The sequence below is a fragment of the Lelliottia sp. AC1 genome (assembly GCF_023278595.1).
Taxonomy (GTDB): Bacteria; Pseudomonadota; Gammaproteobacteria; order Enterobacterales; family Enterobacteriaceae; genus Enterobacter; species Enterobacter nimipressuralis.
Genome location: NZ_CP025699.1, coordinates 1535501 through 1766186, shown reverse-complemented (window position 1 = coordinate 1766186; position 230686 = coordinate 1535501). Strand labels below are relative to the sequence as shown.

Here is a 230686-nt window from a genome sequence, read left to right as displayed (position 1 = left end):
TTATTGAGCTGGCTGGCGAGCAGCGCACCCAGTACGGCACCCAGCAGCGCCCCGATAATCCCGGCGCTCGCCCCCTGAACCATAAACACCGCCATAATCTGGCGCGGCGTCAGCCCCTGGGTTTGCAGGATCGCCACTTCGCCCTGCTTTTCCATCACCATCAGGCCAAGCGACGTGATGATGTTAAACGCGGCAACGGCAACGATCAGGCTCAGCAGCAGGCCCATCATGTTCTTTTCCATGCGCACGGCCTGGAACAGCTCGCCTTTACGCTCGCGCCAGTCCTGCCATTTGGTGCCTTCCGGAAGTTTTTGCTCGCTCAGAACATCCACTTTCAGCGGTTCGTTGAGCCACAAACGCCAGCCGCTAATGTTACCCAACGGATAACGCATCAGACGGGAGGCGTCCTGAATATTCACCAGCATTTGATAGCCGTCGACTTCGCTGTTAGCGGCGAAGGTGCCGATCACGTTGAACAGGCGCTGGCTCGGCAAGCGCCCCATCGGGGTGAACTGGCTGGCCGACGGCACCATCACGCGCAGCTGATCGCCACGGTTGACGCCAAGCTGTCCGGCGAGCTGCTCGCCGAGAATAACGTTGTATTTGCCTGGCTCAAGATCGGTCTGTTTGACGTTAACCAGATACGGAGTGAGCGGATCTTTCTGCGCCGGATCGATGCCCAGCATCACCCCCACCGACACGCTGCGCGCGCTTTGCAGCACCACGTCACCCGTTGTCAGCGGCGCAATACGGCTGACGCCCTGTAACTTTACGGCGCTTTCGGGCAGCTGTTGCGGATTGATGGAGCCCTGAGAGGAAGAGAGAACCGCCTGCGGCATCAGTCCCAGGATGTTGTTTTGCAGCTCGCGCTCGAAGCCATTCATCACGGACAGAACCGTCACTAAAGCCATCACGCCAAGCGTAATGCCAATAGTGGAAAGCCAGGAGACAAAGCGACCGAAGCGGTCCGCGGCGCGCCCACGCATGTAACGTAAGCCTATAAAGAGTGCGACAGGTTGGTACATGAAATCCGTCTGGTTGCTGATAGCAGACCCACGAGTATATAAGCGAATCCGTTAAGCGTAAATGACTGAAACCGTAAGCTTTGGTAATGATTTTGGCGAAAAAACAAGAAAAATCATCAGGCTACTTGCCGATCGGCCTCTCATTACACCCGCGCCCTTCTCCACCTTTTCTGAAAATCGTCCTGATACAGACTCTTACTGATTACATCTAACGCCGGTTCGCCCAGGATTAACGCCTTCTTTATGGCAAAACAGGTATTAAAGACCGATGAAACAAAAAGCATTATGGATTAATCAGATAAAAGGGCTGTGCATCTGCCTGGTGGTGATTTACCACTCGGTGATCACCTTTTATCCTCATCTAAGCGGGCTACAGCATCCGCTTTCCGGTCTGCTCGCCAAATGCTGGGTCTATTTTAATCTCTATCTCGCACCGTTTCGCATGCCGGTGTTTTTCTTCATTTCGGGCTATTTGATTCGTCGCTACATTGATGACGTCGGCTGGCGGGTCAGCTTCGACAAACGGATCTGGAGCATCGTCTGGGTACTGGCGCTGTGGGGCGTGTTGCAGTGGCAGGCGCTGAGCCATATCAACGCCTGGCTTGCGCCGGAGCGTGAATTAGCCACCTCTTCCAACGCCGCCTACGCCGGTTCGATAAGCGAATTTATTCGCGGCATGCTCACCGCCAGCACCAGCCTCTGGTATCTGTATGCGCTGATCGTCTATTTCACCCTCTGTAAATTGCTCAGCCGCTGGAAACTGCCGGTGCTCGCGGTGCTGGCCCTGGCGAGCGTGGCGATCAACTTCCTGCCGCTGCCCTGGTGGGGAATGAACAGCGTGGTGCGTAACATGATCTACTACAGTCTCGGTGCCTGGTACGGCGCGCAGCTGATGGAGTGGATGAAAGGGATGGTGATACGCCGCTACTGGCTGCCGATAGTGGCGTTCGGTGGGATCTCCGTGGTGCTGTGGTTTGCCAACGTTCCCCTGCTGCTGTCACTCCTGTCGATTCTGCTGATTATGAAACTGTTTTACAGCATCGAGCAGCGTTACGCCGTCCACCCGAATAATCTGCTGAACGTCGTCGGCTCGAACACCATTGCGATCTACACCACGCATCGCATTTTGATCGAAGGTTTTAGCCTGTTCCTGATTGGCGAACTTAACGGCGGCAACTGGCCGGTCTGGGCGGAACTGACCCTGATTCTGGTCTATCCGTTCGTCAGCCTGATGGTCTGTACGCTGTTCGGACTGGGCGCGCGAAAAGTCTCCAGCGCGCTGTTTGGCGACCTTTTCTTTGCCCCTCCCGCCCGTCTCGCGCCGATTGAGGCGACCCGATAATGCTTCCCCTCGCCCTCATTCGAGGGCGAATTCACCCTGTGTGCGGTTCCGGTTTGCTAATGTAAAACGATCAAGGATAATAAAGACATTGCGTATCAGTGATATGCCCCAATACTGTGTTTAGGGTATATATCCATAAGAGATTCTGACAAGCCATGCCTGAACAATACCGTTACTCCCTGCCCGGCAAAGCGGGTGACCAGCGCCAGCTAGGCGAACTGACGGGCGCCGCCTGCGCCACGCTGGTCGCAGAGATCGCTGAGCGCCACGCGGGCCCGGTGGTGCTGGTTGCCCCCGATATGCAAAACGCGCTCCGTCTGCACGACGAGATCCGCCAGTTTACCGACAGCCTGGTGTTTAACCTGGCCGACTGGGAAACCCTGCCCTACGACAGTTTTTCCCCCCATCAGGAGATTATCTCCTCGCGCCTCTCCACCCTCTATCAGCTGCCGTCGATGCAGCGCGGGGTGTTGATCGTGCCGGTGAATACCCTGATGCAGCGCGTGTGTCCGCACAGCTACCTGCACGGCCACGCACTGGTGATGAAAAAAGGTCAGCGCCTGTCGCGCGATGCCCTGCGTGCGCAGCTCGACAGCGCAGGCTATCGCCACGTCGACCAGGTGATGGAGCACGGCGAATACGCCACGCGCGGCGCGCTGCTGGATCTCTACCCGATGGGCAGCGATCAGCCGTACCGTCTGGATTTCTTTGATGATGAAATCGACAGCCTGCGGGTATTCGACCCGGACACCCAACGCACGCTGGAAGAGGTCGAGGCGATCAATTTACTGCCTGCCCACGAATTCCCGACGGACAAAACCGCCATCGAACTGTTCCGCAGCCAGTGGCGCGATAAGTTCGATGTGAAGCGTGACGCCGAGCATATCTATCAGCAGGTGAGCAAAGGCACCCTGCCCGCAGGCATTGAATACTGGCAGCCGCTGTTCTTTAGCGAGCCGCTTCCGGCCCTGTTCAGCTATTTCCCGGCCAAAACCCTGATCGTCAATACCGGCGATCTCGACGCCAGCGCCACCCGCTTTGAGAGCGAAACCCGCGCCCGTTTTGAAAACCGTGGCGTCGACCCGATGCGCCCGCTGTTGCCGCCGGAGCAGCTGTGGTTACGCACCGACGAGCTGTTTTCAGAGCTGAAAAAATGGCCGCGCGTACAGCTCAAAACGGAGAGTCTGCCGGACAAAGCCGCGAACACTAACCTGGCGTTTAAGACGCTGCCGGACCTGTCCGTTCAGGCGCAGCAAAAATCGCCGCTGGATAATCTGCGCAAGTTTCTCGAATCCTTTACCGGCCCGGTGATTTTCTCGGTCGAAAGTGAAGGCCGTCGCGAGGCGCTCGGCGAACTGCTGGCGCGCATCAAAGTGTCGCCAAAACGGATCTTGCGTCTCGACGAAGCCGCCGATAACGGCCGCTATCTGATGATTGGCTCTGCCGAGCACGGTTTTATCGATACCCTGAATAATCGGGCGCTGATCTGCGAAAGCGATCTCCTTGGCGAGCGCGTGGCGCGTCGTCGACAGGACAACCGTCGCACCATTAACCCGGACACACTGATTCGCAACCTGGCCGAGCTGCACGTCGGCCAGCCGATTGTGCATCTGGAGCACGGCGTGGGGCGCTACGCGGGAATGACCACCCTCGAAGCGGGCGGGATCACTGCCGAATATCTGATGATCACCTATCTCGGTGACGCAAAACTTTATGTTCCGGTCTCCTCCCTGCATCTGATCAGCCGCTACGCCGGTGGCGCGGAAGAGAGTGCTCCGCTGCATAAACTGGGCAGCGACGCCTGGACCCGCGCGCGGCAGAAAGCCGCCGAAAAAGTGCGTGATGTGGCGGCCGAGCTGCTGGATATTTACGCCCAGCGCGCAGCGAAATCCGGCTATGCCTTCAAACACGATAAAGATCAGTATCAGCTGTTCTGCGACAGCTTCCCGTTTGAAACCACGCCGGATCAGGCTCAGGCCATCAACGCTGTCTTAAGCGATATGTGTCAGCCGCTGGCGATGGACCGTCTGGTGTGCGGCGACGTCGGCTTCGGCAAAACCGAAGTGGCGATGCGCGCGACCTTCCTCGCCGTCGAAAACAACAAACAGGTTGCTGTGCTGGTGCCCACCACGCTGCTGGCGCAACAGCACTACGACAACTTCCGCGACCGCTTTGCCAACTGGCCGGTGCGCATTGAGATGCTGTCGCGTTTTCGCAGCGCCAAAGAGCAGACGCAGATTCTGGAGCAGGCCAGCGAAGGTAAAATCGACATTCTTATCGGCACCCACAAGCTGCTGCAAAGCGACGTGAAGTGGAAAGATTTGGGCCTGCTGATTGTGGATGAAGAGCACCGCTTCGGCGTGCGTCACAAAGAGCGCATCAAAGCGATGCGCGCGGATGTCGATATCCTGACCCTCACCGCGACCCCGATCCCGCGTACGCTGAATATGGCGATGAGCGGGATGCGCGATCTGTCGATCATTGCCACTCCACCGGCCCGTCGTCTGGCGGTGAAAACTTTTGTCCGCGAGTACGACAGCCTGGTGGTGCGCGAGGCGATCCTGCGTGAAGTCCTGCGCGGCGGCCAGGTGTACTACCTCTATAACGACGTGGAAAATATTCAGAAAGCGGCGGATAAGCTGGCGGAGCTGGTGCCAGAGGCGCGCATTGCCATCGGCCACGGCCAGATGCGCGAGCGCGAGCTGGAACGGGTGATGAACGATTTCCATCACCAGCGTTTTAACGTGCTGGTCTGTACCACCATTATCGAAACCGGGATCGACATTCCGACGGCGAACACCATCATAATCGAACGGGCCGATCACTTTGGCCTGGCGCAGCTTCATCAGCTGCGCGGTCGTGTCGGGCGTTCTCACCATCAGGCCTACGCCTGGCTGCTGACGCCACACCCGAAAGCGATGACCACTGACGCGCAAAAGCGTCTGGAAGCCATTGCTTCGCTGGAAGATCTGGGTGCAGGTTTTGCACTGGCGACCCACGATCTGGAGATCCGCGGCGCAGGCGAGCTGCTCGGCGAAGACCAGAGCGGATCGATGGAAACCATCGGCTTCTCGCTTTACATGGAGCTGCTGGAAAACGCCGTCGATGCGCTGAAAGCGGGACGCGAACCGTCGCTGGAAGATCTCACCAGCCAGCAAACGGAAGTGGAACTGCGGATGCCATCCCTGCTGCCGGACGATTTTATCCCGGACGTCAACACGCGCCTGTCATTCTACAAACGCATCGCCAGCGCTAAAAATGAGGCGGAACTGGAGGAGATCAAAGTCGAGCTGATCGACCGCTTTGGCCTGCTGCCGGATGCAGCGCGCAACCTGCTGGATATCGCGCGTCTGCGCCAGCTGGCTCAGAAACTGGGCATTCGCAAGCTGGAAGGCAATGATAAAGGCGGTGTAATTGAGTTTGCCGAGAAGAACCACGTCGACCCGATGTGGCTCATCGGCCTGCTGCAGAAGCAACCGCAACACTTCCGCCTTGATGGCCCGACGCGTCTGAAGTTCATGCAAGAACTGAGCGACCGCAAAACGCGGATGGAATGGGTCCGTAACTTTATGCGCCAGCTCGAAGAGAACGCGGCGGCATAACCTCGTGGCCGGGCGGCGATGTCACCGTCCGGCCATTAATTTACAAACTCTTTGCACTTCTCCTGATTTCCCGACACGCCCCCTGGTCATAATCATCAATTAACTTTTGAATAACAATAACCTTAGTATTTCCATGGAATTGAGTGATGATGACTCTGCGTTTTACTCGCTGGATAACCCTGATTGCCCTCGCGGCGACCGTCGCCCTCGCCCTGCCCGCGCGTGCGAATACCTGGCCGCTGCCCCTTGCCGGAAGTCGTCTGGTGGGCGAAAACCGTTTTCACGTCGTAGAAAATGACGGCGGTTCGCTGGAGGCGATAGCCAAAAAATATAACGTCGGTTTTCTGGCGTTATTGCAGGCTAACCCGGGCGTTGATCCCTACGTGCCACGCCCTGGCAGCGTGCTGACTATCCCGTTGCAAACCCTGTTACCTGACGCGCCGCGCGAAGGTTTGGTGATTAACCTCGCCGAACTGCGCCTCTACTATTACCCGCCGGGTAAAAATGAGGTGACGGTCTACCCTATCGGAATTGGTCAGTTGGGCGGCGACACCTTAACGCCAACCATGGTGACCACCGTTTCGGATAAACGCGCCAACCCAACCTGGACGCCGACGGCCAATATCCGCGCGCGCTATAAAGCCCAGGGCATTGATCTGCCCGCTGTGGTTCCGGCAGGTCCGGATAACCCAATGGGCCATCACGCGATTCGCCTTGCGGCCTACGGCGGCGTCTATTTGCTGCATGGAACCAACGCGGACTTTGGCATCGGCATGCGCGTCAGCTCAGGCTGCATTCGCCTGCGCGACGGCGATATCGAGACGCTGTTCCGCGTGATTACCCCAGGCACGAAGGTCAATATCATCAATACGCCGATAAAAGTGTCGGAAGAGCCAGGCGGAAAACGTCTGGTGGAGGTCCACCAGCCGCTGTCAAAAAACATTGGCGACGATCCGCAAACGCTGCCGATTGTCCTGAACGCAGCGATGCAAAACTTCAAAGCGCGCGCGGACAGCGCGGTGATGGAAAAAGCGATGGACGTGCGCTCGGGTATGCCGGTGGATGTGACGCCGCATCACGACGTGGCTCAGCAAGCGCTTTAAAGCACAAGAGACAAAAAAGGCCCTGCGAAATCGCAGGGCCTTTTTTTTAGCAGTGGCTTTATGAGGGTTAAGCCAGGCTTATTTGTAGATAACCGCAGTACCGTGCAGGGTGTTCGGACCGGTCACAGAGGTGATGCGGAAAGATTTCGCGCCCATGGCGTCGGCTTTCTGCGCTAACTGGTCTTCCAGTGAGCTCAGGTTGGTCCCTGCGTTGGCAGAGATGGTGCCCACTTTCTGCTGGTCAGCAGGGGTGGATTGCACTTCGACAGCCGCGAAGCTGGCAAATGACAGAGAACTCAGTACAGCAGCAGCGATGAGGGTATTGATGGTTTTCATGATAATTAGCCTTTAACAGATGAATTTGGGAGGTCGCTAGTTATTTACTTAACGATCGATAGGTAAATGATAGGTGTGATCCAGGTCACACGTCAACATAATTTTATAACGACCGTTAAATTAATTTTAAACCTCTTATTTTTCATAACCATATGATTAATTTATTTTTGTGAAATGAGTGCTGGTCGGCGCGGGCTATTATTTTTATAATGATCATTCAACAAACCAACACAGGTACAACGGCACATGACAACCGACGTCACGAGTTGCGCAAAAAAAAGCCGTGGCCGACCGAAAGTGTTCGACAGGGATGCGGCGCTCGATAAGGCCATGACACTCTTCTGGCAGCATGGGTATGAAGCCACCTCGCTCTCCGACCTGGTCGAAGCGACAGGTGCGAAAGCCCCCACGCTGTATGCAGAATTCACCAACAAAGAAGGCCTGTTCCGCGCAGTGCTGGATCGCTATATCGCGCGCTTTGCGGCCAAACATGAAGCTCAGCTGTTCTGCGAAGAGAAAACCGTTGAACAGGCTTTGCAGGATTATTTCGCGGCTATCTCCGCCTGCTTTACCAGCAAAGACACGCCTGCGGGCTGCTTTATGATTAACACCTCCGCCACGCTTGCCGCCGCATCGAAAGACATTGCGAATACCGTGAAATCGCGCCACGCCATGCAGGAAGAGACCCTAGGCGCGTTTTTAAGCCAACGCCAAAAGCGGGGTGAAATTCCGGCTCACTGCGATACCGTCGAACTGACGCAATTTTTAAGCTGCGTCCTGCAGGGGATGTCCATCAGCGCGCGTGAAGGTGCAAGCCTTGAAAAGCTGCAAAGCATTTCTCGCACCACGCTGCGCCTGTGGCCTGAACTGCTGAAACTCTGATTATCAGGGCGGGCAACCGCCCTTTTCTTTTTCCTTCCCCTTTTCTCCCTCTCGTTTTCACGTTATCCCCTGTAAACCCTCTTATTTCAGCGGGTTGATAATGAGACTCTTTATCGGCAAAATTCGCGTTTACATTTGTTTCACAATGTTTCCATTGTGTGATTTGACCTGCCGATAACAAAGAGCAAAAGCTCAACAAGGAATGATGATGAAAAAGAGCCTCTGGGTGCTCAACCCTGTCCTGCTGGCCATCGCGATGCCGCTGTATGCAGAACAAAAGAACGAAGAAAATCTGGTTGTCAGCGCCAACCGCAGCCACCGCACCGTCGCTGAAATGGCGCAGACCACGTGGATCATTGAAGGTCAGGAGATTGAACAGCAGGTTCAGGGCGGGAAAGAGTTTAAAGATATTCTCGGCCAGCTGATTCCGGGGATGGACGTCAGCAGCCAGGGACGCACCAACTATGGCATGAACATGCGCGGTCGCGCGATCGTCGTGCTGATTGATGGCGTACGGCTGAACTCCTCGCGTACCGACAGCCGCCAGCTCGATTCCATTGATCCGTTTAATATCGAACATATCGAAGTTATTTCCGGCTCGACGTCCCTCTACGGCGGCGGGAGTACCGGCGGGCTGATCAATATCGTCACCAAAAAAGGTCAGCCGGAGACCCAGGTTGATCTGGAACTGGGCGGAAAAAGCGGCTTTAACAACAGTGACGATCGCGACGAGCGCGTGGCGGCGGCCGTCAGCGGCGGCAATGATAACGCCTCGGGCCGTCTGTCTGTGGCGTATCAGCGCTTCGGCGGCTGGTACGATGGCAATGGCGATGCGCTGACCTTCGACAACACCCAGACGGGTTTGCAGCACTCCGATCGTCTGGATGTGATGGGAACCGGCACCATTGAAATTGACGAGACCCGTCAGCTGCAGCTGGTGACCCAGTATTACAAAAGCCAGGGCGACGACGATTACGGGCTTTATCTGGACAAGAACATGAGCGCCGTGACTGGGAACGGTACGGCCCGCACGTCCAAAGGCTTTAGCTCAGATCGTATTCCTGGCACCGAGCGTCATCTCATCAGCCTGCAATATTCCGACACGGATTTCTGGGGCCAGGAGCTGGTCGGGCAGATCTATTATCGCGACGAATCCCTGCGTTTTTACCCGTTCCCGACGGTGGCCAAAGGTGACATTACCAGTTTCTCCGCCTCCGAGCAGAACACGGATCAGTACGGTGCGAAGCTGACCTTGAACAGCACTCCGCTCGACGGCTGGCAGCTCACCTGGGGTATTGATGCCGACCATGAAACCTTCGATTCCAACCAGATGTTCTTCGACCTCGCCGATTCCGTCCCTTCCGGCGGGATGAATAATCAGTCGGCCTACAGCACGGGGCGCTATCCGGGCTACAGCATCACCAATTTCGCTCCGTTCCTGCAAAACAGCTATGACATCAACGAGGTGTTTACCCTCAGCGGCGGCGTGCGCTATCAGTGGACGGAAAACCGCGTCGATGATTTCATCGGCTATACCCAGCAGCAGACCATTGCCAAAGGCGGCGCACTCTCTGCGGATGCTATTCCGGGCGGGAAAACGGATTACGATAATTTCCTGTTTAACGCCGGGATCCTGGCGCACCTGACCGAACGTCAGCAGGTCTGGTTTAACTTCTCTCAGGGCGTGGAACTGCCTGACCCGGGAAAATATTACGGTAACGGTAGCTATAGCAAACCTGATGCCCAGGGCCATCTGGCGCTGCTGAAAAGCGTTAACCCGAACGATGCGAAGCTTGAAGGGATTAAGGTCGATTCCTACGAGCTGGGCTGGCGTTTTACGGGCGATCAGCTGCGCACACAGATTGCGGCCTATTACTCCTTGTCGGATAAATCCATTGATATCAACCGCGCCGACATGACTATCGACGTGAATCCGCAGAAGCGGCGCATCTACGGTGTGGAAGGCGCAGTGGATTACTTCATTCCTGAGAGCGACTGGAGTCTCGGCGGGAATGTTAACGTCCTGAAGTCAGAGATTAAAACCAACGGTTCCTGGGAAAAATGGGATGTGACTCAGGCGTCGCCATCCAAAGCGACGGCCTACGTCGGCTGGGCACCGGAGCCGTGGGCGCTGCGCCTGCAAACGCAGCAAGCCTTTGATCTGAGCGATGCGGCGGGCAATAAGCTGAACGGTTATAACACCGTTGATTTCATCGGCAGCTACCAGCTTCCGCTCGGTAAACTGTCGTTTAGCGTCGAAAACCTGCTGGATAAAGAGTACACCACCGTCTGGGGACAGCGCGCTCCGCTGCTCTACAGCCCCACCTACGGGAATGCGGCGCTGTACGAGTATAAAGGCCGTGGACGCACCTTCGGTCTGAACTACGCCCTGACCTTCTGACGGGCAAAAAAAAGGCTCCTCAGCCTGAGCGTTTGAGGAGCCAAATTAATAATACCGCTTTTTTTACACCTTGTTATTCAGAACCAGCTGACCGTTACTGTCGAGTGGGATCTGCGTGCCAGGATCTTTATCCATGCGGATTTTCCCCTGCTGATCGCCAATCTTATAGGTCACATCGTAGCCGAGCATTTTTTCTGATTTGTCGTACACCGTTTTACAACGCTGCTGCGTCGTGGTGTAGGTGTCGTTGTCTTGCATCGCGCCCTGAACCTGGTGACCGGCATAGCCGCCACCCAGTGCGCCGACGACGGTCGCGACATCTTTCCCGCGTCCCCCACCGAACTGATGACCAATCACACCACCCGCAACCGCACCCAGCACTGAGCCTGCGATACGGTTTTCATCCTGTACCGGACGACGGTGAGTTACCGCCACGTTGCGGCACTCCTGACGAGGGGTTTTCACCGACTCGGTAATCGGGGTGGCAGAAACAACCTGAGCATACTGCGGGCCGCGTTCGAACACGTTCAGACTGGCCACTGCTGCCACGCCCAGCGCTGCAGCCACGCCAATCCCTATACCCGCCAACATAGATTTATTCACGGGGCTTCCTCCTTTGTTGCTATTGGTAACAATTTTGCAATCGAAGAGTGAGTTCGCCAATCGGAATAACGCTCAAAAAGAGAGAGGTAAAATGAAAAGGGACGCGTTTCAGAGAACTCTTAAGCACTCTGACGAAGATTGTCAGCAGGAAATGCTAAAAAGTCCCTCCGGGAGCCGGAGGGACTGAAAGATTAGTGCAGTTTGAGGCGAGGACGGATCACGCGGTTGATACTGCCTACCAGCATCATCAGCCCGGTCTTGAAGTAACCGTGCAGCGCCACCTGGTGCATACGGTACAGCGAGATGTAAACGAAGCGCGCGATACGCCCTTCAACCATCATCGAGCCGCGCATCAGGTTACCCATCAGACTGCCCACGGTGGAGAAGTTAGACAGGGAGACCAGCGAGCCATGGTCTTTATAGACGTAGGACTTCATCGCTTTGCCTTTGGTCTGCGCCAGAATGTTGTGCAGCGCCAGGCTTGCCATCTGGTGCGCGGCCTGCGCGCGCGGCGGCACGAATCCACCTTCAGGACGTGCGCAGGAGGCGCAGTCGCCGATGGCGAAGATGTCCGGATCGCGTGTGGTCTGAAGCGTCGGCTCCACTACCAGCTGGTTGATACGGTTGGTTTCCAGCCCGCCAATCTCTTTCATGAAATCAGGTGCTTTAATACCCGCCGCCCAGACCATCAGATCGGCCTGAATATACTCGCCGTCTTTGGTGTGCAGGCCGCCGGTATCGGCGCTGGTGACCATGGTTTGCGTCAGAACGCGCACGCCCATTTTGGTCAGCTCGTTGTGCGCCGCGCCGGAAATACGCGGTGGCAGCGCAGGCAGAATGCGTTCACCCGCTTCGACCAGCGTCACGTTCAGCGCGTCGTTGGTCAGCCCTTTGTAACCGTAGCTGTGCAGCTGTTTCACCGCGTTGTGCAGTTCCGCTGAAAGCTCAACGCCCGTCGCTCCGCCGCCGACAATCGCGATATTCACTTTGCCGCTCGCACCGAGGTTGTTGGAGTATTTCAGGAACAGGTTCAGCATTTCCTGATGGAAACGACGTGCCTGATGCGGGTTATCCAGGAAGATGCAGTTTTCTTTCACGCCTGGCGTGTTGAAGTCGTTCGAGGTGCTTCCCAGCGCCATCACCAGCGTGTCGTACGGCAGCTTGCGCTCAGGCACCAGCAGCTCGCCTTTCTCGTCACGCAGCTCGGCCAGGGTGATGGTTTTGCTTTCGCGGTTGATATCCATCACGGAGCCCAGCTGGAACTGGAAATCGTGATTACGCGCATGCGCCAGATAGCTCAGGGCATCAACACCTTCGTCCAGTGAACCGGTGGCCACTTCATGCAGCAACGGTTTCCACAGATGGCTGTGGTTACGATCGACCAGCGTAATTTTGGCTTTTTTGCCACGGCCCAGCTTTTTGCCGAGTTGCGTAGCCAGCTCCAGCCCACCTGCGCCGCCGCCTACAATTACTATCTTTTTCAATGGCGTAGTCAATGTGACCCCCTCAAATTATTAACCAATTGTTAATTAAAAGTTATGGTAATAACCCTTAATTAACAACAGGTTACAGCACTGAAACCATTCAGGTGCATTGAGAATAACACGCCAGGCGCATTGGTCATACCAAAATTGATATGAATCAAGTTTTGATGATTTAAATTCGTACAATTGTAGCAAAAGAGAAAGCCCGGCTCGCTTGCGCGGCCGGGCCTGGAGTCGTTCAGAGGGGGTTTAGCCCAGGGTCTTGAAGGCTTTGATGCGCTGAAGGTGCGGGGAGATATTTTTGAATTTGTGGGTCTGTTCTTCGTCCCAGACAATTTCATAATAGTGGTGCAGTAGCTCCGCCGCGCGGTGGTTATCCAGCGCCTCGTCGTTGCGGGAGAGGATCGCCATGCAGCGGTCGCGGTTCTTCTCGCGGAAGTTATTGACGCATTTGGTGGCGATATCCACGTACTCTTCCGGGCGGTCGATCTTGCCTTCCATGTTCTCGTTAGGGAACAAATTCGGATTGAACACCACCTGGCGAATATCGCAGAGAAAGCCGATCCGCTCTGCCCAGTAGCCGCCGAGTCCCACACCGCAAATCAGCGGGCGATCGTCGACGTTGAGCTGCAGCATCTTGTCCACTTCTTTGAGCAGATGCGCCATATCGTGTTTCGGGTGGCGCGTGCTGTAGCTAATCAGCCGCACGTCCGGGTCGATGAACTGCAGTTGCAGCACTTTCTCATGATTACCAGGACTGTTCGAATCAAAACCGTGCAAATAAATGATCATTGTTTCCTCACCATACGACGCCTTCCAGGAGGGGGTTATTGACCTGCTTTGTGTGCCTGCCAGCGCTCATTGAGTGCTTCAAGCTCAGCGTTCACCGTCTTCCAGCGAGCCGAGCTCATCAGCTCCTGACGGCTAAATGAACCTTTATGATACAATTGTGTAACACGTTCAGCATTGATCGGCGACAGGTTATCTAACACGCTAACCGCCCCTTTACGATTATTGCAGACCAGGATCATATCGCAACCCGCATCCAGCGACGCCTGACCGCGCTCGGCATAATTGCCCATAATGGCAGCGCCTTCCATCGACAGATCGTCGGAGAAAATCACGCCGTTAAAGCCCAGCTCCTGACGTAACACGGTTTTCAGCCAGTGCGCAGAGCCGCTGGCCGGACGCGGATCGACGTCGCTGTAAATCACATGCGCGGGCATGATGGCGTCGAGTTTGTTGTCAGTAATGAGAGAACGGAAAACGGACATATCTTTGGCGCGGATCTCCGCCTCAGGGCGCGGATCGCGCGGCGTCTCTTTGTGGGAATCCGCCGTCACAGCGCCGTGCCCCGGGAAGTGTTTCCCGGTGGTTTTCATACCGGCGTCGTGCATTCCGTCGATAAAACGTGTTGCCATCGCCAGGGCGATCTGCGGATCTTCATGGTAAGAACGCTCGCCAATCGCCGCGCTGATATGCCCGACATCCAGCACCGGCGCAAAGCTGATATCAATATCCATGGCGATCATTTCGCTCGCCATCAGCCAGCCTGCATCCTGCGCCAGCTTGCCACCCTGCTCCGTTCCCAGCAGTGCAGCAAAAGATTGCGCCGCCGGCAGACGGGTAAAGCCCTCGCGAAAACGCTGAACGCGTCCGCCTTCCTGATCGACCGCCACCACCAGATGGTTACGGGACGCCGCACGGATCTGACGCACCAGCTCGCGCAGCTGCGCGGGATCGTGATAGTTGCGGGTAAACAGAATGAGCCCACCCACCAGCGGATGCGCCAGAATATCGCGCTCTTCCGCATCCAGTTCATACCCTTCGACATCCAACATTACTGGACCCACACGAACCTCTCTTATCCTTTAGTTTGTAACTGACGCCAGACGTCATCTGCCAGCGCGATAAATTGTTTGTCAGCTGATTGCTGAAAGCGTAATTCAAACCACCCGGCCATCATCATCAGTACCCAGGGCCGCCAGCGCTGCACCTGCTTTTTCAGGTGATGCGCATCGATGTTCGCCGTTTTGGCGTAGACATCGATAAACTCCTGGCGGGCGTTTTCCGTCGGCATCCATATGGACGCCAGCTCAAGCCCTACGTCGCCATCACCGGCATATTCCCAGTCGATCAGCCGCTCCCCTGCCGGCGTATGCACAATGTTTCCGGCATGAACGTCCATATGCAACGGCACCAGCCGCAGGGGCTGCGGTTCGCCGCGCTGACGCAGACGTTTTAGCGTAGCCAGCCAGAACGGTGTGCGTCTGGCGGGATCGGCCCCTTGCCAGTAGGCATCGAGCAGCGGTAACAGGGTAATTCGCCAGCCCAGACGGGATTGCCGGTGCAGATAATACAGCATGCCTGCGAGGGTTTGGGTATCAGGAAGCTCGCTTTTGATCTCGCCCACAAGATACTCCACCGCCATCCAGTCGCGATGAAAGCAGTGCGGCTTTGGCACCAGATCGGCAGGCAGACGGCATAAAGCGTGGTACTGACGGCGAAAACAGAACGCGGGCCCGCTCGCACCGTGGCGCAGACGCAACACCAGACGGCGCTCGCCCTGTTCAATAATGCAACTCGCGCCGCTAAACCCGGCGTGGGTTTGCGGCGCGACAAGGCGATACTGAGGGAAGTAGCGCGAAACGATCGTTTCGCGCGTGACGTTATTGTTGTGTAACGGCACCTTTACCTGACCAGATAATCTCACCCGTTTGAACCAGCATCAGCTGCATTTGCAGGGCTGGCGTATTGACGTTGCCGGTGGCGTTGGAATAGAGCACATACTGCGCGCCAACGTTACGGGCGATACCAATCGCTTTGCTGCGCGAGCCCAGGCTGTCCTGCGGTGACAGGCCCAGTTGCTGCTTCGCAACCGACAGTTGCTGCACGGAGACCAGCGTAAACTTGCCGTTATTCGCCAGCGCATTGCGCAGGGTTTCGGTGGCTTCACCGGCATTCAGCGAACCGTTGGTGCGGTTGTTCACGCTGTCCACCAGCAGCACGCTGCCTGCGGTAACACCCTGTGCCTGCAGCATTTTGCCGACCATCGGCTGCATCGCGCCGTTCCAGTCATAGTGGCGAACGCGTGGCGCAGGCTGCGAGGTTTGATCCGGATGTTCAATCGGCCCTGGCTGTTCAGGAATGGTTGGCACGGACGGCACCGTTGGAACCGGCTCCGTCGGGGTCACTGGCTGTTCAGTGCCCGGTTTAGCCTCATCAACGGGCGCGGGTTGCTGTTCCGTACGGGTGATACATCCCGACAGGAAGAGCGCAAAAGCAGTCACGAGCGCGTAACGGCCCAAATTTTTAATCAAGGTTCACCCCTTACAAATAAAGATAAAGTCTGACCTTATGCGCACCCAGATAATTAGCGCTGCCATAAAGCGTGACCGACGAATTCGCCGGAATAACGACGCTGCGCGGCGCTTCAAGTGGATGCATCTCGAGGCCTCTTACGTCATACCAGTAAAACCGATAGTGGACGGTGACAGGCTCATGTCGTTCGTTATAGAGCGTAGAGGACGCCGACGGCTGAATTTCACTGACCGTCAGCGACGGTGCTTCTGCGGTGATGCCCGCAGCCAGTACCGACGACTCCATCACCAGCGTCTGTTCGTCGCTGACCGGGATCGCGGGACGCGAGCTACAGCCCGCCATTACCATCGCCAGGAGGAGAACAGCGATACGCCCTCTTTGCATGTTAAAGACCTTTATGCGCCAGCATCGGACCCAGCGGACGACCGCCCAGCAGATGCATGTGAATATGATAAACTTCCTGCCCACCATGACGATTGCAGTTCATGATCAGACGGTATCCGTCTTCGGCAATCCCTTCCTGCTCAGCAATTTTCGCTGCTACCGTCAGCATACGGCCTAATGCCACTTCATGCTCAGTTTTCACGTCATTAACGGTCGGAATCAGAATATTGGGGATAATAAGGATGTGTGTCGGAGCCTGAGGCGAAATGTCGCGGAAAGCAGTGACCAGTTCATCCTGATACACGATATCCGACGGGATTTCACGGCGGATAATTTTACTGAAAATGGTTTCTTCAGCCATGACGTTTTCCTTTTTGGTTTAATCTGGCGTGGCGTGACCGGCAAAGGCTGACATACGGCAATTGCCCGTGACACAACACAAGAGTATGAGCGAGTTTCTCCTGTCCTTTCAACCTTATCCCGTTATTTCTTTCTTTAACGTTCAATGGATGGTCGCTGATTGACCATTCACCCCCCGGAATGAACTGAAACATAATTTCAGTGGCAATGGTTACATCTGTTTACACGGTTAAATCAAATGCGTATATTTCGCATTTGCATTTTCATGCGCATTTTCAACATAGAAATGACCTCCGACCGTTATCGGGACTGGGGCAAAAAAATTACCATTCACTCAGAAAGGGTTTGATAATGTCTTTCATTAATCACACCAGGGATGGGCAACGTCAGTCTGTCGCAACACCTTCGTTGCTGGCAGCCTGTATTGCTATGGCATTGATGCCGACCGCAAGTTTCGCTGAAACGAATCCAGAAGATACCGTTGTCGTTGACGGGGCTGATAACGCGCAAGACCAGAATAGCGCGCAGGATAAGGATTACAGCGTCAAAACCACCACGACCGGCACCAAATTACTGCTGGTTCCGCGTGATATTCCCCAGTCGGTCAGCGTAATGAGCCAGCAGCGTATGCAGGATCAGGAGCTGAACACCATTGGCGCGGTGCTGGATAACACCGTCGGTGTGAGTGCGTCACGCATCGATACCAGCCGTACCAACTTCTATTCTCGCGGTTTCTTCATCAGCAACTTTGCCTATGAAGATATGCCCACTTTCCTCGATAACCGCTGGAATTTTGGTGATACCGCAGGCGACACGGCCATTTTCGACAAAATCGAAGTGGTGCGCGGCGCAGCCGGCCTGATGAGCGGAACGGGTAACCCCTCTGCCTACGTCAATATGGTGCGTAAACACGCCGACAGCAAAGAGTTCAAAGGCAACGTCTCCGCCACCTACGGCAGCTGGGACAAACAGCGTTACGTGATGGATCTGCAGGCGCCGCTGACGGAATCCGGCAATGTGCGCGGGCGCGTGATCGCCGGTTACGAAGACCGCGACTCCTGGGTTGAACGTAACCACTACCGTAAGAAATTTGTCTCCGGGATCCTCGACGCAGACATTACGGACTCCACCACCCTCTCCCTGGGCTATGATTACCAGGAGAGCGAAGAGGACAGCCCGACCTGGGGCGGTTTTCCGTCCATGTTCAGCGATGGCAGCAAAACCAATTTCCGTCGCGGCTTTAACACGGCGGCCGACTGGACCTACTCCAATAACGACTCTACCAAGGTCTTCGCTAACCTGACGCAGCGCTTTGATAACGGCTGGGAAGCCAAAGTTAACGCCATGCATGCGGAAACCAATTTTGACAGCAAACTGATGTACATCGACGGTTATCCGGATAAAACAACCGGCCTGTACGATGCCTCCAGCTGGTACGGCGCCTGGGGCGGCTGGAACCGGGGCGAACGTAAACAGGACTCTGTGGATGCGTTCGTGCGCGGCGGCTATGAGCTGCTGGGCCGTCAGCACGAAGTCATGTTTGGCGGCAGCTACAGCCGTCAGCGCAATAACTATGACAACTCCTATCCGGTTAACGATAACTATGGCCTGATGGATGTCGGCAGCATTTACGATTACAACGGCAAACTGGCTGATCCGAGCTGGTCCGGCTTCTCGCTCTATCAGCGTGACGTCATCCGCCAGAAATCAGTCTATGGCGCCACCCGCCTGTCACTGGCCGATCCGCTGCACCTTATCCTCGGCGCGCGTTACACCGAGTGGAGCGCGAAGTACAATCTGGAGCGTCAACCGGACGAAATCCGCAACGCGAAGTTCGATGACGTCACGCCATACGCGGGCCTGATCTATGACATCGACGATACCTGGTCGGTCTACGGGAGCTATACCTCTATCTTCCAGCCAACGGGCCAGCGCGATATCAACAGCAAGTTTATCGACCCGACCACCGGTAAGAGCTATGAAGCCGGTGTGAAAGGCGACTGGTTCAATACCCGTCTGACCGCGACGGTTGCTGTCTTCCGTATCGAGCAGGACAACGTGGCCGTTAATACTGGAACGACGATCCCAGGCTCCGGCGGCCAGTCGGCATATAAATCTGTTGATGGTACCGTCAGTAAAGGTATCGAATTTGAACTGAACGGCGCGTTAACCGATAACTGGCAGCTGACCTTCGGTGGAAGCCGTTACATTGCAGATGATGAGAATGGCGCCGCAGTAAACCCAGGCCAGCCGCGTACATCACTGAAACTGTTTACGCGCTACCAGCTGCCAATGCTGCCTGAGCTGACCGTGGGCGGTGGCGCTCGCTGGCAGAACAAAACCTGGCAGGATATCGACAACGGCCCGAACGGCGTGAAGCAGATTACTCAGGATGGCTATACCGTAGTCGATCTCTTTACCCGCTATCAGGTCACCAAAAACTTCTCGGTTCAGGGCAACCTGAACAACGTGTTTGACGAAGAGTATTATGATTACCTGGGCACTTACGGAGTCTATGGCGCACCGCGTAACTTCTCTGTGAGCGGAAGCTACAGTTTCTAAGTTCGCCGTGATTTAGCCGTGAATACGAAGGGAGCCGAAAGGCTCCCTTTTTTATCGGGATAAACGTTGGGTGGCGCTTACGCTTACCCGATCTACACATCCCATATGCCCGGTAAACGCAACGCCAGTGAGCGTAGGCTGGCCAATAAAAAAGGCAGCCATTCGGCTGCCTTAGTCTCCCCAGGTCACAACTTAGTTGCTGCGGATGTATTCATCCATTTCGGTTTTCAGGTTATCGGATTTAGTCCCGAAGATTGCCTGAACACCCGAACCTGCAACAACAACGCCCGCTGCGCCCAGTTTTTTCAGACCCTGCTGGTCAACTTTAGCCACGTCAGCAACGCTCACACGCAGACGAGTGATACACGCGTCCAGGTTAGTGATGTTTTCTTTGCCGCCGAATGCTGCAATCAGAGCAGGAGCCATTTCGCTGGTAGAGGTCGCTTTCGCATCGTCAGTAGAATCTTCACGACCTGGCGTTTTCAGGTCCAGTGCTTTGATCAGCACGCGGAAGATGGTGTAGTACGCCACTGCGTAGCACGCACCAACGATTGGGAACAGCCACAGTTTGCTGCTGTTACCGGACAGAACGATAAAGTCGATCAGACCGTGCGAGAAGGATGTACCGTCACGCATACCCAGCAGGATACAGATTGGGAATGCCAGGCCTGCCAGAATCGCGTGGATAACGTACAGGATCGGCGCAACGAACATGAAGGAGAACTCGATCGGCTCGGTGATACCGGTCAGGAACGAGGTCAGCGCTGCGGAGATCATGATACCGCCCACTTTTGCACGGTTCTCTGGTTTAGCAGAGTGCCAGATAGCAATCGCAGCAGCCGGCAGACCGTACATTTTGAACAGGAAGCCGCCAGACAGTTTGCCTGCAGTTGGGTCACCTGCCATGTAACGTGGGATATCACCGTGGAATACCTGACCTGCGGCGTTGGTGTATTCACCAATCTGCATCTGGAATGGAACGTTCCAGATGTGGTGCAGACCAAATGGTACCAGGCAGCGCTCAACGAAACCGTAGATACCGAACGCGACAACCGGGTTCTGGTATGCAGCCCACTGAGAGAAGGTCTGGATAGCCGTACCAATCGGAGGCCAGATGAAGGACAGCACAACGCCCATGAAGATCGCAGCCAGACCAGAGATGATCGGTACGAAGCGCTTGCCCGCGAAGAAGCCCAGATACTCAGGCAGCTTGATGCGATAGAAGCGGTTAAACATGTAGGCTGCAATAGCACCGGAGATGATACCGCCGAGAACACCGGTATCCGCCAGGTGTTTCGCTGCGATCTCTTCAGCAGGTAAATGCAGAACCAGTGGCGCAACCACAGCCATGGTTTTCACCATGATGCCGTAAGCAACAACCGCAGCCAGAGCAGATACACCATCGTTATTGGTGAAGCCCAGAGCGACACCGATAGCGAAGATCAGCGGCATGTTAGCAAAAACAGAACCGCCTGCTTCGGCCATCACGTGTGAAACTACGGCTGGCAGCCAGCTGAAGTTTGCAGAACCGACGCCCAGCAGGATACCTGCGATAGGCAGTACGGATACTGGCAGCATCAGCGATTTACCGACCTTTTGCAGGTTAGCAAATGCATTCTTAAACATAATTGAGAGTGCTCCTGAGTATTTGTGCTTTTTTTACGCTTTCACGCATGGGCACGGGGGGAGAACCGCGCCGTGGACAGGACATCTAAGCGCCCTTTATTTATTACACAGAGTAAAATAAATCCCTGTGACTTTGTTTGACGGCTATCACGTTTCAGCCTCAGACGATCGAAAAACTTTCAGTAATTTACAAAAAGCATTTCCAGATATGTCTAAAAACACCGTCACCGCCCTAAATAAGGCGGTGAACTTTACTCGCTTTGTTTATTAATTACGAGCCTAAAAAAAACAGGTGTTTCAAACAGATTGCAGGCGGGCGGGGGCGATGTGGAACAAATTAGCGAAGTTTTCCGTGGTGGCACGTGCCAACTCTTCGAGGCTGACGCCCTTCAGGACGGCCATGTACTCGGCCACATCTCTCGTCATTGCTGGCTGGTTCTCTTTACCGCGATGCGGCACCGGTGCCAGATAAGGAGAATCTGTTTCCACCAGAATGCGGTCGAGAGGCACATAACGCGCGGCATCACGCAGTTGTTCAGCATTACGGAACGTCACGATCCCGGAAAACGAGATATAAAACCCTAAATCAAGCAGCTTGCCCGCTGTTTCTCTGTCTTCTGTGAAACAGTGTAGTACGCCACCGCAATCCGTCACCTTTTCTTCCTGCAGGATCGCCAGCGTATCGGCGCGCGCATCGCGGGTATGGACGATAACCGGCTTGTTCAGCTCGCGTCCGATGCGGATGTGGTTGCGAAAGGACGCCTGCTGGCGGGATTTCGTTTCCGGCGTGTAAAAATAGTCCAGCCCGGTTTCGCCCATCGCGACCACGCCCTCTTCCGCTGCCATACGGCGCAGATCCTCAACGTTATACTCTTCATCCTGATTGAGCGGATGCACGCCGCAGGAAAAGGCCACGTTATCGCGCTCACCCACCAAATCGCGCATTGCGCGGTATCCCGGTAAAGTGGTGGCGACCGCCAGACAGAATTTCACATCGCGGGCGGCAGCTTTCGCCAGTACGTCGTCCACGTCTTTATGCAGTGATTGATAATCCAGGCCATCGAGATGGCAGTGTGAGTCGACTAAAAACATGATGTCTCTCTCAGAGATGGGAAGCAGGCAGCTGTGTGCCTGGTTGCAGGTAATGTTCCGTACGCAGTAACAGGTCCGTGAGTAACAGCTCGCGATTCACGCCGGTTACGGTTAAAAGTTGTTCGCGGCACACACTGACGTCGTGGAAGATCGCACGGAGTATGGCCCCCGACAGCTGATTCGCCAGCGTATTGACCAGCGGCCAAACGTCGGTATTGCTCAGAAGCTGTGCGCCTTGCTGTAATTTGAGGGCGTCCAGTAGCAGAGAAGCCAGCCAGTGCAGCCGTGCGGGCGCGTGTTCGTGGTTCAGCACGCTTAACAGACTTAGCCAGTCCCGGCTCTCCAGCGTGCCGCTCAGGGCATCGCAAAGCTGCACTCGCTGTGCCCAGGTCTCTTTTTGCAGCAGTTCGAGGGCGGCGGCAGGTGCGCCACTGCTCAGGCGCAGCGCGGTTAACGCCGCATCTTGTGACACCGTCACTTTCCGTTCAAGCCAGCTTAACGCCCATGATTCCTGGGGGGCGGCGAGGTGGTGAAGTCGGCAACGGCTGCGCAATGTGGCCAGTAATCGGCCCGGCTCACGGCAGGACATGAAGAACCAGGTGTTCACCGGTGGTTCTTCCAGCGTTTTGAGCAGCGCATTCGCGGCAGCTTCCGTCAGCAGCGCCGCATCCTTCAGCCAAACCACTTTCGCCCCGCCGAGACGGGCGTGCTCATACAGCTTTTCGCTGACTTCACGCACCGCATCGATCCCGAGTGAGCTTTTGCCCTTCTCCGGTTCCAGCGTGTAGTAGTCCGGGTGCGTCCCCGCCTGCATCAGCTGGCAGCCGCGGCATTTGCCACAGCTTTTACTGCCTTCCGGCTGCTGACACATCAGAAAACGCGTAATCGCATAAATCAGGGCGTCATCACCCATGCCGGGTAACGACTGAATCAGTAACGCATGATGCCCCCGACCGGACTGATAGCTGCTAATCAGCTGATCAAAGTGCGGACGCAGCCATGGGTACCATTTCATGCCTGCTGCTCCTGTACCCACGCAGTGACCGTTTCGCGAATCGAACGGGTGACATCCTCAAGGGATTGGGTCGCATCAATGGTACGAATCGAGCTGTCCTGCGCGGCCAGTTCGAGATAGCGTGCACGGGTGCGGTTAAAGAAATCCAGGGACTCTTGCTCAATACGATCCAGCTCACCGCGCGCGCGGGCGCGTTTCAGGCCCACGGCTGGGGTGACGTCCAGATACAACGTCAGATTGGGGCGGAAATCGCCCAGCACGGCATCGCGCAGCGTTGCAAGCATAGCTTGATCGATACCGCGCCCACCGCCCTGATAGGCCTGGGTCGAGAGATCGTGACGATCACCAATTACCCAGCGCCCTTCTGCCAGCGCCGGTTTGATTACCGTTTCGACCAGCTGCACGCGGGCGGCGTAAAACATCAGCACTTCGGCTTTATCGCAAATCACTTCGTCCCCGACGGATTTGATGTCCAGCACCAGGCTTCTCAGCTTCTCGGCAAGCACAGTCCCGCCCGGCTCGCGGGTGAAAACCATCTCCCCGATGCCCAGCTCTTTCAGTGTGTCGACCACCACGTTACGTGCGGTAGTTTTCCCGGCGCCTTCCAGCCCCTCTATGACGATGTAATTACTGCGCATTTTTTTCCTTAAGTGCCTTCAGATAGTCCTGAACAGAGCGATTATGGCTGGCAAGGTTGGTGTTAAAGGTATGCCCCCCTTTTCCGTCAGCCACAAAATAGAGATACGGTGTGTGCGCCGGATGTGCGGCGGCATCAAGTGATGCCTGGCTCGGCGTCGCGATTGGGCCTGGCGGCAAACCGCTAATCATGTAGGTATTATACGCCGTTGGCGTTTCCAGATCCTTACGGCTTATCTTCCCGGCGTAGTTCTCACCCATTCCGTAAATCACCGTCGGGTCCGTTTGCAGCCGCATGCCGATACGCAGACGATTGATAAAGACTGACGCCACCTGATCGCGCTCGCTGGCGACGGCCGTCTCTTTTTCGACAATCGAGGCCATGGTGACAAACTGGTTTTGATCTTTATACGGCAGACCTTCCGCACGCCCTTCCCACGCTTTCTCAACGGCGGTAACCATTTTTTTGTGTGCGCGCTTGAGAATGGCGACATCGGTGGTGCCTGCGGTATACATCCAGGTATCAGGCCAGAACCAGCCTTCCACCCACTCGGGATGTTCGAGCTTCAGCACCTCGGCGACGGTCGCGTACTGGTCATCTTTTAGCGTATGACTGATGTAGGGCGCGTCGCGCAGCTGTTTGAGGTAGTCGCTCAGGCGCATGCCTTCGACGAATCGCAGCGGGAATTGCGCCTCTTTGCCGCTTTCCAGCAGTTCAAGCATTTCACGTACCGTCATGCCCGGCGTAAAGCGGTAGGTCCCGGCTTTAAAATGCGAAAGCTCCGGCTCAAGACGCAGCAGCCACTGGAATACTCGTGGGCGGTTAATGATTTTATCGCCATAAAGCTGATCGCCCAGCGCCAGGCGCCCGGTACCCGCTTTCAGCGTGAATATGGTCTCTTCTTTAATCAGAATGTGACTGTTCGCCATCTGACGAACTTTCCAGACTCCCACGCCGCCAGCAATAGCCATTACGACGATAAGGAGGAGGACAAAGCGCAACATTTTTTTCATGACTATCTTGTTTGCTCACACAGTGGGGCTAAAAACGAGTACAACTCACGCGACGACCATTGCTTCTGGGCATAAGCTCGAACCGGCACGACGGGCATTAACGCATTGCAGATGACGACCTCATCGGCATCCCGCAGTGCCTCTTCGCCTGCGTGAACTTCGACAACGCGAAAACCGGAGTGTGCCAGATGCTGCAAACAAAACTGTCGCATGATGCCATTCACACCGGCCTGATCCATCTTTGGCGTGAATACGTCATTACCCTGTCGCCACAGTAAATTGGCCGCACAGCATTCCGTAATGAGACCTTCGCTGTCAAGAACCAGCGCCTCATCGGCGTCTGACTGTTCAAGATGAGCGCGAATCAGCACCTGCTCAAGTCGGTTGAGATGTTTTATCCCTGCAAGCGAGGGGTTACGGCCCAGGCGAACCGGGCTGAGCGCCATGCTGATGCCGTCGCAACGCCATATGTCGTAGTGGGTGGGATACGCTGAAACAGAGAGGATTCGAGTGGGGTTCAGGCAACTTGCCCCGCTATAGCCGCGCCCGCCCGCCCCCCGGCTGATAATCACTTTTAGCACGCTGCGAGGGTTGCCTTTAGCCAGGTCGATCATTTCACGCTGAAGCTCTGCCCAGTGAGTAAACGGGATCAGCAACTTTTCGCAGGCCATTTGCAGACGCTGAAGATGTGCGGCAAGCAGACAGACCTCGCCTTCAACAATGCGTGCCGTAGTGAAGCAGCCGTCGCCAAACTGGGTCGCCCTGTCGCTCGCGGGAAGATAATCCTGCTGCTGGCCATTGATTAAGAACATGGAGGCTCCTTTTTCGTGACCCGATAGTTTGGCAGGATGAATAATGTAGGACAAGGGAAGAAAACCGAATAAAAAAGGCCCGACAAGCGGACCTTTTCATTTATCGCAACCGGGCAGCGGAACTTAGATCTTTTTGAAGATCAGAGAACCGTTGGTGCCACCGAAGCCGAAGGAGTTACACAGCGTGTACTCCAGACCGCTCACCTGGCGCGCTTCGTGTGGAACGAAGTCCAGATCGCAACCGTCATCCGGGTTATCCAGGTTGATGGTTGGCGGAACAGCCTGATCGCGCAGGGCCAGGATGGAGTAGATGGACTCTACTGCACCTGCAGCACCCAGCAGGTGACCGGTCATGGATTTGGTGGAACTGACCATAATACGGCTGGCAGCATCACCAAATACAGACTTAACGGCCTGAGCTTCTGCTTTATCGCCTGCAGGCGTCGAGGTGCCGTGGGCGTTAACATAGCCAATCTGGCCCGGCTCGAGACCTGCGTCGCGAATCGCGTTCACCATCGCCAGTGCCGCACCCGCGCCATCTTCCGGCGGAGAGGTCATGTGATAGGCATCGCTGCTCATGCCGAAACCAACGATTTCTGCATAGATTTTCGCGCCACGCTTTTTCGCGTGTTCGTACTCTTCAAGTACGATCATGCCAGCACCATCGCCCAGAACAAAACCATCACGGTCTTTGTCCCACGGACGGCTCGCAGCCTGAGGATTGTCGTTACGGGTAGACAGCGCGCGCGCCGCACCGAAACCACCAACGCCCAGCGGAGTACTGGCTTTTTCAGCACCACCGGCAACCATAGCGTCTGCATCACCATAAGCAATGATACGCGCGGCCTGACCGATGTTATGCACACCAGACGTACAGGCAGTTGCGATAGAAATGCTTGGGCCACGGAGGCCAAACATGATGGTCAAGTGACCAGCCACCATGTTAACAATCGTGGACGGAACGAAGAATGGGCTGATCTTACGCGGGCCACCATTCACCAGAGAGGTGTGGTTTTCCTCGATCAAGCCAAGGCCGCCAATCCCGGAGCCAATAGCGGCGCCAATGCGGGTTGCGTTCTCTTCCGTAATCTCAAGGCCAGAATCCTGCATGGCCTGAACGCCAGCGACAATTCCATATTGAATGAAGGCATCCATCTTGCGCTGTTCTTTGCGCGAGATGATCTCTTCACAGTTAAAATCCTTTACTAAGCCAGCAAATTTCGTTGCATAGGCGCTAGTATCGAAATGGTCGATTAGGCTGATGCCGCTCTGACCGGCAAGGAGAGCTTTCCAGGTGGACTCTACGGTATTGCCGACAGGAGACAACATGCCAAGTCCGGTCACAACTACACGACGCTTAGACACGTTTGTCCTCCAGGGAGGGATAAAAAAAAGGATTCGTGGGACTAAAAAAGATAAAACTCAGGCGGTCGAATGACCGCCTGGAGATGTTCACTTACGCCTGGTGACCGTTGATGTAATCAATGGCAGCCTGAACGGTGGTGATTTTCTCAGCTTCTTCGTCCGGAATCTCAGTATCAAACTCTTCTTCCAGAGCCATTACCAGCTCAACGGTGTCAAGAGAATCTGCGCCCAGGTCTTCAACGAAGGATGCGGAGTTCACAACTTCTTCCTGCTTAACGCCCAGCTGCTCGCCGATAATTTTCTTAACGCGTTCTTCGATAGTGCTCATACTCTTAAATTTCCTATCAAAACTCGCTTTCGCGATGGTTTTCGTAGTGTATAAAATGTTGAAAAATTTGCAACTAAATCCCGGCAGGTCTTACCACGATTTTACGTTATTTTGAGGCCATTCGCCCTAATAACGCAAATATTTTCGATCGTGGTTAAACCATGTACATCCCGCCGTTGACGTGGAGAGTCTCACCAGTGATGTAACTCGCTTCGTCAGAGGCTAAAAATGCAACCGCGCTGGCGATTTCCTGAGCGCCACCGAGGCGACCCGCAGGAACCTGCGCCAGAATACCCGCACGCTGATCGTCAGATAGCGCACGCGTCATGTCCGTTTCAATAAAGCCCGGAGCAACAACGTTTACAGTAATCCCGCGTGACGCGATTTCGCGCGCCAGCGATTTACTGAACCCAATCAGACCCGCTTTCGCCGCAGCATAGTTGGCCTGACCAGCATTTCCCATGGTACCAACCACAGAACCGATAGTGATAATACGGCCATGACGCTTTTTCATCATAGCTCGCATTACCGCTTTTGACAGACGGAATACAGATGACAGGTTGGTTTCGATGATATCGTCCCACTCGTCGTCTTTCATTCGCATCAGTAAGTTGTCGCGAGTGATACCGGCATTATTTACCAGAATATCCACTTCGCCAAACTCTGCGCGAATATTTTCCAGAACAGATTCGATAGATGCAGCATCGGTCACATTCAGCATCAGACCTTTACCGTTCGCACCTAAATAGTCGCTAATCGCCTGAGCGCCCTTCTCACTGGTCGCAGTACCAATGACTTTCGCGCCACGCGCGACCAGGGTCTCAGCAATTGCACGTCCGATACCGCGGCTTGCGCCCGTTACCAGCGCGATTTTTCCTTCAAAACTCATGGTAATCCTCTTTTATTGCGCGAGTGCCGCTGACAGGGCATCTGGCTCATTAAGAGCCGATGCCGTCAGGGTATCAACAATACGTTTGGTCAGACCGGTCAGGACTTTACCCGGGCCTGCTTCATACAGGTGCTCAACGCCCTGCGCAGCCATAAACTCAACGGTTTTGGTCCATTGCACTGGGCTGTAAAGCTGACGAACCAGCGCATCGCGAATCGCTTCCGGCGCCGTTTCGCATTTCACATCAACGTTGTTCACAACCGGAACCGTTGGTGCGTTAAAAGTGATCTTTTGCAGCTCAGCCGCCAGTTTTTCAGCAGCCGGTTTCATCAGTGCACAGTGAGACGGGACGCTCACCGGCAGTGGCAGTGCGCGCTTCGCGCCCGCCGCTTTACAGGCTGCGCCTGCACGCTCAACGGCTTCTTTGTTGCCCGCAATGACAACCTGGCCCGGTGAGTTGAAGTTCACCGGTGAAACGACCTGCCCTTCGGCTGATTCTTCGCAGGCTTTGGCAATCGAAGCATCATCCAGACCAATAATGGCGGACATCGCACCAGTCCCTTCCGGAACCGCTTCCTGCATGAATTTGCCACGCATTTCGACCAGACGCACGGCATCGGCAAAACCAATGACGCCCGCACATACCAGTGCAGAATATTCACCCAGGCTATGACCTGCCAGCATCGCAGGCGCTTTACCGCCCTGCTGCTGCCAGACACGCCACAACGCAACGGATGCGGTAAGCAATGCAGGCTGCGTCTGCCAGGTTTTATTCAGCTCTTCCGCCGGACCCTGCTGAGTCAGCGCCCAGAGATCGTAGCCCAGAGCGTCTGATGCTTCACGGAAAGTCGCTTCAATAATCGGGTACTGTGCCGCTAATTCAGACAACATCCCAACCGACTGAGAACCCTGACCCGGGAACACAAAAGCAAATTGCGTCATTTTTAATCCTTAATTAGAAACGAACCAGCGCGGAGCCCCAGGTGAAACCGCCACCAAAGGCTTCAAGCAAGACCAGTTGGCCTCGTTTAATTCGTCCATCGCGTACCGCTTCGTCAAACGCGCAGGGTACCGACGCCGCAGAGGTGTTGCCATGACGATCGAGGGTCACAACAACGTTATCCATGGACATGCCCAGCTTTTTGGCCGTGGCGCTGATAATACGCAGGTTCGCCTGATGCGGCACCAGCCAGTCCAGCGCAGAGCGCTCCAGATTGTTCGCTTCCAGCGTCTCATCGACGATGTGCGCCAGTTCCGTGACCGCAACCTTGAACACTTCATTGCCTGCCATGGTCAGGTAAATGGAGCTGTCCGGGTTCACGCGATCGGCGTTAGGCAGCGTCAGCAGCTCGCCATAGCGACCATCGGCATGCAAATGCGTCGAGATAATGCCCGGCTCTTCTGATTGACCTAACAGTACAGCGCCCGCACCATCACCAAAAATAATGATCGTTCCGCGATCTTCCGGGTTGCAGGTACGTGCCAGCACGTCTGCACCAATCACCAGCGCATATTTCACCGCGCCAGACTTCACGTACTGATCGGCAACGCTCAGCGCATAGGTAAAACCTGCGCAGGCAGCTGCTACGTCAAACGCCGGGCAGCCTTTAATGCCGAGCTTAGCCTGAATCTCACAGGCTGCGCTTGGGAAGGCGTTAGGTGCGGATGTAGTCGCGACCACGATCAGACCGATCTCGTCTTTATCAATACCTGCCATTTCCAGCGCGCGAAGGCCCGCTTCATAGCCCATCGTGGTTACTGTTTCATCTGGACCGGCGATACGGCGTTCACGAATACCTGTGCGGGTGACAATCCACTCGTCAGACGTATCGACCATTTTTTCCAGATCGGCGTTGGTTCGCACTTGTTCAGGCAGAAAACTGCCGGTACCTAAAATCTTCGTATACATGTACGCTCAGTCACTTTTAGCTAATACAGATTCCAGGCGAGCGGCAATCCGCTGAGGGACTTGTCGCTGCACCGCCTGCACTGCCTGTTCAATCGCGACGGTAAAGGCTCGCTGATTGGCCGCACCATGACTCTTAATCACCGTGCCGCGCAATCCTAACAGACAGGCGCCATTATACTGGTCGGGGTTGAGGTGACTGAATCGCCGCGCCAGGCTTTTTTGTAACCAACGCTTTAATAAAATCAGCCACCAGGACCTTTTTTTGCCTTCGCCCTGCGATTTGAGCAGGGAAAGGAACATTCGAACCACCCCTTCCATCGTCTTTAACGTTACGTTGCCGGTAAACCCGTCACACACCAGAACATCGGTCTTTCCGGTCAATAATTCATTAGCTTCAAGATAGCCAATATAGTTGATTGACGGCATGGATTTTAGCAATTCTGCGGCATCACGGATGCTATCAAGACCCTTGGTCTCTTCTTCACCGATATTCAGCAACGCAACGCGGGGATTCACAATTCCCACAACTTCTTCTGCCAGCACCGAGCCCATAATGGCAAACTGGGCCAGCATCGTACTATCGCAATCGACGTTAGCGCCCAGATCGAGCACCACCGTTTTGCCCTTCTGCTGATGCGGCAACACCGTCACCAGCGCAGGACGCTCAATCCCCTCAATGGGCTTGAGCATTAATTTCGCCAGTCCCATCAGCGCACCGGTATTTCCGGCGCTGATGCAGGCCTCAGCCCGCCCTTCTTTTACCAGTTCCAGCGCAATCCGCATTGAGCTTCCGCGGCTATTGCGGATCGCATGCGAAGGCCGGGCATCACTGGCAATAACTGACTGCGCAGGGATAATCTGCAGACGTGAACGTTGTTCAAAGTCAGCTTTTGCAAGTAATGGCGTGATGGTGTCGGGATTGCCGACTAAAAGAAGTGTGAGTTGCGAATTAGAATTCAGTGCCTGCAATGCTGCAGGCACTGTCACGGAAGGCCCGAAATCTCCTCCCATGACATCTAACGCCAGGGTTAGACGTGTCAAGGTATCTTCGCTGCCCGGTTCGGTGTATCCCCCGCTTTCGCGGGGAATGCCTCACTAAGCTTCATCACGTTTACTCTTCGTCTTTCACGATGCAGGCGTCCCGCACGGTAAAATTCGTTGAGTAGCGCGTGATTACTTAGTGATTACCTTGCGGCCACGGTAGAAACCGTCGGCAGTCATGTGGTGACGCAGGTGTTTCTCACCAGAAGTCTTGTCTACAGACAGGCTGGTAACTGCAGTCAGCGCGTCATGGGAACGACGCATGCCACGTTTGGAACGGGTTGGTTTATTCTGTTGTACGGCCATGGACCTTACTCCTTAATTACTTACGCTTTAAGCTGGCTAATACGGCAAATGGGTTTGGTTTTTGCGCTTCATCAGGCAGTTCCCCAAAGACCATGTCCGCGTCGGACACTTCACAGTGTTCAGAATCATGCACCGGAACTACCGGCAAGGCGAGGATGATTTCATCTTCAACCACTGCAAGCAGATCGATTTCACCGAATTCGTTAACCTCAATCGGCTCATACGCTTCCGGGAGTGCTTCAGCCTGTTCGTCAGAACGAACCGGACTGAAACAATACGTTGTGTGAACATGACGTGTGAACGGTTTCCCGCAACGCTGGCACTCGAGCGTTACCGTGACCTTTGCATCACCGTTCAGAACGGCCAGGCGCTGGTTATCGATAGCGAACGACATGGAGCATTCCACATCAGTGTCCACACTGACCACAAACTCGGCGATACGTTCAGCCTGATCGGCGGTATAAATACCTTCGTAATCGAGGCGTTTTTGAGCCGTACGAACCGGGTCAAGAGTCAGGGGTAATTTTACCTTTTGCATAGGGCGCGCATATTAACTTTGTAACGTCATAGAGTCAAAGAAAAAGGCAACCAGGGCTGCCTTTTGCCAATTATTCGCACACATTGCGGCCTGTAGTTTAAAATGGCTGGCATCGATACGCTATATCTGGTGAAAAAAATATGCCAAATCTCGTGCTTGCTTCCACTTCGTCATACCGCCGCGCGTTGCTTGAAAAGCTGGGGATCCCGTTTGAATGTGCCGCCCCCGTCGCTGACGAAACGCCGCATCACGCTGAATCTCCGCGTCATCTGGTGTTGCGTCTGGCACAGGAAAAAGCGCAAAGTCTGGCCGCTCGCTATCCCAACCATCTGATTATAGGCTCCGATCAGGTTTGCGTGCTCGACGGTGAAATTACGGGTAAACCTCACACCGAAGAGAACGCGCGCCTGCAGCTCATGAAAGCCCGAGGCACCATTGTTACCTTTTACACCGGCCTTGCGCTTTACAACTCCGCCACGGGCCATCTGCAAACGGAATGCGAACCCTTTGACGTTCACTTCCGCCACCTGAGCGATCAGGAGATTGAGGATTATGTGCGCAAAGAGCGCCCGCTTAATTGCGCAGGGAGCTTCAAAAGTGAAGGTCTGGGGATTGCGTTGTTTGAAAAACTGGACGGGCGCGACCCAAATACGCTGGTCGGTTTACCGTTGATTGCGTTATGCCAGATGCTCAGACGCGAGCACTTCAATCCGCTTTCTGCCTGACCGTAAACGGCCCTGTTTTGGTAAGCCGGGTAAGCACAGCGCCACCCGGCCTATATTTAACCGCGTAACACTTTCAGACAGCGTTTCAGCTGGTCATCCAGCGGCGCTTCGACGCGCATCACTTCACCTGTGCCAGGATGGGTGAATTTCAAGGCCGCAGCGTGCAGGAAGAGACGCGACAGCCCCGTTCCGGCCAGCTGTTTATCAAACTCACGATCGCCGTAGCGGTCATCAAACGCAATGGGATGTCCGGCATGTTGCGTATGCACGCGAATCTGGTGGGTACGGCCGGTCACCGGGCTACAACGCACCAGTGTCGCAAACGCGTAACGCTCTTCTACTTTAAAGCGAGTTTCAGACGGTTTACCTTCGCTGTTCACCCGCACAATGCGCTCACCGCTTTGCAGAATGTTTTTCAGCAACGGTGCCTGCACCACTTTCACATGAGACTGCCACTGACCGCGCACCAGCGCCAGATAGTCCTTCTGCATGCCCTTTTCGCGCAGCTGCTCGTGCAGCGAACGTAACGCCGAGCGCTTTTTGGCCACCAGCAGCACACCAGAGGTATCGCGATCCAGACGGTGAACCAGCTCGAGGAAACGTGCTTCCGGGCGCAGGGCGCGAAGGCCTTCGATCACGCCAAAGCTCAAACCGCTGCCGCCGTGCACCGCCGTGCCGGAGGGTTTATTCAGCACCAGGATATGATCGTCTTCATAAAGGATAGCGTCAGTCAGCGCGGCGACTTTTTGCAGATGCGGCGAAACCGCCTCTTCTTCACGTTCAGCGACGCGCACTGGCGGAATACGCACTTCATCGCCCGCTTCGAGCTTGTACTCAGGTTTTACGCGCTTTTTATTTACCCGCACCTCGCCTTTACGCAAGATGCGATAAATCATACTTTTTGGCACGCCTTTCAACTGGGTGCGTAAAAAGTTATCGATTCGTTGCCCCGCTTCATCATCGGCGATAGCAACCATTTTTACGGATGGAGTCTCTGTTTTCATGGTTGGCGATTCTAAATATCGATACGCATTAGCGCCACTCATTTTTCTATGCTTATATTTACTTTTGCCCGGGCAGGTTTGTTCACGCGCAATCGATTTGGTGGTTATTAAACCAATCCTCTCGTTGAAGTGGAGAAACTGTGAGTAACCGGGTGATAAATGGTAAAAGTCATCTTGCTATAACCGGGTTAGCAATGGAATAATGAATCCGTTTTCCGTGTTAAATCCTGGTTAAGTAAGGATGTCGACGGAATGACCCATTTTGTCTGACCGATCATCCACGCAGCAATGGCGTAAGACGTATTGATCTTTCAGACAGTTAGCGGGCTGCGGGTTGCAGTACTTACCGGTAAATGGAATCTTCTCTGGAGAGTGTTCCCAGGCTGTTCCCCTGATAATTGCGCTGTATTTCCGTATGAAATACAGGCAACCGACACTTTGCGCCTCTTAAGCGAGCGACAACCGTGAGGTTGGCGACGTCAATAGTCACGAGGCCATCGGTTCAAACCCCGGAAAGCGTCACCTTGCCCGCAGCTTAGTCGTCAATGTAAGAATAATGAGTAAGTTACGATGAAAAGAATGTTAATCAACGCAACTCAGCAAGAAGAGTTGCGTGTCGCCCTCGTGGATGGGCAGCGTCTGTACGATCTGGATATCGAAAGTCCTGGACACGAACAGAAAAAAGCGAACATTTACAAAGGCAAAATCACCCGCATTGAACCAAGCCTTGAGGCCGCATTCGTCGATTACGGCGCTGAGCGTCACGGTTTCCTTCCTCTTAAAGAAATTGCCCGCGAATACTTCCCTGCCAATTACAACTCCCACGGTCGTCCGAACATCAAAGATGTGTTGCGCGAAGGCCAGGAAGTTATCGTTCAGATTGATAAAGAAGAGCGCGGCAACAAAGGCGCTGCGCTGACCACCTTTATCAGCCTGGCAGGCAGCTATCTGGTGCTGATGCCGAACAACCCGCGTGCGGGCGGTATCTCTCGCCGCATCGAAGGCGACGACCGTACCGAGCTGAAAGAAGCGCTGGCAAGCCTCGAACTGCCTGATGGCATGGGCCTTATCGTTCGTACCGCAGGCGTAGGCAAATCTGCCGAAGCGCTGCAGTGGGACTTAGGCTTCCGTCTGAAGCACTGGGAAGCTATCCAGAAAGCCGCAGAAAGCCGCCCGGCTCCGTTCCTGATTCACCAGGAAAGTAACGTTATCGTCCGTGCTTTCCGCGATTATCTGCGTCAGGACATCGGCGAAATTCTGATTGATAACCCGAAAGTGCTTGAGCTGGCTCGCCAGCACATCGCTGCACTGGGCCGTCCAGATTTCACCAGCAAAATTAAACTGTACACCGGTGAAATTCCACTGTTCAGCCACTATCAGATTGAATCCCAGATTGAGTCCGCCTTCCAGCGTGAAGTGCGTCTGCCGTCCGGTGGTTCTATCGTTATCGACTCCACCGAAGCGCTGACCGCCATCGACATCAACTCCGCACGCGCAACCCGCGGCGGCGATATCGAAGAGACTGCCTTCAACACCAACCTTGAAGCCGCAGATGAAATTGCCCGTCAGCTTCGTCTGCGTGACCTGGGCGGCCTGATCGTTATCGACTTTATCGACATGACTCCGGTTCGCCATCAGCGCGCCGTTGAGAACCGTCTGCGTGAAGCGGTGCGTCAGGATCGTGCACGTATTCAGATCAGCCATATTTCTCGCTTTGGCCTGCTGGAGATGTCTCGTCAGCGCCTGAGCCCGTCGCTGGGTGAATCAAGCCACCACGTCTGTCCGCGCTGTAGCGGTACGGGTACCGTGCGCGACAACGAATCTCTCTCCCTCTCTATTCTGCGCCTCATCGAAGAAGAAGCACTGAAAGAGAATACCAAAGAGGTTCACGCCATTGTTCCGGTGCCAATTGCCTCCTACCTGCTGAACGAAAAACGTGAAGCGGTGAGTGCCGTTGAAACCCGTCAGGGCGGCGTGCGCTGCATCATCGTACCAAACGATCAGATGCAGACCCCGCACTACTCCGTCCTGCGCGTGCGCAAAGGCGAAGAGACCAGCACCCTGAGCTACCTGCTGCCAAAACTGCATGAAGAAGAGATGGCGATGCCGTCTGATGCAGAACCGGCCGAGCGCAAGCTGCCAGAACAACCGGCGCTGGCGACCTTCATCATGCCAGAAGCCCCACCGGCTCCTGTTCAGGAAAAAGCGCCGGCGAAAGCCACTGCGCAGAAACCTGCTGAAACCAGTGATAAGCCTGCTGAACCAGGTCTGCTGGGCCGCTTCTTCAGTGCGCTGAAGAAAATGTTCGCCGATGAAGAGCCTCAGCCGGAGCAGCCAAAAGTTGCGCCGAAAGAAGAGAAACAAGAGCGTCCGCAGGATCGTCGTAAGCGTCAGAACAACCGCCGCGATCGTAACGATCGTGACCGTCGTGACAACCGCGATAATCGTGGCGACCGCGACAACCGTGGTGAGCGCGATAACCGTTCCGACAACAATGAAGGTCGTGAAGCGCGCGAAGATAATCGTCGCAACCGTCGCGAGAAGCCACAGCAGCAGAATGTGGAAGATCGCGAAATTCGCCAGCAGGCGGGCGATGAGTCTGAAAAAACCAGACAGCGTGACGAGCAGCAGCCACGTCGCGAACGCAACCGCCGTCGCAATGACGATAAACGTCAGGCGCAGCAGGAAGCGAAAGTTGTCAACACCGAAGCACCTGTTGAACAGGATGCCGATCAGGAAGAACGCGTTCAGGTGATGCCGCGCCGTAAGCAGCGTCAACTGTCGCAGAAAGTTCGCTTTGCATCTGAACAGGCCGAAGTCGCTACCGTTGCCGCCGCTGAGCCGGTTGTTGAAACCGCTCAGAACACGCAGCTGGCAAAACTGGACCTGCCTGCGGTTGTCGATACGGTCGCTGAGCATGATGACAATGGCGAAGCGCGTGATAACAACGGTATGCCGCGCCGTTCCCGTCGCTCTCCGCGTCACCTGCGCGTGAGCGGTCAGCGTCGTCGTCGTTACCGTGACGAGCGCTACCCGACTCAGTCTCCGATGCCTCTGACTGTCGCCTGTGCGTCACCAGAAATGGCGTCCGGCAAAGTCTGGATCCGCTACCCGGTTGCCCGTCCTCAGGAGCAACAGGTTGAAGAGCAAAACGTCGCTGCAGAAGCCGTTGAGCCAATCGTTGCACCTGTAGCCGCTGCCGAAGCCACTGCGGTGGTCGTTGAAGAAGCACCGCAGATCGTGGCCGAATCTCAGCCCGTCGTTGACGTCGAGCCAGTCGCGGAACCTCAGCAGGTTGTTGAAACCGCTGAGATCGAGACAACTCATCCGGAAGTGATTGCCGCGCCTGTCGACGAGCAGCCTCAGTTCATTGCGCAAGAAGATGTTGTGGTGGCTGAACAGGTTGTAGAAGACGCAGAACCGGCAGCCGAGGTGGTTGAAGAAGACATAGTGACTGAAGCGGTTGCTGAGCAACCTGTCGATGTTACCCCGGCTCCACAAGCACCGGTTCCCGCACCGGTTGTGAAACCAGAGCCTGTTGTCGCTGTCGTTGCTGAGCATCACCATGCAACCGCACCGATGACTCGCGCGCCAGCACCGGAATACGTGCCAGAAGCACCACGTCATAGCGATTGGGTACGCCCTGCGTTCGATTTCGACGGTCGTGGTTCTGCAGGTGGTCATAGCGCCACTCACCAGGCAACGGCTCCGGCGACTCGCCCGAATCCGGTTGAATAACTCGCTGTTCTAATGAAAAAGCCGACCTTCGTGGTCGGCTTTTTTTTTGACTTTTTTACGGGAGGGGTTTTCGCATTCCGACGATTTCTGGCATCACCTCACGCATCATTTCCAGAAAACGCCTCAATCGTGCCGGGTAATAGCGCGACCACGGATAAACCAGGTGCACCGGCAGCGCAGCAGGTTGCCAGCCCGGCAAAAGAGGCACGAGCCTTCCCTCGCGGATGTCCTGTTCCACGGTCCAGCTCGAGACCACCGCCACGCCTAATCCATTCAACGCCATGGTGCGTGTCACATACAGGCTGTCGGTGCTCAGACGCGGCGAAATTGCCACTCGCGCAGGCTGCGGCGAAGCTCCGTCAAACAGCTCAATATGCTGATGATAAAAGGTGTTGAGTGCAATCCAGGGAAGCGCAGTGAGATCGTCGGGGACCTCAGGCATGGCATGACGAGCCAGTAGCTCGGGCGCCGCGACCACACAGCGCGGGACTTCGGCCAGCAGCACCGATACCGTATTAGGGTCGATCTCCGCCCCTACGCGGATCGCGCAGTCGATGTTATCACTCAGAAAATCCGCCGATCTGTCATATAGCATCCAGTCGACAGAAAGCTGCGGATAGCGCATCAAAAACTGGCTCAGTGGTGCCAGAAGTTGTTCCTGCCCGAACGCATGGGGCGCCCGCACACGCAAGGTGCCGACAGGTTCATCCTCCGACTGCCCCACCTCATCTTCGAGCGCGAGCCAGCTGTCGATCACTTTTCGGGCATGCTGATAGCAACGCTCGCCGTCATCGGTGAGCTTGGTGGCGTGGGTGGTGCGTAACAGCAAACGCACGCCGAGGAGGGTTTCCAGCGACTGCAGGCGTCGGCTAACGGTCGCCTGCGTGGTCCCCAGCTGCCGTGCTGCAGTAGAGAGCGATCCCGATTCCACGATACGCGCAAAGGTGCGCATCAGTTCCACTCTGTCTATACGCTCTGTTCGCTTCATGATTATTTGATGATACGTTTAACGTATAACCGTTTTACCATCCCGCTGGCTACCGCCTCAAGCCTGAATGCACAAAAATAGCCTCACTCCATGAATGAGGTACATCAAATGAACACTGCCACCCTTACCCAGGCCACCAGCCGCTGGGTTATTTTTATCCTGGCCATTGGCGCCGGGTTTAGCGTTGCGTCCATCTATTATGCTCAACCGCTGTTGCCGTTAATGGGTGCCGATTTACACCTCAGTATCGAAGGGATGGGACTGGTGCCGACCCTGACGCAGACGGGCTATGCCCTTGGCATCCTTTTCCTGCTGCCGCTCGGCGACCGTCACGATCGCCGAACCTTAATTCTTGTTAAAAGCGCAGCACTGGCGCTCTTTTTGCTGGGCTGTAGCCTGACCGGGCAGCTTCACTCGTTACTGCTGGCCAGTCTGCTTATTGGTATGGCGGCAACCATGGCGCAGGACATCGTACCGGCAGCGGCTATTCTTGCCCCGGAAGGCAAACAGGGAAAAACCGTCGGGACGGTAATGACCGGCCTGCTGCTGGGTATTCTGCTGTCGCGTACTGTCAGCGGTGTGGTGGGTGAAGCGTTCGGCTGGCGGGTAATGTATCAACTTGCCGCCGTCAGCATCGCCTTGATCGGCATGGTGATGTGGGCTGTGTTACCGCGTTTTGCGGTTCACTCTACGCTCAGCTATCCGGCCCTGATGCGCTCGATGGAGCATCTGTGGCGTCGCTACCCGGCCCTGCGTCGTGCGGCGCTGGCCCAGGGCTTTCTCTCTATTGCCTTTAGCGCGTTCTGGTCGACGCTGGCGGTGATGCTGCTGGAACGCTATCACCTCGGTAGCGCGGTTGCTGGTGGATTTGGGATTGCCGGTGCTGCAGGTGCGCTGGCCGCCCCGCTGGCCGGAGGCCTGGCGGATAAACTCGGTGCAGGCAGAGTGACCCAACTGGGTGCCGCGCTGGTGACTATTTCGTTTGCGCTGATGTTTTTAATGCCCGCTTTGGGCACCCACGGGCAACTCGTTCTGATCGCGATTTCCGCGATCGGTTTCGACCTGGGGCTGCAGTCCAGCCTGGTCGCCCATCAGAACCTGGTCTATAGCCTCGAACCCCAGGCGCGTGGGCGGCTCAATGCGCTGCTGTTTACGGTGGTCTTTATCGGGATGGCGCTCGGCTCGGCGCTGGGGAGCAAAGTGTACGCCCTGGCGGGCTGGCAAGGCGTAGTGATGCTGGCAACGGTGTGTGGTGCGGCGGCAGTGCTGATCCGCTTAATAGAAAGCGCGCGGCTGGTCTGCGTGCAGGCGCAAAATCGCTAAAAAAAAAGCCCAATCCGGCACGCCGGGTTGGGCAGACAAAACATATCCAGTTTCAAGACATGTTCTAAAAGGTCAAAATGTTACTTGTTCAGCTGGAACAGAGACATCCCCTGCATATCACTGAACGCTTTATAAGAGGCCTGAAGTGCTGCTTGCTGCATGGTGTAAGACGAAATCGCCGCGTTCCAGTCCACGTCCACCAGATCACTCATCTGCTGAGTCTGACCCAGCGCGCGGTCATCACCCAGAGCATCCAGTTTATCGAGTTCGTTGAGTTTGGTACCCAGATCGGCACGCACGGTCAGTACGTTATCCAGGGAATTACTCAGTCCACGGTTGGCTTTATCGATATTTGCCACAAGTGCATCTGTCTTAGCCTGGTCGCCGCTTACCGGTGTGTTCAGCGCAGCGATGGCGTTATCCAGAATCTTAAACAGGTTAGTTTCCTGGGCACTGCCGTCAGGCTCTGGCTTGGCATTGCTGGTAAACTTTTCAAACACTTCCGAGCCAGTATGGCTAATCTGCATATCGCGTGCAGAGTCCACCTGCTGAGTGATCGCCGTACTGCCACCGTTATAGCTGCCGTCTGTCTGATCAAACGGTGCGGTGTCGGTCTTAAAGCCCGCAAAAATATAACGACCATTGCCGTCGGTGCTATTGGCCAGGTTGACCAGCTGATCGCGAATACCCTGCAGATCGGTTGCCACAGACGCCCGGTCGATATCACTCAGGGAGCCGTTGTTCGCATACACGATTTTATCCTGCGCAGACTGAATTGCCGTCGTCACCTGGCTTAACACGCTCTCTTCCAGCGACACGCGCTGCGTCGCAAACGTACGCGCGAGAGCGAACTGGCTATTCTGCGACTGGGCCTGAGACAGTACAACGGCCTGCGACGCGGCAATCGGATCGTCCGACGGACGGTTCACGCGTTTGCCGGTGGACATCTGCTCGCCATACCCCAGCCATTTGCTTTGGGACTCAGTGATCCCACGCATATTTTGCTGGTACATCATTTGGGTGCTAATACGCATCGTTCACCTCGGCCTTAGCGAATATTAATTAACGCATCAAAGAGCGTACTGGCAGTCTGCAGAACCTGCGCATTCGCGAGGTAATACTGCTGAAAACGCTGCAAGTTGCCATACTCTTCGTCGAGGTTAACCCCGGAGATAGACTGCTGCTGATTGCTCAGCTGCGTCACCACATTTGTTTTGGTCGCAGCGCTGGTTTTCAGTGAAGACGTGGTGCTGCCGACGGTACTGACCAGTGAGGCATAAGCATCGTTAAAGGTCTTGTTGCCACCGACCACTTTGCTGCTTTGCAGATTCAGCAGCGCTTTCCCGTTGAGGTTATCACTCTCACCACCCGTCGCCGAACCCGCCATCGCCAGTTTGGATTCATCGCTGATCAGCAGATCCATGTTCACGATAGCGTCAACTACCGGTTTCACCGTAAAGCTGTCTTTCGTGGCTGCGCTACCGCTGACATTCACGGTAACCCCATCAAACGTCATGTTGCCGCTGGCATCTGGCGTAGCCGTAAATGAGGTTTTGTCAGAACTACGGGTGACGGTCCAGTCAGTGCCGTTAAATTCAAGCTTATAATCCGTCGCCTGAACTTTAGAGCTGTCCGCGATAGTGGCCGTGACGGCCGCACCTGGCACGCTGTTTTTGCTATTGCCGGTCACCGCTGGAGAGCCGATATCGAACAATTTGCCGCCCGCATCACCATTGGCATCAAAGCCTTTCTCGTGCTGCTGGTTCATGGCGTCAGCAAACGAGAGCGCCAGCTGGTTCAGCGTATTACGCGCTTTATCCAGGTCTTCTGCGCGGAACGTTAACAGACCGCCCAATGAGCCGGTGTTCAGCACCTTCTCGGGAATTTCGATATTACCGGCGAGGGAATCCACATACGCCACGGTGGTGCGCGCAGGATCAGCGCTCGACGGTACCGCCGCTAACTGGTTAGCCGTGCTGCCCTGAACCAGGGTGTAACCATTACCGAATGAGACGTTGTAGGTGCCGCCGTCCTGTACCGCGACCTCCACACCCACGATCTGATTCAGTTCGCTCACCAGCTGATCGCGCTGATCGAGCAGATTGTTTGGGGAAGCCCCTGCGCCCACGCCGGTCAGACGTGAAATCTGATCGTTCAGATTCGCAATCTGTTTGGCATAGGAGTTAATCTGATCCACGCTGGTCGCAACCGCAGTGTTTACCTGCTTATCCTGGTCGCGCAGGTACTGGTCGGTCGTTTTGAACTGATTGACCAGGCCATCCGCTTTGCCGAGAACAGTCTGGCGCGCCGCCGGATCTTCCGCGTTACTCACCAGCGTTTGCAGGCTGGTAAAGAAGCCCTGCAGCGTGGTGGACAGGGAGTTAGTGGTATCAGACAGCACATCGTCGATTTTCGACATCTGCTGATAACGCGTGGTCAGGCCGCTGCTCTGAGTCTGTGCTGCACGCAGCTGATTGGTGATGAACGCATCATATTCGCGCTGTACGCCCGAAACATAAACACCATTGCCAACCCAACCACCGCCGGTCAATGTACTGTTCGCTGCACCCAGCACCGTGGTCTGACGGGTATACCCGGCCACGTTGTAACTGGAAATATTGTTGCTGACGGTGTTCAGTGCCGACTGTGCCGCACTGAGGCCACTCATAGCGCTGTTAATCAAACTGGACATTGAGGTTCCTTTTTAAACTTTCAGACACGAGTCCTGATTAGGATTATCGACATCGCGCGCGCAAACTTGAGTCCTTAGAACAGATTTTCGGTATCGGTGCTGTAAGCCTTGCTGACTTTCTCACCCATCGCTTTAAGCTGTTGAATCATACCGGTCAGTTTGCGGGCATACTGCGGGTCGGTGGCGTAGCCTGCGTTCTGCAACGCCTGCGCCCCCTGCTCCGCCGTCGCGGCCTGCGTAACCGCAGCGTAGCGCGGATTGCGGCTCAACAACCCGACATAATCTGACAAGGCTTCAAGATAGGAGCTGTAAACGCGGAATTTTGCTTTGACCTTCACCGCCGCACCGTTTTCAAATTCGGTGGTGGTGATCTCCGTGGTCGGCCCTTTCCAGCCTGACGACGCTTTGACGCCAAAAATATTAAAGCTTGGTTCGCCGTTTTCACGGCGGATCTGACGCTGCCCCCAGCCGGATTCCAGCGCGGCCTGCGCCAGAATCAGGTGGTGAGGAACCCCACTCTGCTCACTGGCCAGACGCGCCGGGAGCGAAAGCTGAGCGAGGAAGTCTTTGCTGTCGCCCGACAGCGGCTCATCGCTGCTGGCGGTCGGTTTCGGCATGGCTTTACGCACCATCTGCGTCAGCGCCTGGTTCTGATAACTGGTCACCGTTTCAAGATCAAACTTCATCGGCACCTGCTGGGTTTGCTCATCGGGCTGAACACCCTGCGCCGCCTGCATCTGTTTCACGATCATATCGGCGAGGCCAAGCCCCTTACCGGCGGTCATCTGCTGGGCAATCTGTTGGTCATACATGCTGGTGTAGAGTCGCGTCGAGTCGCTGCTGAACATGCCATCTTTCGGCAGCGCTTCACGCATGCTTTTCAGCATCATCTGCACAAACATCCCTTCCACCTGGCGGGCAACCGGGCGGAGGTTCGCCGCCGGATCGGTGCCTGCTTTGGCTTTCAGATCGTTGAGCGACTGGGCATCCCAGGCCGCACTTGCCATCAGTTTGCTATCGCCGAGCATTAGATGATTTCCAGTTTGGCGCGCAGGCATCCTGCACTTTGCATGGATTGCAGAATCGACATCAGATCCATCGGCGTCGCCCCCAGCGCGTTCAGCGCACGAACCACGTTGTTCAGGTTGGCGCTGGAGCGCACGCTTTGCAGCGAGCCGCCGCTCTGGCGCATGTCAATCTGCGTCTGTGGCGTCACTACCGTCTGGCCACCACCAAACGGCGTATCCGGCTGGCTAACGTTAGCCGAGCGGTTCACGCTGATGGAGAGGTTGCCCTGCGCCACGGCACAGCTGTCCAGCGTCACTTCGCGGTTCATCACCACGGACCCGGTCCGGGAGTTGATGATCACTTTGGCATCCTGCAGCGGAACGTTGACTTCCATATTCTGGATATCCGCCAGCATGCGCACCTGGTTGCTGCTGCCCGTCGAGGTGCGGATCTGCACGGTACGTGCGTCGAGCGCCGTCGCGCTACCAAAACCACGGCTGCGGTTGATGGTATCGGCAATCTGCTGCGCCATAGTGAAGTCTTCATTATTCAGCTGCAGGTTGATGGTGTTCCCGGCGCCAAACTGCGTTGGCAGTTCACGCTCGATGATCGCCCCGTTAGTGATACGCCCGCCGTTCAGCTGGTTCACCTGCACGCTGCTGCCGCCCGCCGATGCACCCGCGCCACCGACCAGAATGTTACCCTGTGCAAGCGCGTAGACCTGGCTGTCCACCCCTTTTAACGGGGTCATCAGCAGCGTGCCGCCGCGCAGACTTTTGGCGTTACCCATTGAAGAAACCACCACATCGATGGTTTGCCCCTGGCGCGCAAAGGCCGGGTAGGATGCGGTGATCATTACCGCCGCCACGTTTTTCAGCTGCATGTTGGTGCCCGTCGGGACGGTGATCCCGAGCTGGGACAGCATGTTGTTTAAACTCTGAGTGGTAAACGGCGTCTGGGTGGTCTGGTCGCCCGTTCCGTCCAGGCCAACCACCAGGCCATAGCCTATCAATGAGTTTTCACGTACGCCCTGTACACTGGTGAGATCGCGAATGCGGTCAGCCTGGGCGCATGTCGCCACCAGGACCAACACCATTGCGAAGAGGGATTTAAACATAGGTCACCTCGCTTACATCGGCGATAAATTAAGGAAGAAGCGTTGCAGCCAGCCCATATTCTGCGCTTCGTTGATGTAGCCGTTGCCGACGTACTCAATGCGCGCATCCGCCACCTGGGTGGACGGTACGGTGTTGGTGCCACTGATGGTGCGAGGGTTAACCACACCGGAGAAGCGAATGAATTCAGTGCCCTGATTGATGGCGATCTGTTTTTCACCCACTACGTGTAAATTGCCATTCACCAGAACCTGGTCAACGGTTACCGTCAGCGTACCGCTGAAGGTGTTGCTGGCATTGGCACCGCCTTTGCCGTTAAAGCTGTTACCGCCAGAGGCTTCCACATCGGCACGCGCATTGCCAAACAGGCCCTGCAGATAGCGCGGAACGGTATCGAAACCAAAGTTGGTTTTGCCGTCGCGGCTGGCATTCGCCGAGGAGCTTTTGCTCGCGCTGACGTTCTCCTGCAGCGCAATGGTCAGGGTATCGCCGACGTTACGCGGGCGACGGTCTTCGAACAGCGGTTGATAACCGTAGTTAATCGGCTGTGCGGACTGGAAAATGGAGCCGTTCACCACCGGCGTCGGGCCGGGAACGGGTTGGGCGGTAGTCGCACCCTCTACCAAAGGTTTTGACGGGATCAAGGCGCAACCGCTGAGGGTAACGGCCAGGACTGTCAGTATTGGATAACGAAACGCCGCGTTTTTTTGCATTGCCTTCATCTTCGAAAACAGGGAGCCGGTGCGGTTTACCGCACCGGGCTACACCTTAGAGTTGCGTCAGTTTTTGCAGCATCTGGTCGGTCGTCGACACTGCTTTACTGTTAATTTCATACGCGCGCTGAACCTGGATCATGTTCACCAGCTCTTCCGCCACGTTGACGTTAGAGGTTTCAACATAGCCCTGATACAGCAGCCCGGAACCGTTCAGGCCCGGCGTACTTTCATTCGGCGCACCGGAGGACTGGGTTTCGGTGTAGAGGTTCTCACCAATGCTTTCCAGACCGGTATCGTTCATGAACGTCGTCAGGTTCAGCTGTCCAACCTGAACAGGCGCGGCCTGCCCTTGCTGAGTCACGCTGACCACACCGTCACGTCCGATGGTAATGCTCAGGGCGTTAGCCGGAATGGTGATCGCAGGCTGAACCTGGAAACCACCGGCGGTCACCAGCTGACCATTCTGATCCACCTGGAACGAGCCATCGCGGGTATAGGCTGAGGTTCCGTCAGGCAGCTGCACCTGGAAGAAACCCTGGCCTTTGATTGCCACGTCTTTGCTGTTGTTGGTCTGGGACAGGTTGCCCTGGCTGTGCAGACGTTCGGTCGCAACCGGACGCACACCCGTACCAATCTGCAGCCCTGACGGCAGCGTGGTCTGCTCGGACGACTGCGCGCCCGGCTGACGAATGGTTTGATAAAGCAAATCTTCGAACACGGCACGCTGACGCTTAAAACCATTGGTACTGACGTTCGCCAGGTTGTTGGCGATGACATCCATATTGGTTTGCTGCGCGTCGAGACCCGTTTTCGCGATCCATAAAGAGCTGATCATAAGAAATCCTGTTAACTCATAGACAGCAGTTGGTTAGCACGGCCGGCGTTTTCATCCACGCTTGTGATAACCTTCATTTGCATTTCGAAACGTCGGGCGCTGGCGATCATATCGGTCATGGCTGCAACCGGTTTGACGTTACTGCCTTCCAGCACACCGGACATCACGCGAATGCTTGGGTCAGCCTGCAAGGTCGGGCCACGCGTTGCCTGTGCTGCCTGGCTCAGACGGAACATCCCGTCATCGCCGCGCGTCACTTCATTGCCTTCCGCTTTGACCAGCTTCAGTCGACCGACCGGGGCAATGGTGTTCGCCGGATCACCGGGGTTCAGGGCCGAAATGGTCCCGTCCGCCGCGATGGTGATTTCCGAGCCTTCCGGCACCGTAATCGGACCCGCTTCGCCAATCACCGGATGCCCCTGAATGGTCATCTGACCGTTGGCATCCACCTGGATATTACCGTTGCGGGTATAGCCTTCTGAGCCATCAGCCGTTTGCACCGCCAGCCAACCGTCCTGCTGGAGTGCAACGTCCAGCGGACGCGAGGTGTAATCCATCTGACCAGGCGTCATATCGGCACCCGGCGTTGAGGCGATAACCAGCGTACGCGTTGGCAGCGACAGCCCTTCCACCGGCACGGCGCGCAGCGCATTCAGCTGCGCACGAAAGCCCGGTGTTGAGGCGTTCGCCAGGTTACTGGCGGTCACAGCCTGCTGATTCATCGTCTGGCTGGCTGCGCCCATCGCGGTATATATTGCGTGATCCATTACATCATCCCGTTAGACGATTAACGCAGGTTGACCAGCGTGTTGAGGATCTGGTCCTGAGTTTTGATGGTCTGCGCGTTCGACTGATAGTTACGCTGCGCGACAATCATGTTCACCAGTTCTTTACTCAGATCGACGTTGGATGCTTCCAGCGCGCCGTTGGTCAGCGTACCGAAGTTACCGGAACCGGCGGTGCCGAGCAGCGCCACGCCAGAGGACTGAGTGGAAGACCAGACGTTATCGCCTTCGGATTTCAGACCTTCGTTGTTAGCGAAGTTCGCCAGCACGATCTGGCCCAGAACCTGGGTCTGTTCGTTGGAGTAGTTACCCACGACAGTGCCGTCATCGTTGATCTGGTAGCTCACCAGGTCGCCCGGCTTGTAACCGTTCTGGTTAGTTGCCACGATGTTGTTCGCACCGGTGTTCTGCTGCATGGAGTTGGTGAAACTCATCGCGAAGGTTGCAGGGGTTGCGCCCGGCATGGTCGCGGTGGTGATGTTGACCTGGCCACCGCCTGTCAGCACGCCGCTGGCGTTAAAGGTCAGCGTTGTGGCCAGAGAGGGGGTGCTGCCCGCCACGCTGCCATCCTGCGCATAGACTTTCCAGCTGTTCGCAGCGGTGTCTTTGACGTAGAACAGGTTCATGTTGTGCGCATTACCCTGGCTGTCAAAGACCGTCACGGTCCCTTTTTTGTTATAAGAATCGACGTTTGTCGGGTCGAACGGTGTCACCGTCGGCGTCGCATCGGTGGAGTTCAGGTTGATCTGCTGAGACGCGGTGGTGGTGGACTTCGCCGCCATCAGCGTGTTCGGAATTGAGATCGCCTGCGGGTTCGCACCGGTCTGTACCGTAGGCGGTGTACCCGCAACCGGATAGCCCGTCAGCTGCAGACCCTGCATGTTGACCAGGTTACGGTTTTCGTCGAGTTTGAACTGACCGTTACGGCTGTAAAAAACAGAACCGTTTTCATCGACCATACGGAAGAAACCGTTCTGGCTGATGGCCACATCCAGCCCACGGCCGGTGTTAGTGGTGGTGCCATCGGTAAAGTCCTGGGTAATACCCGCAACTTTAACGCCCAGACCCACTTTGGAACCGGCGAACATATCTGCGAAAGATGCTGTGCCAGATTTAAAACCGTAGGTCGCGGAGTTGGCAATGTTGTTGCCAATGACGTCCAGGTTGGTGGCCGCAGCATTCAGGCCGCTGACCGCTTGAGAAAAGGCCATGACTTACTCCTGATAAGTGTTAAGGCTTAAATAATCTGCCGAACTTCGTCGAGCGTGGTGGTCCCAGAAGTACCCAAATCCAGTTTGTTACCATCAGAGCCGCGAATCACCCCCTGCACCAGAGCGAATTGCAGCGGCTGAGCCACCAGCTGAGTCGTCCCGTTGCTGGCAGAAATCGCCACTTTGTAAGAACCGTTCGGTGCCGTTGTGCCATCCGTCAGGCTGCCATCCCAGGTAAAGGTATGAACGCCCGCTTTCAGCTCACCAATGTCGATCGTGCGCACCACAACACCGTCTTTATTGGTGATGGTGGCGGTGACTTTATCGGCCGGTTGCTGCAACTCAACGCCAAATGGCGTGGTCGTGGTGGTACTGCTTCCGTCGGTGGTGCTGGTCCCTGCCAGGATAGTGGTCCCTGGGATCATCACACCGTGGCCGATGAGGTTGGCGGCCTGCAAAGACTGGCTGTTGTCGATTTGACCGGAAACGGAACCCAGCGTGGTATTGAGCTTTTCGATGCCGCTCACGGTACTGATCTGCGCAAGCTGCGTGGTCAGTTCGTTGTTCTGCATCGGGTTCGTTGGGTCCTGGTTTTTCAGCTGCGCAACCAATAACGTCAAAAAGCTGCCCTGTAGATCGGCAGCACTGTTACCGGTCAGCGAGCTGGAGCCAGTGGCCCCACTGGTGCTGGCGACGCCGGAGTTAGTCGGGTCATTCACATTGACGGCGATGGACATTCGTGTCTCCTTTACTGGCCGAGAGTGAGCGTTTTGAGCATCATGCTCTTCACGGTATTGAGCACTTCAACGTTCGCCTGATAGCTGCGCGACGCTGACATGGTGTTCACCATTTCGCCGACCACATCGACGTTTGGCATTTTCACGTAGCCGCTCGCATCCGCCAGCGGGTTGCCTGGCTCATACACCAGTTTGTCCGGGGCCTGGCTCTCAACCACATCGGCCACTTTCACACCGCCGGTTGCCGCGCCCGGCGCAGCATTGACCTGAAAGACCACCTGTTTGGCGCGATAGGGTTGACCGTCGGGTCCGGTCACGCTGTCGGCGTTCGCCATGTTACTGGCGGCGACGTTCAGACGCTGAGACTGCGCGGTCAGGGCTGAACCCGCGATATCAAAAATATTCAGTAAGGCCATGAATTAGTTGCCCCCCTGCAGGACGCTCTGCATGCTTTTAATCTGTCCACCGAGCACGGTTAGCCCCATCTGATACTGCAGGCTGTTATCGGCAAACTGGGTGCGCTCCCGGTCCATATCGACGGTGTTACCGTCCAGGGATGGCTGGTCAGGAATGCGATAAAGTAAATCGGTGGACGGCGCAGTCATCGCCTGAGCGGGAATGTGGCGTGAAGAGGTCAGCGCAAGGGCAACACCCGTCCCTTCGGCCCGACCACGCTCCATCACTTTTTTAAGCTCAGTAGAAAAATCAATATCGCGCGCCTGAAACCCTGGGGTGTCGGCATTCGCGATATTGGCGGCCAGGATCTCCTGCCGCTGGGCGCGCAGATTGAGCGCTTCCTGTTGAAAACGTAACGCGGCGTCGAGTTTATCGAGCATGTCTCCTCCGCTGATGGCGAAATTTCAGCATGTAGCTTAAATCTCAACCCGTCTTCCTTATCGAAGGAATAAACGCAAAATGCGTCGCTATTTGTTGCGTTGATGGGAAAGCCTTAGGGGTAAAATCCTGTTAAATCCAGGAACCGCGGGAAAGTGAGATGCTGACGTTCAAAAATGGCCTTGCCGTTACCTTACTGCTGTTCAGTACCCAGTCTTCAGCGCTGGGGCTGAATGTGTTGCTGACCGCTTTTTTTGCTGAGCGTCTGGCGGGGTTAAGCGATGAGGTCAAAGTCGATATTCGAACGCAGCCGAATCTCCTGCCCACTTGCGAACAACCCTCGTTCACCATCAGCGGCGGTACCCGGCTGTGGGGTAATGTGAACGTGCTGGCCCGCTGCAATAATGAGAAACGCTTTTTGCAGGTTATGGTTCAGGCGACAGGCAACTATGTTGTCGCCGCTCAGCCCATCGCACGCGGCAGCGTTTTACAGCCCGCTCATGTAGAATTAAAGCGCGGACGCCTGGATCAACTTCCGCCGCGCACCATGCTGGATATTAACCAGGCACAGGATTCGGTGAGCCTGCGCGATCTGGCGCCAGGTCAGGCCATCCAGCTATCTATGCTGCGCCAGGCGTGGCGCATTAAAGCCGGACAGCGCGTGATGGTGGTGGCGAACGGAGATGGCTTTAGCATTAATAGCGAAGGCCAGGCGCTGAACAACGCTGCGGTCGCCCAAAACGCACGCGTTAGGATGTCTTCAGGTCAGGTGGTTAGCGGAACCGTCGGTTCTGATGGGAATATTCTGATTAACCTATAATCTTTTTAAAGATATCGCGGCAGCTGCCGATAAATAATCATCAGATGATTATATCAGGCGCCAACGCCGCGAACCTCTATGAGGACAACACTATGAGCATTGATCGTACATCGCCCCTGAAGCCGGTTAGCACTGTACAACCTCGCGAAACGAACGACGCGCCAGCCCTTAAAGCGCGTCTGGAAAAATCGTCCACGGCCAACAGCACCAGCGTCACGTTAAGTGATGCACAGTCAAAACTGATGCAGCCAGGCACGAACGATATCAATATGGAGCGCGTCGAAGCGCTGAAAACCGCGATTCGTAACGGCGAACTGAAAATGGACACCAGCAAAATCGCTGATGCGCTGATTAACGAAACGCAGAACTTCCTTCAGAGTAAATAACCGTATGAGTCGACTGTCAGAAATATTGGATCAAATGACGGTAGTCCTGAACGATCTGAAGACGGTGATGGATGCCGAGCAACAACAGTTATCCGCAGGCTATGTCAGCGGCAGCGCTCTGCAGCGCATTACTGAAGATAAAAGCTCGCTGCTGGCTACCCTGGACTATCTGGAGCAGCAGCGCCGCGCGGAGCAAGATCCACGTCGCAGCGCCAACGACGATATCGTTGAGCGCTGGCAGACCATCACAGAAAAAACGCAGCACCTTCGCGATCTCAACCAGCACAACGGCTGGCTGTTAGAGGGGCAAATTGAACGCAACCAGCAGGCGCTTGAGGTGTTAAAACCTCATCAGGAGCCGGGGCTGTATGGCGCCAATGGCCAGACATCCAGCTCACGCGGTGGCGGGAAGAAGATTTCGATTTAACGCTTCAGTGAAGAGATGAAGTGGGAAACGGGGAGCACCCTTTGGTGAACTCCCCTTTAGTCGTTTATGCCGTCCGGCGAGCGAACTCTTTCACCTTAAAGCCGAGCACCGCAAGTGTAGCGAAGTAGGCAATAATCCCCACGACCACAACAGCCATCAGGCGCAGCAGACGATACGGCATGGTGCCCAGGGACCATTCCGGCATCACATACATCATCCCGACCAGTGCCGCCGCCATCACCACCACCGCAATCACCAGACGGACCAGGAAACTCATCCAGCCCGGCTGCGGCGTGAAAATCTTCTGCTTACGCAGCTGCCAGTAGAGCAGCCCGGCGTTCAGGCAGGCCCCCAGACCGATCGACAGCGACAGACCCGCGTGCTTCAGTGGCCCGATAAACGCGAGGTTCATCAGCTGGGTCATCACCAGCGTCACAATCGCAATCTTGACCGGCGTTTTGATGTCCTGACGCGAATAAAAGCCCGGCGCCAGCACTTTCACCACAATCAGCCCCATCAGGCCGACGGAATACGCCACCAGTGCGCGCTGGGTCATTAATGCATCGAACGCGTTGAATTTGCCGTACTGGAACAATGAAACCGTTAAGGGTTTCGCCAGAATCCCCAGCGCCACGGCGCTTGGCAGCGCCAGCAGGAAGCACAGGCGTAAACCCCAGTCCATCAGGCGACAGTATTCATCATGATTGCCGCTGGCAAAGCTTCGCGACAACGACGGCAGCAGAATCGTCCCCAGCGCCACGCCCAGCACCCCGGACGGGAACTCCATCAAGCGGTCGGCGTAGTACATCCACGACACGGAACCTGACACCAGGAAGGAGGCGAAAATGGTGTTGATAATCAGGGAAATCTGGCTCACGGACACGCCGAGGATCGCCGGGCCCATCTGCTTGATCACGCGCATCGCACCCGCATCGCGGAAGTTGATGCGTGGAAGCACCAGCATGCCGATCTTTTTCAGATGCGGAAGCTGATAAGCGAGCTGCAGCACGCCGCCGACGGTGACTGCCCACGCCAGCGCCAGCACCGGCGGATGGAAGTGCGGTGCCGCAAACAGGGCAAAACCGATCATGCTGACGTTTAAAAACGTCGGTGCAAACGCCGGGACGGAGAAGCGGTTCCAGGTGTTGAGGATCGCCCCGACCAGCGACGCCAGCGAAATCAGCAGAATATAAGGAAAGGTAATGCGCAGAAGCTGCGTCGTCAGGGCGAATTTATCCGCCGTATCGGCAAAGCCCGGCGCGGTCACCATAATCACCCACGGCGCGGCCAGCATCCCGACCACCGTGACAATCGCCAGAGCCAGTGTCAGCAGGCCCGAGACATAGGAGACAAACACGCGGGTCGCGTCTTCGCCCTGCTTGCTTTTGTATTCCGCCAGAATCGGCACGAACGCCTGGGAGAACGCCCCTTCGGCGAAAATTCGGCGCAGTAAGTTCGGCAGCTTGAACGCCACAAAGAAGGCGTCAGTCGCCATCCCCGCGCCAAACACTCTCGCCACAATCGCATCGCGCGCGAAACCCAGCACGCGAGAAAACATGGTCATCGAGCTGACTGCTGCCAGCGATTTTAATAAGTTCATTAACGTGAATTTCCACAACCACACGGCAAAACGCCTGCATAGCAGGCGTGAAAAGTGCGCTTAGTCTACCCGTATTTAAGCGAATTACTATCCGCAGATGTTACAGGGGTTAAACAGTTTCTACTCGCTCATCGCCTCGCGCCAGAGCTTTTCAATGACGCGTTGCGCCAGAATCGCCTGTTCGCCCGAAGTTTCAGGAACCGTCTGATTTTGCACGCACTCGATGAAGTGACGCGCACAACCGGCGAACCCGCGCTGCTCCAGCGTACTTTGCCAGCCAGGGATTGGCCGCGTCACCACCCCGCTCCCTTTTTCCTCACGCCATTCGCGCATATCGGTCACATCAATGAGTGCGCCGTCGGTGACCGCCTGCACGGATTCGCGCTGGCTTCCCGCACGACGATGCATGCTGGTGGTCACCTGAATGGTGTCCACCGCGAAATGGTGTTCGGCATACACCATCTCCCCCTGATCGTTGGTTTGCAGGGTGCCGCTTTTCAGCTGTGCATTACCGTTGGTCAGCCACAGGGCCGTATCGACCACATGCAGATAATCATCCAGCAGCGTAAAGCGCAGATCGTTCGGGCCAATGCTGTCGGTGCGATGCTTATCCATACGCAGCGATGCCGCCGCGCCAAGCCGGGATTTGAGATCCTGATACAGCGGCGAGAACCGGCGATTGAACCCGACCATCAGCGTCAGATTTTTGCGCGCCGCCAGCTCAATCAGACGCTCGGCGTCCTGCACATTCTCGGCCAGCGGTTTATCGACGCAAACGTGAACACCGGCATTGAGCAATTCGCTCACCACCTGATAGTGCGTCGCGGTCGAGGTATGAACGAATACCGCGTCACAGTCGCGCGCCAGATCCGCCATGGAGGCAGCATAAGGAATTCGCCAGGTATCGCAGATTCGCTGCGCTTTTTCCCGCGTCGGGGACCATGCGGTTTGCAGCGTCCAGTCGGTCGCCGCGCCCAGAACCGGCAGCCAGGCTTTCTGCGCGATCCCGCCGAGGCCGACCACGCCAATGCGTAATGTTGTCACCGTTAGTCTCCTAAATGCGCCAGCAGGGAGTCGAGGCGCTGCTTGAGTTCCGCCACTTCGTTTTCCAGCGCGTCGACTCGTGCAGCAAGACTCTCGTCCTCAGCGGGCGAAACTGCTTCTACCACATTGATGAGGGTTTCAACGTCGCCACTGAAAAGATGCATATATCGGCTTTCGCGTTTGCCCGGCTCACGCGCCAGGCGTAGCACAAACGGGCCATCTTCGCGGGAAGCGAGATTTTCCAGCGTCTGCTCCACTTCCTGCATATCACTGAATTCATGCATTCGTGCGGCGCGGGAACGTAATTCACCCGGCGTTTGCGCCCCGCGCAGCAGCAAGGTTGTGATCACCGCCACTTCGGCGCTGTTCAGTTTCAGATCGCCAAATTCGGAATTGCAAAAACGTTGTTCATATTTAGTGACGCGATTGCCAAACCCACTGACGGTGCGCAGATAGTGGCGTTTAACCAGCGCATCCAGCTGCTCTTGTACCTCGTGCTCGCTCAGGTTGAGCACCGGCTCACGGTTGGTTTTCTGGTTACAGGCCAGCGTCACCGCATTGACCGACAGGGGATATTGCTCTGGCGTCGTGACCTGTTTTTCCAGCAGGCAGCCAATCACCCGCGCTTCTGTGGCAGTTAACTGATATTTCATGGGTGCTCCTTAGCGACCTGCGGTCCATTCTTTGGTGGTTAACGCCGTCAGCACGTGGTCGCGCCACTCGCCGTCGATCAACAGATAATCTTTCGCGTAGCCTTCTTTTTCAAACCCAAGCCGCGCCAGCAGATCGCCGCTACGCTGATTGTGCGGCATATAGTTGGCCATAATGCGGTGGATGTGCTGAGAGCGCTGCATATAGCGGATTGCGCTGGTCAGGGCTTCAAACATCAGCCCTTGGCCCTGCCATTTCTGGCCGATGGAGTAGCCGAGGTAACAGGCGTGAAACGATCCGCGTACCACGTTCGAGAAATTGGCGATCCCGATGATCTCTTTCTCTTCCGGGTCGAGCAACGCGAAATAATAGGCACTGCCCTGCTTGTGGAATTCGGCAATCATACTCAGGCGAGCCTGCCAGCCGGAGGGATAGCAGTGGCTTTCATCCCGAACGGGTTCCCAGGGCTTTAAAAACTGGCGATTCTCGGCGTAATAATCCGCCAGACGCCAGGCATCACGCTCATGCACCAGACGAACGACCAGTCTGTCTGTTGTCAGGCGCACTTTTGGCACGTTACTGCGATAGCCAAACATCGTTACCACTCCTTCCCGTTACTTCTGCTCTACCTGTTAGCTTTACTATACCTGCGCCGGTGCTTTCTGTGAAAACAGTGACATACCCTTTTTCACAGATTTCACAAAATTCGATTAAAAAGCTGAATCAAACCACCCTTTTGATAAAAAAATATTGTCGCTGGCGGTGTGGGAAAACGCCTCGCAACCACGCAGAATATTAGCGTGCTCATCTTTCTCTACACTTAAGCCTTCAGACTGCCTTTTCGGGGCCGTCAGCAGGATGACGTGATTTTTCCCTGGAGGGAAAATGTCTCGCGTATCGCAAGCCCGGAGCCTGGGCAAATATTTTCTGCTCGTCGATAACATGCTGGTCGTGCTCGGCTTTTTTGTCGTCTTCCCCCTGATCTCCATTCGCTTTGTCGATCAAATGGGCTGGGCGGCATTAATGGTCGGTATCGCTTTGGGCTTGCGTCAGTTTGTCCAGCAGGGACTTGGCGTGTTTGGCGGCGCGATTGCCGACCGCTTCGGCGCAAAACCGATGATTGTCACCGGCATGCTGCTGCGGGCCGCCGGATTTGCCACCATGGGTATTGCGCACGATCCCTGGTTGCTGTGGTTCTCCTGTTTCCTCTCCGGGATTGGCGGCACGCTGTTTGATCCGCCGCGTACCGCGCTGGTCGTGAAACTGATTCGCCCACAGCATCGCGGGCGTTTTTTCTCACTGCTGATGATGCAGGACAGCGCCGGTGCGGTGGTTGGCGCCCTGCTCGGCAGCTGGCTGTTGCAGTATGATTTCCGTCTGGTGTGCGCAACCGGCGCGGTGCTCTTTATCCTCTGCGCGGCATTTAACGCCTGGCTGCTGCCCGCCTGGAAACTCTCGACGGTGAAAGCGCCCGTGCGTGAAGGGCTGGGCCGTGTGCTGGCCGATAAACGTTTCGTCACCTACGTACTGACGCTGACGGGCTATTACATGCTGGCGGTGCAGGTAATGCTGATGCTGCCCATTATGGTCAACGATATTGCCGGTTCGCCTGCGGCCGTCAAATGGATGTACGCCATCGAAGCCTGCCTGTCGCTGACCCTTCTCTACCCTATCGCGCGCTGGAGCGAAAAACGTTTTCGTCTTGAGCATCGCCTGATGGCGGGCCTGCTGCTGATGACGTTAAGCATGATGCCGATTGGTTTGGTCGGCACCTTACAACAGCTCTTTATTCTGATCTGCACTTTCTACATTGGGTCGATCATTGCCGAACCGGCGCGTGAAACCCTCAGCGCCGGGCTTGCCGATCCGCGTGCGCGCGGCAGCTATATGGGCTTTAGCCGACTGGGGCTGGCCTTTGGCGGTGCGCTCGGATACGCCGGTGGCGGCTGGTTGTTCGATGCAGGGAAAGCGCTGAATCAACCGGAATTGCCGTGGGTAATGCTGGGCGTTGTAGGCTTTATCACCCTCATCGCCCTGTGGTGGCAGTTCAGCCCGAAACGCAGCGCGAGTGGGATGCTCGAACCTGGGGCCTGATGGTCTGAGCACGTATTCCGACGGGCGGAAGGTCCACTTTCGCCCACGAATATCAGGTTTTTCTGCTGGTAACTGGTATACCCCCCTGACATACTGAGGCGTCAGGACAAGAGCGCCGACATCATGTTGAGGAACCCCATGAAAAAGATTGTCATTGCTGCTGCGTTAGTTATCAGCGGCCTGCTGGTCGGTTGTAACCAGCTTACGCAATACAGCGTTAGTGAGCAGGAAATTAATCAGGCGCTGGAAAAACACAATAACTTCTCCAAAGATATCGGTGTGCCCGGCGTTGCCGATGCCCATATCGTACTCAATCAACTCGTCAGCCAGATTGGCCGCGAAGAGCCGAATAAAGTCACGCTCTCCGGCGACGCCAAACTGGATATGAACTCCCTGTTTGGCAGCCAGAAAGCGAACATTAAGCTGAAACTGAAAGCGCTGCCGGTCTTTAACAAAGAGAAAGGGGCCATCTATCTTCAGGAAATGGAGATCGTGGATGCCGAAGTGACGCCGGAGAAAATGAAACCGGTGCTGCAAACCCTGATGCCGTATCTGAACCAGTCGCTGCGGAACTATTTCAATCAGCAGCCTGCCTATGTGCTGAGCGAGGACAGAAGCAAAGGTGAAGCGCTGGCGAAGAAATACGCCAAGGGGATTGAAGTGAAACCGGGTGAAATTATCATCCCGTTTACGAATTAACCGAGAGGGCGCCGTGTGCGCCCTTTTTTTACACTGCTATTTAACGGAAATGTGTGCAAACGAAAACGTTTCCCCTTATGATTTGTGTCCGGCAAAAACAGCCATCCTTATGACTGATTCCTGATAAGCCGGAGCATATCAATGACTGCACATCCCCAGGTTCTGAAAATCCGCCGCCCTGACGACTGGCATATCCATCTGCGCGATGGCGACATGCTGAAAACCGTTGTCCCTTACACCAGCGAAATCTATGGCCGCGCGATTGTCATGCCTAACCTGGTTCCACCAGTCACCACCGTTGATGCCGCAATTGCCTACCGTCAGCGCATTCTCGACGCCGTTCCGGCAGGCCATGATTTTACCCCGCTGATGACCTGCTACCTCACCGATTCGCTCGACCCGAACGAAGTCGAACGCGGCTTTAATGAAGGCGTGTTCACTGCCGCCAAACTCTACCCGGCCAATGCCACCACCAACTCCAGCCACGGTGTGACCAGCACGGATGCCATTATGCCGGTCCTGGAACGCATGGAAAAACTGGGCATGCCGCTGCTTATCCACGGCGAAGTGACGCACCCCGACATCGATATTTTTGACCGCGAAGCGCGCTTTATCGAGACCGTGATGGAACCGCTGCGCCAGCGTCTGCAGGGGCTGAAAGTGGTCTTTGAGCACATCACTACCAAAGATGCTGCCGAGTATGTGCGCGACGGCAACGATCTGCTCGCCGCGACAATCACCCCTCAGCACCTGATGTTCAACCGTAACCACATGCTGGTCGGCGGTGTGCGCCCTCACCTGTACTGCCTGCCGATCCTCAAGCGCAATATCCACCAGCAGGCGCTGCGTGAACTCGTCGCCAGCGGTTTTACCCGCGCCTTCCTCGGAACCGACTCCGCCCCGCACGCGCGTCACCGTAAAGAGGCCAGCTGCGGCTGTGCGGGCTGTTTCAACGCCCCAACGGCGCTGGCCAGCTACGCCACGGTATTTGAAGAGATGGGCGCGCTGGAGCACTTCGAAGCCTTCTGTTCCCTGAACGGTCCACGCTTCTACGGCCTGCCGGTGAATGAAACCTTTATCGAGCTGGAACGCAAACAGAGCCAGGTCGTCGATACTATCGCCCTGACAGACGACACGCTGATCCCGTTCCTGGCCGGTGAAACCGTTAACTGGACGGTTAAACAGTAATTTTTTATCGCCCCCTGTTGTAAGTTCAATATAATGCCTGTATAAATACACAGTATATTACACAGGGGGCAATTATGCGTATCGAAGTGACTATCGCCAAAACAACCACTTTGCCTGCTGGCGCGCTGGATGCGCTGGCCGGAGAACTCTCCCGTCGCATCAACAGCACGTTCCCCGATCAAGAAGGGGCTGTCACCGTCCGTTACGCCTCCGCGAACAATCTTTCCGTCCTCGGTGGGGCAAAAGAGGATAAAGATCGCATTAGCGAAATCCTGCAAGAAACTTGGGAAAGCGCCGACGACTGGTTCATCACCGATTAATTCAAACTCCCTCATTGTCATTTTTTGCCGGGTCGCCCCGGCTTTTTTTATGCCGATTAAATAAGTTCAAATTAATTGCGTATCTTCTTAAAAAAACGTGAATAAGATGGCGTTTTATTGTTCAAACAATCCTAAAAAGCAGAAATTTAGGTTGCCGCCTGTTTATTTTTCCCTTCATATCCCTTATTTATTGATATACTGAAGTTGCTTCAGAAAAACACGCATTGAACCTCACAGTCGTTGTCTTCTCACACGTATTACGGGGGTTATGATGGAAAAGAATAATGAAGTCATCCAGACTCATCCACTTGTCGGATGGGACATCAGTACCGTAGACAGCTACGATGCGCTGATGCTGCGTTTGCACTACCAGACCCCGAATCAGCCTAGCCGTGAAGAAGCGGAAGTTGGACAGACACTGTGGCTGACCACAGATGTCGCCCGTCAGTTTATTTCTATTTTAGAGGCAGGCATTGCCAAAATAGAGTCTGGCGACTACCAGGAAAATGAGTATCGTCGGCATTAATTTTATGCCCTACATTCACTCAACAGGCACCTAAGGGGTGCCTCATTTATTTCTCCCTTGAATAAGCCTTTCATCTTATTTACTCTGCAAACTTAAGTCCTGGTTTAAGAGATTCTCATGAAATACGACTTGATTATTTTAGGCAGCGGCTCCGTCGGCTCTGCTGCGGGTTATTACGCAACCCTTGCTGGCCTGAACGTCCTGATGATTGATTCCCACCTTCCTCCGCATGCTGAGGGGAGCCATCATGGCGACACCCGCCTAATCCGCCATGCCTATGGCGAAGGCGAGCGCTACGTTCCGCTGGTACTGCGGGCGCAACAACTCTGGGATGAATTATCAGCCCTGACCGAAGATAAAATTTTCGAGCGCACAGGCGTGGTGAATCTCGGTCCTGCGCACTCGGAATTCCTGGCGAACGTGGAGCACAGTGCCCGCGAATTCAATCTCGACGTGGAGCGCCTCGACGCCGCCGCCGTCATGAAACGCTGGCCAGAGATCACCGTTCCCGAGGATTACATCGGGCTCTTTGAAGCCAACTCCGGCGTACTGCATTGCGAAACCGCCATCAAAACCTGGGTCTCCCTCGCGGAAAAAGCGGGCTGTGCTCAGCTCTTTAACTGCCCGGTCACGGCCATCCAGCATAGTGACGACGGTGTTACCGTTGAGACGCCGGAAGGGCCTTATACCGCCTCCCGCCTGCTGGTCAGTGCCGGGACATGGGTCACGAAACTGATGCCTGAGCTGCCGGTTCAGCCGGTGCGTAAAGTCTTCTCCTGGTTCCAGGCCGACGGGCGTTTCAGCACCCAGAATAAATTCCCGGCCTTTACCGGCGAGCTGCCGAATGGCGATCAGTTTTACGGCTTCCCGTCTGAAAAAGACGCGCTCAAGATTGGTAAGCATAACGGCGGGCAGATCATCTCCTCCCCGGAGGAGCGTGAAGCGTTCGGTGCTGTGCCGGGCGATGGTTCCGAGGCGTTCAACTTCCTGCGCAATGTGCTGCCAGGCGTCGGCGGGCTGCTGTACGGTGCCGCCTGTACGTACGACAACACTCCGGATGAAGATTTCATTATCGATACGCTTCCGGGCCACGACAATACGCTGCTGATCACCGGGCTAAGCGGACACGGGTTTAAATTCGCCTCTGTGCTGGGTGAAATCGCCGCTCAGTTTGCGCAGGGCATCACTCCGCAGTTTGATCTGGCCCCCTTCTCTCTCGCGCGTTTTGGCGGATAATCCTCTTTTCAGGCTCCGACCCGTCGGGGCCTTTCTCTTTATATCGTCGGGCAGAGATAATGCGCAGGATCTTTGATTATCTGGTAAACAATATTCGCGAGCATTTGATGCTCTATATTTTTCTATGGTCAATGCTTGCCATCATCGATGTTATTTATATTGTATTTTTCTGAAAAGACACGCTGACGATAATTGACAATACTTTATATTACCTTAATCTGGCCGCAAATATTTTGATTGCCACACAACCCCAGAAAACCCTTTCCCACCTAAGAACAGCCACTTAAACACGAATGAATTGAATCAGAATCGCGTAACATAATCAAAAATATTGAAATAGAAAAATGAATATTCCTAATGCTTAAATATCAGTTGCAATAAACCTTTTCACAGGCCATTTTTACTCTTCAAATTAATTAGGGATGGTCATCATTATGCAGCTGCGTAATTCTTCTGCACGCTATGGAATAATATCCATGTGCTTGCACTGGTTAATTGCTCTCGCGGTTTATGGCATGTTCGGCTTAGGGTTGTGGATGGTGACGCTAAGCTATTACGACGGCTGGTATCACCAGGCGCCTGAACTGCACAAAAGCATTGGTATCCTGTTGATGATGAGCCTGGTGGTCCGTATCGTCTGGCGTCACATTTCCCCTCCTCCACCGGCGCTAAAAAGCTACAGCAAATTGACGCGACTGAGCGCCATCGCCGCTCACATCGCCCTGTATGGCCTGCTGTTTGCCATTTTAATTAGCGGGTATCTGATTTCGACCGCCGACGGTAAACCGATCAGCGTCTTTGGTCTCTTTGAGGTTCCGGCCACGCTGGCGGATGCCGGTTCCCAGGCCGATCTGGCGGGCCAGGTGCATCTCTGGCTTGCCTGGGGCGTCGTGATTCTTTCTGTCCTGCACGGCCTTGCGGCCCTTAAACATCATTTCATCGATAAAGACGCCACGCTCAAGCGCATGCTGGGCCGATCGTCTGTAGACTCTGGAGCATAAAATGAAAAAACACCTGCTGGGTATCGCGTTAGGTTCTTTGGTATTTGTCACAGGCTCCGCCGTGGCCGCTGATTACAAAATTGATAAAGAGGGCCAGCACGCCTTCGTGAATTTCCGTATTCAGCATCTGGGCTACAGCTGGCTGTACGGCACCTTTAAAGATTTCGACGGCACTTTTACCTTTGACGAGAAAAATCCCGCCGCAGATAAAGTGAATGTGACCATCAATACCAACAGCCTGGACACCAACCACGCAGAGCGTGATAAACATCTGCGCAGCGCGGATTTCCTCAACGTGGCGAAATTCCCGCAGGCGACATTTACCTCAACGGAAGTGAAAAAGGATGGCGATGATCTGGATATCACCGGCAATCTGACCCTGAACGGCGTGACGAAGCCTGTCACCCTCGATGCGAAACTCATTGGTCAGGGGGATGATCCGTGGGGCGGCAAACGCGCTGGCTTTGAGGCTGAGGGTAAAATCCGTCTGAAAGATTTCAACATCACCACCGATTTAGGCCCGGCATCGCAGGAAGTGGATCTGATTATTTCTGTGGAAGGCGTGCAACAGAAGTCCTGATAAAAAAATCCCGGCCGCATTTTGCGCCGGGATTTCTCATTTATTCCGGGTCAGGGATGCCCAGTTTGGTATTCAGACGACCACGCGATTTATTGAAAATCTTGTTGCCGTTTTCTCGCCCTGCGCGACGACGACGTTGCTCTTCTTCAGGCAGTACGCTCTCTTCGCTACACAGCTCACTACAGCAGCCTCTGAACTTCTCGGCACAGCTCGGACACTGAATAAACAGCAGATGGCAGCCGTCATTTTTGCAGTTGGTGTGGGTGTCACACGGCGTACCGCACTGATGACAGTGCGCGATCACATCTTCGGAGATGCGCTCGCCCATACGCTCGTCAAAGACGAAGTTCTTACCGATAAAACGCACCGGCAGGCCCTGCTCACGCGCGCGGCGGGCGTACTCAATAATCCCGCCTTCGATATGCCAGACTTTATTGAAACCGCTGTGTTTCATAAAGGCGCTGGCTTTTTCACAGCGAATTCCGCCGGTGCAGTACATCACAATTTTTTTATCTTTGTGTTCCTGCATCATCTCCACGGCTTTCGGCAGCTGCTCGCGGAATGTGTCGGCCGGGATTTCCAGCGCGTTTTCGAAATGGCCTACTTCATATTCGTAGTGGTTGCGCATATCGATAAACACGGCATCAGGATCGTCCAACATGGCGTTCACTTCTGCCGCTTTCAGATATTCGCCGACATCAGCGGCGTTGAACGTCGGATCGTCGATGCCGTCGGCCACGATGCGCTCACGCACTTTCATGCGCAGCACCCAGAAGGATTTCCCGTCATCATCGAGGGCAACGTTCAGGCGCACGTTGTTGAGAGCGGGATCAAAACCATAAAGAAAATCGCGGAAGGCGTTTACTTTACTTTCTGGCACGCTGATCTGCGCGTTGATCCCTTCATGGGCCAGATAAACGCGGCCAAATACCTTCAGCGCTTCAAAGGCTTTATAGAGTGCGTCGCGGGTGACCTGCGGCTCTTCAATGGTAAAATATTTGTAGAATGAGATGGTTACACGCGCTTCGGTTTCCGCCAGCATGCGTGCTTTCAAGGTCTCATTCGAAATGCGGTTGTGTAACACTGGCATGGTGTACGGTTCCTGCAATCGTTAAGAGAAAGAAAATCGGCGGCATCATATAGCATACAATGAGAATTTACATCCCCACATTTTGCGCTACATTTCCCTCATCCAGAAAATAAAGTAGCAACAATTGCTGCAAAAGCGTTCATTTGGCGCCCTTTCGTTTTGGTTATGTATTTAAAAAATGCGAGAATGCTGGCATAAGGACGAAAAAGACAGGAAAGACATGACCCGATTACCTCAGTTTTCAACGGCGTTGCTTCATCCACGTTACTGGCCAACCTGGGCCGGCATCGGCCTTTTATGGTTGCTGGTGCAACTTCCCTATCCGGTGATCTATCGCATCGGTTGCGGTCTTGGTCATCTCGCTCAGCGCTTTATGAAACGACGCGTCAAGATTGCGAACCGCAATCTGGAACTTTGTTTTCCAGACATGGGCGCACAGGAGCGCGAGCGGATGCTGCGCAAGAATTTCGAATCTGTCGGCATGGGTCTGATGGAAACCGGAATGGCCTGGTTCTGGCCCGACAAACGCATGGCGCGCTGGTTTGACGTGACCGGAACGGGCATGGAGCCAGTGCATACCCTGCAGGCGGAAAAAACCGGCGTGTTGCTGATTGGCATTCACTTCCTGACGCTCGAAATAGGCGCAAGGATGTTTGGCATGCAGGCTCCCGGCATCGGCGTCTATCGCCCGAACGATAATCCGGTGATCGATCTTCTGCAAACCTGGGGCCGTATGCGCTCCAATAAGAGCATGATCGACCGTAAAGACCTCAAAGGGATGATCCGCGCGCTGAAAAACGGCGAAGTGATCTGGTATGCCCCTGACCACGATTACGGCAAGCAATCCAGCGTGTTCGTCCCATTCTTTGCCGTTCAGGAAACGGCGACCACCACCGGTACCTGGATGCTGGCCCGGATGTCTAAAGCCGCCGTTGTGCCTTTTGTTCCGCGTCGTAAACCAGACGGAAAAGGCTACGAGCTGATGATGCTTGAGCCAGAGCGCACACCGCCGCTGGATGATGCAGAAACCACGGCCCGCTGGATGAACGGCATCATTGAGCAATGCATCATGCACGCGCCGGAGCAGTATATGTGGCTGCATCGCCGCTTTAAGACGCGTCCACAAGGCATGCCTTCCCGCTACTAACTAACCTCCATGCGGTCGTTCAGGCCGCATCGCTTTTAGCTTTAAAAGCCCTTCGCATTGCAGCAATCATCCCCCAGGCGCATAATTAGCAAGCTTACTATCGTCTTTTATCGCAATGCGGAATGCTATGTCGCCCTCAGATGCCCCCATAAACTGGAAACGTAACCTCGTCGTGGCCTGGCTCGGCTGTTTTTTAACCGGAGCCGGATTTAGCCTGGTGATGCCTTTCCTGCCGCTGTATGTCGAGCAACTCGGCGTGACGGGCCATAGCGCACTGAATATGTGGTCCGGTCTGGTTTTCAGTATCACTTTCCTGTTCTCAGCCATTGCCTCCCCTTTCTGGGGCGGGCTTGCCGACCGCAAGGGGCGCAAGATCATGCTGCTGCGTTCTGCGCTCGGGATGGCGATTATCATGGTGCTGATGGGGATGGCGCAGAATATCTGGCAGTTCCTGATCTTGCGCGCGCTGCTGGGCCTTTTAGGTGGATTTGTCCCTAACGCTAACGCCCTTATCGCCACACAAATTCCTCGCCATAAAAGCGGTTGGGCGCTCGGCACCTTATCGACCGGCGGCGTCAGCGGCGCACTGTTAGGCCCGCTCGCCGGGGGGCTGATGGCCGATACCTACGGATTGCGCCCCGTGTTTTTCATCACCGCCAGCGTGCTCTTTGCCTGCTTCCTGCTGACGGCGTTCTTTATTCGCGAAAACTTCACGCCGGTGTCGAAAAAAGAGATGCTGCATGCGCGCGATGTCATCGGCTCGCTGAAAAACCCGAAGCTGGTGTTGAGCCTGTTCGTGACGACGATGATTATCCAGGTGGCGACCGGATCGATCGCCCCGATTTTGACGCTGTACGTGCGCGAACTGGCCGGGAATGTCAGCAATATCGCGTTTATCAGCGGCATGATTGCCTCCGTACCGGGCGTTGCGGCGCTGCTGAGCGCACCGCGTCTCGGGAAGCTCGGCGATCGTATCGGCCCGGAGAAGATCCTGATTGCCGCGCTGGTGATCTCGGTTCTGCTGCTGATCCCGATGTCCTTCGTCCAAACGCCGTGGCAACTCGGCGTGCTGCGCTTTTTACTGGGCGCCGCTGACGGCGCACTGCTTCCGGCAGTGCAAACCCTGCTGGTCTACAATTCGACAAACCAAATCGCCGGGCGAATCTTCAGCTATAACCAGTCGTTTCGCGATATTGGTAACGTCACCGGCCCACTGGTCGGGGCCGGGATCTCCGCCAGCTTTGGCTTCCGCGCGGTCTTTATTGTGACGGCAAGCGTCGTGCTCTTTAACGCCATTTACTCCTGGTGGAGCCTGGCCCGCGCCTCGCGGCCTGCCCTGAATGCATCCTCCTGACAACTTATTGCCCCATTCATACTTGCAAAATCAGAGAATCAGCTATTCTTTCCCTGAACACCACTGCGAATCACAGGGAGAAACCGATGACCATGTATGCCACGCTGGAAGAAGCGATTGATGCCGCCCGTGAAGAGTTCCTCGCCGACAACACCAACGTCGAGGAAGAGGATGCGGACATCCAACAACTCAATATCCAAAAATATGTCCTGCAGGATGGCGATATCATGTGGCAGGCCGAATTCTTTGCAGACGAGGGGGAAGACGGTGAATGCCTGCCCGTGCTGAGTGGTCAAGCAGCTCAGGCGGTGTTCGACGGTGATTATGAAGAGATCGAGCTGCGTCAGGAGTGGCAGGAAGAAAACACCCTCCATGAATGGGATGAGGGTGAGTTTCAGCTTGAGCCTCCGCTGGATACCGAAGAGGGGCAAACCGCAGCGGATGAGTGGGACGAGCGTTAATCAGCCCTATTCGTAAGGGCCGTGCTGGGCGTCGATGGGCAGTAACAGCGTGTCGAAGACCAGCGAGAACGGCAGATCGATAATCGTGACATAACGCCATGCGGAGTCACGAACGTCCCATTGCACACCGGGATAATACTGGTTGCCATGGCCCTGACCGGGAATGGTACGGCTGATAATGCTGCCGCAGCCGCTGAGCAGCAGCGCCATCATCACCACGATGAGTATTCGCATTCAAACCTCATATAAAAAAATACCGGCCTTGGCCGGTATTTTTATTTTCGTTCGGCTTACTTCGCCTTCAGGGCCAGCGGGTTCAGCTTTATCGTCGAGTAGTAGTTCACCCACGAAGAGTATCTCTCCGGAGAGGACCATACGCGGTAGTGCAAACGCGCCATTGTCACGGGATCGCTTAACAGCACCAGACGGCGGTCGCGGTTCAGTTTTTCCGGCGTTTCGTTGAGCGCCTGCTCGATGTGGCGATCGCGGGCGATCTCCAGCACCTGGCTTGCACGGTGACGCGCCGTTGCCATTGCGGTGGCCAGGGCGTTAAACGACGGGTTAAACACCGCGTGAATAAAGCCATCGTCCAGCGAGCGGCTGCGGTTCATTGCCAGATACTTGTCGGTATCCACCAGCACCTGCGGCGGGGAGTACTCTTCCGGGATCAGGAACAGTTTCCAGCGTTTGGTACGTAACCCTACCGTTGAACGGCTGGAAATCACGGAGACAAACGGCGACAGGATCAGCGAGAACACAATCGGCGCCAGCCAGAACAGGAAGCGTAAATCCAGCCACGCCATTCCGGCAGCCCACACCAGACCCAGCAGCATCTGCGAGCCATGACGCATAAAGGCTTCGCTCCACGGCGTGGAGTCATCATCACGCTGCGGCGAGTTCCAGACCACTTCCCAACCCAGGAACGCGCTGACCACAAACACCGTGTGGAACAACATACGTACCGGGGCCAGCAGCACGGAAAACAGCACTTCGAGCAGCAGGGAAAGCGTCACGCGACAGAAGCCACCAAACTCTTTCGATCCTTTGCACCAGATAAGAATGATACTCAGCAGCTTAGGCAGGAACAGCAGCACCATGGTTGATGCAAACAGCGCAATTGCCAGTTCAGGACGCCACTGCGGCCATACCGGGAACAGCTGGCGCGGTTGCAGGAAGTACTGCGGTTCGGTCAGGGCATGGACAACCTGAAGTGCGGTCGACAGGGCCAGGAACATAAACCACAGCGGCGCAGACAGATAAGACATGACCCCCGTCAGGAAAACGGCGCGGTGAACCGGGTGCATCCCTTTGACCAGGAACAGACGGAAGTTCATCAGGTTGCCGTGACACCAGCGGCGGTCACGCTTTAACTCATCCAGCAGGTTCGGCGGCAGCTCTTCATAGGAGCCAGGCAGATCGTAGGCAATCCACACGCCCCAGCCTGCTCGGCGCATCAGCGCAGCTTCCACGAAGTCGTGAGACAAAATGGAACCTGCAAACGAGCCTTCGCCCGGCAGCGGTGCCAGCGCACAGTGTTCGATGAACGGCTGTACACGAATAATGGCGTTGTGGCCCCAGTAGTGGGATTCACCTAACTGCCAGAAGTGCAGACCGGCGGTAAACAGCGGGCCGTATACGCGGGTGGCAAACTGCTGACAGCGCGCATACAGCGTGTCCATACCGGAGGCTTTCGGCGATGACTGAATGATCCCGGCGTTCGGGTTCGCTTCCATCAGACGCACCAGGCCAGTCAGACACTCACCGGTCATCACGGAGTCGGCGTCCAGCACCACCATGTAGCTGTACTGATTACCCCAGCGGCGGCAGAAGTCATCGATGTTACCGCTTTTACGCTTCACACGACGACGGCGGCGACGGTAGAAAATCTGCCCTTCGCCCTGCACTTCCGCGATGAGTTCCATCCACGCTTTTTGCTCAGCCACGCAGATGTCCGGGTTGTAGCTGTCGCTCAGGATGTAGACGTCGAAATGCTCGGCGTTGCCGGTCGCCTTTACAGACTCCCAGGTCGCGCGCAGGCCCGCGAATACGCGGTCAACGTCTTCGTTACAGATAGGCATGATCAGCGCAGTGCGGTGCTCGGGATTTAAGGCTTCATCCCCGACCGTCGACGCTGAAATGCTGTATTTGTCACGCCCCATCAGCAGTTGCAGGAAGCCCATCAGCGCGGTCCAGAAACCGGCGGAGACCCAGCAGAACAACACCGCAAACAGCAGGAGGATCCCACTTTGCAGAATGTACGGCAGGAGCTGCATGAAGGAGACCCACAGATCCTGTCCTACCATGTCGGCCGGATTGATCAGCGCCCAGCCCTGATAAGGCAGGATGGTTTTCATGTACCAGGTGGCGACCACGGTTTGCGCCAGGGTCAGAACCAGCAGGGTGTAACGACGAAGGGTGCCGACGGTACGCCACTTCTGCTCAGACGCCTGCTGTTCTTTGGTCAGGCGAGACAAATAGCGCGGTGCCACATCGCGACCGCGAAGACGATCCCAGAAGCGGCCCACCGGGTTGGTGCGCCACGGGTCCGGGAACATGGAAGAGCGCGTCGCTTTCGGCATAGCCTGCAGCTGGGTGCGCCCTTCATCGTCTTTAACCAGCTGCCCTTCTGCCAGCGAATCCGGCCAGGCCTGCTCCAGACGCGCCTTGACGGATCCCAGTGGCGTATCGTCATCACGATTAAATTCGTGATGCTCGCCATCCAGCGCGGTATGAACCGCGCGGATGTCGCTCTTAGGCAGCGCCGCTTTCTCAATATCTGTCAGCGGCATGGCATCGATATATTCAGATGTATTATTCATTGGCAGGTAGCTGATAGCTCCAGGTTTCACTCAGCGGCTGATCGGCATTGACCAGCGCAGCGCGCATTTCAGTGGTCTGTTTAGGATCTTTCACTTTTACGCGCAGGGTTAAACGCCACCCTTTAGTTACCGGGTTGTAACGCACGGTGCTCTCAACGATTTCACCATTGTCACCGATGCTGGTTTGCGCCGTGACAGGCGTATCCGGCGTCAGTTTTTTCATATCCTGACCGGCGAAGTCGACCACAAATGCCACGGTGCCATCAGGCTGGCGAATGAGATTCGACTGCTTCACATCGCCCGTTGAGCGACGCGTCTGCATCACATACGCGTTGTCCGGCGCATGCAGTTTGTCTTCATCGCGGCTGAAGGTGATGGTGTACTTGAAGTTCATCTCTTTGCCGGCTTCCGGCAGCTGATCCGGCGTCCAGTAAGCGACGATGTTGTCGTTGGTTTCATCGTTGGTTGGAATTTCAACCAGCTCGACTTTCCCTTTACCCCAATCCCCTTTCGGCGTGACCCAGGCGCTTGGACGCAGATCGTAACGATCGTCGAGATCTTCAAAGCGAGAGAACTGACGACCGCGCTGGAGCAGACCAAAGCCCTGCGGGTTTTCCATCGCAAAGCTGCTGACCGCCAGGTGTTTCGGGTTGTTCAGCGGACGCCAGATCCACTCGCCGTTGCCCGCAAGAATAGACAGGCCGTTGGAGTCGTGCAGTTCCGGGCGGAAGTTGGTCGCAGGAGAGGGCTGGTTCGGCCCGAACAGGAACATACTGGTCAGTGGCGCAACGCCCAGTTTGCCCACTTTGTCGCGCAGGTAAACTTTGGACTGCACGTCGATAACCGAGTCACGACCTGGAATGATCACAAAACGGTAGGCACCGGTCGCACGCGGGGAGTCCAGCAGTGCGTAGATAGTCAGGCGTTTGTCCGTCGGTTTTGGACGCTCGATCCAGAACTCACGAAAACGCGGGAATTCTTCACCCGACGGCAGCGCCGTGTCGATTGCCAGACCACGCGCAGAGAGACCGTAAACCTGGCCGGAACCGATCACGCGGAAATAGCTGGCCCCCAGCATGCTGACAATTTCGTCGTTTTTATCTTTGCTGTTGATGGGGTAAAGCACTTTAAAGCCTGCAAATCCCAGGTCTTTAACGGTGTCTTTATCGTGTTTCACATCGCCAAAATTAAAATAATCTGGGTTGTACTTGATCTTACGCACCGCAGTGGCCGTCACCTCATTGATGGCAACCGGGGTGTCGAAATACATACCCTGATGATAAAACTCAAGCTTGAACGGGGTTTTAATGTTGTTCCAGTACGCTTTATCGTGATTGAACTGGATCTGCTGATAGTCCGCATATTTCATGTCGCGGAAAACGGAGGGCAGGTTACTTTTTGGCGCCTCATAGCCTTTGTCGGCCAGCGATTTTGCCTGTTTTGCGACATCATCGATGGAAAAAGACCATGCAGAAGAGGTATACAGTGACAACAATACTGCTGCACCTAACCAACGCATTTTCATCATTTGTGGTTTATGTTTCATAATAAGTAAGCACTTCCCCCTTTGTGTGCTTAATTCGATCCGATCCATTTTACTGGAAATTCAGGCAATCCGACAACATTATCACTGCTTTGTTCAGCGGCTGGCTCATGGATTAAGCAACGAGAAGAACCCACTCTTCACTTTGCGTGCTTATCCTGGAGACAGGGTGTCGGTCTTGGTGTAGGGTTGGCTTCGAATGTAACCACTATTAGCCTTATGGATAAGGCGAAAAGTCTGAGAATGCACAAAGTTATATGACCACTGTACCTGTACAACGTGAATATTTCCTCGACTCGATCCGGGCATGGCTGATGCTATTGGGGATCCCATTTCACATCTCACTGATTTACTCCAGCCACACCTGGCACGTTAACAGTATAGAGCCCTCATGGTGGCTGACACTGTTTAACGATTTTATTCACTCCTTCCGCATGCAGGTGTTCTTCGTCATTTCTGGCTATTTCTCCTACATGCTGTTTTTGCGCTATCCGATGAAGCGCTGGTGGAAAGTGCGCGTCGAGCGCGTCGGCATTCCGATGCTGACCGCCATCCCGCTGCTGACACTGCCCCAGTTCATCATGTTGCAGTACGTAAAAGGCAAAGCGGATAACTGGCAAAATCTGTCGCTGTATGAGAAATACAACACCCTGGTTTGGGAGCTGGTTTCGCACCTGTGGTTCCTGCTGGTGCTGGTGGTGATGACGACCGTGAGCCTATGGATTTTCAGCAAGTTGCGCCGCCATCTTAGCCGACATCACGAATCGCATTTCCCCCACCTCACCTATGGCAAGCTCTCCCTGCTCTTCCTGGTGCTGGGTATCGCTTACGGCGCGATTCGCCGTATTCTGTTTATGGTTTATCCGCCAGTACTGAGCGATGGGCTGTTTAACTTCGTCGTGATGCAAACCCTGTTCTACATCCCCTTCTTTATGCTGGGTGCGCTGGCGTTCATCTCACCGAAGCTCAAAGCGCTGTTCACCACGCCATCGCCATGGTGCGCCGTCGGTTCAGCCCTGGCATTTGCGGCCTATCTGCTCAATCAGCGTTATGGGAGTGGCGATGCGTGGATGTACGAAACAGAAAGCGTGATTACGATGCTGCTGGGGCTATGGATGGTGAACGTGGTCTTTGCGCTGGGGCATCGCCTGCTGAACTTTAAATCCGCGCGGGTGACCTATTTCGTCAACGCGTCGCTGTTTATCTATCTGGTTCACCATCCGCTGACGCTCTTTTTTGGTGCATATATCACCCCGCACATTCGTTCTAACGCATTAGGCTTTTTCACCGGTCTGGTGTTTGTAGTGGGGATTGCCATCCTGCTGTACGAAATTCATCTGCGAATTCCCCTGCTGCGTTTCCTGTTTTCCGGTAAACCACAAAACAAAGCGGAGAGCGTCAAAGCTGCTTAACGTCCCCGTCGCGCCGGGCTTCCGGCGCGTCTACAGCAGCCACTCCACCGGCAGCCACCAGGCGAGCCGCACCAGCACCCGCTGCCAGAAGCGCGTTTTCGGCTCTTTCTTGAGGACAATCTCATCGCCCTCTTTTTGCTCCACCCAGTTTAAACGCCCGAATTTATCCAGCCGGATTTGCCACGCCTCATGCTGACGACTTTTCAGAAAACGTCGGTGGATCAGGCGCGCCAGGGTTTCGCTTTCAATGACAAACCCCATTTCGGTGTTCAGCATCGTCGAGCGCGGATCAAAATTCAGCGAGCCGATAAACACTTTTTCGTTATCAATGCTGAAGGTTTTGGCATGTAAGCTTGACCCGGAGTTCCCCGTCAGGCCGCGGTCCCGAAGGCCTGGGACAAAATCCTGCGTCGGTTTCAGTTCGTAGAGTTCAATCCCGTGACGCAGCAGTTTTTTGCGCCAGCGGGCATACCCCGCATGCACCACCGCCACATCGTTTGCCGCCAGTGAATTGGTAAGAATCGCGATTTTGACGCCCTTGCGCACCATTTGCAGCAGTAGCGCGACGCCGGCGCGGGTCGGGACAAAATAGGACGAGATAATATCGATCTGTTCCACCGGCGAGCCCATAACATCCAGCAGACGCTGTGGCAGCAGGGAATGGCGCTTCGCCCGCCCTAGCCCCTTACGCGGATCATCGCTGAGCAGACGAGTTTTCGCCCAGATAAGCGGCAAATTGCGCGCTTCAAGCCGGGTGATGAACTGGCTGGACTCGAGTTTATCCAGGTACCGCTGGGTAATGTCATTCTGATACCACTCTTCCGGCGGATGGAGACGCATTTCAATCTCCTCCTCCGACAGCTCAAGCACCTGCTTCAGGGGCGAGACGCAGGCGCTGTTCCAGTAGCGTTCGAAATCGTCCGTGACATCCGCCACCACAGGCCCGATGGCCATCACATCCAGATCGGAAAAGAGCGGCGCCTCCCCTGCCCCAAAATAGGCATCCCCGACATTTCGGCCCCCCACAATGGTCGCTTCACCGTCGACGGTGAAACTTTTATTGTGCATTCGGCGGTTAAGTCGGGCGAAATCGGTGAGATAACCCAGCGCGCGCAGGGTGCGGAAAGAGAAAGGGTTAAACAGCCGGACGTCGATATTGGGATGGGAATCAAGCAAGCGCAGGATAGCATCCAGTCCCTGCGTATTGTTGTCGTCAAGCAAGAGCCTGACCCGCACGCCGCGCGATGCCGCAGCGAGTAGCACGGAAAACAGCAGACGCCCCGACATATCGTCTTCCCAGATGTAGTACTGCACATCCAGCGTCTTCTCGGCCATTTCTGCAAGCCTGTAGCGGCAGGCAAACGCGTCCAGGCTGTCATCCAGAGGAAGCAGCCCACACATCCCCGGATGTTCGGCATTGACGGGCGCGATAGCACGCCCGAGTCGCGTGTTATGCGTCGAGATCCTCTCCTCGCTGGGTAAGGAGTCGTTGGTAAAGTCGGGCATTTTCGTCATCATAGCAAACAAAGTATACCCGTTCCGGTAACGGCTTGCGGGTGAGATAGTCTGAAACCGTCGTCACCGCGATGGCCGCCGCAGCAGCCTTGGGAAAACCGTAGACACCGGTGCTGATCGCCGGGAAGGCGATAGTTTGATAGCCATTGGCGGCCGCCAGACGCAGACAATTCAGATAGGCATCTTCCAGGCTTCGCGCCTCATGATGCTCTCCGCCCTGCCAGATCGGGCCTACCGCGTGAATAACTGCTTTGGCAGGCAGATCGCCTGCAATCGTAATCACCGCATGTCCTGGCGCTAACTCACCCTGCTGCTGACGAACAATTTTACAGGCTTCCAGCAGCTGTGGCCCGGCGGCACGATGAATGGCACCGTCGACACCGCCACCGCCCATCAAGGATGGATTGGCGGCATTGACAATGACATCAACGTGCTGCGTGGTGATGTCCCCGAGGACAACTTCAATGTGCGGTCTCATATCTAACCCTCTACTACCGATCTCTTTGTTAAGTGTATAGCAGCGGTCAGTTGGGAAGAAGTAATTGATAAGAAAAGCCCTCCGGTCGTGAAACGGGAGGGCTCTGGCCTAGCGATAGTTGACTAATAACACTGCCAACGTTTTTTCCGGATTGATATATTTCATACTTACCGTGGCGACATCTGGGTAAGGGTTATGTCCCCGCAGGGCATCACCGTAACTTACCTGGGTGGTTTGCACGCGTCCTTCGTGCGGGCATGACAACGCAAACTGATTATGCTGTGGTGAAATCTCACACGGGTCTTCCACAATCGACCCGTTAAAATGAATCACACCGCCGTTAACCGTGGTTGCAGCTAATGCTGGAGTCAGTGCCGATAAAACAACAATACCTGCTGAAATAATACTTTTTACTATGGACGCTGCCATGGTTGGCTCCTCAATGAGAAATCATCCTTGAGGGGTCACGCATTCCTTATTCAAATCATAGAAACATTCATTGGGAACCGCCAAATTATCCAATATATTGATTTCGTGAATATTTCATTCAGAACCCGGCCATTGTTGCGATAAATGAAGCGATTGCCCGTCAGAGACATTAACGACAATTCTCACGGAATCTTTAGGGTTAATATTCAGACTCAGACGGGTTAAATCGATCGGTTGATTCGCGGGAATAGAGAGGGTGCTGCGCTGGCTAGACGTACTTTGTCCCCCAAGCCCTTCCCGAGAAGAAATAATTTGCACCTGACACACGCAGGGTTCAGTCAAAATAACCTGAGGAATGATGGTGGTCATATCCCCGTCGTGGGTGGTTTTAAAGGTGATCTGGCTCGAGAGCGCAGCAAGGAGTAATAAGGTGTGCATGATAAACTCCCGAAAAAAAACAGGGCAAATGCCCTGTTTTTTTGTAGTACAGATTCGAAATTAATACTGATGCGCAGTCGCGTTGTTGCCGAAGCCAACCTGATGCACAGTTACAGTTGACCCGGAAGCGGTCTGGTCCACTGCCGCGCCGTTGCCGCCGCCGAACTGTTTAACACTGATGGTGGAGTCTTTACTGTTCCACTGATCGAGGGTTGCGCTGTTACCAAAGCCTTTCTGCAGCAGGTCAATGGAACTGTCATCAGAACCTTGTCCTACATCAGCACCGTTACCGCCGCCGTGCTGAGTAATAGTCAGGTCAGAATTTTTAGCGTCAGTTTGCAAGGCAACAGCTGAGTTGCCGCCACCGTACTGGTAAATGCTCAGAGTTGAGTTCGGGCCGCTATTACCGCCACCCCAACCACCACCGCCGCCGCCATATTGTGGAACCGCACCAGCCAGAGCACTGCCAGAAACTACGATTGCTGCAATTGCTGCCACTTTGAAAAGTTTCATGGTAAACCCCCATCGGATTGATTTAAGTCGTCGTAAATAGTCAGCGTTGGATAACGCGAATTGCCATTTGCGACTGTCTCTGTACTACAACTGCTGTTTTTTGCGTACCATACTGGGTAATATTCGCTTTGTTACCCGAGCCTTTCTGGATAATCATCGCGGTATTACCAAAAGCCCCTTGCTTAATACTCGCATCATTGCCGTTGCCGGACTGATCGATATAAGCGAGGTTATAAGTCCCTGATTGATCAACTTTCGCTCGGTTGTTCCCGCCATCCTGAGAAACAACGGACAGTAATTTAGAACCGCCCTGGCGAACGTCAGCATTATTACCTGAACCTTGTTGACCAATAATGGCTGCCTGATTATATGAAGACTTGCTTAATTCATTAATCGCGAAGTTATATTCCGAGACTGCCAAATCCGGACCTGCCGCGATCGCTAACCCAGGCGCACCCAGTAATGTAAACATCATAAATAACGTTCTGTTTTTCATGTTGTCACCTGGACCTGGTAATAAATAAATGGCTTGGTGTTAACGCGATTCGTTTTTTGTTAACGCCGCGTTACGATGAAGAGTATGTCTACCGAAACAATTTAAATATCTCACCCGCGAGTGTTATTTTTATTTAATGGGTCACCTCAAAGTATTAATTAATGCCAAAATTACCAGTCGGCAGCGTAAGTTAGTTTTTTAAATATTATTTTTACAGCCTGTTTGCGCTTCGTTAAGGAAGCGCTTATCGCCCCCGTCGCGTCTGCCCTTCGCGCTTCGCCGACAACATTCCGCGACACCTCTGTCACAAGACGTACGATTTCTTAAGAGCTTTCTGTTAGCATGCAAAGTCTTAGACTTTTCATCTCACTCATACCTGTTACGAGTAAACACAAAATAATCAATTGATATTAAAATCAACTGATTGCAATAATTTGTATGATTTTTAAAATGTGTGCAGCATTATTATCATGTACAACTTTTTTATCATTACTGAACTTTTAAAACGCTTCAAATTCACAAATTAATATCAATTTTTACATTCCGTTACACCATTAACACTTGATTTAAAAATCGTAATAGCTAGATTGAAATCAGCAGTACGAATTATTTTTAATATTTACCTCCTCCTGGAGGTTATGGTCTGATTCTACACACAGCAGTGCAACATCTGTCAGTACTTCTGGTGTCCCCCGAATATATCGGGGGACAGCTGCCAGGTGTTATAAAAAAGTGGGGTTTCATCATGTTTAATGAAGTCCATAGTTTACATGGTCATACATTACTGTTGATCACAAAGCCTTCTTTACAAGCGACAGCCTTATTACAACATTTGAAGCAGTCTCTGTCATTGAACGGGAAATTGCACAATATTCAACGTTCTTATGATGATATTGCTCCTGGCAGCATCATTCTCTTCGATATGATGGAAGCTGATAAAAAGCTTATCCATTACTGGCAGGATAACTTAAGCAGGAAAAACAATAATATCCGCGTGTTATTATTGAATACACCTGATGAGTATCCTTTCCGGGATATTGAAAGCTGGCCGCATATCAACGGCGTCTTTTACGTCACTGAAGACGAGACGCGTGTGGTGGAAGGGTTGCAGGGTATTTTGCGTGGAGAGTGTTACTTTTCACAGAAACTGGCCAGCTACCTCATCACTCACTCCGGAAATTATCGCTATAACAGTTCAGAGTCGGCTTTGCTGACGCATCGCGAAAAAGAGATTCTGAATAAATTACGCATTGGTTCTTCAAATATTGAAATCGCCCGTTCGTTATTTATCAGCGAAAATACAGTGAAGACACATCTCTATAATCTTTTCAAGAAGATAGCTGTTAAAAACAGGACTCAGGCTGTTTCATGGGCAAACGATAACCTCAGGCGTTAATAACATGAAACGCACGTCGAGTTGGATCGCGGCAGTCGGCTTTCTGCTCGCTGCCGGAAATCTTCACGCTGTTGAAGTGGAAGTGCCCGGATTATTAACTGACCACACCGTCTCATCTATCGGCCACGATTTTTATCGGGCATTTAGCGACAAATGGGAAAGTGATTATCCTGGCAACTTAACAATCAATGAGCGACCCAGTGCTCGATGGGGAAGCTGGATCACCATAACGGTTAATCAGGACGTGGTGTACCAGACATTTTTATTCCCAACGAAAAGAGACTTTGACAAAAACATCAGTTTTGCACTGGCACAAACTGAAGAAGCGGTAAATCGTCTGCAAATCGATAAGGCTCTACTGAGCACTGGCGATTTAGCAAAAGATGAATTCTAGCGATATTAATCTCCGGAGGCTGTAATGCGTCTCGCACACACAGTGATTTCGTTAATGCTGATTGCACCGTTAAGCTGGGCCGGGAATATGACTTTCCAGTTCCGTAACCCAAACTTTGGTGGCAATCCAAATAACGGGGCTTTTATGCTCAATGAAGCCCAGGCCCAAAACTCCTATAAAGACCCCAGCTATAACGATGACTTTGGTATTGAAACACCGTCTGCACTGGATAACTTCACTCAGGCTATTCAGTCGCAAATATTAGGTGGCTTGCTCACGAATATTAATACCGGCAAACCAGGCCGCATGGTGACCAACGATTTTATTGTCGATATTGCCAATAAAGACGGGCAACTGCAGCTGAATGTGACCGACCGGAAAACGGGCAAAACGTCCACCATTCAGGTATCGGGTCTCGCAACCGATTCAACTGATTTTTAAACAACCACGAAATAAGGACAACAATCATGCAGCGCTTACTGATTCTTGTTGCAGTGTGCTTATTGAGCGGTTGTTTAACTGCTCCACCTAAAGAAGCCGCTAAACCCACGCTGATGCCCCGGGCGCAAAGCTATCGCGACCTGACGCATCTGCCGGCACCGACCGGTAAGATATTTGTCTCGGTTTATAATATTCAGGATGAAACGGGCCAGTTCAAACCGTATCCGGCAAGTAACTTCTCGACGGCTGTTCCACAAAGTGCCACCGCCATGCTGGTGACTGCGCTCAAGGATTCACGCTGGTTTATTCCTCTGGAACGCCAGGGGCTGCAAAACCTGCTGAACGAACGCAAAATCATTCGTGCAGCACAGGAAAACGGCACCGTTGAGGTTAATAACCGCGTACCGTTGCAGTCGCTGGTTGCCGCAAACGTTATGGTTGAAGGCTCGATTATCGGCTACGAAAGTAACGTGAAATCGGGCGGTGTTGGGGCGCGTTATTTCGGTATCGGAGCGGACACGCAGTATCAGCTCGACCAGATTGCCGTCAACCTGCGCGTGGTTAACGTGAGCACCGGTGAAGTGCTGTCATCGGTCACCACCAGCAAAACGATTCTCTCCTATGAAGTTCAGGCCGGTGTCTTCCGCTTCATCGACTACCAGCGTCTGCTGGAAGGTGAAATCGGCTACACCTCGAATGAACCGGTGATGATGTGTCTGATGTCGGCCATCGAAACAGGGGTTATTTTCCTGATTAACGACGGGATCGATCGTGGACTGTGGGATCTGCAGAATAAAAATGACGTGAAAAATGAGGTGCTGGTGAAATACCGCGAAATGTCGGTGCCTCCAGAATCCTGATTCAGAAAGCACAACGAAAAAGCGAGGCGCTAAGGCCTCGCTTTTTTATTTGCTCAATACCGTGCCGTTTTCCTGCGCCCGCTCTCGCCGGGCCGCCAGCCACAGTCCGCTGTTTTTCATCGCGTAGCCAAACACCAGTCCCAGAAGGAGCGACGGAATAATCATTTTCCAGTCGCCCTGCCCGGCAAAGGTCGCGCATGCGCCAATGAAAGTTCCAGGAACAAAAGAGAGCAGCAGGTGTTTTGCCTGAATGCACATCAAAAAAGCCACTACGCCGGTCATCATATAGCCGACGATCTCAAGATGCGGCGCAAGCGCGCTGCCGTGCATGATAATCAATGCCCAGACAACGCCGCTCATCATGGTGCAGCCCGAGATAAACAGCCCTTTCAGTCCGCCCTGCGGACAGGCGAAGTAGGCGGTACAGCCGAGGAAACCCGCCCAGCTGAGCAGTCCCAAAGACACGGCAACCCATCCCCAGATTCCGGAGAGGATCCCTGTCGTAATGGCAATGGAAAGTAATATATTCATGGCGCGCATCTTATCAGATACGCGCCAGTGAAATGAGATCACGAGCACATTTTGTTCAAATCAAAATGTATCGTTACATTGAATATGTGATTTAAATCACTCTTCGTTCTCTTCCTGTAATTCGTCCCACATGGCGGAGATCGCTTCACGGGTCAGCGGTGCCATGGTGCGCCAGAAAGGAGATGTGGCGTGGGCTTCAATCTTACCGAGGAAAGCACCGCACCAGGGGAGAATGTAATCGCCAAACAGCGTTTCCAGAGCTTCGCTTTCATCTTCACCGGCGTGATCTTCAATCCACGAGGCCGCCAGCAGCAGCGTGCCGATATGGTCGGCAGGCGCATCGCTCAGGGGCATACCGCGCTCGGAGAGGAACGCGCGCACTTCAGATTCCGTCGCCCCCTCTTCCCAGGAAGAGCGATACGGTGAAACGCGCCCCTCTTCGCCCACAAACAGGGCGTTGTAATCCGCCGAAATCTGCTGCATATCGCAGCTCTTTTGCAGGCGTTGCAGTAGCTCGTCCTGCTCCAGCGGCCAGTTGTCCGCGAGCTTACCTTCGCGAATCAGCGTAAAGAGCGGAACCAGCAGCGGATCTTGCGGCTGGCGATAGTACAAGGTGCCCAGTACGCGGCAAAGGATTGAAAACTCGTTCATTTATTTATTCCATGACTGTATTAAAGTTCAGCAAATTCAGCGATCGGTGGCATGCCACGCGATTCGAGGAAATCCAGCATCCGACGCGGGGTAACGTTAAGAATACGCTCTTCCGGGAACCCGACTTCATTCAACACTTTCCGGCACTCGCCAAATTCCCCCAGCGTAAAGGCGGTGTGGGAATCAGAGCCCAGCGCCACCATTCCACCAGCATCACGCACCGCCGCCGCCACTGCACGACAGTTAGCTTCGCTGCCAATGCGCGAGTGGGTAAAGGAGGAGTTATTGATTTCCAGCGCCACGCGGTGTTTTGCCGCCGCCTGGGCGACCGCCTGAATGTCGATTGGGAATTTCGGGTTGCCAGGGTGGCTGATAATGTGGACGTTGCCGCTGGCAATCGTCGCGATCATCGCCTGAGTGTGGGTCTCTTTATCCTGAGGAGCAAACACCGGCTCATGAAAACCGGCGATAATCAGATCCAGAGAGGTGAGCATTGGGCCAGTACAGTCGATCTCGCCGTCCGTATTTTTAATGTTCGCCTCGATGCCGCGCAGTATCCCCACGCCATCCACCAGACGAGGCCAGATGCGCATATTTACAAAGTGCCAGTAGTGCGGCGCATCAGCCATATCCGGGCCGTGATCGGTGATCGCAAAAAGCGTAATCCCTCTCAGTTTGGCTTGCGCGATGTAGTCATGAAGGGTGCTGTACGCGTGGGTGCTGGCGACGGTGTGCATATGCAGGTCTACGGGATACATCTCTCTCTCCTCTGATGTTTTACCCCAAGGATAGCAGGTATACCCGGCGAATATCAGCAAAAACCCGGCAAAAGCCGGGTTGCGGTTAGTAGCCTCGCTGCCTGTCGACCTGTCCGGTCGCGGCTTTCCCCTGCTCCAGTAGCGCTATCGTGCGGGCGATGTAATCCACGGCTTCTGCCGGGCGGGTGACAGCGGCAATATGCGGCGTCATCGCCACGCGCGGATGCGCCCACAGCGGGCTCTCTTCCGGCAACGGTTCACGGCTGTAGACATCCAGCATCGCCCCTTTCAGCTTACCGCTGTCGAGCGCGTTAAGCAGATCCGCTTCCACCAGATGCACGCCGCGCGCCAGGTTCATCACATAGCTTTGATCCGGCAGTTGGTTCAGCAGATCCTGATTGATAATCCCGACCGTCTCTGCCGTATTTGGCAGCAGGTTGATCAGCACGCGCGTCCCTTTCAGGAAGGCCGGCAGTTCGTCATGACCGGCAAAGCTCTCCACGCCAGGATAGGTCTTTCGCGTGCGACTCCAGCAGCGCAGCGGGAATCCCCACGGCGCAAGGGCTTCCGCCACTTTTGAACCCAGCACGCCCGCACCCAACAGCCCGACGGTAAAATCTTCGCGCTGATAATCGGCTAACGGTTCCCAGCGCGATTGTTGCTTCAGCGCCTGATAGTCGTCAAAACGGCGGAACCAGTGCAGAACCTGGCTCACCGCGTATTCCTGCATTTGCTGGCCCATCCCGGTATCTTCGAGGCGGAACAGGGGAATATGTTCTGGCAACATTTCCGGATGCGCTTTTAATTTGCTCAGGATGGAATCCACGCCCGCGCCGAGGGCGAAGACCGCTTTCAGATTGCGCCCCTGCAACATCTCCACCGGCGGATGCCAGACGAGCGCATAATCCGCATGTTCGTTATCACCCCGCTTCCATTCACGCACGCGCGCGCCCGGAATGGCTGTCGACAGCGCCTTAATCCAGTAAGGGGTAACAAACGTCGGGTGGTAAAAGATGATATCCATAAATGACTCCTGCTTTTTATTGCGATGTTTTATATGTGTTTTCAAGAGGATTATCAGGATAACAAATATTGCGCAGGGTGTGTTGATGATAAAAAAAGCGCTTTCAGCACATTCAGGAATCACATTGCTGAAACTTTATCTAAACACGCCAAATAACTGAAAAAGTTGATTGACGGCGATGCCCCTTTTACTTACATTAGCGCCCGTCCCAGCAACAACGGGATGACAATACGGTGAGGTGTCCGAGTGGCTGAAGGAGCACGCCTGGAAAGTGTGTATACGGCAACGTATCGAGGGTTCGAACCCCTCTCTCACCGCCATATTTGAAGAAGAGCTCGCATGAAAATGCGGGCTTTTTTTTCGTCTGTCGTTTGGGTCTACTCCTCGACAATCCGCGCGTATTCTTCGGCCAGAAAATCCACCAGCGTGCGCACAGAAGGCAACAGTCCGCGCCGCGAAGGATACACGGCGTGAATGACTTCCCGCTGCGGCTCCCACTCGCTCAGTACCCTGACCAGCTCACCGCGCGCCAGCTGCTCCTTGACCATTAAAACCGGTAACTGGACCACGCCGACACCAGCCGATGCCGCTTCGCGCAGCGCCAGCATATCAGAGGTGATATAACGCGGCGTAAAGTGGATCTCCGCCTTCGCGCCCGCAGGCCCGGTCAGCGCCCATTTGTGAACCTGCTTGCCCGCCCCCATGCTCAGTCCGGGCCACTGGCTGAGTTCAGCAGGCGCGGTCGGTGTACCCAGCCGTTCAATCAGCTGCGGGCTCGCCACCAGACAGTGACCGCGATCGGCGAGCACACGCAAGACCAGATCGCTATCGTCAAAAGGCCGTGGCCTTACGCGAATTGCCACATCAATCCCCTCCGCCACCACATCCACGCGCCGGTTGGTGGCTTCCAGCTGCAGATTCACGCCCGGATAGCGGACCATAAATCGCGCCAGCATCGGGCCAATATGGACATGTAGCAGCGTAACCGGACAGGTTATGCGCACCATTCCGCGCGGCTCTGCCTGTAAAGCGGCAACAGCCTCCTGCGCCGCCTCCGCTTCCACCAGCATCGCTTTGCAGTGCTGATAAAAGGTATGGCCGATGTCGGTGACGGTAAACTGCCGCGTGGTGCGCTGTATTAATCGCACGCCCAGCCGCTCTTCAAGCTGCGCAATACGACGGCTGAGGCGGGATTTTGGTAAATCACAGGCCCGTCCTGCTGCGGCAAATCCGCCGTGGTCCACCACTTTCACAAACCACGCAAAATCATTGAGATCCTGCATTTCGCCTCCATCGTCCTGTTTATGGAACAGTGAGCATTAATTTCACACTCTACCGGGTTATTAATGTCGAATATAAGCTAATACACATCAACCGAACAGCAGGAGAAAAACATGAAACAGGTTACTGGCGTCTATACCGCACCGCGTCCCCACTGGGTGGGCGACGGTTTCCCGGTACGCTCAATGTTCTCTTACCAGACTCACGGCGAAGCCCTCAGCCCTTTCCTGCTGCTGGACTATGCAGGCCCGCACGTCTTCCCCGGCGACGGCGTGAAACGCGGTGTGGGTGAGCATCCCCATCGCGGCTTTGAAACGGTGACCATTGTCTATTCCGGCGACGTAGAGCATCGCGATTCAACCGGTAAAGGTGGCGTGATTGGTCCGGGCGATGTGCAATGGATGACCGCCGGTGCGGGCATTTTGCATGAAGAGTTTCACGCCGATGCCTTCTCGCGCCAGGGCGGTGAGCTGAAGATGATGCAGCTGTGGGTCAACCTTCCGGCGAAGCACAAAATGGCCACACCGGGCTACCAGAGCATCACCAAAGCGGCGATCCCGGTCGTGGCGCTGCCCGATAACAGCGGCGAGCTGCGGGTGATTGCCGGTCAGTATGGCGATACACAAGGCCCGGCGCGCACCTTCTCGCCCCTCAACGTATGGGACATTGCCTTGCATCAGGGCGGTCATCTGAGCCTGAACCAGCCGGATGGCTGGAGCACGGCGCTGGTGGTGGTCGAAGGCAGCATCACAGTGAATGGCACCACCGAAGCCGGTGAAGCCCAGCTGGTGGTGCTGAGCCAGAGCGGGGATAAACTGCACCTTGAGGCCACCCGTGACGCAAAAGTGCTGCTGATGTCCGGCGAGCCGTTAAACGAGCCGATTGTCGGTTACGGTCCGTTCGTGATGAACACCAAAACCGAGATCGCAGAGGCGATCGGTGATTTTAATTCCGGTCGTTTTGGTCAGATGTGAGCGTAAACCGGCAGAGGTGATTATTGCTTAACCGAACAGCCACTCGGGCATAAAATTTGCTTGACCGTTTTAGCGCAACTCCCTATAGTAGCGCCCCGTTGCCCCCGAGAGGTCAGGCAGCGAAACAATACGGTGAGGTGTCCGAGTGGCTGAAGGAGCACGCCTGGAAAGTGTGTATACGGCAACGTATCGAGGGTTCGAACCCCTCTCTCACCGCCATATTTAGAGAAGAGCTCGCATGAAAATGCGGGCTTTTTTTTCGTCTGTCGTTTCGGTTCCCCAGAAAGCAAAGCCCGGTTTCCCGGGCTTTGTCATCAGCAGCAAATTCAGTCGTAGGCAAGCAGTGCGCGCTGGCACAGAACCGAGCGTACGCAATCATCTTTGTTGAAACGCACCACCCCAACCATGTCATCTTCCACAAAACGTGCCAGCGCATCGCTCAGGCCCGATTTGACACCCGACGGCAGGTCGCACTGGGTGATATCGCCGTTGACGATAACGGTCACGTTTTCCCCGAGGCGCGTTAAAAACATCTTCATTTGCGCTGCGGTCACGTTCTGAGCCTCGTCGAGAATGACGACCGCATTTTCAAATGTACGTCCGCGCATATAGGCGAACGGCGCGATTTCCACCTTACCAATCTCTGGTCGCAGGCAGTACTGCATAAAAGAAGCCCCCAGGCGTTTCACCAGCACGTCATAGACAGGCCGGAAATACGGGGCGAACTTCTCTGACATATCGCCGGGCAAGAAGCCGAGATCTTCATCGGCCTGCAATACCGGACGGGTGACGATAATTCTGTCCACATCCTTATGAATCAGAGCCTCCGCCGCCTTGGCAGCACTTATCCACGTTTTCCCGCATCCGGCTTCACCGGTTGCGAAGATCAGCTGTTTACTCTCGATAGCATTCAGGTAGTGCGCCTGAGCTTCATTGCGGGCGGCAATTGGGGAGTTATCACGGCTGTCTCGCGCCATGCCAATTGCTTCTACGCCGCCACTCATCTGCACAAGCGAGGTGACCGACTCTTCTTCACGCTGTTTATGACTACGTGAATCCCGTCTCAGCACACGTTTTGCTTCGCGACGAGCTTTGATCACTGCTTTTTGTCTTCCCATGGATAGCACCTTGAGTTGTTGGTATTCATCACACGCGCCGTTGGCAGCGCGATTATGCGCACGAACATCTGAGGTTTGGCTTCCTTGTAAGCCCTTGCTTGCCTTTTGGAATGACGATGCAAAACGGCTACGCGCACCGTTCTGCACGCCGGATAAGTTCTTTTGAGGTATTGGGGAGGAGAATTTTGTGGTGAAGAAATCGCTGCCGGAGTCAGAGCCTCCGCGCCGGGTGCTGCGGTTGTTATGTTTAACTTGTCCAGTACAGGACCCAACCATTCGCGATCTCCATAGTGAATCGTTATCACTGCCGGGAACTACCGCTGTCTTATATTAAGTACATCAGGATTTATCACAAATGCAACATCTTTTTTACCTTAACGCAACTTTTTTCAGGCTCGCCCTGCAGCTGAGTTCAGTCTCATACAGAAATATGACAGAAATATAACAGTGAGGGTCATAGGAAAAAATAATCTCCCCGCGCGGGTGGCGGGGAGAATAATCAGGCTTCGATCAGCCCTTGTGCGAGATACGCGGTGTTATCGCGCACGCCCGGCAGAGCAAAGAAATACCCGCCGCCGATAGGTTTTATGTACTCTTCCAGCGCCTCGCCGTTTAACCGCTTCTGCACGGTTAAAAAGCCCTTCTCCAGATCGTGCTGATAGCAGACAAACAGCAGGCCCATATCCAGCTGCCCTGAGTTGGTCACCCCCAGCGAATAGCTGTAACCGCGACGCATCATCAGGCTGGACTCGGTTTCCGGCGTTCGCGGGTTCGCCAGACGAATATGGCTGTCGAGCGCGATGGTATCGCCGTCCGGATCTTTTGCGTAATCCGGTACATCGTGTTCGTTTTTCATGCCCAGCGGCGCACCGCTCTGCTTGTCACGACCGAAAATGGTTTGCTGCTCTTTCAGCGGCGTGCGATCCCAGAACTCCACGTGGAACTGGATAATGCGCACCGCCTGATAAGTGCCGCCCACCGCCCACGCCGGTTCGCCCTGATCCGCCGTGGTCCAGACCACGTTTTTCATCAGCGCCGCATCTCGGCTGTCCGGGTTGGCCGTTCCGTCTTTAAAGCCGAGCAGGTTGACCGGCGTCTCTTTTCCCTGGCTGCGCGCTGCGTGATCGGAGATAAACCCTTCCCGCTTCCAGCGCACGCTGAGCAGATCCGGCGTGTGCTTGATGATATCGCGCAGGGCGTGGATCACCGTATCCTGGGTGTTGGCGCAGATCTGGATCAGCAGATCGCCATGACAGAGCGCGGCGTCGAGAGAATCATTTGGAAAACGCGTCATCTTTTGCAGCGTTTTCGGTTTCTGTTTCTCAAGCCCGTAGCGGGCGTCAAACAGCGACTCGCCAACGGAAACCGTGACCGTCAGATTATCCGGGGCGATAAACGGCCCCAGAATACCCGAATCCATCGGCGGCATCCGCGGGTTCGGCGTTTCCGGCGCCGGGCCGCCTGCCGTCAGAAACGCAATCCGCTTCGTCAGCAAACGGAACAGACGTTCCAGATCCGCTTTATCGCTCGCCAGCGAATCAAACGCCACCACCATCATCGCCGCCTGCTGTGGCGTCAGGATCCCGGCCTGATGTTCGCCGTAGAACGGCTGCGTCTCCATGCGTGCATTCGGGGAGAGGGTTCCCGGCGCGCTTTGCGGTTTGGCCGCATGCGCCACCGGGCACCCCCCCGCCAGAGCGAGCGCGCCGCCAAGCGCCCCCACCCCTTTTAACAATCGACGGCGCGACGGTTCTGCGACGTCGATTTCGTGATGTTTACTCATAATGCTTAGTCCAGACCCAGTACGCCACGCAGCTGTGCCAGATCTTCCGCCAGCGTCGTGATTGGCCCTTTCAGCGCATTCCGGTCGGCGTCCGTCAATTTGTCGTAAGTCTCATACCCGTCTTTGGTACGGTACTTCGCCAGAATGGTATTCACTTTCTTGAAGTTGGCATCCACTTTCGCCAGCAGTTCGCTGTTGTCTTTCTGCAGCTGCGGACGCAGCAGGTCTACAATTTTCTGCGCGCCGTCAACGTTCGCCTGGAAGTCCCACAGGTCGGTGTGGCTGTAACGATCTTCTTCGCCACTGATTTTGCTGGCCGCCACTTCTTCAATCAGGCCAGCCGCGCCGCCCACCACTTTTGACGGCGGGAAAGCCAGCTCGCTAATGCGTTTTTGCAGATCCAGCACGTCGGTATTCAACTGCTCCGCGTACTTCTCCATCCCTTTGGTGGAGTTGTCGCCAAACAGCGCTTTCTCCAGACGGTGGAAGCCGGTGAATTTCGGATCGGCGGCTTTCTGCTCGTAATCATCTTCACGGGCGTCGATGCTGCCGTCGAGGTCAGAGAACAGCTCGGCAATCGGTTCGATACGCTCGTAGTGCTGGCGCGTTGGCGCGTACAGAGATTTGGCTTTCTCGATATCACCCGCTTTTACCGCGTCGGTAAAGGCTTTGGTACCGGCAACCAGGTCTGCGGTCTCTTTGGTCACGTAGGCTTTATAGGCGGTGATCGCCTCGCCCAGACTCAGCAGTGCTTCGCCTTTCGCCGCATCCGCCGTGGCTTCGCCTTTGACGATCAGCTTGCCTTTCGGGTTGGTCAGCAGGCCGCAGGTCATGTCATATTCGCCCGGCTGCAGGTTAGCCGTCATTTTCTGGGTAAAGCCTGGCGCGATGTTTTCACGCTCTTCCACCACCATCACGCCTTTGAGGATTTCCCACTCCAGCGCCTTCTGGCTATGGTTCTGAATGATAAACTGGGTTTTACCGCTGTTGACCGTGATGGTCATCGGCTCACACTGTTTATCGTTCACGGTGACTTTCACCTGTGGAACATCTGCCGCGCCCGCTGAGAATGCATACGCAAACAGCGCTGCCACACCTGCCTGTAATGCAGTACGTCGAAATTGAATTGCCATGACCCTTCCCTTTCTAAAAGTATGTATAAACAACACGAAGCACTTCAGGGCGCAGTACGCGACGGCTGAGTACTGGGGCGTGATGGCATAAAGAACAGCACCAGCGCCGGAATGAGATAGATGAAATACATCGCCACTTCGCTGACGCTCGGCGTTTCCTGATAGCCGAAGATGCCCTCGAGCAGGGTGCCGGTCAGAGAGTGGGTGGAGAGCGTATTACTGAAATCGAACGCAACGTCCTGGAAGTGGTTCCACAGGCCCGCCTCGTGGAAGGCGCGAATCGCCCCTGCCGCCAGCCCGGCGGCGACCAGCAGAATGAACAGGCTGGTCCATTTGAAGAACGCGCCAAGGTTCAGGCGAATGCCGCCCCAGTAGAGCATGAATCCCAGCACAATCGCGGTGGCGAGACCCAGCATCGCGCCGAGCGGCGGCCAGATCCCTACGTCCTGCTGGAACGCCGCCAGCAGGAAGAAGACTGACTCCAGCCCTTCGCGGGCGACGGCGAAAAAGACCATCCCAATCAGCGCCCAGCCGTGGTGGTTGCCCTTTTGCAGCGCGTGATCGACCGCCTGCTCCAGCTGCACTTTGACGTTACGCGAGACTTTGCGCATCCAGAACACCATCCAGGTGAGGATCACCACGGCAATCACCGCCACTATTCCTTCGAACAGCTCCTGCTCTTTTTGCGGGAATTCACCGGTGGTTTCGTTAATCAGGATCCCGAGACCTAAACAGAGTGCGGCGGCGAGAATAACGCCAATCCACATCACACCAATCCAACGGCCGCGCTGGGTGCGCTTCAGGTAGCTGGCAATCAGACTGACAATTAAGGCCGCTTCAAGCCCTTCACGTAACATAATGAGAAATGGAACAAACATGCCGACACCTTAAATGTTTATCGCGGTCAACTGGTGCAAAGAAAGGTAAATAACTGTGATAGTGATTATCATTACGGCAGAAAGAAAAACAAGCGAATTGTGTCAGGTTTTGATGACCAGTTGTAAATCCATCGCCGGTTAATAGTTACGATCGTTACCGTTATGTATATAACTTATAACGTAAATGCCCATTTACGGTTCCCGTGCCCTATGGCTAAATAAGCGCTTCGTTTACCTGCTGAAAATTCAAAATGTATAACTTTGTTCATTTCCTGCTGGCGCTGGTCATTATTCTTGCGCTCGCCTGGCTGGTGAGTTTCGACCGCCGAAAAATTCGTATTCGTTATGTTTTACAGCTTATTGTGATTGAAATTGCGCTGGCGTTCTTTTTCCTGCACGCCGAAAGCGGTCTCTTCGTGATTAAATATGTCTCCGGTTTCTTTGAATCCCTGCTGAAATTTGCCGCGGAGGGCACCAATTTTGTCTTTGGCGGAATGGGTGAAAAAGGGCTGGCGTTCATTTTCCTTGGCGTGTTGTGTCCGATTATCTTTATTTCTGCCCTGATCGGTATTCTCCAGCACTGGCGTATTCTGCCGATTTTTATTCGTCTGATCGGCACCCTGCTGTCAAAACTGAATGGCATGGGCAAGCTGGAATCCTTTAACGCCGTCAGCTCATTGATTCTCGGCCAGTCGGAAAACTTCATTGCTTACAAAGGGGTGCTCGGCGATCTCTCGTCTCGTCGTCTGTTCACCATGGCGGCAACGGCGATGTCCACCGTTTCCCTGTCGATCGTCGGCGCTTATATGACCATGCTCGATGCGAAATTCGTGGTCGCGGCGCTGATCCTCAATATGTTCAGCACCTTTATTATTCTGTCGGTCATTAACCCGGCAAGCCCGGAAGCCGAGCCGGAAATCAAACTGGAAAAACTGCACGAATCCCAGAGCTTCTTTGAGATGCTGGGCGAGTATATTCTGGCCGGTTTTAAAGTGGCGATGATTATTCTGGCGATGCTGATTGGCTTTATTGCCCTTATTAGCGCCGTCAACGCCCTTTTCTCCAGCCTGTTTGGAATGAGCTTCCAGCAGATCCTTGGCTATGTATTTTATCCGCTGGCGTGGCTAGTGGGCATTCCCCTGAGTGATGCGCTGAACGCGGGCAGTATTATGGCGACCAAACTGGTGGCGAATGAATTTGTGGCGATGATTGAGCTGCAAAAAATTGCCGGTCAAATGACACCGCGCGGGCTGGGCATTCTCTCTATCTTCCTGGTGTCGTTCGCCAACTTTGCCTCTATCGGCATCGTGGCCGGGGCGATCAAAGGGCTGAACGAGAAGCAAGGCAACGTGGTGTCTCGCTTTGGTCTGCGTCTGGTGTACGGCGCGACGCTGGTGAGCTTGCTGTCGGCAAGTTTTGCGGGGCTGGTGCTTTAACACCGTTTGTCGAACAGATGATATGCAGGCCGGGTCAGCGTTAGCGCCACCCGGCTTTTTCTTGCAATAATAACAATGAGGATAGCGAACAATGACCATCAAAACAGGGCTTATGGTTGCCGCACTTTTCATGCTGGCCGGCTGTAACGCCCCCTCGCATACGGCTCCTGATGCCACCTGCAAAGTGGATAACCAGATGCAGCAAACCACGCTCTATTTCGGTCTGAATCGTCCGGCGGGTGCCGCCATCACCGGGCAGGAGTGGCAGCAGTTTGTCGATCAGGACGTGACGCCGCGTTTTCGCGATGGCTTAACGGTGTTTGATGCGCGCGGACAGTGGCTGGGCAATGACGGGAAAGTGGCGCGTGAGCCAAGCAAAGCGTTGATGCTGATCCACGGGAAAGATGCTCAGAGCGAGAGCAATATCGAAGCATTACGCGGGATCTACAAATCTCGGTTTGCGCAGGAGTCGGTGATGCGCGTTGATCAGCCGGTGTGCGTGCAGTTCTGACAGAAAAAAAGCCGGGCGGCGACGACGCCTTACCCGGCTTTGAACACCTGTTAACGCTTATTCAGGCTGTAACTTTACCGGCGGTGCCGTGTGGTAATGCGCATCCGCTTCGGCAAAACGTTCCTGCATAGCCGCCGACGGCGCTTTCCCCAGCAGGCTGAACACCACAATCCCGATGCTGCCAAAGATAAAGCCTGGAATGATTTCATACAGGCCCAGCCACGCGAACTGTTTCCAGACGATAACCGTCACCGCACCGATGATCATCCCCGCCAGCGCGCCGTTTCGGGTCATGCGTGACCAGAGTACAGAGAACAGCACCACCGGACCAAAGGCCGCACCGAAGCCCGCCCAGGCGTAGCTCACCAGGCCCAGCACGCGGTTTTCCGGGTTTGCGGCCAGCGCGATAGAGACCAGCGCCACCGCCAGCACCATAAAGCGTCCGACCCACACCAACTCTTTCTGGCTCGCGCCTTTACGCAGGAAGGCCTTGTACAGATCTTCTGTGATAGCGCTTGAGCAGACCAGCAGCTGACAGCTCAGGGTCGACATCACCGCCGCCAGAATCGCCGACAGTAAAATCCCGGCAATCCACGGGTTAAACAGAATCTGCGCCAGCTCGATAAACACGCGCTCGGCGTTCTGGTTCACCGCCCCCGCCTGCGCCGGGTTGTTATTGAAGTACGCAATGCCGAAGAAGCCGACCGCAACCGCACCCGCCAGGCACAGGATCATCCACGTCATACTGATACGACGCGCATGCACGATGCTGTGGTGAGAATCCGCCGCCATGAAACGCGCCAGAATGTGCGGCTGGCCGAAGTAGCCCAGGCCCCAGCCCATCAGTGAGATGATGGCCACGAAGTTCAGCCCTTTGAGCATATCGATGTTTTCAATGCTCTTTTGCTTGATCACTTCCAGCGAATCGCCAAACCCGCCGACGGTAATAATCACAATCACCGGGGTGAGGATCAGGGCGAAAATCATCAGGCTCGCCTGCACGGTATCCGTCCAGCTGACGGCCAGGAAGCCACCGACGAAGGTGTAAAGGATGGTGGCTGCAGCACCGGCCCAGAGTGCGGTTTCATAGCTCATGCCGAAAGTGCTTTCGAACAGACGAGCCCCGGCGACAATCCCGGACGCACAGTAAATGGTGAAGAACAGCAGGATCACCAGCGCGGAGATAATACGCAGTACGCGGCTTTTATCTTCGAAACGGCTGGTGAAATAGTCCGGAAGCGTCAGCGCGTTGTTGTTCACTTCGGTGTGAACACGCAAACGACCGGCCACCAGTTTCCAGTTAATCCATGCCCCGATACACAGGCCGATGGCAATCCAGCTTTCAGAAATCCCGGAGATGAAAATCGCGCCCGGTAACCCCATCAGCAGCCAGCCGCTCATGTCGGATGCGCCCGCTGACAGCGCGGTCACGAAGGGCCCTAAACTACGCCCACCTAAAATATAGTCGTCAAAGTTTTTGGTCGAACGCCATGCAATAAACCCTATCAGGATCATGCCAAAAATATAAACGAGAAATGTCACCAGCATCGGTGTGCTAATAGCCATTTAAAATCTCCAAAAATATCGAGCGACAGCCGTCCGGGCTGCCTTATTATTCGATTATCGGAACGTGATAATCATGAGTGTATTTCGGTTGGGCGCGCGTATCCTGCCGTAAGCGCTCCACATGCACAAATGATTTAACACTGCATTTACATCAAATTCATCCCTGGATTTATAGGTCTTTCGTATAGGTTGCACTCGCTCACGCTTTTACGGGTTGCACCTTTTAAAAGTGTTAAGTGCCGCATAAAAACGGGCTTCACACGCAGAATCTCATCGTATTTACCAGCTTACTTATCGTTAACAATCCATTCATTTTTCAGCTTGCAGTCCAGGTCACATTTAACACGGTTGCACAAAGTTGCAACATGGTGGATATTTCACGCTAACGAACGAACATCACTAAAGATCAACAGGAGTTACTGGCATGGGCATGACCACCATGGGGGTTAAGCTGGATGACGCGACCCGCGAACGGATTAAGAGCGCTGCAACCCGCATTGACCGCACGCCACACTGGCTGATTAAACAGGCCATTTTTAATTATCTGGAACGTCTGGAAAACGAAGACGACTTACCGGAACTGCCTGCCCTGCTGGCGGGTGCCGCCAACGAAAGCGAAGACGCCGCCGCCATCGCCGAAGAGAACCACCAGCCGTTCCTCGACTTTGCCGAGCAGATCCTGCCGCAGTCCGTGAGCCGCGCCGCGATCACCGCCGCGTATCGTCGCGCCGAAACCGACGCCGTGCCGATGCTGCTGGAGCAGGCCCGTCTGCCGGAGCCGATTGCGTCCCAGGCGCACAGCCTGGCGTATCAGCTCGCCGACAAACTGCGTAATCAGAAATCCGCCAGTGGTCGCGCCGGTATGGTGCAGGGGCTACTGCAGGAGTTCTCCCTCTCCTCGCTGGAAGGCGTGGCGCTGATGTGCCTCGCGGAAGCGCTGCTGCGTATTCCGGACAAAGCCACGCGCGATGCATTAATCCGCGACAAAATCAGCAACGGTAACTGGCACTCGCACATTGGCCGCAGCCCATCGCTGTTCGTCAACGCTGCCACCTGGGGCCTGCTGTTTACCGGCAAACTGGTCTCCACCCATAACGAAGCCAACCTTTCCCGCTCCCTGAACCGCATTATCGGTAAGAGCGGCGAACCGCTGATCCGCAAAGGCGTGGACATGGCGATGCGTCTGATGGGCGAGCAGTTCGTCACCGGTGAAACCATCTCCGAAGCGCTGGCCAACGCCCGCAAGCTGGAGGATAAAGGCTTCCGCTACTCTTACGACATGCTCGGTGAAGCGGCCCTGACCGCCGCCGATGCGCAGGCTTATATGGTCTCGTACCAGCAGGCGATCCACGCGATTGGTAAAGCCTCGAACGGTCGCGGCATTTACGAAGGGCCGGGGATTTCCATCAAGCTCTCCGCCCTGCACCCACGCTACAGCCGCGCTCAGTACGATCGCGTAATGGATGAACTCTACCCGCGCCTGAAATCCCTGACCCTGCTGGCGCGCCAGTACGATATCGGGATTAACATCGATGCCGAAGAGGCCGACCGCCTGGAGATCTCCCTCGATCTGCTGGAAAAACTGTGCTTCGAGCCAGAGCTGGCGGGCTGGAACGGTATCGGCTTCGTCATTCAGGCCTATCAGAAACGCTGTCCGTTTGTGATTGATTATCTGATTGACCTCGCTTCCCGCAGCCGCCGTCGCCTGATGATCCGTCTGGTGAAAGGCGCGTACTGGGACAGCGAAATCAAGCGTGCGCAGATGGAGGGGCTGGAAGGCTATCCGGTCTACACCCGTAAGGTCTATACCGACGTTTCTTACCTCGCCTGTGCGAAAAAACTGCTTAACGTGCCGAACCTGATTTACCCGCAGTTCGCCACCCACAACGCCCATACGCTGGCGGCGATCTACAGCCTGGCCGGGCAAAACTACTATCCGGGCCAGTACGAGTTCCAGTGCCTGCACGGCATGGGTGAACCGCTGTACGAACAGGTCACCGGTAAAGTGGCAGAAGGCAAACTGAACCGACCGTGCCGTATCTATGCTCCGGTTGGCACACACGAAACGCTGCTTGCCTATCTGGTGCGTCGTCTGCTGGAAAACGGCGCGAACACCTCCTTCGTCAACCGTATTGCCGATACCACGCTGCCGCTCGATGAACTGGTTGCCGATCCGGTGCAGGCCGTGGAAAAAATGGCAGCGCAGGAGGGCCAGCTCGGCCTGCCGCATCCGAAAATTGCCCTGCCGCGTGAACTGTACGGCAGCGATCGCACCAACTCAGCGGGTCTGGATCTGGCAAACGAACACCGTCTGGCCTCCCTCTCCTCCGCCCTGCTCAACAGCGCCCTGCAGAAATGGCAGGCGAAGCCGATTCTTGAACAGCCCGTTGACGCAGGCGACATGCAGCCGGTGATCAACCCGGCCGAACCGAAAGATATTGTCGGTTTTGCCCGCGAAGCCACCGCCCAGGAAGTCGAGCTGGCGCTGGAAAACGCCGTCAACAATGCACCAATCTGGTTCGCAACGCCGCCGCAGGAGCGTGCCGCGATCCTCGAACGCGCCGCCGTGCTGATGGAAGACCAGATGCAACAGCTGATTGGCATCCTGGTGCGCGAAGCCGGGAAAACCTTCAGCAACGCCATCGCCGAAGTGCGCGAAGCGGTCGACTTCCTGCACTACTACGCCGGTCAGGTACGCAACGATTTCGATAATGAAACTCACCGCCCTCTGGGTCCGGTGGTCTGTATCAGCCCGTGGAACTTCCCGCTGGCGATCTTTACCGGCCAGATTGCTGCCGCGCTTGCCGCCGGTAACAGCGTGCTGGCGAAACCCGCTGAACAGACGCCGCTAATTGCCGCTCAGGGTATTCAGATCTTGCTCGAAGCCGGTGTTCCGGCAGGCGTGGTACAGCTTCTGCCGGGTCGCGGTGAAACCGTCGGCGCTCAGCTGACCTCTGACAACCGCGTGCGTGGTGTGATGTTTACCGGTTCCACGGAAGTGGCAACGCTGCTGCAACGCAACATCGCCACCCGTCTCGATCCGCAGGGGCGTCCGACGCCACTGATCGCCGAAACAGGCGGGATGAACGCGATGATCGTCGACTCCTCCGCCCTGACCGAGCAGGTGGTGGTGGACGTGCTGGCCTCGGCCTTTGATAGCGCCGGTCAACGTTGCTCCGCCCTGCGCGTGCTATGCCTGCAGGATGATATCGCCGACCACACGCTGAAAATGCTGCGCGGTGCGATGGCAGAATGCCGGATGGGTAACCCAGGCCGACTGACCACTGACATTGGCCCGGTGATTGACGCCGAAGCCAAAGCCAATATCGAACAGCACATTCAGGCGATGCGTGCCAAAGGCCGTCCGGTCTTCCAGGCGGTTCGCGAGAACAGCGAAGACGCACGCGAATGGAACACCGGAACCTTTATTGCGCCGACGCTGATTGAGCTTTCCAGCTTTGACGAGCTGAAAAAAGAGGTCTTCGGCCCGGTGCTGCACGTGGTGCGCTACAGCCGCAACAACCTCGAGGCGCTGGTCGATCAGATTAACGCCTCCGGCTACGGTCTGACCCTCGGCGTGCATACCCGTATCGACGAAACCATCGCTCAGGTGACGGGCAGCGCGAAAGTCGGCAACCTCTACGTCAACCGCAACATGGTGGGCGCGGTGGTCGGCGTGCAGCCGTTCGGCGGCGAAGGCTTGTCCGGCACCGGTCCGAAAGCCGGTGGCCCGCTCTACCTGTATCGTCTGCTGGCGAACCGTCCGGAGAACGCCCTCGGCGTGACCCTGGCGCGTCAGGATGCGGAACGTCCGGTGGATGCGCAGCTGAAAACGCTGCTGACTCAGCCGCTGGAGGCGCTGACCAAATGGGCGGAAAAACGCCCGGAACTGCACGCCCTGTGCCAGCAGTATGGCGAACAGGCGCAGGCCGGTACTCAGCGTCTGCTCCCCGGCCCAACCGGTGAGCGCAACACCTGGACGCTGATGCCGCGCGAGCGCGTGCTGTGCATCGCCGACAACGAACAGGACGCGCTGGTCCAGCTGGCTGCCGCTGCGGCAACGGGCTGTGAAGTGCTGTGGCCGGAGGACGGTCTGCACCGCGATCTCGCTAAACAGCTGCCGAAAGAGGTGTCTGCGCGCATCACCTTCGCGAAACCGGACGTGATCACCACACAGGCCTTCGACGCCGTGATTTACCACGGCGATTCCGATCAGCTGCGTGAGCTGTGCGAGCAAGTAGCGGCGCGCGACGGCGCGATTGTGTCAGTGCAGGGCTTCGCACGCGGTGAAACCAATTTGCTGCTGGAGCGTCTGTACGTTGAGCACTCTCTTAGCGTCAACACGGCGGCCGCAGGCGGTAACGCCAGCCTGATGACAATCGGCTAATCGTATAGCTACAATGAACCCGTAGGCCGGATAAGCGTAGCGCGTCCGGCTTTTTTATACGGAGGGTAAAATGAAACGAGTATTGATTGCCGGCGCGGTATTGCTCTTCAGCGCTAATGCGCTGGCGGATGAGTGTGCCAGTGCGACCACCCAGACCGATCTGAACACCTGCACTGCCCAGCAATATCAGGCGGCAGATAAAAAACTGAATCAGACGTACCAGGCCGTGATGAAGCGTGCTGCCGCGCCCCAGCGTGATTTACTGAAAAAGGCCCAGCTGGCGTGGATTGGACTGCGTGATGCCGACTGTGCCTTTGCCGGTTCCGGCACCGAAGGCGGCAGCATCCAGCCAATGATCATTAATCAGTGCATGACGGAAAAAACCGTCGAGCGCGAGGCGTTTCTGGCCTCGCTGATGCAGTGCGAAGAAGGCGATTTAAGCTGCCCGCTGCCGCCAGGCAATTAACGCAGGCGAATCCCTTCAATAATCAGACGCTGCACGTTATCCACCGCACTCTGGAAAAACGCTTCATCCTGGAGCGTTTTTCCGGTCACGGCTTCAACCTGACTGGCAAAGTCAGCGTAGTGTTGGGTCGAGGCCCAAATCATGAAAATCAGGTGCTGCGGATCGATTGGCGCCAGCTTTCCGCTCGCCACCCAACCCGCAATGATGGCCGATTTGTCGTCGATCAGCTGCTTTAAATCCCCCGTCAGTTCCGCCTGCAACAGCGGCGCACCTTGCAGCATCTCCATGCAGAACAGCTTCGACGCCTGCGGATGGTCGCGGGAGACCTCCAGCTTGAGGCGAATGTACTCTTTGATCGCCACCAGCGGCGTCAGTTCTTCGCGAAACGCTTTCAGCGGCGCCAGCCAGATATCGAGAATTTGCTGGAGAACGGCGACATAGAGCGCTTCTTTCGACGGGTAGTAGTAGAGCAGATTGGTTTTCGACACGCCGGACAGCTCCGCCACCTGCTCCAGACGCGTGCCATGAATGCCGAACCGGGAAAAGGTCTCCAGTGCGGCTTTCAGAATGGCCTGCTTCTTGGCGCTCACCGCCCGCGAACGTTTACCTGCTGTTTGCACTGCGCCTTGTGTCATGCCTGCTCTCCTTGTTGATGTGCGTTCAGCATAGCAAAACCCCTCGCTTCTCACGACATTCTGCACCTCAATCGCGCATAACTGCCTGATTTGTGTGCATCGCTTTTGACCAGTTAGTCCACTTTTACCGGCATCTTTTTAACAACCATCAGTTAACACACTAATAACAAAGCCATTTTCAAAACTGGCATTCCCTTTGCAAAACCACCATCACGAGGCTGAACAGGAAATGCAGGATGCAGCGCCACGTCTGACTTTCACCCCACACTGAGTTGAAGAGAGGTTCGTGATGAAAATTGGCGTATTCGTCCCTATCGGCAATAACGGCTGGCTAATCTCCTCCCACGCGCCGCAGTACATGCCGACCTTCGAGCTGAACAAAGCCATTGTGCAAAAGGCGGAGCATTACCATTTCGATTTTGCTCTCTCGATGATCAAGCTGCGCGGTTTCGGCGGTAAAACCGAATTCTGGGATCACAATCTGGAGTCCTTCACCCTGATGGCGGGTCTGGCGGCGGTAACCTCGCGCATTCAGATTTATGCAACGGCCGCCACTCTCACCCTGCCCCCGGCGATTGTGGCGCGTATGGCGTCGACCATTGACTCTATCTCCGGCGGTCGTTTCGGCGTGAATCTGGTGACCGGCTGGCAAAAACCGGAATACGAGCAGATGGGGCTGTGGCCGGGCGATGAGTATTTCTCGCGCCGCTATGACTATCTCACCGAGTACGTGCAGGTACTGCGCGATCTGTGGGGCACCGGCAAGAGCGATTTCAAGGGCGATTACTTCACCATGAACGACTGCCGCGTCAGCCCGCAGCCCTCCACGCCGATGAAAGTGATCTGCGCCGGACAAAGCGACGCAGGCATGGCGTTCTCGGCGCAGCACGCAGATTTCAACTTCTGCTTCGGCAAAGGCGTCAACACCCCGGCCGCTTTCGCACCGACTGCAGCGCGGATGAAAGAAGCGGCGGAAGTGACCGGGCGCGAGGTCGGTTCTTATGTGCTGTTTATGGTGATCGCCGACGAAACCGACGAGGCCGCGCGAGCGAAATGGGAGCACTACAAAGCCGGAGCCGATGAAGAAGCCCTGAGCTGGTTGACGGAACAGAGCCAGAAAGACACGCGTTCCGGGTCGGACACCAACGTGCGCCAGATGGCAGACCCGACCTCCGCGGTCAACATCAACATGGGCACGCTGGTCGGCTCTTACGCCAATGTGGCGCGAATGCTCGATGAAGTTGCCAGCGTGCCCGGTGCCGAAGGCGTGTTGCTGACCTTTGACGATTTCCTTACCGGCGTGGAAACCTTTGGCGAGCGCATTCAGCCGCTAATGCATTGCCGCGCACATATTCCCGCCGTCACCAGGGAGGTCGCGTAATGACGACGTTACACGCTCGCCCGGAAGCCATCACCTTTGCGCCTGAGCAGAGCGCGCTGATCGTGGTGGATATGCAAAACGCCTACGCAAGCCAGGGCGGTTATCTGGATCTGGCCGGATTTGACGTCTCGGCCACCCGCCCGGTGATCGACAATATCAACACCGCCGTTGCCGCCGCCCGCGCGGCGGGCATGTTGATTATCTGGTTCCAGAACGGCTGGGACGATCAGTACGTGGAAGCCGGTGGCCCCGGCTCGCCTAACTTCCACAAATCCAACGCGCTGAAAACCATGCGCAAGCAGCCGGAGCTGCAGGGCAAACTGCTGGCAAAAGGTGGCTGGGATTACCAGCTGGTGGATGAGCTGGTGCCGCAGCCCGGCGATATCGTGCTGCCCAAACCGCGTTACAGCGGCTTTTTCAACACCCCGCTCGACAGCCTGCTGCGCAGTCGAGGCATTCGCCATCTGATCTTTACCGGGATCGCCACCAACGTCTGCGTGGAATCGACCCTGCGCGACGGCTTTTTCCTGGAGTATTTCGGCGTGGTGCTGGCAGACGCAACGCACCAGGCCGGGCCGGAGTTCGCGCAGCAGGCCGCCCTGTTCAATATCGAAACCTTTTTTGGCTGGGTCAGCACCGTCGCCGAGTTTTGCGATGCCGTCTCCCCGCCATCGTTAGCCCGTATCGCCTGAGGAGCCACACTATGCCGAAATCCGTGATCATTCCCGCAGGCACCAGCACGCCGATTGCGCCCTTTGTACCCGGCACGCTCGCCGACGGCGTGGTGTATGTCTCCGGCACGCTGCCGTTTGATAAGCACAACAACGTGGTTTATCCCGACGACCCAAAGGCGCAAACCCGCCACGTTCTCGAGACCATCAGGAGCGTTATCGAAACGGCGGGTGGAACGATGGAGGACGTGACCTTCAACAGCATTTTTATCACCGACTGGAAAAACTACGCCGCGATTAACGAAATCTACGCCGAGTTTTTCCCCGGCGACAAACCGGCACGATTCTGCATCCAGTGCGGACTGGTAAAGCCCGAGGCGCTGGTCGAAATCGCCACCGTTGCGCATATCGGAAAATGAGGTTGCCATGAAAATATCCGTTTCTCCGCCTCCGTACACCGGTGCGCCGGTGGTGGTTCTCATTGCCGGGCTGGGCGGCGCGGGTGGCTACTGGCTGCCGCAGCTGGCAGTGCTGGAGCATGAGTATCAGGTGGTGTGCTACGACCAGCGTGGGACCGGGAATAATTCCGAGGCGTTGCCTGAGGGCTATTCTCTCGCGCAGATGGCGCAGGAGCTTTATCTGGCGCTGGCAGAGGCAGGCATTCCGCGCTTTTGCGTGGTAGGCCACGCGCTGGGGGCGCTGGTCGGCCTGCAGTTAGCTCTCGATCACCCTGAGGCGCTCACCGCGCTGGTGTCCATCAACGGCTGGCTAACGTTAAACGCCCATACCCGCCGCTGCTTTCAGATCCGCGAGCGTCTGCTGCATGCGGGCGGCGCGCAGGCCTGGGTGGAGGCGCAGCCCCTGTTTCTCTACCCCGCAGACTGGATGGCGGCCCGTGGCCCGCGCATGGAGGCCGAAGAGGCGCTGGCGCTCGCCCATTTCCAGGGGAAAGCGAATCTGCTGCGTCGGCTTAAGGCCCTGAAACAGGCGGATTTTAGCCGGGATGCGGCGCGGATTCGTTGCCCGGTGCAGGTGATCTGCTCCGCAGACGATCTGCTGGTGCCCGCCGTCTGTTCGTCTGCGCTGCACGCCGCGCTGCCCCACAGTGAAAAAGTGGTGATGCGCCAGGGCGGACATGCCTGCAACGTCACCGATCCCGATACGTTTAATACGCTGCTGCTGAACGGGCTTGCCAGCCTGCTGCATACGCGTGAAAAAGTGCTATAAGGAGCCGCCATGAGCGAAGCCATCAACCCGAGCGCGCTGAAAACCCTCTTTACCGACGCCCGAACGCACAACGGCTGGCAGGATATTCCGGTCAGCGATGAGACGCTGCGTGAGATTTACGACCTGATGAAATGGGGACCGACCTCCGCCAACTGTTCCCCTGCGCGGATCGTGTTTGTTCGCACGCCCGAAGGCAAAGAGAAACTGGCGCCGGCCCTCTCCAGCGGCAATCTGGCAAAAACCCTCGCCGCCCCCGTCACGGCGATCGTGGCCTGGGACAGCGAATTTTATGAGCGTTTACCTGAACTGTTCCCCCACGGCGATGCCCGCAGCTGGTTTACCACCAGCCCGGAACTCGCCCAGGAGACGGCGTTTCGCAACAGCTCCCTGCAGGCGGCCTATCTGATTTTCGCCTGTCGCGCTCTGGGGCTGGATACCGGGCCAATGTCCGGCTTTGATCCGCAAAAAGTGGATGCAGCCTTTTTCACCGGCACCGGTCTGAAAAGCAATCTGCTGATCAATATCGGGTATGGCGATGCGAGCAAAGTCTATGCCCGACTGCCGCGTCTGACCTTTGAAGATGCCTGCGGGCTGGCGTAAGGAGCAAACATGAGCGTACCGAATCAACAAACCTTTCGCGACGCGATGGCCTGCGTCGGCGCGGCGGTGAATATCATTACCACCGATGGCCCTGCCGGACAGGCGGGATTTACCGCCAGCGCCGTGTGCAGCGTGACCGACTCACCGCCGACGCTGCTGGTGTGCCTGAATCGCGGCGCGTCCGTCTGGCCGACGTTTAGCGAAAACCGCACCTTGTGCGTCAATACCCTCTGCGCCGGACAAGAGCCGCTGTCTAACCTGTTCGGCGGGAAAACGCCGATGGCGGATCGCTTCGCGGCGGCAAACTGGCAGATCGGTGAAACGGGCTGCCCACGGCTGGAGGAGGCTCTGGCGTCGTTTGACTGCCGCATCAGCCAGGTGGTCAGCGTCGGTACCCACGACATTCTGTTTTGCGACATTGTCTCCATTACCCGCCACCCCGCGCCGCAGGGACTGGTGTGGTTTGATCGCGGCTATCACGCACTCCTGCGACCCGCCTGTTAACCCTCCTTAAGGAGACAGCTCATGGCCTTGTTCAGTTTTCCCCACTGGCAGTTAACCTCGACCTCCACTGAACGCGGCGTGGTCGCGCCGGATGAGAGGCTTCCCGTCCTACCCACCGTGGTGATGGGGGTTCAGCATGCGGTCGCCATGTTTGGCGCGACGGTGCTGATGCCCATTCTGATGGGGCTTGATCCGAATCTGTCGATCCTGATGTCGGGGATTGGCACGCTGCTGTTCTTTTTCATCACTGGCGGGCGCGTGCCGAGCTACCTTGGCTCAAGTGCCGCTTTTGTCGGTGTGGTGATCGCCGCCACGGGCTATAACGGCCAGGGTATCAACCCCAATCTCAGTATCGCCCTCGGCGGCATTATCGCCTGCGGGTTTATCTACACCCTGATTGGCCTGGTGGTGATGAAGGTCGGCACCCACTGGATCGAACGCCTGATGCCGCCGGTCGTGACCGGGGCGGTGGTGATGGCGATTGGCCTGAATCTCGCGCCTATCGCGGTGAAAAGCGTCTCTGGCTCGTCTTTTGATAGCTGGATGGCGGCGGTGACGGTGCTGTGCATTGGTCTGGTCGCGGTATTTACCCGAGGAATGATTCAGCGGCTGTTGATCCTGGTGGGGCTGATCGCGGCCTGCCTGGTGTATGCCCTGATGACCAGCGTGCTGGGGCTGGGTAAACCGGTCGATTTTACGCTGGTGCAAAACGCCGCCTGGTTTGGTCTGCCGCACCTCACCTCCCCCACCTTTAGCGGGCAAGCGATGATGCTTATCGCACCGGTCGCAGTGATTCTGGTAGCGGAAAACTTAGGCCATCTCAAAGCGGTCGCTGGAATGACCGGGCGCACCATGGACCCGTACATGGGGCGCGCGTTCGTGGGTGACGGGCTGGCCACGATGCTCTCTGGCGCCGTGGGCGGCAGCGGCGTGACGACATACGCGGAGAATATCGGCGTGATGGCGGTGACCAAGGTTTACTCCACGCTGGTGTTTGTCGCCGCGGCGGTGATTGCCCTGCTGCTGGGCTTTTCTCCGAAATTCGGGGCGCTGATCCACACCATTCCGGCGCCGGTGATTGGCGGAGCGTCGATTGTGGTGTTTGGTCTGATTGCCGTGGCAGGCGCTCGCATCTGGGTGCAGAACCGTGTAGATCTCAACCAGAACGGCAACCTGATTATGGTCGCCGTAACGCTGGTGCTCGGCGCAGGGGATTTCGCGCTGACGCTCGGCGGCTTTACTCTGGGCGGGATTGGGACGGCGACCTTTGGCGCAATTTTACTGAATGCGCTGCTGAGTCGGCACACGGCTGAAATTACTCAGGCTGAAGTGGTGCGTCAGGATTCCTGACAGAAGGTTTGTGCCGGGTAATGGCGCGTCGCCTTACCCGGCACAGGATAGCGCTGGCAGAGTGAATGGCCGCGCTTCAGGTGCAATACCGCGTTATTCGAGGGTCAGATCGGCCGCTTCTCGACGTCTCTTTTTTAGCTTTAACTCACTGACCAGCACACCCAGCACGATAAACGCCGCACCTAACAGCGCCAGCAGCGGCAAGCGTTCGCCCGCCAGACGGCCAAAAATACCGGCCCAGACCGGTTCACCGGTATAGATGACGGTTGCGCGCGTGGGCGAAACGCTGCGCTGCGCCCAGTTCATTGTCACCTGAATAATGGCGCTGAAAATCCCCAGACCGAGCGCCACAACCACCAGCCCGGTGGACATCGGCGGCACCGATTCGCCCGCAGGCACCATCGCGATAAAGGCCACTATTGAGGCCGTCGCCAGCTGCACGACGGTCACGCGTTTAACGTCGACCTTTCCGGCCCAGGCGCTGATCAGAATAATTTCCGCCGCGATCGCCACCGCGCCAATCAGCGTAATGATTTCACCCGGCCCCATCGCCAGCAGGTTGTCACCCGGTCCTGCAAGCAGGATCAGGCCAATAAACGCCAGCACAATACCCACGCAGGACATCAGCCCCGGCATTCTGCCCAGACACAGCCACTGCAGCAGCGGCACCAGCGGAACATACATCGCGGTAATAAACGCCGATTTGCTGCTGGGAATCGTCTGTAAACCCCAGGTTTGCAGGCTGTAGCCCATCGCGATAGCAACGCCAATCGCCACTCCAGCCTGTAGCTCTTTCAGGGTCAGACCGCGCAGGGTTTTCAGTGAAATCAGCGCCACCGCAATCGCCGCCGTGGCAAAACGCAGCCCGACGAAGAAAAAGGGGTCGCTGAGCGTTACCGCGTATTGCACCGCGAGGAACGTACCGCCCCAGAACATGGTGATCAGAATCAGGATCGCTTCCTGGGGTTTGATGGAAAAGGCGTAACGAGAGGAGGACATGAGCTACCTGCAACAAGAGTCAATCCGCTAGTGTGCGATGGCTTTGGTTACAGTTCAATGTCATGAAACGAAAAAACCGCCGGGAAACCCGGCGGCAGGGGGATATTTCAGGTTGGGTGACACTGAAATGGGGAGACGCTAACTCTTATTACTGCTCCCATGACTGTTTTTGCCCCCTTTTTTGCCAGCTTCAGATGCACGCTGCGGGTCATTCTTGAAGTTGCCCCCGCTCTGCTGGCCACCTTTACGACCTGCTTCTGATGCTCTGTCACGGTCTTCAGCGAAATTACCTGACCCACCACGATGGTTTGCCATCTCGAACCTCCAGAATATGAAACATTAGACATCATACTGCATTCAGTAAAAGAGGATTCTTTCACCTGACGACACAAGGTCAGTACCTTTGTCTGCGTCGCGTGAAACTAAGCTTAGTGGAATGAGCCGATCCGGCCAGTAAACGGTAATATTCTGCAACATGAAATCAGCCATTCGTGTGAGATCGCGAAAGCGAGACCAATAAGCTCCTCTTATCATTCAGGAAACACGATTTCTTAAAAATGTTTCATTTTGCTACAAGGAATCGTCTTAGATATCTTGTTATAAATCAAAGAAATGGCTTTCAGGTTTGCAGTCTGGCCGTGGCGTCTTATCTTTAAAAGAACGCAGCGATTCGCTGCCAGAAACCACAATCGAGGAGTGATGCAAGATGGCAAAAGTTCTGGTGCTCTATTATTCCATGTATGGACACATTGAAACCATGGCTCATGCGGTGGCGGAAGGCGCAAGTAAAGTGGATGGTGTTGAGGTCGTGGTGAAACGCGTACCGGAAACCATGAACGCCGAGGCGTTTCTAAAAGCGGGCGGTAAAACACAGAATGCGCCGCAGGCAACCCCGCAAGAGCTGGCCGACTATGACGCCATCATCTTTGGTACCCCAACGCGCTTTGGCAACATGTCCGGGCAGATGCGTACCTTCCTGGATCAGACCGGTGGGCTGTGGGCGTCAGGCGCACTGTACGGCAAACTGGCCAGCGTCTTTAGCTCAACCGGGACCGGCGGCGGCCAGGAGCAGACGATCACCTCCACCTGGACTACCCTTGCCCATCACGGGATGGTGATTGTGCCGATTGGCTACGGTGCGCAAGAATTGTTTGATGTTTCACAGGTGCGCGGCGGGACACCGTACGGGGCGACCACCATTGCTGGCGGCGACGGTTCGCGTCAGCCAAGCCAGGAAGAGCTGGCCATCGCCCGTTATCAGGGTGAGCACGTCGCGGGCCTCGCGAAAAAACTGAACGGTTAACCTCAACAGGAGGACAAGCATGCCAACTCAACAATCCAAAGCTCATCACGTCGGTGAGTGGGCAAGTTTACGCAATACCTCTCCAGAAATTGCCGAGGCGATCTTTGAAGTCGCGGAATATGACGAGAAGCTGGCGGAGAAAATCTGGGAGGACGGGAGCGATGAAGTGCTGGTCCGTGCCTTCGACAAAACAGACAAAGACTCGCTCTTCTGGGGCGAGCAAACCATCGAACGTAAAAACGTCTGACCGTTGCCCCCCGCCGAAGCGGGGGGTTTTTACTTATTTCGCCGCGTCGTTCATCAGCGTATTAAATTTATCAATCGGGCAGAAACCGTTGGTATCCACCGGACAGTCTTTCAGTTCGAGCGTCACACGCTGCGCCGGAGATTTCAGCGACAGCACATCGGCGTTTCGCAACTGCTCTGAGCTTTGATAGACATACTCAATTTTCATCAGGTCACGATTCGCACTCTTATCATGCCAGCGCTGGAAGACAATTTTCCCGCCAATCGGCGTGCGTTCGTGCTGGTCAGGCAGCTGATAAGGTTTGAAATCCAGCGCCGTCAGCAGCGATGCGATGTTGGAGTCATGCCCCACCAGCACGGTGATTTTCGGTGCTTTCGCCTGATCGGTGACCAGTGCCTTATCGATATATTTCACCAGCGGTTTGGCGACATTTCGCGCCACTTCCGTGGAGGTGAATAGAGAATCCTGATAGCCATTTTTCAGCTGTGACAGGACGCGCCACTGCTGGTCCGTCTTGATTTCGCCCCACGCCACCTGATCCAGCGGGAAACCTTCGTAATACTGCAGCGTAAAGGCATCCACCAGCGAGTTGCCCACTTTAAGTGGACCAGAGACGCTCGGCTCTTTTTGATAATCGGCGGTGAAGGTGTCTTTAGCCTCGGTCAGAGAGCACTCTTTTTTCTCTTTGCAGGACGGGGAATCCGTGTATTGGGTGATTTGTTCCAGCAGCTTGTAGCTCTCATCCAGTTTCATGCCCTGGCGCTCGGTCTCCATCGCTTTGACCGCTTTTTCGCGGAACTCCGGCGAATTATCGGTGATCACCGGGTTAAAGGTCGGGTCCATGGTGCCCATTTTTTCCTGATGATGCACCGGCACATCACAGCCAGGGAAAGCCCCGGTGATAAAGAACTGCGCGGTCGCGACGGTACGTTGCAGGCTGTTGGCATAGGTATAGACCGCGTCAGCCGGTGGGCATTCGCCAGTGGTCACCATCCCCTGCTCCGCCAGCCATTCACGCATGTAATGGCCCATATAGACTTCGAGCACGCCGCCTTTGGTGGTGAGCTGCCCGCCCGGCACCTCCCATTCCGGCCATTTGCCCGGCGTGGACTGCTCCAGCACGCTGCCGTTATTCGCCAGCGGCGCGCGCAGGTTGTGGCGGCTCATGATTAAAACCTGCTGCAACTGATAGCCTTCCGGGGCCGGTTGGGCCTGAACGCCAGAGGTCAGTGTTACGGTGCCAGCCACTGCAATAGCGAGTAGTGTTTTTCTCATCCCTTGTTCCTCACGTATTATTATCGTCGATGTGATTGTGACAGATTGATGACATATTTCCGGGAACCATTTCTCAAACTGATAGTTATCTCTTTTTACGCGGGCGAAAAAAGGTTTTATAATAAAACTATCAACCTCAGGAGTGACTGTGAAACGAACCCGTCTTGAAGAGAGTACCTGCCCCGTCGCCCGTTCGCTCGATATTATCGGCGACTGGTGGTCGCTGCTGATTGTGCGCGACGCCCTGCGCGGGCTGAAGCGCTTTGGGGAGTTCCAGAAAAGCCTCGGCATCGCCAAAAATATGCTTGCCACGCGCCTCAAGCTGCTGGTGGAAGAAGAGATTCTGGTGTTGCAGCCCGCCTCCGACGGCAGCGCCTGGCAGGAGTATGTCCTGACCGAAAAAGGCCGTGCCCTGCAGACAGTGCTGGTGGCGTTGTCCCAGTGGGGCAATGAATTTCTGTTCGCGGAAAACGAGCTGGGAAGCGTGCTGGTGGATGCCGAACACCGTCAGCCGCTGCGTAAGCTGGCGCTTATCGCGCACGATGGTCGCGAACTGACGCCGGACGAGGTGGTCCCAAAACTGTCTTAGCCCTTATTTTCAATACATTAGCCGTACCTTCGTCCTCCTTCTGACCGCAGAATAAAAATAATCTCCGCAAATTGGTTGCATTATAAAACCAAATATCTCACAGTTGATTCAGTTTCATATTGAAACCATTAACTCACTCCGCTTTGAGGTAACACGCAATGACAACTCAACACTCGACCGCGTTGATCACAGGGGCATCATCCGGTATTGGCGCGGTGTACGCCGATCGTTTCGCTGCGCGGGGCATCAACCTGGTGCTGGTCGCCCGCCGGGAAGATCGTCTGAACGCGCTGGCATCGCAACTGCGTGAACGCTATGGCGTTAACGTCGAGATTCTGGTTGCTGACCTGACACAAGAGACGGGGATCCGCGCCGTCGAGGAAGTACTGCACAGTAATACCGCCATCGACACGCTGGTCAATAATGCAGGCACGGCGCAAATGGCACCGTTCCTCGCCAGTGATGCCGCCTCGCATCAGGCCATCAATACTCTCAACACGACTGCGCTGATGCGTTTGACGCTCGCGGTTCTTCCACGTCTGGCGGAAAACCGTCGCGGTACGCTGATCAATATCGCCTCGGTGCTGTCGATCCACGCCCGTGCGGGCAGCGCGCTCTACAGCGCCACCAAAGCGTGGGTGCTCAACTTTACGCGCGGTTTGCAGGAAGAGTTTGCCGACAGCGGCGTGCGGATTCAGACCGTGTTACCTGCCGCCACCGCGACTGAAATCTGGGAAATTTCGGGTGTCTCGATGAACGATCTGCCGGAAGGATCGGTGATGACCACCGACAATATGGTCGATGCGGCACTGGCCGGGCTGGAGCAGGGTGAACTGATTACTATCCCGCCAATGCACGATGTGCAGCTGTGGGAGGACTATGAAGAGGCGCGTCTGGCCCTCTTCAACAGCGCGCGCACCGGCGTCCCGGCCCCACGTTATTTCAGTCGTTAAACTAGCGCTCCAGCTGGTCGCCGTACTCCCGCATCCAGGCGGCCAGCGGAGAGAGCGCGCTTTGTAACGTCAACCCTAACGCCGTGATCTGATACTCCACCCGCGGCGGGATTTCCGGATAAATGGTGCGCGACACCAGCCCACGCTGTTCAAATAATCGCAGCTGTTTGGTCAGCTCTTTTTGTGTGATGGGGGCGGCGGCGCGCAGCAAATCGCCAAAACGCACCGGGCTGTTCAGCACAATCAAACGATAGAGAATGGGGATTGCCCATTTGCCCGAAATCAAATTCACAAACTGCGTCATCGGACAGGATTCCGTCGCAGAATTTTTTTCGCAGGTTAGTTCGCCTGTTTGCGCCATAGCACACCCTTCGCCTCATTAGTATCCAAATGGTACCTAGTTTCTTTTGGATACTAACGTTTCTATAGTGCTTTCTCCAGTGACATTTCAGGAGATAACCATGGGTCGTTTAGCAGGTAAATATACGCTTATTACAGGGGGTACCAGCGGCATCGGTCTGGCGACAGCACAGGCGTTCATCGCCGAAGGAGCACACGTCGCGGTGACCGGACGTAACCCGGACACTCTGGCCGAGGCCCAGCGCGTGCTGGGGGACAACGCCTGGGTGATCGCCACCGACGCGGGGAATATTGCGGAACAGATACAGCTGGCAGATACCCTCGCCGCACGCTGGCCGCGACTGGATGCGGTGTTTATCAACGCCGGTGATGTGACGCACGGGCTGCTGGAAGAGTGGCGCGAAGAGGCGTGGGATCGGTTGATGGGCATTAACCTCAAAGGCCCGTTCTTTCTGGTGCAGGCCCTGCTGCCGCTGTTGAATAACCCTTCTTCGGTGATCCTGTGCGGATCGGTAAGCGCGCGGATCGGCTTACCCACCAGCAGCGTGTACGCGGCCAGTAAAGCAGGTCTGTTGTCGCTGGCGCGGACACTTTCTGCGGAACTTCTGCCACGTGGTATTCGCGTGAACGGCTTAAGCCCTGGTCCGGTAGAAACCCCGGCGCTGAACAAACTGGGGCTGAGCGCAGAGGCACAGAAAGCACTGCAGGGGGATATCGCAAGCCTGGTCCCACTTGGGCGTATGGGTACGCCGCAGGAACTGGCGAAAGCGGCGCTCTATCTCGCCTCCGATGAGTCCAGCTATACCGTGGGGATCGACCTGCTGGTGGATGGCGGAACCGGGAGTCTGTAATTTCACAGGCGCGATATAGCGGAATTCGTGCCGGTATATCGCGCCTGGTTTAATAAGCATTCAAATATAACTTCGCTGAATAATAGTCTGTTTCAATGTTATACTTACGAATAGTCTTAGGTGGTATTACAAAGGAATTAACCTTCTTGTCACAACGTAAATATATCACTGCAACGATAATTATCATTGCCTGCACAACGTCAATATTCGCAACGTTAATTTCACATGAAGTAAAGAATCTTCATGGTTATATGGGTTACATTGCCGAGAACGGGAAATCGGCCCTTTTCCATGAAGAATTTATTAATGAGGATATCGCCTATCGTTTATCTCGCGCGTTTTCTAAACAAGCGGCCTCAGGCGTGAATACTAAAGAAAAAGTAAAATCGCTCTGCAAGAATGTTGAAACTGTTGGCGAGATCAAAGGCTTTAATCTGGTGGCGAGAACGACCATCCTTCTGGAGGGGACCCTTCAGACGCGAAATACCGCCTGCGAAGCCTGGGGTCAGGATGTGCCCGCCCTGCCTGTCATCAATATGACGGAGACTGTAGCCTCGTCAAAATACACTTTTTCCAACTACACGGGCTACGCGTTTAATAGCACCCGATATTATATTGACCTCGTAAACAACTATATTTACATCAACCATCTGGTGAACACGTTTGATTACACCTTTGGTAACTGGCTGGTGGCCGACGGGGAAAGAATCAATCTCGTAAATAACCCGACCACCATTACGATAGATGATAACGCGCTGGAAGATCTGATCCAGGGCGAAAATATTGTGACGCACATTTATAAAGATGCCTATACCAGGAGAAATATTATTAGCATGATCAAGCCCGTATTTTTTGATGGAAAAATAAAAGGCCTGCTGATCACCGACATTAATATTCACGATCTGGCCACATCGTTTATTACCCCTGACCGCCCAATATTGTGGAAATTCCTTTCCCTCTATGTCACGGATAATACCACGGGGGGGAATATCATTTTCCATAAGCCGATCCTTAGGTCGCTGGATCTGATTAATTATAAAGATGAAATGACGCAGTACTATACCCTGCACGTTAAGCTCGATGCGATTTACGTGGTGATTTTGACTTTCTGGCTGGTGCTGCTTTACGTCCTGGCTACCGTGATGCTGCTGCGCTATGCCCGCAAACAGTTTATCCGTCAGAAATTACTCTCCCGCGATAATATTACCGATGTGTTAACCGGGCTGTATAACCGCAAAGTGATCACGCCAGAACTCAACCAAAAAATTCAGCTACTGGTGGAGAGAAATATTCCGGTCACGGTGATGGCTATCGATAGCGATGGACTCAAAAGAATCAATGACACCTTAGGCCATCATATGGGTGATAAGGCGATTCAGTCCCTGGGGCTCGCGCTGGCTCAGTCGATTCGCAAAAGCGATTACGGAATCCGGCTCGGCGGCGATGAGTTTTGTTTAATTCTGATCGACAATAATATTGATCGCTCCCGGGATATGATTGCGCGCATACAAGGTTATTTGCAGACCATTGATACGGAAAAAATGGTGGCGTTCTCCTGGGGGAGCTACCAGATGCGCGAGGGTGATACTCTCGAGGAGGCAATGCTGAAGGCGGACGCGCTGCTATATCAGCATAAACGGGCCAAATACGCAGATCGCCAGTAAATGGATGATGTGGCTGGAAAACGTGTGATCCGCGTGAACGGCTAAAGCCCTCCGGGAGAAAACCCGGCGCTGATGCCGATCACCGCGCCGACATACAGCGCCGCCCAAACGGCGGCAGAGATCAGGCTCACCGCGTAAACCTTCCCGACATTCACTCTGAGCATCCCCGCCGCCAGCGGTACGATGTAGCGCAGCACCGCCAGAAAACGGGCGGTGAACAACACTGCCACGCTGTTTTTCTCTAACTGATGCTGGATGCGTAAAAAGCGATCGGCATGTTTTGCACTCAGGCGCATCATCATCCGCGTATTGCCCATAAGCTGCCCCAGATGGTAATTCAACACTGAGCCGCACGTCGCACCCATCACCACGGCAAGCCAGGCCAGCGCGGGCGAAAGCGTTGTCTGACTGACGGTAATCCCACCCAGCAACATCAGCGACGCGGGCGGAAGAATGGAGGAGACAAACACCGTTGATTTGCAGAACGCCATTACCGCCAGCAAGGCGAACAGTTGCGCCGGATAGTGTGCAAAATGATTAAGCAAATTATTGAGCCATTCCATCGCAGCGCCTCTTTAGAAAGGGGAATCTGCTATTTAAAATGAAATGAATTAAATAAAACCTCAACGCGGATTAAATATATTTAACCTAAACCGTTCGTCAACATTATTGATATTTTAAAGCAGCATTTAAAAACTGGCGTATTATCCCTACCGCTTTACTACGATCTCGTTATGGCGAGGCTCCTGTACAAATACACGTTATCGCTCTGGTGGTTTCGAGAGAAACAACACAGGGTAAAACAGGCACTGTCGAATCAAGGCTTTGTCAGTATAACTTCCCTTCGGGGATACGGTGTACAGTGCTGAACCCAGGACGTGGGGATCTCCTCTTCGACATGCCCTGTCTTGCTCGCCCCTGAGAGATAATTATATTCAAAGGGAATTCACTATGTCTTACACCATCCATAATTCACTTCCGGCATTTAACGACAGCGCCATCGCGCAATATATGAATACCGATTTTATTGTCCTCGACGCCTCATTATGTGTCGCGCTGGCGCGTGAACATTTCTTCGCACAATTAAAAGATGACGATATTCCAACGCATATTTTTATTGAAAATAATGGCCGATTGGCTGGAATGATTTCGGTCAGAACGTTATTACAGGAAGCCAATACCGTTCAGGCCGTGAGCGCGCTGATGGTCTCTCAGTTTTTGCAGGTTAAACCCGACGATGAGCGTGCAGAAGTGGCCGCCCTGCTGAGCCATGCCGGTGTTGACGTGGTACCGGTGGTCACCCACGGGAAACTGGTGGGTTGTCTCACCGAGCGTGAAATTGCGCATTTGCTGGAAGATGACGTGACAGAAGATGCGCAGCGCCAGGGGGCAACGCTGCCGCTGGAGCGGCCTTACCTCGAAACCAGCGCCGTGCAGCTTTGGAAAAAACGTGCCGTATGGCTGCTGCTGCTGTTCGTCGCAGAGGCCTACACCAGCACCGTGCTTCAGCATTTTGAAGATGCTCTCGAATCCGCGATCGCCCTGGCGTTCTTTATTCCGTTGCTCATTGGCACCGGCGGCAACAGCGGCACGCAGATTACCTCCACGCTGGTCCGTGCGATGGCGCTGGGTGAGGTTGGGCTGAAAGACCTGGGACGCGTGCTGCGTAAAGAGATGACCACCTCGGTGATGATTGCCGTTACGCTCGGGCTGGCAGGCTGTGTGCGCGCCTGGATGATGGGCATTGGAATGGACATTACGCTTATCGTCAGCTTGACGCTGGTGTGCATCACCCTCTGGAGCGCCATTGTCTCGTCAGTGATCCCAATGGTGCTAAAACGCTGCGGCATCGACCCTGCCGTGGTATCCGCGCCGTTTATCGCCACCTTTATCGACGGAACAGGCCTGATTATCTATTTCAAAATCGCGCAGTACACGCTGGGACTGGAGTGACCGGCGCGTAGCCTGAACAAAAGCCTCGTGAGAGCCGGGAATGCGCCCCCGGCTCTCGCAACATCTTTCGTCGTGTAGTGATCCACATTCCCATCATTCAACCACATCGGTAGCGTCCCGCCCTTCATCGGGCTAAAACTCTCCTTTCCGTGAGTTGCTGGCGACGACTGAACAGGCTATGGATTGAACCAAAGAAGATTCTGATGAAAAGAGAGCAAAAAAAAAGGGGTTACCTTTCGGTAACCCCTTTTTTCGTATTTGGCGGAAGCGTAGAGATTCGAACTCTAGAACCCTTTCGGGTCGCCGGTTTTCAAGACCGGTGCCTTCAACCGCTCGGCCACGCTTCCGGTATGGGGCGCACTATAAACACCTCCGTACTTCGTGTAAAGCATCAATGTGTTCGTTTGCTTCAAAAATAGCCAAAACGATGTTAATCGGTTGAAATAACAACGCATTGGCTATTTTGTCAGCACAAAATAGCCCATTCCCGCCTTAATGCTTTTTGATGTACATGTCCTTCGTGAAGTAATAACCCAGTTTATCCGGCGTAAATCCACCCACCCATGGCTTTATTAAATGCGTACGGACGTAGTGATACACCGGAATAGCGGGCACATCCTGGCCCAACAGGTCTTCCGCCTGCTGGTAGAACTTGCCGCGCTCCTCGGTGGTTTTCGCTTTCGCCGCATCCACCAGCGCTTTGTCATAGGCCGGGTTGCTGTACTGGCTGGTGTTTTCGCTGTCGCCGGTGCGGAAATTGTTCAGGAAGGTCGCGGCGTCATCGTAGTCGGCAATCCAGGCGTAGCGCACGGCATCAAAATTGTGCGTGTGCATGGTGTCCAGCATGGTTTTCCACTCCTGATTTTGCAGCTTCGCTTCCACGCCGAGATTTTTCTTCCACATTGAGCTGGCGGCGATGGCGATACGCTGATGGGATTCCGACGTGTTATAGAGCAGATTGAAACTGAGCGGATGGCTGTCGTTGAATCCCGCTTCGCTGAGCAGTTTTTTCGCTTCTGCGATGCGTTTGTCGATTGGCCAGCTCGCGTACTCCGGCGCCTTAAGTTTCACGCCGCCGATGTCCGGCTGACTGATCACCCACGCCGGGCTCTGCCCCTGCCCTAATACTTTCTCGGCAATAATGTCCTTATCCAGGGCCATGTTTAACGCTTTACGCACCCGCACGTCGTTGAACGGCGGTCGGGTGGTGTTGAATTCGTAGTAATAGGTGGCGAGCTGCGGGGAGACATCCAGCTCTGCGCCCAGCGTTTTCTTCAGTTGGGCAAACTGGTTAATGGGCACCGTATAGACGATATCAATCTCACCCGCTTTGTAGCGGTTTACGTCCGAGGCTTCAGAGGTGATCGGCAGATACGTCACTTTATTGATCACCGTGTGGGCGTTATCCCAGTAGCGCGGGTTACGTTCAGCAACGATGCGTTCGTTGACCACCCACTGTGAGAGTTTGTACGCGCCGCTGCTGACAAAGTGCTCGGGTTTGGTCCACTTGTCGCCGAAGCGGCTTATCAGCACTTTATCGACCGGCACCAGCGACGGGTGCGCCAGCATGGCGAGGAACGCCGCATTCGGCTGTGTCAGCGTCACTTCGAGGGTGGTGTCGTTAATCGCCTTCACGCCCAGCGTGTCGGGCTTTTGCTTGCCCTGCGCGATATCGGTCGCATTCACAATATGCATGTTGCCAGGGTAGCTGGCGTAGGGTGACGCGGTGTTAGGATCAACCAGACGCTGCCAGCTCCAGACAATATCCTGAGCGGTAATCGCAGAGCCGTCACTCCAGGTGATGCCAGGGCGCAAGTGGAAGGTCCAGACGGTGTTGTCTTTATTTTCCCATTTCTCTGCCAGGCGCGGCTGAATTTCCCCCGCCGGTGAGACACTCACCAGCCCTTCGAACAAATCACTGATAATATTGAATTCGACATCGCTTTCGACTTTGTGGGGATCGAGCGATGCCGGCTCACTGCCGTTATTCCTGACCAGTTCCTGTTTCTCTGCCAGCTGCGTTCCTGCTGGTACACTGGCCGCCCAGGCCATTGTGCTGGCGCACAAGATCCCTGCCGTCAGTAAAGAGAGTGTAAAGTGAGTGCGTGATGCTGATTTCATTGTTTCGCCTTATTGTGGGTTTTTGACGATGCGTATTCACTCTTAACGCTCAAAGATAAATAAGGCAATATTTTTCAGTAACCTATAAGATGTTGATCTGATTAAATTCGTCAAACCGATATTCATTCTGTTGAAATGGATTTCTTTGAAACAAAGCACCAGCACAGGCCTTAAGGTGCTGAGTAAAGATGGGTAAAACCACTTTGTAACTGGCAAGACCTTTCTTATTCTTGCCGTTAATTACATCTGTCATAAGAGAGTGACTCATGGATCGTATTATTAGTTCTTCACGCGACCGCACATCGCTACTCAGCACCCACAAAGTGCTGCGCAATACCTATTTCATGCTCAGCCTGACCCTGGCGTTTTCCGCCATTACCGCAACGGCCAGCACCGTGCTGATGCTGCCGTCTCCGGGCCTGATTCTGACACTGGTGGGCATGTATGGTCTGATGTTCCTGACCTACAAAACCGCTGACAAACCGATTGGTATTCTGTCTGCGTTCGCTTTCACCGGCTTCCTGGGTTATATCCTGGGACCGATCCTCAACGCCTATCTGTCTGCGGGCATGGGTGATGTGATTGGCATGGCGCTGGGTGGTACGGCACTGGTGTTCTTCTGCTGCTCCGCTTACGTCCTGACGACCCGTAAAGACATGTCTTTCCTCGGCGGAATGCTGATGGCGGGTATTGTGATTGTACTGGTCGGCATGGTGGCAAACATCTTCCTGCAGCTGCCTGCCCTGCACCTGGCGATTAGCGCGGTGTTCATCCTGATCTCCTCCGGGGCGATCCTGTATGAAACCAGCAACATCATTCACGGCGGCGAAACGAACTACATTCGCGCTACCGTGAGCCTGTATGTGTCGCTGTACAACATCTTCGTCAGCCTGTTGAGCATCCTGGGCTTCGCCAGCCGCGATTAACAGACAGTGCGTCGAATCAAGCCCCGCTTATGCGGGGCTTTGTTTTTTGGTACACTGCGCGGGTTTTCGATTGACGTGTGAATGACTATGTTGAGCTTTGAAGGTAAAGAGATAGAAACCGATAACGACGGCTATCTGAAAGAGAGCAGCCTGTGGAGCGAAGGCCTTGCAGAGGTGATTGCCGAGAAAGAGGCTATTACCCTGACGACGGAGCACTGGGAAGTAGTGCGCTTTGTGCGCGACTTTTATCTGGAATTCAACACCTCTCCCGCCATCCGTATGCTGGTGAAGGCGATGGCCAACAAGTTTGGCGAAGAGAAAGGCAATAGCCGCTATCTGTATCGCCTGTTCCCGAAAGGGCCAGCGAAACAGGCGACCAAAATCGCCGGTTTGCCCAAGCCCGTGAAGTGTATTTAATAGCGAATACCGAAATCCACATAGTCGCGGCCGGGTTGATGCGGCTCGGTTAATACCTTTTCAACCCGCGCACTGCGTGGCCCGCCCGCTTTCAGCCAGGCGACCAGTTTTTCGACTTGCTCAGCGTCACCACAGGCCACCACCTCCACGCTGCCGTCATCCATATTGCGCGCATAGCCCGTCAGCCCAAGCTGTAACGCTTCGCGCTGCGTACTGTAGCGAAACCCGACGCCCTGAACGGTGCCGTGAACCCAGGCGATTGTGCAGACTTTTGACATCATCGTTCCCCTTAATCCTGTCTGGCGCGTTGCATTTCCCCACTGAACTCGGGAAAATGGCCGCCAATTCATTGAATCAACAGAATAGCAAATTATGAGTGTACGTTTAGTGTTAGCCAAAGGGCGCGAGAAATCATTATTGCGCCGTCATCCCTGGGTGTTTTCTGGTGCCGTTGCCCGCATGGAAGGGAAAGCCAGCCTCGGTGAAACCATCGATATTGTTGACCATCAGGGGAAATGGTTAGCGCGCGGCGCATACTCGCCTGCTTCACAGATCCGTGCGCGTGTCTGGAGCTTTGATAAAGACGAAACCATCGATATCGCCTTCTTCACCCGCCGTTTACAGCAGGCGCAGGAGTGGCGTGACTGGCTGGCGAAACGTGACGGGCTGGACAGCTATCGACTGATTGCCGGCGAGTCCGACGGTCTGCCGGGCGTGACCATCGACCGCTTCGGCAACTTCCTGGTGCTTCAGCTCCTGAGCGCAGGCGCAGAGTATCAGCGCGCCGCGTTAATCAGTGCCCTGCAGGGCCTTTACCCTGACTGCGCTATTTACGATCGCAGCGATGTCGCGGTGCGTAAAAAAGAGGGTATGGAGCTGACGCAAGGTCCGGTCACCGGTGAACTGCCGCCTGCCCTGCTGCCTATTGAAGAACATGGTATGAAGCTGTACGTCGACATCCAGGGTGGCCATAAAACCGGCTATTACCTCGATCAGCGCGACAGCCGCCTGGCGACGCGTCAGTACGTTGCGAATAAACGCGTGCTGAACTGCTTCTCCTACACCGGCGGATTTGCCGTTTCGGCACTGATGGGCGGGTGCAGCCAGGTGGTCAGCGTCGACACCTCGCAGGAAGCGCTGGACGTGGCGAAACAGAACGTTGAGCTGAACAAGCTGGATCTGAGCAAAGCCGAATTTGTCCGCGATGACGTGTTCAAGCTGCTGCGCAAATACCGCGATCAGGGGGAGAAATTCGATGTCATCGTGATGGACCCGCCGAAGTTCGTGGAAAACAAAAGCCAGCTGATGGGCGCCTGCCGTGGCTATAAAGACATCAACATGCTTGCCATTCAGCTGCTCAATCCAGGCGGCATTTTGCTGACCTTCTCCTGCTCAGGCCTGATGACCACCGATTTATTTCAGAAACTGATCGCAGATGCCGCTGTAGATGCGGGCCGTGATGTACAATTTATAGAGCAGTTCCGTCAGGCGGCCGATCATCCGGTGATCGCTACCTACCCGGAAGGGCTGTATCTGAAAGGGTTTGCCTGTCGCGTCATGTAGCTTGAAAAGTGGAATGTTGCCCATACATCTGATGTAAGTAACATTTCCCGGGAGGTGACTATGATTGCCAGCAAATACGGTATCGGCCAGCAGGTGCGCCACTCCCTGTTAGGGTATCTGGGTGTGGTGGTGGATATTGACCCGGAATACTCCCTTGATGAACCGTCAGCGGATGAGCTGGCGGTAAACGCCGAGCTTCGCGCCGCACCCTGGTACCATGTGGTCATGGAAGACGACGATGGCCAGCCGGTTCACACTTATCTCGCCGAAGCGCAGTTAAGCAGTGAACTGCAAAAGGAACATCCGGAGCAGCCTTCAATGGATGAACTGGCCCAGACCATCCGCAAACAGCTCCAGGCCCCGCGCCTGCGGAACTAACCTGAAAAAAGCCCGAATCGCTCGGGCTTTTTTTATTACTTCGCCAGACCCAGACGCGGAATATCGATCGCCGGGCAGCGATCCATCACCACGTTTAATCCCGCATCGCGCGCCAGCACGGCCGCCTGTTCGTTAATTACGCCCAGCTGCATCCACAGGGTTTTCGCGCCAATGGCAATCGCCTCTTGCGCCACACCCCAGGCCGCCTCGGAGTTACGGAACACATCCACCATGTCCACCTTTTCAGGCACATCCGCAAGGGTGGCGTACCCCTGCTGCCCCAGCAGAGTTTTACCCGCGACTTTTGGTGAAACAGGGATGACGTGATAGCCCTGGTCGAGAAGATATTTCATCACCCGATAGCTCGGGCGATCGGGTTTATCACTGGCGCCCACCAGCGCAATGGTATGGGTCGAGGTCAGAATGCTGACAATATCGTTCTCTTTCATAATGTTTCTCCTGGCTTTTTTTTAAGTGTACGTCAAAGCACATCAGGCAACCATTCATCCCATACATCTGTATGAGGGCAAAACCCGGGAATATGTCTATATGTTAGTAAACGTGTTTATCGAAAAATTTAGATACATTATTACGACGAAAGACTTTTCGACAGGAGCATCCTATGAAGACCGGCATTGCCTCTGCTGTGATTGCATTATTGATGCCGGTCTGCGTATATGCCACGACGCTGCGATTATCTACCGACATCGATCTGCTGGTGCTGGACGGTAAAAAAGTGTCCAGTTCGCTCCTGCGCGGTGCCGACAGCATTGAGCTGGATAACGGGCCGCACCAGATCGTCTTTCGCGTCGAAAAAAACATTCGCCTCTCCAACCACGAACAACGTCTCTATATCTCCCCGCCGCTGGTGGTGAGCTTCAACACGCAGAAGATCAGTCAGGTTAATTTTAATCTACCGCGGCTGGAAACGGAAAAAGAGTCCGACGCTTTTGAGGCCGCACCGAAACTGGAATTACTCGACGGCGATGCGATGCCCATTCCGGTGAAACTGGATATTCTCGCCCTCACCAAAACGCCGAAGGGGCTGGATTACGAAGCGGATACGGAGCGCTATAACAAAGCGGGTAAAACGGCGTCGTTGCCGAAATTTGCAACCATGATGGCGGATGACAGCACGCTGCTGTCCGGTGTTTCGGAGCTGGACGTGATTCCGCCGCAGTCGCAGACGCTTACCGAGCAGCGTCTCAAATTTTGGTTCCAGCAGGCCGATCCCGACACCCGCACGCGATTTTTACAGTGGGCAAAGCAACAACCTTCGTCTTAAGCCGCATTTTTTTGCCCTTTCTCTTGCAGCCTCAGGCGGTTCCCGTCATCGTGTAGCCAGTTAACCTGAACCTGACGGAAAGAGATTATGGAACTGACGACACGTACCCTGCCAGAGCGCAAACACATTGCTCTGGTCGCGCACGATCACTGCAAAAAAATGCTGCTGAACTGGGTTCAGCGCCACCAGGCCCTGCTTGAAAAGCACACCCTTTCGGCAACGGGCACCACCGGCAATCTGATCCAACGTGAAACAGGATTAAACGTGAACGCCATGCTGAGCGGCCCGATGGGTGGCGACCAGCAGGTGGGCGCGCAGATTTCGGAAGGGAAAATTGATGTGCTGATTTTCTTCTGGGACCCGCTGAACGCGGTGCCGCACGATCCGGATGTGAAGGCCTTGCTGCGCCTGGCAACCGTCTGGAATATCCCGGTCGCCACTAACCTCTCTACTGCGGACTTTATTATTGAGTCACCGCAGTTCAACGCGCCGATTGAGATCCTGATTCCGGATTATCCGCGCTATCTGGCTGAGCGCTTGAAGTAAGTGTTTGCCGGGCGGCGGCTCCGCCTGTCCCGGCTTTTACCCTTAAGGCTTCTTCGCCACCGGCACATCGATATTCTTCAGGATCTCCACGAAGCGTGAGGGTTCGTCTTTGTTAAACAACAGCCAGACGCGATGCCGTGCGCGCGTGATGGCCACATACAGAAGACGTCGCTCTTCTGCATCCGGGAAATCCTCTACCACAGGCAGCAGCGCCTGCTCCATCACCGATTCCCGAGCCGGTGCCGGGAAGCCGTCACTCCCCTCCTGCAGCCCCAGTACAATCACGTAATCTGCCTGTTGCCCTTTGCTGGCATGAATGGTCATGAAATCGAGCGTGAGCTTAGGCCAGCGCGTGGCGGCTTTCTCGAGGATCGCCGGTTTCAGATGGTGATAACGCGCCAGCACCAAAATCCGCTCCTCGGCTTTGACATACCCACTCATCTTATCAAGCAAGGGTTCCAGCTGATCCTGGGGCAACAGCGTCACCGCTTTTTTATCCCCGGCGGAGAGACTGTTCAGGGGTTTCACCAGCTGATGGGGGTTCTGCTGAATAAAGCGGTTGGCGATTTCGCCGATGCGCGAGTTAAAACGGTACGTGGTGTCGAGATCGCTGCGGTCACCCTCGCCAAAATAGTGGTGGAACGCCGTGGTCAGCGACAGCTGCGCGCCGCTAAAGCGGTAAATTGCCTGCCAGTCATCGCCCACCGCGAAGAGTGAGGTGTGTTTGTTTTGCGCGCGCAGCGCCGCCAGCAGCGCCGCACGCTGTGGGGAGATATCCTGAAACTCGTCCACCAGAATATGCTTCCACGGACTCACGAAACGCCCCTTTTCGAGGATGATAATTGCCTGATGAATTAACCCCGAGAAATCCACAGCATTCTCTTCTTTCAGCGCTGATTTCCAGGCTTTGAGAAGCGGGGCTAGCAGTTTGACGCGTTTGGAAAACAGGGCCCGCACCTCTTCTGGCGCATTCTCAATCATCTCCGCTTGTGAGCCACCGTGCATGCGCATCAGGCTCACCCAGCGATCGAGGCGCGAACCGAGACGGCGCGCCAGTTTCTCATCCTGCCAGAAACTGCCTTCCGGCACAGTCCAGTTCAACTCTTCTTCCAGCCACTGCCGCCACCCTTTTGCCTGCGCCTTTTTCTCACTGCATTGCTGCTGCCATGTGGTGACAAACAGCGACAGCCTGGCCTGGGTGTCGTTTTCCAGCTGACTGATAACCGGCACTTTTTTGCTGCCCTGCTGGATAATATACAGCGCCAGCGCATGGAAGGTTCGCGCGCTGATATCACGCGTGTGCAAACGTTCCTGAATGCGCTCGTCCATCTCCTGCGCCGCCTTGCGGCCAAAGGCCAGGAGCAAAATCTGATCCGCCGTTGCTTCACCTCGGGCGAGCAACCATCCAGCTCGCGCCACCAGCACAGAGGTCTTACCGCTGCCCGCACCCGCAAGCACCAGCAGCGAGTGCTCTCCGTTCACCACCGCACGCGCCTGAGCCGGATTTAACGGCGACGATTCGATATTTTTGAAAAACTCAGCGTGCTGGGCCAGCATCTCATCCGTCCAGGCCTGGTTGTGCGCCAGTCGGCTTCGATCGATATCCGTCAGCCATGCTTTACATTTGCGCCACGGCTCGCGGCAGTTTTCAAACTCATCAAGACGAGAAACAGGCAGTGGCAGCGCGGTCAGCGCCTGCTGAATGCGCTGCTGCATCCCCGCCGTCTGGGCGCGGGTCAGCCATTTTTTTTGCTCCTGACTCTCCGCGATATCCGCCAAAACCTGCTGCAATACCTGCTCAGCCACCAGGCTCATCTCTGTGCTCCACTGCTGCCAGAGAGAATTCAGATGATGATGAAAGCGCTGAGTTTCAGCCCATTCCGTACCGTGCAGACGCACGACTTTATCGGCAGGCAGGACGAACTCCAGCTCGCCCCACACCAGGCCGCGCTTGCAGTGAATGGCCAGCAACTGATTGAATGGAATAAGATATTCGTGGCGTTCGCCGGAAACTTTCACCCCGGCGTTGAGTAGGACAACCTTGTCGTACGGATGTTGCGCCAGGCGCTTGCCTAATGATGTTGCTTTTAGTTCCATGTCCAGCCTGATCCACGAAGTGATAGTTTGCTCATTAGTTTAACCGCCAGTTTTCAGGTGCTCCAGCCTAAAAAAACGTTACAATCATCAGGCTTTAATCATATCGAAAGGAAGTGAGGGTTTATGCGTACCGTTCTGAATATTTTGAATTTTGTCCTTGGCGGTTTTGCCACCACTCTTTCCTGGCTTTTCGCCACTCTGGTCAGCATCGTGCTGATCTTCACGCTTCCCCTGACGCGTTCGTGCTGGGAGATCACCAAACTCTCGCTGGTGCCCTACGGAAATGAAGCGGTTCACGTTGATGAACTCAACCCGGACAGCAAAAGTGTGCTGATGAATACGGGCGGCACGCTGCTTAATATTTTATGGCTGATCTTCTTTGGCTGGTGGTTGTGCCTGATGCACATCGCGGTCGGGATTACCCAGTGTATTACGATTATCGGTATCCCGGTCGGTATCGCCAACTTCAAGATTGCCGCGATTGCGCTCTGGCCCGTCGGTCGCCGCGTGGTTCCCGTGGAAGTCGCCCAGGCCGCACGTGAAGCCAATGCCCGTCGTCGTTTTCAGTAAATAAGGATACGCCGCCTTTATGCTAAGCCCTTTGCTTCGCAGATACACATGGAACAGTGCCTGGCTCTATAACGTCAGGATTTTTATCGCGCTTTGCGGTGCGGCTGCCGTGCCGTGGTGGCTGGGTGAGATTAAGCTCACGATCCCTCTCACTCTGGGAGTGGTAGCCGGAGCACTGGCCGATCTGGACGATCGTCTGGCCGGGCGGCTGCGTAACCTGGTGATTACGCTGATCTGCTTTTTCATCGCCTCCGCGTCTGTAGAACTGCTCTTCCCGTGGCCCTGGCTTTTTGCCCTTGGGCTGATGATCTCCACCAGCGGTTTTATTTTGCTGGGCGGGCTGGGGCAGCGCTACGCCACCATTGCCTTTGGCGCGTTGCTGATTGCGATCTATACCATGCTGGGCGTTTCCCTCTACGACCAGTGGTACCAACAGCCCCTGCTGCTGTTGGTGGGCGCAATCTGGTATAACCTGCTGACCTTAACCGGGCACCTTATCTTTCCGATTCGCCCTTTGCAGGATAATCTCGCCCGCAGCTACGAGCAGCTGGCGCACTACCTGGAACTGAAATCCAGGCTCTTCGATCCTGACATTGAAGAAGAGAGCCAGGCGCCGCTTTACGATCTGGCGCTGGCCAACGGCCGGTTGGTTACCACACTGAATCAGACTAAAGCCTCCCTGCTGACGCGTCTTCGTGGCGATCGCGGCCAGCGCGGCACGCGGCAAACGCTGCATTACTACTTCGTCGCCCAGGATATACATGAGCGCGCCAGCTCATCGCATATCCAGTACGCCGCGCTGCGCGAGAAGTTTCGCTATAGCGACGTGATGTTCCGCTTCCAGCGGATGCTGTCGATGCAGTCTCAGGCCTGCCAGCAACTTGCGCGATCGATTCTGTTGCGTACCCCCTACCAACATGACCCTCGCTTCGAGCGTGCCTTCAGCCATCTTGATGCGGCACTCGACCGGGTACAGGCCAGCGGCACATCGCCAGAACAGATGAAAGCGCTGGGGTTCTTGCTCAGCAATTTACGCGCCATCGATGCGCAGCTTGCGACTATTCAGTCCGAGCAGGCGCTGTCAGTGCCGGGTAGTGAGGTCGAAAATCAGCTTGCCGATGACAGTCCGCACGGCTTCGCGGATATGTGGCTGCGGTTAAGCCGCAACTTCACGCCGGAATCGGCGCTGTTCCGCCATGCCGTGAGAATGTCTGCTGTGCTGTGCGTCGGTTACGCCTTTATTCAGATAACCGGCCTGCATCACGGCTACTGGATTTTGCTCACCAGCCTGTTTGTTTGCCAGCCGAACTATAACGCCACCCGCCATCGACTGGCGCTACGCGTGATCGGCACGCTGGTCGGCGTCGCAATCGGCCTGCCGGTGCTGTACTTTGTTCCTTCCGTTGAAGGGCAACTGATCCTGATAGTCATTACGGGCGTGCTGTTCTTCGCCTTCCGTAATGTTCAGTATGCCCATGCCACCATGTTTATTACCCTTCTGGTGCTGCTGTGCTTTAACCTGCTGGGCGAAGGGTTTGAAGTCGCTCTGCCACGCGTGATCGATACGTTGATAGGCTGTGCGATTGCCTGGGCCGCGGTCAGTTTTATCTGGCCGGACTGGCGTTTTCGCAATCTGCCACGCGCCCTGGATCTCGCCATGAATGCGAACTGTCGCTATCTGGATGCGATCCTTGAGCAATATCATCAGGGCCGCGATAACCGTCTGGCGTATCGCATTGCCCGACGGGATGCCCATAACCGCGATGCAGAACTGGCGTCGGTGGTGTCAAACATGTCAACGGAGCCGCGTGCTACCGCAGAAATCCGGGAAGTCGCCTTTCGTCTGCTGTGTCTGAACCACACCTTCACCAGTTACATTTCAACGTTGGGCGCGCATCGTGAGCAGCTAACCGATCCAAACATCCTCGCACTGTTGGATGACGCGGTATGCTACGTTGACGATGCTCTCCATCATCGTCCCGCAGACGAACCGCGCGTGCAGAGTGCCATAGACGAACTGAGCCAGCGCATTGCGCATTGCGATCCTGGTTCGGATAACAAGGCGCCACTCATACTCCAACAAATCGGTCTGCTCATTGCACTTCTGCCCGAAATCTGCCGGTTGCAGCAGCAGATTGCTACCTATCGGAATGATTATCCGGGAGTAAAGGAAGCGCATTAAACCACTCCGTTAGCTCCCGGCGTCTGACCGTCGGGAGCGCAGCTTCATGCGTTCCTTCTATTGCCCCTGCCAGCGCAAACAATACTCTGATCCCCAGGTTCTTATTTCTGGCCCTGATTTTCAGCCAGCACTCCTCTGCCCCTAGCGCCCTCAGCATGGTTTCACTGGTGACGCCAGCTTCGCAGAGAAGCACTTCAATTTGAAACGTCAGGTTGGGCAAATCTTTAAGTCGCCGCCTCTGATGCCGTAGAGAGCGCTCCTGACGGGCGGCTTCAAGTGCAAAACTGGAAAGTTGCAATAACCTTTCCCTGTCCTGCCATAGCCCGTCATCCACCCGGTAATAGTTCAGCAGTACAGGCCTGCCCCGTTTTAATAGGGTTAAAAATGAAGAGGACTGTTTTACACAGTACTGAGCGCTTTGTTCACAGGCACGCAGGTAAAGCTCACCATCAGAGACCATCGCAAACACGGCTTCATTCACCGCCAGGGTATACCCGCCGAAAAGGGCACGATGATGGATTTCACCCAACGGAGAGAGGTATTCCTGGGACTTATAGATCCGTTCATAAGATATCTTTTTCATGATATTCACCATATAAATCAAACATTAACGATGTGTTTTTCTTACTACCGGATCCGTTAGCAGGAAAATAGAAAACTTATTGTCACTCGGCAAGATTATTTTGCAGGACACGCCAATATCGAACCAATTTTGCGAGACGCTTTCCGAAAATGAGGTTGATCTTTAGACGTACAGGGGTTACTGTATATTCATACAGTAACTACAGGGCTGGAATGATTATGCACACTTCAAACTATGCAAATCGCTTAACCTCTTTTTCTTCTTCCGCGGGTAATGGCGCGCAGAAAACCTCCGGGCGTGTGTCTACCGGTTTGATCAGTGAAATCGTATATCGCGAAGACCAGCCCTTGATGACGCAGCTGCTTTTATTGCCGCTTTTACAACAACTTGGTCAGCAGTCACGCTGGCAGCTGTGGCTAACCCCGCAGCAGAAATTGAGCCGCGAATGGGTGCAGTCGGCGGGCCTGCCGCTCACCAAAATGATGCAAAGCAGCCTGGTTTCGCCATGTCATACGGTTGATTCGATGGTTCGCGCTTTGCGCACCGGAAATTACAGTGTGGTAATCGGTTGGTTGTCAGAGGAATTGACGGAGGAAGAGCATTTTCGTCTGGCTGAAGCTGCTGAAGAAGGTGATGCGATCGGGTTCATTATGCGCCCAATTCGTCTTGATTCTCTCGGCAGAGGACACCTGTCCGGGCTAAAAATTCACTCTAATTTGTATCATTGAGTAAATTTAAGAGTATTCCTGGAACTTTTTTTGACAGTCGTAAGTGCAAATAGTTCCTTGACTAAAAACTTCGACAACGCTTGTCTGGCGCGGTTTCCGTTAATTTTACTGCATAAAATACTCGCAAAAAATGTTAAATATTTTGTATACGGAACTTTTTTTTTCATATGCCTGACAGAGTTCACACTTGTAAGTTTTCAACTACGTTGTAGACTTTACATCGCCAGGGGTGCTCGGTCTAAGCCGAAGATATCGGTAGAGTTACTAGTTTGAGCTCGCCCCCCGGTGAAGGATTTAACCGTGATTTCTCGACGAGATCTTCATGGCGATTTTTGGATGATAACGAGGCGCAAAAAATGAAAAAGACAGCTATCGCGATTGCAGTGGCACTGGCTGGCTTCGCTACCGTAGCGCAGGCCGCTCCGAAAGATAATACCTGGTATGCAGGTGGCAAACTGGGCTGGTCTCAGTTCCACGACACTGGCTGGTACAACAGCTCCCTGAATAACGATGGCCCAACTCACGAAAGCCAGCTCGGTGCAGGTGCGTTTGGTGGCTATCAGGTTAACCCGTATGTTGGCTTTGAAATGGGTTACGACTGGTTAGGTCGTATGCCATACAAAGGCGACACCGTTAACGGCGCATTCAAAGCTCAAGGCGTACAGCTGACCGCTAAACTGGGTTACCCAGTGACTGACGATCTGGACGTTTATACTCGTCTGGGCGGCATGGTATGGCGCGCTGACTCCAGCAACAGCCGTTCTGGCGACGACCACGACACTGGTGTTTCTCCAGTATTCGCTGGTGGCGTAGAGTGGGCAATGACCCGTGACATCGCTACCCGTCTGGAATACCAGTGGGTTAACAACATCGGCGACGGTAACACCGTTGGCGTTCGTCCTGACAACGGCATGCTGAGCGTAGGTGTTTCCTACCGTTTCGGCCAGCAGGAAGATGCAGCTCCGATCGTTGCTCCAGCTCCGGCTCCAGCTCCAGAAGTACAGACCAAGCACTTCACTCTGAAGTCTGACGTTCTGTTCAACTTCAACAAAGCAACTCTGAAACCAGAAGGTCAGCAGGCACTGGATCAGCTGTACACCCAGCTGAGCAACCTCGACCCTAAAGATGGTTCTGTAGTTGTTCTGGGCTTCACCGACCGTATCGGTTCTGACGCATACAACCAGAACCTGTCCGAGAAACGTGCTCAGTCTGTAGTTGATTACCTGGTATCTAAAGGTATCCCAGCTAACAAGATCTCCCCACGTGGTATGGGCGAATCTAACCCAGTGACTGGCAATACCTGTGACAACGTGAAAGCTCGCGCTGCACTGATCGACTGCCTGGCACCAGATCGTCGCGTTGAGATCGAAGTTAAAGGTATCAAAGACGTTGTAACTCAGCCTGCGGCATAAGTTATCGTCTTATAAAAAAACCCCGCTATGCGGGGTTTTTTATTGGCCAAAGAAAATGAGAAACTATTTTTTACCCAGCATCGCCTGAAGGTCATTTTTAAGCGTAGACATCTGGCTCGCGTATTTCTCTTTATGCTCCGCATCTTCAATGAGCTGGACGATCGTTTCCGATAAGGTTTTCCCGCGCCGTTGAGCAAGCCCCGCTAATCGCTGCCAGACCATAAACTCCAGGTCGATAGACTTCTTACGCGTGTGCTGATGCTCCGCGTTGAAATGGCGTTTGCGGCGCGCACGAATGGTCTGCTTCATGCGGTTTAGCAGAGCAGGATTGATGTGTTTCTCGATCCAGCCGTTGACCTGCACCGGCTCATTTTCGAGGGTCAGCAATAAATCTACCGCTTCTTTTGCAGCACTGGCTTCGATGTAGCAGGTGATCAGCTCGCCTTCTCGATGCTTTTTGACCAGATACTTCCATTTCCAGCCGCTTTCGAGATTTTCCAGTTGTTGATATTTCATCGCGATCTCAGTGTTACCTCGTAACTATGTTCAGAATATCAGTTTTTTGGCAATCTGCTGAAAAGAAATCATATCCTGTGACCCCTTACCGCGCATTCCCCGCCTGAAATCCCTAATACCACGTGGGAATGGATCAAGGCTTGCGGTATAATCCACCGTTTTACATCTAACTAAAAAACATCAACTTTGACCATTACGAAACTAGCATGGCGTGACCTGGTTCCTGATACTGAGAGCTATCAGGAACTGTTTGCACAGCCAGACCTCGCAAAAGAACACGACTTCATCCTTAGCGATACGCAACCGCGTTTACATTACGCGCTTGAACAGACGTTAAGCCCATGGACAACCTCCCCCTTCATGTTACTGAAGGCGCCAGAAGAAGCTGAATACCTGGCTCTGATGGCCGATGCCGTGCGTCAATTGCAACCAGAAACGGACACCGTTTTTGGCGGACAATATCGTATCGTGGGAAGTGATGTCACTTTCGAACCCGCCACGCAGGCTGATGATAATTTTGCCGCTACCGGCGAGGTCATTACCGCCGAGTGGGCAGAAGCGGAGCAATTGTTTGGCTGTCTTCGTCACTTTAACGGTCAGCTCAGTATCCAGCCGGGCCTGGTGCACAAAGCCAACGGCGGTGTCCTGATCATCTCTCTGCGAACGCTGCTTGCACAGCCGCTGCTGTGGATGCGTCTGAAGAACATTGTTGCACATCAGCGTTTCGACTGGATTGCCTATGATGAGTCCCGCCCGCTGCCTGTCGCCATTCCATCGATGCCCCTGTCACTGAAAGTGATTTTGGCTGGCGATCGTGAGTCTCTGGCGGATTTCCAGGAGATGGAGCCGGAACTTGCCGATCAGGCCGTTTACACCGAATTTGAAGATAACATCCAGATCGCCGATGCAGACGACGTGACACAATGGTGCCAATGGGTGCTGACCGTCGCGGCACGTTATGCTCTTCCGATCCCTGCCGCAGATGCCTGGACAGGTCTTATTCGTGAAGCTGCACGTGACACGGGCGATCAGGAAACTCTGCCACTCTGTCCGCTGTGGATCAGCAAGCAACTGCGCGAAACAGGCGTCATTAGCGGGCCGGGTACTTTTACCGGTGAGCAGTTCGCCCAGATGCTGGCACAGCGCGAATGGCGGGAAGGGTATCTCGCGGATCGTATGCAGGATGAAATCCTGCTGGAACAGATCTTCGTTGAAACCGAAGGCGAGCGTGTGGGGCAAATCAACGCCCTGTCTGTCATTGAGTTCCCTGGTCATCCGCGTGCCTTTGGCGAACCTTCACGTATCAGCTGCGTCATCCACATTGGCGACGGCGAATTTACTGACGTCGAGCGCAAAGCCGAGCTGGGCGGGAACATTCATGCTAAGGGCATGATGATTATGCAGGCCTTCCTGATGTCACAGCTTCAGCTGGAGCAACAGCTACCCTTCTCCGCCTCACTGACCTTTGAGCAGTCTTACAGTGAAGTGGACGGCGACAGCGCGTCTATGGCTGAGCTTTGTGCTGTTATCAGTGCGCTTGCGGATGTGCCGGTTAATCAAAGCATTGCTATCACCGGCTCTGTCGATCAGTTTGGTCGTGCTCAGCCGGTTGGCGGTCTGAATGAGAAAATCGAAGGCTTCTTCTCTATTTGCCAGCAGCGTGGATTGAGTGGCAAACAGGGCGTGATTATTCCTGCGCCAAACGCACGTCATCTGAGCCTGAGCCAGGCGGTACTGGATGCGGTGGATGCAGAGCAATTCAGTATCTGGGCCATCGACGATGTCACGGATGCGCTACCCTTACTGACAAATCAGGTCTGGGATGGCGAAGTGCAAACAACGCTGATGCAAACTATCCAGGAGCGTATCGCTCAGGCGATGCAACAGGATGCTCGTCATCGTTATCCATGGCCGTTACGCTGGTTAAGCTGGTTTAGCCCGAACTGATCGGACTTGTTCAGCGTACACGTGTTAGCTATCCTGCGTGCTTCACTAAAATAAGGCTTACTGAGAACATGGTAGATAAACGCGAATCCTATACAAAAGAAGATCTTCTTGCCTCTGGTCGTGGTGAACTGTTCGGCGCTAAAGGCCCGCAGTTACCGGCACCTAGCATGCTGATGATGGACCGTGTCGTGAAAATGACCGAAACCGGCGGCAACTTTGACAAGGGTTACGTGGAAGCGGAACTCGATATCAATCCAGACCTGTGGTTCTTCGGTTGCCACTTTATCGGCGATCCGGTAATGCCTGGCTGTTTAGGCCTGGATGCGATGTGGCAGCTGGTTGGCTTCTATCTCGGCTGGCTGGGCGGCGAAGGCAAAGGCCGCGCGCTGGGCGTAGGTGAAGTGAAATTCACCGGTCAGGTTCTGCCTTCCGCGAAGAAAGTTACCTACCGTATTCACTTCAAACGCATCGTGAACCGTCGTCTGGTGATGGGTCTGGCAGACGGTGAAGTGCTGGTTGATGGCCGTGTGATCTATACCGCCAGTGACCTGAAAGTCGGTCTGTTCCAGGACACTTCTGCGTTCTGATTTTGCTTAAGTAGTGCTTGAGCAACTAAGGCGAAACCTCCGCATGGCGGAGGTTTCTGTTTTTAAAGAGACGTTATCAAGCAAGAAGTACCCTGTCTCCGATGGCTTCTCGCCAGCCTCCCAGCCATTGTGACCTTTGATTTATCGTCTGATAAGGACACATTTCTTTTGAGCGTCCAGCGATGCCAGCCTGATAACCACGTTGATGAGCCCTTTCCAGGCGATCTCGTTTCTGTCTCTTCATGCCTCGTTTCCCTCATTCTTTGGTCTGGTGGAAAGAAAACAGTGTATGCAAAACGTGCAAACACAGATAACGAATAACCCGAATCACGCCATGCGTCAATGCGCAAAATTCACGCCAGTGTCATATTTGTGAGCTACACAGAAGATCATTTGTACAAAAATTGTGAGCTGGAACAAGTAACAGCCTGAACAAAAACCGAAAAAAAAGCCGCCATCAGCGAAACGCGGATGGCGGCTTAACATCATGAATTTTGCTTATGGCAGGCGAGAAATCTCCTGGGCGATGCTGGCAGATTCCTGTGCCCAGCCCTGGGCCAGGGCTTTCACCATAGCGTCGTAACCATCCTCCTGCTGTTTCAGCTCAAGATGGAACGGGCGCTTAATCAGCTGCCCCTGATGGTTTAGCAGCCACTCACCGCTGATCACCACTCTGCCATCGTAGCGTCCATGGAAACCCGTCACATTGACGTTGAGGGTATCCTGGTCGCTGCCCAGAGGCTGTGAGGCAACAACCCATCCGGGCAACTGGCTGCTCAGGTTCGCCACCAGCGTATTGCGCAGCTGTTGATCCAAGGGGCTGGCCCACAGATTGTTATTCGCAATCACATACTGCACGTCGCTGGTCTGATACACCACGCCGTTGCCGGCGAGGGAATCGGGGATCGTGACCTGCTCAACCCACAGCAGGCGATGCCCCTGGCTGGCGCTGCTTTGCCCGCCCATCTGAGCCCCCATCGGCAGCTGGTAGTAACTCTTGGTATCGCTTCCTGAACTACAGGCCGTTAAAACCATTGCTCCGACGATTAATAGCCATTTTTTCATTATTTTGCCCTCTTCGGCTCAGGATCTTTTTTGTCCTTCGCTTCAAATACCAGCGCGTTGCTCTTCTCATTCAGCGTTTTCAGAACTGGCTGCAGTTCGCGCAGGACCTGATCCAGACGCTGCATATCCGCCACCATCTTGTTGTACGCCGCCGAACCTGGCTGGAAGCCTTGCATACTACGGTTAAGCTCACGCAACGTTTTCTGCATGTCCTGCGGAAGCTGCTGCATCGACTGGTTAGCCGTAATTTTGTTGATGTTATCCAGTGTGGTTTGCAGACGACGCATCGTGGCCTGGCTTTCCGTCAGACTGTTGGTCGCTTGCTCAAGCATCGGATTCAACGGCAGATTGTTAATCTTATCCAGAGTCTCCATCAGGCGCTGCTGAATCTGCGCCAGACCGCTGCTGACGGTTGGGATAATAGTGTAACCACCGAATTCACGCGCACCGGTAATCGCTGGCGCTTTCGGATAGAAGTCCATATCCACATACAGGGCGCCCGTCACCAGGTTGCCGGTTTTCAGCGAGCCACGTAACCCGCGACTCAACAGCTGATTAATATGCGTGCCGATATCCTGGTTCTGTCCAATCTGGGCCAGTAAGCGTTCTGGTTCAATGCGGATCAACACCGGGATACGATAGTCGTCATCCAGTACCTGATTCAGACCCGGCACAAAGTACGGCACCTGACCTACTGTACCCAGGCGGATGCCACGGAATTCCACCGGCGCACCTGGTTGTAGGCCACGAACAGAGTCCTTGAAGAACATCAGATAGTCGACATGATCGGTATAGAGTGCATCCTGGATGCTTTTCTGATCGTCAAACAGTCTGAACGCGGTTTTTGGCGCAACCGGCTGCCCCAGATCCATCCCCTCAGGCACGTCAAAACTCACCCCGCCGCCAAACAGCGTGGTCAGAGAACCCATCTCTACGCGCATCCCCGCCGACGTCAGATCTACCGCGATACCGCTGTCTTTCCAGAAGCGTACGTTGCTGGTCACCAGACGGTCGTTTGGTGCATTGATAAACAGCTGATAGCTGATAGTACGTTTTTGCGCATCGAAGGTACTGGTTTCCACCGAGCCCACGCGGTAACCACGGAACAGCACCGGATCGCCAGGACTGAGCTGCCCCGCTTTCTTGCTGTCGAGGGTCACCCGGATACCTTTCGCGTCTGGCGGCGCAAGCGGCGGTGCATCCAGCAGTTGATAATGCCCGGGCTGGCTGCCCTTCGCGCCGGGCTGAAGCTCAATGTAAGCCCCGGAAAGCAGCGTCCCCAGGCCGCTGATCCCTTCGCGTCCGACCTGCGGTTTAACCACCCAGAAGACGGAATCGCCATGCAGCAGCTTCTCCATGCCGGAATGAAGGCGCGCTTTGATTTCAACGTGTGTGAGATCGTCAGTCAGCGTCGCACTCTCGACGACACCCACGTCAACGCTGCGGCTCTTGATGGTGGTTTTACCCCCTTCAATGCCTTCGGCGTTGGTCGTGATCAGCGTCACTTCCGGCCCTTGATGGCTGTAATGATAAAACAGGATCCAGGCTCCGATCAGCGCTGTGACGATGGGGAAGATCCACACCGGCGACCAGTTCTTGACCTTCTGCACTTTCGCCTCTCCACTCTTATTTTCCATGCTTTCACTCTTCCTCATGGCTTGACTCTGGCTCACGATCCCAGGATAAACGCGGGTCGAAAGTCAGGGCCGCAAACATCGTCATGACAACGACCAACGCAAACATCAGCGCGCCCATAGCGGGATAAATACTCATCAGTCCACCCATGCGCACCAGCGCGGAGAGAACGGCAATCACAAACACGTCGATCATTGACCAGCGGCCAACAAATTCGACGACTTCATAAATCAGATGCATGCGTTCGCTGTCGCGCTTTCCATGGCCTTTAGCATCCCAGCACAGCCAGGCAATCGCGATCATCTTTAAGGTGGGAACCATAATACTGGCAATGAAAATCACCATCGCCACCGGATAAGATCCCTCACCCCACAGCAACACCACCCCGGCCAGGATCGTCGAAGGCATTTTATCTCCCAGCAGATCCGTGATCATGATGGGTAAAATATTGGCCGGCAGATAAAGTATGATGGAGGTGACCAGTAAGGCCATCGTCCATTGCAGACTGTTTTTGCGCCGCACATGCCCCTTGGTGCCACAACGCGGGCACTCTTCCACATCAGCAGGCAGAATGGCGGTACAGCACGTACAGGAGCGCAATCCCTGGCGAATTCCGGGCACGCCCACTTTTACGGTCTGGTTTAGCGTTGGCGCAGGTGCAATATCATCCCAGGTCCAGCGGCGGTCGACACACTGGAAGGCGCGCAGCTGTAGCATGCAGTACAGACACCAAGGAACAAAACTGCTGCCGATGCCGACGTCGCCATAGGCCATCAGCTTCACAAAACTGACCAGAATCCCCGCGAGGAAAATCTCCGCCATTCCCCAGCTTTTCAGCTGGAAAAGAATTCGGGCAAGCAGAATTTTGACTTTAATGGGCATCCGGACGCGGTTTACCAGCAGTAAAATCACGACCAGGCAAAACGCCGGAACGATTTGCACAAAGAGAAGAAAGAAGGTGCCAAGGCTGGCGTAATCTTCCGAGAACATGACGCCTGGGATCTCCAGCAAATTGACTTCGCTGGTCATCCCGCCGACTTTCATATAGATGAACGGAAAAAGATTCGAGAGCAGCAGCATAAACAGTGCCGCAAGCGCATAAGCAGTGGGACGCTGCCTTGGCGCGTCCCACTCTGTCGTCAGCGTTGCCCCACAACGGGGGCATGCCGCCTTATGTCCGTGACCCATCTCAGGCAGCGCCACGAGCATATCGCATTGCGAGCATAAAATATGCCGGTCGGCATGGTGCTGATCACACATCGGGTATCCCTGTTTATGCGCCGTTTTTGAGTGCCTCAAGGTACTCCCAGCGCTCAAATGCCTCTTCCAGCGCCTTTTCGGCCTGGGAAAGCTCTGCCAATATTTTCTGAGTATAGTCGTGTGGCTGGCTAAAGAAGGATGCATCAGCAACTTGAGCCTGTAATGATTCCAGTTGCGTTTCCAGCTCTTCAAGACGCTGCGGCAATCCTTCCAGCTCGCGCTGCAGGTTATAGCTCATTTTAACCGTCGGCTTTTTGACAGTTTCTGCTTTTGCGACAGGCGGTTGCGATCCCGTTTTAGATTTGGACTGTTTATGCGCTAAGGATTGCGCCTGTTGCCCTCGCGCGTCCTGATAACCGCCCACATACTGACCAATACGACCTTCGCCTTCAAAAATCCAGCATTCGGTGACGGTGTTGTCCACAAACTGACGGTCGTGGCTCACCAGCATCACGGTGCCCTGATAGCCGTCGATCAGCTCTTCGAGCAGTTCCAGGGTTTCGACATCCAGATCGTTCGTCGGTTCATCGAGAATCAACAGGTTGCTGGGTTTCAGGAACAAACGCGCCAGCAGAAGTCGGTTACGTTCCCCGCCGGATAGCGCGCGAACAGGCGTCATGGCGCGTTTTGGATGGAACAGGAAGTCCTGCAGATAGCCCAGCACATGGCGCGGTTTCCCGTTAACCATCACCTCTTGCTTGCCTTCTGCCAGGTTATCCATCACCGTTCTTTCAGGATCAAGCTCAGTACGGTGCTGATCGAAATAGGCCACTTCCAGTTTAGTCCCGCAGTGAACACGGCCGCTGTCAGCCTGTAGCTGGCCCAGCATCAGTTTCAGCAGCGTGGATTTACCGCAGCCGTTCGGGCCGATCAGTGCAATTTTATCGCCGCGCTGAACCTGCGCGGAGAAATCGGTCACCAGCACTTTGCCGTCGACCTGGTAGTTCACGTTTTCCATTTCGAAGACAATTTTGCCGGAACGAGAGGCCTCTTCGACCTGCATCTTCGCGCTGCCCATCACTTCACGGCGCTGGCTGCGTTCGTTACGCATCGCTTTGAGGGCACGCACGCGGCCTTCGTTACGGGTACGACGCGCTTTGATGCCCTGACGGATCCACACCTCTTCCTGCGCCAGTTTGCGGTCAAACTCGGCGTTTTGCAGCTCTTCAACGCGCAGGTTCTCTTCTTTTTCCAGCAGATAAGTGTCGTAATCGCCCGGATACGTGACCAGCTTGCCGCGATCGAGATCGACAATACGGGTGGCCATATTGCGGATAAATGAACGGTCGTGCGAGATAAAGATAATGGTGCCATTGAAGGTTTTCAGGAACCCTTCCAGCCAGTCGATGGTTTCGATATCCAGGTGGTTCGTCGGTTCATCGAGCAGCAGCACTTTTGGCCCGCAGACCAGTGCGCGGCCCAGCGCCGCTTTACGCAGCCAGCCACCAGACAGAGAAGCCAGCGCCATATCGGCCTCAAGGCCAAGCTGCTCCAGCACTTCATTGATGCGGTCTTCCAGCTGCCACAGGCCGTGGTGATCCAGCAAATCCTGCAGGCGCGCCATCTCGTTGAGGTTTTTTTCGCTCGGATCGGTCATCACCAGATGCGAAATATCGTGATAGCCTTTCAGGTATTCGGCCTGCTCGGAGATCCCTTCGGCGACAAAATCATAGACGCTGCCCGCGACGTTGCGCGGCGGATCCTGTTGCAGACGAGAAACGATCAGATCCTGCTCATAAACGATACGTCCATCGTCCAGACCCTGCTCACGGTTGAGGATCTTCATCAGCGTGGATTTACCCGCGCCGTTACGGCCCACCAGACAGACGCGTTCGTTGTCTTCAATGTGCAGTTCTGTATCGTCGAGAAGTGGCGCATCGCTGAAGGACAGCCATGCGCCGTGCATGCTAATTAATGACATTTAAATTTCCTTTCAGACTGCGGTAATCAACCAGCAGTTGTGAATTTGACGGTTACGGGCGAAGTCCTGAGACAGCGTTTTTTGACTGATTTCTTGTGCTTTCAGCCCCAGTTTTTCCAGCCCGTCATTGTCCATGCGGAAGCCGCGTTTGTTGTTCGAGAACATAATGGTGCCGCCTTTACGCAGCAGACGTTTCAGGTCGGTCATCAGACGCAGGTGATCGCGCTGAACGTCGAAGGTGTCTTCCATACGCTTGGAGTTGGAGAAGGTCGGCGGATCGATGAAGATCAGATCGAACTGCTCATCCGTATCGCGCAGCCAGCCCAGTACATCGGCCTGCAGCAGACGATGCTGACGACCGGTCAGGCCGTTGAGACGCAGGTTGCGCTCCGCCCACTCCAGATAGGTACGCGACATGTCCACCGTGGTGGTGCTACGCGCACCGCCCAGGCCCGCATGAACGCTGGCGCTGCCGGTATAAGCGAACAGGTTCAGGAAGTCTTTCCCTTTGCTCATCTGGCCCAGCATACGACGCGCGATACGGTGATCGAGGAACAGACCGGTGTCGAGATAGTCTGTCAGGTTCACCCACAGGCGCGCATTGTATTCGCCCACCTCGATAAAGTCGCCCTTATCGCCCATTTTCTGATACTGATTGGTCCCTTTCTGACGCTCACGGGTCTTCAGGATCAGTTTGTTCGGCGCAATGCCCATCACGCCAATTGTCGCCGCGATGATGTCCAGCAAACGCTGGCGCGCTTTTTGGGCATCAATGGTTTTCGGCGCAGCGTATTCCTGCACCACGACCCAGTCCGCATAACGGTCTACCGCAACGTTATATTCCGGCAGATCGGCATCGTAAATGCGATAGCATTCAATGCCTTCCTGTTTCGCCCATTTTTCGAATTTCTTCAGATTCTTACGCAGACGGTTAGCGTAGTCTTCTGCCACCGTCGATGGCTTGCTGTCGCCATCTTTCTCGGTCAGATGGTAGTTTTTCTGTACGCAGTCCAGCGGGCCGTTTTTGGCTTTGAACTGACGCTCGGCGCGGAGCTGGAGGCAGCTCAGCAGCTCAGGAGAACCGCTAAACAGCGACAGATTCCAGCCGCCGAAATAATCTTTCATGGTGCGACCCAGCAGACTGTGCAGCGCAATCAGCGCCGGTTCGCTATCGAGACGTTCGCCGTACGGCGGGTTACTGATCACCGTACCGTAAGGGCCTTTCGGCAGCGGGTTGGTTAACTGGGAGACGTCTTTCACCTCGAAGTCGATCAGTTCGCCGATACCAGCGCGGCGGGCGTTGCTGCGCGCGCGTTCAATTACGCGAGCGTCGCTGTCCGAGCCATAGAAACGGGAGGTGTAATCAGCCAGGCCTTTACGTGCACGGACCTGTGCTTCGGCTTTGACCTCTTTCCAGATGGCGTCGTCATGCTGTGCCCAGCCGCTAAAGCCCCACTGCCCGCGATGCAATCCTGGCGCGCGGTCGGTGGCCAGCATGGCCGCTTCAATCAGCAAGGTGCCGGAACCGCACATTGGGTCGATCATCGGCGTGCCCGGCAGCCAGCCAGAGCGCATCACAATGGCCGCAGCCAGGTTTTCTTTGATCGGTGCAATACCGGCGCGATCGCGATAACCGCGCTGGTGCAGGCCTTCGCCGCAAAGATCCAGAGAAATATTGGCGGTCTCTTTATTGAGCCACACGTTGATGCGCAGATCGGGATTTTCACGATCGACGTTCGGGCGTTCAAGATTTTTACGCGTGAAGCTGTCGACGATGGCGTCTTTCACCTTCAGTGCACCGTACTGGCTGTTACGGATTTCGTCGTTCAGACCGCTGAAATGCACGGCAAAGGTCGCACCCGGGGCGAAAATCTCTGTCCAGTCGATCGCTTGCACGCCGAGATACAGATCAAGGTCGCTGTAGACCTTGCAGGCACCCAGCGGCAACATGATGCGCGACGCCAGGCGACTCCACATCAGGCTCTGGTAAATAAGCCGTGTGTCGCCCTCAAAGTGGACACCACCCTGAACCACCTGACACTCAAGCGCGCCAAGGCTTTCCAGTTCAGTTTTTAACAGCTCTTCCAGCCCACGGGCCGTACTGGCAAACAGAGAATTCATATCGTCACTTATTACTCGTAGAAAATTGCTGCGCATTATAGCTAATATGCGCTCTATGTCATAAAGTTGAAGGCTTATTTTCAAATCGTTCGAGGGCGTGAACAGTGGCGACGTTATCCAGGCTTTTTATTCATCCGGTCAAATCCATGCGTGGTATTGGCCTGACCCACGCGCTTGCTGACGTCAGCGGCTTTGCCTTCGATCGCATATTTATGATTACCGAACCGGACGGCACCTTCATCACCGCCCGCCAGTTCCCGCAGATGGTGCGTTTTATCCCGGCTCCGCTGCACGACGGCCTGCATTTGACGGCGCCGGATGGCTCAAGCGTGATTGCACGCTTTACTGACTTTGCCCCCGTTGATGCCCCGACAGAAGTGTGGGGTAACCATTTCACCGCCCGCATCGCCCCGGATGAGATTAACACCTGGCTGAGCGGTTTCTTCTCCCGCGCGGTGCAGCTGCGCTGGGTCGGCCCGGAGCTTACGCGCCGCGTGAAGCGTTTTGAAGCCGTTCCCCTCTCCTTTGCCGACGGTTTTCCCTATCTGCTGACGAATGACGCCTCCCTGCGCGATCTGCAAAACCGCTGTTCCGCCAGCGTGCAGATGGAGCAGTTCCGCCCGAATCTGGTCGTGACGGGCGCACAGGCCTGGGAAGAAGATACCTGGAAAGTGATCCGTATCGGCAGCGTGATTTTTGATGTGGTGAAACCGTGCAGCCGCTGTATTTTCACCACCATCAGCCCGGAAAAAGGGCAAAAACACCCTTCCGGCGAGCCGCTGAAAACCTTACAGTCTTTCCGCACCGCACAGGATAACGGCGATGTCGATTTTGGTCAGAACCTGATCCCGCGCACCAGCGGCGTGATTCGCGTCGGCGACGAGATTGAGATCCTCGCAACGGGTCCTGCCCGAGTTTACGGCCCAGGGCCGGAAGAAGAAGCGCTTGAAGCTGAAACGCTGCCTGTCACAAAGGTGACGCTTCAGTGGGAGGGACAAACCTTACCGGGGAATAATCAGCAGGTACTGCTTGAACAGCTGGAACAAGCGGGGATCCGCGTGCCCTATTCGTGTCGTGCGGGGATCTGTGGAAGCTGTCGCATCACTCTGGTCGATGGCGAAGTGACGGCGCTGAAGAAATCAGCCGTAAGCGAAGATGGTACGATTCTGTGCTGTAGCTGCATTCCGAAAACGTCTTTGCAGCTAGAGCGCTAAACAGCCTGTTCGAGGCTAAAGGAATCCATACGCAGTTGCGGTTTAAGCCGGTCGTTCATCACTTTAATCGCATCACCCAATTGCATTGTGCGCCCGGCAATCACCACGCCGGGTTGCGCCAGCAAACAGAGCGCGGCGTTTTCGCCCGGTTCTACCACCAGCAAACTCACCTCTTCCGAAGTATCGCTGAGATTGACGCAGGCCGCATCGCCGGTGACCGGGGACCATGCTTGCCCGTGAGCGAGAAAGTGCCAGCTTTTTGGCATCTGCGGTTTCAGGAAGCGAATCGCCACCAGCGCATTTAGCACCAGTTCGGCGCGCTGCTCTTTAGAGAGAATAAGATCGCGACATTTCTCTTCAAAAGAGAAAAACAGGGCTGCATCGTCAACACAAAAGCCTGACGGTGCAAACGCATCCGGGGTCAGCATTCGGCGAGCAAAACGAGAGCGAAATAACATACCATTGGCTAAATCGAGCATCATTCGATCGTGCTCTTCGCAAAAATACCAGCGCCAGTTATCGTCAGGTTTTATTCGCATTTTCCTCTCCTTCCCCACAACGTCCTGTTCTTAAAATGTCCAAATTATCGCTTCGTTTATAACATCAATAATAAAAGACCATAATGTCTAAATAAGCAACAAAGACGGAATATAAAACAACCAGGGCTGGAAATAAAGCCCTGGTTGTCTGATATGGAGAAAAGATTAGATATGATTAACGATTTCTTTAATCAATTGTGGGCCTTTAAAAATAAAGCCGGAATAGATTTGCACCAGTGAGGCACCTGCCGCCATCTTCTCGCGAGCCGCGATGACAGAGTCGATCCCGCCCACGCCGATGATCGGTAAGCGACCTTTTAATTCCGCCGACAAGGCACGAATAATTTCGGTGCTTTTTAATTGTACCGGACGACCACTTAAGCCACCCATTTCGTCGCAGTTTTTCATTCCCTGCACGAGGGCGCGATCGAGCGTAGTATTGGTGGCAATAACACCATCAATATTATGGCGAACCAAACTGTCGGCTACCTGGATCAATTCTTCGACAGAAAGATCCGGGGCGATCTTAACGGCGATCGGAACATATTTATGATGGGTCGCCTGGAGTTCATTCTGTTTATTTTTAATCGCACTTAACAGATCGTCCAGCGCTTCACCATATTGCAGCGTACGCAAGCCAGGGGTATTTGGCGAAGAGATATTTATCGCGATATAACCGGCATAGGCATAGACTTTTTCCATACAAATCAGATAGTCATCTTTACCCTGCTCAACCGGCGTATCTTTATTTTTGCCGATATTAATTCCTAGCACACCGTCAAAATGGGCTTTTTTAACGTTCTCCACCAGATGATCAACACCGTGGTTATTGAAGCCCATCCGGTTGATCAACCCTTCTGCTTCAACCAGGCGGAACAGGCGCGGCTTGTCGTTCCCGTCCTGCGCGCGCGGCGTCACGGTGCCCACTTCGATGGAGCCAAACCCCATCGCGCCAAGGGCGTCAATGCACTCACCATTTTTGTCGAGACCTGCTGCCAGACCCAGTGGGTTCTTAAACGTCAGGCCCATGCACTGGACAGGTTTTTCCTGCACTTTCTGGCGCACCAGCGCCTCAAGAGGCGTTCCTGTAATGCGGCGTAACTGCTGGAATGTCAATTCATGAGCGCGCTCTGGATCGAGCTGAAAAAGGGCTTTACGAACGAAGGGGTAGTACATGAACTCTCCTGGATTCCGGTATGCAAACCGGACACGGATTATCAGCGATCGCGCCAGGAAAGGGAATTGACCTGTGGCAAAAAATCATCGTAAAGCGCAATCGTTTTCCTTTCTGCCTCTTTCTTATGCAATTTTCGGCATTTTAATTTCAGATAAATCATTTAGTGGAATAACCGTGCAATGTCACACTCGTGAAAATTGTTATGAATGTTAGATAAAAGCAAACAAATAGTTATAAGGAGCAAACATGCGCGTCATCACGTTGGCCGGAAGTCCGCGTTTCCCTTCTCGCTCCAGCGCCCTGCTGGAATACGCCCGCGAACAGCTCAACTCGCTGAACGTCGAGGTGTGCCACTGGAACTTGCAAAACTTTGAGCCGGAAGATCTTCTTTATGCCCGCTTCGACAGCCCGGCATTACAGGCGCTGATCGAACAGCTCAAAGGAGCCGACGGGCTGATCGTGGCGACACCGATCTATAAAGCCTCTTTCTCAGGCGCGCTGAAAACCCTGCTCGATCTTCTGCCTGAACGTGCGCTGGAGGGAAAAGTGGTTCTCCCTCTGGCGACCGGCGGCACCGTTGCGCACATGCTGGCGGTGGATTACGCCCTCAAGCCAGTCCTGAATGCGCTCAAAGCCCAGGAGATCCTGCACGGGGTGTTTGCCGATGACTCTCAGGTGATCGATTACCAGCATAAACCGCAGTTCACCCCGAACCTGCACCTGCGCCTTGATAGCGCGCTGGAAACCTTCTGGCAGGCGTTGCATCGCCGCGATGTACAAGCCCCCGCCTTTGGCCGTCTGAAAGGAGTCGCCCATGTTTAAATATCTTCTGACCGCCCTGTTCGCTGTTTCTGCGCTTGCGCAGGCGCAGGCGGCGGAACCGGCGCCTGAAAGCCTGCGTATCGGATATCAAAAAGGCAGCGTCAGCATGGTGCTGGCGAAAAGCCATCAGTTGCTGGAGAAGCGCTATCCGGACACAAAATTCTCATGGATCGAGTTCCCGGCCGGGCCGCAGATGCTGGAGGCGCTGAACGTCGGCAGTATTGATTTGGGCAGTACCGGCGACATCCCTCCTATTTTTGCCCAAGCTGCCGGAGCGGATCTGGTCTACGTTGGCGTCGAGCCGCCAAAGCCGAAAGCGGAAGTGATTCTGGTGCCTGAAAACAGCCCGATCAAAACCGTCGCCGATCTGAAAGGCCACAAAGTCGCCTTCCAGAAAGGTTCCAGCTCCCACAACCTGCTTTTGCGCGCCCTTCAACAGGCGGGTCTGACGTTCAAGGATATTCAGCCTGTCTACTTAACTCCGGCGGATGCCCGCGCGGCGTTCCAGCAAAATAATGTTGATGCCTGGGCGATCTGGGACCCGTACTACTCTGCCGCCTTATTACAGGGCGGCGTTCGGGTGCTGAAAGATGGCGAAACGCTGAAGCAGACCGGTTCGTTCTATCTTGCCGCGCGCCCGTATGCGGAAAAGAACGGCGACTTTGTTCAGGGTGTGCTGCAGACCTTTAGCGAGGCGGATGCGCTCACTCAGAGTCAGCGTCAGGAAAGCATCGCTCTGCTCGCCAAAACCATGGGCCTGCCGGAGCCGGTGATCGCCAGCTATCTGGATCATCGCCCGACGACAGTGATTAAACCCGTCGACGCGAAAACCGCTGACCTTCAGCAGCAAACCGCAGATCTGTTCTACGAGAACCGTCTCGTGCCGAAAAAAATCGATATTCGCGACCGTATCTGGCAACCCTCTGACAAAGAAGGATCGAAATCATGAGTCTGAATCTGTTCTGGTTTTTACCGACCCACGGTGATGGGCATTATCTTGGCACCGAAGAGGGTGCTCGCCCGGTAGACTACGGCTATCTGCAGCAAATCGCGCAGGCCGCCGACAGAATCGGTTTTACCGGCGTGCTGATCCCGACAGGGCGCTCCTGCGAGGATGCATGGCTGGTGGCCGCTTCGATGATACCGGTCACGCAGCGTCTGAAATTCCTGGTGGCCCTGCGACCGAGCGTGGTCTCCCCAACCGTTGCCGCCCGTCAGGCCGCGACGCTGGATCGTCTTTCCAATGGCCGCGCCCTGTTTAACCTGGTGACCGGCAGCGATCCGCAAGAGCTGGCCGCCGACGGCGTGTTCCTCGATCACACGGAGCGCTACGAGGCTTCCGCGGAATTTACCCGCGTCTGGCGCCGTCTGCTGGAGGGCGAAACCGTCACCTACGAGGGCAAACATATCCACGTTCGCGATGCGAAGCTGCTGTTTGCGCCGGTGCAACAGCCGCGTCCCCCACTCTACTTTGGCGGATCGTCAGATGTCGCGCAGGATCTGGCTGCTGAACAGGTTGATCTCTATCTGACCTGGGGCGAACCGCCTGAGCTGGTGAAAGAGAAAATTGAGCAGGTGCGCGCCAAAGCCGCCGCGCATGGGCGCAAAGTGCGCTTTGGCATTCGCCTGCACGTCATCGTGCGAGAAACGAACGCCGAAGCCTGGCAGGCCGCCGACCGTCTGATTTCTCATCTGGACGATGACACCATTGCCAAAGCGCAGGCAGCCTTTGCGAAGACTGATTCCGTAGGGCAGCACCGGATGGCCTCCCTGCATAAAGGCAACAAAGATAATCTCGAAATCAGCCCGAATCTGTGGGCGGGTGTAGGCCTGGTTCGCGGCGGCGCAGGCACGGCGCTGGTGGGCGATGGCCCTACGGTCGCGGCGCGGATCAACGAGTATGCCGATCTGGGTATCGACAGCTTTATCTTGTCTGGCTATCCGCATCTGGAAGAAGCATACAACGTCGGCGAGCTGCTGTTCCCGCATCTGGATGTAGCCATCCCGGAAATCCCGCAGCCGCGCGCGCTCCAGCTTCAGGGCGAAGCCGTAGCGAATGAGTTTATCCCGCGAAAAGTCGCGCAGAGCTAACGAGGTACGTATGGCAAATCCATCCCAAAAATGGCTGCTGCGTCTGGCCCCCTGGTTTCTGCCCGTCGGCATTGTGATTGTCTGGCAAATCGCCTCTTCCGTGGGATGGTTGTCGAGCCGTATTCTGCCCTCTCCGGAGGGCGTAGTGGAGGCGTTCTGGTCGCTCAGTTCAAGCGGTGAGCTGTGGCAGCATCTGGCGATCAGCTCCTGGCGTGCGCTAATAGGCTTTTCAATCGGCGGCTCGATTGGCCTGACGCTGGGGCTTATCAGCGGCCTCTCCCGCTGGGGCGAGCGTTTGCTGGATACGTCAATTCAAATGCTGCGTAACGTCCCGCATTTAGCATTAATCCCGCTGGTGATTCTGTGGTTTGGCATCGACGAGAGCGCCAAGATTTTCCTGGTGGCCCTCGGCACGCTGTTCCCGATTTACATCAACACCTGGCACGGCATTCGTAATATCGACCGTGGCCTGGTGGAGATGGCGCGCAGTTACGGATTGTCCGGCTTTGCGCTGTTTGTCCACGTGATCCTGCCGGGCGCGCTGCCGTCGATTATGGTCGGCGTGCGTTTCGCCCTCGGTCTGATGTGGCTGACGCTGATTGTGGCGGAGACCATCTCGGCCAACTCTGGGATCGGCTATCTGGCGATGAACGCCCGCGAATTTCTGCAAACCGACGTGGTGGTGGTGGCCATCATTCTTTACGCCCTGCTCGGCAAACTCGCCGACGTCAGCGCCCAGTGGCTTGAGCGAAGCTGGCTGCGCTGGAACCCGGCCTATTCCACGAAGGAGGCAAACGCATGAATACGGCTCGTTTAACCCAGGGGACACCGCTGCTGCTTAACGGCGTCACCAAACGCTACGGGGATAACACTATCCTGAACGCGCTGGATCTGCATGTCCCTGCCGGACAATTTGTTGCGGTTGTCGGGCGCAGCGGCGGGGGCAAAAGCACCCTGCTGCGGCTGCTTGCCGGGCTGGAGGCACCGAACGGCGGAGAATTGCTGGCGGGCAATACGCCGTTGGCGGATATTCAGGACGATACCCGCATGATGTTTCAGGATGCGCGCCTGCTGCCGTGGAAAACGGTTATCGACAACGTGGGGCTGGGGCTGAAAGGTAACTGGCGGGATAACGCACGTCAGGCGCTGCGCGCCGTCGGCCTCGAAAACCGTGCGGACGAGTGGCCTGCTGCCCTCTCCGGCGGCCAAAAACAGCGTGTGGCACTGGCGCGCGCGTTGATCCACCGGCCAGGCCTGCTGCTGCTGGACGAACCGCTCGGGGCGCTTGATGCCCTGACGCGCATCGAAATGCAGGATCTGATCGCCTCCCTGTGGCAGGAGCACGGTTTTACCGTACTGCTGGTGACGCATGATGTGAGTGAAGCCGTGGCGATGGCGGATCGGGTGCTGTTAATTGAAGAAGGCAAAATCGGCCTGGATCTGGCGGTGGATATTCCTCGTCCACGACGGCTCGGTTCTGTAAGACTGGCCGAGCTGGAATCAGAAGTGCTGGAGAGAGTGATGAAGCGTGGGGCAACTGAAGAGAAGGCCCGGCGTCATGGATAAAGAAGGCAATGCTTGAAAGCCTCTCCCGCAGAAAACGGTTAAACCCATAAAAAACGGCAACTTGCGTTGCCGTTTTGTTTTTACATACCAGTGCTACCCGGTATTAACGTCAGGCCAGCGCCTTCGTAATCTTCTCGAACAGGTCGCCCGACAGATTTTCCAGCCCTTTTAACTGCTCAAGCGCAGCACGCATTTTCGCCTGACGCGCTGCGTCGTAGCGTTTCAGGCGGATCAGCGGCTCAATCAGACGCGATGCCACCTGCGGGTTACGGCTGTTAAGCTCAGTCAGCATTTCCACCATAAACTGATAACCGCTGCCGTCTTCCGCATGGAAGGCCGCTGGGTTGCTGCTGGCAAACGCGCCAATCAGGGAACGCACGCGGTTCGGGTTGCTCATGGTGAAAGAGCGGTGTTTAAGGAGATTGCGTACCTTGCTCAGCACATCCGCCGCCGCGCTGGTGGCTTGCAGGATAAACCACTTATCCATCACCAGGCCGTCCTGATGCCACTTATCATCGTACTCTTGCATCAGCGCATCACGGCACGGCAGCTCTGCCGCCACGCTCGCCGCCAGGGCCGCTAAGGCGTCGGTCATGTTATCGGCTTCGTGATACTGCTTACTGACAAGCGTGTTCGCCAGTTCCGTTTCACCAAATGCCAGATAGCGCAGACAGGTGTTACGCAGGGAACGCTTGCCGATATCCGCGTGTTCCACACGGTATTCGTCAAGCTTGTTGGCGTTGTAAATGGCCAGGAATTCATCGGCCAGTTCGGTCGCCAGCGTGCGGGTCAGGGCTTCACGCACGGCGGTAATGGCGATGGGATCGATAATCTCGAACAGCTCGGCGATTTCGCTCGCGGACGGCAGCGTCAGGATCTCTGCGGCCAGCGCCGGATCGATTTTCTCATCCAGCAGAATAGCGCGGAACGCATCGGCAACGTGAACCGGGAGCGACAGCGGCTGACCCTGTTGGTGACGGTTCACGTTCAGTTTGATGTAGGTCGCCAGCAGACTCTGCGCCGCATCCCAGCGGGAGAAATCGTTGCGCGCATGACGCATCAAGAAGGTGAGCTGCTGATCGCTCCACTTATATTCCAGTTTCACCGGTGCGGAGAATTCGCACAGCAGCGCCGGAACCGGCTGGAAGTAGACGTTATCAAAGATGAAGGTCTGTTCCGCCTGGGTTACGTTCAGCACGTGATGCACCGGATGACCGCCCTTCTGCAGCGGGATCACGTTGCCTTCGTTATCGTACAGCTCAATGCTGAACGGAATGTGCAGCGGGTGCTTCTCTTCCTGCTCAGCCGTCGGCGGCGTGCGCTGGCTGATGGTCAGGGTGTACTGCTCGGTTTCCGGATTGTAGTCATCTTTAACGCTGACGATCGGCGTACCGGCCTGGCTGTACCAGCGGCGGAAATGCGACAGGTCGACGTTGGACGCATCTTCCATCGCCTGGACGAAATCGTCGCACGTCGCCGCGCTGCCGTCGTGGCGTTCGAAATAGAGCTGCATCCCTTTCTGGAAGTTCTCTTCGCCGAGCAGGGTGTGGATCATACGAATGATTTCAGAACCTTTCTCGTACACCGTCAGGGTGTAGAAGTTGTTCATCTCAATCACTTTGTCAGGGCGAATCGGGTGCGCCATTGGGCTGGCGTCTTCGGCAAACTGCAGGCCGCGCATGGTGCGCACATTGCTGATGCGGTTGACGGCGCGTGATCCCAGATCGGAGCTAAACTCCTGATCGCGGAACACGGTCAGGCCCTCTTTCAGGCTCAGCTGGAACCAGTCGCGGCAGGTGACGCGGTTCCCGGTCCAGTTGTGGAAATACTCGTGACCAATCACGCGTTCGATATCGAGATAATCTTTATCGGTGGCGGTGTCGGTACGGGCCAGCACGTATTTGGAGTTAAAGACGTTCAGGCCTTTGTTCTCCATCGCGCCCATATTAAAGAAGTCGACGGCGACGATCATATAGATGTCGAGATCGTACTCCAGGCCGAAACGCTCTTCGTCCCACTTCATAGAGTTAATCAGGGACGTCATCGCCCACGGCGCGCGGTCGAGGTTGCCACGATCGACAAACAGCTCCAGCGCGACGTCGCGACCGGAACGGGTTTTGAAGGTATCGCGCAGCACGTCGAAATCACCCGCGACCAGGGCAAACAGGTAGCATGGTTTCGGGAACGGATCTTGCCACTGTGTCCAGTGACGGCCATTTTCCAGCTCGCCCTGCCCCACACGGTTACCGTTGGAGAGCAGATACGGATAACGCTTTTTATCGGCAATAATTTTGGTGGTGAAACGCGCCAGAACGTCCGGGCGGTCCAGATACCAGGTAATATGGCGGAAACCTTCGGCTTCGCACTGGGTGCAAAGCGCCACGCCTGACTGATACAGGCCTTCCAGCGCCGTATTGGACGCCGGGCTGATTTCAGTCACGATGCGCAGGGAGAAACGCTCTGGCAGATTGTTGATGACCAGCTGGTTCTCTTCTTCTTTATAGTCAGACCAGGCTTCGTCGTTCACGTGGACTGAGACCAGCGTCAGGTCTTCGCCATCGAGACGCAGCGGAACAGCCGTCGCACTTTGGCGTGTGACCTGGCTTACGGCCGTGACAACGGTTTTGGTGGCATCCAGGTCAAAAGTCAGATCGATATCGCTAATCAGGTATTCCGGCGCACGGTAGTCGTGGCGGTATTTGGCTTGTGGCTGTTGTGTCATAGAAAACCTTATGCATCGTTTGTCGAATAACGAATCCAGTCTATTCCTGTTGTGTAAAACGCGCTACGCAGAATGTTCATCTTTTCAGGCGTAAAAACCATTTTTGCTACATTTGTATAACACGGGGCACGAAATGCCCTCGACCATAACGGCAGCTTATGTTGTGATCGGGGTTCAATAAATCGCTAAACAAGGTATACTCCAGCGGTTTCAATAGTTGTTTATTGTACTAAACGCTCCCGTGAGAGGATGCTACTGCGCACCTATGACTCAATTCGCTTCCCCTGTTCTGCATACACTGCTGGATACCGATGCGTATAAACTGCATATGCAGCAAGCCGTTTTTCACCATTACTATGATGTAGAGGTAGCGGCTGAATTTCGCTGCCGCGGTGATGACCTGCTCGGTATTTACGCTGATACCATCCGTGAACAGGTCGATGCCATGCAGCATCTGACTCTTCAGGACGACGAATACCAGTGGCTCTCTGGTCTCCCCTTTTTCAAAGCCGACTATCTCAACTGGCTGCGCGATTTTCGCTACAACCCTGAACAGGTTACCGTCACCAACAATAATGGCAGGCTGCACATTCGCCTCGCCGGCCCGTGGCGTGAAGTGATCATGTGGGAAGTGCCGCTGCTGGCGGTGATTAGCGAGATTGTGCACCGCTACCGTTCTCCCGAAGCGAGCGTTGAACAGGCGCTGGCGATGCTGGAAAGCAAGCTGGTTGATTTCCACCAGATGACAGAATCGATTGATATGTCCCGTTTCCGACTGATGGATTTCGGCACGCGCCGTCGTTTCTCCCGCGAAGTGCAGCAGGCGATTGTGGAACGTCTGCAGCAAGAGCCGTGGTTTGTCGGGACCAGCAACTATGATTTGGCGCGTCGCCGTAATCTGACGCCGATGGGTACACAGGCTCACGAGTGGTTCCAGGCGCATCAGCAGATAAGCCCCGATCTTGCCACCAGCCAGCGCGCGGCGCTCGCCGCATGGCTCGAAGAGTATCCAGATCAGCTGGGTATTGCCCTCACCGACTGTATTACCATGGATGCATTCCTGCGCGATTTCGGCCCGGAATTTGCCAATCGCTATCAGGGTCTGCGCCATGACTCCGGGGATCCGGTTGAATGGGGTGAGAAAGCAATCGCCCATTATCAGAAGCTCGGCATCGATCCGCTCACCAAAGTGCTGGTCTTTTCCGACAATCTGGATCTGACAAAAGCGGTCGATCTTTACCGCCAGTTCTCCTCCAGGGTTAACCTCAGCTTTGGCATCGGTACCCGCCTGACGTGCGATATCCCGCAGGTAAAACCGCTGAATATCGTCATCAAACTGGTGGAATGTAACGGCAAGCCGGTCGCCAAGCTTTCTGACAGCCCGGGTAAAACCATCTGCCACGATAAAGCCTTCGTGCGCGCACTGCGTAAAGCCTTCGATCTGCCACAGATTAAGAAAGCCAGTTAATCCTCTTCAGGGGGGCTTATCGGCCCCCCGTCCAAATTTTTACTAATTTCTCTCTTTTCTCTGCGAAATCTGCTTGTCTGATGGCGGATGCCAGGTAACATAGATATCCCCCTATAAGGGTGAACAAGTGTCTATTTTTTCCGACTATTAACAGAGAGAATATTATGAGCGTTGTGCCTGTAGCCGACGTACTCCAGGGCCGCGTCGCCGTTGACCAAGAAGTCACCGTGCGCGGATGGGTGCGTACTCGCCGAGATTCTAAAGCTGGCATCTCCTTCCTTGCCGTCTATGACGGTTCCTGCTTTGATCCTGTACAGGCCGTTATTAATAATTCTCTGCCCAATTACAATGACGAAGTTCTGCGCCTGACCACCGGCTGTTCCGTTATCGTGACGGGTGTCGTGGTTGCGTCTCCAGGCCAGGGTCAGAGCTTCGAAATCCAGGCGACGTCTGTTGAAGTGACCGGCTGGGTTGAAGATCCAGACACCTATCCAATGGCGGCAAAACGCCACAGCATCGAATATCTGCGTGAAGTGGCTCACCTGCGCCCGCGTACCAACATGATTGGTGCCGTCGCACGCGTTCGTCACACGCTGGCGCAAGCGCTGCACCGCTTCTTCGACGAGCAGGGTTACTTCTGGGTCTCCACGCCGCTGATCACCGCGTCCGATACCGAAGGTGCGGGCGAAATGTTCCGCGTTTCTACGCTGGATCTGGAAAATCTGCCGCGCACACCAGAAGGCAAAGTGGATTTCGACCAGGACTTCTTCGGTAAAGAGGCGTTCCTGACCGTATCCGGCCAGCTTAACGGCGAAACCTACGCCTGCGCCCTGTCAAAAATCTACACCTTCGGCCCAACCTTCCGTGCTGAAAACTCCAACACCAGCCGCCACCTGGCGGAGTTCTGGATGCTGGAGCCGGAAGTGGCGTTTGCCGATCTGAATGACGCGGCCGCCCTGGCAGAAGCGATGCTGAAGTATGTCTTCAAAGCGGTTCTGGAAGAGCGCGCAGACGACATGAAATTCTTCGCCGAGCGTGTCGACAGCGATGCGGTTGCCCGTCTGGAGCGTTTCGTCTCTGCGGACTTCGCGCAGGTCGATTACACCGACGCGGTAGCGATCCTGGAAAAATGCGGTGAGAAATTCGAGAACCCGGTTTACTGGGGCGTGGATTTATCTTCTGAACACGAACGCTACCTGGCTGAGAAACACTTCAAAGCACCGGTGGTCGTGAAAAACTATCCGAAAGACATTAAGGCCTTCTACATGCGCCTTAATGAAGACGGTAAGACCGTTGCGGCGATGGATGTGCTGGCGCCGGGCATCGGTGAAATCATCGGTGGCTCTCAGCGTGAAGAGCGTCTGGACGTACTGGACGCGCGTATGGAAGAGATGGGCCTTAATCCAGCGGATTACAGCTGGTATCGCGACCTGCGCCGTTACGGTACCGTGCCACACTCAGGCTTCGGTCTGGGCTTTGAACGTCTGATTGCATACGTCACCGGCGTTCAGAACGTGCGTGACGTGATTCCATTCCCACGTACTCCGCGTAACGCCAGTTTCTAATCCTCATCATTAATAACGGCCAGCAACTGCTGGCCGTTATTTTATTCTGTACTGTCAGTTTATGTCAGTTGAAAGTCAGTATCTTCAAAGTGCAACCCCGCCAAATATTCCACCTGTTACGTTTTATTTCCATGAAATATCTACGAACAAAAAATAAACCCCATTCTTATTGCGCCTTATTACCTTTGCGTGCTTTAGCACAAAAAATACCCACTTACACAGCCCTCTGGATGGCTAATGTATACAATAAGAAAAAGTGGATTGTTTAACTTCTGTTGATACGAAAAGCCTTTATCAAAATTAAATATAAGCAATTCATATATATAGGAATGGGTTAGTGTTTTTATTCAGCAATCAGTTCCGAAATTTGAGGTGCTTCACAAAGTTCCGAATAATACACATTTAGTTACACATAATTTCTTTTTGTTACTCAATCTTTATCTTTGTAGCACTTTCAGGCTAGCGAAACGGTTATATGAATGGAAAGATGCCTGTCAGATACATAAAGACACCAAACTCTCATCAATAGTTCCGGAAATATTTATTGACAGAATTTATTGTGGGCAGTGGCGAGTGTCATAAAAAAACCAATGAGGGTAATAAATAATGATGAAGCGCAATATCCTGGCAGTGGTTATCCCTGCCCTGCTGGTAGCCGGTGCAGCAAACGCTGCAGAAATCTATAACAAAAGCGGCAACAAGCTCGACTTCTACGGTAAAGTTAACGCCGAACACGATTTCGTGACTTCCGGTGATGACACCAACAACAACGACGCAACTTATGCGCAGATCGGTTTCAAAGGCGAAACTCAGATCAACGAGCAACTGACCGGTTACGGCCAGTGGGAATACCGCTTTACCGCTAACCAGGCTGAAGGTGGTAATCAGACTAACAAAAACCGTCTGGCATTCGCTGGTCTGAAAGCAGGCGACGCTGGTAGCATCGACTACGGTCGTAACTACGGTATCGTTTACGACGTTGAATCCTACACCGATATGGCTCCATCCTTCTCCGGTATGACTTGGGGTGGCAACTATGTTGACAACTTCATGACCAGCCGTAGCACCGGCCTGCTGACTTACCGTAACAGCGATTTCTTCGGTCTGGTAGATGGTCTGAGCATGGGCGTTCAGTATCAGGGTAAAAACGACCGTAGTGACGTTAAAACCTCTAACGGTGACGGCGTAGGTTACTCTCTGGGCTATGACTTCGGCGAAGGCTTTGGTGCAATTGCATCTTACAGCAACGCGAACCGTACTCTGGATCAGAAAGCTGATGGTAAAGGTGATAAAGCCGAAGCATGGGGTGTGGGTCTGAAATATGACGCTAACAACCTGTACCTGGCAACTACCTATGCTGAAACCCGCAACACCACCCGTACTGACGGACCTAACGGTGACGGCGGTTTCGCAAACAAAACTCAGAACTTTGAAGTTGTTGCTCAGTACCAGTTCGACTTCGGCCTGCGCCCTGCAATCTCCTACGTTCAGACCAAAGGTAAAAACCTGTCACCAGTCGGTACTTTCTCTGGCGGCGATGCAGATCTGGCGAAATTCATCCAGGTTGGCGGAACTTACTACTTCAACAAAAACTTCAACGTGTGGGCTGACTACTACATCAACCTGCTGGACAAAGACACTGCATACGCTGAATCCGTCGGCGGTATCAACGGCAACGACGATATGGCAGCTGTTGGTGTGACTTACCAGTTCTAATAAGCAGCCCTCTCTGCTAAATGCCTTAAAAACAGGACTTCGGTCCTGTTTTTTTTATGGCTGAAAGCAAAAAGTAGCGACTTTTGAAAAGGCGCACGCTTTTCGTCGCAAACGGTTGGCATTTTGTAAATCTACCGTTAACCTGATAGCGGATTTCACTTCTGTAATCACAATGGAACCTCGTCATGTTTGAGAACATTACCGCCGCCCCTGCCGACCCTATTCTGGGCCTGGCCGATCTGTTTCGTGCCGATGACCGCCCTGGAAAAATCAACCTGGGTATTGGTGTCTATAAAGATGAAACCGGCAAGACTCCGGTCCTGACCAGCGTTAAAAAAGCTGAGCAGTATCTGCTGGAAAACGAAAACACCAAAAACTACCTCGGTATCGACGGTATCCCGGAATTTGGTCGCTGCACTCAGGAGCTGCTGTTTGGAAAAGGCAGCACGATCGTTAGCGATAAGCGTGCCCGCACAGCCCAGACCCCAGGCGGTACCGGCGCATTACGCGTCGCGGCGGATTTCCTCGCGAAAAACACCGCTGTGAAGCGCGTTTGGGTGAGCAACCCAAGCTGGCCGAACCACAAGAGCGTGTTTAACTCTGCGGGGCTGGAAGTGCGTGAATATGCTTATTATGACGCGGCAAACCATACGCTCGACTTTGACGGCCTGCTCTCCAGCCTGAACGAAGCACAGGCGGGTGACGTGGTGCTGTTCCATGGCTGCTGCCACAACCCAACCGGTATCGATCCGACGCTGGAACAGTGGGAACAGCTGGCAAAACTGTCAGTAGAAAAGGGCTGGCTGCCGCTCTTCGACTTCGCCTACCAGGGCTTTGCTCGCGGTCTGGAAGAAGATGCAGAGGGCCTGCGCGCCTTTGCTGCTGTTCATCATGAACTTATCGTCGCCAGCTCCTATTCCAAGAACTTTGGTCTGTACAATGAGCGTGTTGGCGCCTGTACGCTGGTGGCGGCCGATGAGCAAACCGTTGATCGTGCGTTCAGCCAGATGAAATCGGTGATTCGTGCTAACTACTCCAACCCACCGGCACACGGTGCATCTGTCGTAGCGACCATCCTCAGCAATGACGCCCTGCGCGCCATCTGGGAACAAGAGCTGAACGACATGCGTCAACGCATCCAGCGCATGCGTCTGCTGTTTGTGAACACGCTGGCAGAAAAAGGGGCGGATCGTGACTTCAGCTTCATCATCAAACAGAACGGGATGTTCTCGTTTAGCGGCCTGACCAAAGAACAGGTTCTGCGTCTGCGCGAAGAGTTTGGTGTGTATGCTGTCGCTTCTGGACGTGTGAACGTCGCGGGAATGACGCCAGACAACATGGCACCGCTGTGCGAAGCGATTGTCGCTGTACTGTAAAATTAGTACACAGTACGCACAAAAAAGCCTGCTTATAGCAGGCTTTTTTAATGGAGTTTACCAGACAGGCATTTCATCCTGCAGGAACGGGTTGTGCACCCGCTCATATCCTAGCGTCGACAGTGGGCCATGGCCGGGAATAAACGTCACATCATCACCTAACGGCAATAACTTCTGTTTAATCGACTGGATCAACTGACCGTGATCGCCGCGCGGGAAGTCGCTGCGTCCTACGCCGCCTTTGAAAATCACGTCACCCGAGACGAGCAAACGCGATTGATCGTCAAAGAAGACGATGTGCCCCGGGGTATGGCCCGGGCAATGCAACACCTGTAGCGTCACGTTTCCGACGTTAACGCTCTCGCCTTCATTCAGCCAGCGATCGGGCGTCAGAGGCTGACACTCATCAAGACCAAACATACGGCTTTGGGCAGGCAAGCCCTGCAGCCAGAACTCATCTTCTTTTTCCGGTCCAATGACTGGCACACCGTAATGTTGTGCCAGCTCTGCCGCAGCCCCCACATGGTCGAGGTGACCATGGGTCAGCAAAATCTGCATCAGCGTCACGCCGGACGCGTCGACTTCCTGCTTGATCTTCTCAGCATCTCCGCCGGGATCGACAAGCGCGGCCAGTTTGGTTTGTTCACACCAGATTAATGAACAGTTCTGGGCGAACGCAGTCACCGGAATAATACGATAGTTCATACTGCTCCTTCATTATTACCAGTGCCGTGTTGGCCCGGTATCAATATGCACAAAGTTGCTACGTGGATAATATCCTACACCACCTGCGCGCATAGATAACGCAGCTTTGCGAATATTGGCTAATGAAACGCCTTCGATATGAAAGTCCATCGCCTGTCCTTTAGTGTGATAGCTTTTTTTGGCTACCCCACGGCTATGGGCGCGCAGTTCGTTATTGGTATCAATAGAGCGATAACCGGAAACGAGTTGCACCGGCTTGCGGGTTCCGAGCAGGCCCTGGAGGCGGAAAAGCTGATCAAATAATCCTGGGTCGATGGCTTTTATTTTATTCGCGCGGTAATCACGGAAAAAATGGTTGAGTCTTGCTAATTCATCCTGAATATAGCCTCTGCCATCGAAAAACTCCGCTTTTAACGTCTCACCAGTGTGAAGATTGTTGAGCGTTAAAATACGCGGACGTGGTGTCGAGAGGGTGGCAAATGCTGGCGTCGGTAAGATGGCCGCTGCGCCCAGCGCAACACCACCTAACGCCAGCAGCTTGCGGCGATTAGCGTCAAATTTGTCCATGATAATCAGGTCTACAGGTCAATGTTATCGTAAATATGCTTAGCGCACGAAGGGCACCATAACCGCCAGAACAGCCAACGTCAAGGCACCCAACCCCAGTAGATACGGGGCTTACAGCGATATAGCCCCTTCTCTACCATAACTTACGACAATCATTTTTCCCGAACTACTTCATTTACCTGATTAATTGTTCGGCTTTTGGCAAAATTTGTGCGCCAGATCGCGCGGTGAGATCGTAATTGTAAATATCTGTACGATATTGGGTACGCCCATCAGCACCAACAAACGCCGTCAGATAGTAAAGATTGACCGGAATGTTTTGTCGAATATTCACGTAGCGCGTATTCCCTTCTTTCAGCGCATCGGATATCCGCGTGTTGTTCCAGCCTGCGTCACCCAACAGCATATTCGCCAGTTCGGAGGCTTTATTGACGCGAACACAGCCAGAACTCAGCGCGCGCGTATCTTTCTGGAACAGGTTGTGGTTGGGCGTGTCGTGCAGATAGATTGCATCGGAACTTGGCATATTAAATTTATAGCGGCCAAGCGAGTTACGCTCACCCGGAGCCTGCTGGAAGCGGAAAGGCAGGTTTGACGCCGTAATCGTCGACCAGTCGACCTGATACGGGTCAATCGCCTGATTGCTGTTCCAGCCACGCATCACCGTATAACCGTGGCGTTCGAGATAACCCGGGTCATTCCACAACTTCGGCAGAATATCTTTGCGCGCAAGCGTCGGCGGGACGTTCCACGGCGGATTCACCACCACGTTGTTCAGCGCGCTGCTCATCATCGGCGTTTTACGATCCGGTCGTCCGACAATGACTCTGGAGGCCAGCACTTCGCTGCCATTCTGGTAATAAACCAGCGAATAGGCCGGTATGTTCACCATAATTCCGGTAGAAAGGGTTCCTGGAAGCAGGCGTAAACGCTGAATATTCAGGGCCAGCACGCCTGCGCGCTGCGCCGGTGATACGTTCAGCCAGTCGCGCGTTGACTGTCCAATGACCCCGTCAGCCCCCAGGCCCTGAGCCGTCTGGAACGCTTTTACTGCAGCAACCAGTTCGCGGTCATAGGCAGCAGGCTTATCGGCCGGAACGGCAGATTTTTTCTTCTGTACAGGCGCTGATGGGCTGACCACCACGCTTTGCGGATCATCCCCCGGCAGCGCAATTTTCGGCCCTGCATCGGCCTCTCCAGAGCGGCGAAGAATTTCGCGCAGCGCAGGAACATCACTGCTCCACTGTCCTGGACGCAGCGTAGTGGTGCCACGCAGCTGCGGCCATGGGCGTGTATCCGCCACCAGTTGCAGCAACGATTGATGCATGGTGGCATATTGCGGATGGGCCGGTGCCAGACTGGCGATAAAGCGCACAAGCGTGCCCTTATCCAGCGACACTTGCCACTGGTTGATCACAGAGAGTGCGGGTGTCGCCAGCTTGTAAGGTTTTTCGCTGTACAGCCAGCGATTGCCATTGACCGGAATACCCGCCACAAACTGCAGATAGCCCATCATGGCATCGGAAAGAACCACGTCGCGCGCCATCCCCGTCACCGTCGGGTCAGTCAAAAGCTCAACCCACGCGGTAAACTGCGGCTGGAAACCGGCGATAGCTACTTCTGCCAGTTGCTGCTGGAAAGCGCGCACCGCATCGCGATCGTCCCACATCGGTTTCATCTCGCGCGCGGCATAGAGTAAGGTCAACTGATTAAGATAGGCGGGCGCGTAGCCGGACGGCAGTCCGGATTGCAGCTGCTGGCGCACGGCTTGCGTATCCACATCCGCAGGCAGCGTTTTGATACCTGCCATAATGGCGGTCGCGGAAGATTGTTCCAGTGGTTGCAGCAGCGAAGTGGGCTGTGCGCCCATCGTCGCCGAACTGTCGACAGGAACCACTTCAGGCTCATCAGCCTGGGCATTAAACAGTGGAGCGAATATTAACGTCAGGCACACACTGAGTGCGGACAGCTGACGACCATGAATTTTCTTTAGCAACATCCCTTGCCCCCTGTTTGCTTTACGACCTGCCCACAACACCGGGGCTTTTCTTCAGTATAGAAAGGCATAGACGCTACTGCCTTGCCTTATGTAAAGAAGTTTAAAGATAACGCAGCCCTGAGCGCAAGTTAAGCAAATAAAAAGGGCAGCACCTGTGTGCCGCCCTTTTTATCAAAACGCGTTAAGACGCGTCAGCCGTACCCGGTAACGACTCCGGCGGCTGCGGCGCGAAACCGCGCAGCCCCACGACGTGAACATGTTCGGTATTATTAAACACTTTACGCACCAGTTTGTACGTGGTGCCTTTTTCCGGACTGATGTTCTCAGGTGCCGCGATAATCAGCTGCATATCCAGACGGTCGCACAGCTCGAACAGCGTTGCGATTGAACGGGCATCCAGACGCGCGGCCTCATCGAGGAACAGCAGGCGACACGGCGAGATATCCTTGCCACGCAGGCGGCGCGCTTCATCTTCCCAGCTCTGCACGACCATCACCAGAATCGACATCCCGGTACCGATCGCCTCCCCGGTAGAGAGTGCGCCGGATTCTGCACGCAGCCAGCCGTCAGAACCACGGTTAACCTCAACTTCCATTTCCAGATAGTTACGGTAATCCAGCAGCTCTTCACCAATGGTTTGCGGAGTACGCTGGCCCATATCAATCTGCGGATTCAGGCGCTGATACAGTTTCGCCAGCGCTTCGGAGAAGCTGAGACGGTTGCTGTTAAACAGATCCTGATGCTGCTCGTGCTGCTCAGAGAGCACATCCAGCAGCGTGGCGTGCGCTTCACGGACGTTAACGTTCAGACGAACGCTGTTCACCTGGCCGAACGACACACTCTGCAGACCCTGGTTGAGCATCCGGATACGGTTCTGCTCGCGCTGAATCGTTTTGCGAATAATGTTCGCCACGCTGCGAGAGCTGATGGCCAGCTTCTGTTCGCGGGAGGTCAGCTCTTCTGTCAGGCGACCCAGTTCGATCTCCATCTGTTCGATCGCTTCGACCGGATCGTCCGTGCGAATGATGTCCTGGCGAATACGTTCACGCAGGTGCTGATAAACCGCCACGAAGAACTGAATTTTGCGCTCAGGACGTTTTGGATCTTCAGACATACGCAGCACATCGCGCAGATGTTCGTTGTCCGCCACCGCAAGACGTAGAGCACCCAACGCTTTATCCGACATCGAACGCAGCTCATCGCCAGAGAGATAGGCCAGCTCGCGACGGTGCAGACGACGCTCGACGCCATTGTCTTTCACCATGCGCATCACCGCACACCAGCCCGCCTTGGCGGTCACGACCTGCTCGCGCATCTCGTGGTAATCACGTTCAAGCTTACGCAGGCGACGGGTCAGGTTATCCATCTCCGCTTCGCACAGTGTCAGGGCTTTTTCCAGCTGGTGACGGCGTGAACGGTTATTGCTCAGCTGGCTGTGCAACTCATCGCGGCGAATGCGCGCGCGCTCTTCCGCCCCGCTGTCCGCGCGAACGCCGATATCCTGCAACTCTTTATGCAGATCGGTGAGCAGCTCTTTCTTGGTGTCGAAGGAGCTTTTCAGCGATGCCAGCACCTGATTGTACTGACTCAGCTGTGCGGCGTGACTGCGCAGCGCATCACGGCTGCGGCTACGTTCTGCTTCTGCCTGCTCCAGACGCTGGCGCAGTTTTTCGTTCAAATCACTGTTGCCACTCAGCATTTCTGCCGAGTCGCTATAACCAAAGTACGCGCGACGCTGCACCACTTCGGTCAGTGCGAACGCCTGCTGGCGCGCATCACGCTGCACCTGCTGGGAGTACGCATAATCTTCTTTCAGCTGTTCATACTGTTCTGGATCGCTTTGCAGAACCGACAGCACAGGCTCCAGTTTCGCGAGCTGATTGCCGTGCTGCTGGACGAAGCGCGCGGCTTCCTGAGCTTCATCCAGGCGTTCCTGAATTTCATCCACGCGATCGGCGAGGGTATCGTCACCCAGCAGATTCAGACGCGGCAGGATACGGTTCAGGGCGGCAACGCCCTCTTTCGCCTGTTCAAACTGTAAGCGGCTCTGCTGATTATCATTTTCATGATTGCTCAGGGCGCGCTCAAGTTCGCCGCGACGGGTATTGAGTTTACGGATCTCGGCTTCTGGATCCGGCTCAAAGGCAACCGCAACGTGGCTGCCAATAAAGCGGCTGAAGGCCTGGTGCAAACGCTGGGTTTTCTGCACGTCAAACGACAGGGTCGCAAAGCGTTCAGACAGGGTTTCACGTTCGGCATGCAGGTTTTCGATGCGGTTTTCACGCGCGGCGCGGCCAAAGATCGGCAGCGTCGGGAAGCGAGAATAACGCCACTGGCGATCGGCAACTTTCACGACCACCGCTTTTTCCAACTCATCGACGCTGAACACGCTATCATCGAAGGACTGCGGATCCCCTTCGATCAAATAGAGATCTTCCGGACACTCTTCCAGCCCTTCCAGCTGATCGGCAATCAGCGATAAATCCGGCACGACGATCGCATGACGGGACGGGCCATACAGCGCAGAGTAATACGGCGCATCTTCAAGGCTGACGTCGTCGTAAATTTCGGACAGCAGCACGCCACCAAAACGTTCCGCCAGCGCATTAAGACGCGAATCTTCCGCGCCGCCTGGCTGACTTAAGCGTTCAATCTCTTCATCGACGGCATTTTTACGCGCGCCGATTTCGTCACGCTCAACAATGGCTTCGCGCTCGCGCTCAAGCAGCTGTTGCAGGTATTCGGTTACTTCTGAGCTAGACTCGAACTCTTCACCACACTGCTCGCTCAGCTGGTTCAGGCTGCTTTGCGCGGCCAGCCAGACTGGCGCACGTCGCAGCAGCGTCTGGGTGCGCGACTGTAGCTGTTCCAGCTCCTGGCGCAGAACCATGCGCTGCTCGCTGGCGCTGGAGACGCTATCAGACAGAGACGCGATACGCGCTTCCAGCTCCTGATGCAGCGTTTCCAGATCGTCGATATCGACATGCTTACCCTGGCGCTTGCAGAATTCGGCCAGCAGGCGTTCCGCCTCTTGCTGTTCACGCAGACGCTGTTCAAGCTCGTTCAGACGCATACGCAGCGGCTGAACCTGCTCCGCCAGATGGCGCTGATTGACGCCATCGCGCAGCAAGTCGCGCGCCACTTCCCAGGCATCACTGCGCGCCAGCGGGCCGTTGATCGCCGCAACCAGCTGATATGCCTGTTCGAACTGACTGTGCGCGGCCTGCGCCACGCTCATTTTCTGATCGAGGGAGAGCAATTTCTCCGTCGCTTCCTGTTCTTTTGCCTGGAAGGTCTCCAGCCACTCGTCGGCACTATCCGGCGTTAAATCCGGGAGGTGGCACAGCTCTTTCGCACGTTGCAGCGCCTGTAATGCCTGGGTGTACTGGATGGCACGGGTTTGCTGAACATCGAGAGCCTGCTGGTAGTCGGCCAGCTGGTTTTTCAGCTCATCCACTTCCAGCTCGGCGGCCTCGGCGCGCGCCTCTTTCTCTTCCTGCATATCGGCGGCTTCTGCCACCACTTCGTTTTGCTCTTCGAGACGGATCTGCAGCTCATCGAGATCGGCTTCGTAGCGCTCGATTTTCTCCTGCTGACGCAGGGCAGTTTGCACCAGATTCAGATGATCGCTGGCCGCCTGATAATCGGCTTCCAGATCGCCTTCGGCACCGTTGTGTTCGCCCAGCTCGCGGGCCATCTCAACGTGTTTGTACTGCTCGGCCACCAGCTGCTTACGGGAGGTAAACAGCTCGCGGCGGTACTCCAGCGCTTTATCCAGATGAATGCGACGCTCGTTGGCGTGACGCATGTAGTCCGCCGCCACGTAGTTGGTCGCTTCGCTGATCAGATGTTTAAACAGATCGCGGTCAGACTGGGTGACGCGAATCGCTTCCAGCGTCATGCGGTTTTCACGCAGCGCCGCTTCCATATCCTGGAAGGCTTTGCGCACGCCGCTGTTTTCCGGCAACAGGTAGTCGCGCAGGGAGCGGGTGATGGCGCTGGAAATCCCGCCGTACAGGGAGGCTTCAATCAGGCGATAGTATTTGCTGCGGTCCGACGCGGTGCGCAGACGACGCGCGACAACGCCCAGATCGAACATCAGCGAGTGATAATCAGTGATCGAGTTGAACTGTTTAAACTGGACGCCTTCAATCGCTTCGAGCTTTTCTTTCAGTTCATTCAGCGGCAGCACGCGCGCCTGACGATCGTTAAGGGTTTCCGTCAGCAGTGACGTCGGTTGAACCGACGTTGGCAGCCCCTGGATGGCGAAAGGTTTGATATCGACTTTACGGTCGCGGCCCGCAATTTGTTGCAGGCGCACACCGACCACCACACGCTGGTGGCGGGAGTTGATCACATCCAGCACCGAATAACAGACGCCCGCCTTCAGCTTACCGTGCAGACCTTTATCGCGAGACCCGCTCGTCGCACCCGCTTCGGTGGTGTTACGGAAGTGAAGCAGCGTCAAATCAGGGATCAGCGCCGTGACGAACGCCGCCATGGTGGTGGATTTACCCGCCCCGTTACCGCCGGAGAGCGTGGTGACCAGCTCATCCAGATCGAAGGTTCGGGCAAAGAAACCGTTCCAGTTAACCAGCGTTAGCGAACGAAATTTACCGCGTTCAATCATTACTCTTCCTCCCCGCTATCCGGCTGACTCTCTTCATTCTCATCATTGAGCTGCAAATTATTTTCGATTGGCATGGCTTCACCGTCGCGGATCATGCGCAGCTGCGCTTCACGCGGGTCGTCGCCAGTGCGCACATCAGCGCCAAAGCGGAACACGGATTCGGTAATGCGGAATTTGCTGCTGTCGTGGCCCATAAACCAGACCATCCCCAGACGGCGCAGGCGGTTCAGGGAAGACCGCACTTTTTCCTGTAACTTCTGGCGGTCAAGATCCGACCCCGTGGAACGGTTGTTCACAAGCTTAAGCAGCTTGCCTTCGTCTGCGAGGCTCATCAGCTCGTCATACAGCTCTTGCTGAGTGAAGATGCCTTCGTTGGCCAGACGTTCCGGGCTGAGGTAGAGATAGCAAAGAATTTTGCCCACCATCATGTCCAGCTCAGACAGCACAGAGCGTGGGATCAGCGTCGTGGAGCGCGGGCGCAGGTAGAAAAAGCCTTCTGGCGCGCGGATCAACTCGACGTTGTAACGGGTATAAAACTCTTCCAGATACTCCTGGAAGTCCATCAGAAAAGCGTGATTATCCAGCTCGTCAAGACCAATGTGACGACCGGCACGCAGCTGGCTGTCCAGCGCCGGAAATAACGGATTTGCCAGCGCCTGGGCCAGTTTAACTGGCATCACTTGTTCAATATTTGTCAATGACATGCGCCTGTACCTTGGCTCCGTAATCGTTAATCGGCTGCCACTTCGGCGGCAGTCCGGTGAAATCTGCTTGCGCGACGCCCAGGCGAACGGCCTGGTCGACGACGATGCGGGCGATATCAAAATGGCGCGCACGCGGGTATTGCACCAGATAGTCGCGCACCACGAGGCCGAGATCCAGCGGCACTTGTCTGGTTTTGTAGACGGCCAGCTGTTCTTCGATCATCGCGGCAAGTTGCTCACGAATTTCGTTGAATTCTTCAAACTCCAGATCCGGCGGCAGTTCGCCGGTGACCTCTTCGTCGCGCAGTGCCATCTCTTCGTCGCGCATATCCAGCAGACGATCGGCGTTGGCGTAGGTCAGCGCCCATGGCGCATCGAAATAGCTTTGTACCGACTGACGCAGACGCTGGGCGAACACGCGGTTCTTGTCCATGTCGATGGCGGTACGGATGAATTTATGCACGTGGCGGTCATAGCCGATCCAGAGATCGATCGACTGCTGGCCCCAGCTAATAATACGATCGAGTTTGCTTTGCAGATCGAATACCAGGCGATCGACAAAATGCAGATCATCATGCGCCAGCGTCGCATCCTGGATGCGCAGCAGATTCGCCTGGAGTTTATCTCCTGCGGCTTCCAGCGTGTCCTGCAGTTCACGCAGGGTCCCGGACGTTTCAGACAACAGCAGTTCACAGCTTGAGATCGCCGCACGCCAGTCTTTATTCAGCAGCTGTGCGATATCGTCTTTCACCTGCTGCTGCTGCTCGTCCATCAGACGCTGGGTGAGATCGATACTGTCGAAAATTTCGGCCACCGAGTATTTCAGCGGCGCGTAGACATTTCGATGCCAGTGGAATTCATCCCCATTTTCGTCCGCAGCATCCGCCGCCCGTTTAAGCTCGCCCGCCACGATCGATAGCTGCATGGAGAGGCGCAGCGTGGAGAATTCGCGCTGACGGATGTAATAGTCCGTAATGCCGATGCCCAGCGGTGTCAGACGATAGATGGCGTTTCCTTCCGCCTGCTCGCTTGTAAAGCGGTTCAGCAGACGTTGACGCACCATCTCGTTGATCGCGTTGTTGGCACGCACGCTAATGGTTTCGCTGGTTTGCTCAAACGCATCACTGACATGGCGGAACGCGTCCACCAGTTCACCCTCGCTCATTTCTCCATCCAGGCGTTCGCCGTTAAGCGTAGCGACCGCCAGCAGGAAAGAGAGCCTGTCTACCGGCAGCGAGATGGAGAAATCGTTTTTCCTGGCCCAGGCAACCAGTTCGGGGACTGTCTGGGAAAATTCACTCATAAATTATCCTTGCTTCTGCGGCTTGCGCGCGATGACGTGAATATATCGCCCAAGACTGATAAAGGGTTCCTGACGGCAATACCGCGTTTCTATTTCTGTTAAAGCGTCAAGACAGTCATGCTGTTTTTGTTTATCGCGCAGATAATCATGAAAAACCCTGACGCCCGTTTTCCCGGTAATCTCCCACCCCATCTCTTCCAGCCAGCCATAGACCTGCTGCGGATCGCGTGGAAAATCCGGCGAAAGCGTGCGCCGTTTCTTTTTATACATGCCCTGTTGCACATAGCCGAAATTGCCCACCAGCACGTTACGCATCAGCAGGCCGTTAGCATTGTAGAACATCAGCGACAACGCGCCGCCGGGCGTGAGCACAGACCACAGAGTTTTTAACATTTCCTGAGGTTCGGCGACCCATTCCAGCACAGCATGAAACAATATCAGATCAACCTGAGTTTCCAAATGCTGCGCAATGTCCTGAGCGGCGCAATGTATAAAATGCATGTTGTCGCTCACACCTTTCTCTTCTGCCGCGCGTTTCGCACGCGCTACCATTTCAGCAGAAAGATCGCAAAGCGTGACGTGATGGCCGCGCTGCGCCATTAAAATGGCCGTCTGACCTTCACCGCCGCCCGCATCCAGTACCCGCAACTTTCGGTCACCAAAGGTGGCCAGCACGTTATCCAGATCCTGCCAGAGGATCGTCTGACGTAACTGCCCCTTGGTGGTGCCGTAAATGTTCCGCGAAAACTTTTCCGCGATGTCATCAAAATTGCGATCCCGCATTGGGAGAGTTCCATCCGCTAGCAGCAAAACCGCTATTTTGTCACACCCGCGCGGAGAATGAACCTCTCTGGTGTAATATCGCGTGTAATCACCTGCTGTATGGTTAAAAAAGGAACCAAAAAGGATGCTTTTTACCCTAAAGAAATACATTGGAGGGATGATGCTTCCCCTCCCTCTCCTGCTGATGTTCATTGCGCTCGGGCTGCTGCTGGTGTGGTTCACCCGTTTTCAGCGAAGTGGCAAAATCGTGATCACCACCGGCTGGCTGGCGCTACTGCTGTTAAGCCTGCAACCGGTTGCGGACAGGTTGTTGCGCCCCATCGAAAACACGTACCCGACGTGGCAGGGAAATCAGAAAGTGGAGTACATCGTGGTGTTGGGCGGCGGTTATACCTGGGACGATAAATGGGCGCCCAGTTCCAACCTGATTAACAACAGTTTGCCGCGCCTCAACGAAGGGATCCGCCTGTGGCTGAGCAATCCGGGATCGAAAATGATCTTTACGGGTGCCGCCGCTAAAACGAATCCAGTCAGCACCGCAGAAGCTGGGGCGCGGGTGGCAGAATCGCTCGGCGTGCCGCGCTCGGCGATTATTACCCTCGACAGCCCGAAAGATACGGAAGAAGAGGCCGCGGCCGTGAAACAGGCTATCGGCAATGCGCCTTTCCTGCTGGTGACGTCCGCCTCGCATCTGCCGCGAGCGATGATTTTCTTTGAACATGCAGGATTGCATCCCCTGCCCGCGCCGGCGAATCAGCTGGCGATCGACGCGCCGCTTAATCCCTGGGAGCGCGTGATCCCGTCGCCGGTCTGGCTGATGCACAGCGATCGCGTCGGGTATGAATCCCTCGGGCGACTCTGGCAATGGCTCAAAGGCTCGTCAGGCGAGCCAGGGCAAGAGTGATTTTGTAGCCATATCGAAGTTCGCGCGGTTAAAACGCCCGGTATTAACGAGCTGCGCGACTTCATCCCACAACAGATACAGCCAGCGGCGCCAGAGGAAAGATTCCGAGACTGGCGCTCGCTGCAGATAGTGCCACATTAAGCTCTCTGCCAGCGCGCTTTCGCCTAAGCGGAACAGTTCATATTCGCGCGGCGCCCACAGCATAATCCCCGGCCCTACCATCGCCAGAAGCTGATCGCTTCGGGCGTCTTTCAGCATGCTGCGAAGGGTAAAGTTGCCGTGAACCAGCACGCAGTTATCGTTAAAGCCCTCAAACATCGTCGGCAAACATTCGCGGGTGCGGAATAAAATACGCTTATCCTGCATGCTCAGGCCGGTATTGTTGAACTGGTTGAGGGTTCCCCAGAGCACTTCGACCCGCTGGCGATACCACAGTGGCCAAAGGTTTTCCTGGGTGCTGTCTACCGGCCCGACCAGCCCACGGCTGTCCTGTCGGTGCCAGGACAATAGCCCTTCGACAATCTGATCTTTGAGCTGCTCCCAACGATCCGGCGTTCTTGCGGGCGCTTCTACCGGAACACCGCGCAGGCGCTCAATCAGCAGCACATCCGGGCCGGGATGTTCTTCGTGGGTCATAACCCCATACACCGTCGGCATCCGCACCGTCCCGCTACGTGCCAGCATCGACATTTTCCAGGCCAGCTGCCTGGCGACGCCGGGGGAGGTAAAGCTTCTCGCCATTAACGGCATGGGATTTCCGTTACTGTCGTACAGCGACCACAGGGAAGTGTCCGCTTTCTCACTCACGCACTCCACCCGACTGAGTTTCTCACCCAGCAGATGGCTCAGCTCAGCACGCAACTGTTCCATATGAGATTACCCCCATCAAAACTACTGCTTTCATAATGAGCGTGTAGCTGACAGATGTCACCCTTATGAGATCAATTTGAACGTAGAAAAATGCGATAAAAACGAGGCGGTAGAACATCCCCCCAGAACGGGGGGATGCGGGAGATTTATTTCAGTTCCGCGCGTACGCGTTCGAGATCTTCCTGGGTATCGACGCCGGTTCCAGGCACTTCCTGTGCAACAGCCACATGGATTTTTTCGCCGTACCACAGCACGCGCAGCTGCTCGAGCATTTCGATGTGCTCCAGCGGGCTTGGTGCCCAGGTCACGTAGCGGCGAATAAAGCCCGCCCGGTAGCCGTAAATGCCCAAATGACGCAGGAAAGTATCGCCAATGGCCTCTTTGGACTGCGCAAAACGATCGCGATCCCACGGAATAGTCGCACGAGAGAAGTAGAGCGCGTAACCTTCCGCGTCCATTACCACTTTGACGGCATTGGGGTTAAACGCTTCTTCCGCGTGATGAATCGGCACGGCCAGTGTTGCCATTCCGACCTGGCGCTGCGCGAGATTTTCCGCGACCTGGCGGATAATCACCGCCGGGATCATCGGCTCGTCGCCCTGCACATTAACGATTACCGTGTCATCGCTAAAACCGCATTTTTCGACGACTTCGGCCAGCCTTTCGGTGCCCGACTGGTGATCCGCGCGCGTCATGCACACTTCGCCGCCCGCCGCTTCGACCGCACACGCAACCTCTTCATGATCCGTGGCCACAATCACGCGCTCGGCACCCGATTCACGCGCCCGCTCGAGAACGTGAACAATCATCGGCTTACCGTTAATATCGACCAGCGGTTTGCCCGGTAAACGAGTGGATGCGAATCGTGCCGGAATGATGACAACAAAACTCATGGTCTGCTCTCTTCTGCCGCCAGCGTACGGGCTTCGGTTTCCAGCAGGACAGGAATGCCGTCACGAAACGGGAAAGCCAGATTATCCAGTTTGCAAATCAGCTCTTGCTTATCCTGGCTGTAATACAGTTTGCCGTTGCACACCGGGCAGGCAATAATTTCAAGTAAACGGTGATCCATAGTTCCTCCGTATAGGTAATCGTTAAAGCTTACCACATTCCTTTTTCAGGCTATGTCTATTTCCCAGCCACTCCGACAGTCCTCAAATAACCCGTCCGGCAGTCGCCCCAGAGTGATTTGTCGGGCCTGCTGCCAGATGGCGAATTCGTTGAGCGCCAACGTGAGACCTTTTTCAAGCGTTGCACTGACTTTAACGCCCGCTTCCAGATACAACGCAATGACTTCCAGCACGCCTGTCTTGCGGTGCATTTTCGCGTCCATCCGCCCGACCAACCGCCCCTTATGCAGCAGCGGTAACACGAAATAGCCGAACTGGCGTTTCGGCGCGGGCGTGTAACATTCGAGGCGATAGGTAAAATCAAACAGCTGTTCTGCGCGTTTACGATCCCAGACCACCGGGTCGAACGGCGACAATACGGCGCTGTGCGTCGCGGTCAGCTTATCGGCCTGAGCCTGCGCCAAAAGTGGGAGGAGATCCGCATGGAGCCACATTTCCCCCAGCGTTTCCACCTCGACGCGCACGACGCGTTGGTTTTCCTGCCAACGTTCAAGCAGCGGTTTCAGCGCCGGCTGACGCAGACGATAGTAATCCGCCAGCCACTGTGGCCGAAAAATCCCCAGGCTACGGGCACTGTTTTCCAGCATGATCGCTTCGGCAGCGGTTTGGTCCAGCAGATCGCGTTCGTCGTCCCAGTGCGGCATCACCCGGTGGGTGAGATCGTACACGCGCTGAAAATTACGTCGCTCCACCACCATGACTTTTCCCGAGGTAAACAGCCCCTCAAGATGACGCTTATGCGGTTTCCACTCCCACCAGCCGCTCGTGCCTTTACGCGGATGTTCGAAATCGGCAGAACGCACCGGGCCGTTGTCCTGAATATGCGCAATCAGCTGGTCGATTTCGTCGGCATTTTCATGCATCCATTCCTTCCGATACTTCCAGCCCATGTTCTCCGGCGAGAGCATCCGATGCCGCACCAGCCCGAAATCGGTACGCGGCAGAAAACAGGCTTCATGCGCCCAGTATTCCATCAGATCGCCCCGGCTTAGCGCATCATCCAGCCACTGAGCCGGATAATTCCCAAGGCGGCTAAAAAGCACCAAATAGGGACTGCGGGCAACAATATTAATGGTGTCGATTTGCAGCAGGGACATGCGCTGGATTGCAGAGAGAATATCGGCAGGCTGTGCGCGACGGCGGGGCTTTTTCAGTAGACCTTGCGCGGCAAGATGCAAATGTCGGGCGGCGCTAAGTGAGAGTTGCGGTAGTGACATGCGTTTTCCTGTAAGTCATCGCGCTACCAGAACCGCATTCGACTTAGCGCACCAGCGCTATCAGTTCCTGGAGCAGGCGTTCTGGCTGTTCGCCGCTGAGCTGTGCATCAACGGGCAGATACCACCAGTTGGCTTTGGCAAAGGCGCGGCATTTAACGGCGTCTTTTTCGGTCATGATCAGATTCTGCTGAGAAGTCGCCAGAGGTTCAACGCTCTCTAGCGTCAGCGCCTGATGGTCGGCGAGAGGAATTCGATTTTCAAGCTTTGCCCCGCCGCTTTCCAGGGTGGCGAAAAACCGCGGAGGATGACCGATACCGGCCATGGCGACCAGACAAGGTAACGCGGTTATGTCCCGCTGTTCACCGGTCAGCAGATTAACCGCCTGTCCGGGCTTTAAAGCCATGGGGATTTCGCCAGCCCGTGCTTCGCCGCCATTCACAATAACGGCATCGACGGAGCGCAGACGAGACGCACGTTCGCGCATTGGCCCGGCAGGTAACCACCAGCCGTTGCCGAAACGACGCTCACCGTCAATCACCACGATCTCTTTGTCTCTCGCCAGGGCGTAATGCTGTAAGCCGTCGTCGGTGATGATAATTTGCAGCGGATGTTCGGCCAGCAATGCCTGAACGGCTTCGCTGCGATTAGGAGAGACAGCGACAGGCGCTCCGGTACGCTGAAAGATCAATACCGGTTCGTCTCCGGCCTGCGCCGTGGTGGTCTGAGAGGTCAGGAGCAGTGGATACTGCTCGGCTTTTCCACCGTAACCCCGTGAGACCACGCCGACACGCACACCCCGTTTTGCCAGCTGTTCCACTAGCCAGATCACAACGGGCGTTTTACCGTTGCCTCCGGCGGTAAGATTTCCGACGACCACAACCGGCACCGGTGCTCGCCAGGATTTTTTCAGCCCCAGGCGATAGCACAAACGGATGATGCCGCTCACCAGGCCGTATAGCCAGGAGAGCGGCAACAGCAGTAGCCAGAGAGGTGATTCCCCGGACCAGATGCGTGCAATCATGCGCCAAACTGCATTTTATGAAGCTGAGCATAAACGCCGCGATGCTCGATGAGATCCGCATGACTTCCGCGTTCAACGATCAGACCGTCTTCCACAACCACGATTTCATCCGCCTGCTCGATAGTCGACAGACGGTGCGCAATCACCAGTGAGGTGCGGTTTTTCTGCAGTTCATCCAGCGCCGACTGAATGGCGCGTTCAGACTCGGTATCGAGTGCCGAAGTGGCTTCGTCGAGGATGAGAATCGGGCTGTCACGCAGCAGCGCACGGGCAATAGCAATACGCTGGCGCTGGCCACCGGAAAGCAGCACGCCGTTTTCGCCGATTACGGTATCAAGACCGTTATCCATCTTATTGATGAAGTCCATCGCGTAGGCCATACGCGCGGCGTTTTCGATGGCTTCACGGCTGTACTCTTCGGTACGGGCGTAAGCAATGTTGTTGGCGACCGTATCGTTGAACAGATGAACGTTCTGCGAGACGAGCGCGACCTGATTACGCAGCGACTGCAGGGTATATTCCCGCAGATCGTGACCATCGAGGAGAATTTCGCCCTCGTCGATGTCGTAGAAACGGGTCATCAGGCTGGCAATGGTCGATTTACCTGAACCAGAGCGACCCACCAGTGCAACCGTTTTACCGGCCGGAATGTTCAGGTTGATATTACGCAGCGCAGGCGTTTCGCGGCCTGGATAAGTAAAGGTCACATTACGGAATTCAACGTCACCGTTGGCGCGATCGATCACGCGTTTGCCTTCGTCTTTTTCCTGTTCCGTATCCAGAATGCTAAACAGCGTCTGGCAGGCGGCCATACCGCGCTGGAACTGGGCGTTGACGTTCGTCAGAGATTTCAGCGGACGCATCAGTGCAATCATCGACGAGAAGACCACGGTGATAGTACCTGCGGTTAAGGTCTCCATGACGCTTGGGAAGCTCGCGGCATACAGTACAAATGCCAGCGCCAGAGAGGCAATCAGCTGAATGATCGGATCGGAGATGGAAGAGGCCGAAACCATTTTCATCCCTTGCAGACGCATTTTGTTGCTGACCTTATCAAAGCGCTTGGTCTCAACATTCTGACCGCCAAAAATAAGCACTTCTTTGTGGCCTTTCAGCATCTGCTCTGCGCTGGTGGTCACCTGCCCCATGGTGTTCTGCATATTTTTACTGATATTGCGGAAACGCTTGGAGACGACGCGGATAGCGATCGAGACAATTGGCGCCAGCACGATGAGAATGATCGACAGCTGCCAGCTGTAGTAGAACATCATGATAAACAGGCCGATGATCGATGCGCCTTCACGCACTACGGTAATCAGTGCGCTTGACGATGACGACGCAACCTGCTCAGAATCGTAAGTGATGCGCGACAGCAAGGTCCCGGTGGACTGTTTGTCAAAGAAGGAGACCGGCATGCCCATCATATGGCTGAACAGTCGACGGCGCATGGTCATGACCACTTTTCCCGATACCCAGGAAATACAGTAGCTGGAGATATAGCTGGTGACGCCGCGTAAGATCATCAGTCCGATAACCACCAGAGGCATCCATAGCAACACTGAGCGATCCGTTTTACCAAAACCGTCGTCCAGTAACGGTTTGAGGAGCGATAGCATGAAGGTATCACTTGCTGCGTTGAGGATTAACGCGACACCCGCCACGATCAGACCTGTTTTAAAGGGTGCAATCATCGGCCAGAGTCGGCGGAAGGTCTGCCACGTGGAGAGATCTTTGTCGTTATGCATTCAAAAAACCAGCATTTGTTGAAATAGCCGCATATTCTACCCGTTATCGACGGGCGCGCCAAACCACTGATGATACCAACGAGGTAAAATTTGATCTCGTAAGCGTCGGATTTGCCAGCCATGTGGCGAAAAATGTACCGATATTTGCCCAGATTGGGGTGTATCGAGCCAAGAATAGCCCTCCTTTTTGTAGCGACGAACGACTTTTGCTGATGGAAAATGCCATGCGTTATAGCGTGCCGCAGAGGCCAAAGCGACCTTCCCTTCCACGCGCTGAATGAGCGTCAGTGATGACGAGGTATTACTCCCATGATGCGGCACCTGGATAAGTGTAGACGTTAGATATTGCCAACGATGACTTAACATCAACTGCTCGGCTTTCGCCTCAATATCGCCGGTGAGTAATACGCTGTGCTCACCGTCATCAATTTTCACTACGCACGAGCGGTTATTTCCCTGCACCTGATACCCTTTCGGCGGCCAGTGCGCCGTAAAGGTCAGGCCCTGCCACTGCCATTGCTCGCCACGAAAACAGGGCTGATGTCCGCCCCAGCCGAGTGGACTTCTTATCCATATTGACGGCCATGCTTTTTGCAGAGAGCGTAATCCGCCAATATGGTCCATGTGTTCATGACTGATAATCACCCCTTCAGGCGTCAGATGGTGCCAGCGCAGCCAGGGGATAATTTGCTGTTGTGCACTGTCGCCCCCCGGCCAGGCTAAGCCGGTATCATACAAAATCGCCCTTCCCTGTTGCTCAACTACCATGGCCAGTCCCTGGCCGATATCCAGCATATGCACCGTCCAGCCCTCGGTTTTCTGAGAGCGCCACAAGGGAAACGTCAGCAATACGCTGATTGCAAGACAGACTGCGGGGGCTGACCTCCAGGTACGTAAACGCCATGCCATCACGGCAATCCACGGAAGACAGGTGACGGCGAGCCAGCGCTCATCAATATCAATCCAGCCATCCGGTAATTTTTTTAGCAATCCAAAAAGCAGATCCAGCGATTTATCAGCCAGAAACCAGACCTTGATTTCCAATACCTTCAACGCACAAAGATGCAGCAACATTCCGGCCAGGATCAAGGGGACGGATATGAACGTGACCAGCGGTACGGCAAAGAGATTCGCGATTACAGAAGAAAGACTCATGCCATGAAAAATGCTGACCTGAAGCGGCAGTAGTAAAAACAGCATCCCAAGTTGCAGATGCAACAGTGCTGGCAGAGGTTTTAACCACCGCGGAAGTTGCCATTTTGGCAGGGGCAGCCACTGATACCAGAAAATAAGGGTCGCAACGGCAAAGGCGGAGAGTGCCAGGCTTTGTGAAAGTACGGCCAATGGATCGATAAACAGGATCGCCGCGACACAACATAACCAGACCTGCCACGGTGACCATTGCCGTCCACTCAGACGCAGCAATGCCAGCACGGTAAGAGAGACGACAGTCCGTAACGCTGGCGGCTGCATTCCTGTAAGCCAGGCATAAAACGCCGCGAAGTAGACTCCGGAGAGTAATGGTGTGCGCCAGTTAATCCAGTGGCATGGGAGTAAAAATTGAAGTCCACGAACGATGAGCCAGACAATCGAGGCTGCAAGCGCAATGTGCAGACCCGAAATCGCCATCAGGTGCAAAGTCCCGGTCTCACGCATCAATTTTTTCACGTCTTGTGAGACTGCCAGACGCTCCCCCATTCCCAACCCAAGAATGACAGAACCCCATGTATAGGGTGTCAGCGTTGAGGTAAGAGATGTGAGATAGCGGGAGCGCAGGCTGCACGTGGTATCAATCGCCTCGGCATGAGTGAAGCGACCGGTCAGAGGCTGATGCGAAGCAAGCGCATAACGCTGCGAATCAAAACCGCCTTCGTTAAGCTCACCATGCACCGCGCGAAGACGCAGCGTCACCGCCCAGCGTTGTCCTGCACAGACCGCCTGCGGCAAGTAATTTCCGTATAGCGTAACACCTGTCGTCGAAAACCAGGGCTTGCCGCCAAGGCTGACAATCCTGGCCTGATGGGTGGTGGCGCCATCTGTACCTGTGATGACGATTTCTGCCCGCTGTGGCCCGGCCGTCAGGTTTTGCATCGGCCATACGCACTCAAGCGCCGCCAAGACTCCCCAGGCAAAAAAAACCAGCCATAGCCCCGCATACCGCAGATAAACCAGACGTTGCAGTGCCAGTAAGATGCCAACTGCAATGCACACCCAGACGACTGGCAAACCGGGGAGCGAAGGCAGCCAAAGTAATGGCAAGATAGCTGAAATTAAACATGCACTGATGACCGGAATACCCACACATACCTCCCTGTTTAGGGACAGTTTGCTGTATGGAGTTGGGCGAGTCAGGCAAGAAAATACGCGATTGCAGCCATTGCCGAAGAGAATCTTTCAGGTTGCAGAAACAGCCATGCTGAGTTGCAGCGCTGCTTCAGATATTTAAAAATAGATAAGAAAAAAGCACCCGAAGGTGCTTTCTTTTGAAAACCCAGTTCGCCCGAGGGCTAAAACTCAGTTTCCGTAAATATTGGCGCGATCGCGCAGTTCTTTACCCGGCTTAAAGTGCGGAACGTATTTGCCTTCCAGGTCGACTTTATCGCCAGTCTTCGGGTTACGCCCGGTTCGTGGAGCACGATAATGCAGAGAGAAACTACCGAAACCGCGGATTTCAATGCGCTCGCCTTGTGCAAGAGTCGAGGCCATATGCTCTAGCATCTCTTTCACTGCATCTTCCACTGCTTTTGCGGGGATGTGCGATTGTTGGCTGGCAAGTCTTTCAATCAATTCTGACTTGGTCATGATTCCTCCGGTTCCTTCAAACCAATTAGCTGAACAGCTTATTAAACAAGGGCGGCCGTAGCCGCCCTTTGTTATTGATTACAGAACGAATCCTGCAATCTGTCAAGTCTGCTCGTCATCCTTCGAGCGGTCACTGCGTTAACTTCGCCTGTTCCACCCCAGTCATTTACGTGAGTAAGTGGCTGGGGCTTTCAGGCTCGTTGCCTTGTTACCGCCCAAACGATTTAGAGAACTTGAATTACTCGCCTTTAGCTGCTTTGAAAGCTTCAGCCATTGCGTTGTTAGAGAAACCTGCATCTTCCTGTTTGTTAACAGTTGCGATTGCATCTTTCTCATCAGCTTCGTCTTTAGCACGAACAGACAGGCTGATTGCACGGTTCTTACGGTCAACACCGGTGAATTTAGCTTCAACGTCGTCGCCAACGCTCAGAACCAGAGTTGCATCTTCAACGCGGTCACGTGAAGCTTCAGAAGCGCGCAGGTAACCTTCAACGCCGTCAGCCAGTTCTACGGTTGCGCCTTTAGCGTCAACTGCAGTCACTTTACCGTTTACGATTGCGCCTTTCTTGTTCAGTGCAACCCAGTTGTTGAACGGATCTTCTGCGAGCTGTTTAACGCCCAGAGAGATACGCTCACGTTCTGCGTCAACCTGCAGAACAACTGCAGCGATTTCGTCGCCTTTTTTGTATTCACGTACTGCTTCTTCGCCTGCAACGTTCCAGGAGATGTCAGACAGGTGAACCAGGCCATCAATGCCGCCGTCCAGGCCGATGAAGATACCGAAGTCAGTGATAGACTTGATTTTACCTTCAACACGGTCGCCCTTGTTGTGGGTTTCCGCGAACTGCTGCCATGGGTTGTTTTTGCACTGTTTCAGGCCCAGGGAGATACGACGACGTTCTTCGTCGATATCCAGAACCATCACTTCCACTACATCACCAACGTTAACAACTTTGGATGGGTGGATGTTTTTGTTGGTCCAGTCCATTTCGGAAACGTGCACCAGGCCTTCAACGCCTTCTTCGATTTCAACGAAGCAGCCGTAGTCGGTCAGGTTGGTAACGCGACCAGTCAGTTTAGTACCTTCTGGGTAACGTTTAGCGATAGCGACCCATGGATCTTCGCCCAGCTGTTTCAGGCCCAGGGATACACGAGTGCGCTCGCGGTCGAACTTCAGCACTTTAACAGTGATTTCGTCGCCAACGTTCACGATTTCGCTTGGGTGTTTAACGCGTTTCCACGCCATGTCGGTGATGTGCAGCAGGCCATCAACGCCACCCAGATCAACGAATGCACCGTAGTCAGTGAGGTTCTTAACGATACCTTTAACTTCCATGCCTTCCTGCAGGTTTTCCAGCAGCTGATCGCGCTCTGCGCTGTTCTCGGATTCGATAACGGCACGACGAGAAACAACAACGTTGTTACGCTTCTGGTCCAGCTTGATTACTTTGAACTCAAGCTCTTTGCCTTCCAGGTGCAGCGTGTCGCGAACCGGACGAACGTCTACCAGAGAACCTGGCAGGAACGCGCGAATACCGTTCAGCTCAACAGTGAAGCCACCTTTAACTTTGCCGTTGATAACACCGACTACAGTTTCAGCTTCTTCGTAAGCTTTTTCCAGCGTGATCCAAGCTTCGTGACGTTTAGCTTTCTCACGGGACAGCAGAGTTTCACCGAAGCCGTCTTCTACTGCATCCAGTGCAACGTCAACTTCGTCACCAACCTGGATTTCCAGCTCGCCCTGGGCGTTTTTGAACTGCTCTGCCGGAATGGCAGACTCAGATTTCAGACCGGCGTCAACCAGTACGATATCTTTGTCGATAGCAACAACAACACCACGAACGATGGAACCCGGACGGGTTTCGATTGTTTTTAAGGATTCTTCAAATAGTTGAGCAAAAGATTCAGTCATGTTTAATCTTCAGGTTAATATAACGTCCACCTGGCTCCATGCCGGATGGGGTTGTTTCACATACCCACCGTCAATCCATTGCAGCGGGGCACTACGAATCTGTCGCGATTAAGCGAGTGCCAATTTCTGGCGCGCGTATTGTAACGCTTTTTCAATCACTTGCTCAATAGTTAATCGGGTAGAATCGAGCACTAAGGCATCGTCTGCCGGAACAAGTGGTGCTACAGCACGATTACGATCGCGGTCATCGCGCTCTTTTATCTCGGATAAAAGGCGATCAAAGTTAACACTAAAGCCCTTTTCCTGCAACTGAAGCATACGACGTTGCGCGCGTTCTTCCGAGGAAGCGTCAAGGAAAATTTTCACGGGCGCATCAGGAAACACCACTGTTCCCATGTCACGACCATCCGCAATCAGGCCCGGCGCTTCACGGAAGGCGCGCTGACGACGTAAGAGCGCTTCACGAACGCGCGGGAACGCCGCCACCTGCGAAGCCGCATTTGCCACTTCCTGGGTGCGGATTTCACCGCTCACGTCTTCCCCTTCAAGGATGACTTCAAGATTGCCGTTGGTCGACACAAAGCGGACATCAAGGTGCGCAGCCAGAGGCACCAGCGCCTCTTCAGAAGCCATGTCCACATGATGATGCAACGCCGCTAACGCCAGTACGCGATAGATCGCGCCCGAATCTAAAAGATGCCATTGCAATGCTTCCGCCATCGCTTTGCACAAGGTGCCTTTACCCGCACCGCTTGGCCCATCAATGGTAATTACCGGGGCAATTGCTGTCATCGTTCTCTCCTTCATTAAAGGCGTCAGTTACATAAACGCCGCGCATTATACGCGCCATTGCCCGCAACCGTTAATGTTGCTTGCAAATAACGGAATGTTTGAAGGTGAGTGTAGAAGAAATAGGCATCAAAGGACGGACTGGCGTAAAACCAGCCCGTAAGTCAAAGCGTTACTTCTTATCTGCCGCAATACGGTCGCGGATATGCTGCGCACGTTCTGTCGATGGCGGATGAGAATCAAACAGGGATTTAGCGTGGGCGCTGTCGAGGGCAGCCAGTTTATCGAAACTGCTGGCTAAACCCGCGGTGCTGATTTTACGTTGTTTGAGTAAATCGTAGGAGAAATCATCTGCCTCAGACTCCTGACTGCGCGAGAATGCAGAATTTATCGCCCCTTCCGCAATATCACCTAACTGAGACTGCGTGAGCTGAGACGCCACCCCGCTGGTTGCCGAAACAGCATCGCGAGCGGCAACAGTCGCATAGGCCGTCTGCATCGCTTTACGGGAATGGCCCAGCGCCACGTGCCCCAGCTCATGGCCTAACACCCCTTCGACTTCATTGTCCGTCATCATATCCATCAGACTGCTGTATACACGAACGCAGCCATTGGCCATTGCCCAGGCGTTGATGTCGCTGGTCAAATAGACCTTATAGTTAACCGGAGTGCCGTTAATAGTGTTCCCTAGCGCCTTCGCTATTTTATTGATGCGCTTAGTATATTTGCTTGAGGCGCCCGCAATCTCATTTTGGCTGTCCAGTTCTTTACAGCCGCCGTTGGCGATGGCTTTCGCATCAGCGTCAGAGAGCGTCGCGGCTTTATAGGCTGACATACCGGCGCTCGCGATCCCGTTAGGATCGACGCCGTTCATATTTTTACAGCCTGCAAGAAGCGTAGCGGCAATGGCCAGAGATAAAAGCAGTTTACGATTTTTCATATCTATCTTCCGTTGATTAACATATTGAAAAATTATGGGTTAACCCACAACGTTCACGGGAAGATAGCACTCCACGATGTCATGAAAAAAGTTTGAAACGGGACATAAAAAAGCCGACTCGTGGTCGGCTTTTTCGTCTCACCCAGGGAAGAATCAGGCAAGTGTGCTAATGCGCGCCAGCTGTTCGAAATAGTCCGGGAACGTTTTTGCGGTGCATTTCGGATCCAGAATGGTCACTGGCGTATCGGACAAGGCCACCAGCGAGAAACACATCGCCATACGGTGATCGTTGTATGTCCCGATCTCTGCAACCTGCAGTTTGGCTGGCGGCGTCACGCGAATGTAGTCTTCGCCCTCTTCCACTTCAGCGCCCACTTTACGCAGCTCCGTCGCCATCGCGAACAGGCGGTCCGTCTCTTTTACGCGCCAGTTATAGACATTACGTAGCGTTGTGGTGCCTTTGGCAAACAGTGCTGCTGTAGCAATGGTCATCGCCGCATCAGGAATATGGTTCATGTCCATATCGACCGCGTTCAACTCACCGCGGGTACAGGCGATAAAATCATCGCCCCAGGTGATGACGGCGCCCATTTTTTCCAGCACGTCGGCAAAGCGAATGTCGCCCTGAACGCTGTTACGCCCGATACCGGTGACTTTCACCGTGCCGCCTTTAATCGCACCGGCGGCGAGGAAATAGGAGGCGGATGACGCATCCCCTTCCACCAGATAGTGGCCCGGCGACTGATACTGCTGCGCACCACGCACCACGAAGCGCTGATACGCCTGGTTTTCCACCTCGACGCCAAACGTCTTCATCAGATGCAGGGTGATATCAATGTAGGGTTTGGAAACCAGATCCCCTTTGATGGTAATTACCGTATCCTGAGACGCCAGCGGTGCCGTCATCAGCAGCGCCGTCAGGAACTGGCTGGAAACGCTACCGTCTACCGCTACGTCGCCGCCCGTAAATCCACCGCGAAGACGCAGTGGTGGGTAATTTTCCTGCTCCAGATAGTCAATCTGCGCGCCGCCCTGACGCAGGGCATCCACCAGATGGCCGATCGGGCGCTCTTTCATGCGTGGCTCGCCGGTCAGCACAACATTGTTGCTGCCCAGGCACAGCGCCGCCGCCAGAGGGCGCATCGCCGTACCCGCGTTGCCGAGAAACAGCTCCAGCTCGTCGACAGTTTGCAGCGCACCGCCGTTGCCCGTCACTTCACAACGCGTACGATCGGCTGAAAGCGTGTACTGAACACCTAACGCGTTCAGCGCATTCAGCATATGGCGAACGTCGTCACTATCCAGCAGGTTAGTGAGAACAGTGGTGCCATTTGCCAGAGCAGCCAGCAGCAGGGCGCGGTTCGAGACACTTTTTGAACCAGGCAGATTAATGGTGCCATCTACCCGCGCGATCGGTTGTAACGTCAGGGATTCCATGAAACTTAACTCTCAAATCAACATAATAAAAACCCCGCAGCGAAGCTACGGGGGTGAAAAACTCGCGCAATTAACCGTGGCGACGTTCGAAGTCGGCCATAAAATCAGTCAGCGCTTTGACGCCTTCCAGCGGCATCGCATTGTAGATGGAAGCACGCATGCCGCCGACCACGCGGTGGCCTTTCAGGGCATGCAGACCCGCCGCGAACGACTCTTCGAGGAACAGCTTATCAAGATTGCTGTCAGCCAACTGGAACGGCACGTTCATACGAGAACGATTCGCGCTGGCCACGTCGTTGCGATAGAAGCCGCTGCCATCAATCGCGCTGTACAGAAGGGTCGCTTTTTGCTGATTGATCTTGTCCATCTGCGCCACACCGCCATTTTTCTTCAGCCATTTGAAGACAAGGCCAGAAAGATACCAGGCGAAGGTCGGCGGGGTGTTAAACATGGAGTCGTTATCATTCAGAACGGTATAGTCCAGAATCGACGGGCAGGCCTGGTGCGCTTTGCCCAGCAGATCTTCGCGGACAATCACTAACGTTAAACCAGCCGGGCCAATGTTCTTCTGCGCGCCAGCATAAATCACGCCGTAGCGGCTGACATCCAGCGGGCCAGAGAGAATGGTTGAGGACAAATCAGCCGTGACAACGACGTTGTCGCCAAAGTTTGGCTCTTCGTGAATGGCGATCCCGTCGATAGTCTCGTTCGGGCAGTAGTGAAGATAGGCCGCGTCGCTGGACAGCTGCCATTCACTCATCGGTTTCACGCCGCGCAGGCCATCAACAGTAATTTTGGCGTCGATAACATTCGGGGTGCAGTATTTTTTGGCTTCTTTCACTGCGCTGGCGGCCCAGTAGCCGGCATCAACGTAGTCTGCGGTGGTTTTGTCGCCGAGCAGATTCAGCGGAATGCCCGCAAACTGACCGCGCCCGCCGCCGTGGCAGAATAATACTTTGTAGTTCGAGGGAATATTCAGCAGATCGCGAAAATCTGTTTCTGCCTCTTCCGCCACCTGGATAAACTCTTTTCCACGATGGCTAATTTCCATCACCGATGTACCGAGACCCTGCCAGTCGCAAAGCTCCTGCTGAGCCTGTTTAAGCACATCCGCCGGTAGCATTGCCGGACCTGAACTGAAATTAAAGACCTGAGCCATTTACCCTCACCACGCTAAAAGCCATAAGTTATAACTGTGGATATCGGTTTTATCATTCAGTGACACGCGCCGCAATGTCTAAAACTTATGACCGGGAAAATGTGTCCCCGCTCACACAAAACAATCTGCCAGCGCGTTGTCACAAAACCGACAAATTGGCTGTCAGGTGACGCGTTTAGCCCGGCTCACCTTCGTCCATACTGGATTCGCACAGCGAGGGCAAAGTTGATGATCGCCCGGCTGCATCGTCAGAACATGGCTACAGCGTCGACAGGCGTACTCCCCCGCCTCCGGGACGGTGGTAAAGCGTTCAACGTATTCATCCGGCAAAATGCATAAACCCGGTTTCACGTCATCGTCGTCATAGTAATAGACGCTTATCTGCCCGTTCGTTTCCATGATCGCCAGCCGCACCTGGCCCAGCTGTTCCACGCTGTTTAAGCGCAGCTCCATGAAAAACTCAAATTCAGTCATGTTGGCGCTGCGCACCTTCTCCCAGGCCAGTTGCCCCTCTTCGACAATCACCACCGGCTTACCTTCCAGCAGATCCTCGATTTTTTCGCTTTTCGACATCAGCCACATCACCAGCCGATAGAGCAAGCCCAGCGTGACAAAAACGATCAACACCGGAATCATCGGCACATCATCATAAAACGCGACGTCACCGGCCGCAGAGCCGAGTGTCAGAATGATCAGGACTTCAAACAGCGACATCTGTCGAACGCCGCGCCGCCCTGTGATTTTGAGAAACAGAAACACCAGAATAAAGGTGTAGAGGCTGCGCAAAGCCACTTCCCCTAAGAACTCAAGCGGGACTTTGTCGAACGCCATCCGCTGAAGATCGAACGCTTTCATTTTTATTCGCCTTAACAGTAAGTTACTGCTGATAAGCATAGCTGAGTCTTTTATTTTCGCTCTTCTCCTCGCGAAGATAGCGCCTGCCACGCAAAACCCGTATCATTGCGCGCTTTACGTACGATAAAAGTGATCGCCATGACTCAAACATTTATCCCCGGCAAAGACGCCGCTCTGGAAGATTCCATCGCTCGCTTCCAGCAGAAACTGACCGACCTGGGTTTTAATATCGAAGAAGCCTCCTGGCTCAACCCGGTACCTCACGTCTGGTCTGTCCATATTCGCGACACCGACTGTGCGCTGTGCTTTACCAACGGTAAAGGCGCCACCAAAAAAGCGGCTCTGGCTTCTGCCCTGGGGGAGTATTTTGAGCGCCTGTCCACCAACTACTTCTTCGCCGATTTCTGGCTGGGCGAAACCATCGCCAACGGCCCGTTCGTACACTACCCGAACGAAAAGTGGTTCCCGCTGACGGAAGATGACACGCTGCCAGAAGGCATTCTGGATGCGCGTCTGCGCAAGTTCTACGATCCGGATAACGAACTGACCGCCGGTATGCTGGTCGATCTGCAGTCCGGTAACGACGAGCGTGGTATTTGCGCCCTGCCGTTTACCCGTCAGTCTGACGATCACACTGTTTATATCCCGATGAACATCGTCGGCAACCTGTACGTGTCCAATGGGATGTCCGCAGGTAACACCCGTAACGAAGCCCGCGTACAGGGGCTGTCCGAGGTGTTTGAGCGTCATATCAAAAACCGTATTATCGCCGAGTCCATCAGCCTGCCGGAAATTCCGAGCGAGGTGCTGGCGCGCTATCCGGGCGTGGTGGAATCTATCGCTAAATTGGAAGCAGAAGGTTTCCCAATCTTTGCTTACGACGGCTCTCTGGGCGGTAAATACCCGGTAATCTGCGTCGTGCTGTTCAACCCGGCGAACGGCACTTGCTTCGCGTCGTTTGGCGCCCACCCTGACTTCGGCGTGGCGCTGGAACGTACCGTTACCGAGTTGCTTCAGGGCCGTAGCCTGAAAGATCTCGATGTCTTTACCCCACCAACGTTTGACGACGAAGAAGTGGGCGAACACACCAACCTCGAAACGCACTTCATCGATTCCAGCGGTTTGATCTCCTGGGATATGTTCAAGCAGGACGCCGACTATGAATTCGTGGACTGGAGTTTCTCTGGCACCACGGAAGAAGAGTTCGCCACGCTGATGGCAATCTTCAAAGCAGAAGATAAAGAAGTGTACATCGCCGATTACGAGCACCTGAGCGTCTACGCTTGCCGTATTATCGTGCCGGGCATGTCCGACATTTATCCGGCAGAAGATCTGTGGCTGGCCAACAACAGCATGGGCAGCCATCTGCGCGAAACGCTGCTGGCTCTGCCGGGTAGCGAGTGGGAAAAAGAGGATTATCTGAACCTGATCGCCCAACTGGACGACGAAGGCCACGACGATCTTACCCGCGTACGCGAACTGCTGGGCCTGGCAACCGGAAAAGACAATGGCTGGTACACCCTGCGTGTGGGCGAGCTGAAATCCATGCTGGCCCTGGCCGGTGGCGATCTGGATCAGGCTCTGGCCTGGACGGAATGGACCATTGAGTACAACCAGTCGGTCTTCAGCCCGGAGCGCGCTAACTATTATCGTTGCCTGCAGACCCTGCTACTCCTGTCTCAGGAAGAGGATCGTCAGCCGCTGCAATATCTCAATGCGTTCGTGCGTATGTACGGTGCCGACGCTGTTGAAGCCGCCAGCGCCGCACTGAGCGGTGAAGCGCCGTTCTATGGCCTTCAGGCTGTCGATAGCGATCTGAAAGCCTTCCCGGCCCATCAGTCACTGCTCAGAGCTTACGAAAAACTGCAGCGCGCGAAAGCGGCCTACTGGTCAAAATAAGCGCACATAGCATTACAGACAGTAGGCGTATTTCCACGTCTGGGCTATATTACGGGGCAATTTCATTGCCCCGTTTTTTTATTTCTTTTGCAATGAATTTTGATTGTAATAATAAAGTTAATTACAGGTAAATATAATTATGCTTACCTGGGCTTTACTGTTACTTTTTAGGGTAATTACTCCATTTTAATTAACTGCTTCGGGAGAGGTTACAGGAAATAATTCAACTCTTTTCATAACTTTTAAAATTTATTTTTATACGGATAATCAAAAACTTACTCCGCATTTGTTGCAAAACCATGCGCTTTGCGGGCCTATAAGCCAGGCGAGATATGATCTATATCAATTTCTCTTCTATAATGCTTTGTTAGTATCTCGTCGCCGACTTAATAAAGAGAGAGTTAGTGTGAAAGCTGACAACCCTTTTGATCTATTACTCCCAGCTGCGATGGCCAAAGTTGCCGAAGAAGCGGGTGTCTATAAAGCAACGAAACACCCGATGACGACGTTCTATCTGGCGATTACCGCTGGTGTGTTCATCTCCATCGCCTTCGTCTTCTACATCACTGCGACAACCGGTACTGCTGCGATGCCTTTCGGTATTGCGAAACTGATTGGCGGTATCTGTTTCTCACTGGGCTTGATTCTGTGCGTCATTTGCGGCGCCGACCTCTTTACCTCAACGGTGCTTATCGTGGTGGCAAAAGCGAGCGGAAGAATCACCTGGGGTCAGCTGGCGCGCAACTGGATTAATGTCTACGTTGGCAACCTGATTGGCTGTTTGCTCTTTGTACTACTCATGTGGTTATCCGGCGAGTATATGACCGCCAACGGTGGCTGGGGACTCAACGTCCTGCAAACCGCTGACCACAAAATGCATCACACCTTTATCGAAGCCGTCGCTCTCGGCATCCTCGCAAACCTGATGGTCTGCCTGGCAGTCTGGATGAGCTACTCTGGCCGCAGCCTGATGGACAAAGCCATGATTATGGTTCTGCCGGTTGCGATGTTCGTTGCCAGCGGCTTTGAGCACAGTATCGCAAACATGTTTATGATCCCGATGGGTATCGTAATACGCAACTTTGCGAGCCCGGAGTTCTGGACTGCAGTTGGTTCAACCCCGGAAAGTTTCTCTCACCTGACTATTATGAACTTCATCACAGATAACCTGATCCCTGTCACTATTGGGAACATTATCGGTGGGGGTCTGCTGGTTGGGTTGACATACTGGGTCATTTACCTGCGTGGCGACAATCATCACTGATGGTTTCTCAGGCAGTAAAGAAAAATCCACTTAAGAAGGTAGGTATCACATGTCCGAGCTTAATGAAAAGTTAGCCACAGCCTGGGAAGGTTTTGCGAAAGGTGACTGGCAGAAAGAAGTCAACGTACGTGACTTCATTCAGAAAAACTATACCCCGTATGAAGGTGACGAATCCTTCCTGGCTGGTGCTACTGACGCAACAACCAAGCTGTGGGACAATGTTATGGAAGGCGTCAAACTGGAAAACCGCACTCACGCGCCAGTTGATTTCGATACTTCCGTTGCCTCTACCATCACTTCTCACGACGCTGGCTACATCAACAAAGCCCTTGAGAAAATCGTTGGTCTGCAGACTGAAAAACCACTGAAACGTGCAATTATCCCGTTCGGTGGCATCAAAATGGTTGAAGGTTCCTGCAAAGCGTACAATCGCGAGCTGGACCCAATGCTGAAGAAAATCTTCACCGACTACCGCAAAACTCACAACCAGGGCGTGTTTGACGTTTACACCAAAGACATCCTGAACTGCCGTAAATCCGGTGTTCTGACTGGTCTGCCAGATGCGTATGGCCGTGGCCGTATCATCGGTGACTACCGTCGCGTTGCACTGTACGGTATCGACTTCCTGCTGAAAGACAAATACGCACAGTTCCTGTCACTGCAATCTGACCTGGAAAACGGCGTAAACCTGGAAGCGACTATCCGTCTGCGTGAAGAGATCTCTGAACAGCACCGTGCGCTGGGTCAGATCAAAGAAATGGCTGCTAAATATGGCTGCGATATCTCTGGTCCTGCTACCAACGCTCAGGAAGCTATCCAGTGGACTTACTTCGGCTACCTGGCTGCTGTTAAGTCTCAGAACGGCGCAGCAATGTCCTTCGGTCGCGTATCCACCTTCCTGGATGCTTACATCGAACGTGACATCAAAGCAGGCAAAATCACCGAGCAAGACGCACAGGAAATGATTGACCACCTGGTCATGAAACTGCGTATGGTTCGCTTCCTGCGTACCCCAGAATATGATGAGCTGTTCTCCGGTGACCCAATCTGGGCAACTGAATCTATCGGTGGTATGGGCGTAGATGGCCGTACTCTGGTAACCAAAAACAGCTTCCGTTTCCTGAACACCCTGTACACAATGGGTCCGTCTCCGGAACCGAACATCACTGTTCTGTGGTCAGAAAAACTGCCTCTGAACTTCAAGAAATTCGCTGCTAAAGTCTCCATCGATACCTCTTCTCTGCAATACGAGAACGATGATCTGATGCGTCCTGACTTCAACAACGACGACTACGCTATCGCTTGCTGCGTAAGCCCAATGGTTGTTGGTAAGCAAATGCAGTTCTTCGGTGCTCGTGCTAACCTCGCGAAAACCATGCTGTATGCAATCAACGGCGGCGTTGATGAAAAACTGAAAATCCAGGTTGGTCCTAAATCTGAACCAATCAAAGGCGACGTTCTGAACTTCGACGAAGTAATGGACCGCATGGATCACTTCATGGACTGGCTGGCTAAGCAGTATGTCACCGCCCTGAACATCATCCACTACATGCACGACAAGTACAGCTACGAAGCTTCTCTGATGGCTCTGCACGACCGTGACGTGGTTCGCACCATGGCATGTGGTATCGCAGGTCTGTCCGTTGCTGCTGACTCCTTGTCTGCTATCAAATATGCGAAAGTTAAACCAATTCGTGACGAAGATGGTCTGGCGACTGACTTCGAAATCGAAGGCGAATACCCGCAGTTTGGTAACAACGACTCTCGTGTCGATGACATGGCCGTTGACCTGGTTGAACGTTTCATGAAGAAAATTCAGAAACTGACTACCTACCGCAACGCTATCCCGACTCAGTCTGTTCTGACCATCACTTCTAACGTTGTGTACGGTAAGAAAACCGGTAACACCCCAGACGGTCGTCGCGCTGGCGCTCCATTCGGTCCAGGTGCTAACCCAATGCACGGTCGTGACCAGAAAGGTGCTGTTGCCTCTCTGACTTCCGTTGCTAAACTGCCGTTTGCTTACGCGAAAGATGGTATTTCTTATACCTTCTCCATCGTTCCAAATGCGCTGGGTAAAGACGACGAAGTGCGTAAAACCAACCTGGCAGGTCTGATGGACGGTTACTTCCATCACGAATCTTCCATCGAAGGTGGTCAGCACTTGAACGTGAACGTGATGAACCGTGAAATGCTGCTCGACGCGATGGAAAACCCGGAAAAATATCCGCAGCTGACCATTCGTGTATCTGGCTACGCAGTACGTTTTAACTCCCTGACTAAAGAACAGCAGCAGGACGTTATCACCCGTACTTTCACTCAATCCATCTAACTGGAATTGACTGAAATCACGCAGTAAAAAGCGTACAATAAAGGCTCCACGTCAGTGGGGCCTTTTTAACACCCTCTCCACACCAGTCTCTTTTGTCCGCTATCTATATACTTAATGGATAACAGCCAAAACAGACTCGACATAGCCGATGAGCTATGCACATAAACAGGTCCCGGACGGACCGAATCTGGAGATATCACCGCAATGTCAACTATTGGTCGCATTCACTCCTTTGAATCCTGTGGCACCGTCGACGGCCCAGGCATCCGCTTTATTACCTTCTTCCAGGGCTGCCTGATGCGCTGCCTGTACTGTCACAACCGCGACACCTGGGACACCCACGGCGGCAAAGAGATCACCGTTGAAGAGTTGATGAAAGAAGTGGTCACCTATCGCCACTTTATGAATGCATCTGGTGGTGGTGTGACGGCTTCAGGTGGCGAAGCAATCCTGCAGGCTGAATTCGTTCGCGACTGGTTCCGTGCCTGCCGCAAAGAAGGTATTCACACTTGCCTGGACACTAACGGTTTTGTCCGTCGCTACGATCCGGTGATTGATGAACTGCTTGAAGTGACCGATCTGGTGATGCTCGATCTGAAACAGATGAACGATGAGATCCACCAGAATCTGGTTGGCGTCTCGAACCACCGTACTCTGGAATTTGCCAAATACATTGCCGATAAAGGAATCAAAACCTGGATTCGCTATGTGGTGGTCCCGGGCTGGTCAGATGATGATGACTCCGCGCATCGCCTCGGCGAATTTACTCGCGACATGGGCAATGTCGAGAAAATCGAGCTGCTGCCCTATCACGAGCTGGGCAAACACAAGTGGGTGGCGATGGGCGAAGAATACAAACTCGACGGCGTTAAACCACCTAAGAAAGAGACGATGGAACGCGTCAAAGGCATTCTCGAACAGTATGGTCACAAAGTGATGTACTAAAAGAGGTCTGAATGACAAAAGCCCGGGCAGTGTGCTCCGGGCTTTTTTGTATCAGGCATGCGCCACTGGCGTCGGATGCTCCCCTGCTTTTCGCAGCAGCATCAGGAGATAGATAAACGACACGCTGGCAATCATGATAAACAGCAGATTATCTGAATAGCTCTGCATCAGCATGGACGTAAACGTCGGACCCAGCAGGCTGCCGATGGTATAGCTCAGAAGCAGTGCCTGATTCATCGCTACCAGCTGGTGATGCTCGACTTTTTCACAGGCCCAGGCCATCGCTACCGGATAGAGCGTAAAGCCCGCAGCCCCCAGGATAAACAGCGCCGGGGCCATCGCCGCATTGCTCAACATCGCCAGACAACCCATGATCACCACGAAAACCTGCACGCGCAGCACCAGCAGACGACCAAATTTATCGGCCAGTTTACCGATAGGCCATTGCCCCACGATGCCCGCGCTGACCATCACGGCCATCCAGAAACCAATACCGGAATCACTTACACCTTTATGATTCAGGTACAGCGGCATCAGGCCATACAGCGAGCCGAGTACAATCCCGGAGATAATACAGCCGTTGATGCCCAGGCGTGCATGACGCAATCTGAGCATCGGCCAGACCTGCGTCGCTTCCTGATGTTCGCTGCCCTGGTTCACAATTCGGGTAAAGAGCAGAGGCAGAATCGCCGCCAGCACCATACCGGTCACCCACGGCAGGACGCTCATCAAATCGGTAGGCAGTTTGCTGATCATTAACTGGCCCAGCACCGTCCCCACGTAATAGACCATCATGTACGCCGCCAGTAAGCGGCCACGATTGCGGGATGTCCCACTGCACATCAGTGCGCTTTCCACCACCACCCAGATCATCGCGCAGCCGACGCCAGCAATAAAACGGAAGCTCATCCAGCTCCAGAATCCGACCATCACGCCCAGACCCACGCAACCGGCCGCGAAGATCAGCGAGGCCAGGTAATAACTGCGGTTGAACCCGAAACGTTTGATCAGTTTACCGGTCAGTAAAGTACCCAGCAGATTACCGGTAAAATAGGATGAGCTGACCATCCCCACCTGCCATGTCGGAAGTTTTTCATGGGCGAGCCAAAGCGGGACGAGCGTATTTAATACCGCTATCGCCAGGGTCAACAAAAGCAGGCCACAGAGCAAGAGCAGCACTGGGCGGGTGTAGGTGGTCATGGATTTTAACCGTGAGGAAGTAAAGATTCGAGCGCATCATGCCACCGGCAAAAACAAAGTCAATCCATGCAGTTAGCGGCCTCGCACCATTTGTTCGCTGTCGATTTAAAAAATTCATCCTCCGTGCACAGCCAATACAATACGTAATAATTATCTGATTGTTTTTATTAATCTCTGAGGCAAATTAACGGCCGCGCTCAGTTGAAAAATTTCATGATAGAAAATAAAAAAGCCGGAGCAATTGCCCCGGCTCGATATAACCAAACGATCGTTTAACTGGCGACAGCCATACCTACCGTCATATGCAGACCGTAGAACACACCGCGACCAATCAGCTCCCCTGCCAGTACCAGCACGAAGGCCAGAGACAGCAGCGGAACGGCCGGTTGATACCCTTTCACCTGCGGGATTACCCAGCAGGCCAGAGCCGCAACCAGCAGTGCGATACGCCAGGCCATCAGCGAACCGTAATCCGGTACCAGCGCCGACGCTTGCTGAATAGAGCTATGGATAGCCGCCAGCTCAGCGCCCTGCATCAGCGCAACCATTGCACTGATCACCAGCGCCAGCAGTGATACCGCCGGCAGAAGGCGCATTGCCCAGCCATCGACACCCGCCACGCGCAGCAGCAGGAAGCCCAGCAGCGGACCACCAATAAACATGGTCAGGAAGAAGCTCATTGGTGTCCAGACGCTGTACCAGGTAGGAACGGTATCGATGGTGTTATAGACGCGTACCATCATCCAGACAAATACGACCCCAAGCACCATGGTCACGATCAGCCACACACCGCGCAGCCCTGCCGGTAACTTCTTCAGTGCTGCCAGCAGCCACCCAAGACCACCCACAGCGAAGAAGATCGCCCCACTCGCAATTTCATTACTGAGCGAAGAGGCGCCGATACGGTTCAGGGAGTTAAATGCGCGCAGCGGGGAGCCGAGGTGGAGCGTGGAGGCGATAAAGCCAATCCCCATCAGCACCCACAGGCCGAACATACCCAGTATCAGACGCTGTTGCTGCTCAGCGCGTAAATCACCTTTAAGCAATGCCAGAGCGAGGACAATAAACCCGCCCACCACGCACTGTCCGAATACGGTGAAAATCATCAACGGCCATTCATGCCATCCACTTCCCATCTCACACCTCCTTCGGATTGGCCAGGTAGCCGGTGGTATCACCCGTCGGACGGCTATTGGCATTTGGTTTAATAACGATACTTGGCTTCGTGAAGTGCGCAGACGGCAGCGGCGCGACAGCGGCAAGCTGACCGTGTTTCTGACGCAGCTCTTCAATCGGGCCAAAGTCCAGCGCCCGCAGCGGGCAGGACTCCACGCAGATCGGCTTTTTACCGTCTGCGACGCGGGTGTGGCAGCCGTCGCACTTGGTCATGTGACCTTTCGCAGCGTTGTACTGCGGCGCGCCGTACGGGCAGGCCATATGGCAGTAGCGGCAGCCGATGCAGACATCTTCGTCCACCACTACAAAACCGTCGTCACGCTTGTGCATCGCGCCACTCGGGCACACTTTGGTACAGGCGGGATCTTCGCAGTGGTTACAGGCGATCGACAGATAGTAGGCAAACACGTTCTGATTCCAGACGCCGTTGTCCTCCTGCCAGTCACCGCCTGCGTATTCGTAGATACGGCGGAAGCTGACATCAGGAGTTAAGTCTTTGTAATCTTTACACGCCAGCTCGCAGGTTTTGCAACCGGTGCAACGACTGGAATCAATGAAAAATCCATACTGGGTAGTCATCGGTTACTCCTTATACCTTTTCAACCTGAACGAGGTTCGTGTGGGACGGATTGCCTTTCGCCAGAGGCGACGGGCGCTGCGTGGTCAGCACGTTAATGCTGCCTGCCTGGTCGATGCGATTGGCATCCGGGTTATACCAGGCCCCTTCCCCCAGCGCGACCACGCCCGGCATCATACGTGGCGTCACTTTCGCCTCGATATGCACCTCTCCGCGATCGTTAAAGATACGAATGCGATCGCCATTGGCAATGCCACGTTTCTGCGCATCCATCGGGTTCATCCACATCTCCTGGCGGCACGACGCTTTCAGCACATCGACGTTGCCATAGGTAGAGTGAACGCGCGATTTATAGTGGAAACCGGTGAGCTGCAGTGGGTATTTGGCGATGAGCGGATCGTTATAGTTCTCAAAACCAGGGGTGTAGATCGGCAATGGATCGATGACATCCCCTTCTGGCAGCTCCCAGCTGGAGGCAATTTTTGCCAGTGCTTCAGAGTAAATCTCGATTTTGCCAGACGGCGTAGTCAGTGGATTCGCCTGCGGATCTTCACGGAACGCTTTATAGGCCACATGATGCCCTTGCGGATCGCGCTGCTTGAACATCCCTTGCTTACGGAAGGTGTCAAAATCAGGCAGTTCAGGCATCGCCTTGCGGGAGAGTTCATACAGATGACGCATCCACCCTTCCTGAGTGCGGCCTTCCGTGAACTGCTGCTCAACGCCGAGACGTTTAGCCAGTTCCGTGGTCATCTCGTAGATGGTTTTGCATTCAAAGCGCGGTTTAATTGCCTGGTCGGCAAAGATGACGTACGACATGTTGCCGCAGGAGGCATCCAGCGCGAAGTCCATCTGCTCAGAGGCGGTGCAGTCTGGCAGCAGGATATCGGCATATTTCGCCGACGAGGTCATATGGCAGTCGATCACCACAATCATTTCGCATTTTTTGTCATCCTGAAGGATGTCATGCGTGCGGTTGATGTCTGAATGCTGATTAATAATGCAGTTACCGGCATAGTTCCAGATCATCTTGATCGGTACATCCAGTTTATCTTTGCCGCGCACCCCGTCACGCAGGGCCGTCATTTCCGGGCCGCGTTCAATCGCATCAGTCCACATAAACATGGAGATACTGGTCTGCACCGGGTTTTCCAGCGTTGGCATGCGTTCGAATGGCAAAGAATAAGAGCCTTCACGCGCGCCGGAGTTACCGCCGTGGATGCCGACGTTGCCCGTTAAAATTGAGAGCATCGAAATCGCGCGAGTGGCAATTTCACCGTTCGCATGACGCTGCGGACCCCATCCCTGGCTGATATAGGCCGGTTTCGCCGAGCCAATTTCACGCGCCAGTTGCACAATACGCTCAACGGGAATGCCTGTGATAGTGGATGCCCATTGCGGCGTTTTCGCCACGCCATCGCTGCCCTGTCCAAGGATATACGCCTTGTAATGACCGTTAGCCGGGGCGCTGGCTGGCAAGGTTTTCTCGTCATACCCGACACAGTATTTGTCGAGGAATGGCTGATCGACGAGATTCTCTGTGATCATCACCCACGCCAGCGCATTCACCAGCGCCGCATCGGTACCGGGGCGAATCGGGATCCATTCATCTTCACGACCGGCGCCGGTATCCGTATAGCGCGGATCGACGATGATCATCCGGGCATTAGATTTTGCGCGCGCCTGCTCGAGGTAATAGGTCACCCCACCGCCGCTCATACGCGTTTCACCCGGATTGTTGCCGAACAGAACCACCAGTTTGCTGTTTTCGATATCGGACGGGCTGTTGCCGTCGGCCCAGCCGCCGTAGGTGTAATTCAGCCCTTCGGCGATTTGCGCAGAGGAGTAATCACCGTAGTGATTGAGATAACCGCCGCAGCAGTTCATCAGACGGGCAATCAGCGTTTTTCCCGGTGGCCATGAGCGAGTCAGGGTGCCACCGAGCGTGCCGGTACCGTAGTTCAGATAGATGGATTCGTTGCCGTGCTCTTTGATCAGTCGCTGCATATTCCCGGCGATGGTATCAAAGGCCTCTTCCCAGCTGATGCGCTCAAACTTCCCTTCACCGCGTTTGCCCACGCGTTTCATGGGATATTTGAGGCGATCCGGATTGTAAACACGACGACGCATCGAGCGACCACGCAGGCAGGCACGAACCTGATGTAACCCTTCGTAGTTATCATCCCCGGTGTTGTCGGTTTCGACATATTTGATTTCGCCATCGACAACGTGCATCCGCAGCGGGCAACGGCTGCCACAGTTGACGGTACAGGCGCTCCAGACCACTTTATCCGGGGCACTCAGCGGCGCGATAGCTTCAGCCGCGGTTGCCATCCGTGAAAAAGGGAGAGTGAACGCGCTGCTGGCAACGGCCAGGCCACCAATCGCCGTCGTTTTGACTAACCCGCGACGACTCACCTCGGCAGCCAGAAGAGCATCAGGCGCTTTGATTTTCATAGAAACTCACTTTGGTTGCTCACAAATAAATAAAGGTGCGGCACACGCCGCTATATAGTTTTTTATATAACGATTTGATTCGTTATTAGATTTTTATGCTAATAATGAGTGAGGTGAGTATTACTACTTTAGGAGGATAAGTTATTGTCTGGAGTCAAAACGCAGGCATAAAAAAAGCGCCATCAGGCGCTTTTTTGTTTTAGGGCAAATCAACCAATGTACTGCTGGCCTTTCATGTACGGGCGCAGCACTTCAGGGATCTCAATACGGCCGTCTGCCTGCTGGTAGTTTTCCAGCACCGCAACCAGCGTACGGCCCACAGCCAGACCAGAACCGTTCAGGGTATGAACCAGACGGGTTTTCTTGTCAGATTTGCTGCGGCAACGCGCCTGCATGCGACGTGCCTGGAAATCCCAGACGTTAGAGCAGGAGGAGATTTCGCGGTAGGTGTTCTGCGCAGGGACCCAAACTTCCAGGTCGTAGGTTTTACAGGCACCAAAGCCCATATCACCCGAGCACAGCGCCATACGACGGTACGGCAGACCCAGCAGTTCAAGCACTTTCTCTGCATGGCCGGTCATCTCTTCCAGCGCATCCATCGACTCTTCCGGGCGAACAATCTGAACCATCTCGACTTTGTCGAACTGGTGCATACGAATCAGACCACGGGTATCACGACCGTAGGAACCCGCTTCAGAACGGAAGCACGGAGAGTGTGCAGTCAGTTTGATTGGCAGATCGTCTTCGTCGATGATTTCATCGCGAACAAGGTTGGTCAGCGGCACTTCAGCTGTTGGGATCAACGCATAGTTGCTGCTGTCTGCTTCTTCGTCCAGCGGACGAGTGTGGAACAGATCGCCTGCAAATTTCGGCAACTGGCCAGTACCGTACAGCGTATCGTGGTTAACCAGATACGGAACGTAGGTTTCACTGTAACCATGCTGCTCGGTGTGTAGATCCAGCATGAACTGCGCCAGCGCACGGTGCAGATGCGCGATCTGGCCTTTCATCACCACAAAGCGAGAACCGGTCAGTTTCACCGCAGCGGCAAAATCCAGACCCGCGTGCATTTCACCGAGGGTGACATGATCGCGCACATCGAAGTCGAATTCACGCGGGGTACCCCAGCGTTTCACTTCAACGTTATCATTTTCGTCTTTGCCGACAGGAACGCTATCGTCAGGAATGTTCGGGATCGCCAGCGCGATATCACGAATTTCGGTCTGAAGAACATCCAGTTCAGCTTTCGCCTGATCCAGCTCTTCACCCAGTTTGTTCACTTCCAGACGCAATGGCTCAATGTCTTCCCCGCGTGCTTTCGCCTGGCCGATGGATTTCGATCGAGAGTTACGCTCAGCCTGCAGATTTTCAGTTTGTACCTGCAGAACTTTACGACGCTCTTCAAGAGCGCGCAGCTTATCTACATCCAGCTTAAAGCCCCGGCGTGCCAGTTTTTCAGCGACTGCGTCTGGCTCGTTACGCAGCAGATTGGGATCGAGCATGCTTATCCTGTGCTTATCGAATTAAAAGAGGAAAAGTGACCACAGCCTGCGGTCACAGGGATACATTGCCAACATTACCGCAACGATCGCGCTAACGGTAGCGTTTTATAGGGCTATTTTGATCCTGTCCGGTAAGCCAGGCGAGCTTTTCGCCAATCTTGCCTTCAAGACCTCTGTTAGTCGGGCGATAATAGCGCGTTTGTGCCATTTCCTGCGGGAAATATTCCTCCCCAGCGGCATAGGCATTCGGCTCATCGTGGGCATAGCGATATTCCTGGCCGTAGCCCATCTCTTTCATCAGTTTGGTCGGCGCATTACGCAGATGTACCGGCACATCATAGTCCGGCCTATCGCGAGCATCGGACATCGCTGCTTTAAACGCGGTGTAGACAGCATTACTTTTCGGCGCACAGGCCAGATAGACAATCGCCTGGGCAATGGCGCGCTCGCCCTCTGCCGGCCCTACGCGGGTAAAACAGTCCCAGGCAGAAATCGCCACCTGCATGGCGCGCGGATCGGCATTACCGACATCTTCGGATGCAATCGCCAGACAGCGGCGCGCGACGTAGAGCGGATCGCCACCGGCGGTAATAATGCGCGCATACCAGTAGAGCGCAGCATCTGGCGCACTGCCCCGCACTGATTTGTGTAATGCCGAAATGAGATCGTAAAAACGATCGCCTTTGTTGTCGAAACGCGCGCTGCGCTCTCCGGCAATTTCGGTCAGTAACTCCGCCTTCAGCACCCGCTTACCGGATGCGTCCAGCTCGGCCATATCGGCCATCATTTCCAGCGTGTTTAATGCCCGGCGCGCATCTCCATTGACCAGTTCGGCAATCGCTCGACGGGTATCATCCGGCAGAACGATATCCTGTCCGCCGTAGCCGCGCGATTTGTCTTCCATCGCCTGAGTCAGTACCTGCTCGATATCGTCCGTAGTGAGCGATTTCAGCAGGTAGACGCGCGCACGCGACAGCAGAGCCGAGTTGAGTTCAAAAGAGGGGTTTTCGGTGGTCGCACCGATAAAAAAGATCGTGCCATCTTCAATGTGCGGCAGAAACGCATCCTGCTGGCTCTTATTGAAACGATGGACTTCATCGACAAACAGGATCGTACGACGACCGGCATTGCGGTTTTGACGGGCGCGCTCAATGGCTTCGCGAATCTCTTTCACGCCTGACGTGACGGCAGAAAGGCGCTCCACGTCCGCATCTGCATAGCGAGCAATCACTTCGGCCAGCGTAGTTTTACCCGTACCGGGTGGCCCCCAGAGGATCATCGAGTGCAGATGCCCGGCTTCGATAGCGCGCGGCAACGGTTTCCCGGAAGCCAGCAAATGCTGCTGACCAATGTACTGCGCTAAATTTTCTGGCCGCATACGCGCGGCCAGAGGTTGAAACGCATTGTCAGAAAAATCGAGCGACAGGTTGCCCACTCACGCCTCTTACTTATTGCGTTGATCGTCCACCGTTACGCCCTGCGGCGGGGTAAAGGTGAATTTCGATGCGTCAATAGCGCCATTTTGCTGAGACTTGAGCTGGTAGCTGCTGCGCTGCTCATCCTGCTCAACGGCGCTGAATTGATTGATAGTCCCGTTGCTGCTCACATTAATGGTGAACTGCTTGAGGTTGCCGTTATTGCCTTTCGGCGTCAGTACAAAATCATCGCCATTCTGCTTAATGTTGTACTGCTGCCAGTCGCTGGTCTGATTACGGGCGATGAGCATGAACGGTGTATTGCTGGTCGCGTCTTTCAGCAACGTTGCCGTCGCCTGCTCCACAAACGGATTGTAGAACCACAGGGTTTTGCCATCGGAAACCAGAATACTTTCATCCGGTTGCGTCATGTGCCAGTTAAACAGATTAGGACGTTTCACCCAGAGATCGCCCTGACCTTCCTGCACCGCATTACCGCTACCATCCGTCACTTTCTGTGTGAAGCTGGCATGGAAGCTGCTGACTTTATCCAGGCGGCTTTTAAGGTCGCTTGCGGCATCAGCCCAGACGCTGCTGGCAACAAAGCTGGTCAGTAGTGCTCCGACGATTGCGATTTTTTTCATTATTAATCCTTAAAATTCGTCATCCCCGAATGGGGTTCTGTCCTCTATTCTGGACCTGCCCGCAGGCAGGCGACAGAAGAAAATGCTTAATTTTTGCTGATTTACCCATCTTTGCAATCGGCGACAGATTACTCGAACGGCGGTGGTGCCAGCACTTCGCGGTTACCGTTGTGCCCCTGCTCGCTCACGATGCCCTGCGCTTCCATCTGTTCGATGATGCGTGCGGCACGGTTGTAGCCGATGCGGAACTGACGCTGTACGCCCGAGATCGAGGCTTTACGTTTTTCCGTCACAAAGTTAACTGCCTGGTCGAATAACGGGTCCAACTCTTCCGCACCGTCAAAACCGCCACCGCCGCTCTCGCTTTCACTTTCAGAGGTGATGCCGTCAATGTACTGAGGACGACCGCGCGCTTTCCAGTCCTGGACCACTGCGTGGACTTCCTGGTCGCGCACGAAAGCACCGTGAACACGCACTGGCGTCGTGGAGTTCGGGCCGGAAAAGAGCATATCACCCATGCCAAGCAGCGATTCTGCACCGGCCTGATCGAGGATAGTACGGGAGTCGATTTTGCTCGAAACGGTGAAGGCGATACGCGTTGGAATGTTCGCTTTAATCAGACCGGTGATGACATCAACGGATGGACGCTGTGTCGCGAGCACCAGGTGAATACCTGCCGCACGCGCTTTCTGCGCCAGTCGGGCGATCAGCTCTTCCACTTTCTTGCCCACGGTCATCATCAGGTCGGCGAATTCATCCACCAGCACCACAATATACGGCAGTTTTTCCAGAACCGGATGCTGAGCATCCATGCTGTCGCCCGGCTTCCAGTATGGGTCCGGGATCGGACGACCCATGCGTGCAGCTTCAGCAATTTTATCGTTATAACCGGCAAGATTACGCACGCCCAGAGCCGACATCAGCTTGTAGCGGCGTTCCATCTCATTGACGCTCCAGCGCAGTGCGTTGGCGGCATCTTTCATATCGGTCACAACTTCGGTAAGCAGATGCGGAATGCCTTCATAGACAGACAGTTCCAGCATTTTCGGGTCGATCATAATGAAACGCACATCTTCCGGCTGCGCTTTGTACAGCATGCTCAGGATCATGGCGTTTACACCCACGGATTTACCGGAACCCGTGGTCCCTGCAACCAGCAGATGCGGCATTTTCGCCAGATCGGCCACCACAGGCTCGCCCGCGATATCTTTGCCCAGTACCACGGTAAGCGGCGACGGATTATCGCGGAACTTGGCGTTATCCAGCACTTCGCGCAGATAAACGGTATGGCGTTTCTTGTTCGGCAGTTCCAGGCCCACGTAAGGCTTGCCTGGAATGACTTCTACCACACGCACAGCCACAGTTGACAGTGAGCGTGCCAGATCGCGTGACAGGTTAGAAATACGTGCTGCTTTAACACCAGGTGCCAGGTTTAACTCGAAGCGCGTAATAACCGGGCCTGGCGAGTAGTTCACAACATCCGCTTTGATACGGAAATCGGCAAGACGTGTTTCAACCAGACGCGCCATTTGCTCCAGCGCGAAGGTATCCACCGGCTCAACTTCCGTCGGCGGAGAGGTTAAGAGATCCAGCGACGGTAGCGGCGTAGTCGGTCGTTGCACAGGACGGCTGTCACCATTGCGCATCAGCAGCGGGTGAATCAGGCTTTCCTGCGGCTGTGCGACAGGTTGCTGCGGCTGCGCGTATTGCGGTGGTGCAGCAACGGGCTGCTGTGGTTGCGCATACTGCTGTGGAACGTGCGCAGGCTGAGCAGGCGCATAGTGCTGGCGCGGCGGTTCGGCTTCCGGCATAACACTCGGCGTAAACAGCGGTTCACTCGGCGTGTCATCCACCAGATCTTTCATTGGTGAGAATTCAAAATCTGACAGAGAGAAAGGATTCGCATTGGCTGGCTGTTCGCCAGAGTAACGCTGCTCCTGCGAGGCGGCAAACTGACGAGCCAGCTCCGCTTCGGCGGCATCATCTTCGTCGTCCTGAACACCCGGCTGATACTCTTCGCCGTAGCGCTGATGTTGCTGAGCAGCAAACTGGCGGGCCAGTTCGTCCTGCTGCATTTCGTCGGCATCATCTATGTCATCAGGATCGCGCGCTTTTTCCTCAGCCATACGCTGGGAAGGCAGTTTAATCCCGTAGGACGCCAGCTCGCGACGGGTCGGAACGCGCACGCGATTTGGACGTGGCAACTGCGGACCGATACCCTCTTTAACCTGCGGACGCGGCGCGCCGCCCGTAGCCAGACTGAACACTGGCGCGGCGGCCGCAGCTGTCGCTGCCGCAGAGGCAGTCGCTTGCTTAATACCAGCCGCAACAGGTGCCACGGATGCGGTCGGGTCGAGATCGGGTGTACCAAAAGACGCAGGCGACGCAGAAGGCGTGACAACAGGCTCACTCACTGGCTCCGGCACAGGCTGATACCAGGCCGCAAGCTGCTCGCGTTCACGGGCACGCTTCTCTTCCACTTCTTCAAAATAGTACATCGGTGGACGGGCCGGTTTTACCTCTTCGACTTCAACCTGCGGCTCGACAACAGGTTCAGGCGTGTATTCCTGGTAAGTCTGAACCTGAGGCTCAGCATACTGCGGATAAGTTTCTGGTTCGTAAACCGGCTCCGGCTGATACGGCTGCTGCCACTGTTCTTGCGGCTGTACTACTTGCGGCTGAACAGGCACGTAGCTTTCTGGCTCAGGGGCAATGGTCGGTTCTGGCGTATGAACGCCTGGCGCCGTTTGCCAGTCGACTACAGGCTGCTGCATTGCAGGCTCGGGTGTCTGCACCGGCGCTGCAGGCATGACAGCTTCTACTGGTGCGGCATAGGCTTGCGCAGCCGTCGTCGCAACAGCCGCAGCGGCAACAGGTGCCGTAACGGAATGACCGTTTAACAGCGGATCGTATTCATCGAAATCACCCGGCGTCGCCCGATTGCCGGAGAACAGCACGTCATCCGGATCGGCAGCAACACCGCCCGCGCTGTAGGAGATCTGCTCGTCATCATCCATGCGCTTGCCGGAGAAGAGTGCAGCGTCCGTTTTACGCGCCACAGGATTGGTGAATTTGTCTGCGATGCGTTTACGACGCGCCAGCGCACCACGCATAATGCGCGTACGGCGAGATTCAGTACGATTAGCGGATGACGTCTCTTCTTCATAGTCGTCATCTTCGTATTCTTCTTCATCCACCCAGGTGTCGTCACGACGGGTGCGATTACTGGCGAAAGTCAGAATATTGAGGATAAAGCCGCCAAGTTTCTCGGCGATGCTCACCCACGACCAGCCGGTAAAGAGGGTAAGCCCGGCGGCCCAGATACAGAGCAGCGTAATGGTACCACCGCTACTGTGAAGCATAGGCTTAAGCGCCGTGCTCAGCAGGCTGCCAATCACGCCACCGGAGGCGAAATACCAGATATCATCGGCGTTAATCGCGGCCAGCCCACAGGACGTGAGAATGAGCGCCAGCGCGCCAATCAAACGCAGCGAAACGGCAAAATAGTCGATGTACTCTTCGTTCTGACGGTGACGCCAGGCAAACCAGCACCCGCCGACGATAATGATCGGAATGGTGTAGGCCATCACGCCAAACACGAAGAACAGCGTGTCCGCCAGCCATGCGCCAGGCACCCCGCCCAAATTATGGATCGGTTCATGCCATGCCGTTTGTGACCAGCTGGGATCGGAAGGATTGAAACTGAGTAAGGCGGCCATCAACCAGACGGCAAAAAGGGCAACAAGAATCAGTAACGCCTCAAGGAGTCGGCGCCCGCTGCTTAACTTCGTTAACGTGACTTCTTTGTCTTCAGTATATTCCTGGCTCAAAAAAGGCTCTCCAGGTACCAGGCATTTCCTGCCTGTTTGCTAAAACGGACAACAGCGCCGGGATACCCGGCACTGTTGCTGTATGGATTAACAGGAGTGTAATCAAATTACGCTGATTTTGCACCTGTTCCGTATTAGCGCGTCTTAATAACCAGACGATTGCTCTGTTTGACCTCTTCCATCACCACGTAGGTGCGGGTGTCATTCACGCCAGGCAGTCGCAGCAGGGTTTCACCCAACAGTTTACGATAGGCTGACATGTCCGGTACACGGGTCTTCAACAGGTAGTCGAAATCACCAGAAACCAGATGACACTCTTGAATTTCTTCAAGTTTTTGCACTGCGGTGTTAAATTGCTCAAACACATCCGGCGCGCCACGATTCAGAGTAATCTCAACAAATACCAGAAGTGAGGCATCCAGATAATGCGGGTTCAACAGAGCCGTATAGCCCTGAATAAAACCCTGTCTTTCCAGTCGGCGCACACGCTCAAGGCATGGCGTCGGAGAAAGTCCCACACGTTTTGAAAGCTCGACGTTGGAAATACGCCCATCCTTTTGCAATTCATTCAGAATGTTACGATCGATACGGTCGAGATCTTTGCCAGGGCGCTTCTTGCTATCTACCATTATTATTGTCTCTCTGTATTCCTTCCCTACTCCTGCCTGGACCCTGTGCACATCACTGTTCAGAGCCTGTACCCGTTGCTTATCACATCGCCTTTTATAGTTTGTACGCGATGCAGATTCGGGTTCTACGGTGAGAAGACCGTTGCCAGAAGGCTGTCACCGACATCACGCATGGCATCTGTCCACACCATGCGTAGATTTCACTGACCCGGTAAAAATGGCGTTTCCGTGCATGTCTATGCGACACAACGTTAGCGCGGCTTTTTTTTCTTCCTTCAATGTTTTCGCAAAAGCGCAGGGGATTGTCAAAGCAAAACATCGTTTTTTAGTACAACATGCCAGTTATTCATTGCGACCGGGTATTAATCCTCATTCTGACGCCGTATAAACGACCGTTTTTCACCGATAGTGTGATGTTATTACGCCCAAAAAGGCCGCCTCATCGTCCCCGGCTATTACACAAATCGTTTACAAAATTGCTGTGCTCTTTTTTTAAGGCAACAAATTCCCTACAATCCGAGCAAATGTCTGCCAACAACAATGGGGATCTCATGGGCACGGCTAAACACAGTAAGCTGCTAATCCTTGGTTCTGGACCTGCGGGATACACCGCAGCGGTCTATGCTGCACGCGCTAACCTGCACCCGGTGTTAATCACCGGCATGGAAAAAGGCGGTCAGTTGACCACCACGACTGAAGTGGAAAACTGGCCAGGCGATCCGAACGACCTGACCGGGCCGCTGCTGATGGAGCGTATGCACGAGCATGCCATCAAATTCGAGACCGAAATTCTGTTTGATCACATCAACAAGGTTGATCTTCAAAACCGTCCGTTCCGTTTGACGGGCGACAACGGCGAGTACACCTGCGATGCGCTGATTATCGCAACCGGCGCGTCCGCACGTTATCTCGGTCTGCCGTCCGAAGAGGCGTTCAAAGGCCGTGGCGTCTCTGCCTGTGCCACCTGCGACGGTTTCTTCTATCGTAACCAGAAAGTGGCCGTGATCGGTGGCGGTAACACCGCGGTTGAAGAAGCGCTTTATCTGGCAAACATTGCCTCTGAAGTGCATCTGATCCACCGTCGTGACACCTTCCGCGCGGAAAAAATCCTCATCAAACGTTTGATGGATAAAGTGGAGAGCGGCAACATCGTGCTGCACACCCACCGCACGCTGGAAGAAGTCACTGGCGATCAGATGGGCGTTGCTGGCCTGCGTCTGCGTGATACGCAAAACAGCGACAACATTGAGTCTCTGGAAGTGGCAGGTCTGTTTGTGGCAATCGGCCACAGCCCGAACACCGCTATCTTCGACGGTCAGCTGGAGCTGGAAAACGGCTACATCAAAGTGCAGTCTGGTATTCACGGCAACGCGACCCAGACCAGCATCCCAGGCGTCTTCGCCGCAGGCGACGTGATGGACCATATTTACCGTCAGGCAATCACCTCCGCAGGCACCGGCTGTATGGCTGCACTGGATGCGGAACGCTACCTGGATGGGCTGGCTGAATTAAGTAATTAATCTTTACAAGTCAGTAACAAACGTAAATAAAGGCGGCCACTGGTCGCCTTTATTTTTTCCCACGTGTAACATGCGGTTGTCTAATTTCTTATAACTCACCTGCAAAGCGCGTAATGGAAAAAACCCGTCAACAAGAGTTAACTCGCTGGCTTAAACAGCAAAGCGTTATTTCCCGCCGCTGGCTGACTATTTCCCGTCTTTTGGGTCTTATCAGCGGTTTGTTGATTGTTGCCCAGGCATGGCTGCTGGCCCGCATTCTTAACCATATGATTATGGAGAACATTCCGCGCGAGGCATTATTGATGCCGTTTGTCGTGCTGGTGCTGGTCTTTGTTCTTCGCGCCTGGGTGGTCTGGCTGCGCGAGCGTGTGGGCTTCCACGCCGGACAAAATATTCGCTACGAAATCCGCCGTAAGGTTCTGGATCGTCTCCAGGAAGCAGGCCCGGCCTGGATTCAGGGCAAACCAGCCGGTAGCTGGGCGACACTGATCCTTGAACAGATCGACGATATGCACGACTACTACGCCCGCTATCTGCCCCAGATGGCGCTGGCAGTCTGTGTTCCGCTGCTGATCGTGCTCGCGATTTTCCCCTCTAACTGGGTGGCGGCGTTGATTCTGCTCGGCACCGCGCCGCTGATCCCAATGTTCATGGCGATGGTCGGCATGGGCGCGGCAGATGCCAACCGCCGTAACTTCCTCGCGCTGGGTCGCCTGAGCGGGCATTTCCTCGACCGCCTGCGCGGAATGGAGACGTTGCGCGTCTTTGGTCGTGGCGAAGCCGAAATCGATAATATCCGTCTCGCCTCACAGGACTTCCGTCAGCGCACCATGGAAGTGCTGCGTCTGGCGTTCCTCTCCTCCGGCGTGCTGGAGTTTTTCACCTCACTTTCCATTGCGCTGGTCGCGGTTTACTTTGGGTTCTCCTACCTTGGCGCGCTGGATTTTGGCCACTACGGCACCGCGGTAACGCTGTCTGCCGGTTTCCTCGCCCTGATCCTGGCGCCTGAGTTCTTCCAGCCGCTGCGCGATCTGGGGACATTTTATCACGCCAAAGCGCAGGCCGTGGGCGCGGCTGACAGCCTGAAAACCTTCCTTGAAACGCCGCTGGCACACCCGGAGCGTGGAGATATCACGCTCAACAGCAAAGAACCAATCACCGTTCACGCCGAAGATTTCTCCATCCTGTCGCCGGAAGGCAAAGTATTGGCCGGACCGCTCAACTTTACACTCTCGGCGGGCCAGCGCGTGGTGCTGGTTGGCATCAGCGGCTCGGGGAAAAGCTCGTTGCTGAATACGTTATCCGGCTTTATGGCGTATACCGGCTCGCTGCAGATCAACGGAACGGAACTGCGCTCGCTTGAGCCTGATGCCTGGCGTAGGCAGCTGAGCTGGGTGGGACAAAACCCACAGCTGCCAGCCGCGACGCTTCGCGAAAACGTCCTGCTGGCCCGCCCCGATGCCCGCGAAGATGAGCTGCAATCGGTGCTCGACCGCGCCTGGGTCAGCGAGTTTCTGCCGCTGCTGCCAAACGGCGTCGACACTGTTGTCGGCGATCAGGCGGCAGGACTCTCCGTCGGCCAGGCCCAGCGTATCGCCGTGGCGCGCGCATTGCTGAATCCAAGCCAGTTAATGCTGCTCGACGAACCCGCCGCAAGCCTTGACGCTCACAGTGAACAGCGCGTCATGCAGGCGCTGAATGATGCCTCTCGCCAGCAAACGACGCTGATGGTCACGCACCAGCTCGAAGGTATTGCCGACTGGGATCAGATTTGGGTAATGGAAAACGGGCGTATTGTTGAACAAGGTGATTACGCCACGCTCGCCGCCGCGCAGGGGCCATTTGCCTCCCTGCTGTCTAATCGTCAGGAGGATATTTAATGCGCGCCCTGCTGCCGTACCTCGCATTGTATAAACGCCATAAATGGATGCTGACGCTGGGCATTGTGCTGGCTATCGTCACCCTGCTGGCCAGTATCGGATTATTAACACTCTCTGGCTGGTTCCTGTCGGCTTCTGCCGTCGCGGGCGTTGCCGGGCTCTACAGTTTTAACTACATGCTGCCCGCTGCGGGCGTGCGCGGCACTGCGATTGCCCGTACCGCCGGGCGCTATTTTGAGCGTCTGGTCAGCCATGATGCGACCTTCCGCGTTCTGCAACATCTGCGTATTTTCACCTTCAGCAAACTTCTGCCCCTCTCCCCTGCCGGGCTGGCGCGTTTTCGTCAGGGTGAACTGCTGAACCGCGTGGTGGCCGATGTCGATACGCTGGATCATCTCTATCTTCGCGTGATCTCCCCGCTGGTTGGCGCGTTTGTGGTGATCGTGACCGTCACTCTGGGCCTTTGTGTGCTCGACGTGCCTATCGCTCTCACCCTGGGCGGCATTATGCTGCTCACGCTGCTCCTGCTGCCGCCGCTGTTTTATCGCGCCGGGAAATCCACGGGTGAAAACCTGACCCGTCTGCGCGGCGACTACCGCCAGCAGTTAACGTCCTGGCTGCAAGGCCAGGCAGAACTGACGATTTTCGGCGCCAGCCGCCGCTACCGCGCTCAGATGGAAAGCACGGAGCTGAGCTGGCACGAAGCCCAGCGCCGACAGTCCGAGCTGACGGCGCTGTCCCAGGCGGTGATGATGCTGATCGGCGGTGTTGCGGTGATCGCGATGCTGTGGATGGCATCAGGCGGCGTGGGCGGAAATACGCAGCCCGGCGCGCTGATCGCCCTGTTTGTCTTCTGTGCGCTGGCAGCGTTTGAAGCACTCGCGCCGGTAACCGGCGCGTTCCAGCACCTCGGCCAGGTGATTGCCTCGGCGGTGCGCATTACCCAGATTACCGAACAGAAACCGGAAGTGGCGTTCACCGCACAGCACGATGTGGCTCCTCAGTCCGTGGCGCTGCAGCTGAAAGACGTGACGTTTGCCTACGACGGGCAGGCGCAAAACGCGCTCGATGCCATCAGCCTGACAATTCCGGCCGGCAAGCACGTTGCCGTGCTCGGCAGAACCGGCTGCGGTAAATCGACACTGCTGCAATTACTGACCCGCGCCTGGGACCCGAGTCGGGGCGAAATTCACTTTAACGACACACCGCTTACGGAATTTAGCGAGCCCGCCCTGCGTAAGGCTGTCAGCGTAGTTCCGCAGCGCGTGCATCTGTTTAGCGCCACGCTGCGCGATAACCTGCTGCTGGCGTCGCCGCAAGCCTCTGACAGCGACTTAAGCGCCGTGCTGGAACAGGTCGGCCTGCAGAAACTGCTCGAGGATGACGGCTTAAACAGCTGGCTCGGAGAGGGAGGTCGTCAGCTTTCGGGTGGAGAGTTACGTCGTCTGGCGGTAGCACGTGCTCTGTTGCATGACGCGCCGCTGATGCTCCTGGATGAACCGACGGAAGGTCTGGACGCCACAACCGAAAGCCAAATCCTTGATTTACTGGCGCAAGTCATGAAAAACAAAACCGTGCTGATGGTGACGCACCGCCTGCGCGGACTGGCGAATTTTGACCAAATAATTGTAATGGACAACGGGCAAATTATTGAGCAAGGTAGTCACGCAGAGCTGTTGGCGAAACAGGGTCGCTATTACCAGTTTAAACAACGTCTGTAGACTATATTTGAACCGATCCTAACTCGCGTATTGGAGTTTCGCAGTCATGCGCCTGGTCCAGCTTTCTCGTCATAATATTGCGTTCCCTTCGCCAGAGGGAGCGCTACGTGAACCCAATGGGCTTCTGGCGCTTGGCGGTGATTTAAGCCCGGCACGTCTGCTGATGGCCTACCAGCGCGGCATTTTTCCGTGGTTCTCACCCGGCGATCCGATTCTTTGGTGGTCGCCCGACCCGCGCGCAGTGCTGCTGCCCGCGCAGTTTCACCTGAGTCGCAGCATGAAACGCTTCCATGCGAAATCCCCATATCGGGTGACGCTCAATCACGCGTTCGGGCAGGTGATCGAAGGGTGCGCCCGCGATCGTCATGAAGGCACCTGGATCACGCACGACATTATCGACGCTTATCATCGCTTACATGAACTGGGCCACGCCCACTCCATCGAAGTGTGGGAAAACGAGGCGCTGGTTGGCGGCATGTACGGCGTGGCGCAAGGCACCTTGTTTTGCGGTGAGTCGATGTTCAGCCGCGCCATTAACGCCTCCAAAACGGCCCTGCTGGTCTTTTGCCAGGAGTTCTCTCTGCGCGGTGGTCAACTGGTGGATTGCCAGGTGCTGAACGAGCACACCGCCTCGCTGGGCGCCGTTGAAATATCACGTCGACATTATCTGGAACAGCTGGATGCCATGCGTTTGCAGAAGCTGCCACAGAACTTTTGGGTTCCCAGAACGCTCTTTATCTCTCAGGCATAAATGTTTTCCGCCCATTTCTGATGAGGAGTGTTATAATTGGTGCCGCAGAGTAGGTTCAGCCTGTTGCCCCGCCGCCGTTTGGGAATCCTTCGCACCAGATAACGTCCTTGCGTTTATCCTGTCGCCTCCCCTTTACGAATGCGCTTCTCGTACGGTTATACCGTGACGACTGGGCAATACGCCGAAACTGTTTTGTTGCGTTTTAAACGCGCAATTCTTTACTTAATTGATGAATTTCGGCATTATCTTGCCGGTTCAAAACTTGGTAGTGATACCCCAGAGGATTAGATGGCCAAAGAAGACAATATTGAAATGCAGGGTACCGTACTTGATACGTTACCTAACACCATGTTCCGCGTAGAACTGGAAAACGGTCACGTGGTAACCGCGCACATCTCCGGTAAAATGCGCAAGAACTACATCCGTATCCTGACGGGCGACAAAGTGACTGTTGAGCTGACCCCGTACGACCTGAGCAAAGGCCGCATTGTCTTCCGTAGTCGCTAATTGTTTTCGCCAGTAAAGGCGTAGAGATATTTAAAAAGGTCGGGGAATCCCCGGCCTTTTTTATTTCCGCTATATACCGGGCCAGGCCGAAAATCTATTACCGTCAGAGACCTCACCACCGCCTGCGTTATATCCGAACCGGTCACATGCAACAGCCTGACGCGTTCAACATGCGGCCCCCGCAAAACACAGGCATAAAAAAACCGGGCTTTCACCCGGCTTTTATTTACGCGATATAACTCAGTGGGCCGCTTCTGGCTTATGCTTCTGCGCACTCTGGAAGTCGTACGTCAACTCCCCTTTCGCCTGATCCAGCGCCACGGTCACCTGGCCGCCATCCACCAGTGAACCAAACAGCAGTTCGTTGGCCAGCGGTTTTTTCAGGTTGTCCTGAATGGCTCGCGCCATCGGACGTGCGCCCATCGCACGGTCGTAGCCTTTCTCGGCCAGCCAGTTGCGGGCCTCCTGGCTCACTTCCAGCGATACGCCTTTCTGATCCAGCTGGACCTGCAGCTCGACGATGAACTTGTCCACCACCTGATGGATCACCTCGGTAGACAGGTGATCGAACCAGATAATGTTGTCAAGACGGTTACGGAACTCTGGCGTAAAGATCTTCTTGATCTCTTCCATCGCATCGGTGCTGTTATCCTGGTGGATCAGGCCGATAGATTTGCGTTCCGTTTCACGCACACCGGCGTTGGTGGTCATCACCAGCACCACGTTGCGGAAGTCCGCTTTGCGCCCGTTGTTGTCGGTCAGCGTCCCGTTGTCCATCACCTGAAGCAGGATGTTGAACACGTCCGGGTGCGCTTTCTCGATCTCATCGAGCAGCAGAACCGCGTGCGGATGCTTGATCACCGCATCGGTGAGCAGGCCGCCCTGGTCAAAGCCCACGTATCCTGGAGGCGCACCAATCAAACGGCTGACGGTGTGGCGTTCCATGTACTCGGACATATCAAAGCGCAGCAGCTCAATGCCCAGCGCTTTAGACAGCTGCACCGTTACCTCGGTTTTCCCGACACCGGTTGGACCGGCAAACAGGAAAGAGCCGACCGGTTTATGGTCGTGTCCCAGCCCGGCACGGGCCATCTTGATGGCTTCGGTTAAGGCCTCAATGGCTTTATCCTGGCCAAACACCAGCATTTTCAGGCGGTCGCCGAGGTTTCTCAAGGTATCGCGGTCGCTCTGAGAGACACTCTTCTCAGGGATACGCGCGATGCGAGCTACCACGGATTCAATGTCCGCCACATTAACGGTTTTCTTGCGCTTGCTGGCCGGCATCAGACGCGCACGCGCGCCCGCTTCGTCGATCACGTCAATCGCTTTATCCGGCAGATGACGGTCGTTGATGTACTTCACCGCCAGCTCTACCGCCGCACGCACCGCTTTGGCGGTGTAACGCACGTCGTGGTGCGCTTCGTACTTCGGTTTCAGGCCGTTGATAATCTGCACCGTTTCCTCAACGGACGGCTCAGTAATATCAATTTTCTGGAAGCGGCGCGCCAGCGCACGGTCCTTCTCGAAGATATTGCTGAATTCCTGATAGGTGGTCGATCCCATTACACGGATCTTGCCGCTCGAGAGCAGCGGTTTGATCAGGTTAGCCGCATCCACCTGGCCGCCAGACGCCGCACCTGCGCCGATGATGGTGTGAATTTCATCGATAAACAGGATGCTGCTGGTGTCTTGCTCCAGCTGTTTCAGCAAGGCTTTGAAGCGTTTTTCGAAATCACCGCGATATTTCGTGCCCGCCAGCAGAGAACCGATATCCAGCGAGTAGATGGTGCAATCGGCCATCACTTCCGGAACATCGCCCTGCACAATACGCCAGGCCAGCCCTTCAGCAATCGCGGTTTTACCCACGCCCGATTCCCCCACCAGCAGCGGGTTGTTCTTACGGCGACGGCACAGGACCTGAATCGCGCGTTCCAGCTCTTTATCGCGGCCAATCAGCGGGTCGATCCCACCGACGCGAGCAAGCTGGTTAAGATTGGTGGTGAAGTTTTCCATACGATCCTCCCCGCCTGCTTGCTCTTCATTATTATTGACCTGATTGCTGGAATCCGACGCCTGATTAGGCTCGTCTTTTCGCGTTCCGTGAGAAATAAAGTTCACCACGTCGAGTCGGCTGACTTCGTGTTTACGCAGCAGGTACGCAGCTTGCGACTCCTGCTCGCTAAAGATGGCAACCAGCACATTTGCGCCAGTCACTTCGCTACGGCCAGAGGACTGGACGTGGAACACCGCACGCTGCAGCACGCGCTGGAAGCTGAGCGTCGGCTGAGTGTCGCGCTCCTCTTCGCTGACGGGCAGCACCGGTGTCGTTTGTTCGATGAAGGCTTCGAGTTCCTGACGTAACGCCACCAGGTCCACGGAGCAGGCTTCCAGCGCTTCGCGGGCGGATGGGTTGCTGAGCAGTGCAAGCAGCAGGTGCTCAACGGTCATAAACTCATGACGGTGCTCACGCGCTCTGGCGAAAGCCATGTTTAAACTGAGTTCCAGTTCTTGATTGAGCATAGGCACCTCCCCCAATTTTATGCCTTTTCAGGCTTTTTCCAGCGTACACAGCAACGGATGCTCGTTCTCCCTTGCATACTCGTTCACCATCGCCACTTTGGTTTCGGCTACTTCGGCAGTAAAAATGCCGCAGATGGCTTTGCCGCGATAGTGAACGGTGAGCATCAATTGCGTTGCACGTTCAACATCATAAGAAAAGAACTTTTGTAGCACGTCAATAACAAATTCCATCGGCGTGTAATCATCGTTCATTAACATAACTTTATACATAGATGGCGGTTTTAGCGCGTCGCGCACTTTGTCTTCCGCCAGCTGGTCAAAATCCAGCCAGTCGTTCGTCTTACCCATTGTCAGTCGTCATCATCGGTTACGGTTTCCGGCAGAACATTTTTCGCTGACAGGCATTGATACATATTCTGAATCTACCTCAGATATCAGATAACAAACATCTATTACTGCCATCCGCGATGTCTGTCACATTCCCGTCAATAGCGTTAACTGCTTCAAATTTTGGTTGATTATTGTCCCAACTCCAGCGCCTGACACTTGACGATAAGGCTGGTTTATCTAAATTGTACAAGCGTGAGTTGGCGAGGTTTTGAACAGCCCCCACTCCACCACCGGTTCATTCCATCTTACTTAATAAGATATACGAAGGATGTCGAAGCATGGAAATGGGTACTGTTAAGTGGTTCAACAACGCCAAAGGGTTCGGGTTCATCTGCCCTGAAGGCGGCGGCGAAGATATCTTCGCTCACTATTCCACCATTCAGATGGATGGATACAGAACACTAAAAGCCGGACAGTCGGTTCGGTTTGATGTTCACCAGGGGCCAAAAGGCAATCATGCCAGTGTCATTGTGCCCATTGAAGCAGAAGCTGTCGCTTAGCCCTCTGATTCATTGTGTACATCCTGTCGGCAAAATGCCAGCCCGATCGGCTGGCATTTTTATTTCCAGCACCGGTCGCGCGACGGCGCGTAACCCGGTAAAACTCACTCGCGGGCCAACGCATCCACCGGATCGAGCCGCGCCGCATTGCGCGCCGGTAGCCAGCCAAAAAGCACGCCCGTCGCCGTCGAACATAAAAATGCCGTCAGCAGCGCAAAGGGTGAGAAACCGATCTCCCAGCCCGGTAAAAACAGCTGCAGAGTAAAGGCGATCAGCATCGAAAGCGTGATACCAAACGCACCGCCCACCAGACAAACCAGCACCGCTTCAATCAAAAACTGTTGCAGGACATCGCTTGCCCGCGCGCCAACCGCCATTCGGATGCCAATCTCGCGCGTGCGCTCCGTCACCGACACCAGCATGATATTCATCACCCCAATCCCACCGACGACCAGCGAAATGACCGCCACCAGCGTCAGGAACATCTGAAGAGTACGTGTGGTCTTTTCCGCCGTTTTCAAGACGCCGTCCATATTCCAGGTGAAGAAATCTTTCTTCCCGTGGCGCAGGGTGAGCAGTCGTTCGATCTGCTGTTCGGCCTGAGTGCTGTCGTAACCCTCTTTCACCCGCACGGTGATGGAGTTAAGCCACGACTGCCCCATGATACGCCCGGAAATGGTGGTGTACGGCAGCCAGACGCGCAGGATTTTACTGCTGCCAAACATCGACTGCTTCTCTTCCGCCACGCCAATCACTGTTGCGGGCATGTTACCGACCAGAATCACTTCACCGACGACGTTGGTTTTATTCGGGAACAGCTGACGACGCGAGTTATCGTCCAGCACCACCACCTGCGCGCGGCCTGCAAGCTGCTCTGCGTTAAAGGTTGCGCCCTGGCTGAAGGTCATCCCGTAGACGTTAAAATAGTCGCCGCTCACGCCGTTGGCGCTGGCCGCTACGTCAATATTGCCATAGCGCAGACGCAGGTTTTGCGATACCGCTGGGGTGGCCGAGTTCACCCACGGCTGTTTTTGCAGCGCCACCAGATCGTCATACTTCAGCGCCTGCTGGTTTTGCGGTTCATCGTCACCAAAATCTTTGCCCGGATAGACATCGATGGTGTTGGTCCCGATGGCGCGGATATCCGCCAGCACCAACTGTTTCGCCGCATCGCCCACCACCACAATCGATACCACCGATGCAATGCCGATGATAATGCCGAGCATAGTCAGCAATGTGCGCATTTTGTTCGCCACCATCGCCAGCCAGGCCATGGTTAACGCCTCGCGGAATCCGCTGACAAACTGCCCCCAGCCCGTCGGCGGCGGCAGGATCGTTTTCTGCACGCCGACGTGATTGTTCTTCGCCGGCGGGTTGCTTATCAGTTCACCGTCGTGAATTTCAATGATTCTCTCCGCCTGCGCCGCCACCTGCGGATCGTGGGTGACGATAATCACCGTATGCCCCTGATCGCGCAGTTGGTGCAGGATCGCCATCACCTCTTCACCGGAATGGCTGTCCAGCGCGCCCGTCGGTTCATCGGCCAGAATCACCTGCCCGCCGTTCATCAGCGCGCGGGCAATACTCACGCGCTGCTGCTGGCCGCCAGAGAGCTGCGACGGCTGATAATCGACACGCTCGGCCAGACCCAGACGCGTCAGCAGCGCATGGGCGCGCTCAAGGCGCTTCTTGCGTTCCACACCGGCATACACCGCCGGGACTTCCACGTTTTGCGCCGCCGTCAGATGCGAAAGCAGATGGTAGCGCTGGAAGATAAAGCCGAAGTGTTCACGGCGCAGTTTGGCCAGCGCATCGCTGTCGAGGGTGGAAATATCCGTCCCCGCCACGCGATAGGTGCCGCTGGTCGGTTTATCCAGGCAGCCGAGAATGTTCATCAGGGTGGATTTTCCGGAGCCGGACGCCCCGACGATCGCCACCATCTCCCCGGCTTCAACGCGCAGGGTGATGCCCTTCAGCACCTCCACCGCCCCCTCCCCGGAAGGATAGCTGCGGCGGATATCGTTCAGTTCAAGCAATGCCGTCATTTCGCGGCCCCGGACTGGCTTTCACCCGTCACCACTTCGTCGCCCTCTTCGAGTCCTTTGACGATCACGACGTCCGTATCATTACGCTCGCCAATCTCCACCTCGCGCTCGCGGGTTTCACCGTTACGCAGCACTTTCACTTTATAGCGATTGTTGCCTGCCGGTTCGCCCAGCGCAGCCAGCGGGACGGTGAGCACATCTTTCACGCCCGTCAGCTGAATATGCACCTGCGCGGTCATATCCAGACGCAGCACGCCTTTCGGGTTTGGCACTTCAAAGCGGGCATAGTAGAAAATCGCGTCATTGACCTTCTCCGGCGTCGGCAGAATATCCTTCAGCACGCCCTCATAGCGGGTATTCGGATCGCCCAGCACCGTGAACCAGGCTTTTTGGCCGGGCTTGAGGTGGATAACGTCAGCCTCGGAAACCTGCGCTTTTACCAGCATGGTGCCCATATCCGCCAGCGTCAGGATGTTCGGCGCCTGCTGAGCGGCGATAACCGTCTGGCCCTGCAGGGTGGTGATTTGCGTCACTTCCCCGGCCATCGGTGCCACGATACGGGTGTAATCGAGGTTAGTTTTGGCCGTATCCAGGGAGGCCTGGTTACGTTTGATTTGCGCGTCAATGGTGCCAATCTGCGCCTGTTTTACCGCCAGTTCCGTCGTCGCGGTATCCAGATCCTGACGGGAAACGGCCTGCGTTTTTGCCAGCGCCTGCTGACGTCCAAGCGTCACCTGTGCCAGCTTGCGCTCGGCTTCGGCCTGGCTGCGCTGGGCGCGTAATTCCATAAGCGTGGCTTCTACTTCGCGGATCTGGTTTTCTGCTTGCTCAGGATCGATCACCCCCAGCAGCTGACCTTTTTTCACTTTGTCGCCAATCTCAACCGACAGCGTTTTAAGCTGACCGCTAACCTGCGCGCCGACGTCGACTTTTCGCAGAGCATCCAGCTTACCGGTTGCCAGCACGCTTTGTTGCAGCTCGCCCGGCCGCACAATCAGCGTCTGGTACTGCGGCACAGGTGCATTGAGGACCTGCCACAGCCAGTATCCGCCCACCAGCACGACGACGACCAACAGTAAAAACAGCTTCCTGCGTTTTCCCTTGAGATTCATAAATATTCCAAATAAATGTTCTGGCAATTATAAATGTCGATTCTATCTAAACTGTTCCTCAACGAAACCCCCGTTTTTTTATCTCTCACCTCATTTGTTGACGAGATGTTGATTAAATGGCTGCTGAAATAGAGCTCTCATCCAGAAGCCAGGAATAATCATGTCTTCCATCGCCGATCTACCTTCTTCACAGCCGTCGCAGCCAAAATCAGGCTGGCAGCTTTTCCAGAGCCTTGCATCAGGCGAATTAACACCGGGGCTTGCGTGGCAGAACCCCTCCTATCGGCGTAAATTCATGCTGCGTTCGCTGGCGGCACCGTTCAGCACCGCGCGCCTGCTGGCAAGCCTGGCAAAACAACCGCGTTTAATGCAAATGTTGAACGTGCAGCCTGGGCTGCCGTGCCGTCTGCACCGCCCATGGCTCTCTGTAGACATGAGCCGTCAGCGCGCGCTCGAGGCGCTGAACTGGCACTACCAGACCATGAGCAAAACCCTTCCGGCAACGCTGATGAACGGGTATTTATCCAAACAAGGTGTCCCCCTGTTAACGCTGACCGGCAAAGAAGAACGCCAGTTTACGATCCGCCTGTGTGCCGATGCGTTCCTCGATAAAGAGGGCGAAGCGACGCTGGCCTTCTGCGATCACCAGAATACGGTGTTGGCCGAGATGACCTTCACCCTGTGTCAGCTCGACGGGAAAACCACCCTGTTTATCGGCGGCCTGCAAGGAGCAAAAGCTTTTGTGTCTCACGAGCTGATCCAGGGTGCAACCAAAGCCTGTCATGGCCTGTTCCCGAAACGTCTGCTGGTGGAAGCCGCTATGACGCTGGGCACCGCGTTCCCGGTGGAGCAGATCTTGGCCGTCAGCAACGCCACGCATATCTATCGCAGCTGGCGCTATCGTAAGAAAAAAGAGGGCAAACTGCTGGCGGATTACGACAGTTTCTGGCGCTCAATGAGTGGCGAACCGCTGGCGAGCGGTCACTTCCAGCTACCGCTCGAGATGGCGCGCAAACCGATGGAAGAGATCGCGAGCAAAAAACGCTCTGAATACCGTCGCCGCTATGAACTGCTGGATAGCCTGATCGAGCAGATCAATCAGGCAACCCGCCGCTAGTCAGCTTTCCCGCGTGCCAGCCACAGCACGCGGGAGAACATTTTACGCAGTAATGTCGGCACCGCCTCGACCCCTCTCCGTCCTGCTTCCGCTGACACTTCAATAGCCAGATCCGGCTTCGATGAACGATGTATCGCTTTGGCGATCACCCGCCGCATATTCATCGGCACGCCCGGCGGGATCATGGCCACGCGGTGAAACACATCGTCGAACCCCTGACGATACATAAAGTGTTCCATGTCCATCGCCGGTAATTCCGTGAGGTGCTCCCGCTCCTCTTCCCGGTTGTTGTTCAGCAAACCGCGTACGGTACTGGCATACTTTTTCCCGGCCTCATCGCCATCCACCAGCACATGCCATTCGATCCCCATCCGGCGGGCAAATTTGATCAGCGGTTTTAATCCCGACTGGGCAAACTCAATGACTTTGATCCCTTCGGCGTCGAAATGGTGCCCACACTGACGCGCCAGTTCGTTGATCACCCAGGTCTCCGTTTCCCCCTCAACCAACAGCCAGCAGCGGGCAAACAGCGACGACGCACGGTTAAAGCGGATATGAAATGCGATACGGCGGCCATCTTCCGGATTTAATCCCCCTGGTCCCAAGCGAAACGCGGTGACGCGCGAGGATTCACGCACCAGACGGCAGACATGCTCCACCGGCGTCAAAGAGAGCAATTCCCCGGAGTTAGTGGTCGTGATGCGCTGAAGGGGCAGCAGATTCAAGAGATGCCAGGCCACCGACAGCATGATAGGATGCAGCCGCGTTTCAGGATCTTCCACCAGCAATAAAGGACGCGCGTCGCGGTCCAGCCGCACCGACCCTTTCGCCTGCAGCAGCGTGGAAAACAGCCCCAGCAGGATCACCCGATGCGCTCGCCCACCGGGTTTGTCGATCATACGGTTGATGATATCCAGATAGCGCCAGCTGCGCTGCTCATCGTGAGAACGCCTGCGCATCAGGCGGTGGCGGGTTTGTGTCGTGCCCTGTTCGGAAAAGTAGTGTTCCAGCAGCTGCACCATCGCCGACAGCCCCTGGCGAATCTGCCCGTCCGTGAGATTTTGCGGACGCGCCACCAGCTCGCGCGCCAGAAAATCCAGCTCGCGGGCGGTGACTTCAACGTCGGGCAAATTAGGCACCGAGCCGTTACGGATCCGGCGCATAAAGCGCGCATCCCGTAGGCGCAGCACCGGCATCAGGCGCACCAGATGGGCGGCCTGGGCGTCAATATCCTCCAGCGGAATAGGCTGCCCACGGGCATCCATAAACCCGCGCAGGGTCATCACACTCTCATCTTCCGCCAGCTCGCCTTCCAGGCGATAAAATATACGCTGATAGCCATCATCGGAGGGCGTCCAGCAAGGAGAGAGTGGCCGGTAACGGCGAACGCGATGGCGACCGGGCTCCAGCTCGCGAAAGGTCAAAACGATATGCAGATGGTGCTCGCGCCCCTGAATATCCCCCGGCGGAAACCAAAAGTCCTTCCGAACGAAGCTGTAAAGGTCTGCCTCCGGCGAAAGCAGCAGGGTCAACGCATCCAGAAGGCTGGATTTACCCCAGGCGTTTTCACCGATCAGCACGTTGTTCTGTTCCAGCATTAACGATAAACGGTTAATGCCGCGAAACCCGACGATCTCCACACGTTCGAGAAACATAATGCCCCCTGAAATGCTCACTTTTTCCTTCAAGTTATCAGCAGTATAGCGGCAGGCGGTGTGACAGGACACATTAAGATCGACGGATTATTTCCGGACGGAGCCTAAAATTCAGAATTTACACCACGACTTTCGTTTGAAACATATTTTCCGGCATAAGATACTTCGCATCCCGAATTGGACTATGCTTTAAATCCATCCAGTCCGAACAAGGATTAACATCACATTGCCATAAATCAAATTAAACAGATTTATTTAACTGGCGAAGGGGTGTTGTTGGTTTTTAAAATAATGGCTCTTTGAGTCGTCATCCCTTTTAGGCGATTTAGTAGCCCGCGCGCAGGACCGCGTGCGGAAATTAACGAGGTGGTTATGTTTAGAAAATTAGCGGCAGAATGCTTTGGTACATTCTGGCTGGTGTTTGGTGGTTGCGGTAGCGCCGTTCTGGCTGCGGCATTCCCGGAATTAGGTATTGGTTTTGCGGGCGTGGCATTAGCCTTTGGCTTAACCGTATTAACGATGGCATTTGCTGTCGGCCATATTTCCGGCGGGCATTTTAACCCGGCTGTGACATTAGGCCTGTGGGCTGGCGGTCGTTTCCCGGCGAAAGACGTGATTGGCTATATTGTGGCTCAGGTGGTTGGCGGCATTATTGCGGCAGCGGTCCTGTACGTTGTGGCCAGCGGTAAAGCGGGCTTCGACGCGGCGGCAAGCGGTTTTGCTTCTAACGGCTATGGCGAACACTCACCGGGCGGCTTCTCTATGCTGTCTGCGATTGTTATTGAAATCGTCCTGACCGCGGGCTTCCTGCTGGTAATCCACGGTGCCACTGACAAACACGCACCCGCCGGTTTTGCCCCTATTGCTATCGGCCTCGCGCTGACCCTGATTCACCTGATCAGCATTCCGGTAACGAACACCTCCGTGAACCCTGCGCGCAGCACCGCAGTGGCGATCTTCCAGGGTGGCTGGGCGCTGCAGCAGCTGTGGCTGTTCTGGGTGATGCCGATTGTCGGCGGTATCCTCGGCGGGCTGCTGTATCGTACGCTGTTGGAAAAACGCGACTGAGTGTACGGCTGTGATGCCGGGTGGCACGTCGCGACCCCGGCTAACAGGTGCAGTCATCCAGGCCGGGTAAGGCGTCGTCGCCGCCCGGCCTTTATTTTGTACTTTGACTGGCAGACCGGAATTGGGTAGTGTCACTGGCGCTATTCAGACACACAAAAGGACCCGGCTGTTCATGTTTTCAGGACTCTTAATCATTCTGCTACCGCTGGTAGTGGGCTATCTTATTCCCCTCCATCATGAGTCGGCATTAAAACTCATTAATCGCTTCCTCAGCTGGATTGTCTACGTCATCCTGTTTTTTATGGGAATAAGCCTCGCGTTCCTGGATAACCTGGCCGCTAATTTACTCTCTATTCTCCATTATTCTGTTGTTACTATTGTGGTGATTCTGCTGTGTAATATTGCGGCGCTATTTTGGCTTGAGCGCGCATTGCCATGGAAAAACCATCATCAACAGGAAAAATTACCCTCGCGAATTGCCATGGCGCTGGAGTCATTAAAACTGTGCGGCGTGGTCGTGCTCGGCTTTTTGCTTGGCCTGACCGGTTTAGCGTTTTTACAACACGCCACCGAAGCCAGCGAATATACCCTGATCTTCCTGTTATTCCTGATCGGTATTCAATTACGCAATAACGGCATGACGCTGAAACAGATTGTGCTCAATCGACGCGGAATGATTATCGCGGTGGTCGTGGTGGGCAGTTCGCTGATTGGCGGCGTGATTAACGCATTTATTCTCGACCTGCCGCTGAAAACCGGGCTGGCGATGGCCTCCGGTTTTGGCTGGTATTCCCTGTCAGGGATTTTAATGACCGAATCCTTTGGCCCGGTGATTGGCAGCGCGTCATTCTTTAACGATCTGGGCCGCGAGCTGATCGCCATTATGCTCATTCCGGGGCTGGTGCGTAAAAGTCGCTCCACAGCGGTTGGCCTGTGCGGTGCGACGTCGATGGACTTTACCCTGCCCGTTCTGCAGCGTTCCGGCGGGCTTGAGCTGGTTCCTGCCGCCATCGTTCATGGCTTTATTTTGAGCCTGCTGGTGCCGATTCTGATGGCGCTGTTCACCGCATAATACCTCTCTGGCGGTAGGCTTCTGCCGCCAAAATTGCGTTAAATCAATCTCCCTTTACTTTGTCGAAGAAAGGCCTTTTCTCTGTCCGGTCACAGGCATAACCTTAAACATGTATCTAAAATATAACTTTAACAGGTGTGATTATGTTTTGTGTGCAATGTGAACAAACCATCCGTACCCCAGCTGGCAACGGCTGCTCCTATGCGCAGGGCATGTGCGGTAAAACCGCAGAAACGTCTGACCTGCAGGATCTGCTGATTGCAGCCCTGCAAGGCCTCTCCGCCTGGGCGGTAAAAGCGCGCGAATATGGCATTATCGACCACGACATCGACAACTTCGCGCCGCGCGCATTCTTCTCCACGCTGACCAACGTCAACTTCGACTCCCCTCGCATCGTAGGCTACGCGCGCGAAGCCATCGCCCTGCGTGAAGCGCTGAAAGCGCAAAGCCTGAGCGTGGACGCGAACGCTGCCGTCGATAACCCGATGGCTGGCCTGCAACTGGTGAGCGACGATCTGGGGGAACTGCAGCGTCAGGCGGCGGAATTCACCCCGAACAAAGACAAAGCGGCGATTGGCGAGAACATTCTCGGCCTGCGTCTGCTGTGCCTGTACGGCCTGAAAGGGGCGGCGGCCTATATGGAACACGCCCACGTTCTCGGTCAGTACGACAACGACATTTATGCCCAGTACCACAAAATCATGGCGTGGCTCGGCACCTGGCCTTCCGACATGAACGCGCTGCTTGAGTGTTCAATGGAAATCGGCCAGATGAACTTCAAAGTGATGAGCATTCTGGATGCAGGCGAAACCAGCACCTACGGCCATCCGACGCCGACTCAGGTCAACGTCAAAGCCACTGCCGGGAAATGTATTCTGATCTCCGGCCACGACCTGAAAGATCTCTACAACCTGCTGCAACAGACCGAAGGCACGGGTGTGAATGTCTACACCCACGGCGAAATGCTGCCTGCCCACGGCTACCCGGAGCTGCGTAAATTTAAGCACCTGGTCGGCAACTACGGCAGCGGCTGGCAGAACCAGCAGGTGGAGTTCGCACGTTTCCCTGGCCCTGTCGTCATGACCTCCAACTGCATCATCGATCCGACCGTCGGTGCCTATGATGACCGTATCTGGACGCGCAGCATCGTCGGCTGGCCGGGCGTAAGCCACCTCGAAGGCGATGATTTCACCCCGGTTATCACCCAGGCGCAGCAGATGGCAGGCTTCCCGTTCAGCGAAATAGAACATCTGATCACCGTCGGCTTCGGTCGCGAAACCCTGCTGGGTGCGGCGGATTCCCTGATCGACCTGGTGAGCCGCGAAAAACTGCGTCATATCTTCCTGGTCGGCGGCTGTGACGGCGCGCGCGGCGAACGTAACTACTTTACCGATTTCGCCACCAGCGTGCCGCAAGACTGCCTGATCCTGACCCTGGCGTGCGGGAAATACCGCTTCAACAAACTGGACTTCGGCGATATCGAAGGCCTGCCGCGTCTGATCGATGCCGGTCAGTGTAACGATGCCTACTCGGCGATCATTCTGGCGGTGACGCTGGCCGAGAAACTGGGCTGCGGCGTGAACGATCTGCCGCTGTCACTGGTGCTCTCCTGGTTCGAACAGAAAGCGATCGTGATCCTGCTGACGCTACTGTCGCTGGGCGTCACCAATATCGTGACCGGCCCGACGGCACCGGGCTTCCTGACCCCGGATCTGCTGGCGGTGCTGAACGAAAAATTTGGTCTGCGTTCCGTGACCACCGTAGAAGAAGACATGCAGCAACTGCTGAGCGCGTAAGGAGTTTTTAATGACGATGCCAACCTCACAATGCCCGTGGCGGATGCAGGTTCATCACATCCATCAGGAGACGCCGGATGTGTGGACGCTGTCGCTGCTGTGCCATGATTTTTACCCGTATCGCGCCGGACAGTATGCGCTGGTGAGTGTACGCAATTCTGCGGACACACTGCGCGCCTACACCCTGTCCTCGACGCCGGGCGTGAGTGAGTACATCACGCTCACCGTGCGTCGAATCGATGACGGTGCAGGTTCACAGTGGCTGACGAACGAAGTGAAGCGCGGGGATTATCTCTGGCTCTCCGACGCCCAGGGGGATTTCGTCTGCGACGATAAAGCTGACGATAAATTCCTGATGCTGGCGGCGGGCTGCGGCGTGACGCCGGTGATGTCGATGCGTCGCTGGCTGGCGAAGAACCGTCCGCAGGCTGACGTACAGGTGATTTTCAGCGTCCGCTCACCCGAGGATGTCATTTTCGCCGACGAGTGGCGCAATTATCCGGTCACCCTGGTCGCCGAGAATAACGCGACTCACGGATTTGTCGCGGGCCGTCTTAGCCGCGAACTGCTGCAAAGCGTGCCAGATATCGCCTCGCGCACCGTGATGACCTGCGGCCCGGCACCGTATATGGAAATCGTGGAGAACGAGGTGAAAGCGCTCGGCGTGACCCGCTTCTTTAAGGAGCAGTTCTTCACGCCAGTGGCCGAAGCCGCCACCAGCGGGGTGAAATTCACCAAACTGCAGCCTGCGCAGGCCTTCTTCGGCCGCGTCGGTACCACGCTGCTGGAAGCGCTGGAGAGCAATAATGTTCCGGTCGTTGCGGCCTGTCGCGCGGGCGTGTGCGGGTGCTGTAAAACGAAAGTGGTTTCTGGCGACTACACTGTGAGCAGTACGATGACGCTGACGGATGCGGAAATTGCCGAGGGTTACGTGCTGGCCTGTTCTTGTCATCCGCAGGGTGATTTGGTTCTGGCATAAACTGTGCACCATATACTGTGCACACTATGCCGGGCAGCTTTGCGGTTGCCCGGCCTACCCTCTTCTGGCCCGGTAGATATTAGGCTACCGGGCTTTTTTTATTCTCAACGCCAGGCCGGATCGCGCGCCAGTGAATAACGCCCTGCGCCCATAAAGGCCACGGCCAGTGCGCCAATAAAGAAATAGACCAGACTTTCAATCGCCCATGCGCCTACCGCATCCAGCGCAAAGGTTTTGCCGGTACCGACCATCAGCCAGGCAACGATCATCGTAAACGCCAGCACCAGCGCCGCCGGACGGGTCAGGATCCCCAGCACAATCAGAACCGGTGCCACCACTTCGCCAATCAAAACGCCATAAGCGATAAATCCCGGCAGCCCTTTTTCCACCAGCATGCCGCTGATAAACCCTACGCCGCCAAACAGCTTGTGCAAACCGTGAAACAGCATCAACCCGCCGACCGCCAGACGTAATAACAATTTGCCAAAATCATCATGCGTTAGCGTTCTATTAACAGCAATTAACAATGATTTAACCATCTGAAATGATTCCTGTTTTCACCCTGTGTGCCATCAGAATATGACGAAAGGTTGTACAAAGAAAGTCACTATTAATCAGGGGGATTAAACGGGCATAACGCCCAGTTTCTTCTAAGCTTGTAAGCGTTATCACAAAACGGAGATGGACAACCATGAAACAGACCGTAGCGGCCTACGTAGCAAAAACCCTGGAACAAGCTGGCGTCAAACGCATCTGGGGCGTCACCGGCGATTCCCTCAACGGCTTAAGCGACAGCCTCAACCGAATGGGCACCATTGACTGGATGCCGACGCGCCACGAAGAGGTAGCGGCCTTTGCCGCAGGTGCGGAAGCGCAGCTGACGGGCGAGCTGGCGGTATGCGCGGGTTCGTGCGGGCCGGGCAACCTGCATCTGATTAACGGTCTTTTCGACTGTCACCGTAATCACGTCCCGGTGCTGGCGATTGCGGCGCATATTCCGTCGAGCGAAATTGGCAGCGGCTATTTTCAGGAGACGCATCCCCAGGAGCTGTTCCGTGAATGTAGCCACTACTGCGAGCTGGTTTCCACACCGGAGCAGATCCCGCAGGTCATGGCGATCGCCATGCGCAAGGCGATCCTCAATCGCGGCGTGTCGGTGGTGGTTCTGCCGGGCGACGTCGCACTCAAAGCCGCACCCGAAGGGGCCAGCACCCACTGGTATCACGCCCCGCAGCCGGTGGTAACGCCTGCGGAAGAGGAGCTGAAAAAGCTGGCGCAGCTGCTCCGCTACTCCAGCAAAATCGCGCTGCTGTGCGGCAGCGGCTGTGCGGGCGCGCATAAAGAGTTAGTCGAATTTGCCGGGAAAATAAAAGCCCCCATCGTTCACGCGCTGCGCGGCAAAGAGCATGTGGAATACGATAACCCGTACGATGTCGGTATGACCGGCCTGATTGGTTTCTCGTCCGGGTTCCACACCATGATGAACGCCGACACCCTGGTGCTGCTCGGCACCCAGTTCCCGTACCGGGCGTTCTATCCGAGCGACGCAAAAATCATTCAGATCGACATCAATCCCGGCAGCATTGGCGCGCACAGTAAGGTTGATATGGCGCTGGTCGGCGATATCAAAGCCACGCTTGCCGCCCTGCTGCCGCATCTGGAAGAGAAAACCGACCGCAAGTTCCTCGACAAAGCCCTGAGCGACTACCGTGACGCGCGCAAAGGGCTGGACGATCTCGCCAAACCGAGCGACAAAGCCATTCACCCGCAGTACCTTGCGCAGCAGATCAGCCATTTCGCCAGCGACGACACCATCTTTACCTGCGACGTGGGCACCCCCACCGTCTGGGCGGCGCGTTATCTGAAAATGAACGGGAAACGCCGCCTGATCGGTTCGTTCAACCACGGCTCGATGGCAAACGCAATGCCGCAGGCGCTGGGGGCACAAGCCACTGCACCGGAGCGACAGGTGGTGGCCATGTGTGGTGACGGCGGGTTCAGCATGCTGATGGGCGATTTTCTCTCCGTCGTGCAGATGAAACTCCCGGTTAAAATCGTGGTGTTCAATAACAGCGTGTTAGGTTTTGTGGCGATGGAGATGAAAGCCGGGGGCTATCTGACGGACGGCACCGAATTGCATGACACCAATTTCGCGAAGATCGCCGAAGCCTGCGGGATTCCCGGCATCCGCGTGGAAAAAGCCGCGGACGTGGATGAAGCCCTGCAGCGCGCTTTCTCCATCGACGGCCCGGTGCTGGTGGATGTGGTCGTAGCCAAAGAGGAGCTGGCGATCCCGCCGCAGATCAAACTGGAGCAGGCGAAAGGCTTTAGCCTGTACATGCTGCGCGCCATTATCAGCGGGCGCGGCGACGAAGTGATCGAACTGGCAAAAACCAACTGGCTCAGGTAAAACATCTCACATCACCTTTAAAACTATAGGGATGTGAAATGATAGACCTGCGCAGTGATACCGTAACCCGTCCGAGCCGCGCCATGCTCGAAGAGATGATGGCCGCCCCGGTCGGGGATGACGTTTACGGTGACGATCCCACCGTAAACGAACTTCAGCGCTACGCCGCCGAATTAAGCGGTAAAGAGGCGGCGCTGTTCCTGCCAACCGGCACCCAGGCGAACCTGGTGGCGCTGCTGAGCCACTGCGAACGCGGCGAAGAGTATATCGTCGGCCAGGGTGCCCATAACTACCTATATGAAGCCGGTGGCGCTGCGGTGCTCGGCAGTATTCAGCCACAGCCCATTGATGCCGCGCCCGACGGCTCCCTGCCGCTGGACAAAGTCGCTGCCAAAATCAAAGCCGACGATATTCACTTCGCCCGCACCAAACTCCTGAGTCTGGAAAATACCCACAACGGCAAAGTGCTGCCGCGCGAGTATCTGAAGGCCGCATGGGAATTTACTCGCGAGCGCAAATTGGGTCTGCACGTCGACGGCGCGCGTATTTTTAACGCCGTCGTGGAGTATGGCTGCGAGCTGAAAGAGATCGCCCAGTATTGCGATTCGTTCACCATTTGCCTGTCGAAGGGGCTGGGGACGCCGGTCGGCTCACTGCTGGTCGGCAATGCGGATTACATCAAGCGCGCCAACCGCTGGCGTAAAATGACCGGCGGCGGCATGCGTCAGGCCGGAATTCTGGCGGCAGCGGGGCTGTACGCGCTTAAACATAACGTTGCCCGTCTGCAAGACGATCACGATAAGGCGGCATGGATGGCGGCGCAGCTGCGCGAGATCGGCGCGGATGTGATGCGTCACGACACCAATATGCTGTTTGTTCGCGTTGGCGAAGAGAACGCGGCGGCGCTGGGTGAGTATATGAAAGCGCACGGCGTGCTGATGAACGCCTCGCCGGTTGTGCGTCTGGTGATGCATCTCGACGTGAGCCGCGAGCAGCTGGCGGAAGTGGTAAAACACTGGCAGGCCTTTTTACAGCGTTAAGGAGCACAACGTGCCGCAACGTATTCTGGTGCTCGGTGCCAGCGGTTATATCGGTCAGCATCTGACAACGGCGCTCAGCCAGCACGGACATCAGGTGCTGGCGGCGGCACGTAATGTGGAACGGCTGCAAAAACTTGCGCTGCCCAACGTCACCTGTCACACGGTGGATCTCAACTGGCCAAAAGAGCTACCGACGCTGCTGGAAGGCGTCGATACGCTCTATTATCTGGTACACAGCATGGGCGAAGGCGGTGACTTTATCGCCCATGAGCGTCAGGTGGCGCTGAACGTACGTGACGCGCTGCTGCAAACGCCGGTAAAGCAGATTATTTTTCTCAGTTCCTTACAGGCTCCTGAACACGAGCAATCGGACCACCTGCGCGCCCGTCAGCTGACGGGTGAAACGCTCCGTAGCGCAGAGATCCCACTGACGGAACTGCGGGCGGGCATTATCGTCGGGGCGGGTTCTGCGGCCTTCGAAGTGATGCGCGATATGGTCTATAACCTGCCGGTGCTCACGCCGCCGCGCTGGGTGCGCTCACGCACCACGCCGATTGCGCTGGAAAACCTGCTGCACTATCTGGTCGAACTGCTGAATCATCCGACGGAAAGCCATCGCGTGCTGGAAGCCGCCGGGCCGGAGGTGCTGAGCTATCAGGAGCAGTTCAAACACTTTATGACCGTCAGCGGCCGTCGTCGCTGGCTGGTGCCCGTCCCCTTCCCGACCCGCTGGATCTCGGTGTGGTTTTTGAATGTCATCACCTCCGTTCCACCCACAACCGCCAAAGCGCTGATTCAGGGGCTGAAGCACGATCTGCTGGCCGACGACCGCGAGCTGCGAGCGCTGATTCCACAAAATCTGATCCGCTTTGACGATGCGGTACGCAACACCCTCAAAGAGGAAGAGGAGCTGATGAACTCCAGCGACTGGGGTTATGACGCTCAGGCCTTTGCTCGCTGGCGGCCAGAATACGGCTATTACCCGAAAAAGGCCGGTTGCACGGTGAAAACAACCGCCAGCCTGGCGGCGCTGTGGGAGGTGATCAACCAGATCGGCGGCAAAGAGCGCTATTTCTTTGGCAATATTCTCTGGGAAACACGCGGGATGATGGATCTGCTGGTCGGGCATAAACTGGCAAAAGGCCGCCCTGCGCACCCATACTTGCAGACGGGCGACAGCGTGGACAGCTGGAAGGTGATCATCGTTGAGCCGGAAAAACAGCTGGCGCTATTGTTTGGTATGAAAGCGCCGGGTCTGGGCCGCCTCTGCTTTACCCTAAAAGACAAAGGCGATCACCGGGAGCTGGACGTTCGCGCCTGGTGGCATCCGCACGGAATGCCAGGGCTGTTCTACTGGCTGTTCATGATCCCAGCGCACCTGTTTATCTTCCGGGGGATGGCAAAGCGTATTGCGCATCTTGCAGAAGGAATCACGGAAAAAGTCTGATTTAAACTCTGATTCTTTCACCTTTCCCATTGCATCGTGACGTAATTCACGGAAGAATGCGCACGAAATTCTTTTCAACACAGTGGATAGATATGAAGGTACTGGTTACCGGCGCCACCAGCGGCTTAGGCCGAAATGCGGTCGAGTTTTTGCGTCAGAAAGGCATCAGCGTCAGAGCCACCGGTCGCAACGAAGCGATGGGTAAACTCCTGCAAAAAATGGGCGCGGAATTCATCCACGCCGATCTGACAGAGCTGGTGTCTTCGCAGGCCAAAGTCATGCTCGCCGGAATCGATACACTGTGGCACTGCTCCAGCTTTACCTCTCCCTGGGGAACGCAGCAGGCGTTCGACCTGGCTAACGTTCGCGCCACTCGCCGCCTCGGTGAATGGGCCGTCGCCTGGGGCGTACGCAACTTTGTGCATATCTCCTCCCCGTCGCTCTATTTTGATTATCACCACCATCGCGATATTCAGGAAGATTTCCGCCCGGCGCGTTTCGCCTGTGAGTTCGCGCGCAGCAAAGCGGCCAGCGAAGAGGTGATCGATCTGCTGGCGCAGTCAAACCCGCACACCCGTTTCACCGTTCTGCGTCCACAGAGCCTGTTTGGGCCGCACGACAAAGTGTTTGTCCCGCGTCTGGCGCAGATGATGCACCACTACGGCAGCGTGCTGCTGCCGCGCGGCGGCGATGCGCTGGTGGATATGACCTACTACGAGAACGCGATCCACGCCATGTGGCTGGCCAGTCAGTCCGAGTGCGATCATCTGGTGTCCGGCCGCGCCTACAACATCACCAATGGCGAGCCGCAGACGCTGCGCAGCATCGTCCAGCGCCTGATCGATGAGCTGAACATTCACTGCCGCATTCGTTCTGTGCCCTACCCGATGCTGGACATGATCGCCCGCAGCATGGAGCGCTTTGGCAATAAATCGGCGAAAGAGCCGGCGCTGACCCACTACGGCGTGTCAAAGCTGAACTTCGATTTTACGCTGGATACCACGCGTGCTGAAACCGAGCTGGGTTATCAGCCCATCGTCACGCTGGATGAAGGGATCGTGCGCACAGCAGCCTGGCTGCGCGACCACGGCAAACTGCACCGGTAATTATCCCTGCCCGTATTTCTCTAACAACGCGCTGGCAATCGCCAGCGTTTCTGCATCGGCAATACCGTTCCACAGCTGGGGACGGTAGTGCATCTGGAAGACCATAATCACCCGTTTTTGCTGCGCCTCGGTGCTGTTCTCCGGCACGTCATAGCCGTAGCGCGCTAGCAGATCGAGCAACGCTGCCGTCTCTACGCGCTCATACTTCGACTTTCCGTTGAGATAAAACGTCACGCGGGCGGGATCGGGCCAGGCACCAATGCCCTGCTGTGCCAGCTGATGCCAGGGGAACAGCGGGCCAGGATCGTCTTTACGCTGCGGGGCAATATCCGAATGGGCCACCACGTTTTCCGGTTTGATGTCATAGCGGGCAATAATGTCTTTGGCGAGGGGAATAAGCGCCGCGATTTGCGCCGGTTCAAACGGGGTGAAGATTTTCTCGCCGTTCGACTTTTGCCAGCCACGGTTTTCCAGCTCAATACCAATCG

The 230686-nt window shown here is 55.0% G+C and carries 209 protein-coding genes, 3 tRNA genes, 1 pseudogene and 1 riboswitch (2 of these 214 cut by a window edge); of the genes and pseudogenes, 93 read left to right on the top strand and 120 right to left on the bottom strand.

The genetic code is table 11. The features are described 5' to 3' along the window. Positions 1 to 1025 carry the 5' portion of a lipoprotein-releasing ABC transporter permease subunit LolC gene (gene lolC, locus C0560_RS08220; protein WP_100780562.1) on the bottom strand. It extends 175 nt beyond the left edge of the window, so the window shows 1025 of its 1200 coding nt (coding positions 1–1025); its start codon is at positions 1023 to 1025; its stop codon lies beyond the left edge, outside the window. Between the two features lie 268 nt (positions 1026 to 1293). On the opposite strand from lolC, the gene C0560_RS08215 reads away from it, so the two are divergent. The 3 genes from C0560_RS08215 (at position 1294) to C0560_RS08205 (ending at position 7072) form a co-directional block, all read left to right on the top strand. After that, positions 1294 to 2367, top strand: a complete 1074-nt coding sequence (locus C0560_RS08215) for an acyltransferase family protein (protein WP_248859966.1) — start codon at positions 1294 to 1296, stop codon at positions 2365 to 2367. A 155-nt stretch (positions 2368 to 2522) separates the two neighbouring features. Beyond that, on the top strand, positions 2523 to 5969 hold the full coding sequence (gene mfd / locus C0560_RS08210) for a transcription-repair coupling factor (protein ID WP_248859965.1): 3447 nt from the start codon (positions 2523 to 2525) through the stop codon (positions 5967 to 5969). Positions 5970 to 6112: 143 nt separating this feature from the next. Beyond that, a complete protein-coding gene (locus C0560_RS08205) occupies positions 6113 to 7072 on the top strand; it encodes a L,D-transpeptidase family protein (protein ID WP_248859964.1) in 960 nt (319 codons plus the stop codon). Between the two features lie 78 nt (positions 7073 to 7150). Here the strand turns inward: C0560_RS08205 and bhsA are convergent, their stop codons facing one another. Further along, positions 7151 to 7408, bottom strand: coding sequence for a multiple stress resistance protein BhsA (gene bhsA, locus C0560_RS08200; protein ID WP_100780566.1), 258 nt, complete (start codon positions 7406 to 7408; stop codon positions 7151 to 7153). A gap of 246 nt (positions 7409 to 7654) precedes the next feature. Between bhsA and comR the strand changes: the two genes are divergently transcribed. Beyond that, on the top strand, positions 7655 to 8290 hold the full coding sequence (comR, locus tag C0560_RS08195; protein ID WP_100780567.1) for a TetR family copper-responsive transcriptional repressor ComR: 636 nt from the start codon (positions 7655 to 7657) through the stop codon (positions 8288 to 8290). Positions 8291 to 8498: 208 nt separating this feature from the next. Further along, positions 8499 to 10691, top strand: a complete 2193-nt coding sequence (locus tag C0560_RS08190) for a TonB-dependent siderophore receptor (protein ID WP_248859963.1) — start codon at positions 8499 to 8501, stop codon at positions 10689 to 10691. A 63-nt stretch (positions 10692 to 10754) separates the two neighbouring features. On the opposite strand, the gene C0560_RS08185 is transcribed toward C0560_RS08190, so the two are convergent. The 8 genes from C0560_RS08185 to hinT form a co-directional block, all read right to left on the bottom strand. Continuing rightward, the gene (locus tag C0560_RS08185; protein ID WP_100780569.1) at positions 10755 to 11294 is read right to left on the bottom strand and encodes a glycine zipper 2TM domain-containing protein; all 540 of its coding nucleotides are present in this window, start codon (positions 11292 to 11294) and stop codon (positions 10755 to 10757) included. Positions 11295 to 11485: 191 nt separating this feature from the next. Beyond that, positions 11486 to 12790, bottom strand: a complete 1305-nt coding sequence (locus C0560_RS08180) for an NAD(P)/FAD-dependent oxidoreductase (protein WP_107703869.1) — start codon at positions 12788 to 12790, stop codon at positions 11486 to 11488. Positions 12791 to 13027: 237 nt separating this feature from the next. Next, positions 13028 to 13570, bottom strand: coding sequence for an alpha/beta hydrolase YcfP (gene ycfP / locus C0560_RS08175; RefSeq protein WP_248859962.1), 543 nt, complete (start codon positions 13568 to 13570; stop codon positions 13028 to 13030). Between the two features lie 35 nt (positions 13571 to 13605). Beyond that, positions 13606 to 14631, bottom strand: a complete 1026-nt coding sequence (gene nagZ / locus C0560_RS08170) for a beta-N-acetylhexosaminidase (RefSeq protein WP_248859960.1) — start codon at positions 14629 to 14631, stop codon at positions 13606 to 13608. An 11-nt stretch (positions 14632 to 14642) separates the two neighbouring features. After that, positions 14643 to 15467: a thiamine kinase gene (gene thiK, locus C0560_RS08165; RefSeq protein WP_248859959.1), complete on the bottom strand. Its 825-nt coding sequence runs from the start codon at positions 15465 to 15467 to the stop codon at positions 14643 to 14645. Continuing rightward, positions 15448 to 16098 (bottom strand): penicillin-binding protein activator LpoB, encoded by a 651-nt coding sequence (gene lpoB, locus C0560_RS08160; protein WP_100780574.1) that lies wholly within the window; start codon positions 16096 to 16098, stop codon positions 15448 to 15450. Before lpoB ends, thiK begins: the two co-directional genes overlap by 20 nt. 10 nt (positions 16099 to 16108) lie before the next feature. Then, positions 16109 to 16483, bottom strand: coding sequence for a YcfL family protein (locus C0560_RS08155; protein ID WP_100780575.1), 375 nt, complete (start codon positions 16481 to 16483; stop codon positions 16109 to 16111). Between the two features lies 1 nt (position 16484). Next, positions 16485 to 16844 (bottom strand): purine nucleoside phosphoramidase, encoded by a 360-nt coding sequence (gene hinT / locus C0560_RS08150; protein WP_006809243.1) that lies wholly within the window; start codon positions 16842 to 16844, stop codon positions 16485 to 16487. 350 nt (positions 16845 to 17194) lie between these two features. On the opposite strand from hinT, the gene fhuE reads away from it, so the two are divergent. Further along, the gene (fhuE, locus tag C0560_RS08145; RefSeq protein ID WP_181827615.1) at positions 17195 to 19405 is read left to right on the top strand and encodes a ferric-rhodotorulic acid/ferric-coprogen receptor FhuE; all 2211 of its coding nucleotides are present in this window, start codon (positions 17195 to 17197) and stop codon (positions 19403 to 19405) included. 192 nt (positions 19406 to 19597) lie between these two features. Here the strand turns inward: fhuE and ptsG are convergent, their stop codons facing one another. The 14 genes from ptsG to yceD form a co-directional block, all read right to left on the bottom strand. Beyond that, entirely contained in the window at positions 19598 to 21031 is a 1434-nt protein-coding gene (gene ptsG / locus C0560_RS08140) for a PTS glucose transporter subunit IIBC (protein ID WP_100780577.1), read from the bottom strand. A gap of 297 nt (positions 21032 to 21328) precedes the next feature. Further along, the gene (locus C0560_RS08135; RefSeq protein WP_100780578.1) at positions 21329 to 22123 is read right to left on the bottom strand and encodes a metal-dependent hydrolase; all 795 of its coding nucleotides are present in this window, start codon (positions 22121 to 22123) and stop codon (positions 21329 to 21331) included. Between the two features lie 10 nt (positions 22124 to 22133). Next, the gene (holB, locus tag C0560_RS08130) at positions 22134 to 23138 is read right to left on the bottom strand and encodes a DNA polymerase III subunit delta' (protein WP_248859958.1); all 1005 of its coding nucleotides are present in this window, start codon (positions 23136 to 23138) and stop codon (positions 22134 to 22136) included. Then, a complete protein-coding gene (gene tmk / locus C0560_RS08125) occupies positions 23135 to 23776 on the bottom strand; it encodes a dTMP kinase (RefSeq protein WP_100780580.1) in 642 nt (213 codons plus the stop codon). Before tmk ends, holB begins: the two co-directional genes overlap by 4 nt. Next, positions 23766 to 24788: a cell division protein YceG gene (gene yceG, locus C0560_RS08120; RefSeq protein ID WP_248859957.1), complete on the bottom strand. Its 1023-nt coding sequence runs from the start codon at positions 24786 to 24788 to the stop codon at positions 23766 to 23768. Before yceG ends, tmk begins: the two co-directional genes overlap by 11 nt. Before the next feature lie 2 nt (positions 24789 to 24790). Then, complete coding sequence (pabC, locus tag C0560_RS08115; RefSeq protein WP_248859956.1) at positions 24791 to 25600, bottom strand: aminodeoxychorismate lyase; 810 nt, start codon at positions 25598 to 25600, stop codon at positions 24791 to 24793. Positions 25601 to 25723: 123 nt separating this feature from the next. Continuing rightward, positions 25724 to 26965 carry a beta-ketoacyl-ACP synthase II gene (fabF, locus tag C0560_RS08110; RefSeq protein WP_100780583.1) on the bottom strand — a complete coding sequence of 414 codons (1242 nt, stop codon included), beginning with the start codon at positions 26963 to 26965 and terminating at the stop codon, positions 25724 to 25726. A 91-nt stretch (positions 26966 to 27056) separates the two neighbouring features. Beyond that, positions 27057 to 27293 (bottom strand): acyl carrier protein, encoded by a 237-nt coding sequence (gene acpP, locus C0560_RS08105; protein WP_003857954.1) that lies wholly within the window; start codon positions 27291 to 27293, stop codon positions 27057 to 27059. 154 nt (positions 27294 to 27447) lie between these two features. Further along, entirely contained in the window at positions 27448 to 28182 is a 735-nt protein-coding gene (gene fabG, locus C0560_RS08100) for a 3-oxoacyl-ACP reductase FabG (protein ID WP_100780584.1), read from the bottom strand. Positions 28183 to 28194: 12 nt separating this feature from the next. Further along, positions 28195 to 29124: an ACP S-malonyltransferase gene (fabD, locus tag C0560_RS08095; protein ID WP_248859955.1), complete on the bottom strand. Its 930-nt coding sequence runs from the start codon at positions 29122 to 29124 to the stop codon at positions 28195 to 28197. A 13-nt stretch (positions 29125 to 29137) separates the two neighbouring features. Further along, complete coding sequence (locus C0560_RS08090; RefSeq protein WP_102105540.1) at positions 29138 to 30091, bottom strand: beta-ketoacyl-ACP synthase III; 954 nt, start codon at positions 30089 to 30091, stop codon at positions 29138 to 29140. Between the two features lie 6 nt (positions 30092 to 30097). Beyond that, entirely contained in the window at positions 30098 to 31132 is a 1035-nt protein-coding gene (gene plsX, locus C0560_RS08085; RefSeq protein ID WP_220186777.1) for a phosphate acyltransferase PlsX, read from the bottom strand. Positions 31133 to 31264: 132 nt separating this feature from the next. After that, positions 31265 to 31438, bottom strand: a complete 174-nt coding sequence (rpmF, locus tag C0560_RS08080; protein WP_071844907.1) for a 50S ribosomal protein L32 — start codon at positions 31436 to 31438, stop codon at positions 31265 to 31267. Positions 31439 to 31454: 16 nt separating this feature from the next. After that, positions 31455 to 31976 (bottom strand): 23S rRNA accumulation protein YceD, encoded by a 522-nt coding sequence (gene yceD / locus C0560_RS08075; protein ID WP_100780588.1) that lies wholly within the window; start codon positions 31974 to 31976, stop codon positions 31455 to 31457. A gap of 140 nt (positions 31977 to 32116) precedes the next feature. Between yceD and C0560_RS08070 the strand changes: the two genes are divergently transcribed. Beyond that, on the top strand, positions 32117 to 32701 hold the full coding sequence (locus C0560_RS08070) for a nucleoside triphosphate pyrophosphatase (RefSeq protein WP_100780589.1): 585 nt from the start codon (positions 32117 to 32119) through the stop codon (positions 32699 to 32701). A 56-nt stretch (positions 32702 to 32757) separates the two neighbouring features. On the opposite strand, the gene rluC is transcribed toward C0560_RS08070, so the two are convergent. Continuing rightward, positions 32758 to 33705, bottom strand: coding sequence for a 23S rRNA pseudouridine(955/2504/2580) synthase RluC (gene rluC, locus C0560_RS08065; protein WP_181827608.1), 948 nt, complete (start codon positions 33703 to 33705; stop codon positions 32758 to 32760). 570 nt (positions 33706 to 34275) lie between these two features. Between rluC and rne the strand changes: the two genes are divergently transcribed. Beyond that, complete coding sequence (gene rne / locus C0560_RS08060) at positions 34276 to 37443, top strand: ribonuclease E (protein WP_248859954.1); 3168 nt, start codon at positions 34276 to 34278, stop codon at positions 37441 to 37443. Positions 37444 to 37498: 55 nt separating this feature from the next. On the opposite strand, the gene C0560_RS08055 is transcribed toward rne, so the two are convergent. After that, a complete protein-coding gene (locus tag C0560_RS08055; protein WP_248859953.1) occupies positions 37499 to 38431 on the bottom strand; it encodes a LysR family transcriptional regulator in 933 nt (310 codons plus the stop codon). Positions 38432 to 38539: 108 nt separating this feature from the next. Between C0560_RS08055 and C0560_RS08050 the strand changes: the two genes are divergently transcribed. Then, positions 38540 to 39754, top strand: a complete 1215-nt coding sequence (locus C0560_RS08050) for an MFS transporter (RefSeq protein WP_248859952.1) — start codon at positions 38540 to 38542, stop codon at positions 39752 to 39754. A gap of 80 nt (positions 39755 to 39834) precedes the next feature. Here C0560_RS08050 and flgL read toward each other — a convergent pair whose 3' ends face one another. From flgL to flgB, 11 genes are all read right to left on the bottom strand, one after another. Next, on the bottom strand, positions 39835 to 40788 hold the full coding sequence (flgL, locus tag C0560_RS08045; RefSeq protein WP_102105544.1) for a flagellar hook-associated protein FlgL: 954 nt from the start codon (positions 40786 to 40788) through the stop codon (positions 39835 to 39837). A 14-nt stretch (positions 40789 to 40802) separates the two neighbouring features. Beyond that, complete coding sequence (gene flgK / locus C0560_RS08040; protein ID WP_123429105.1) at positions 40803 to 42446, bottom strand: flagellar hook-associated protein FlgK; 1644 nt, start codon at positions 42444 to 42446, stop codon at positions 40803 to 40805. 74 nt (positions 42447 to 42520) lie between these two features. Next, positions 42521 to 43474 carry a flagellar assembly peptidoglycan hydrolase FlgJ gene (flgJ, locus tag C0560_RS08035; protein ID WP_248859951.1) on the bottom strand — a complete coding sequence of 318 codons (954 nt, stop codon included), beginning with the start codon at positions 43472 to 43474 and terminating at the stop codon, positions 42521 to 42523. Continuing rightward, positions 43474 to 44571 carry a flagellar basal body P-ring protein FlgI gene (locus tag C0560_RS08030; protein WP_100780597.1) on the bottom strand — a complete coding sequence of 366 codons (1098 nt, stop codon included), beginning with the start codon at positions 44569 to 44571 and terminating at the stop codon, positions 43474 to 43476. The genes flgJ and C0560_RS08030 overlap by 1 nt, the downstream gene beginning before the upstream one ends. A 12-nt stretch (positions 44572 to 44583) precedes the next feature. Further along, the gene (flgH, locus tag C0560_RS08025; RefSeq protein ID WP_100780598.1) at positions 44584 to 45282 is read right to left on the bottom strand and encodes a flagellar basal body L-ring protein FlgH; all 699 of its coding nucleotides are present in this window, start codon (positions 45280 to 45282) and stop codon (positions 44584 to 44586) included. A 55-nt stretch (positions 45283 to 45337) separates the two neighbouring features. Further along, positions 45338 to 46120: a flagellar basal-body rod protein FlgG gene (gene flgG, locus C0560_RS08020; protein ID WP_064325681.1), complete on the bottom strand. Its 783-nt coding sequence runs from the start codon at positions 46118 to 46120 to the stop codon at positions 45338 to 45340. Between the two features lie 11 nt (positions 46121 to 46131). After that, entirely contained in the window at positions 46132 to 46887 is a 756-nt protein-coding gene (locus C0560_RS08015) for a flagellar basal body rod protein FlgF (RefSeq protein ID WP_100780599.1), read from the bottom strand. Positions 46888 to 46907: 20 nt separating this feature from the next. Then, on the bottom strand, positions 46908 to 48116 hold the full coding sequence (gene flgE / locus C0560_RS08010) for a flagellar hook protein FlgE (protein ID WP_100780600.1): 1209 nt from the start codon (positions 48114 to 48116) through the stop codon (positions 46908 to 46910). Positions 48117 to 48142: 26 nt separating this feature from the next. Next, a complete protein-coding gene (gene flgD / locus C0560_RS08005; RefSeq protein WP_100780601.1) occupies positions 48143 to 48853 on the bottom strand; it encodes a flagellar hook assembly protein FlgD in 711 nt (236 codons plus the stop codon). 11 nt (positions 48854 to 48864) lie between these two features. Next, positions 48865 to 49269, bottom strand: a complete 405-nt coding sequence (gene flgC / locus C0560_RS08000; RefSeq protein ID WP_100780602.1) for a flagellar basal body rod protein FlgC — start codon at positions 49267 to 49269, stop codon at positions 48865 to 48867. Between the two features lie 3 nt (positions 49270 to 49272). Continuing rightward, positions 49273 to 49689, bottom strand: coding sequence for a flagellar basal body rod protein FlgB (gene flgB, locus C0560_RS07995; protein ID WP_100780603.1), 417 nt, complete (start codon positions 49687 to 49689; stop codon positions 49273 to 49275). A 158-nt stretch (positions 49690 to 49847) separates the two neighbouring features. Between flgB and flgA the strand changes: the two genes are divergently transcribed. From flgA to flgN, 3 genes are all read left to right on the top strand, one after another. After that, entirely contained in the window at positions 49848 to 50507 is a 660-nt protein-coding gene (gene flgA / locus C0560_RS07990; RefSeq protein ID WP_181827604.1) for a flagellar basal body P-ring formation chaperone FlgA, read from the top strand. Between the two features lie 92 nt (positions 50508 to 50599). After that, positions 50600 to 50893: a flagellar biosynthesis anti-sigma factor FlgM gene (gene flgM / locus C0560_RS07985; protein ID WP_100780605.1), complete on the top strand. Its 294-nt coding sequence runs from the start codon at positions 50600 to 50602 to the stop codon at positions 50891 to 50893. 4 nt (positions 50894 to 50897) lie between these two features. Continuing rightward, positions 50898 to 51320, top strand: a complete 423-nt coding sequence (gene flgN, locus C0560_RS07980; protein ID WP_100780606.1) for a flagella biosynthesis chaperone FlgN — start codon at positions 50898 to 50900, stop codon at positions 51318 to 51320. Between the two features lie 64 nt (positions 51321 to 51384). Here the strand turns inward: flgN and murJ are convergent, their stop codons facing one another. The 4 genes from murJ to rimJ form a co-directional block, all read right to left on the bottom strand. Continuing rightward, positions 51385 to 52920, bottom strand: a complete 1536-nt coding sequence (gene murJ / locus C0560_RS07975) for a murein biosynthesis integral membrane protein MurJ (protein WP_100780607.1) — start codon at positions 52918 to 52920, stop codon at positions 51385 to 51387. 120 nt (positions 52921 to 53040) lie between these two features. After that, positions 53041 to 53964: a Gfo/Idh/MocA family protein gene (locus C0560_RS07970; RefSeq protein ID WP_194513327.1), complete on the bottom strand. Its 924-nt coding sequence runs from the start codon at positions 53962 to 53964 to the stop codon at positions 53041 to 53043. 2 nt (positions 53965 to 53966) lie between these two features. Continuing rightward, complete coding sequence (locus tag C0560_RS07965; RefSeq protein WP_100780609.1) at positions 53967 to 54617, bottom strand: YceH family protein; 651 nt, start codon at positions 54615 to 54617, stop codon at positions 53967 to 53969. A gap of 9 nt (positions 54618 to 54626) precedes the next feature. Next, positions 54627 to 55211 carry a ribosomal protein S5-alanine N-acetyltransferase gene (rimJ, locus tag C0560_RS07960; protein WP_100780610.1) on the bottom strand — a complete coding sequence of 195 codons (585 nt, stop codon included), beginning with the start codon at positions 55209 to 55211 and terminating at the stop codon, positions 54627 to 54629. Positions 55212 to 55500: 289 nt separating this feature from the next. On the opposite strand from rimJ, the gene mdtH reads away from it, so the two are divergent. The 9 genes from mdtH to C0560_RS07915 all read left to right on the top strand — a co-directional run bounded on the left by mdtH (position 55501) and on the right by C0560_RS07915 (position 62259). Further along, the gene (mdtH, locus tag C0560_RS07955) at positions 55501 to 56709 is read left to right on the top strand and encodes a multidrug efflux MFS transporter MdtH (RefSeq protein ID WP_100780611.1); all 1209 of its coding nucleotides are present in this window, start codon (positions 55501 to 55503) and stop codon (positions 56707 to 56709) included. Between the two features lie 138 nt (positions 56710 to 56847). Continuing rightward, positions 56848 to 57408 (top strand): lipoprotein, encoded by a 561-nt coding sequence (locus C0560_RS07950; protein WP_100780612.1) that lies wholly within the window; start codon positions 56848 to 56850, stop codon positions 57406 to 57408. 141 nt (positions 57409 to 57549) lie between these two features. Further along, on the top strand, positions 57550 to 58596 hold the full coding sequence (gene pyrC / locus C0560_RS07945) for a dihydroorotase (protein WP_102105549.1): 1047 nt from the start codon (positions 57550 to 57552) through the stop codon (positions 58594 to 58596). Between the two features lie 74 nt (positions 58597 to 58670). Continuing rightward, the gene (dinI, locus tag C0560_RS07940; protein WP_100780614.1) at positions 58671 to 58916 is read left to right on the top strand and encodes a DNA damage-inducible protein I; all 246 of its coding nucleotides are present in this window, start codon (positions 58671 to 58673) and stop codon (positions 58914 to 58916) included. A 271-nt stretch (positions 58917 to 59187) separates the two neighbouring features. Continuing rightward, positions 59188 to 59442 (top strand): biofilm formation regulator BssS, encoded by a 255-nt coding sequence (gene bssS, locus C0560_RS07935; protein ID WP_095281565.1) that lies wholly within the window; start codon positions 59188 to 59190, stop codon positions 59440 to 59442. A gap of 117 nt (positions 59443 to 59559) precedes the next feature. Further along, positions 59560 to 60678, top strand: a complete 1119-nt coding sequence (gene solA, locus C0560_RS07930) for an N-methyl-L-tryptophan oxidase (RefSeq protein ID WP_248859949.1) — start codon at positions 59560 to 59562, stop codon at positions 60676 to 60678. 59 nt (positions 60679 to 60737) lie between these two features. Further along, positions 60738 to 60851, top strand: coding sequence for a YceO family protein (locus C0560_RS07925; protein ID WP_100780616.1), 114 nt, complete (start codon positions 60738 to 60740; stop codon positions 60849 to 60851). Between the two features lie 261 nt (positions 60852 to 61112). Continuing rightward, complete coding sequence (locus tag C0560_RS07920; RefSeq protein WP_102105598.1) at positions 61113 to 61679, top strand: cytochrome b; 567 nt, start codon at positions 61113 to 61115, stop codon at positions 61677 to 61679. A 1-nt stretch (position 61680) separates the two neighbouring features. Further along, the gene (locus C0560_RS07915; RefSeq protein WP_102105551.1) at positions 61681 to 62259 is read left to right on the top strand and encodes a YceI family protein; all 579 of its coding nucleotides are present in this window, start codon (positions 61681 to 61683) and stop codon (positions 62257 to 62259) included. Between the two features lie 40 nt (positions 62260 to 62299). On the opposite strand, the gene C0560_RS07910 is transcribed toward C0560_RS07915, so the two are convergent. Next, positions 62300 to 63349, bottom strand: coding sequence for a rhodanese-related sulfurtransferase (locus tag C0560_RS07910; RefSeq protein WP_100780618.1), 1050 nt, complete (start codon positions 63347 to 63349; stop codon positions 62300 to 62302). A 220-nt stretch (positions 63350 to 63569) separates the two neighbouring features. Here C0560_RS07910 and C0560_RS07905 point away from each other — a divergent pair, with 220 nt between their 5' ends. The 3 genes from C0560_RS07905 to C0560_RS07895 all read left to right on the top strand — a co-directional run bounded on the left by C0560_RS07905 (position 63570) and on the right by C0560_RS07895 (position 66311). Then, the gene (locus tag C0560_RS07905) at positions 63570 to 64496 is read left to right on the top strand and encodes a Kdo(2)-lipid IV(A) acyltransferase (RefSeq protein ID WP_100780619.1); all 927 of its coding nucleotides are present in this window, start codon (positions 63570 to 63572) and stop codon (positions 64494 to 64496) included. A gap of 127 nt (positions 64497 to 64623) precedes the next feature. Then, a complete protein-coding gene (gene mdtG, locus C0560_RS07900) occupies positions 64624 to 65850 on the top strand; it encodes a multidrug efflux MFS transporter MdtG (protein ID WP_100780620.1) in 1227 nt (408 codons plus the stop codon). 86 nt (positions 65851 to 65936) lie between these two features. Then, positions 65937 to 66311 carry a MysB family protein gene (locus C0560_RS07895; protein WP_100780621.1) on the top strand — a complete coding sequence of 125 codons (375 nt, stop codon included), beginning with the start codon at positions 65937 to 65939 and terminating at the stop codon, positions 66309 to 66311. A gap of 6 nt (positions 66312 to 66317) precedes the next feature. On the opposite strand, the gene C0560_RS07890 is transcribed toward C0560_RS07895, so the two are convergent. Genes C0560_RS07890 through mdoG form a run of 3 tightly spaced genes read right to left on the bottom strand, consistent with a single transcriptional unit; the run spans position 66318 to position 70658 of the window. After that, on the bottom strand, positions 66318 to 66545 hold the full coding sequence (locus C0560_RS07890; protein WP_100780622.1) for a YceK/YidQ family lipoprotein: 228 nt from the start codon (positions 66543 to 66545) through the stop codon (positions 66318 to 66320). 56 nt (positions 66546 to 66601) lie between these two features. After that, positions 66602 to 69130, bottom strand: coding sequence for a glucans biosynthesis glucosyltransferase MdoH (gene mdoH / locus C0560_RS07885; protein WP_123429114.1), 2529 nt, complete (start codon positions 69128 to 69130; stop codon positions 66602 to 66604). After that, positions 69123 to 70658, bottom strand: coding sequence for a glucans biosynthesis protein MdoG (gene mdoG / locus C0560_RS07880; protein WP_100780903.1), 1536 nt, complete (start codon positions 70656 to 70658; stop codon positions 69123 to 69125). The genes mdoH and mdoG overlap by 8 nt, the downstream gene beginning before the upstream one ends. 272 nt (positions 70659 to 70930) lie before the next feature. On the opposite strand from mdoG, the gene mdoC reads away from it, so the two are divergent. After that, positions 70931 to 72085 carry a glucans biosynthesis protein MdoC gene (gene mdoC / locus C0560_RS07875; RefSeq protein ID WP_123429115.1) on the top strand — a complete coding sequence of 385 codons (1155 nt, stop codon included), beginning with the start codon at positions 70931 to 70933 and terminating at the stop codon, positions 72083 to 72085. Between the two features lie 30 nt (positions 72086 to 72115). Here mdoC and C0560_RS07870 read toward each other — a convergent pair whose 3' ends face one another. The 6 genes from C0560_RS07870 to csgB form a co-directional block, all read right to left on the bottom strand. Then, on the bottom strand, positions 72116 to 73600 hold the full coding sequence (locus C0560_RS07870; RefSeq protein WP_248860261.1) for a phospholipase D family protein: 1485 nt from the start codon (positions 73598 to 73600) through the stop codon (positions 72116 to 72118). Then, entirely contained in the window at positions 73536 to 74078 is a 543-nt protein-coding gene (gene ymdB / locus C0560_RS07865) for an O-acetyl-ADP-ribose deacetylase (RefSeq protein WP_100780626.1), read from the bottom strand. Before ymdB ends, C0560_RS07870 begins: the two co-directional genes overlap by 65 nt. Before the next feature lie 108 nt (positions 74079 to 74186). After that, entirely contained in the window at positions 74187 to 74507 is a 321-nt protein-coding gene (locus C0560_RS07860) for a type 1 fimbrial protein (protein ID WP_100780627.1), read from the bottom strand. Positions 74508 to 74621: 114 nt separating this feature from the next. Continuing rightward, entirely contained in the window at positions 74622 to 74945 is a 324-nt protein-coding gene (gene csgC, locus C0560_RS07855; RefSeq protein WP_100780628.1) for a curli assembly chaperone CsgC, read from the bottom strand. A 60-nt stretch (positions 74946 to 75005) separates the two neighbouring features. Continuing rightward, positions 75006 to 75458, bottom strand: coding sequence for a curli major subunit CsgA (gene csgA, locus C0560_RS07850; RefSeq protein WP_100780629.1), 453 nt, complete (start codon positions 75456 to 75458; stop codon positions 75006 to 75008). Positions 75459 to 75498: 40 nt separating this feature from the next. Beyond that, positions 75499 to 75954, bottom strand: a complete 456-nt coding sequence (csgB, locus tag C0560_RS07845; RefSeq protein ID WP_100780630.1) for a curli minor subunit CsgB — start codon at positions 75952 to 75954, stop codon at positions 75499 to 75501. Between the two features lie 745 nt (positions 75955 to 76699). Between csgB and csgD the strand changes: the two genes are divergently transcribed. From csgD to csgG, 4 genes are read left to right on the top strand one after another with little or no spacing between them, the layout of a single operon-like run. Next, on the top strand, positions 76700 to 77350 hold the full coding sequence (gene csgD, locus C0560_RS07840; RefSeq protein ID WP_100780631.1) for a biofilm master transcriptional regulator CsgD: 651 nt from the start codon (positions 76700 to 76702) through the stop codon (positions 77348 to 77350). Between the two features lie 4 nt (positions 77351 to 77354). Next, positions 77355 to 77744 (top strand): curli production assembly/transport protein CsgE, encoded by a 390-nt coding sequence (csgE, locus tag C0560_RS07835; RefSeq protein ID WP_100780632.1) that lies wholly within the window; start codon positions 77355 to 77357, stop codon positions 77742 to 77744. A 24-nt stretch (positions 77745 to 77768) separates the two neighbouring features. After that, positions 77769 to 78185, top strand: a complete 417-nt coding sequence (gene csgF / locus C0560_RS07830; protein ID WP_102105558.1) for a curli production assembly/transport protein CsgF — start codon at positions 77769 to 77771, stop codon at positions 78183 to 78185. A gap of 26 nt (positions 78186 to 78211) precedes the next feature. Beyond that, a complete protein-coding gene (csgG, locus tag C0560_RS07825) occupies positions 78212 to 79045 on the top strand; it encodes a curli production assembly/transport protein CsgG (RefSeq protein WP_100780634.1) in 834 nt (277 codons plus the stop codon). Between the two features lie 45 nt (positions 79046 to 79090). Here the strand turns inward: csgG and C0560_RS07820 are convergent, their stop codons facing one another. From C0560_RS07820 to ghrA, 4 genes are all read right to left on the bottom strand, one after another. Further along, positions 79091 to 79576 carry a DUF1097 domain-containing protein gene (locus C0560_RS07820; RefSeq protein ID WP_206732568.1) on the bottom strand — a complete coding sequence of 162 codons (486 nt, stop codon included), beginning with the start codon at positions 79574 to 79576 and terminating at the stop codon, positions 79091 to 79093. Between the two features lie 96 nt (positions 79577 to 79672). Further along, positions 79673 to 80227, bottom strand: a complete 555-nt coding sequence (locus C0560_RS07815; RefSeq protein ID WP_123429118.1) for a molecular chaperone — start codon at positions 80225 to 80227, stop codon at positions 79673 to 79675. A gap of 20 nt (positions 80228 to 80247) precedes the next feature. Further along, positions 80248 to 80985 (bottom strand): phosphatase, encoded by a 738-nt coding sequence (locus C0560_RS07810; RefSeq protein WP_181827595.1) that lies wholly within the window; start codon positions 80983 to 80985, stop codon positions 80248 to 80250. A gap of 85 nt (positions 80986 to 81070) precedes the next feature. Then, positions 81071 to 82009 carry a glyoxylate/hydroxypyruvate reductase GhrA gene (ghrA, locus tag C0560_RS07805; protein ID WP_248859948.1) on the bottom strand — a complete coding sequence of 313 codons (939 nt, stop codon included), beginning with the start codon at positions 82007 to 82009 and terminating at the stop codon, positions 81071 to 81073. 232 nt (positions 82010 to 82241) lie between these two features. Here ghrA and C0560_RS07800 point away from each other — a divergent pair. Then, positions 82242 to 82329, top strand: a tRNA-Ser gene (locus C0560_RS07800). A 57-nt stretch (positions 82330 to 82386) separates the two neighbouring features. Here the strand turns inward: C0560_RS07800 and C0560_RS07795 are convergent. Continuing rightward, the gene (locus C0560_RS07795) at positions 82387 to 83292 is read right to left on the bottom strand and encodes a LysR family transcriptional regulator (RefSeq protein ID WP_107703893.1); all 906 of its coding nucleotides are present in this window, start codon (positions 83290 to 83292) and stop codon (positions 82387 to 82389) included. Between the two features lie 111 nt (positions 83293 to 83403). Here C0560_RS07795 and C0560_RS07790 point away from each other — a divergent pair, with 111 nt between their 5' ends. Together C0560_RS07790 and C0560_RS07785 are read left to right on the top strand one after the other, a co-directional pair. Then, entirely contained in the window at positions 83404 to 84264 is an 861-nt protein-coding gene (locus C0560_RS07790) for a pirin family protein (protein ID WP_100780640.1), read from the top strand. Positions 84265 to 84395: 131 nt separating this feature from the next. Then, a tRNA-Ser gene (locus C0560_RS07785) sits at positions 84396 to 84483 on the top strand. A gap of 107 nt (positions 84484 to 84590) precedes the next feature. Here the strand turns inward: C0560_RS07785 and phoH are convergent. The 4 genes from phoH to efeU all read right to left on the bottom strand — a co-directional run bounded on the left by phoH (position 84591) and on the right by efeU (position 89176). Then, positions 84591 to 85382 (bottom strand): phosphate starvation-inducible protein PhoH, encoded by a 792-nt coding sequence (gene phoH / locus C0560_RS07780; RefSeq protein WP_174348619.1) that lies wholly within the window; start codon positions 85380 to 85382, stop codon positions 84591 to 84593. Positions 85383 to 85881: 499 nt separating this feature from the next. Further along, positions 85882 to 87165, bottom strand: coding sequence for an iron uptake transporter deferrochelatase/peroxidase subunit (efeB, locus tag C0560_RS07775; RefSeq protein ID WP_194513309.1), 1284 nt, complete (start codon positions 87163 to 87165; stop codon positions 85882 to 85884). A gap of 5 nt (positions 87166 to 87170) precedes the next feature. Beyond that, complete coding sequence (efeO, locus tag C0560_RS07770) at positions 87171 to 88298, bottom strand: iron uptake system protein EfeO (RefSeq protein WP_100780643.1); 1128 nt, start codon at positions 88296 to 88298, stop codon at positions 87171 to 87173. Positions 88299 to 88342: 44 nt separating this feature from the next. Next, positions 88343 to 89176: an iron uptake transporter permease EfeU gene (efeU, locus tag C0560_RS07765; protein WP_100780644.1), complete on the bottom strand. Its 834-nt coding sequence runs from the start codon at positions 89174 to 89176 to the stop codon at positions 88343 to 88345. 251 nt (positions 89177 to 89427) lie between these two features. Here efeU and C0560_RS07760 point away from each other — a divergent pair, with 251 nt between their 5' ends. Both C0560_RS07760 and C0560_RS07755 read left to right on the top strand, forming a co-directional pair. Continuing rightward, positions 89428 to 90612 (top strand): NupC/NupG family nucleoside CNT transporter, encoded by a 1185-nt coding sequence (locus C0560_RS07760; protein ID WP_100780645.1) that lies wholly within the window; start codon positions 89428 to 89430, stop codon positions 90610 to 90612. A 91-nt stretch (positions 90613 to 90703) separates the two neighbouring features. Next, positions 90704 to 91123 (top strand): DUF3574 domain-containing protein, encoded by a 420-nt coding sequence (locus C0560_RS07755; protein ID WP_102105567.1) that lies wholly within the window; start codon positions 90704 to 90706, stop codon positions 91121 to 91123. A 57-nt stretch (positions 91124 to 91180) separates the two neighbouring features. On the opposite strand, the gene putP is transcribed toward C0560_RS07755, so the two are convergent. Continuing rightward, complete coding sequence (gene putP, locus C0560_RS07750; RefSeq protein WP_100780647.1) at positions 91181 to 92689, bottom strand: sodium/proline symporter PutP; 1509 nt, start codon at positions 92687 to 92689, stop codon at positions 91181 to 91183. Between the two features lie 424 nt (positions 92690 to 93113). Here putP and putA point away from each other — a divergent pair, with 424 nt between their 5' ends. Together putA and C0560_RS07740 are read left to right on the top strand one after the other, a co-directional pair. Continuing rightward, on the top strand, positions 93114 to 97076 hold the full coding sequence (gene putA, locus C0560_RS07745; protein ID WP_248859947.1) for a trifunctional transcriptional regulator/proline dehydrogenase/L-glutamate gamma-semialdehyde dehydrogenase: 3963 nt from the start codon (positions 93114 to 93116) through the stop codon (positions 97074 to 97076). Between the two features lie 70 nt (positions 97077 to 97146). Beyond that, positions 97147 to 97542, top strand: a complete 396-nt coding sequence (locus C0560_RS07740) for a lysozyme inhibitor LprI family protein (RefSeq protein WP_248859946.1) — start codon at positions 97147 to 97149, stop codon at positions 97540 to 97542. Here the strand turns inward: C0560_RS07740 and rutR are convergent. Beyond that, positions 97539 to 98177, bottom strand: coding sequence for an HTH-type transcriptional regulator RutR (gene rutR / locus C0560_RS07735; RefSeq protein ID WP_100780650.1), 639 nt, complete (start codon positions 98175 to 98177; stop codon positions 97539 to 97541). The two genes, C0560_RS07740 and rutR, sit on opposite strands and share 4 nt — an antisense overlap. A gap of 289 nt (positions 98178 to 98466) precedes the next feature. Between rutR and rutA the strand changes: the two genes are divergently transcribed. Genes rutA through rutG form a run of 7 tightly spaced genes read left to right on the top strand, consistent with a single transcriptional unit; the run spans position 98467 to position 103910 of the window. Then, positions 98467 to 99558: a pyrimidine utilization protein A gene (gene rutA / locus C0560_RS07730; RefSeq protein WP_123429127.1), complete on the top strand. Its 1092-nt coding sequence runs from the start codon at positions 98467 to 98469 to the stop codon at positions 99556 to 99558. After that, positions 99558 to 100250: a pyrimidine utilization protein B gene (gene rutB, locus C0560_RS07725; RefSeq protein ID WP_123429128.1), complete on the top strand. Its 693-nt coding sequence runs from the start codon at positions 99558 to 99560 to the stop codon at positions 100248 to 100250. The genes rutA and rutB overlap by 1 nt, the downstream gene beginning before the upstream one ends. An 11-nt stretch (positions 100251 to 100261) precedes the next feature. Continuing rightward, complete coding sequence (gene rutC, locus C0560_RS07720; RefSeq protein ID WP_100780653.1) at positions 100262 to 100648, top strand: pyrimidine utilization protein C; 387 nt, start codon at positions 100262 to 100264, stop codon at positions 100646 to 100648. Between the two features lie 7 nt (positions 100649 to 100655). Further along, on the top strand, positions 100656 to 101456 hold the full coding sequence (gene rutD, locus C0560_RS07715) for a pyrimidine utilization protein D (protein WP_248859945.1): 801 nt from the start codon (positions 100656 to 100658) through the stop codon (positions 101454 to 101456). A gap of 9 nt (positions 101457 to 101465) precedes the next feature. After that, positions 101466 to 102056 (top strand): malonic semialdehyde reductase, encoded by a 591-nt coding sequence (locus tag C0560_RS07710; protein WP_102105573.1) that lies wholly within the window; start codon positions 101466 to 101468, stop codon positions 102054 to 102056. A gap of 9 nt (positions 102057 to 102065) precedes the next feature. Continuing rightward, entirely contained in the window at positions 102066 to 102560 is a 495-nt protein-coding gene (rutF, locus tag C0560_RS07705; RefSeq protein ID WP_248859944.1) for an NADH-dependent FMN reductase RutF, read from the top strand. 21 nt (positions 102561 to 102581) lie between these two features. Continuing rightward, on the top strand, positions 102582 to 103910 hold the full coding sequence (rutG, locus tag C0560_RS07700; protein ID WP_248859943.1) for a pyrimidine utilization transport protein G: 1329 nt from the start codon (positions 102582 to 102584) through the stop codon (positions 103908 to 103910). A gap of 93 nt (positions 103911 to 104003) precedes the next feature. On the opposite strand, the gene C0560_RS07695 is transcribed toward rutG, so the two are convergent. Further along, entirely contained in the window at positions 104004 to 104909 is a 906-nt protein-coding gene (locus C0560_RS07695) for a DMT family transporter (RefSeq protein ID WP_102105576.1), read from the bottom strand. A gap of 138 nt (positions 104910 to 105047) precedes the next feature. Then, entirely contained in the window at positions 105048 to 105224 is a 177-nt protein-coding gene (locus C0560_RS07690) for a general stress protein (RefSeq protein ID WP_100780659.1), read from the bottom strand. A gap of 391 nt (positions 105225 to 105615) precedes the next feature. On the opposite strand from C0560_RS07690, the gene wrbA reads away from it, so the two are divergent. Both wrbA and C0560_RS07680 read left to right on the top strand, forming a co-directional pair. Then, positions 105616 to 106212, top strand: coding sequence for an NAD(P)H:quinone oxidoreductase (gene wrbA / locus C0560_RS07685; protein WP_100780660.1), 597 nt, complete (start codon positions 105616 to 105618; stop codon positions 106210 to 106212). Between the two features lie 19 nt (positions 106213 to 106231). Then, positions 106232 to 106459, top strand: a complete 228-nt coding sequence (locus C0560_RS07680; protein WP_100780661.1) for a YccJ family protein — start codon at positions 106232 to 106234, stop codon at positions 106457 to 106459. 33 nt (positions 106460 to 106492) lie between these two features. Here C0560_RS07680 and agp read toward each other — a convergent pair whose 3' ends face one another. Next, positions 106493 to 107734: a bifunctional glucose-1-phosphatase/inositol phosphatase gene (agp, locus tag C0560_RS07675; RefSeq protein ID WP_248859942.1), complete on the bottom strand. Its 1242-nt coding sequence runs from the start codon at positions 107732 to 107734 to the stop codon at positions 106493 to 106495. Between the two features lie 148 nt (positions 107735 to 107882). Between agp and C0560_RS07670 the strand changes: the two genes are divergently transcribed. Both C0560_RS07670 and C0560_RS07665 read left to right on the top strand, forming a co-directional pair. Beyond that, positions 107883 to 108323, top strand: coding sequence for a helix-turn-helix domain-containing protein (locus C0560_RS07670; RefSeq protein ID WP_248859941.1), 441 nt, complete (start codon positions 107883 to 107885; stop codon positions 108321 to 108323). A gap of 158 nt (positions 108324 to 108481) precedes the next feature. Beyond that, on the top strand, positions 108482 to 109276 hold the full coding sequence (locus tag C0560_RS07665) for an SDR family oxidoreductase (RefSeq protein ID WP_248859940.1): 795 nt from the start codon (positions 108482 to 108484) through the stop codon (positions 109274 to 109276). A gap of 1 nt (position 109277) precedes the next feature. On the opposite strand, the gene C0560_RS07660 is transcribed toward C0560_RS07665, so the two are convergent. After that, on the bottom strand, positions 109278 to 109637 hold the full coding sequence (locus C0560_RS07660; protein ID WP_100780665.1) for a helix-turn-helix domain-containing protein: 360 nt from the start codon (positions 109635 to 109637) through the stop codon (positions 109278 to 109280). A gap of 100 nt (positions 109638 to 109737) precedes the next feature. Between C0560_RS07660 and C0560_RS07655 the strand changes: the two genes are divergently transcribed. Then, positions 109738 to 110487: an SDR family oxidoreductase gene (locus C0560_RS07655; protein WP_248859939.1), complete on the top strand. Its 750-nt coding sequence runs from the start codon at positions 109738 to 109740 to the stop codon at positions 110485 to 110487. Between the two features lie 146 nt (positions 110488 to 110633). Then, on the top strand, positions 110634 to 112151 hold the full coding sequence (gene dgcJ / locus C0560_RS07650) for a diguanylate cyclase DgcJ (RefSeq protein WP_248859938.1): 1518 nt from the start codon (positions 110634 to 110636) through the stop codon (positions 112149 to 112151). A 41-nt stretch (positions 112152 to 112192) separates the two neighbouring features. Here the strand turns inward: dgcJ and C0560_RS07645 are convergent, their stop codons facing one another. After that, positions 112193 to 112714: a DedA family protein gene (locus C0560_RS07645; protein ID WP_248859937.1), complete on the bottom strand. Its 522-nt coding sequence runs from the start codon at positions 112712 to 112714 to the stop codon at positions 112193 to 112195. A gap of 158 nt (positions 112715 to 112872) precedes the next feature. Then, positions 112873 to 113042: riboswitch (M-box (ykoK) riboswitch) on the top strand. A gap of 60 nt (positions 113043 to 113102) precedes the next feature. Between C0560_RS07645 and C0560_RS07640 the strand changes: the two genes are divergently transcribed. Then, positions 113103 to 114104, top strand: a complete 1002-nt coding sequence (locus C0560_RS07640) for a magnesium transporter (protein ID WP_102105583.1) — start codon at positions 113103 to 113105, stop codon at positions 114102 to 114104. A 259-nt stretch (positions 114105 to 114363) separates the two neighbouring features. Here the strand turns inward: C0560_RS07640 and C0560_RS07635 are convergent. Both C0560_RS07635 and C0560_RS07630 read right to left on the bottom strand, forming a co-directional pair. Continuing rightward, positions 114364 to 114451, bottom strand: a tRNA-Ser gene (locus C0560_RS07635). 145 nt (positions 114452 to 114596) lie between these two features. Further along, complete coding sequence (locus C0560_RS07630; protein WP_248859935.1) at positions 114597 to 116225, bottom strand: ABC transporter substrate-binding protein; 1629 nt, start codon at positions 116223 to 116225, stop codon at positions 114597 to 114599. A gap of 266 nt (positions 116226 to 116491) precedes the next feature. On the opposite strand from C0560_RS07630, the gene yccA reads away from it, so the two are divergent. Beyond that, positions 116492 to 117151: an FtsH protease modulator YccA gene (yccA, locus tag C0560_RS07625; protein WP_100780672.1), complete on the top strand. Its 660-nt coding sequence runs from the start codon at positions 116492 to 116494 to the stop codon at positions 117149 to 117151. A gap of 87 nt (positions 117152 to 117238) precedes the next feature. Further along, positions 117239 to 117568, top strand: coding sequence for a sulfurtransferase TusE (gene tusE / locus C0560_RS07620; protein WP_248860260.1), 330 nt, complete (start codon positions 117239 to 117241; stop codon positions 117566 to 117568). Here tusE and yccX read toward each other — a convergent pair. After that, complete coding sequence (gene yccX / locus C0560_RS07615; protein ID WP_100780674.1) at positions 117565 to 117846, bottom strand: acylphosphatase; 282 nt, start codon at positions 117844 to 117846, stop codon at positions 117565 to 117567. The two genes, tusE and yccX, sit on opposite strands and share 4 nt — an antisense overlap. A 94-nt stretch (positions 117847 to 117940) precedes the next feature. On the opposite strand from yccX, the gene rlmI reads away from it, so the two are divergent. Next, positions 117941 to 119131, top strand: coding sequence for a 23S rRNA (cytosine(1962)-C(5))-methyltransferase RlmI (gene rlmI / locus C0560_RS07610; RefSeq protein WP_100780675.1), 1191 nt, complete (start codon positions 117941 to 117943; stop codon positions 119129 to 119131). Positions 119132 to 119191: 60 nt separating this feature from the next. Further along, positions 119192 to 119509 carry a heat shock protein HspQ gene (hspQ, locus tag C0560_RS07605; protein ID WP_100780676.1) on the top strand — a complete coding sequence of 106 codons (318 nt, stop codon included), beginning with the start codon at positions 119192 to 119194 and terminating at the stop codon, positions 119507 to 119509. Positions 119510 to 119544: 35 nt separating this feature from the next. Here hspQ and C0560_RS07600 read toward each other — a convergent pair whose 3' ends face one another. Continuing rightward, a complete protein-coding gene (locus C0560_RS07600; protein ID WP_181827584.1) occupies positions 119545 to 119958 on the bottom strand; it encodes a CoA-binding protein in 414 nt (137 codons plus the stop codon). Between the two features lie 173 nt (positions 119959 to 120131). On the opposite strand from C0560_RS07600, the gene C0560_RS07595 reads away from it, so the two are divergent. Beyond that, a complete protein-coding gene (locus C0560_RS07595; protein ID WP_100780678.1) occupies positions 120132 to 120794 on the top strand; it encodes a DUF2057 family protein in 663 nt (220 codons plus the stop codon). Positions 120795 to 120881: 87 nt separating this feature from the next. After that, complete coding sequence (gene mgsA, locus C0560_RS07590) at positions 120882 to 121340, top strand: methylglyoxal synthase (protein WP_100780679.1); 459 nt, start codon at positions 120882 to 120884, stop codon at positions 121338 to 121340. Positions 121341 to 121382: 42 nt separating this feature from the next. Here mgsA and helD read toward each other — a convergent pair whose 3' ends face one another. After that, a complete protein-coding gene (gene helD / locus C0560_RS07585; protein WP_248859933.1) occupies positions 121383 to 123437 on the bottom strand; it encodes a DNA helicase IV in 2055 nt (684 codons plus the stop codon). A 123-nt stretch (positions 123438 to 123560) separates the two neighbouring features. Between helD and C0560_RS07580 the strand changes: the two genes are divergently transcribed. Then, entirely contained in the window at positions 123561 to 124007 is a 447-nt protein-coding gene (locus tag C0560_RS07580) for a YccF domain-containing protein (protein ID WP_100780681.1), read from the top strand. 19 nt (positions 124008 to 124026) lie between these two features. After that, on the top strand, positions 124027 to 126189 hold the full coding sequence (yccS, locus tag C0560_RS07575) for a YccS family putative transporter (protein WP_248859931.1): 2163 nt from the start codon (positions 124027 to 124029) through the stop codon (positions 126187 to 126189). Here yccS and C0560_RS07570 read toward each other — a convergent pair. Further along, positions 126146 to 126772, bottom strand: coding sequence for a TfoX/Sxy family DNA transformation protein (locus tag C0560_RS07570; protein WP_248859929.1), 627 nt, complete (start codon positions 126770 to 126772; stop codon positions 126146 to 126148). The genes yccS and C0560_RS07570 overlap by 44 nt on opposite strands. A gap of 218 nt (positions 126773 to 126990) precedes the next feature. Here C0560_RS07570 and sulA point away from each other — a divergent pair, with 218 nt between their 5' ends. Together sulA and ompA are read left to right on the top strand one after the other, a co-directional pair. Beyond that, positions 126991 to 127500 (top strand): SOS-induced cell division inhibitor SulA, encoded by a 510-nt coding sequence (sulA, locus tag C0560_RS07565; RefSeq protein ID WP_181827581.1) that lies wholly within the window; start codon positions 126991 to 126993, stop codon positions 127498 to 127500. A gap of 356 nt (positions 127501 to 127856) precedes the next feature. Further along, positions 127857 to 128912: a porin OmpA gene (gene ompA / locus C0560_RS07560; RefSeq protein ID WP_107703919.1), complete on the top strand. Its 1056-nt coding sequence runs from the start codon at positions 127857 to 127859 to the stop codon at positions 128910 to 128912. Between the two features lie 63 nt (positions 128913 to 128975). Here the strand turns inward: ompA and matP are convergent, their stop codons facing one another. After that, complete coding sequence (matP, locus tag C0560_RS07555; RefSeq protein WP_100780685.1) at positions 128976 to 129428, bottom strand: macrodomain Ter protein MatP; 453 nt, start codon at positions 129426 to 129428, stop codon at positions 128976 to 128978. A gap of 186 nt (positions 129429 to 129614) precedes the next feature. On the opposite strand from matP, the gene C0560_RS07550 reads away from it, so the two are divergent. Next, on the top strand, positions 129615 to 131375 hold the full coding sequence (locus C0560_RS07550; protein ID WP_248859928.1) for a Lon protease family protein: 1761 nt from the start codon (positions 129615 to 129617) through the stop codon (positions 131373 to 131375). 68 nt (positions 131376 to 131443) lie between these two features. Continuing rightward, positions 131444 to 131962, top strand: a complete 519-nt coding sequence (gene fabA / locus C0560_RS07545; RefSeq protein WP_064325594.1) for a bifunctional 3-hydroxydecanoyl-ACP dehydratase/trans-2-decenoyl-ACP isomerase — start codon at positions 131444 to 131446, stop codon at positions 131960 to 131962. 76 nt (positions 131963 to 132038) lie between these two features. Here fabA and rmf read toward each other — a convergent pair whose 3' ends face one another. The 6 genes from rmf to rlmKL all read right to left on the bottom strand — a co-directional run bounded on the left by rmf (position 132039) and on the right by rlmKL (position 139964). Next, positions 132039 to 132206 carry a ribosome modulation factor gene (gene rmf / locus C0560_RS07540; protein WP_100780687.1) on the bottom strand — a complete coding sequence of 56 codons (168 nt, stop codon included), beginning with the start codon at positions 132204 to 132206 and terminating at the stop codon, positions 132039 to 132041. A gap of 254 nt (positions 132207 to 132460) precedes the next feature. Next, positions 132461 to 133027: a membrane integrity-associated transporter subunit PqiC gene (gene pqiC, locus C0560_RS07535; protein ID WP_248859926.1), complete on the bottom strand. Its 567-nt coding sequence runs from the start codon at positions 133025 to 133027 to the stop codon at positions 132461 to 132463. Further along, positions 133027 to 134664 (bottom strand): intermembrane transport protein PqiB, encoded by a 1638-nt coding sequence (pqiB, locus tag C0560_RS07530; RefSeq protein WP_100780689.1) that lies wholly within the window; start codon positions 134662 to 134664, stop codon positions 133027 to 133029. Before pqiB ends, pqiC begins: the two co-directional genes overlap by 1 nt. A gap of 4 nt (positions 134665 to 134668) precedes the next feature. Beyond that, complete coding sequence (pqiA, locus tag C0560_RS07525) at positions 134669 to 135922, bottom strand: membrane integrity-associated transporter subunit PqiA (RefSeq protein WP_248859925.1); 1254 nt, start codon at positions 135920 to 135922, stop codon at positions 134669 to 134671. A gap of 13 nt (positions 135923 to 135935) precedes the next feature. Further along, positions 135936 to 137843 (bottom strand): ABC transporter ATP-binding protein, encoded by a 1908-nt coding sequence (locus C0560_RS07520; RefSeq protein WP_123429142.1) that lies wholly within the window; start codon positions 137841 to 137843, stop codon positions 135936 to 135938. 12 nt (positions 137844 to 137855) lie between these two features. After that, positions 137856 to 139964, bottom strand: a complete 2109-nt coding sequence (gene rlmKL / locus C0560_RS07515) for a bifunctional 23S rRNA (guanine(2069)-N(7))-methyltransferase RlmK/23S rRNA (guanine(2445)-N(2))-methyltransferase RlmL (protein WP_102105594.1) — start codon at positions 139962 to 139964, stop codon at positions 137856 to 137858. A 104-nt stretch (positions 139965 to 140068) separates the two neighbouring features. Between rlmKL and C0560_RS07510 the strand changes: the two genes are divergently transcribed. Further along, positions 140069 to 141178 carry a YcbX family protein gene (locus tag C0560_RS07510; protein WP_123429143.1) on the top strand — a complete coding sequence of 370 codons (1110 nt, stop codon included), beginning with the start codon at positions 140069 to 140071 and terminating at the stop codon, positions 141176 to 141178. Here the strand turns inward: C0560_RS07510 and zapC are convergent. Both zapC and pyrD read right to left on the bottom strand, forming a co-directional pair. Then, positions 141175 to 141717 (bottom strand): cell division protein ZapC, encoded by a 543-nt coding sequence (gene zapC / locus C0560_RS07505; protein WP_100780694.1) that lies wholly within the window; start codon positions 141715 to 141717, stop codon positions 141175 to 141177. The genes C0560_RS07510 and zapC overlap by 4 nt on opposite strands. A gap of 165 nt (positions 141718 to 141882) precedes the next feature. Beyond that, positions 141883 to 142893 (bottom strand): quinone-dependent dihydroorotate dehydrogenase, encoded by a 1011-nt coding sequence (pyrD, locus tag C0560_RS07500; protein WP_102105596.1) that lies wholly within the window; start codon positions 142891 to 142893, stop codon positions 141883 to 141885. Between the two features lie 247 nt (positions 142894 to 143140). Here pyrD and ssuE point away from each other — a divergent pair, with 247 nt between their 5' ends. Genes ssuE through ssuB form a run of 5 tightly spaced genes read left to right on the top strand, consistent with a single transcriptional unit; the run spans position 143141 to position 147373 of the window. Further along, positions 143141 to 143716, top strand: a complete 576-nt coding sequence (gene ssuE / locus C0560_RS07495; protein WP_100780696.1) for an NADPH-dependent FMN reductase — start codon at positions 143141 to 143143, stop codon at positions 143714 to 143716. Beyond that, positions 143709 to 144665, top strand: coding sequence for a sulfonate ABC transporter substrate-binding protein (locus C0560_RS07490; RefSeq protein WP_248859924.1), 957 nt, complete (start codon positions 143709 to 143711; stop codon positions 144663 to 144665). Before ssuE ends, C0560_RS07490 begins: the two co-directional genes overlap by 8 nt. After that, the gene (gene ssuD / locus C0560_RS07485; protein WP_100780698.1) at positions 144662 to 145807 is read left to right on the top strand and encodes an FMNH2-dependent alkanesulfonate monooxygenase; all 1146 of its coding nucleotides are present in this window, start codon (positions 144662 to 144664) and stop codon (positions 145805 to 145807) included. The genes C0560_RS07490 and ssuD overlap by 4 nt, the downstream gene beginning before the upstream one ends. Positions 145808 to 145817: 10 nt before the next feature. Continuing rightward, positions 145818 to 146609 carry an aliphatic sulfonate ABC transporter permease SsuC gene (gene ssuC / locus C0560_RS07480; RefSeq protein WP_100780699.1) on the top strand — a complete coding sequence of 264 codons (792 nt, stop codon included), beginning with the start codon at positions 145818 to 145820 and terminating at the stop codon, positions 146607 to 146609. After that, positions 146606 to 147373: an aliphatic sulfonates ABC transporter ATP-binding protein gene (gene ssuB / locus C0560_RS07475; protein ID WP_248859923.1), complete on the top strand. Its 768-nt coding sequence runs from the start codon at positions 146606 to 146608 to the stop codon at positions 147371 to 147373. The genes ssuC and ssuB overlap by 4 nt, the downstream gene beginning before the upstream one ends. Before the next feature lie 109 nt (positions 147374 to 147482). On the opposite strand, the gene pepN is transcribed toward ssuB, so the two are convergent. Next, positions 147483 to 150095: an aminopeptidase N gene (gene pepN / locus C0560_RS07470; protein ID WP_248859922.1), complete on the bottom strand. Its 2613-nt coding sequence runs from the start codon at positions 150093 to 150095 to the stop codon at positions 147483 to 147485. 265 nt (positions 150096 to 150360) lie between these two features. Between pepN and pncB the strand changes: the two genes are divergently transcribed. The 4 genes from pncB to C0560_RS07450 all read left to right on the top strand — a co-directional run bounded on the left by pncB (position 150361) and on the right by C0560_RS07450 (position 156220). Further along, positions 150361 to 151563 (top strand): nicotinate phosphoribosyltransferase, encoded by a 1203-nt coding sequence (gene pncB, locus C0560_RS07465; protein WP_248859921.1) that lies wholly within the window; start codon positions 150361 to 150363, stop codon positions 151561 to 151563. A 164-nt stretch (positions 151564 to 151727) separates the two neighbouring features. After that, positions 151728 to 153128 carry an asparagine--tRNA ligase gene (asnS, locus tag C0560_RS07460; RefSeq protein ID WP_100776978.1) on the top strand — a complete coding sequence of 467 codons (1401 nt, stop codon included), beginning with the start codon at positions 151728 to 151730 and terminating at the stop codon, positions 153126 to 153128. Between the two features lie 606 nt (positions 153129 to 153734). Beyond that, positions 153735 to 154844, top strand: coding sequence for a porin (locus C0560_RS07455; protein ID WP_123429149.1), 1110 nt, complete (start codon positions 153735 to 153737; stop codon positions 154842 to 154844). Positions 154845 to 155029: 185 nt separating this feature from the next. Continuing rightward, a complete protein-coding gene (locus C0560_RS07450) occupies positions 155030 to 156220 on the top strand; it encodes an amino acid aminotransferase (RefSeq protein WP_248859919.1) in 1191 nt (396 codons plus the stop codon). A gap of 57 nt (positions 156221 to 156277) precedes the next feature. On the opposite strand, the gene C0560_RS07445 is transcribed toward C0560_RS07450, so the two are convergent. The 7 genes from C0560_RS07445 to cmoM all read right to left on the bottom strand — a co-directional run bounded on the left by C0560_RS07445 (position 156278) and on the right by cmoM (position 166911). Next, complete coding sequence (locus tag C0560_RS07445; RefSeq protein ID WP_100776983.1) at positions 156278 to 156925, bottom strand: MBL fold metallo-hydrolase; 648 nt, start codon at positions 156923 to 156925, stop codon at positions 156278 to 156280. 15 nt (positions 156926 to 156940) lie between these two features. After that, entirely contained in the window at positions 156941 to 157492 is a 552-nt protein-coding gene (locus tag C0560_RS07440; RefSeq protein WP_181827572.1) for a YcbK family protein, read from the bottom strand. A gap of 175 nt (positions 157493 to 157667) precedes the next feature. Continuing rightward, complete coding sequence (gene ldtD, locus C0560_RS07435; RefSeq protein WP_248859918.1) at positions 157668 to 159491, bottom strand: L,D-transpeptidase; 1824 nt, start codon at positions 159489 to 159491, stop codon at positions 157668 to 157670. A gap of 181 nt (positions 159492 to 159672) precedes the next feature. Beyond that, positions 159673 to 164121 carry a chromosome partition protein MukB gene (mukB, locus tag C0560_RS07430; RefSeq protein WP_248859917.1) on the bottom strand — a complete coding sequence of 1483 codons (4449 nt, stop codon included), beginning with the start codon at positions 164119 to 164121 and terminating at the stop codon, positions 159673 to 159675. Next, positions 164121 to 164825, bottom strand: a complete 705-nt coding sequence (gene mukE / locus C0560_RS07425) for a chromosome partition protein MukE (RefSeq protein WP_123429151.1) — start codon at positions 164823 to 164825, stop codon at positions 164121 to 164123. The genes mukB and mukE overlap by 1 nt, the downstream gene beginning before the upstream one ends. Next, positions 164806 to 166128, bottom strand: coding sequence for a chromosome partition protein MukF (gene mukF / locus C0560_RS07420; RefSeq protein ID WP_100776988.1), 1323 nt, complete (start codon positions 166126 to 166128; stop codon positions 164806 to 164808). Before mukF ends, mukE begins: the two co-directional genes overlap by 20 nt. Positions 166129 to 166131: 3 nt before the next feature. Beyond that, on the bottom strand, positions 166132 to 166911 hold the full coding sequence (gene cmoM, locus C0560_RS07415) for a tRNA uridine 5-oxyacetic acid(34) methyltransferase CmoM (RefSeq protein WP_102105759.1): 780 nt from the start codon (positions 166909 to 166911) through the stop codon (positions 166132 to 166134). 124 nt (positions 166912 to 167035) lie between these two features. Here cmoM and elyC point away from each other — a divergent pair, with 124 nt between their 5' ends. Then, positions 167036 to 167815 (top strand): envelope biogenesis factor ElyC, encoded by a 780-nt coding sequence (gene elyC / locus C0560_RS07410; protein WP_181827569.1) that lies wholly within the window; start codon positions 167036 to 167038, stop codon positions 167813 to 167815. Here elyC and C0560_RS07405 read toward each other — a convergent pair. From C0560_RS07405 to C0560_RS07340, 14 genes are all read right to left on the bottom strand, one after another. Further along, the gene (locus C0560_RS07405) at positions 167792 to 168685 is read right to left on the bottom strand and encodes a YcbJ family phosphotransferase (protein ID WP_100776991.1); all 894 of its coding nucleotides are present in this window, start codon (positions 168683 to 168685) and stop codon (positions 167792 to 167794) included. The two genes, elyC and C0560_RS07405, sit on opposite strands and share 24 nt — an antisense overlap. Before the next feature lie 146 nt (positions 168686 to 168831). Beyond that, positions 168832 to 169578, bottom strand: a complete 747-nt coding sequence (gene kdsB / locus C0560_RS07400; protein WP_248859916.1) for a 3-deoxy-manno-octulosonate cytidylyltransferase — start codon at positions 169576 to 169578, stop codon at positions 168832 to 168834. Beyond that, a complete protein-coding gene (gene ycaR, locus C0560_RS07395) occupies positions 169575 to 169757 on the bottom strand; it encodes a protein YcaR (protein WP_095281446.1) in 183 nt (60 codons plus the stop codon). Before ycaR ends, kdsB begins: the two co-directional genes overlap by 4 nt. Positions 169758 to 169802: 45 nt before the next feature. Continuing rightward, on the bottom strand, positions 169803 to 171032 hold the full coding sequence (locus C0560_RS07390) for a winged helix-turn-helix domain-containing protein (protein ID WP_248859915.1): 1230 nt from the start codon (positions 171030 to 171032) through the stop codon (positions 169803 to 169805). Positions 171033 to 171075: 43 nt separating this feature from the next. After that, positions 171076 to 172053: a tetraacyldisaccharide 4'-kinase gene (lpxK, locus tag C0560_RS07385; RefSeq protein WP_248859914.1), complete on the bottom strand. Its 978-nt coding sequence runs from the start codon at positions 172051 to 172053 to the stop codon at positions 171076 to 171078. After that, positions 172050 to 173798, bottom strand: a complete 1749-nt coding sequence (msbA, locus tag C0560_RS07380) for a lipid A ABC transporter ATP-binding protein/permease MsbA (protein ID WP_100776995.1) — start codon at positions 173796 to 173798, stop codon at positions 172050 to 172052. The genes lpxK and msbA overlap by 4 nt, the downstream gene beginning before the upstream one ends. 36 nt (positions 173799 to 173834) lie before the next feature. Then, positions 173835 to 176099, bottom strand: coding sequence for a ComEC family protein (locus tag C0560_RS07375; protein WP_248859913.1), 2265 nt, complete (start codon positions 176097 to 176099; stop codon positions 173835 to 173837). A 213-nt stretch (positions 176100 to 176312) separates the two neighbouring features. Continuing rightward, entirely contained in the window at positions 176313 to 176600 is a 288-nt protein-coding gene (ihfB, locus tag C0560_RS07370) for an integration host factor subunit beta (RefSeq protein ID WP_012016828.1), read from the bottom strand. A gap of 238 nt (positions 176601 to 176838) precedes the next feature. Beyond that, positions 176839 to 178512: a 30S ribosomal protein S1 gene (gene rpsA / locus C0560_RS07365; RefSeq protein ID WP_100776997.1), complete on the bottom strand. Its 1674-nt coding sequence runs from the start codon at positions 178510 to 178512 to the stop codon at positions 176839 to 176841. 108 nt (positions 178513 to 178620) lie between these two features. Then, the gene (gene cmk / locus C0560_RS07360; RefSeq protein WP_100776998.1) at positions 178621 to 179304 is read right to left on the bottom strand and encodes a (d)CMP kinase; all 684 of its coding nucleotides are present in this window, start codon (positions 179302 to 179304) and stop codon (positions 178621 to 178623) included. A gap of 169 nt (positions 179305 to 179473) precedes the next feature. Then, the gene (locus C0560_RS07355; RefSeq protein ID WP_181827564.1) at positions 179474 to 180241 is read right to left on the bottom strand and encodes a M48 family metallopeptidase; all 768 of its coding nucleotides are present in this window, start codon (positions 180239 to 180241) and stop codon (positions 179474 to 179476) included. A gap of 153 nt (positions 180242 to 180394) precedes the next feature. Continuing rightward, on the bottom strand, positions 180395 to 181678 hold the full coding sequence (aroA, locus tag C0560_RS07350; RefSeq protein WP_181827563.1) for a 3-phosphoshikimate 1-carboxyvinyltransferase: 1284 nt from the start codon (positions 181676 to 181678) through the stop codon (positions 180395 to 180397). A gap of 70 nt (positions 181679 to 181748) precedes the next feature. After that, positions 181749 to 182837 carry a 3-phosphoserine/phosphohydroxythreonine transaminase gene (gene serC / locus C0560_RS07345; protein WP_181827562.1) on the bottom strand — a complete coding sequence of 363 codons (1089 nt, stop codon included), beginning with the start codon at positions 182835 to 182837 and terminating at the stop codon, positions 181749 to 181751. Between the two features lie 162 nt (positions 182838 to 182999). Next, entirely contained in the window at positions 183000 to 183692 is a 693-nt protein-coding gene (locus C0560_RS07340) for a DUF421 domain-containing protein (RefSeq protein WP_100777002.1), read from the bottom strand. A 138-nt stretch (positions 183693 to 183830) separates the two neighbouring features. On the opposite strand from C0560_RS07340, the gene ycaO reads away from it, so the two are divergent. The 4 genes from ycaO (at position 183831) to pflA (ending at position 190132) form a co-directional block, all read left to right on the top strand. Beyond that, positions 183831 to 185591 carry a 30S ribosomal protein S12 methylthiotransferase accessory factor YcaO gene (ycaO, locus tag C0560_RS07335; RefSeq protein WP_100777003.1) on the top strand — a complete coding sequence of 587 codons (1761 nt, stop codon included), beginning with the start codon at positions 183831 to 183833 and terminating at the stop codon, positions 185589 to 185591. Positions 185592 to 185997: 406 nt separating this feature from the next. Next, positions 185998 to 186855 (top strand): formate transporter FocA, encoded by an 858-nt coding sequence (gene focA / locus C0560_RS07330; protein WP_123429160.1) that lies wholly within the window; start codon positions 185998 to 186000, stop codon positions 186853 to 186855. 49 nt (positions 186856 to 186904) lie between these two features. Further along, a complete protein-coding gene (gene pflB, locus C0560_RS07325; protein WP_100777005.1) occupies positions 186905 to 189187 on the top strand; it encodes a formate C-acetyltransferase in 2283 nt (760 codons plus the stop codon). Positions 189188 to 189391: 204 nt separating this feature from the next. Beyond that, the gene (gene pflA, locus C0560_RS07320) at positions 189392 to 190132 is read left to right on the top strand and encodes a pyruvate formate lyase 1-activating protein (protein WP_100777006.1); all 741 of its coding nucleotides are present in this window, start codon (positions 189392 to 189394) and stop codon (positions 190130 to 190132) included. A gap of 51 nt (positions 190133 to 190183) precedes the next feature. Here the strand turns inward: pflA and C0560_RS07315 are convergent, their stop codons facing one another. The 9 genes from C0560_RS07315 to lrp all read right to left on the bottom strand — a co-directional run bounded on the left by C0560_RS07315 (position 190184) and on the right by lrp (position 203562). Beyond that, positions 190184 to 191332 carry an MFS transporter gene (locus C0560_RS07315; protein ID WP_248859911.1) on the bottom strand — a complete coding sequence of 383 codons (1149 nt, stop codon included), beginning with the start codon at positions 191330 to 191332 and terminating at the stop codon, positions 190184 to 190186. A 272-nt stretch (positions 191333 to 191604) separates the two neighbouring features. Beyond that, the gene (locus C0560_RS07310) at positions 191605 to 192468 is read right to left on the bottom strand and encodes a dimethyl sulfoxide reductase anchor subunit family protein (protein WP_123429162.1); all 864 of its coding nucleotides are present in this window, start codon (positions 192466 to 192468) and stop codon (positions 191605 to 191607) included. 1 nt (position 192469) lies between these two features. After that, positions 192470 to 193087, bottom strand: coding sequence for a DMSO/selenate family reductase complex B subunit (locus C0560_RS07305; protein ID WP_129034327.1), 618 nt, complete (start codon positions 193085 to 193087; stop codon positions 192470 to 192472). A 10-nt stretch (positions 193088 to 193097) separates the two neighbouring features. Beyond that, positions 193098 to 195542 (bottom strand): dimethylsulfoxide reductase subunit A, encoded by a 2445-nt coding sequence (dmsA, locus tag C0560_RS07300; RefSeq protein ID WP_248859909.1) that lies wholly within the window; start codon positions 195540 to 195542, stop codon positions 193098 to 193100. Between the two features lie 209 nt (positions 195543 to 195751). Then, on the bottom strand, positions 195752 to 197044 hold the full coding sequence (serS, locus tag C0560_RS07295) for a serine--tRNA ligase (RefSeq protein WP_100777011.1): 1293 nt from the start codon (positions 197042 to 197044) through the stop codon (positions 195752 to 195754). 91 nt (positions 197045 to 197135) lie between these two features. Next, positions 197136 to 198479 (bottom strand): replication-associated recombination protein RarA, encoded by a 1344-nt coding sequence (rarA, locus tag C0560_RS07290; RefSeq protein ID WP_100777012.1) that lies wholly within the window; start codon positions 198477 to 198479, stop codon positions 197136 to 197138. A gap of 9 nt (positions 198480 to 198488) precedes the next feature. Next, positions 198489 to 199103 carry an outer membrane lipoprotein chaperone LolA gene (gene lolA / locus C0560_RS07285; RefSeq protein WP_100777013.1) on the bottom strand — a complete coding sequence of 205 codons (615 nt, stop codon included), beginning with the start codon at positions 199101 to 199103 and terminating at the stop codon, positions 198489 to 198491. Between the two features lie 128 nt (positions 199104 to 199231). Further along, positions 199232 to 202933 (bottom strand): DNA translocase FtsK 4TM domain-containing protein, encoded by a 3702-nt coding sequence (locus tag C0560_RS07280; RefSeq protein WP_248859908.1) that lies wholly within the window; start codon positions 202931 to 202933, stop codon positions 199232 to 199234. Positions 202934 to 203067: 134 nt separating this feature from the next. Further along, positions 203068 to 203562, bottom strand: a complete 495-nt coding sequence (lrp, locus tag C0560_RS07275; protein WP_000228473.1) for a leucine-responsive transcriptional regulator Lrp — start codon at positions 203560 to 203562, stop codon at positions 203068 to 203070. Between the two features lie 551 nt (positions 203563 to 204113). Here lrp and trxB point away from each other — a divergent pair. The 6 genes and pseudogenes from trxB (at position 204114) to infA (ending at position 209941) form a co-directional block, all read left to right on the top strand. Further along, positions 204114 to 205082, top strand: a complete 969-nt coding sequence (trxB, locus tag C0560_RS07270) for a thioredoxin-disulfide reductase (protein ID WP_248859907.1) — start codon at positions 204114 to 204116, stop codon at positions 205080 to 205082. A 113-nt stretch (positions 205083 to 205195) separates the two neighbouring features. Continuing rightward, positions 205196 to 206962: a cysteine/glutathione ABC transporter permease/ATP-binding protein CydD gene (gene cydD / locus C0560_RS07265; protein WP_248859906.1), complete on the top strand. Its 1767-nt coding sequence runs from the start codon at positions 205196 to 205198 to the stop codon at positions 206960 to 206962. Continuing rightward, positions 206962 to 208683: a cysteine/glutathione ABC transporter ATP-binding protein/permease CydC gene (gene cydC, locus C0560_RS07260; RefSeq protein WP_123429167.1), complete on the top strand. Its 1722-nt coding sequence runs from the start codon at positions 206962 to 206964 to the stop codon at positions 208681 to 208683. Before cydD ends, cydC begins: the two co-directional genes overlap by 1 nt. A gap of 46 nt (positions 208684 to 208729) precedes the next feature. Beyond that, the gene (gene aat, locus C0560_RS07255; RefSeq protein ID WP_100777018.1) at positions 208730 to 209434 is read left to right on the top strand and encodes a leucyl/phenylalanyl-tRNA--protein transferase; all 705 of its coding nucleotides are present in this window, start codon (positions 208730 to 208732) and stop codon (positions 209432 to 209434) included. A gap of 187 nt (positions 209435 to 209621) precedes the next feature. Then, positions 209622 to 209795 (top strand): annotated as a pseudogene (locus C0560_RS21005) (hypothetical protein); the annotation flags it as partial. After that, positions 209723 to 209941: a translation initiation factor IF-1 gene (infA, locus tag C0560_RS07250; RefSeq protein ID WP_002211347.1), complete on the top strand. Its 219-nt coding sequence runs from the start codon at positions 209723 to 209725 to the stop codon at positions 209939 to 209941. The pseudogene C0560_RS21005 and the gene infA, both read left to right, overlap by 73 nt. Positions 209942 to 210181: 240 nt before the next feature. Here the strand turns inward: infA and clpA are convergent, their stop codons facing one another. Both clpA and clpS read right to left on the bottom strand, forming a co-directional pair. Continuing rightward, positions 210182 to 212461, bottom strand: a complete 2280-nt coding sequence (gene clpA / locus C0560_RS07245; protein ID WP_100777019.1) for an ATP-dependent Clp protease ATP-binding subunit ClpA — start codon at positions 212459 to 212461, stop codon at positions 210182 to 210184. Positions 212462 to 212488: 27 nt separating this feature from the next. Continuing rightward, entirely contained in the window at positions 212489 to 212809 is a 321-nt protein-coding gene (gene clpS, locus C0560_RS07240; protein WP_025912927.1) for an ATP-dependent Clp protease adapter ClpS, read from the bottom strand. 320 nt (positions 212810 to 213129) lie between these two features. Between clpS and cspD the strand changes: the two genes are divergently transcribed. Next, positions 213130 to 213351, top strand: a complete 222-nt coding sequence (gene cspD, locus C0560_RS07235; RefSeq protein WP_100777020.1) for a cold shock-like protein CspD — start codon at positions 213130 to 213132, stop codon at positions 213349 to 213351. Between the two features lie 104 nt (positions 213352 to 213455). Here cspD and macB read toward each other — a convergent pair whose 3' ends face one another. Continuing rightward, positions 213456 to 215396, bottom strand: coding sequence for a macrolide ABC transporter ATP-binding protein/permease MacB (gene macB, locus C0560_RS07230; protein ID WP_123429168.1), 1941 nt, complete (start codon positions 215394 to 215396; stop codon positions 213456 to 213458). Beyond that, positions 215393 to 216508, bottom strand: a complete 1116-nt coding sequence (macA, locus tag C0560_RS07225; protein WP_123429169.1) for a macrolide transporter subunit MacA — start codon at positions 216506 to 216508, stop codon at positions 215393 to 215395. The genes macB and macA overlap by 4 nt, the downstream gene beginning before the upstream one ends. A gap of 160 nt (positions 216509 to 216668) precedes the next feature. On the opposite strand from macA, the gene C0560_RS07220 reads away from it, so the two are divergent. Continuing rightward, positions 216669 to 217625, top strand: a complete 957-nt coding sequence (locus C0560_RS07220) for a VirK/YbjX family protein (RefSeq protein WP_248859905.1) — start codon at positions 216669 to 216671, stop codon at positions 217623 to 217625. Here the strand turns inward: C0560_RS07220 and C0560_RS07215 are convergent. Beyond that, positions 217622 to 219280, bottom strand: coding sequence for an ATP-dependent endonuclease (locus C0560_RS07215; RefSeq protein WP_248859904.1), 1659 nt, complete (start codon positions 219278 to 219280; stop codon positions 217622 to 217624). The two genes, C0560_RS07220 and C0560_RS07215, sit on opposite strands and share 4 nt — an antisense overlap. Positions 219281 to 219646: 366 nt before the next feature. On the opposite strand from C0560_RS07215, the gene aqpZ reads away from it, so the two are divergent. From aqpZ to hcr, 4 genes are all read left to right on the top strand, one after another. Continuing rightward, on the top strand, positions 219647 to 220348 hold the full coding sequence (gene aqpZ / locus C0560_RS07210; protein WP_256469555.1) for an aquaporin Z: 702 nt from the start codon (positions 219647 to 219649) through the stop codon (positions 220346 to 220348). Between the two features lie 172 nt (positions 220349 to 220520). After that, positions 220521 to 221420: a lysine exporter LysO family protein gene (locus C0560_RS07205; RefSeq protein WP_102105158.1), complete on the top strand. Its 900-nt coding sequence runs from the start codon at positions 220521 to 220523 to the stop codon at positions 221418 to 221420. Positions 221421 to 221563: 143 nt separating this feature from the next. Beyond that, complete coding sequence (gene hcp, locus C0560_RS07200; protein ID WP_194513569.1) at positions 221564 to 223216, top strand: hydroxylamine reductase; 1653 nt, start codon at positions 221564 to 221566, stop codon at positions 223214 to 223216. 10 nt (positions 223217 to 223226) lie between these two features. Further along, the gene (gene hcr, locus C0560_RS07195) at positions 223227 to 224195 is read left to right on the top strand and encodes an NADH oxidoreductase (protein ID WP_248859903.1); all 969 of its coding nucleotides are present in this window, start codon (positions 223227 to 223229) and stop codon (positions 224193 to 224195) included. Positions 224196 to 224299: 104 nt separating this feature from the next. Here the strand turns inward: hcr and C0560_RS07190 are convergent, their stop codons facing one another. Then, a complete protein-coding gene (locus C0560_RS07190; RefSeq protein ID WP_100777029.1) occupies positions 224300 to 224734 on the bottom strand; it encodes a DoxX family protein in 435 nt (144 codons plus the stop codon). A 152-nt stretch (positions 224735 to 224886) separates the two neighbouring features. Between C0560_RS07190 and poxB the strand changes: the two genes are divergently transcribed. The 4 genes from poxB to C0560_RS07170 all read left to right on the top strand — a co-directional run bounded on the left by poxB (position 224887) and on the right by C0560_RS07170 (position 230198). Continuing rightward, positions 224887 to 226605, top strand: coding sequence for a ubiquinone-dependent pyruvate dehydrogenase (gene poxB, locus C0560_RS07185; protein ID WP_248859901.1), 1719 nt, complete (start codon positions 224887 to 224889; stop codon positions 226603 to 226605). A 38-nt stretch (positions 226606 to 226643) separates the two neighbouring features. After that, positions 226644 to 227645, top strand: coding sequence for a low-specificity L-threonine aldolase (gene ltaE, locus C0560_RS07180; protein WP_248859900.1), 1002 nt, complete (start codon positions 226644 to 226646; stop codon positions 227643 to 227645). A gap of 10 nt (positions 227646 to 227655) precedes the next feature. Next, positions 227656 to 229092: an SDR family oxidoreductase gene (locus C0560_RS07175; RefSeq protein ID WP_248859899.1), complete on the top strand. Its 1437-nt coding sequence runs from the start codon at positions 227656 to 227658 to the stop codon at positions 229090 to 229092. 92 nt (positions 229093 to 229184) lie between these two features. Next, positions 229185 to 230198 carry an NAD(P)-dependent oxidoreductase gene (locus tag C0560_RS07170; protein WP_181827547.1) on the top strand — a complete coding sequence of 338 codons (1014 nt, stop codon included), beginning with the start codon at positions 229185 to 229187 and terminating at the stop codon, positions 230196 to 230198. Here the strand turns inward: C0560_RS07170 and C0560_RS07165 are convergent, their stop codons facing one another. Then, positions 230199 to 230686, bottom strand: partial view of an N-acetylmuramoyl-L-alanine amidase gene (locus tag C0560_RS07165; protein WP_248859898.1) — the 3' portion only. The gene runs 340 nt beyond the window's last position; the window shows 488 of its 828 coding nt (coding positions 341–828); its start codon lies off the right edge, out of view; the stop codon is at positions 230199 to 230201.

Coding starts and splice junctions, on each gene's coding strand:
- C0560_RS08215 (WP_248859966.1), top strand. CDS start 1,294: ATGAAACAAAAAGCATTATGGATTAATCAGATAAAAGGGCTGTGCATC.
- mfd (WP_248859965.1), top strand. CDS start 2,523: ATGCCTGAACAATACCGTTACTCCCTGCCCGGCAAAGCGGGTGACCAG.
- bhsA (WP_100780566.1), bottom strand. CDS start 7,408: ATGAAAACCATCAATACCCTCATCGCTGCTGCTGTACTGAGTTCTCTG.
- comR (WP_100780567.1), top strand. CDS start 7,655: ATGACAACCGACGTCACGAGTTGCGCAAAAAAAAGCCGTGGCCGACCG.
- C0560_RS08190 (WP_248859963.1), top strand. CDS start 8,499: ATGAAAAAGAGCCTCTGGGTGCTCAACCCTGTCCTGCTGGCCATCGCG.
- ycfP (WP_248859962.1), bottom strand. CDS start 13,570: ATGATCATTTATTTGCACGGTTTTGATTCGAACAGTCCTGGTAATCAT.
- C0560_RS08155 (WP_100780575.1), bottom strand. CDS start 16,483: ATGCAAAGAGGGCGTATCGCTGTTCTCCTCCTGGCGATGGTAATGGCG.
- hinT (WP_006809243.1), bottom strand. CDS start 16,844: ATGGCTGAAGAAACCATTTTCAGTAAAATTATCCGCCGTGAAATCCCG.
- fhuE (WP_181827615.1), top strand. CDS start 17,195: ATGTCTTTCATTAATCACACCAGGGATGGGCAACGTCAGTCTGTCGCA.
- ptsG (WP_100780577.1), bottom strand. CDS start 21,031: ATGTTTAAGAATGCATTTGCTAACCTGCAAAAGGTCGGTAAATCGCTG.
- C0560_RS08135 (WP_100780578.1), bottom strand. CDS start 22,123: ATGTTTTTAGTCGACTCACACTGCCATCTCGATGGCCTGGATTATCAA.
- holB (WP_248859958.1), bottom strand. CDS start 23,138: ATGAAATGGTACCCATGGCTGCGTCCGCACTTTGATCAGCTGATTAGC.
- tmk (WP_100780580.1), bottom strand. CDS start 23,776: ATGCGCAGTAATTACATCGTCATAGAGGGGCTGGAAGGCGCCGGGAAA.
- yceG (WP_248859957.1), bottom strand. CDS start 24,788: ATGAAAAAAATGTTGCGCTTTGTCCTCCTCCTTATCGTCGTAATGGCT.
- pabC (WP_248859956.1), bottom strand. CDS start 25,600: ATGTTCTTAATCAATGGCCAGCAGCAGGATTATCTTCCCGCGAGCGAC.
- acpP (WP_003857954.1), bottom strand. CDS start 27,293: ATGAGCACTATCGAAGAACGCGTTAAGAAAATTATCGGCGAGCAGCTG.
- fabG (WP_100780584.1), bottom strand. CDS start 28,182: ATGAGTTTTGAAGGAAAAATCGCGCTGGTAACGGGCGCAAGCCGCGGT.
- fabD (WP_248859955.1), bottom strand. CDS start 29,124: ATGACGCAATTTGCTTTTGTGTTCCCGGGTCAGGGTTCTCAGTCGGTT.
- C0560_RS08090 (WP_102105540.1), bottom strand. CDS start 30,091: ATGTATACGAAGATTTTAGGTACCGGCAGTTTTCTGCCTGAACAAGTG.
- rpmF (WP_071844907.1), bottom strand. CDS start 31,438: ATGGCCGTACAACAGAATAAACCAACCCGTTCCAAACGTGGCATGCGT.
- yceD (WP_100780588.1), bottom strand. CDS start 31,976: ATGCAAAAGGTAAAATTACCCCTGACTCTTGACCCGGTTCGTACGGCT.
- C0560_RS08070 (WP_100780589.1), top strand. CDS start 32,117: ATGCCAAATCTCGTGCTTGCTTCCACTTCGTCATACCGCCGCGCGTTG.
- rluC (WP_181827608.1), bottom strand. CDS start 33,705: ATGAAAACAGAGACTCCATCCGTAAAAATGGTTGCTATCGCCGATGAT.
- rne (WP_248859954.1), top strand. CDS start 34,276: ATGAAAAGAATGTTAATCAACGCAACTCAGCAAGAAGAGTTGCGTGTC.
- C0560_RS08055 (WP_248859953.1), bottom strand. CDS start 38,431: ATGAAGCGAACAGAGCGTATAGACAGAGTGGAACTGATGCGCACCTTT.
- C0560_RS08050 (WP_248859952.1), top strand. CDS start 38,540: ATGAACACTGCCACCCTTACCCAGGCCACCAGCCGCTGGGTTATTTTT.
- flgL (WP_102105544.1), bottom strand. CDS start 40,788: ATGCGTATTAGCACCCAAATGATGTACCAGCAAAATATGCGTGGGATC.
- flgK (WP_123429105.1), bottom strand. CDS start 42,446: ATGTCCAGTTTGATTAACAGCGCTATGAGTGGCCTCAGTGCGGCACAG.
- flgJ (WP_248859951.1), bottom strand. CDS start 43,474: ATGCTCGGCGATAGCAAACTGATGGCAAGTGCGGCCTGGGATGCCCAG.
- C0560_RS08030 (WP_100780597.1), bottom strand. CDS start 44,571: ATGTTTAAATCCCTCTTCGCAATGGTGTTGGTCCTGGTGGCGACATGC.
- flgH (WP_100780598.1), bottom strand. CDS start 45,282: ATGCAAAAAAACGCGGCGTTTCGTTATCCAATACTGACAGTCCTGGCC.
- flgG (WP_064325681.1), bottom strand. CDS start 46,120: ATGATCAGCTCTTTATGGATCGCGAAAACGGGTCTCGACGCGCAGCAA.
- C0560_RS08015 (WP_100780599.1), bottom strand. CDS start 46,887: ATGGATCACGCAATATATACCGCGATGGGCGCAGCCAGCCAGACGATG.
- flgE (WP_100780600.1), bottom strand. CDS start 48,116: ATGGCCTTTTCTCAAGCGGTCAGCGGCCTGAATGCTGCGGCCACCAAC.
- flgD (WP_100780601.1), bottom strand. CDS start 48,853: ATGTCCATCGCCGTCAATGTGAATGACCCGACTAACTCCGGCGTCGCC.
- flgC (WP_100780602.1), bottom strand. CDS start 49,269: ATGGCCTTACTGAATATTTTTGATATCGCGGGTTCAGCCCTGACCGCG.
- flgB (WP_100780603.1), bottom strand. CDS start 49,689: ATGCTCGATAAACTCGACGCCGCGTTACGTTTTCAACAGGAAGCGCTC.
- flgA (WP_181827604.1), top strand. CDS start 49,848: ATGCTGACGTTCAAAAATGGCCTTGCCGTTACCTTACTGCTGTTCAGT.
- flgM (WP_100780605.1), top strand. CDS start 50,600: ATGAGCATTGATCGTACATCGCCCCTGAAGCCGGTTAGCACTGTACAA.
- flgN (WP_100780606.1), top strand. CDS start 50,898: ATGAGTCGACTGTCAGAAATATTGGATCAAATGACGGTAGTCCTGAAC.
- murJ (WP_100780607.1), bottom strand. CDS start 52,920: ATGAACTTATTAAAATCGCTGGCAGCAGTCAGCTCGATGACCATGTTT.
- C0560_RS07965 (WP_100780609.1), bottom strand. CDS start 54,617: ATGAAATATCAGTTAACTGCCACAGAAGCGCGGGTGATTGGCTGCCTG.
- rimJ (WP_100780610.1), bottom strand. CDS start 55,211: ATGTTTGGCTATCGCAGTAACGTGCCAAAAGTGCGCCTGACAACAGAC.
- mdtH (WP_100780611.1), top strand. CDS start 55,501: ATGTCTCGCGTATCGCAAGCCCGGAGCCTGGGCAAATATTTTCTGCTC.
- C0560_RS07950 (WP_100780612.1), top strand. CDS start 56,848: ATGAAAAAGATTGTCATTGCTGCTGCGTTAGTTATCAGCGGCCTGCTG.
- pyrC (WP_102105549.1), top strand. CDS start 57,550: ATGACTGCACATCCCCAGGTTCTGAAAATCCGCCGCCCTGACGACTGG.
- dinI (WP_100780614.1), top strand. CDS start 58,671: ATGCGTATCGAAGTGACTATCGCCAAAACAACCACTTTGCCTGCTGGC.
- bssS (WP_095281565.1), top strand. CDS start 59,188: ATGGAAAAGAATAATGAAGTCATCCAGACTCATCCACTTGTCGGATGG.
- solA (WP_248859949.1), top strand. CDS start 59,560: ATGAAATACGACTTGATTATTTTAGGCAGCGGCTCCGTCGGCTCTGCT.
- C0560_RS07925 (WP_100780616.1), top strand. CDS start 60,738: ATGCGCAGGATCTTTGATTATCTGGTAAACAATATTCGCGAGCATTTG.
- C0560_RS07920 (WP_102105598.1), top strand. CDS start 61,113: ATGCAGCTGCGTAATTCTTCTGCACGCTATGGAATAATATCCATGTGC.
- C0560_RS07915 (WP_102105551.1), top strand. CDS start 61,681: ATGAAAAAACACCTGCTGGGTATCGCGTTAGGTTCTTTGGTATTTGTC.
- C0560_RS07910 (WP_100780618.1), bottom strand. CDS start 63,349: ATGCCAGTGTTACACAACCGCATTTCGAATGAGACCTTGAAAGCACGC.
- C0560_RS07905 (WP_100780619.1), top strand. CDS start 63,570: ATGACCCGATTACCTCAGTTTTCAACGGCGTTGCTTCATCCACGTTAC.
- mdtG (WP_100780620.1), top strand. CDS start 64,624: ATGTCGCCCTCAGATGCCCCCATAAACTGGAAACGTAACCTCGTCGTG.
- C0560_RS07895 (WP_100780621.1), top strand. CDS start 65,937: ATGACCATGTATGCCACGCTGGAAGAAGCGATTGATGCCGCCCGTGAA.
- C0560_RS07890 (WP_100780622.1), bottom strand. CDS start 66,545: ATGCGAATACTCATCGTGGTGATGATGGCGCTGCTGCTCAGCGGCTGC.
- mdoH (WP_123429114.1), bottom strand. CDS start 69,130: ATGAATAATACATCTGAATATATCGATGCCATGCCGCTGACAGATATT.
- mdoG (WP_100780903.1), bottom strand. CDS start 70,658: ATGATGAAAATGCGTTGGTTAGGTGCAGCAGTATTGTTGTCACTGTAT.
- mdoC (WP_123429115.1), top strand. CDS start 70,931: ATGACCACTGTACCTGTACAACGTGAATATTTCCTCGACTCGATCCGG.
- C0560_RS07870 (WP_248860261.1), bottom strand. CDS start 73,600: ATGACGAAAATGCCCGACTTTACCAACGACTCCTTACCCAGCGAGGAG.
- ymdB (WP_100780626.1), bottom strand. CDS start 74,078: ATGAGACCGCACATTGAAGTTGTCCTCGGGGACATCACCACGCAGCAC.
- C0560_RS07860 (WP_100780627.1), bottom strand. CDS start 74,507: ATGGCAGCGTCCATAGTAAAAAGTATTATTTCAGCAGGTATTGTTGTT.
- csgC (WP_100780628.1), bottom strand. CDS start 74,945: ATGCACACCTTATTACTCCTTGCTGCGCTCTCGAGCCAGATCACCTTT.
- csgA (WP_100780629.1), bottom strand. CDS start 75,458: ATGAAACTTTTCAAAGTGGCAGCAATTGCAGCAATCGTAGTTTCTGGC.
- csgB (WP_100780630.1), bottom strand. CDS start 75,954: ATGAAAAACAGAACGTTATTTATGATGTTTACATTACTGGGTGCGCCT.
- csgD (WP_100780631.1), top strand. CDS start 76,700: ATGTTTAATGAAGTCCATAGTTTACATGGTCATACATTACTGTTGATC.
- csgE (WP_100780632.1), top strand. CDS start 77,355: ATGAAACGCACGTCGAGTTGGATCGCGGCAGTCGGCTTTCTGCTCGCT.
- csgF (WP_102105558.1), top strand. CDS start 77,769: ATGCGTCTCGCACACACAGTGATTTCGTTAATGCTGATTGCACCGTTA.
- csgG (WP_100780634.1), top strand. CDS start 78,212: ATGCAGCGCTTACTGATTCTTGTTGCAGTGTGCTTATTGAGCGGTTGT.
- C0560_RS07820 (WP_206732568.1), bottom strand. CDS start 79,576: ATGAATATATTACTTTCCATTGCCATTACGACAGGGATCCTCTCCGGA.
- C0560_RS07815 (WP_123429118.1), bottom strand. CDS start 80,227: ATGAACGAGTTTTCAATCCTTTGCCGCGTACTGGGCACCTTGTACTAT.
- C0560_RS07810 (WP_181827595.1), bottom strand. CDS start 80,985: ATGTATCCCGTAGACCTGCATATGCACACCGTCGCCAGCACCCACGCG.
- ghrA (WP_248859948.1), bottom strand. CDS start 82,009: ATGGATATCATCTTTTACCACCCGACGTTTGTTACCCCTTACTGGATT.
- C0560_RS07795 (WP_107703893.1), bottom strand. CDS start 83,292: ATGCAGGATCTCAATGATTTTGCGTGGTTTGTGAAAGTGGTGGACCAC.
- C0560_RS07790 (WP_100780640.1), top strand. CDS start 83,404: ATGAAACAGGTTACTGGCGTCTATACCGCACCGCGTCCCCACTGGGTG.
- phoH (WP_174348619.1), bottom strand. CDS start 85,382: ATGGGAAGACAAAAAGCAGTGATCAAAGCTCGTCGCGAAGCAAAACGT.
- efeB (WP_194513309.1), bottom strand. CDS start 87,165: ATGAGTAAACATCACGAAATCGACGTCGCAGAACCGTCGCGCCGTCGA.
- efeO (WP_100780643.1), bottom strand. CDS start 88,298: ATGGCAATTCAATTTCGACGTACTGCATTACAGGCAGGTGTGGCAGCG.
- efeU (WP_100780644.1), bottom strand. CDS start 89,176: ATGTTTGTTCCATTTCTCATTATGTTACGTGAAGGGCTTGAAGCGGCC.
- C0560_RS07760 (WP_100780645.1), top strand. CDS start 89,428: ATGTATAACTTTGTTCATTTCCTGCTGGCGCTGGTCATTATTCTTGCG.
- C0560_RS07755 (WP_102105567.1), top strand. CDS start 90,704: ATGACCATCAAAACAGGGCTTATGGTTGCCGCACTTTTCATGCTGGCC.
- putP (WP_100780647.1), bottom strand. CDS start 92,689: ATGGCTATTAGCACACCGATGCTGGTGACATTTCTCGTTTATATTTTT.
- putA (WP_248859947.1), top strand. CDS start 93,114: ATGGGCATGACCACCATGGGGGTTAAGCTGGATGACGCGACCCGCGAA.
- C0560_RS07740 (WP_248859946.1), top strand. CDS start 97,147: ATGAAACGAGTATTGATTGCCGGCGCGGTATTGCTCTTCAGCGCTAAT.
- rutR (WP_100780650.1), bottom strand. CDS start 98,177: ATGACACAAGGCGCAGTGCAAACAGCAGGTAAACGTTCGCGGGCGGTG.
- rutA (WP_123429127.1), top strand. CDS start 98,467: ATGAAAATTGGCGTATTCGTCCCTATCGGCAATAACGGCTGGCTAATC.
- rutB (WP_123429128.1), top strand. CDS start 99,558: ATGACGACGTTACACGCTCGCCCGGAAGCCATCACCTTTGCGCCTGAG.
- rutC (WP_100780653.1), top strand. CDS start 100,262: ATGCCGAAATCCGTGATCATTCCCGCAGGCACCAGCACGCCGATTGCG.
- rutD (WP_248859945.1), top strand. CDS start 100,656: ATGAAAATATCCGTTTCTCCGCCTCCGTACACCGGTGCGCCGGTGGTG.
- C0560_RS07710 (WP_102105573.1), top strand. CDS start 101,466: ATGAGCGAAGCCATCAACCCGAGCGCGCTGAAAACCCTCTTTACCGAC.
- rutF (WP_248859944.1), top strand. CDS start 102,066: ATGAGCGTACCGAATCAACAAACCTTTCGCGACGCGATGGCCTGCGTC.
- rutG (WP_248859943.1), top strand. CDS start 102,582: ATGGCCTTGTTCAGTTTTCCCCACTGGCAGTTAACCTCGACCTCCACT.
- C0560_RS07695 (WP_102105576.1), bottom strand. CDS start 104,909: ATGTCCTCCTCTCGTTACGCCTTTTCCATCAAACCCCAGGAAGCGATC.
- C0560_RS07690 (WP_100780659.1), bottom strand. CDS start 105,224: ATGGCAAACCATCGTGGTGGGTCAGGTAATTTCGCTGAAGACCGTGAC.
- wrbA (WP_100780660.1), top strand. CDS start 105,616: ATGGCAAAAGTTCTGGTGCTCTATTATTCCATGTATGGACACATTGAA.
- C0560_RS07680 (WP_100780661.1), top strand. CDS start 106,232: ATGCCAACTCAACAATCCAAAGCTCATCACGTCGGTGAGTGGGCAAGT.
- agp (WP_248859942.1), bottom strand. CDS start 107,734: ATGAGAAAAACACTACTCGCTATTGCAGTGGCTGGCACCGTAACACTG.
- C0560_RS07665 (WP_248859940.1), top strand. CDS start 108,482: ATGACAACTCAACACTCGACCGCGTTGATCACAGGGGCATCATCCGGT.
- C0560_RS07660 (WP_100780665.1), bottom strand. CDS start 109,637: ATGGCGCAAACAGGCGAACTAACCTGCGAAAAAAATTCTGCGACGGAA.
- C0560_RS07655 (WP_248859939.1), top strand. CDS start 109,738: ATGGGTCGTTTAGCAGGTAAATATACGCTTATTACAGGGGGTACCAGC.
- C0560_RS07645 (WP_248859937.1), bottom strand. CDS start 112,714: ATGGAATGGCTCAATAATTTGCTTAATCATTTTGCACACTATCCGGCG.
- C0560_RS07640 (WP_102105583.1), top strand. CDS start 113,103: ATGTCTTACACCATCCATAATTCACTTCCGGCATTTAACGACAGCGCC.
- C0560_RS07630 (WP_248859935.1), bottom strand. CDS start 116,225: ATGAAATCAGCATCACGCACTCACTTTACACTCTCTTTACTGACGGCA.
- yccA (WP_100780672.1), top strand. CDS start 116,492: ATGGATCGTATTATTAGTTCTTCACGCGACCGCACATCGCTACTCAGC.
- tusE (WP_248860260.1), top strand. CDS start 117,239: ATGTTGAGCTTTGAAGGTAAAGAGATAGAAACCGATAACGACGGCTAT.
- yccX (WP_100780674.1), bottom strand. CDS start 117,846: ATGTCAAAAGTCTGCACAATCGCCTGGGTTCACGGCACCGTTCAGGGC.
- rlmI (WP_100780675.1), top strand. CDS start 117,941: ATGAGTGTACGTTTAGTGTTAGCCAAAGGGCGCGAGAAATCATTATTG.
- hspQ (WP_100780676.1), top strand. CDS start 119,192: ATGATTGCCAGCAAATACGGTATCGGCCAGCAGGTGCGCCACTCCCTG.
- C0560_RS07600 (WP_181827584.1), bottom strand. CDS start 119,958: ATGAAAGAGAACGATATTGTCAGCATTCTGACCTCGACCCATACCATT.
- C0560_RS07595 (WP_100780678.1), top strand. CDS start 120,132: ATGAAGACCGGCATTGCCTCTGCTGTGATTGCATTATTGATGCCGGTC.
- mgsA (WP_100780679.1), top strand. CDS start 120,882: ATGGAACTGACGACACGTACCCTGCCAGAGCGCAAACACATTGCTCTG.
- helD (WP_248859933.1), bottom strand. CDS start 123,437: ATGGAACTAAAAGCAACATCATTAGGCAAGCGCCTGGCGCAACATCCG.
- C0560_RS07580 (WP_100780681.1), top strand. CDS start 123,561: ATGCGTACCGTTCTGAATATTTTGAATTTTGTCCTTGGCGGTTTTGCC.
- yccS (WP_248859931.1), top strand. CDS start 124,027: ATGCTAAGCCCTTTGCTTCGCAGATACACATGGAACAGTGCCTGGCTC.
- C0560_RS07570 (WP_248859929.1), bottom strand. CDS start 126,772: ATGAAAAAGATATCTTATGAACGGATCTATAAGTCCCAGGAATACCTC.
- sulA (WP_181827581.1), top strand. CDS start 126,991: ATGCACACTTCAAACTATGCAAATCGCTTAACCTCTTTTTCTTCTTCC.
- ompA (WP_107703919.1), top strand. CDS start 127,857: ATGAAAAAGACAGCTATCGCGATTGCAGTGGCACTGGCTGGCTTCGCT.
- matP (WP_100780685.1), bottom strand. CDS start 129,428: ATGAAATATCAACAACTGGAAAATCTCGAAAGCGGCTGGAAATGGAAG.
- fabA (WP_064325594.1), top strand. CDS start 131,444: ATGGTAGATAAACGCGAATCCTATACAAAAGAAGATCTTCTTGCCTCT.
- rmf (WP_100780687.1), bottom strand. CDS start 132,206: ATGAAGAGACAGAAACGAGATCGCCTGGAAAGGGCTCATCAACGTGGT.
- pqiC (WP_248859926.1), bottom strand. CDS start 133,027: ATGAAAAAATGGCTATTAATCGTCGGAGCAATGGTTTTAACGGCCTGT.
- pqiB (WP_100780689.1), bottom strand. CDS start 134,664: ATGGAAAATAAGAGTGGAGAGGCGAAAGTGCAGAAGGTCAAGAACTGG.
- pqiA (WP_248859925.1), bottom strand. CDS start 135,922: ATGTGTGATCAGCACCATGCCGACCGGCATATTTTATGCTCGCAATGC.
- C0560_RS07520 (WP_123429142.1), bottom strand. CDS start 137,843: ATGTCATTAATTAGCATGCACGGCGCATGGCTGTCCTTCAGCGATGCG.
- rlmKL (WP_102105594.1), bottom strand. CDS start 139,964: ATGAATTCTCTGTTTGCCAGTACGGCCCGTGGGCTGGAAGAGCTGTTA.
- zapC (WP_100780694.1), bottom strand. CDS start 141,717: ATGCGAATAAAACCTGACGATAACTGGCGCTGGTATTTTTGCGAAGAG.
- pyrD (WP_102105596.1), bottom strand. CDS start 142,893: ATGTACTACCCCTTCGTTCGTAAAGCCCTTTTTCAGCTCGATCCAGAG.
- ssuE (WP_100780696.1), top strand. CDS start 143,141: ATGCGCGTCATCACGTTGGCCGGAAGTCCGCGTTTCCCTTCTCGCTCC.
- C0560_RS07490 (WP_248859924.1), top strand. CDS start 143,709: ATGTTTAAATATCTTCTGACCGCCCTGTTCGCTGTTTCTGCGCTTGCG.
- ssuD (WP_100780698.1), top strand. CDS start 144,662: ATGAGTCTGAATCTGTTCTGGTTTTTACCGACCCACGGTGATGGGCAT.
- ssuC (WP_100780699.1), top strand. CDS start 145,818: ATGGCAAATCCATCCCAAAAATGGCTGCTGCGTCTGGCCCCCTGGTTT.
- ssuB (WP_248859923.1), top strand. CDS start 146,606: ATGAATACGGCTCGTTTAACCCAGGGGACACCGCTGCTGCTTAACGGC.
- pepN (WP_248859922.1), bottom strand. CDS start 150,095: ATGACACAACAGCCACAAGCCAAATACCGCCACGACTACCGTGCGCCG.
- pncB (WP_248859921.1), top strand. CDS start 150,361: ATGACTCAATTCGCTTCCCCTGTTCTGCATACACTGCTGGATACCGAT.
- asnS (WP_100776978.1), top strand. CDS start 151,728: ATGAGCGTTGTGCCTGTAGCCGACGTACTCCAGGGCCGCGTCGCCGTT.
- C0560_RS07455 (WP_123429149.1), top strand. CDS start 153,735: ATGATGAAGCGCAATATCCTGGCAGTGGTTATCCCTGCCCTGCTGGTA.
- C0560_RS07450 (WP_248859919.1), top strand. CDS start 155,030: ATGTTTGAGAACATTACCGCCGCCCCTGCCGACCCTATTCTGGGCCTG.
- C0560_RS07445 (WP_100776983.1), bottom strand. CDS start 156,925: ATGAACTATCGTATTATTCCGGTGACTGCGTTCGCCCAGAACTGTTCA.
- C0560_RS07440 (WP_181827572.1), bottom strand. CDS start 157,492: ATGGACAAATTTGACGCTAATCGCCGCAAGCTGCTGGCGTTAGGTGGT.
- ldtD (WP_248859918.1), bottom strand. CDS start 159,491: ATGTTGCTAAAGAAAATTCATGGTCGTCAGCTGTCCGCACTCAGTGTG.
- mukB (WP_248859917.1), bottom strand. CDS start 164,121: ATGATTGAACGCGGTAAATTTCGTTCGCTAACGCTGGTTAACTGGAAC.
- mukE (WP_123429151.1), bottom strand. CDS start 164,825: ATGTCATTGACAAATATTGAACAAGTGATGCCAGTTAAACTGGCCCAG.
- mukF (WP_100776988.1), bottom strand. CDS start 166,128: ATGAGTGAATTTTCCCAGACAGTCCCCGAACTGGTTGCCTGGGCCAGG.
- cmoM (WP_102105759.1), bottom strand. CDS start 166,911: ATGCGGGATCGCAATTTTGATGACATCGCGGAAAAGTTTTCGCGGAAC.
- elyC (WP_181827569.1), top strand. CDS start 167,036: ATGCTTTTTACCCTAAAGAAATACATTGGAGGGATGATGCTTCCCCTC.
- C0560_RS07405 (WP_100776991.1), bottom strand. CDS start 168,685: ATGGAACAGTTGCGTGCTGAGCTGAGCCATCTGCTGGGTGAGAAACTC.
- kdsB (WP_248859916.1), bottom strand. CDS start 169,578: ATGAGTTTTGTTGTCATCATTCCGGCACGATTCGCATCCACTCGTTTA.
- ycaR (WP_095281446.1), bottom strand. CDS start 169,757: ATGGATCACCGTTTACTTGAAATTATTGCCTGCCCGGTGTGCAACGGC.
- C0560_RS07390 (WP_248859915.1), bottom strand. CDS start 171,032: ATGTCACTACCGCAACTCTCACTTAGCGCCGCCCGACATTTGCATCTT.
- lpxK (WP_248859914.1), bottom strand. CDS start 172,053: ATGATTGCACGCATCTGGTCCGGGGAATCACCTCTCTGGCTACTGCTG.
- msbA (WP_100776995.1), bottom strand. CDS start 173,798: ATGCATAACGACAAAGATCTCTCCACGTGGCAGACCTTCCGCCGACTC.
- ihfB (WP_012016828.1), bottom strand. CDS start 176,600: ATGACCAAGTCAGAATTGATTGAAAGACTTGCCAGCCAACAATCGCAC.
- rpsA (WP_100776997.1), bottom strand. CDS start 178,512: ATGACTGAATCTTTTGCTCAACTATTTGAAGAATCCTTAAAAACAATC.
- cmk (WP_100776998.1), bottom strand. CDS start 179,304: ATGACAGCAATTGCCCCGGTAATTACCATTGATGGGCCAAGCGGTGCG.
- C0560_RS07355 (WP_181827564.1), bottom strand. CDS start 180,241: ATGAAAAATCGTAAACTGCTTTTATCTCTGGCCATTGCCGCTACGCTT.
- aroA (WP_181827563.1), bottom strand. CDS start 181,678: ATGGAATCCCTGACGTTACAACCGATCGCGCGGGTAGATGGCACCATT.
- serC (WP_181827562.1), bottom strand. CDS start 182,837: ATGGCTCAGGTCTTTAATTTCAGTTCAGGTCCGGCAATGCTACCGGCG.
- C0560_RS07340 (WP_100777002.1), bottom strand. CDS start 183,692: ATGAAAGCGTTCGATCTTCAGCGGATGGCGTTCGACAAAGTCCCGCTT.
- ycaO (WP_100777003.1), top strand. CDS start 183,831: ATGACTCAAACATTTATCCCCGGCAAAGACGCCGCTCTGGAAGATTCC.
- pflB (WP_100777005.1), top strand. CDS start 186,905: ATGTCCGAGCTTAATGAAAAGTTAGCCACAGCCTGGGAAGGTTTTGCG.
- pflA (WP_100777006.1), top strand. CDS start 189,392: ATGTCAACTATTGGTCGCATTCACTCCTTTGAATCCTGTGGCACCGTC.
- C0560_RS07315 (WP_248859911.1), bottom strand. CDS start 191,332: ATGACCACCTACACCCGCCCAGTGCTGCTCTTGCTCTGTGGCCTGCTT.
- C0560_RS07310 (WP_123429162.1), bottom strand. CDS start 192,468: ATGGGAAGTGGATGGCATGAATGGCCGTTGATGATTTTCACCGTATTC.
- C0560_RS07305 (WP_129034327.1), bottom strand. CDS start 193,087: ATGACTACCCAGTATGGATTTTTCATTGATTCCAGTCGTTGCACCGGT.
- dmsA (WP_248859909.1), bottom strand. CDS start 195,542: ATGAAAATCAAAGCGCCTGATGCTCTTCTGGCTGCCGAGGTGAGTCGT.
- serS (WP_100777011.1), bottom strand. CDS start 197,044: ATGCTCGATCCCAATCTGCTGCGTAACGAGCCAGACGCAGTCGCTGAA.
- lolA (WP_100777013.1), bottom strand. CDS start 199,103: ATGAAAAAAATCGCAATCGTCGGAGCACTACTGACCAGCTTTGTTGCC.
- lrp (WP_000228473.1), bottom strand. CDS start 203,562: ATGGTAGATAGCAAGAAGCGCCCTGGCAAAGATCTCGACCGTATCGAT.
- trxB (WP_248859907.1), top strand. CDS start 204,114: ATGGGCACGGCTAAACACAGTAAGCTGCTAATCCTTGGTTCTGGACCT.
- cydD (WP_248859906.1), top strand. CDS start 205,196: ATGGAAAAAACCCGTCAACAAGAGTTAACTCGCTGGCTTAAACAGCAA.
- cydC (WP_123429167.1), top strand. CDS start 206,962: ATGCGCGCCCTGCTGCCGTACCTCGCATTGTATAAACGCCATAAATGG.
- aat (WP_100777018.1), top strand. CDS start 208,730: ATGCGCCTGGTCCAGCTTTCTCGTCATAATATTGCGTTCCCTTCGCCA.
- infA (WP_002211347.1), top strand. CDS start 209,723: ATGGCCAAAGAAGACAATATTGAAATGCAGGGTACCGTACTTGATACG.
- clpA (WP_100777019.1), bottom strand. CDS start 212,461: ATGCTCAATCAAGAACTGGAACTCAGTTTAAACATGGCTTTCGCCAGA.
- clpS (WP_025912927.1), bottom strand. CDS start 212,809: ATGGGTAAGACGAACGACTGGCTGGATTTTGACCAGCTGGCGGAAGAC.
- cspD (WP_100777020.1), top strand. CDS start 213,130: ATGGAAATGGGTACTGTTAAGTGGTTCAACAACGCCAAAGGGTTCGGG.
- macB (WP_123429168.1), bottom strand. CDS start 215,396: ATGACGGCATTGCTTGAACTGAACGATATCCGCCGCAGCTATCCTTCC.
- macA (WP_123429169.1), bottom strand. CDS start 216,508: ATGAATCTCAAGGGAAAACGCAGGAAGCTGTTTTTACTGTTGGTCGTC.
- C0560_RS07220 (WP_248859905.1), top strand. CDS start 216,669: ATGTCTTCCATCGCCGATCTACCTTCTTCACAGCCGTCGCAGCCAAAA.
- C0560_RS07215 (WP_248859904.1), bottom strand. CDS start 219,280: ATGTTTCTCGAACGTGTGGAGATCGTCGGGTTTCGCGGCATTAACCGT.
- C0560_RS07205 (WP_102105158.1), top strand. CDS start 220,521: ATGTTTTCAGGACTCTTAATCATTCTGCTACCGCTGGTAGTGGGCTAT.
- hcp (WP_194513569.1), top strand. CDS start 221,564: ATGTTTTGTGTGCAATGTGAACAAACCATCCGTACCCCAGCTGGCAAC.
- hcr (WP_248859903.1), top strand. CDS start 223,227: ATGACGATGCCAACCTCACAATGCCCGTGGCGGATGCAGGTTCATCAC.
- C0560_RS07190 (WP_100777029.1), bottom strand. CDS start 224,734: ATGGTTAAATCATTGTTAATTGCTGTTAATAGAACGCTAACGCATGAT.
- poxB (WP_248859901.1), top strand. CDS start 224,887: ATGAAACAGACCGTAGCGGCCTACGTAGCAAAAACCCTGGAACAAGCT.
- ltaE (WP_248859900.1), top strand. CDS start 226,644: ATGATAGACCTGCGCAGTGATACCGTAACCCGTCCGAGCCGCGCCATG.
- C0560_RS07170 (WP_181827547.1), top strand. CDS start 229,185: ATGAAGGTACTGGTTACCGGCGCCACCAGCGGCTTAGGCCGAAATGCG.